This is a genomic window from Paracoccus methylovorus (genome assembly GCF_016919705.1).
Taxonomy (GTDB): domain Bacteria; phylum Pseudomonadota; class Alphaproteobacteria; order Rhodobacterales; family Rhodobacteraceae; genus Paracoccus; species Paracoccus methylovorus.
Genome location: NZ_CP070371.1, coordinates 780,437 through 1,005,134 on the forward strand (window position 1 = coordinate 780,437; position 224,698 = coordinate 1,005,134).

The window sequence follows — 224,698 nt, forward strand, 5'->3', positions numbered from 1 at the left end:
GATTGGCCATGCCGCCATGGGTCAGCGCCTCGGCGATGGATTTATAGGCGTCCTCAAGCTGGGTGTATTTGCCGACGATGGCGATGCGGACCCGGCCTTCGGCGTTCTCCAGCCGGTCCATCACATCCTCCCACCGCGAAAGATCGGGGCGCGGCGCCGGGCTGATCTGGAAGGCGTCCAGCACCGCCTGATCCAGACCGGCACGGTGATAGGCAAGCGGCGCTTCATAGATCGACTTCAGGTCATAGGCCGGGATCACCGCGTCGGGCCGGACATTGCAGAACAGCGCGATCTTGGCGCGTTCCTTTTCCGGGATCGGGTGTTCCGAACGGCAGACCAGCACATCAGGGGCAATACCGATCGAGCGCAACTCCTTGACCGAATGTTGCGTCGGCTTGGTCTTGAGTTCTCCGCTGGCCGCCAGATAGGGCAGCAGCGTCAGGTGCACGAAGATGCATTGGCCGTGCGGGCGTTCCTGCGAGAATTGCCGGATCGCCTCAAAGAAGGGCAGGCCCTCGATGTCGCCGACCGTGCCGCCGATCTCGCACAGCATGAAATCGACCTCCTCGCTGCCTACGGCAAGGAAATCCTTGATTTCATTGGTAACGTGCGGAATGACTTGGATGGTCTTGCCCAAATAGGCGCCGCGGCGTTCCTTTTCCAGCACGTTGGAATAGATCCGGCCCGACGAAACCGAGTCGGTCTTGCGTGCCGAAACCCCGGTGAAGCGTTCATAATGGCCCAGATCCAGGTCGGTTTCCGCGCCGTCGTCGGTCACGAACACCTCGCCATGTTCGAAAGGCGACATCGTGCCGGGATCGACGTTCAGATAGGGGTCCAGCTTGCGCAGCCGGACGGTAAAGCCGCGCGCCTGCAAAAGCGCCCCCAGCGCCGCCGATGCCAGCCCCTTGCCCAAAGAAGAAACCACACCGCCGGTGATGAAGATGTAACGCGCCATCGAGGCCCCCGTGAGTAATCAAATAGATGATCGCGGCCCGAATCTGGACGGCATCACGGGAGTCGAGTCATACCCGATTCGTCCCGTGGCCGCAACGGACCGCAATTTGTTGTAAGGGGCGCCTGTCGCGCCCCCAAGTTCTGGTATCAGTTATTGGCCGGTGCCGGGCTTTCCGTGGCCGGAGCCTCGGCCGGCGGCGGTGTAACCGGTGCGGGCGCGCTGCTTTCGGCGGGCGCCGCAGGTTCAGGCGCCGCGGGTGCTGTGGGCGCGGGCGGCACGGCAGGCTGGCCGACACCCGGAACGACGGGCTGACCCGCGCCGGGCGGCGGGACGTAATCGCCGATGCCGGGCAGATTGGTCGCCGGGGCCTGCTCACCGCCGCCGCCAAGGTTCAACTGGTCCACGATCGAGCCGCTTGATGCGTTCTGCGCGGCGATCAGGGTCAGGGTCATCGAGGTGACGATGAAGCCGATGGCAAAAATCCAGGTCAGGCGCGAGAGGGCATTGGCGGCTTGGCGGCCGGTCATGACACCGCCTCCGCCACCACCCATGCCAAGGCCGCCACCTTCGGACCGCTGCAAAAGCACCACCCCGATCAAGAGCACGGCGAGGATCAGATGCACGGTAAGGACGACGTTTTCCACCATGGGGCCTTTCATTCAGCGACGCGCCTATCTAGTCACCAAGGCGCGGATTGGCAAGCGGGGGCGGGCATGCGCGCGCTGATGATACAGGGAACCGGGTCGAATGTGGGAAAATCCCTGCTGGTGGCGGGGCTTTGCCGGGCTGCGCTGCGCCGTGGGATCAATGTCGCCCCCTTCAAACCGCAGAACATGTCGAACAATGCCGCCGTGACCCCGGATGGGGGAGAGATCGGCCGGGCGCAGGCCTTGCAGGCGCGCGCGGCGGGGCTTGCCCCCTCGGTCCACATGAACCCCGTGCTGCTGAAGCCCGAGACGGACCGGGCCGCGCAGGTCGTGGTCCAGGGGCAGGCGGTGACACGCGCGGCAGCGGCGGATTACGGAGCACTCAAGCCGCAGCTGCTGGGAGCGGTTCTGGAAAGCTTTGACCGGCTCAGGGGGGCACATGATCTGGTGTTGGTCGAAGGCGCCGGCAGCCCGGCCGAGGTCAACCTGCGCGCCCGCGACATCGCGAACATGGGCTTTGCCCGCGCTGCCGGTGTCCCTGTCGTTTTAGCCGGCGACATCGACCGCGGTGGAGTGATCGCCCAGATCGTCGGCACGCAGGCGGTGATCGATCCTGCGGATGCGGCGATGATCTGCGGCTTTATCGTCAACCGTTTTCGGGGCGATCCCTCGCTCTTCGATGCCGGTCGCCGCTTTATCGCGGATCGCACCGGCTGGCCCGACCTTGGATTGGTGCCGTGGTTTCCCGATGCTGCGCGACTGCCGGCCGAGGATGCGGTGGATTTGCGCCGGGCGCAGGGGGCAGGAGGGCTGCACATCGCCTGCCCAATGCTGTCGCGGATCGCCAATTTCGACGATCTCGACCCGCTGGCGGCCGAGCCGGGGGTGCGGTTGACCATGGTGCCGCCCGGTCAGGCCCTGCCGGGGGACGCAGATCTGGTGATCCTGCCGGGCACGAAATCGACGCGGGGCGATCTGGCCTTTCTGTGTGAACAAGGCTGGGATATCGACCTTGCCGCGCATCTGCGCCGCGGCGGGCGGGTGCTGGGCATCTGCGGCGGCTATCAGATGCTGGGTCGGGTGATCCATGATCCCGAAGGCCATGACGGCAGCCCGGGCAGCACCCCCGGACTGGGCCTGTTGCAGGTCGAGACCCGCATGACGCCGCAAAAGCGCCTGACCCGGATCGAGGGTGCCGCCTTGGGCCAAAGCATCGAGGGGTATGAGATACACATGGGCCGCACTCACGGGCCGGATTGCGCGCGCCCCTTTGCCCATATTCCCCAGCCTGACGGCGCCACGAGCCCCGATGGGCGCGTCGCAGGCACCTATCTGCACGGGCTGTTTTCGGGCGATGGTTTCCGTGCTGCCTGGCTTGGGCAATTTGGTGTCGGCTCGGCGCTGGATTACGGCGCGGGGGTCGAGGAGGTGCTGGACCGGCTGGCCGCACATCTGGAAACCCATCTGGACCTAGACCAGCTTTTCGCGCTGGCGCGCTAGAGGGTTTCCGACAAAATGCGCTCGGCCTCGGTCTGGCAGGGCGTCAGGCGGCTGCGATCTTCGCCGGGGAAAAAGCGCGCGCGCACGGCGGTGGGCATGGGCTGCGGCTCGGCGATGACGACCCGGGGGCCGAGAGTTTCGTTTTCCGCCTGCCAACTGCGAGCCAGTGCGATCTGCCCGGCCTTGGTTGCGCCATAGCTGCCAAAGAATTTTTGCCCGTTGCGCTTGTCGTCAAAAAACAGCGCCGTGCCCTTGCGGGCCCGTAACAGCGGCTCGATCAGGTTGATCAGCCCGCGCGTGGTCACAATGTTCAGGTCGACCGATTTTTGGAAATCCTTGGCGTCGATATGGCCAGCGGGAGACAGCGGCGCGGCGTGAATCGCCATATGTGCCCACAGATCCAGCCCGCCCCAGCGGTCCATCACTGCCCGCACCATCTGCACCATGGCCTCGGGCTGGCCGACGTCCATTGGTGCCAGCGTGGCCGAGCCGCCCGCCTTGCGGATGCGGTCGTCCAGCTCTTCCAGCGCGCCGGTGGTGCGGGCCACCGCCAGAATGTGCCAGCCGCGCGCGGCAAGGGTTTCAGCCAAAGCGGCACCAAGGCCGCGCGAGGCGCCGGTGATCAGCGCGATTTTGTCATGCTCGGTCATGGCGCCGATTTCGCATCGCCCGACGCCGCGCGCAAGTCCCTTGCGTGTGCATCGAAACGAGGTGCGTCACATTGACTTTCGTCTGTCTTGTCAGATGCGTGCTGATGGCTTTGCAGTTTCGCCAGCGAGGATTGGCAGATGCCCAGATCCAGCCATTGGCACCCGTTGCAGATCCGACCCAGATCCCCCGGACGCAGGCGGGCGGTGGCGCGGGCCTGCGCCTCGGCCCAGGTCATGCGCTGGCCTGAACGGATGCCCAGGGCCGAGGCGTGGCGGCTGTCGAGCCGGCTGATCCGTTCGTCCGAGACGCAACCCATCCCACGGCGAGACGGGCATGGGCCGCAGATCGAATCGGCCATGACGGTAAAGATGACCGGAGTCTGCGGATCGGCCCGAAGCCGTCCCAGAACGATGGCGTTCATGTTTTCGGTGAAATCCGGCGAGTAGCCGCGGCCCTGCCAGCCGATCGAGCAGAGCACATGATGGGGGCGCAGCAGAACGGCCCCGGAGCTTTTCCGGGGCCGGTCCTGATCTTGATCCTGAAGGCTCAGCGCGCGTCCAGGGGTTTGTAGTCGCGCCGGGGCGAGCCGACGTAAAGCTGGCGCGGACGGCCGATCTTGTTCTGCGGATCGGCGATCATTTCTTTCCACTGCGAAATCCAGCCCACGGTCCGCGACAATGCGAAGATCGGAGTGAACATCGAGGTCGGGAATCCCATCGCCTCAAGGATGATGCCCGAGTAGAAATCGACGTTCGGATAAAGCTTTTTCGAGACGAAATAATCGTCTTCCAGCGCGATCCTCTCCAACTCTTTGGCGACTTGCAGCGTCGGGTTGTTGTGGACGCCCAGAAGGTCCAGCACCTCGTCGGCCGATTCCTTCATCACCTTGGCGCGCGGGTCGAAGTTCTTGTAGACCCGGTGGCCAAAACCCATCAGCCGGAACGGGTCGTTCTTGTCCTTGGCACGGGCGATGAATTCCGGAATCCGTTCGACCGAGCCGATTTCACGCAGCATTTCCAGGCAGGCCTGGTTGGCGCCACCATGCGCCGGACCCCATAGACAGGCGATGCCGGCGGCGATGCAGGCAAACGGGTTCGCACCCGAAGAACCGGCCAGCCGCACGGTCGAGGTCGAGGCGTTCTGCTCGTGATCCGCATGCAGCGTAAAGATGCGGTCCATGGCCCGGGCCAGCGCGGGGTCGACGTGATAGGGCTCTGCCGGAACCGAAAAGCACATGTGCAGGAAGTTGCTGGCGTAATCCAGTTCGTTCTTCGGATAGACGAACGGTTGGCCGATCGAGTATTTATAGGCCATGGCCGCGATGGTGGGCAGCTTGGCGATCAGCCGGACCGATGCGATCTCGCGCTGAACTGGGTCGTTGATGTCGACCGAATCGTGATAGAAGGCCGACATTGCGCCGACGACGCCCACCAGAGTCGCCATCGGATGGCTGTCGCGACGGAAGCCACGGAAGAAATAGTGCATCTGCTCATGCACCATGGTGTGGCGGGTGACGCGGGTTTCGAAATCGACCAGTTGGTCGGGATTCGGCAGTTCCCCGTAAAGCAACAGATAGCAGACTTCGAGGTAATGCGATTGCGCCGCAAGCTGCTCGATCGGATAGCCGCGATACCACAGCTCGCCCTTGTCACCGTCGATATAGGTGATCGTCGAATCGCAGGACGCGGTCGAGGTGAAGCCAGGGTCGTAGGTGAAGACGCTCGCCTCGCTGTAGAGCTTGCGGATATCGACCACGTCCGGCCCCGCCGTCGGCGACAGTATCGCCAGATCGTAATCCTTCCCCGCGAGATGCAGTCTTGCGGTTTTTTCTTCTGCCATTCCCAGTTCCTTTCACCTGTCTCCGACCTTATGGCCGAGTGATGGGGGCGGGTCTCAGCCCGCTTGATCCTGCAGCCGGGCCAGGGCCTCGTCGCGGCCAAGTGCCAACATCATGTCGAACACGCTGGGGGTTGAGCTGCGCCCCGCGAGGGCCGCGCGAAGCGGCGCCGCGACCTTGCCCAGCCCCAGACCGTGCGACTCGCCAACCTTCTTGGCGGCCGCCTCTAGTTCGTCGCGGTCCCAGCTAGCATCCTGTATTATGGCCGTCAATTCATTCAGTATACCACGGGATACAGTATCCAGCGCGGTTGCCGCCTTTTCGTCGACCTGCACCGGGCGGTCGATCAGCGCGAAATGCGCCTGATCAAGCAGCGCAGGCAGTGTTTTTGCCTTGGCTTTCAGCGCCCCGAGCGCCGGGCGCAGGCGGGCGAGCTGTCGCTCGGACAGCGGTTCGGCGCCGGTGGTGACGCGAAATGCCGCAATTTGGTCCAGCAATTCAGCATCGCTCATCCGCGCGACATGCCAGCCGCTGACATGTTCCAGCTTCTTGAAGTCCAGCCGGGCAGGGGCCTTGCCGATTCCGTCCAGATCGAACCATGCCCGCGCCTGCGCATCGTCGAACAATTCGTCGTCACCATGGCTCCAACCCAGCCGCGCCAGATAGTTGCGCATTGCCGCTGCCGGATAGCCCATGGCCGCATATTCGTGCAGTCCGACCGCGCCGTGGCGTTTGGACAGTTTTTTGCCGTCAACGCCGTGGATCAGCGGAATATGGGCAAAGACCGGGATATCCCAGCCCATGGCCTGATAGATCTGGATCTGCCGGGCAGCATTGGTCAGGTGGTCGTCGCCGCGGATGACATGGGTCACGCCCATGTCGTGATCGTCCACCACCACTGCCAGCATATAGGTAGGCGTCCCGTCCGAGCGTAGCAGCACCATGTCGTCAAGTTGCTCGTTGCCGAAAGTCACGTCGCCCTGCACCGCGTCCCTGACCACGGTTTCGCCGCTGCGCGGCGCCTTCAGCCGGATCGCATAGGGGCCGTCGGGCAGGGTTGCGGGATCGGCGTCGCGCCAAGGCGACAGGAACAGGGTCGAACGGCCCTCAACCTTTGCCTTTTCGCGGAAAGCCTCGATCTCCTCGGCGGTCGAGAAGCACTTATAAGCGGTGCCGTTCTCCAGCATGGCCCGGGCGACCTCGGCATGCCGCTCCAGCCCCGCGAACTGGCTGACAGGCTCGCCGTCCCAATCGAGGCCCAGCCAGCGCAGGCCCTGCAAGATCGCCTCAGTTGCCTCGGGGGTTGAGCGTGCGCGGTCGGTATCCTCGATCCGCAGCAGGAATTTTCCATTCCGACCACGGGCATAAAGCCAGTTGAACAGGGCCGTCCGCGCACCCCCGATATGCAGATAGCCGGTGGGCGAGGGCGCGAAGCGGGTAACAACGGGGCGAGAATCAGTCATCAGCTGTCCGGTCAGTTTCAGAGAACAGGGCTATTGGCCGTTAATCCTTTTGAAAGGGTCGACGTGCCAATCTTGGCGCCACAGATAAGCAAGTGCCACGACAAGGACAAGTTTTGGTGACGGAATCGGTAAACGTTTTACGAACGCGTCTGCCAGCCCCGGCCGGCGGAACCCAGCGTGCGTCAATCGGACAGCGACCATCCATCAATATTCGCGCGGGGCTGCTGCCCTGGGTGCCATTCTGGCTTTCGTTGGGCATAGGGGGCTGGTTTCTGCTGCCCAATGAACCCGGTTCCGGTTTCTACGCGTCGCTGAGTCTCATCGGCGGTTTTTGTGTGCTGCTGCCGGTCTGGACGGCAAGACTGGCCGAAGACGGCCGGTTCGACTGGATTTGGGCGGATCGGCTGCGGCTTGCTGCGTTTGCACTGCTTCTGACCGCTCTGGGGGCAGGGCTTGCAGGGGGGCGGGCGCATATGGTTGCCGCTCCGGTGCTGGGTTTCCGCTATTACGGCCCGATCGAAGGGCGGGTTATCGGAATAGACCGATCTTCGCGCGACCGGATGCGCCTGCTGCTCGATCAGGTAGGTCTGCATGGCGTGGCGCCCAGCCGTACGCCAGAGCGGGTGCGGATCTCGCTTCTGACTCCCCAAGATCTGCCGGTGCCGGGACAGCGCGTGATGCTGACTGCGCATCTCGGCCCGCCTTCAGGCCCGTCCGAGCCCGGCGGTTTCGACTTTCGCCGCATGGCCTGGTTTGGGCGTCTTGGGGCGGTGGGCTATGCACGCACTCCGGTCATGACGGTGGAGCAACCCGCTGACCGTAGTACGCTGGTCCTGCATCGTATCCGCATGTCGCTGTCCGAGGCCATGCGTGAACGGATCGGCGGACAATCAGGGGCGGTTTCGGCAGCTCTGATGACCGGTGATCGTTCGGGCATCGCCGAGCATACCAATCAGATCATGCGCGATTCGAATCTTTATCACATCGTATCGATCTCGGGCCTGCACATGAGCATGCTTGCCGGCTTCATCTATGCGGCACTCAGGCTATGCGGCGTGGTAATGCAGGGACTTGGCGGTATCCGGGCTGGACCCACGCACAAGTTTGCAGCGGCGGGTGCGCTTTGCGCCTCGGCGATGTACCTTTGGCTTTCGGGGGGCGGGGTCGCGACCGAGCGTTCATTCATCATGGTGGCGATAATGCTGTTAGCCATCATGGTTGACCGCCGCGCCGTGTCGCTGCGTACCGTTGCCGTCGCGGCCAGCATCGTGCTGGTACTTGGGCCCGAGGCGCTGACCGAACCCGGCTTTCAGATGAGTTTTGCCGCTACGGTCGCATTGATTCTGATGCATGAGCCATGGTTGAAACTATCCGGGCATTTGCCATCATGGAGCAGGCCGGTGCTGATGCTCTTTGCCTCGTCCTTCGTGGCAGGCATGGTGACCGCGCCCATCGCCGCCGCCCATTTTGGGCGGATGACGCAATATGGCCTGTTGGCCAATATGCTGGTCGTGCCTGTCGTCGGCACACTCGTGATGCCCGGCGGCGTCTTTGCGGCCCTGCTGGCGCCAATTGGCCTTGCGCAGCCGGCGCTGTGGGTGATGGGGCTCGGTACAGACTGGATGCTGGCCGTCGCGAAATGGATATCTGATCTGGATAGTGCGGTTACGTTGTTCCCGACCGCGCCGCGCGCCGTACTGCCACTGATGGCCATCGGCGCCATGTTGGTGCTGCTGGGGGCGCCTTCCGGCGCCGGAAACCGAACCGCGTCACTGATTTTTCGCCGTGGTCTGGGTGCGGCGCTACTGGCGGCGGCAGCACTGCTCTGGCTGAATACCAAGCGACCCGACATCCTCATTTCGGCCCAAGGTGATGCCGTTGCCGTGCTGACACCGGCAGGCAGGGCGCCATCAAAGCCAAGAGGCGGTAATTTCGCAGTCGAGAACTGGCTTAAGAGTGACGGCGACATCGCCGATCAGGCAATCGCGGCTGAACGCGTTTTATGGCAGGGCGCAGCAGCCAACCGCAGGGCGGAACTTAATCATGCCGGGATTCGATATCGTATCGGCCATCTGACGGGTAAGGCTGTAGAACAGGAGGCAGATACCTATTGTAACGACGGCGACATTCTCGTCGCGAACCGTTTACTAAATACCAGCGCGGAAAATAAATGCTTGATCCTGGATAAGGAATATCTTGAGAAACACGGGGCGGTCGCCATATTCCTGACGGAATATGGCCTGAAGACCGTTTCTGTAGATACCCCAGATTCAGGCAGGTTTTGGCGTTAAGCAAGCGCAACAAAAATTTGAGTATGAACAAATGCATGGGCTTGTTAATCGTTGTATAGAATCATTCTTGCGCAGCGGGTATGGGGATGTAATATGGAAAAATATTGCATCAGAGGCAGGTGTTCATTCTGACGGGTTTCTCACTTGGGGCGACTGTCCCGATAGCATCAGCCGTTCCATTGTAAATGCGTCAGCTAGGCAGCTCGATAAATCGGTAGATGAGTTGTTGGAAGATATTGGTGCATGGATAAGCCGCCAAGAACAGATTCGCAGGTTGCTACGGTTCAGTGGCGCAAATTTTGAAGAATTCGTGGAATCTTTACGTGAATTGTCTGGTCGCATCAAGTTGATCATACCAGATCTCGATCTACCTGGCTTCGTAATCCTGTCTGATAATCCCGGGAGCTACCGAATTGTTGCCGATACACATTTCCTCGGATTGATGCGGGTCTTGGCCGGTATGATTAGGGCTATGGCGGATGATTACGGCTCTCTTGCCCTCATTTCTGTCATGCGGAATTGTATTGATATAAATATAGTTGTTCCGGATCACTCCCAAAAGCGCGGATTCGACCTTTCCTCAATGCAACCGCAGATATGAAAAATACCAAGATTGATATCCTCAAGCTGGGGAATCTGATGCCAATGCACCTTGCGGTAAATCGTGCTGGTTTAATGATTTCCCGAGGGAGAACGCTTATCAAAGTTCTGGGAGATGCTTCCCATCTTGATGAGGTTTTAATTCCCACTGATAATATTGGTTGCCTAGGTCGTGTTGACAAAAGGGATTCCCCTTGGGCTTGGGGCATGATTCAAGCTGGCATCTGCGATGGAGACCAGCTTGGCACGAGACCTTATGTCGGACGAGGAGTGGGCGTTCTTTGAGCGCTTCATCTTCGCCGTCCGCGCCCCGAACGGGCGCAAGCCCACCAACCACCGCCTCGTTCTTGATGGCATATTCTGGATCGCACGCACCGGTGCGCCATGGCGGGACCTACCTGCCGAGTTCGGCAAATGGTCAAGCGTCTATCGGCAGTTCCGGCGCTGGACGCTGGCAGGCCTGTGGGAGGAAATCATGGATGCCCTGAACCAGAGCGGAGCCGTGCCAAGCGCCCTGCAAATGATCGACAGCACCGTGATCCGTGCCCACCATCAGGCAGCGGGCGCTAAAGGGGGACTCCGCGACAAGGTTTCGGCCGTTCTCGAGGTGGCTTTACGACCAAGATCCACCTTCTGGTCAACGCGCACGGGCTACCTATGAGAACAGAGATCACGCCGGGCCAGACGTCGGACTATCTCGGCTTCGATCTGGTGATGGTGGATAATCTGCCCCGCCCGAGCGTGCTGCTCGCAGATCGCGGCTACGATGCAGACAAGATCAGAGACGGCATGGAGGCGCGCAACGTCCTGCCCGTGATACCGATGCGCAAGTCCCGCAAAAAACGGATTGGTGTCGATCGTTCGCTGTATCGCCTGCGCAATCTGGTCGAACGCTGCTTCAACAAGCTCAAGAACGCCAGGCGTGTCGCGACCCGCTACGACAAGACGGCGGAAAGCTTTCTCGGCTTCATTGACATCACGTCGATCCGCCTCTGGCTCCGTCATTTGTCAACATGACCTAATATCCTTCGATAGCTTGTTCTCCCATCTCCGTAATGGCAAGGGAATATTTCTCAAGATACGATATCATCCAGATATTTCTTTGCGCGGGAATGGTGTGCATATTTCATCTGAAGTGATTATGCTTAACTTGGGGTTCGGGATAAATCTTCCGCTGGCTGTACAAAAATTCCACCTGAAAGATTCGGATTTCTCTCCATCTGACCTGACTATGGAGTTCCTGTTTCTGCATGAGGCAAACCGTGCCGCATTGCTGGAATTATCCAGATCCAATATGCGCTTGGAGAAGGCGCGAAAAAATGCACATATTTTATCCATTACGGACCCCCTGACCGGGCTGCTGAATCGGCGTGGGTTCGACATCGAATTTTCCAAGGCATTTGAGTATAGACAAAAAATTCCTTTTGCCATTCTCCATCTGGATCTTGATTGCTTCAAGGAGGTGAACGATAAATTTGGCCATGCTGCAGGTGACCGGGTTCTGATTGATGTTGCATCTATATTGACTGGCGAAGTGCATTTTTCTGATAAAGCCTGTCGGGTGGGTGGGGACGAGTTCATGATATTGATATTTTCCCAAGACCCAAAGGCAGTTTCTTTGGACATAGGGAGAAGAATTCTAAATAAGATTGAAACTATGAAAGAGCACTTATGGTTGAGCCACATTTCAGCCAGTGTGGGTATCGCAACTTCAGATAGTAAATCTACTCCACAACCTCATGAAATACTCGAGATGTCAGATGCCGCTCTATATCGTGCAAAGGTATCAGGCAGAGGAAAGATAGTATTATGGCGTGATGGATTTTGATGACGAATTTCCTGTCTAGATGGACAGCACGGGCAGAGGCACCACATCAGGAGGATTCACGAGGTCCGAGGGTGGCTAGCCGCAACCGCCGAGCTGTGGAGTGCACCTTAAGTTGAGTTGGCGATAGTCCGTGCTTGTCTGGTCCCTTATCCTGTCAACTGACGAACGGGTTGGCGCTGTGCACTCAGATTTTACCTGCGATCGTACCCTGTTATCCTCATCCGCAAGGGCAACCGGTGCTGATATGGCTTACACATTCGATGGTGCCGCGCCTGCCTGTGTTCAACCATAAGGTTTTCCCCGCGTGGATTGCTGGTTACTGTGCCCACTGAACGAGTCAGGAGTTGCGAACGTATGCAGGTTGTCTTTCATTGCGGAGTTCACGGCACGGATATCTATCGTATGGTCAAGGCCCTGTTGCAGAACCGGGACTGGTTGTTGCGCAACGGTGTCGAGCCTGTGACTCCGAACCGGCATCGCGACGTCTTCAACGAAGCGTTGAGTGCGCTGAGGGGCGGCCCCGCTACGCCCGAGATGCAGCAGGTGATGCTGGATGTCATCCTGGACTCGGACGATCCGCAGCGTGTCATTTGTAGCACTCCGACCTTTCTTGGTAAGGCGACGCGCGCGATCTCTCCTCAAGGGTTGTACGTCACGGCCGGCGAGAAAATGGCGGCTCTGGCCAACCTGTTTCCCGACGCCGAAGTTGAATTCTTCATGGCTATCAAGAATCCGGCGACGCTGATCTCTTTCGTTCTGTCGCAAGAGGGCAGCGGCAGCTATGCCGAGTTGATGGGTGGGGTCGATCCAGAGGCGTTGCGATGGGCCCCGGCAATTCGGCGTATCCTGCCCGCTCTACAAGGGCGACGCCTGGTGATTTGGTGCCACGAGGACACCTCGCTGATCTGGCCCGAGGTTGTGCGCAGTATTTCGACCATGCCCCCGGATGTGCCCCTGAAAGCGGGGTTACAGGTTCTGGGCGACATCCTGCATCCCGACGGCATGTCCATGATCCGCGACGCGATGGCACAAGAGGAACGGCTGACCATCGCAAGCCGTCGCCGCATCTTTTCCGCCGCGCTGGAGAAATACGGCCGATCCGATCAGATCGAGATAGAGTTGAACCTGCCCGGATGGACACAGCAGCTGGTGGACCGAATCACTGCTACCTATGATGCCGACATTGCCGAAATTGCTGCCTTGCCGGGAGTTGAGTTTCTGACGCCCTGAGCCCTTCTTGTAGCGGCCCAGGTGATGTGGCTCTGTAGAAACCCCCATAGTTCAGATGGCGGATTCCGCAGGCTGCGGGATCGATATCACAGTTTTGGCGGTCCGGTCGTATACCCTGTAAGGGTAATGCGAACAGGTGTAAGTCGCGTAAGCGTCGGGTCCGAACGCTACAGCTTGATCACGAGACGGCCTCCTGCGTTTTCGATGGCAAGGTCGCGGGTTACGATGATTCTCACCGAGGCGTGCTGCCGGATCATCAGCGTCAACGCTGTCCGTCGTCCGATGATTTGGAACAGGCTGCCTGATTTTGGTCAGGAGAGTTCTAACGCACCGAGTTTGGTTTATGCCGGCTGATTTTGATGCTTCAAGCGGCGGAAGTTGCATCACCTGCGGAGGGGAGCAGCCTCCAGGCGGTTTCGGACGGCGGGACTATGAAATGGTCGACTAAAGTGAATCAGCGTCCGGCATGTTTCCGCATGGCCTTCATCGCGGGTGCTGGTGCCAAGCATTCGGAAAGCCTGTCCAATGTCTGCGGCCAGACGCTGGCAGTCGAAGGTGGTTTTGACGGGACGGGCATCGACCTGTCCGTACCGCGTCGCTAAAATACACCAGCTTAAGCTGCATGAAACGACGTTACGGCCCACTATATTGCCAAGGCGGGTGGTTTCTCGCATCATATGTGACCGACACAATGGATAGCTTCCCAGAGACGACGCCTCGCGCCCTGCCGCGCCGCGCCTGACAGGCATGCCATCTGAAATATTCAGCATGAGCGGGGCCTTCGGACGATGAGTTATCGTCACTCCATGATCTGTTATACCGATGGCATCAGTTGCGCGGCGCCAGTGAAGTGGCGCGGGCTGGACGGGCTGGTCAGCGTCTATTGGCAGGCCGAAGGGCAGGCCGGCGCGCATGGCTATTACCTGTCGCCCGACCCGCGCATCATGTTCTTCTTTGATGACGTGTCCTCGCATATCCTGATCTCGAACCGCGATGATGAAATGCGGCAGAGCGGCCGGCCGATGATGCGGGCGCTCTATGTCCCGGCGGGTGTGCCGATGTGGTCGCACTTTACCGGCCATTATGTCTTTGCGCATCTGGACCTGCATATCCATAAGGATCGGATGATGCGGTTCCTGACGCCGACGGTCGGGGCATCCGCCGCACTGGCCGCGCTGTGCCGACCGGTCGAGATTCAGGATGCCGATGCAATCCACACCCTTGCCGGGCTTTTGGTCGGAGAAGTCACTCAGCCCTCACGCCACGGAGTTTTCGCCGAAAGCCTTGTGGGCAGCATCGTGACCGGGCTTCTGGATATTTCGCATGACGGAACAGGGCGTGCAAGCGGTGGGCTGACCCCGGCGCAGATGAACCGCCTTGCCGCGCGTCTCGAAAACGCTGGCGATCATCGCCTGACCGTGGCCGAGATGGCCGCTACGGTGGGGCTGTCGGAAAGCTGGTTTGCCGCGATGTTCAAGCAGACGACCGGGCAAACACCGCTGCAATGGCAGATGGGCCAACGTATCAGTCAGGCGCAGAAGCTGTTGGTCGAGACCGATCTGACCGTTGCCGATGTTGCGGCCCAGATCGGCTTTTCCGATCAGGCGCATCTGACCCGCGTGTTTCGTCAGGTCGCCGGCGAAACACCCGCCGCCTGGCGGCGGATGCAGTTGGTCAGGTAAAGGCCCGGTCACCGTGATGATCGCCGGGCCATCGGTTTACCAGGTGTGGCGCAGGGTCACCGCGACGGTGCGACCCGGATTGTAGTAATCCGCCGTGCCGCGACCGACGACATGCTGTTCGTCCAGCAGGTTGCTGATATTGACGGCCAAGCTCGTGTTTTCCTGCACCTTATAGCTGAATGCCGCATCGAGCGTGACCGACGGATCGGCTTTGCCCGTATCGTTCGAGAGCGCATAGAAATACGAACCGATATAGCGTGCACCCAGACCGAAGGTCATGTCGCCACGGTTTTCGCTGCCCTGCAAGGTATAGTTCAGCCACAGCGATGCCATATGGTTGGGAACCTCGGAGAATTCGTTTCCTTCCACGTCCACGCCACGGATTGGGTCCGAGCGCACGACTTCGGACTTCATGTAGGAATAGAACGCGATCAGGTCGAGGTTGTTCGCCAGTTCGGCCTTGCCTTCCAGATCGAACCCGCGCACACGCTGTTCGCCCACTAGTTCGCGGGTGATATGGCCCTCCGGCTGGACCACGGCGACCGTGACATTGTTCTTGCGCAGATCATAGATTGAGGCCGAGATCAGTGCAGTCGTGCCAAGCGGTTGATATTTAACGCCCAGCTCATACTGTTCGCCGCGTTCCGGCTCGACGCCGATGCCCGGAGGCGCGACGGATTCGACATAGCTGACATAGGTCGAAATCTCGCTGTTGACCTTGTAGGTCAAGGCTCCGCGGATCGAGGTTTCCGAGAAATCATCGCTTGAGTGCACGCCGTTCAGCGTTTCCTCGATATCCAGCCAGTCGTGACGCAGACCCACGGTCGCGACGAACTTGTCATTGAAAGACAGGTTCTGTTGCACGAACAGCGATTGGGTCTTGTAGTCATTGTCGCGCAGTTCATAAGGCGCTGCCAGCGTGCCGGGCGCACCCGAATAGACCGGATTTGCTACGTCGATCGGTGTGTACAGCCCATAGAACGGGGCGCTGGTGGTCGATGCGTCGCGGAATTCGATACCGCCCACGGTGCTGCTGTCGAAGTTTTCGAAGCTGCGGTCGTATTGCAGGATCACGTTACCGATCAGCTCTTTGGCTGTGGAATCGCCGCCGAAATACCAACGGTCAACCATCGTGCCGACACGCGCCGGGTTGTCCGACAGATAGACATAGCCGAAATCGCTTTTCAGATCGCTGTAGCGAAGGTTCGCACGCAGGCTGAGGCCGCTTTCGGACTCATGCTCGAACAGAGCGCTTATGCTGGAACGTTCGACGTTCTGATAGTTGAAGTCTGGCTCGCCAAAGAAGTCGCTGCGGTCGTATTCGCGATCCAGCGGATAGTCGCCGCTGTTGGGCGTGTTGTCGCGCTTCAGATAATCCGCGATCACGCTGAGCTTTGTCGCAGCGTTCGGCTGCCAGCTTAGACCACCCATGACGAAGGTGGAATCGTTGCGCGAATAATCATAATCCCGCTCGCCGTCCTGCACCTTGGCGGTCAGGCGATAGGCCAGCGTCTGGTCCGCGTTCAGCGTATCGCCCACGTCAAATCCGTATTCCGCGTTGCGCGGTGATCCGACCGAGCCGTAGACCTCGCCGAAACGCTCGAAGCGTGGCTGCTTGGTCACGAAGTTGATCGAGCCGCCCGGATCCGAGGTGCCGAACAGGGTCGAGTTGCCGCCACGGATGACTTCGACCCGCTCATAGGCGAAGGGCTCTTCACGCGCGCTGCGCATGGAGCCCAGCGTCAGGCCGTCGCGATAGGTCGTCGCCTGGAACCCGCGGACGAGGAAATACTCGTTGCGGTCATCCGTCCCGTAATAGTCGGTGTGAATGCCCGCCGAGTAATTCAGCACCTCTTCAAGGGTGGTGGCCCTGCGGTCGCGCATTTCCTTTTCGGTAATGACCGAAACCGATGCCGGGGTGTCGAGGATGCTGGTCGCCACCTTGCCGCCGACCCACAATTCGCTGGCAACGATGGTGTTCGCGTCGTCGTCGAACTGGCCGCTGGCGTTAATGATGATGGGTGAAAGACGATAAGGCGAATCCTCGGTTCCCGCCCCGGAATCCGATGGGACGGGATCCTGAGCAACGGCCGGGGATGCGATCAAAGCGGTGCAGCCCAGCAGAAGGGCGGTAAGGTGGCGGCGGGGGCCGCGCCGGATGTCATGTGCCATGGTTTCAAGGTCCCGCATGGGTGTTGTCGTTGCTGCTGGCTGCCTGCAGATCACAGAGGGTCCGAGACTGGCTGGCCTTGGAATGACGTTAGGCCTCCCGCACCCAAGTGCGGGGCAGGGCGGCGTGGCGATCATGCTGGCGCGGCTTCTAGGACCGATAGTGCGAGGCTGTCTTGTATAATCCCACTTTTTTTGTCGGAATCTTTGGGAAAAAGCGGATACCTTGATCGACACGGGTTGACGCATACCCCCTTGCGGGGGAAATCCGCAGGCAAACCCGTCAGGAAAGGCCATGTCGATGCGGATTTTGCGCCCTATGATGCTGGTCCTGATGATGACCACCGCCACCGCCCTGGCGGATGAGGCCGGATTTCCCGTCAGTATCCAGCACGCGTTCGGCACCACGATGATCAGAGAAAAGCCGCAACGCGTGGCAACGGTCGCCTCGGGCAATCATGAGGTGCCGCTCGCGCTTGGGATCGTGCCAGTGGGCATGGCGGCGGCCAATTACGGCGATGACGACGGCGACGGCGTGCTGCCCTGGGTCAAGGAAAAGCTGGTCGAACTGGGCGCAGACACGCCGGCCTTGTTCGACGAAGGCGACGGTATCGATTTCGAGGCTGTCGCGGCGACCGCCCCCGATGTGATCCTTGCCGCTTATTCGGGGCTGACACAGTCCGATTACGACACGCTGAGCCAGATTGCGCCGGTCGTCGCCTATCCGGATTCGCCCTGGACGACCGATTGGCGGCAGATGATCCAAATGAACAGCGCGGGCATGGGCATGGCGGCCAAGGGCGACGCTCTGATCGCGAAAATGGAAGGGCAGATCGCCGATACCCGAAACAGCCCCCGGACCGTTTTCTGATCCTCCTCATTCCGCAAATCCATCAAGACGAGAGGCTCGTTCCCGACGGATGATGCCGCCACGAAGCTGATCTTTCGGGCGACCCGGAGCTTCGAGAAAAGATGGCCGCAACGTCCGCGAATGGTTTGCGGCCCGCAACCAGTGTGCCAGAATGTTCGGCGGGCGCTTCGCTGCCTGAATGCCTGAAACTGCATGAGCCGGCGCAGATACACAGAATTCAGAAAACGCCCGCAGGAGCATCCTCAGTATGCTTTGATCTGGCCATGACTCGTCTCCTCTGTGGTGCTGGTTCGTAAAACCATCATAGTGACCTGAGTGCCGGTTATGGCCACTTGCTATGCTTTTTAGGGCTCCGCAGGCGGCCACAACCTCCGTCAATGCTGACTTCCCAACATGCTATGGCAGAAAATTCACCAGCCGCGACCTGGATCTCTGGGCCTATGCCAAACAGGTCACTATGGATTTCTCACGGCTTGGAAAACCCACCGATAACGGCTTTATCGAAGCTTTCAACAGCAAGTTGAGGTCCAAATGGCTGAACGCACATTGGTTCATGAGCCTTGCGGACGCAGCTGAAAAGCTGGAGGATTGGCGGAGACACTACACCCGTAGCGCGATCGGATCTAACGTCCCGAGCGCGCTGCACTTTTCCGATGACCTCACGGGCCCGCGTTGTGATAGAGGTCGGAAACTCCCGGGGCCGACGGTCCAGAATCCGTAGGCAAGGAAAAATGCCGAAAGGCTCCGGTCGCGGCTGGATGAAAGCTCAGTAACTGGTCAGAGTCAGACCGGATGCTCATGTGATATCAGCAAATTATCCGAAGCATCGCCATGTGGCGATAGTTTTATGTGGGCAAGGCGGTTCGCATAATGATGAGCTGTTCTAGTTCATCTGGAACATTGGTTAGGTTTGACTCAACCTGTTTGCCTATAATATTATTCGAATGATATCTGTCAGTCGTGATTTCGGCGTTGCAGATTTGATATCCGTATAATGATTATCCCAGGTTGTTTAAGTATAATTAAAACAGCTTATGATTGTGCAATCATACTGATTGGCCGTGCGAAATAGTGGAAATCTGTCTGCCTTACCGGGCCATGTTCCGTTAATATTTTTCAAATATCACCATAGAATTTTCTAGAAATTGTTAATCATATTCACCTGACGTCATCTTGAAATAATAGTGCTTGACGCATTGTTGCAGCACAGTCCTAATAACAATATTTCAAAGATATAGACCGCATTGAAATTTATTCTAGAATTTAGGGGCAACCAACATGGAAGTACTCAAGGATATTGAGGTCATCCTGGCGGCGCGTTCGGCGCAGGCCGCGTGGCAGCACTACGTGGCGCGATTGACTGGCCTTGGCTTTCCCAATGTCTCCTATCACGCTATACGGGTTCTGGAGACATCCTGCGGCCAGATGCTAGACGACAGTATTCTGCTGTCGAGCTACTCTCCACGCCTGATGCAAGAGCTTGTATCCTTGGACCTGCTTGAGAGCACGCCCTTGTATCTGTCCCTGACCAATCGCACGAGCAGTGAAAGCTGGGATGGGATGCAGAGGCGCCGGCTGGCCGGGCGGCTAAGCCCGCGTGAAGAGCGGGTAATAGATATCTTCGCACGCTACGGCCATGTCGCGGGTTATGTGGTCAGCATGAATGATGATATCGAACATATTCGTGCGGGTATACTGCTGAGCGGCACCATCGGCATGCGGCAGGACAAGCTGGACGAACTCTGGGCACGGCATGGCCAACTCGTGGAGGCATTGAGCGGCTTGATAAATCTGCGTATTTCTACCCTGCCTTATGCCGAACGTGAATGTGTGCTGACGGCGCGCCAGCGTGAGGTGCTGGAATGCATCTCTACCGGTCATACCATGCAGGAAATCGCTGAAATTCTGAAGGTTACGCCGGCTACGGTGGAAAAACACTTACGGTTGGCGCGCAAGGCCTTGGGGGCAAAGACAACTGCGCAGGCGATCTTGTTGGCGGCCCGCCGCAAACAGATATTCAGTTCCTCTGCAGAACCAAGCGTCACAATGTCAGGCAGTTCCTCAAATCATCCTGGGAAAGATGTGCGGTCGCAGAAATTCTTATCCGCATTGTCGGATTTGCTGAGCGAACCGGGGCGTGATAACTGAGCGTTACCGCATAATGTAAAACGCCGGCTCCAAAGAGCCGGCGTTGTCTGTCGAGGCAAGGTAGAATCAGGCGCCCGCACGGGTCTTGGCGACCTCGGCGGCGAAATCCTCTTCTTTCTTCTCGATGCCTTCGCCGACCACGACGCGGGCATAGCCGGTCACTTCGACACCAGCATCTTTAGCGGCTTCTGCAACGGTCACGTCGGGGTTGATGACGAACTTCTGGCCAAGCAGGGTTACTTCCTCGAAGTATTTCTTCATCCGGCCTTCGATCATTTTCTCGATCACGGCCTCGGGCTTGCCCGATTCACGGGCCTGCTCGGTCAGCACCGATTTCTCACGCTCGACCAGAGTCGGATCCAGATCCGCTTCTGACAGCGAGGCCGGGTTGGTCGCGGCGATGTGCATGGCGATCTGCTTGCCGATCTCTTGCGCTTTGGCCGCATCACCTTTCAGCGCGACCAGCACACCGATCTTGCCCATGCCCTCGGCGGCGGAGTTGTGCACGTAAGAGACGATGGTATCGCCTTCCAGAACGTGCAGCCGGCGCAACGTCATGTTCTCGCCGATACGGGCGATGGCTTCGGTCAGCACCTCTTCGACCGGGCGACCGTTCAAATGAGTCGCCTTCAGGACTTCGACATCCGTGGCGGTGTCCAGCGCGACATTGGTGATTTCACGCACGAGCTGCTGGAAATCGGCGTTCTTGGCGACGAAATCGGTTTCCGAGTTCAACTCGACTGCGACGCCACGGCCGGCGCGGACGGCAACGCCCACCAGACCTTCAGCAGCGACGCGGCCCGACTTCTTGGCGGCCTTCGCCAGACCCTTGGTGCGCAGCCAATCGATGGCGGCTTCCATATCGCCATCGGTTTCGGTCAGCGCTTTTTTTGCGTCCATCATGCCTGCGCCGGTCGTCTCGCGCAGATCCTTCACCATCGCAGCGGTGATAGCCATCGGATGTCTCCTTGCTTTTCAATGCGTCAGGCGGGGTTTATCCCCGCCTGATGAATGTTCCGTAAACCTGTTGCGGGAGCCCGGATGGGTCCGCCGATCAGGCTTCCGCGGCTGCTTCCGTGGTCTCGCCGGCCAGCTCTTCTTCGATGCTGGCTTCCAGCGCGCCAAGGTCCACACCGGCCGCCCCCATCTGGGCCGTCATGCCGTCCAGAGCGGCGCGGCTGGCGAGATCGCAGTAAAGCGCGATGGCGCGGGCGGCGTCGTCATTGCCGGGGATGATATAGTCCACACCCTTGGGCGAGCAGTTGGTATCGACCACGGCGACGACCGGGATGCCCAGCTTTTTCGCCTCGGCGATGGCCAGGTCTTCCTTGTTCACGTCAACCACGAACAGCAAGTCGGGCAGGCCGCCCATCTCGCGGATACCACCCAGCGAGGCCTGGAGTTTGGCCTGCTCGCGTTCCATTTGCAGACGTTCTTTCTTGGTCAGACCCTCAGCGCCCGAGGAGAGGGTCTCATCCAGCGCCTTAAGCCGTTGAATCGACTGCGAGACGGTTTTCCAGTTGGTCAGAGTGCCGCCCAGCCAGCGGTGGTTCATGAAATACTGGGCCGATTTCTCGGCAGCTTCGGAGACGGCTTTCTGCGCCTGACGCTTGGTGCCGACGAACAGAACCCGGCCGCCTTTGGCCACGGTATCGCGCACGATCTGCAGCGCCGCGTCCAGCATGGGTACGGTCTGGGTCAGGTCGATGATATGAATGCCGTTACGTTCACCATAGATGAACTCGGCCATACGAGGGTTCCAGCGCTGAGTCTGGTGGCCGTAGTGTACGCCAGCTTCCAAAAGCTGACGCATGGAGAATTCAGGAAGCGCCATGTCCATTTCCTTTCCGGTTTGCGCCTTGGCGGGGCTTTCAGGGGCTTGCCCCAACCGGTGGACCGTCGAAGGATGTCTCCCTCCGGGGCCCGACCCCGCCTGTGAAGTGCGCGCGAGATAGTCCCTTCACGCGCCGAATGCAAGCCCTGGCAGCAGGGAATGTGCACACTCTTACGCATTTCGGCACCTAGTCGCATCAAGATTCAGCAGCCGATTGCATGATCCTTCGGCACCCGATTGCAAGAGGATCGGCGCCTAAGGGTATAATCAGAGATCGGTGAAGCTGGCTTCTCGTCTGCGAAGCGACTCGCCGCGCAGCTTGATGTGATGCCGGTCGCGCGAGAGGCAGTTGAGAACAGCATCGGCAATGACAGGGTTATCGATAAACCCGTACCAGTCATTATAGGGGGCTCTGTCCGACGATGATGGTGGAAAGCGCTCCGGTGCGGTCTTCGATGATGTCGAATAGAATGGATTTCTCGCCCTCGCTCATCGCCACCTTTCCGAAATCATCCAAAATCAGCAGCTTGAACTTCGCCAGTTTTTCGCGCTCATGCAGATAAACCTCGTCCTCCAGGGTCATTGACAGGCCGTAGAGCAGGTCGGATATTTTGAAGCTTATGTCCCGCGCGAACGACCGCCGTGGCGACACAGCAGGCTATCCAGCTTTTGCCGGTGCCGGTTTCACCACTGATCAAAATATTCCAAGCATATGGAATCCAGTCGCATTTCATCCCTGACCTGATGGGACAAGCGCCGATGCCTTTCTAGATCCCCGACGGCAGCATGACCATCCAGAATTATCAGCCCTGCGTGCTTCACACCTATGTCGACAGCCGGGTTCGGGTGGATTTTGCTTGGCCGCGCCGGAAACCGTTGATGCCGGGCTGCGTCGCCACCTACAGGCTCACCTATGACGTCGAGCAGGACCAACGCAGGATCGCCTTCATCCTTACTCGGCCGGTTGCACCGCGAGGAACTGGACCGCCAGACCCTCAATGCGGTCGAGAACCCCGAGATCAAGCCATCGAACCTGGACCTGCGAGCAAATGACCCGGCAACCGGCAGCGACCACACAAGCGAGTGCGATGGGCGACGAGACGGATTTTCTGCTGTTTTACAGACCTTGCGCTGCCCAGAAAACGTGCCGCGCTGCTGGAAACGTTCTTCGCACACCCGGAAAGGCAGGGCGACACGTCGGCATGAATCGGCCGCGCGTCAACCAAACGTTAATATTTTTGCATAATCTTGCCCGAAATCAGTTGGGTTCAGAGGGGCCAATGTGGATTTCGATTATGCCCGGGCAAAAAATTACCGAATGCTCTGCGGCGGGCGGCAGCGCCTGTCCGCTTGATATGGCGGTGTTGATCGGAGAGTGTGCGATGACTACCTCATGAAAGCGCAACCACGCTTGCGCCTGCGTCTTCCAGACGCTATCGGAACAAGAGGATTGCCGGTTTAGCTCAGCTGGTAGAGCAGCTGATTTGTAATCAGAAGGTCGCGGGTTCGATTCCTGCAACCGGCACCATAAAATCAAGGGGTTACGTGGATGTGCTCGCTTCCACCCATTTGGTTTTCCCAGACCGTTTCCCAGTTTCATGTTTTGTTTTCGTCCCGTTCCATAGCGTTTCTGGACAGTTTCTTCCGATTCGCACGCTTGCGATAGTAGGCGACGGTTTGGGGCGATTGATTCGTAATCGCCTGAATTTCAGCGTCCGTGCATCCCGCCTCAGCAAGCCTTACGATGGCCAACTTGCGTAGGCCGTGCAGTGAATATGGTTTGGCTCTGCCCCCTAGGTCTGCGCGCCAAGATCGGAACGCTTTTTCCACAGCGTCGTATTTGAGCGGCTGCGTCAGGTTGCGCGGGATGATGTGCTGTCCCTCTATGGGCAGGGCGGCGAGATAATCACGTAGGGGGACCGGGCAATAGATATCATAGCTCTCGTCGCCCTTCTCATCTGTCACCGTCATCCATATGCCCCTGAACTGATCGCGGCGCATCGCTATAGCAGCGGCCGGCCGCTGCCCCGTCCCAAGGATAAGTTCGGCGGCGCTTCGGACGGTTAGGGGCGCATCTACCAGCTTGGAAACCAACCAATCTGGCCAAGGCTCATATTCACGCTGCTTTCCATAAAGATCCAGCCCCTCAGCCGGGTTCGGTATGGTCCAATCCAACGTCTTGCGGGCGAAATTGGTCAGGATTGACACGATCTGCACCAGCATGTCAGCCTTGCGAGGCGTGTCGGCATACTTCACGTGCATTTCTCGAAGCTTCTGCTTAGTCAGGCGGATGACGGGCTTTGACGCATTGGCCGCCAGTATCCACTCAATCGTGTCGTTATAGGATTTGCGTGTGCGCGGGGCGAGTTTCTTGAACTTCGCGCTGGAGCGATAGGCGGTTACCAGTTCGCGCCACGTCTCCTTTTCCTGGGGTTTCACGGCAGGGCTTTCACCGGATCGGATTGCCCAATAGGAGCGGTCGAATTCGATGCTGCCCGGTTCTCCAGACAGGGGTATGTAACGATCCTTTTGCTTGCCGTCCTCAGTCCATGTCAGCCGGTAATACCAGCGGTCTTTGCCGCCAGCCGTCTTGCATGTGACATAAGGCTTGCGCTCCTTCCTCACAGTTTGAATTCCTCACTGGGCTTGATCTTGGTGCCTCTCATGATGGCCTGCAATTCTGCCACGTCCCAGCGATTATGCCGAACGGCGCGGGGCAGGGCGCCGGCATTTACCAGCGACATGAACTCGCTGGGCTTCATGTCGAGCAACTTGGCGGCAGTTCTTTCACTGACGAAAAGCGGCTGGACCTGTGCCACGCTCACCCCTCCCTGTCCTGTGCGGCAGGCATCCTGCGGCCTATTTGCTCACCCTGCTTGCGCAGAATATCTGCCATGGTTGTTACCGGGCGTTGGCATTCTGGGCATATCCAGCGGCCATAATGCGCTTGCATAAGCCAGCTGCTCCGCGTTGCGCCGCAGCATGAGCATGATGGTGTGGCATAGATCATGCTCACCCCTCCCTGTCCTGTGCGGCGCGGTGGGCCAAAACTTCACGGGCCAGAAGCGGCGCAAGCCGCTGCAGTAAAGGCAGCGCGTGTTGGTCTGCCGAATTAAAGGCGTCAAACAGCTCTTCCGGGACGGAACCCTTCAGCAGCCATGCTGATACCGCCAAGGTTACGGACTGGTGGCGTTCATGGCTTTCCAACAGCCGCTGCAATTCCAAGGTGTCGATTTCGTCCTGCATCACACCCCTCCCTCATCGCCGGATAGGGCGGCGCGGGCGACGTCAACCGCATCATCCAGTGCCATATGCCATCCTATGGTGTCGTTCTCGTAGAGCGTGCCGTTATCCTGACTTGCGGATATTTGTTCGATCCTCCGCAGCGCCTCCCGCAGCCGTTCGTTCTCTGCGATCAGCGCAGTGAGGCGGGCGGCGGCATCATCCCAATCGGCGGCAAGCTGGGCATCATTTTCAGCGCAGCTCTTATGCTGGTATCCGAGACGCACCGCAAAATTATTGTGCGTTCCGTCTTGCCGCGCAAAGGCGTCCATTTGAGTAGCTAAGGCATCCGCCACCGCTTGATTGTTGCGCTGTATTTTTCGCTCGTCTTCTGCCCGTTCCCGCAGCCGCTCTATCAGCTTCGCGTCTTCAGTCATGGGGTGCCTTTCGATTACATGGCTACCGCTCTCGCTGCACATTGCCGCCTCGAAGGCCAGTAGCGCCTTGGCCGGGGTAGGGCCGAACCCGGCGATACCTTCTTGCAAGTCGGCCCCATGCAGAGCGCACCACATATTGCCGTCCTTTGTCAGCTTGGGCTTCAAGACGCTGAACCATGTGGCGTGGTATCCAGCGATTTCCTGCGCGAGGACCGTGGCGCTTTGTCCGACCTGCCAAGCGGCATGAGCAATATTCGGATCACTCATCCTCTACCTCCATCCAATCCTCAATTTCATCGGCGGGATTGATGTCAACAACGCCCGAGCCGCCGCAAACATGGCAATCCGCCCCGTTGTCCATGGGGTCGCCATTGCGTCCCGCAGAATGTAGGCGACCGTAGCCATAATAATTGGCGCATTCCGATTGGACGATCATTGCCAGCCCTCCTTCGGCTCTCTCAGCTTCGCGTCGTCAGTCATGGGTGGCCTCGTGAAATTCGGCTATGGCAGCTCTAATTGCATCCAGTTTGGCTGCAGCTTCCTCGCCCAGAATTGCAACTACCTTGTCGCGGGAGATTGGTTCGTATTTGCCGAAAAGTGTGAGGGAGATCTGCCGGGCTTGGTGAGGATTGACAGCTTCTTGCAGCGCGACCCGGCTGATGGCGGATTTTCTAATTGAGGTCAGACAATCGCTCATTTATCTCCCTCCTGCGGCTCGTTGATAAGGGCGAGGATGTCATCCAGAGTGTCATTAATAGCCTCTGGCACATCTGATATTAACCAAGCTCCCACATTCAGGCGCATACTATTAATCTGTCTGCGTAGGAGTTCCATTGTATCCTTGATCCCATCCGACCGCGCATCCGCGATCAGCTTGTCCAGCGCGGCTTGGGCGTCGATCGGCGTCAAGCGGCGGATATACTCTCGAACCAATGAGCTAATATCGCTCGCTCCACAGGCTGCGCAGCGTTCCGCAGCCGTGTTTCCTGCCACCTCAATCACCGCCGCCTCGCGGGCCAAGGCGGCATCGCGCTCGTCCGCCGCTACATGATAGCGGTCCATCCAATACCGAGACTGCGCCCATCCGCTTTCCGCATGTGCGGTCAGCCGCTCGATTTCCGCCGCCAGCTTATCCCGCTGCTTGGCGAGGGCGTCGTGCAGGTCGGCGCGGATGTATCCCGGCGATCCTTCTGGGCACTCGGACTGTTCATCAATCCACCAGCCCGATCTGGGTTCCGCGCGGCGGCTGGGGTAGTCCTCAAAGGCCCAAATCCGCTCGGGGGCTTTCGTATCAGTCATCACGATTCTCCCCGGCTAGGGCGCGGAGGGCAATAAAGGCACGATCAAACGCCCGCAATTCGTGTTCCCAATAGGTCACGTCGGCAATGTCATACGACCTGTCTTTGCATAGCTCGAGGGCGTGACGCCATGCTTCTCGGTGCGTTGCAAAGTCATGCAGGTCCTCCGTTTCCACCGTCACGGGGGATGGGGGTGCTGCGTAGAGGGGTTCTGCATCAGGGTAAAGCATTGCCCGCTTGAGCCAGTCGCTTCCGTTGCCATGGTCAGAGTATAGCCAACCATCCCCGTCAAAAGAGTGACGAACAGCATCAGGCCCCTGCGCGACTGCTTCGCTGGGCTGGGACGGGTCAAAACAGGCCCCATTGCAGTCGTAACCGCACGGCAGCCCGCATCCCACCGGCTCCGCCTCTCCTGCCGGCTCCGTTGCGGCGGGCGAAAGGGCGCGGGTGTTCCAGCGGGCAATATCAACGGCCAGATCACCAATCGGGCATTTTTGAGGGTCAAGGTGGACAGCGCCGTATCCCCGATCTTCCATCGGGCCACCGCAAAACGGGCAGGGCAACAGGTTCACGGCCACCAGATCGGCCACGGTTGGGGTGGTGGTCATGCGTTATCCTCCCCGTCGATGACTTCGCGGACGTGGAGGGTGAGCATCTTACGCAACTGGCGCCCTTGAGCGGCCCATGCTGCGTCCCCTGCTGCGTCCCCTGCTGCGGCCCGTGCTGCGGCCCGTGCTGCGGACCATGCTGCGGACCATGCTGCGGCCCATGCTGCGTCCCCTGCTGCGGCCCGTGCTGCGGACCATGCTGCGGCCCGTGCTGCTTCACGCTCTTCATAAGTGGCATCGTCGTTTCGAAGCATGGCGATCTGGTCGCGAACGCGGCTGTCATTGGGGCACTCGGCTTCGAAGATCGGCAGCACCTGGTCAACGCACCATGCTTGGTAATGCCGGGCCAGCCTTTCGCAGTCAGGCGCGCCGTAGCTAAGCACCCACAGCGCATCATCCAGTCCGTTGCTGTTGAGCACGGTCAGCAAATCCAGCGGCTCGTCGTCAGCCTTGGTCTTGCCGAGATGCTTGAGAAGCTTGATCCAGCCTTCATCGCATGGTGACGCAGCGCGGATAGCCCTAAGCGTCGTGGTGCTGTGGTATTCAGGCCCGCTGTTTTTCTCTAAGATGCTGGTCATGCCGCACCGCCTTCCCGAGCGGCCAGCATGGCGTCGGCGTATTGGTAGGCGAAATATGCCGCTTGTCCGCCTCCGCTGATATCGTCATGTGGAATGGTGTCTGCGAAGTGACCGGCGAGGATGCCGGCCAGCGCCTGACCGGCGAACCAGTCGCGCAAGCTCATGCCCGTATATGAGGGTGCTCGTTCATGTGTTGACGTAAACGCAGGCCCACCGTCGGGCTGGTGAGGGGTGTCGGGCATGGTCACGCCATCCCCAGCGCGGACTTATACATGTCCACGATGGCCTCTTGCTCGGCTACTTCATCCCTGTCCCGCTTGCGCAGGGCGACCACTTCGCGCAGCGCCTTGCCGTCGTAACCCCGGCCTTTGCTTTCGGTATAGACCTCTTTGATCTGCTCCGAGATGTCTTTCTTTTCACCTTCAAGGTGTTCGATGCGCTCCACGAACTGGCGCAACTCGTCGGCCGCGACGGAATAGGTGTTATCGTCTGACATGGCTGTCTCCTTTGGAAAAAGCCCGGCTGGCTCTGGCGAACCGGCCAGCCGGGAAGTTGCCACGCCCTCAGCGACGAAGGGCGCGGGCAGGGATTAGTGTTCGGCTGCGAAAGCTTCGTAGGAGGCAATCATCTCGGCGTGTCTCGCGGGGTCGACAACTCGGATCTGGTCGAGCTGAGCGGAATACATGTCCAGCGTATCGGCCAGCCCAGCCCCGTCGCTCAGGTCGGCGCTGATCGCCGCATCGATATTGTCGGCAAGGATGGCAATTGTTGGGTCGGGCTCGCCCATATCCATTGCGGCCTGTTCCCCGGCCTTCGGCCCGCCCTCAGTATAAGGTGTGCTGTCGGTGCGCGGGGTTTGCTTGCGGCGCGGCGCGGTGGTCTTTTCGGGCTCTTTCACTTCGGTGGGCTGTTCTTCGGCTTGTTGCACCTCGCCGGTTTCCGCGTCCACGATCTCGGCCGAGGAAACATCGACTGGTTCGGCCTCGATGCTGCGCGCGACTTCTTGTGCCCGGCTTGGGGTCACGTCGCGCATTTCGGTTTCGACCTCGATCCCGGCTGGGATGCCGATCATCACCTCGGGGCAATACATGCGGATCAGCGCGGCGGCGCTGCGATAGCGCAGCATCGTCTCGGGGATCGACTTGTATTTCGCGTTCTTCGTCCAGCCTTCGGCTTTCGCCATCTCCATATCGGCGGTCATCTGGACGCGCTTGCCGGTGCCAGCCAGGACAGCGAATGCCGTTGCCGACAGGCTGTCGCCTTTACCGGTCACTTCCCAATCGATCGGGTCCTTGAACACGCCGTGCATGTTTGCCTTGGCGATCATGTAGGTTGTATTCCAGCCGGGACGACCGCCGACAAAATAGATATTCTGTGCGACGGTCAGAGGGTCCTCGCGCAGACGCACGGCCATGTTCATCACCAGAACACCGTTGGCGATCCGTTCGGGCTCGCTGCCGGTTCGCAGATGGGCCGGGAACAGGGGCGACAGCGCCAGCATCTTGCCGACGCGCTGCATTTGTTCGAACTGCACCGGGTCCATGAGGGCCAGAGTGGGGGCAGGGGTCACGCCGACGGCGGACGAGGGGCGGATTGCGGGGGTGTGGCTGCTCATCAGGAAACGGTCCTTTCTTCGATCCAGTTGACGCCCGGAATTTCGGTCGGGCCGTCCTTGCGCCGCCGCGCCGCAGTGCAGAGGCGTTCCATTTCCGCGATCAGCGCGGCGCGGCCATCAGCATCGAACAGCAGGAAACTGAACGCGCGGCGGGCAGCGCTGTCGTCGCCGATGCTGGCGCGATAGGTGATGCGTGTGGACATCGTTCTGCCGCCACCAGTGCCACTGGCGATTCTGGCGCGAGTTTCCTTGTTGGCCTGCTTCTGGGCCTTCTCGGCCGCCTCGGCCGCTGCCGCTGCTTCTGCCTTGGCGATCACATCGTTGCTCGCCTCGGCCTCTTTGCGCAGGCGTTCGGCCTCAACCGCTTTCCGGTCGGCTTCCTCACGCTCCAGTCGCTTCTGCTCGTCCAGCTTGCGCTGTTTTTCGGCTGCATATTCGCTCAGCATCTTCTTGAGCGATGCGCCCAGCGTCTCAAGCGGCCCGGTCAGGGTCTTGAACTTGGTATCCACGAGACGGCCAGCCTCAAGGTGCGGTTCCTTGGCCGCTTTGCGAGCGTCTTCGATCTCTTTATATGCGGCGCGGCATTGGCCGGTGAAATCGTTCAGTTTGCCGGCCTGCTCTTCGTCGGTGATCCGCTTTAGCTCTAGCCAAGCTTTGCCGGCATCGGCCAGTTCGCGCACGCGGGCCTCAAGGGCCGCCGTCGTTTCCGGGTCGTAGGGCGGGGGGTTGTTATGCCCCAAGCCCGACACGCTCATGTCGTTCATTTTCCAAGTCCTTCTAGGGTCGGATTGCGGCCATTCGGCCAAGGTCCAAGGCCGCTTCGATCACGGCCATATCGGGGATGCGTTCGCGGACTCCGGTCAGGGCGTCGTATTCTTCGGCTGAAATCGCCCGGCAGTAGGTCCAGACCGCCATAGGGTCGCAAAGCTGCCCATTGCAGATCGCCTCGAACCGTTCGTCGGCGGTCAACTCGCCCGTAATGGGGTCGATTTCCTGCACCAGCCAGATTTCCACGGGCACGAACGGCCCGCCGCGCACCATGCGGCGCTTGTAAAAACCCGGCTCCGGCCCGTCTTCGAAGCGCGGGACACGCTCACCGGCCACCGTGCGACGCCAGAAATCATACTGGGCGGCCTTGCTGGTGGGCTGTCGGATCATCACAAACACCTTTCTAAACTGTCGCCCCTGCGGCTGGGAGGAGGATCGCCGCAGGGGCAGGGCGGCCGGCTTGGGAGGAGGGGAGGCGCCGGCCGGTTCGGGCTATTCTTCGTCGAGGCGGTCGGCGCGAAGGCGCTCCAGCCGCGTGACGGTCATGGGGTTCAGCAGTTTGAGCGCGATGTCCCGTGGCAGGTTGAGCGACCAGAGGTCATCCCCCATGCCGCCGGTGACGCGGATCGCGATCAGGGCGCAGTGGCAGCCGATGCCGCTCACCTCGTCGTCGAAGAACGCTTCGCAGCACTCGCCACGCTCATTCTCGGGGTCGGTTTCCTCGGTCCATATGTCCGAGATATCCTCGCTGCCGTCATGCGGGGGGATGTGGTAAGGCGCGAACTGGAAGGCCATCAGCGGTCCTCCACCATCGCCACGCAGTCCCAGCCGTTGAGGCCGGCACAGGCGGCGGGGCGTTGCGTCGCGGTCTGGACGAGGTGCTTGGCGAACGGGACGCCAAAGACGGCGACCAAGACCCAGAAGGCGATGACCAGGGCGAAGATCGAGCCCCAGACGGCGCAGTTCTCAAGATTCAGGCCCTTCATCGCTCTGGCTCCTTAGCTGGCGCAGGTGGCGAGGCGGGCTTCCAGAGAAAGCACCTTGCCCTTGCTGGCCGCGATGTGGCCGGCCACGTCACCGCCGGTCAGTGAGGAGACGGGGATGCCGAGCAGGAAAACCCCGATGGCATCGCCGGCAACGGCGCCCTTCTGCTTGCTTTCCAGCGCGGCCAGCGTCTGGCGCTCGGCGGTCAGATCGGCACGGGCCTGATTGCAGGAGACCGCGGCGAACGCATTGCCGTAGCTCACCGGCTGGATGGATGACGGGGATTGCGCGCAAGCCGCGACAAGCGGCAGGGCTGCAAGGGCGAGGTGTAATTTCATGGGTGGGTTCCTCATCTGCGGGGGCCAGATCGGCGGGTTGCCTCTTCGTAGCCGTGAGATGAAGATAGTTCAGATAAAATGGACTGTCAAATAGAAAGTTCAGATTAATTGGACTGGTGCGATTCGCCCGTGCTATCCTGCCCCTGCCAGCGCCAGGCTTCGGCGCATGGAAAAGCCCCGCGCGGGGCGGGGCTGGGGTGGGAAACAAGAAGGTGGGGGAGACGGTGCCGAAACTACGCTTGCGACTGTTGAGCCAGCCTAGCGCTTATTGCGTGGAAGGTTTTTATGGGGCCATCAACCGCCCTGGTGGTCTTGCCCGTCAATGTAATCGTTAAGCCCTCGGCATAGGCGCGCTTGTAATTGTTCCCGGGTTGGTCGAAAGCGGGGTCAGCGATGACAACAGGGAAGACCCGGCCATCATCTTCGGGGTCATACACGAACATTGTCCGTCGTTGATCCCGCAGACCTTCAACGCGAAATGTCATTTCTAGGAGGTCGCTGACCTCAAGTTCTTCTTTAGCTCGGATCGCATCTGCTGTTGCTTCATCAACCTGCGTTGCATCGCCGTAACCTGATGATGTTGAGAACGATGAGGCGGATCTCCCCACCGGAGTAACCGCGAACTTTGCGGCTCCATGCAACGCTAAGGCTTGCTGGTGCAGCAGCGCGCGGATGCTTTCACGCTCTCGTTGACGATCAGCGTATATTGCTTCGCGCTCGCGCTGCCTGTCATCATGGTCCCGCACGCGCTCGGCCGCCAGAAGATCAATCATCTTGTCCATCAGGAGGTCTGCTTCTCGCCGTCTGCCGCCGAACCAAAGCATAACATAGTTCACAAAGTGTTCTACAAGATTGGCTTGGATAGCGTCCGAAAAGTGAGGCCATAGCGGCAACAAGCTGGGGGCGACTTGAGCAATCCAAGTCAGTTCGTAACTGCCCGCTCGAGGTTCACCAACAGTCAGAACTAAAGTGGTTTCACGCGGTTTTTTAAGCTGGACGACTCCAGTCTCCAGCGCCGCGAAAAGTGAAGAAACGATTGCATCTAAGCCAACCAGTGCGGGGCCAAGATGCCGGGCAGGCAAGCGGTGTTGCGCGGCCAAAATGCCATCGTATGAAAACGCACCGGCAGCAATATCACTCATTCCCTCACCCCTCACTCACCTTCCGCAGCTTCTCTGCTACCTTCCGCGCGATGACGCCCGTGATCCGGCTGCGCTGCCGCCCGTCCGCGATGCCCTGATACTCATCCGCAATCCGCGCCATCTGCTCCGGCGTTGCGCCCATGGACTGGATCGTCAGCACCACCAGCGCGGCCCCGGCGTCCTGCGTCTCGGCCAATTCGGCCTTGAGCGCGGCTACGCGGTCAGCGGGGGTCATGGGTTGTCCCTTTCTCGCCCTTGAGCGGTCAAGGAGCCGTGGCGGGCCTGAATTTCGGCGCGTTTCATGTCGGTCCATGCCGCGAGTAGTTTACTGCATCCATGAAGTGCTGGGCGTGCAGCCCAGAGCGAAATTGCCGTCCCAACGAGGAACAGCAGGAATGCAATCCAGACGCTTTCGGTATCGCTGCCATAGAACGGATCTTCAACACTGGTAAAAGCCAATGCGGCGCCAATCGCCAAGGCCGCGCCCGCAATAGCCAAAAATGATCTTATCACGTTTCACCTGTCCTTTTCGTCAGGTCGCCGTATGGGCGAATGTTCGCCTAATGTTCTCGCGTGGAGAGAGGAATCGGGGGTAGGCATGTCGAAGGTGATGTTCATGGTGGCGCGGATAGCTCGCTCCTTCGGTGTCAGCTTGAACTTTCTTTTCGATCCCATTCACTGGTTGCGGCTTCGAGTGCGGGGAAGAGCCGATCCTGAACGTCGCCCGGAAGCTGAGCGAAATCGCCGTTCATCATGAACTGGAAGTCGATCCGGTGAGCCCGGAAGAGGTATTTCATGAGGTCGCGATTTGGGTAGGTTGAGCCGGCCATCGCGTTGCTTAGGACAGTTTTTGAAATGCCCGCTGCGCTCGCCAGGTCCTTCTGCTGTTGCAGACCAGAGGCAACGAATGCTGCCCGCAGGCGGATCGCGGTTGCCTCCAAGCCCATATCATTAAGGCGGGCGAGTTTTGCTTTGGTTTCAATGTCCATGGCGCGAGTATTCTCTGCAATTCAGAAAAATTGAACCAACGACGATCTGAACATTGAAAGTCCAGATAATCTGAACTAATGTGGTGGCATGGATAAGAACGCCACCCCTACCGCCTCCAGCATCTGCGACAAGGTTGGCCGCGCGAACATTGCGGCAGCCGTCAGAGTTGGCGCGACCGCCGTAAGCAATGCCGCCGTCGATAACCGGTTTCCGGCGCGCTGGTTCTTCGCTGTGAAAGAGCTGTGCGACCAAGCGGGAATCGATTGCCCGGAACATCTGTTCAGCTTCATTCCGGTCACGAAAACCCCCGAGGGGGCGACGCGATGAACGCCGCCCCCTCTGATCAAAATGCTCGTCTTGTTCGCTCTGCACAGGTGAACAACAGCACAGGATCAACTCAAATGTCTTTTCCCAAAGTTTTTGAACCGCGCACATTTCGCGCGCGCTTCGCCACGTTCTGGTCGGACTTCATCCGGGCGAACTACCGCAATCCCGAAGAGGTATCGGTCGCGTTCGGCGTGACCTTCCAGACAGCACTGAACTGGTGGAACGGCGCGAACCGCCCATCGGGCGATGTGGTCGCGCTGGCCGGGCGCCGGTTCATGGATTTCATGGAGGGCAGGGGATGATCCTCGCGCTCTCGATGCTCAAGACCCTGGTGACAGGGATGATCATGATTTTTGTGGGGCTGGCTTTCCTGCCCCACTTCGGCGCCGCGCGCCTGACCTCCCTGCAAAAGTTTTTGACTGAGGAGATCGAGCGCCGGGAAAGGAAATCCCAATGAGCCTTCCGAAATTCCAGATCACGGTCGAGACCGAAGCCGGCACCGTCAGCCATGTGATTCGTGCCGCCGACAAGCGCGCGGCGATGGAACGCGCCCTGCTCCCGTATCCCGGCGCGATGGTCGTCAGGGTGGACCAGTTGTCCAGCGCTCAACCCGATGCCCCGAAGGTAACGCGGCTCAAGCCCGCCGACCGGGCGCGGCAAGAGATGATCGGCATGTTGAAGCGGCAGGGTTATTCGCTGGCCGATATATCCGACGCGCTCAACATCTCCATGGATCGGGCGCTGGCGCTGCTGGAGGCGGCGGCGTGATGAGCGAGTCGCAATTCGTAACCATTTGCGCCCTGCTGGCGCTGCTCGATGCGGGGAGGGCGGTGTAATGCCAGCGTATCGTTCCCCGGCCGAGGCCGAGATCCGCGAGCCCGTCGTCGCCCGCTTGCGCGAGTTGATGCCGGCGGCACGGATCATCCACGAGATTCAGAGCGCGTGCCAAGGCCCGACGCGCATCGATGTGCTGGCCGTGACCCCGGATCGCATCGCCGCCGTCGAGATCAAGAGCAGCCGCGACAAGCTGGATCGGCTTCCGGCCCAGTTGGAGGCGATGTACGGTTGTGCGCACCATCCCATTGTCGCGCTGCACGGCAAGCACTTCACGGTGACCGAGACCCCGAACTACGGCACTTGGGTCAGCGCGCCCAAGTCAGCGGGCTACGGCATGGTCTGGGGCTTCGATCTGCCGCAGGTCCACGGATCCGAGCAATACCTGCGACACGAGATCCATGACAGGTGGGCGAAGTGGCGGGCCTGCGCGCCGTCTGGCGCTATCGACATGCTGTGGCGTGACGAACTCCGGGCCATCGTCGCGCGCCGCGACCTGAGCAGCCGCACCAGCAAGCTCACCATGCCCGAGTTGATCGACTTGATGCAGTGGAACCTGACTGGCGCCTGTCTCACGCGCGAGGTCTGCGCCGCGTTGCGCGCCCGGCAGTGTCCCGAGGCCGATCCTCCGGTTACCGATGCGGGGAGGGCGTGATGCGGGTGCTGATAGCTTGCGAATATTCCGGCCGCGTCCGCGATGCCTTCCTGGCTCTGGGCCACGACGCCATGTCCTGCGACCTGTTGCCGACCGAGGCACCGGGGCCGCACTACCAGGGCGATGTGCTGCGACTGCTGAGCGATCCGTGGGATCTGGTCATTGCGCATCCGCCCTGCACCAGGCTTTGCAACAGCGGCGTGCGCTGGCTTGCCGAGCGGGATCTGTGGGACGACATGCGCGCCGGCGCCGAGTTCTTCATGGCCTGCCTCAACGCCAATGCGTCAATGGTGGCGGTCGAAAACCCGGTGATGCACAAATACGCGCGGGCCATCGTCGGGCGCGGCCCCGACTTTACCGTCCAGCCCTGGCAATTCGGGGACCCTGCGAAGAAACGCACGTGCTTCTGGACGCGCGGCCTGCCGCCATTGCGCCCGACCAGTGACATGCAGGCGTCCGACGCCAGAGCGGATTGCCACCTGGCATCCCCCGGCCCGGATCGCTGGAAAGAGCGCAGCCGGACCTATCCCGGCATCGCGCAGGCCATGGCCATGCAATGGGGCGGCACTGACCTGGTGCAGATGATGGAGGCCGCAGAATGACGCTGACCGCCCCCGCCCACCTGCGCGCGACGCCGCATTTCCGTCAGCGTGTCGCATCCAGAATTTCACCTGATGTCTGCGCCGATACATTGGCAGGTGCCATCTTGCAGGCCATCGCGGAGGATCTGACTGACCTCGTGCGGTTCACCTGCCGCAGCTACACCGGCGCGCCGGTCTATCGATTCCATGTCGACGGCCGAGGCACGTTTTACGCCGTGGTTTCCCCGGCAAAGGACACGGTTATCACCGTGATCGAGCCCGGCGGCATCATTTACCGGGGCGGGAAGCGCAAGCCCAAGAGGTTGCGCGGATGAAGGCCACCACAGATCAGAAGCGGCGCTTCATGGCCGCAGTTCGTTCCGGGCGGATGATGTTTGGCGAGATCGTCAAAGTCTCCGGCCTGACCTTCCAGCATGTGTTCGACATCTATGCCGAGGGCGTCACCGCAGGGCGGTTGCGCATGGGCGACGACGCGCCGGGGTTTCGGTTTATCGAGGAGGTCAGGCAGTGACCGCACCATCGGCCAAGCCGCTATTCCGCGCAATACGCTCCAAGCGTATCGCTGTCCCCGTGCCTGCGTTGTTTGGCAGTCTGCCCGTAGCAGAACGCCCCGCCCGTGCTGACGCGCGCCGTGCCGAAGATTTCTACCCGACCGGCCAGCCCGAGGCGATCCGCGGGCTGCTGGCCCGTGATGGCGACCGGATTCGGGCATGCGACAGCGTGTGGGAACCAGCCTGCGGCGATGGCGCGCTAGTGCGCGAGATTCGCGGCGTTGGAATTCCCTGCTGCGCCTCTGACCTGATCGACCGGGGATGCCCCGATAGCTGGCAGGCCGATTTTTACAGCTGTCTGCGCAGCCTGGGCAAGGCGATCATCACCAATCCGCCATATTGCGAGATCAATGCACGCGACGGCCACGGGCGTTGGCTGCGGCACACGCTGGATATGCCAGGCTGGGATTATCTGGCGTTGCTGCTGTCCTGGGACTGGCCGGCGGCGCGAGCCAACGGGTTGGGTGCGTTGCTGGAGGCTAACCCGTTCTCATACTGCTACCTGATGCGCTGGAAACTCGACTTCACGGGCGAGGGCTCACCGCCCCAGCGCAACGCATGGTTCGTGTGGATTCGGGATTGGCCCGAGGTGCCGATGCAGATGCGGTTTATGGACCGCAAGGATGGCGACAGCCTGATGCAGGAGGACCTGATCTGATGATCCTCCGCGTAACCCTGCCATGGGCGAAAACTTCGGAGCTATCCGCGAACTCGCGGCTGAACTGGAGCAAGCGCGCCCGCAAGGTGAAGGCGCAGCGCAAGCTGGCTGATGCGCTGGCGCGCGAGGCCGGCTGGCACAAGGCCCGCATACCTGCCGATGCAGAGCTGCACATGACCCTGATTTATTGCCCGCCCAGCAGCGTCGTCACCGTGGACGACGACAACGTGGTGACCGCGAACAAGGGCGCCCGCGATGCCCTCGCGGCTGTGCTGCGCATTGATGACGGCCGGATCAGGCTGCAAGCCCCAGTGCGGGGTGAGCGGTGCCGCGACGGTGCGGTGATCGTCGAGATTGAAATTCATGGAGGCGATGATGTGTAACCAGTTCACCCTGTCGCGGCATCAGGTTCCAGAGCCGCCGTATGGCAGCAAGGCGTGGTTCGACTGGCTGCGTTGGATGGTCGCGGTGATGAACCCCGATGATCCGCAGTTTCATTTCGTCGCGTCCTTGCTGTCCAGCGCAGCGCGCTATGGGCGGCTGACGGAAAAGCAGGCTGCTGCCGGAAACCGCGCAATCGAGCGTATCACGGATGCCTACGAGGCCGGCGACCTGCTGTGCCTTAAGACCGGGAACGCCCCCGCCGAGGTGGTGCCGCTCGCCCCGCGCTTGGCCATCGACAACACCGGGGGCGGGAATGCGTGAGTTTGCCAAAATAAGCTGCTCCATCTGGGGCAGTGAAAAGTTCACGGGCCTGCCGAACGACGACGCGCGCCTGCTGTATCTCTATCTGCACACCTGCCCTCATGTGAACTCGCTGGGGTGCTATGTTCTTCGGCCGGGATACGCGATGAGCGACCTCGGATGGGATGTCGATCCAGAGGGAGCGATACGGTATCGAAACGGTATCGAAGCCCTATCGAAAGCCAACCTCATTGGGTTTGATAAACAGCATTCGCTGATCCGTATTGTGGACTTTTTAAAGTATAGCCCATTCGCAAACCCGAAGCATGCAAAGGGTGCTCTTCGCATTCTGGACGACCTACCGGATTGTGACGAAAAATCATTCCTAATCAGTGATATAGAGCGACAGAAGCATCTCCCGGATGACTTCCTCGGGCATGAATTTGATACTGTATCGATACGGTATCAAAACAGTTCCGATATACCCGAGACCCGAGACCCGAGACCCGAGACTAAGGGAAGGGGAGGGGAGGAGGGCACGCGCGCGACCGCCGTGGCCGACGCGCCCAGTCCCGGCCCGTCCCTCGTTTCGCAGTTGGCCGATGCCCTCGGCTTCAACGACCCCGACGGCAGGGGGTGGCCCAAATACTGGGCCGCAGCCGACGCTCACATCATCGCCAGCCGATGGATCACCGATCTCGGATTGACCGCATCCGAGGTGATCGAGGTGGCCGTGAGCAACGCGAAGGCCCACGGCACACCGGCCAATGGCCCCCGGACCCTGACCCGCCACATGCAGGCTTTCGCCGCCGCAAAAAACGCCCCGCCCCTCGAAATCCCCGCACAGCCCACAGGAGGTTTGACCCATGACCGCGCAATTGCCCGTGACCGCCGCCAAGCTGCCGCCGACGACGCCCTGCAACGTCGCCTCTATGCAGCCGCACGAGTTGACTGAGCATCGCCTCGCCATTGGCCAGGCCGTCGAGGTGATCCTGCACGGCTATTGGCAGCCGAGCGAATCCGAAACCCTGCGCGCCGCCGTGCTGCGCGACTGGTGCGACACGCTGGAAGGGTGGAAGCCGGACAGCGTGCTGGCCGCCCTGCGCAAGTGGCGGAACGAGCATCCGAGCAAGCGCCCCAACCCCGGACACATCGTCCAGATGCTCAAGGAAAGCTGGGGCAGGCGTCACGCGGATCAGGTCCGCGCGGCTATGGCCACGCCGGTCGAGCCTCCGAAAGAGCGCGTCAGCGTCGAGGCCGCCAAGGCCATCATGGCAGAGATGGGTGTTCGCGATCCGCTTGCCGCCAAAACCATCGCCGGCATCCAGCCGACGGAATGAGGACGAATTGACCATGGCGCCCCCCTACAAGACTGGACCAATCGACGATGCCGAGGCGTGGATCATTACCACGCCCGATGCCACCTATGCCGAGGCGGCGCTGCGGCACGGTGTGACCCACAACAGCCTGCGCGCCCGCATCTCGAACAAGTATGGCTCACTCGCCGCTGCCCGCCTGATGCGCGACGCGGGCATCCTCAAGCCCGATGCCGGGCGCATCCTCGCGCCCGTGCGGCGCTGCATGCGGTGCGGTGTGTCGAGCAGCATAGATCGCGGCAAGCGGATGTGTTCTGCCTGCCAGCGAGAGGTTGCGAAGCTTCATGACGGGGGCGTGTGAGTATGCCGATCAAGAGAGACGCGGAAACCATCGCCGGGCACAAGGACGCGATTTGCGAAGCGATTGCCTGCGGCGACAGCCTTGCCAAGGTTCTGCGCAAGAAGGGTATGCCGGGGTATTCGACTGTCATTCGATGGCTTCGGGATGATGAAGATTTCAGGGCCGACTACGCGCGCGCGCGCGAAGCCCAAGCGGACGCCGACGCCGATAAAATCGGGGACATCGTGGACAAGGTTCTCGCCGGCAAGCTGGATCCTCAGGCAGCCCGCGCGGCTATCGATGCACTGAAATGGACAGCCGGCAAGCGCCAGCCGAAAAAATACGGCGATAAGCTGGAGCTGGACGGCAAGGTGGGCGTGGTGATCGAGGGCGCTCAGGTCACGTTCCGCACCGCCCCGAAGGGTGAAGAATGATCCTCAAGCCGGACACGCCAGCGGTTTTCGAGCCGCTCTGGACGCAGAGCGCGCGCTACAAGGGCGCGCATGGCGGGCGTGGTAGCGCCAAGTCTTGGGACCGGGGGCAGCATCTGGTTTTCCGCCATGCGATGGAGCCGGGTCTGAACTCGGCCTGTCTGCGCGAGGTCCAGGCGACCCTCAAGGATTCGGTTTTCAAACTGATCGAGGACACGGCGCGGCGGCTGGAAGTTGGCGGCTTGTTCACGCCGGTGCCATCCGACAGCCACATCAAGTGCCCCGGTGGTGGCGTGATGATCTTCCGCGGCATGAACGACATGAACGCGGACAACATCAAATCGCTTGAGGGCTTCGACATTGCTTGGTGGGAGGAGGCCCAGACCGCAACGCAGCGTTCGCTCGACCTGCTGCGCCCGACAATCCGAAAGCCGGGCTCAGAGTTGTGGTTTTCATGGAACCCGCGACTGCGCGGCGATCCGGTTGACGTGATGCTGCGGCAAGACCGGCGGTTCGAGCCAGAGCGCATCGTGGTCGAGGCCAACTGGCGCGACAACCCCATGCGCGGGGCGGAGCTGGAAAAGGAACGGCTCCTCGACCTCGCCGGCGACGAGGCGCGCTATCGCCACATCTGGGAAGGCGATTACGAGGCCGAATCCGACATGCAGTTCATCGGCGGCGGTCTGGTGCGTGAGGCAATGGCCCGCGAGCCGAACCCGACCATAGGCGACGAGCTGGTGTTGGGCGTGGACGTCGCGCGCTTCGGCGACGACCGCACCGTGATCTGGGCGCGGCGGGGCAGGGACGCCAAGACCATGCCGCCAATCATCCTCAAGGGTGCCGACACCATGCAGGTGGCAGCCCGCGTGATGGCCGAGATCGACCGGCTCAAGCCTGATGGGGTGTTCATCGACGAGGGTGGAGTAGGCGGTGGTGTGGTCGATCGGTGCCGGCAGATGGGCTATTCGGTGATCGGCGTGAACTTCGGCGGCAAGGCGGATCGCGCAATTGAGGGCGTGCCCAAGTGCCGAAACAAGCGCGCGCAGATGTGGGCTACCATGCGCGAGTGGCTGCGTGAGGGCGGCTGCATCCCAGACAGCCGCGATCTGGAGATGGACCTGACAGGGCCGCTCTACGGCTTCGACGTGAACAACGCGATTGAGATCGAAAAGAAATCTGACATGAAGAAGCGCGGCGTCTCCAGCCCGGATGAGGCCGATGCGCTGGCCCTGACCTTCGCCTATCCCGTCGTCGCCCGCTCGATCCGGCGCCAGCAGGAAGCGCAGGCGCAAAGTGAGTGGCACCCGGTCTGGTAAATGGTATTTCTCCCATCATCCCTTCTGGGTCAGATACTTGGGCAGAACAACGTGGAGATTTAAATAGTGGGTGCCGACGACAGAACGAGCGCATTTGGGCTTTTCAACTTTGCGCATACCTATTGGGTTTCGGCCGTAGAGCTTGATAAAATCAGACGGGAAGTCTCGCACCCAGACAGCCCGGTTCAATATCTCTATTATCACGCTATTGAGCTATATCTGAAAGCATTTTTGCGGTTCTCTGGATCGAGCGTACTCGACCTAAGGAGCATCGGGCACAAGCTTGTTCGGTTATATGAGGCATCTGTTGGCCGAGGTCTGCCGGACGACGAGGAAACGCGCGAGGTTTGTCGCCTGGTCGACAGCAATTACATCTCGGCTCGTTACATTTCTGCGGGATACTACACGCGTGCTACAAACAAGGCGCTCTGGGGCGTTTGCAGAACCCTCCATGACGATATCGAGCCGAAGGTGAACGCTACACAAGGGGTAACGCGGATACGGCACATTCCGCTTACCGAGTAGGGGCTGCGCGCCCTTCGGCCAACATATATCGGATTTCGCTGCGTTCCTATCCTGCCCTCGAACCACGACGGGCAGGCCATGGCTACCACGCAGAATTTCACAGTCAGCAACTCCTGGACGCGGATCGCCAGCGGGCGGGCTGACGGTCAGGTCGTCAAGATCGAGGGCGCGGGGCCGTTCAACCTCGCCGTGACCGTTGGGTCCAAGTCCATCCCCCCGACCATAGCGCCGCTCACTGGCCACCGGATCGACGGCACCGCGGATCTGCCGCTCGTCGCCGCCCAGCACCTTTGGGCCAGCGCCGCAACCTCCACCAACCTCACGGTGACCTGATGGCCAGCGCAACCCAACGCATCACCCTGTCCGCAGGCTGGCAGAAGATAGCTGAAGCCAAGGGCCGCGAGGCGATGGCCCTGATCGACGCCTACGGCGCCGTGCAGCTTGCCATTGCCGATGGCGAACCGCCCCGTGGCGATGTGGCAAATGGGCATGCGCTCAATGGTTCGATGATGTGGCCAGTCAGGGGCGCGGAGATCGTCTGGGCCCGGGGCAACGGCGTTGCGGTGTCTGTCACGCTGCTCAAGGTTGTGCCCGAGTTCGCCACGCTCGATTCCGCGGCGGTGAAGGTGGCCGCGGCCTCCGCGAAGGTAACCGCCACCGCCGCCGACGCCAAGGCAACGCAGGCGCAGGAGGTGCAAGCGCGTCGGGATTTTGCCGTCTGGCACCTGGTCGATTACCTGCATCCCGACGATATGACTGCCGCGCTGGCTGGTGATACATCCGGTCAGAATGAGGCCCGCGTGACTGCTGCTGTCCAGCAATTCCACGACGACATGATTGCATGGTGGTCGGCGGGTAGCGGAAGGACCGCCGATCTGATTTATCCGTGCGTCACGTTGGCCATGAATGACGAAATGTTCAGCGAGGACTTCGCGGACGCGCTGTGGGGAATGGGGTTTGCGCAAGAGGAAAATCGGATCAACTTCAACGGCAATGGTGTTAGATTTTCCTGTAAGAACTGGCTGGCCCGTGCTCGGGTCCGCGCCTCCGGTTTCTATGCGGCTCAGGGTATTACCTATCCAGTTCCGACCGCCCTATTCCGTTGGGAGCAATCGTCGCCGCGCCTATTCTCGCCACAGATTATCGGGCGCATCTACTTAGACGGTGCAAACGATATCGCCACCGATCCTGTCGCGTTCAAAACGCAGTCTTGCAATGTGGCAAATATCGACAAGGTATTTATCCGTCGCTTTCGAAACATCGGCTTCATGACTGAAAACCTGTTCAATTCGACAGTTGGGCAGCTTGAGGTTTCGGCCTGTGGCTATCAGCCGACCGACGCGGGTGGGGCTGGTTTCATTGCGCCGGCAACGCGGTTTTCCAACGTCGGAGCGGTTGTCACGGCGACCGCCGCTACCTTCGATGCCAGCCATGAAGGGCGGTGGTTTTTCCTCGCAGGGGCTGGCCCGAGTAACGGTGTCCTGCGTCTGGTCAATGCGGCGCAGATCGTCAGTGTGGACGGCCCGACCCAGATCACGCTGGACAGCGCGCCGGATACTGACGTGGTGTCCGCTACCGCATCCTTCGAGGCGGTGCGCTGCGCCACCACGGCGGGCAGCAACATAGCAACTTTGACGGCTGCCATCACCGACGATCTGACCGGTCGCTATGTCACGATTGGGCGCGCCGGGCAGCAAGGTATCGACGCGCAATATGGCAGCATCACGGCGATCATCACCGCCCATAGCGGCGATCAGATCACGCTATCCCATGCGGCCCGCGTCACGACGACCGAGGCTCCGGTTGTGTTTTCGTCGGGCCTGCATATCGGGCGCACGGCTCAAGGCGCTGTTGCCGGGCTGGGCCTTAATGACGACGTGACATTTGACAATCTTCGGGTTGAGGAGGGGGGATATTCGGCAGCCGGTGGCGCTGTATCGGCGGTCATCACGGCCAGCACATCTCTGGACTTTGCCCCCGGGTCGAAATTCCATGGCTGCGCGACCGAGAACAATAATTTTGCGGGCAACTTCGCGGGCATCCTATGGGACCGTGCGAATAACATCCACCTGGTAGACACAGTGGTCGCGCACTCTGGCTACAGCCCGCGCTTCGGGAAGCAGTATTTCTGTGGCGGCCGTATCCGCGTCGAGTTCACCGGCGATGAGGTAGGCTTTCCCGACTGCACCCATACCGCCAGCCTGTTTAACGATCTGCAACCCAGCCCGACTGTAGGTCGGTTCTATTACGGCGCGTCTCGCAACGTGCCCCGCATCGCTTCTCAGGTTCCGGCTCGTTACGGCTATGCCGGCCTGCCATCTCAGATCAGGGCTTACAACAGCTATCGCACATCGCAGCAAACCCCGGATGGTGCAGATTTTCCAACCTATCTTGATGATCTGGTCCTTGAGGGGACTTTGACCGGAGCGGGCGCGGTCGGCAACAGTGCTGATTTCAGCGCGGGCAAAGTGATGCTGGCTGGTTATGGTAACGAGACGGGCACGGCCATTCCGACCGCAGTTTCGGACCTTGACGCGGTCAAGTTGGTCCATCGCACAGTGTCTGCGTCAGCATCGACAGTTGGCGCTCCTGACACTTTGGGCGCTTGGGTGGTCAAAATAGTGCGAGCAACTGCTACCGTCACGGTTCAGCGTGCAACGCGCTACTATTTTAATGGGGCGCCTGTGACAGTGACGCGCCACGATAATAATTCTGGCGGCGCGTGGTCACCGTGGTGCCTGCCAGACGGTGCCACCTATACCCCCTGAGCGCGCGCAGAGGGGGCCGAGGCTCGCGTGAGCCGGGAACAGCATAGCATATTTTCGGAGGCAGCGGCCCCGGCACCCCGGCGGGATTTTCCCTCCATGACAGGCCAACATATATCACCCGCACCGCGCCTCGCATGATGCCCTCGAAGCAATCACGAGGTCATCATGTGCAACGCCCCGGACATTCCCGAGCCGACGCAATACCAGGCCAGCAAGGCACCGGTGTTCAACACAGCGTCGCGCCCCCGGTCGAAGTCAGGCCGGCAGGGCACCATCCTTACCGACACTGCCGGGCAGGCTTACGCCCCTGATGGCAAGAAAACGATCTTGGGCGGCTGATCCTCATGGCCCCCGTTCTCAACCAGCAACTGCGTAAGACTCTGGACTATCGCCGCGGGGCGATGGACCAGGAGTATGAGTATTGGCAGGCGCATTTCCGTGAATTGCGGGATGCGATCCAGCCGACGCGCGGCCGGTTCGAGGCGAATGAGCGACGCAGCGATTCCTCGATCAACAAGCGGATCCTCGACAACACCGCCCAGATGGCGCTGCGCACGCTGCGCGCCGGGCTGATGTCGGGCGTCACCTCGCCGTCACGGCCGTGGTTCCGGCTGGGCCTGCGGGGCTCGTCCGAGAATGAGGCCGAATTCGAGGTTAAGGACTGGCTGCACGAGGTCCAGCGCCGGATGTATGAGGTCATGCGCGGGTCGAACATCTACCGCATGCTCGACAGCACCTATGGCGATCTGGGGCTCTACGGCACGGCGGCAAATCTTGTCGTCCCGGATTTCGAGGATGTTCTGCGCGGCCACAGCCTGCAAGTCGGCCGGTTCCGGCTGGGCGAGGATGGCAATGGCCGGGTGACCGCGTTGTCTCGCGAGATCAAGATGCCGGTGCGAGGCATTGTCGAGACCTGGGGTCTTGATGCTGTGTCCCAATCGGTTCGCCACGCGTGGGACACCAGCGATTATTACCAGACTTTCACCATCTGCCACATGATCGACAAGCGGGCAGACGGGGACCCCAAGGCCATGCAGGCCGGTGGCCGTCCGTGGGCCTCGATCTATTGGGAGAAAGATGCCCCCAGCGGGCAGTTCCTCCAGATCGGTGGACATCAGGTGAAGCCTCTGCTGGCGCCCCGCTGGGAACAGGTCGAGGGCGAGGCGTGGTCTGCATCGTCGCCCGGCATGATCGCCCTCGGGGACGCGCGCTCGCTGCAAGTGTCGCAAGAGCAGAAAGCCATCGCCATCCAGAAGATGCACAACCCGCCGATGATCGGCGGCGCAGTGCAGGGCGGTATGTTCTTCAAGAACGTGCCCGGCGGGTTCACGGCAATGGCGGCGACCGATCTTTCGACCGGTGGGATCAAGCCGGCCTACGAGGTGAAGCCCGATATTAAGGGGCTGCTGCTGGACATTCAGGAGACGCAGCGCCGCGTCGAAGTCGCGTTCTACAAGGACCTGTTCCAGATGACTGCGCTAGCGCTGGATGGGCGCAGCCAGATCACCGCCCGCGAGATTGCCGAACGCCACGAGGAAAAGCTTATGGCTCTGGGGCCGGTGCTGGAAAGCCTGGACCATGAGCTGCTGCAGCCGCTGATCGAGGCAACCTTCGCCTATATGCAGGATGCCGACATTCTGCCCGAGGCCCCCGACGGCATCGTGGGGCAGCCGATCAAGGTGGAATACATCTCGCTGCTGGCTCAGGCGCAGAAGGCCATCGGGGTCGGTGCGATCGAGCGCACCATCGGATTTGCCGGCACGCTGGCGCAGATCAAGCCCGAGGTCGTGGACATGCTCGACGGTGAGCAGATGATGCGCGAATTCGCGGATCAGGTCGGCGGCCCGCCCGGCATTCTGCTGTCGCCTGATGAGCTGCGCGAGGTTCGCGAGGCCAGGGCGCGGGCAGCGGCGCAGGAGCAGGCAATGGCAGCGGCCGAACCGATGGCCGGGGCGGCAAAATTGCTGAGCGAGGCCAACCTGAACGGCATCGACGCCCTGCAACGGGGGGCGGCGCTATGACGGAACGCCTTGCCGAAATCATGGCAGAGCGCCGGGCGCTGGAGGTCCGGCAAGCATGGGATACCGTGCTGCGGACCCGCGAGGGCCGTCTGGTTATCTGGTCGATCCTCGAACGCTGCTACCCGTTTGCCCAGACCCATCACGGCAACGAGATGGACGGCTGGCGCGCGGGTCAGCGCGAGGTCGGGCTGATGATCCTGAACGAACGCATCTTCCCGCATGACGTGGGCACCTTTGCCGCCATGCAGACCGAACACGCCGAGCTGATGGATCGCATCCAGCTCGCCGCAGAACAGCAAGCCGAAAGGGAACAAGCTGATGAGTGAGGAAGCCAATGCCTCGACCGATACCACCGAAGCCACCGCGGCGGCCACCACCGAAGCGGCCAATACCGATGTGACCGACGCGGCGGCAACTGCGGAAACCGCCGAAGCTAATGCGACCGACGCCAACGCAGCGGCAGAGGGCGCGGATCCGGAAGCCTTCGCGCTCGCCGCCCCAGAAGGGGCCGAGGCATACCAGGCCGATTTCGACAAGTTCGCCGGCGACATGGATTCGTGGCTCAAGGCCAATCCGGCCGCCACGGCGCGCGAGGCGCTGACCGAGGCGGCGAACCGGCAGGCGCGGCTGGTGGGCGAGGGACAGCAGGCAATGATCGAGCATCGCAATGCGCAGCTTGAAACGTGGGCCGGCGACCTACGCAAGGATGCCGAGTTCGGGGGCGAGAAATACGACGCCAACGTCGCCACGGCCGTGAAGGGCCTTGAGGCGGTCGGCTCGCCCGAACTTCGCCAATTGCTCGACGATTCCGGCTTGGGAAGCCACCCGGACGTTGTGCGTGCCTTCTGGAAGGTGGGGCAGATGGTGGGCGACACCACTGTGGTCACCGGACAGGAAGGTTCTTCGACGCGGCGCAATTTCGCTGCCGCACTTTACGGCAACGGCAACGGAAAGGACTAACCCATGGCCGAGCTGAACGTTAAGAATCCGGGCCTTGTCGATATCCTGTCGCGCACGGACCCGGACGGCAAGATCTCCAACATCATCGAGCTTGCCGAGAAGTCGAACCCCATTCTCAAGGATGCGGTGTTCACCGAGTGCAACGACGGCACCAAACACCAGCACGTCATCCGCACGGGCATCCCGGAACCGGCGTTCCGCCGCTATAACGCGGGCGTCAAGCAGGGCAAGACCACCACCGCCAAGGTCGTGGACACTACCGGCATGGTCGAGGAGTTCTCGGTCGTGGACGAGGCGCTGGCCAAGCTGAACGGCAACGAGGCGGCATTCCGTGCCTCCGAGATGTCGGGCCTGATCGAGGGCTTCAACCAGTTCATGTCCCGCAACATGATCTACGGCTCCACGGCGGTCACGCCCGACGGGTTCATGGGGCTGGACGTTCGCTATGATGACCCTGCTGTCGCCTCTGGCCGCCAGCTCATCAACGCGGGCGGCAACGGATCGGACAATACCTCGATCTGGTTTGTAACCTGGGGGCCGCGCGCCACCACGCTGCTGTATCCCAAGGGTTCGGCGGCCGGCCTGTCCCACAAGGATATGGGCGCGCAGCTTTGGGACGCGCAGGATGGCAGCGGCAAGTTCCGCGCTCTGGTCGACCACCTGAAATGGGACATGGGCCTGTCGGTGGGCGACTGGCGCGGCAACGCCCGGATCTGCAACATCGACGTGTCGGCGCTGACCAAAGACGCCGCCACCGGTGCGGACCTGCTGGACCTGATGATTGACGCCGAGGAAATCATCGACACGGCCAGCCGCGTGGGCATCGACAGCAAGGGCAACCTCGTCGAGGGCAAGACCGTCATCTATGTCGGCCGCACCGTGGCAAAGTTCCTGCGCAAGCAGGCGCTGAACAAGAAGAACGTCCAGCTGCGTGTTGAGGAAGTCGCGGGCGAGCGTGTCACCATGTGGGGCGACATGCCGGTGCGCCGACTGGACGCGATCAGCAACGCCGAAGCGGCAATCACCTTCCCGAGCTAAGAACAGGCCCGGTCCGCTCAGGGCCGGGCGTCACCATCATTTCGACAGGAGGATGCCATGCATCTCGACGCACAAAACCTGTTCTCGGACGCGCAGGCCCTGACCGCCACGGCCGTCTCGACGAACCACATCGATCTGGGCGACACTGCGCAGCCGGTGCTGTCTCCGGTCAAGCTGACCCGCGACATCGGCGGCGGTTACGATATTCCGCTGCTGGTTCAAGTGGTCGAGGACTTCGCGGACGGCACCAGCGTCACGGTGCAGGTGCAGGTCGCGGCGGCCAACAGCTTCGCCAGCGCGAAGGTTGTGGCGGCTTCGCCGGCTGTGCCCGTTGCGCAGCTCAAGGCCGGCTTCAAGTTCCCGGTCCCGGTCATCCCGTTCGGCGCAGATCAGCGTTTCATGCGGCTGAACTATGTAGTGGCGGGCACTCCGACCGCCGGCAAGATCACCGCCGGCATCGCGGCGGGGCTCCAGACCAATGGCTGACGGCATGATCTGGGTGGTGGCCAAGCTGCGCGGGCAGACGCCCGACCGGCTCTGGCACGAATCTGCGGACGGCCCGTTTCAAATTGAGGCGGGTCTGTTCTCGGAACGCTGGATGCGCGAGGCCACCCCGGCCGAGGTGCGCGAGGCAACGGGGCAGGCCCCCGAAGCCACCCCGACCGGCGGCGCGAAGGACATGGCAGAGATGTCCGACGACGAACTGCGCGCCCATTACGAGGTGGTCATGGGCGAGAAGCCTCACCACGCGGCGAAGCGCGAGACGCTGATCGAGCGCATCACCGAGAAGCTGAACGCCGACTGATCGTCTGCCCGGCCCTGTCACGGGGCTGGGCCTTTCCTGGAGTTCGCCATGCTCATCATCTTTGCCGTGAACTATGCCGCCGCTGTCATCGCCCTCCAAGCGATGGGGCTGTGGATCGACCCGCGATAACTGGAGCCCCCGCATGCAATCTGCCATTGCCATCTGCAACGTCGCGCTGACCACCTATCTGGGGTCCCGAACCATCACGGCATTCGAGGAAAACTCGCCAGAGGCAGAGCAATGTAAGCTGCACTATGACCGGATTCGCCGATCGCTGCTGGAGCGCTGGCCATGGGTCTTTGCCTCACGTCGCGAATTGCTGGTCGAGGAGACGCTGAACGACCGTGCCGGCGCCTGGTCACATCGCTATGCCCGGCCGGGCCACATGGTTGCTGTCCGCTGGGTGAACGACCCCACTGCGGCGCGCATGGCAATGCAACTCGGCCAGACGCCCGATACTATGCGCGAGATGACGGCGGATTCGATCTATTCAGACGTGGCCGGCGCGGTGATCGAATACACCCGCGACGTCACAGACCCGACGATATTCACCTCCGGTTTCGCGGACGCGCTCGCCGCCCATCTCGCTGCCGCCATTGCGATGCCGATAACCCGCGATGCGGCCAAGGTAACCGGCGCCAAGCGCGAGGCGGGGGAACTGCTGGATCACGCGATGGTCGCGGATTTCAACAGCCGTCCCGCGACGGAACAGACATTCTACCCCATGCAGTTGCAGGTTAGGGGATACTGATGCCAGCCGCTCGCATTCAGCCATCATTCGCCTCTGGCGTCCTCGGCCCTGCCCTGTGGGGCCGGATCGATCTCGCCCGCTATGACAGCGCCCTTCGCAAAGGGCGCAATGTATTCGTCCATGCTCATGGGGGCGTCAGCAACCGGCCTGGCCTGCGGTTTGTCTGCGAGGTCATGAACAGCGATTATCGTCACCGGCTGCTGCCGTTCGTGCGCGAGTCTGACGACGCCACGGTTTTGATCTTCGGCCAGAACCAGTTGGGCTTTGTGAAGAATGGTGCGCGGGTGCAGTCTGGCGGCGTGGATTACACCATTGCTACGCCATGGTCCGCGAACGGGGCGCAGGCGCTGGATACCGTGCAGTCGGTTGACGTAATCTTCGCTGCTCACCGCGCGGCGGCTCCGCGCCGCATCATGCGGAATGGCGAAACGGATTGGACGATCAGCACCGTGCCTGTCAACCCGACTGTGGCAAGCCCGACGATCAGCAGCGTCACGCCTCGCAATAGCGGGACTGAGACCTATCGCTACCGCGTGACTGCCGTTGTCGGCGGGGTCGAAGGCTTCCCCTCGGCCAATGTCGCGACCACGGCGGCTGAGCTTTTGAGCATAGAGGGCGCATGGAACGACATCGCCTTTTCCGCGGTCACGGGTGCGACGGAATATCGTGTCTACAGGATGCGGAATGGTGTGCCGGGCTATATCGGGTTTACAACCAACACATCCTTTCGGGACGACAATATCTCCCCTGACAGCACAGTGACACCGCCAGTGCAGGCCAGCCTGTTCAACGCTGCCGGGAAATATCCTTCGGTCGTCTCGATCTATCAGCAGCGCCTGGCGTTCGGCGCGTCCGACAATCAGCCCGAGACGATCTGGATGTCGCGGGTCGGGGATTACCTGAACTTTACCCGCTCCCAGAACATGACCTCCTCCGATCGGGCAGAGTTCGACATGGCCGGTGAGCAGCTGAACCGCATTCGCGCCATGCTCCAGCTGCGCGAGCTTCTGGTGTTCACCAGCGCGGGGGAGTTTTCCGCGACCGGTCCCGATGGCGGATTCGATGCGCTGAACCCCATTGTCACCCAGCACGGGTATATCGGCAGCGCGACCGTCAAACCGCTGGTGGCCGATGATACCGTGCTTTTCGTGGACCGATCCGGGCGGGGCGTGCGCGATCTGCGCTATGCCTATGAGAGTGACGGCTATTCAGGAAATGACCTGACCATCTTTGCCTCGCACTTCCTCCAGGGCCAGCGCATTGTCGGTTGGGCCATGGCGAAGAATCCGTGGTCAATTATCTGGATAGTGCTGGATAGCGGCAAGCTGCTGGCGCTGACCTATAAGCGCGAGCATCAGGTCTGGGCATGGACCGAAATGGATATCGACGGCGCGGTCGAAAGCGTGGCCTGCATCCCCGAAGGATCGAACGACGCCACCTATCTGATCGTGCGCCGCCTGATCGACGGCCAGCAGCGGCGCTATGTCGAGCGGTTCGACGACAGGGATTTTTCCACCGCATCCGATGCCTTCTTCGTGGACTGCGGCATTACCTATACCGGGGCCGCGGTGGCGACGGTTACCGGCCTTGATCATCTGGAAGGGCGCGCGGTGGTAGCGCTGGCTGACGGCGATGTTATTCCCGGCCTGACCGTCACCGGCGGCGCGGTCACACTACCGCACGCGGCCAGCAAGGTGCACATCGGTCTGCCATTCACGGCGGAGATGGAAACCCTGCCGCCGGCGATCCAGTTCGATGATGTCGGGGCTTCGCGCGGTCGGCCGCACAGCGTCAGCGCGGTGCGCATCCAGATGGAGAACACCCGCGGCATCAAGGTTGTGACCGACGACGGGCGGGAAAGCGAACTGGTGCAGACCGGCGGCGATCTGTCTGAGGGAATTCCGCTCTGGACCGGCATGCACGAATTGACCGTGCCGGCGCAGTGGAATCGGGACGGCACTGTAACGATGCGGCAGGATTACCCGCTTCCCATGACAGTGCTTGCCATCTCGGTCGAGCTGACTATCGGGCGAAACTGACATGGCGGTCACGGTCGCGCCCATCACGGCCGAGGTGATCGACACCTTGCTGCCGCGCCTTCGCCCTATCGATCGTCTGGAACTGGACTGCATGGGCAGCGGCGATGCGCGTGGCGATCTGCTGCGGCTTGTCGCGCAATCGCGCCGGTCCCGAGCAGCATACATGGATGGAGATCTTGTCTGTATCTTCGGGGTGAAGGCGGCGACGGCCATGTCCGACACCGGCTTCCCCTGGGCCTTGACAACACGCGCCGTGGACCTGCCGCAGGTGCGGCGCGAGTTCGTGGCAGGGTCGAGGGTCGGGGTGGAATGGCTGGGGCAGGATTTTCGCCGGCTCTGGAATCTGGTGGCCGAGGAGAACCTTGTCGCCCGGCGCTGGCTTCGGTGGATGGGGTTTCGGTTCGACGAGGAAAAGACGGCCATGCTGCGGGGGCATCGCTTCCTGCATTTTGAGATGGAGAAGAACTGATGTGCCTCGACCCGCTTTCCGCCGCTCTGTCTGCCGCCGGTGCGCCTGTCGGGCCTATGGCGTGGCTTTCCAATATCTTCTCCAGCTTCGGCGGGCTCGGCACGGTGGCCACCGCCGCCTCTGGAGCGGCCAGCGCCTATGCCGCGGTCCAGCAAGGCAACGCTGCGCAGGCCGCGGCAGAGGCAACGGCTAAGCAGCAGGAAGCCGCTGCCCGCGAATCCTTGCAGCAAGGCGAGGAGGAATCGGATCGCAGGCGCCGGGCCGGCGCGGGCCTTCTTGCCCAGCAGCGTGTCGCTATGGCGGCGAACAATGTCGATGTCAGCGCGGCCTCGGCCATCGAACTTCTCGACGACACGAAAGCGGGTATTGAGGACGACGCCTTTGCCATCCGGCAGAACTTCCGCAATCAGGCCGGCAATTATTCCCAGATGGCCACGAATAGCAGGGCAGAGGGAGGAAGCGCCGCGTCGCAGGGGCTTTGGGGTGGTGTCGGCACTATCCTGTCAACCGGTGCGCAGGTCGGATCGAAATACAGTCATTGGGCGCGTAACCGCAACTCGGCGCAGGGGAGTTTCGCTTGATGGCAATGATCGTCCCAAAATATGAACGCAATCAGGTTGTGCAGACCCGCCAGCCCGTCGGGGTCACGCCGCGCCAGTCCGGTTTTGGGCAGGTCGCCAAGGGCGTCGCGGATGTCGGCAAGATGTTCGACCAGTGGCAGGCGGATGTGGATGAAGCTGACGCCAAGGCCGCGGATACCGATTTCGCAAAGATGGTCAGGCAGACGCTCTACGACCCTGAGCGGGGCTATCTTAACGCGCAGGGTGGGGATGCATTGCAGCAACGCAAGCAAGCCGCTGAGACGCTGCAAAAAGCCTACGAGGATCGCCTTGCGGGGTTGAGCCCGGCGTCGCGCGACATGGCCAGCAGGGCTATGCAGGGCCGTCTGGATTCCGCGCTTCTGGGCATAGATCAGCACGCCGGGCGTGAACGGTTGACCTATCTCGACGGTCAGTCGAAGGCGCGGGTTCAGTCCGCCATTGACGACGCCATCGTTGATCCCGCCAATCTGGCCCGGTCTCTCGGTATTGCTCGTGCCGAAGTCCAGGATCAGGCGCGCCTGAACGGCTGGTCGCCGGAACAGACGGATGTCGCTATGAAGGCGGCTGAGTCCGACATGCACGTCGGTATCGTTTCGCGCCTCGAAGCTGTGAACCCGGAGCAGGCATTGCAGTATCTCAATGCTCATCGTGACAGCATGGCTGGGGGTGCGGTTGCCAGTTTGGAGGGCAGACTTGTGCCGGAGGTCAAACGGCGCCGGGGGTATCAAGGCGGCATGGATGCGGCGGCCGGATATATGGGGGTCAATATCCAGCCTTCCTATTACGAGGCCACGCGCGGGGCGGAAAGCGGCGGCAATGACGCAGCAAAGAACCCGAACAGCACGGCGACCGGCCGGTATCAGTTCATCCAAAGCACTTGGGATGGCCTGCGGAAGCGCCGCCCGGATCTGGGGCTGACGGCAGACGGTAGGGCTGATCCGGCACAGCAAGAGCGTGCCATGCGGGCTTTCACCGAGGAAAACGCGCGGACGCTGATCCGGGGCGGCGTGGCAATCACGAACGGGAACCTGTATGCCGCGCATTTCTTGGGCGTGGGTGGCGCGCTCAAGGTGCTGACCGCGCCCATGGGGGCGTCGGTTGCACAGATTGTCGGGCAAGGCGTAGTCGCGGCAAACCGCTTCCTTGAAGGGATGACGGTTGCGGACTTCATGGCTTGGACTGAGCGCAAAATGGGCGGGCAGGCGGCTGGCCCCTCCGGTGAAGCCTCTGGCACATCTCGCAGCCCGGTCTGGGATATCTTGCAGATCGCAGACCCGGATGAGCGGGCGGCGGCATGGCAGGGATATCAGGCAGTATCAGGCCAACTGGCCGCCGAGGCGAAGGCGCGGCAGGATGCCGCGGTTGAAGCTGCATTCAACGCAATCAATCAGGGTGGGTCTGTCAACCAGCTCTCCCCAGAGCAACTGTCTTTGCTCGGTATGTCCGGCACATCGTCGCTGATCGAATACGAGAATAAGGTTAAGGCCGGGCAGCGGCCGGAAACAGACCCCGAGTTATTCGTGGAACTGACCATGGAGGCTGAGGTCAACCCCGGCGCTTTTGCGTCCCGCGATCCTCTGGAATGGCGGAACCGGCTCAGCGATTCCGATTTCAAATCGCTGGTTCAAAAGCAGGCCGAGATACAGAAGGGCGAAACCAACCCGTCTTCGGCGGCGACGGTTTCGACCATAAACACTGTCACGAAGGACCTGCTTGTCTCTGCCGGTATCGACGACAAGAAGAAGTCCGGCGCGCAGCAGGTGGCCAAGCTGCAAGAAGGCCTGCTCCGGTGGTCGCAGTCGTTTCAGGCACAGAACGGCGGGCGCACGCCGACGCATCTGGAAATTCGTGAGCAGGCAAATGCCATGCTCTTGCCCGTGGTCATCGACCCGCCGGGGCTGTTCAACTCGGTGAATGGACGCGCTTTCGAAATCGATTTCGATGGCGTGACCCCTGGCGACATCGTGGACGGAAGCCTCAAAATTGCAGGCGAAGCCGTCGCACCCGAAGTGATCGAGGCATTCGTGCAGGAATTCGAAGCCGCCCTCGGGCGCGCGCCGACACCGCAAGAGGTGGTGGAGGGGCTAGCCTGGGCGCAGGCCCGCTGACCACCGCCATATATCGACCGCTCCTCGCTTCCTAGCCTGCAGGCGACAGAAGCGAGGACATCATGGCCGGACCTTTCGACGCCTATTTCGACCAGCTCAAGCAACGAGAAGCGGCAAGCACCGCGGCGCGGGTCCGGCTTGATCCTTTGCATCCCGATCAGGCTGCCGAAGGTCTGGCCACCGCGAAAGAGCTTGGCGTCCCGCCCGGACAGGTCATGGCATTCCCGCAGATGTTCAAGGACCGGCTGGAGCAGCAACGCGCGACGTCTACACTGGCCGAGGCGCCAAAACTCTCCGATTGGCTCCGCTCCGACCCGGTAAATGCGGCGCTGGCCAAGGACGATCTGGAAAACCAGTCGTGGTTCGAACGCAACCTTAAACCCGGCCTCGATCTATATGGCGATTCGGTCGGCGGCAGTCTGAACGAAAGCCAATTGGGGCGAGGCTTTCGCACCGGTGTCACCGGGGCAAAGCAGATGGGGGTGGCCGCTGCCACAGTCCCGATTGCAGGGGCGCAGGCAACCATGCTGCAGCGCCTTGATGCCTTTGACCGGGCCAAGGATATCGACCCCTCCACGCCGCGCTCCCAGATCGCAGAACATCTCGGGATTGACCCCATGTCGCCCACGGCGGCGATGGTGGCCGACTTCGTGAGGGGTGATGCCGAGAAGCGCAAATGGTATGTGGATCGGACCATTACAGCCGTTCAGTCGAACAAGGAACTGATGGGGGCGCTCACGGATCGCGTGCGAGCCTATCAGGACCAGATGCGCGAAACTCAGGGGCGCGTGCCGGATTTCACCGATATCGACGACGTGAAAGGCTTCATGGATTGGGCCGGGTTCAACCTTGGCCAAGCCGGTCCATACCTGCTGGCGACGCTTGCCGCGTCAGCGACTGCCGGCCCCGCAGGCGCCCTCGGTGTCGGTTACGGCATGGGCGTCGGTGACATCCGGGCCGAACAGATCAATGCCGGGCAGGACCCATTCGATACCGGCGCGGCTGGTGCTGCGGTATTGGGCGCCGTGCCTTATGCGGGGCTGGAATTGCTAGGCCCCGCCGCCCGCCCGTTCAGGGGCAATTCCGGGCAGGTTCTTCAGCAGGTGGCCGAGGGTTGGGCCAAGCGGATGGGCCGTGAGGTCACGACCGATGTTGTCGAGGAGTTCATCAACGAGGCCGGGCAGGAAATCATCAAGGATTATGCCGTTCAGGCTGGGGGCGGTGCCGAGGTCGAGCTGAACGACGAGACTCTGCTGAAGTGGTTCAATGCAGGCATGGCGGGCGCGGTGTCCGGCGGCGGGCTCAGCACCATAAGCACGGCGAATACAATCGCGGCAGAGCGCGACGCTGAACGTGCGCGAAATGCAGGCCGCACCGCAGCCGCACTGGATCAGGTGTCGCAACAGGCACAGGCGTCCAAGGTGCGCGAGCGGTCGCCCGATGCGTTCAAAGCGGCACTGGATCATCAGGGTGTCGGAGATCAAATGATCTATGTGCCGGCACAGGGTTTGCGTGAGTTCTTCCAGGCGCGTGACCTGACCATGGATGATCAGATCGCGCAGGAATGGGGTATCGATCCCAGCACCTTTGCGGAGATGGAGATCAGCGGCGGCCGTGTTGCGATTCCACTTTCGAATTTCGCCGCCTATCTGTCCGGGTCAGAGGCCGAGGCATGGGTGCGCGAGAATGCGACCATGGACCCGGATGAACTGTCCATCGCAGAAGCGCAGGAATTTGCCGATCTGGTGCCAGAAGATGCGGCCGATGCATATGAGCAGCAGGTGGCGGAGACGCGGGCGGAGGACGAGGCCAGAACCTCCGATCAGCAGGTATTCGACGGGATATATTCCCAGCTGCGCGAAGCGGGGCGCACGACGGACGTGGCCGACAAGGAAGCCCGCGTCATGTCCTCGTTCTTCCGCACGATGGCCGAGCGGGTGGGGGATGATGCGCTGGATCTGGCGCGGCGGTTCGGCCTGCGCATTCAGGGGCCCGACGCCGATGGCATCCCCCGCCGTCGCGGCGCGCTGGATATCATGCTCAATGATCTGCGCGCGGGCAGGAAGGAAAAAACCGGTCGCAGTCTGACGCAGTTCGTCATCGACGAGGGCGGCATTCAGGATACCGGCGGCGATGTCGCGGAACTCGAGGTCAAGGGGCTGGTGTCCGAGGCGGCGGAGCAGATCCGCGAACGGCAGGTGCAGGGCACTATGCCAGGGATGATGCCGGCGCAGGGGAGGGGGCTGGCTCTGGACGAGTTGGGCCGGAAGGCGGTCGAGGCCGGTTATTTCCCCGAGCTGATGGGAGAGGTTCAGGGCTTGAATAATAGCGAGGCCGCTGACCTTGGCGCGGCCCTGCTGGAAGCCTTGCGCGAGGAGGCGAGCGGCCGCTCGCGTTACCTTCCGGGCGAAGGGCCTGATCCGGGACGGGCGGCGCTGAACGACGAATTACAGCGTCGCGGGATTGATCCGGCGACGATGAGCAACGACGAGATTGCGGCGGCGCTGGAAGCCGATCCGAATGGCGTGGAGTACGGGCAGGCTGCTGTTCCGGATGGTGCGGTTCGCATGTGGCGGCAAGGCTTGCTGCGGGTGGTTTCGGGTGCTGCTGCGCAGACCGACATGGTTGGAATGGGTAGGCCTGGTGAGGTTCTAAAAACTGCTGGCGGGCTTGCAGACCGGCCCTTGCAGTTCATGGCGGGCAAAATTCGCAAGGTGATGAAGGACCACCCCGAGATTTCAGCAGCAGTTCTTGAGAGAATCGTTCCTCGGGTCCATGATCCTGATTATATCCTGCAATCCGCAACAGACCCGGATAGCATCGTTTCTGTCCCCGTGGAGCTTCCAGACGGGCGCGTGATGATCGTGGCTATCCGTAAGAACCAGCGTGACGCGCAAGGTCGCCCGATAAATCTGATCACCAGCGTGTATCTGAAAGATGACCCGCAATGGCTGGCGCGCGAAGCTGCGGCAGGGCGAATGCTTTATGCAAGAGAGGGATACCACTCGACCGGGCAGAGTCCGAACCAACCGGGGTCCAATTCCCCTTATGTCCAGCCCCGAAGGGCTGATCTCACCCGGTCGAGTAAGCGCAAAATACTCTCCCGTGACGATGTTTTCAAGGGCCGCGAACTGCCGCAAGGCCGCCGCGGCTCCATCGTGCTCCCCGCCGGCGGCCCGGACGGCGCGCAGACGGTCATCAACCTGTTCGAGACGGCGGACTTGTCCACCTTCCTGCATGAGGCGGGACACTTTTTCCTTGAGACCACGGCGGCGCTGGCCGCCGACCCCGATGCACCGCAGCAGCTGCGCGACGACATGGCGGCCGTGCGCGAATATCTGGGGGCCGATGACGGCAAGCCCTTCACCACCGATCAGCACGAGGCCTTCGCCCGGTCGTTCGAGGCTTATGTCATGGAAGGCAAGGCGCCGTCTCTGGCGCTGGCCGATGTATTTGCGCGCGTCAAGGCGTGGCTCACCCGCATTTATCGCTCACTCGCCGGCCTGAACGTGAAACTGTCGCCCGAGATTCGCGAGGCGTTTGACCGGATGCTGGCCACGGATGCCGAGATTGCACAGGCGCGTGCGGAAGCCGCCGCCGACCCGCTGTTCCGGGATAAGCCGCCCGGCATGTCAGACGGGGATTGGAACACTTATCAGCGCCTCGCCCGGCGGTCGAAAGAGCAGGCCGAGGCGAAGCTGTTGGAAAAGACCATGGCCAAGGTGCGCCGCGAAAAGGAATCGTGGTGGAAGGCTGAGCGCAAGCAACTCCGTGATGAGGTTGAGGCGCGGATCACGGCTCTGCCGCAATACCGGCTGATCGAGGCCATGGCGAATGGTCGCATCATCACGCCGGACGGTGACCAGCCGGCGCCGGACGTTCGGATCGCGCGCAAGGATCTGGTGGAGCAGTTCGGCGCTGGCGTTTTGGCGGAGCTGTCTCGCGAGAGGTTCGGGGGCAAGCGGGCCATCTATGCCGACGACGGGTTGCCGCCCGATGTGGCTGCGGAAATGTTCGGCTTTGCCGGTGCGGTCGAGATGGTGCAGATTCTCCAGAACACCACCAAGAGGGCCGATGCCATCAATGCCGAAACCGACCGGACCATGCTGGAGCGATACGGCGATCCCATGACCGATGGCACGATCGAACAAGAGGCGGTGGACGCGATCCACAACGAGCAGCAGGCGCAGAAGAACGTGGCCGAGGCTCGGCAGATCGCCGCGCAGCTCGGACGCGACACCCGCTCCATGACTCCGGCACTGTATCGTCAACGCGCGCGCCTGATGCTTGGTCGCATGACCGTTCGCGAGGCGTCGGCCCCGGCCCGGTTCCTTGCTGCGGAGCGCCGCGCCGGCCGGGATGCAGAGCGCGCCTTTGCCAAGGTGGCGCGCGGCGATGCTTCGGCGCTGGCGACGGCGCTGCAAGCCAAGGAACAGCAGATCCTCAATGCTGCGCTATTCGACCTGTCGCGTCAGGCCGAGGCCGATGTCGGCAAGGCCCGCGAAAAGATGCAAGCGTATGGCAAGAAGTCGGTGCGCGAGAAGCTGGAGGGCGGCTATATCGAGCAGATCGATGACTTGCTCGACCGCTACGATTTCCGCCGCCGGTCACCGGGACAGGTGGCCAAGACCGAGCGCATGCGCGAATTCGTGGACCGGATGATTGCCGAGGGCCGAGAGGCTGAACTGATGATCGATCCGCGCATGATGGACGACGCGCGCCGCGTCCATTACTCGCGCTTGTCGCTGGACGAATTCCACGGCCTTCTCGATACCGTGGCCAACCTCGACCACCTTGGGCGGTTTAAGCAAAAGCTGATAACGGCGCGCAAGCGGCGCGATCTGGCGCAGACAGCGGCAGAGGTGGCGGACGCCATTGTCGAGAATATCGGCTCGGGCAAGATCAAGCAGGAAAGCCGAGGCCGGTATCTGCTCGACTTGGTATTGACCGCGGACACCGTGCTGGTGGACGTGGACGGCGGGGATGAGTTCGGGGCGGCCTATCAGGCGATCAAGCAGGATATCGACGCTGGATACGTCCAGGTGGACGAAATGAATCGCGAACTGTCGGAAAAGCTTTCCGACCTGTTCAAGGTCTATTCGGCCAAGGATATCCGCGACATGAAGGTCGAGCGGCACATCAATGGCACGCGCTTCTCATGGTCGAAGTGGAAGGCAATCGCCGTCGCGCTGAACACCGGCAACGACGATAATATGGCCCGCCTACTGGCCGAAGATGCACATGCCGACCAGCGCATGACGCGGGAAGATCTTGATGCTGTCTTGGATACTCTCGACAAACGGGATTGGGACTTCGTCCAGTCGATGTGGGATCTGATCGGCAGCTACTGGCCGCAGATCGAGGCGGTAACGCAGCGCCGGACCGGGGTTAAGCCCGGGCGGGTCGAGGCGCGGCAAGTCCCGACCAAATTCGGCACCTATAAGGGCGGGTATTACCCGATCAAATACGACGCGGGCTATGGTCATGCTGCTGCGGTGGATGCCCGCACCGAGATGGATAAGTTCATGTCGGCCGGGCGGTTCGCCAAGGCGCAGACCAAGCACGGGCACACGATTGAGCGCAAGGCCAGCGGAAACGGCCGCACGCTCAATCTCGACATGGATGTGGCGTTCACCCACTTGCGCGATGTAATCCGCGATATTGCGCTATCCGAGGCGGTTGATAACTCCTACCGCGTGCTGAACCATGGCGCGGTAGCGCAGGCCTTCATGGATGCGGGGCGGAAGAACGACCTCGACATGATGAACCTCTGGGTCAAGGACGTCGCGCAGGGTCCGATAGTTCACACTGATCCTCTGAACATGTTCGCCCGCATCGTGAAGAACAATTTCACGCTGTCGCGCCTGGCACTGAACATGAAAACTGCGGCCTTGCAGATGACGGGCGTGGCGCAATCGGCGGCGACCGTGGGTAAGCGCAAGATGGCCCGCGCCTTTGCCGATTACTTGAAGCGGCCGGGGGAAACCTCTCGTGAGGTCATGGCAAAGTCCGAGTTCATGCGCCGTCGGCAGACGACGTTCGACAAGGACATCAACGATTTTGCCAACGATGCAATGATTACCAGCCCGCTGCGCGGTCGCGTTGCGGAGGCCGCGGAATTCTTTTCGCGTGTCGGGTTTGCGCCGCTCACGAAGGTGCAGTTCTATGCTGTGGATGTTCCGACTTGGCTGGCCGGCTATCGCAACGGTCTGCGGAAATTCGATGGCGACGAAGGTCAGGCAATCGCCTTTGCGGATCGCATGGTTGCGCGGGCGCAGGACAGTGGTGCAATGCCGGACCGGTCGGCAATCTCTCGTGGAACGGTGTCGGAGAATGCCCGGCAGATTGAGTGGATAAAGCTGTTTACCACGCTTCAAGGTTACATGATCGCGAAATTTAACCGCGGTTATCTGACGGCGAAGCAGGGTGTCCGCGACATCCGGGCCGGCGAAACCGTGGCGGAAAGGTTCGGCGCGACCGCCGATATGGCGACCAATCTGATGCTGATCTACGTGGCAGAGTCCGCGATGATGGGCTTGCTCTATCTGGCCATGGCCGCGGGCGATGATGACGATGAACCAGACCGCGAGAAGTTTTTTACTTGGCTGGCAGAGGAAACCGTCGGAACTGTGATCGGCGGCTTTCCGATCGTGCGGGACGCCTGGTCCGTCATGTCCAATCCGGCGGCTACGGGCGGCGGGGTTTATGGTTCGATCACGGAAATCCCGGCGCGCCTCTTTCAGCAGGCCACGCAGGGCGAGAACGACAAGGCGCTGCGCCGCTCCGTAGCGGATGCTGTCGGTCTTGCAACTGGGTTGCCATCGACAGCCTTGATGCGCCCGATCGAGGAATTGCTTGAGGAAAGCGACGAGCGGTCCCTGATCGAGGCCCTGATGGGGCGCAACCCGCTGACCAACTGACGCCCGCCAACATATATCGCCTGCGCTGCGGTTCCTACCCTTCGCCTGACCCCATGCTGGCAGGCGAAGATGACGGTAGAGAACTCCAAGAACAAGTCGGGCCCGTTCAATGTCACCGGCACGAGCGGGACATATCCACGGGAATTCCTTCTGCTCGACGCGGCACACCTGCGGGTGATCCGTGTTAGGGGCGGCCAGGAAACAGATCTGACTTCGGGGGTCAGCCATACCGGCATCGGAACGGCAGACGGAACGGTCACGGTATCTAGCGGCATTCAGGCTGGTGACCAGATCTATCTCCTACGCGCCGTGCCGAACCTCCAGCGCAGCGATTACAATGCGCAGGGGCGGGTAAGGACAGATCAGGTCGAGAACGATTTCGACCTGACCGTCATGCAAATCCAGGACGTGCGAGAGGTGCAGAGCAGGGCGCTGACGTTGCCCGTCTCATCGGAGGTCGGCGGGGAAGACGCGATGGCGGCTGCGCTTGCAGCGCCGGAATACGCGGCGATTGCACAGCAGGCAGCCCTTGCCGCGCGGGCCATGCAATTCACCAGCCGGCAAGCACTTGCGGATGCCTTGACGGGTGCCGCGATTGTTAGCGGTCAGCTCGTCGCGGTAAACGGGGTCACGGCCATTATTGACCCGGCCATGACGGGTTACGCATCGGCCCTCCATGATCTGGGCGTCGATGGGGTTCGTCTCGCGGGCGATGTGATCTATGCGCGTTGGTGGACCGCTGGGGTCGAAGGCGATGCTTCGGCTGCGATTACCGCCGCAAACGCCTACGCAAATGCGCGGTATGGCGCGGCCGGGCAGGCGGTGACGCTGGTTCTGGAAGGCACGCTTTATATCGCCAACCAGATCACGCTCGGCACCACGGGCGCGGGCGCGCAAAAGGCGTTCAACATCGACGCCAAGCAGGCGATCTTCCGGGTGATGGCAGGCGGCAATCTCGAAGCCACGGGAGAGATCGAAGCCATCCGCATCGTCAACTGCATGCGGTCCACGCTCGAATTCGCGCAGATCCAGTGCTACCACCGCTGCGGCGGCATTTCACTGGAACGCTGCATCAACTCGATTTTCACCAATGTGCACATCGAGAAGTTCTTCTGGCGCGGCTTCTGGATCAAGGGCGCGCGCTCCACCCCGGCCGCACCGACCAGCGCGGGCCTGATCGTCACCGGCGTGACCGGGGAGGAATGGCTGAACGGCGATCCCGAATTCGCTGACGGCGCCAACTTCGTCGCGACCGGCATCCTGAATGAAAGCCACGACGTTCGTGTCGTCATGGCCCACGTCGGCTGGTGCGGTCTGCCGATCCACAATAAGGCCGGATCGGTCGAGTTCATCTCCTGCCACCCCTACAACGGCAACGCTACCGGCGTTGGTGTTCGCCTTCACCCGATGGGCTTCCTGAACGAGGGGGCCTCCGGCGTGAACCTCTACGATATGTATGGGGATAACGGCTATATCATCGACCTCGGCGGCGGCTTGCGCATCCACGGGCTGCAAATCCTGAGCGGCGGCTCAACGATGACGCAGCCCTATGTGCGCCTTAGCCGTGAGGTCGTGCTCAATTCCGAAATCGCCAACTGCCTTGAACAGATCGGATATTTCACCGGGACTTATCCAGTCAGCATGTTCAAAGGCGTGGTGAATATTGCCGCGCTGACACCTGACCCGACAGTCCCCGTGCATTTCACCCCGTCCTATGAATGGGGGAACAAGAACGAGACCTGGCGGCAAAAGTTTACGACCATCGCCTCCGGCTCAACCCCCGACATCACCACGATCAAAGTGGGGTCCAGTGCAAGCCAAGAGATCGTAGAGCGGTATATTCCGAACCGGCCATCTCAGGACAGTGGCGCCTATACGCAAGTCCGATATGGCCCGGGTTACGTCGTATTCCAGCAATCAACGTCCAGCGGCGGGGATGTGCGCGTGTCTGGAACGCAGCGCGTGGGCATATCCTGCCCGACCGACGGAAGCTATCCGCTGGTGTTCCATGCTGGCGATACCGATGTGGGCCGTTTCCAGCAGGGTGGGGTTTTCCGGCCAGCCGACGATAACGCGCAGTCACTTGGCGTCAGCACCTATCGCTGGTCGCAGGTCTATGCCGGGACCGGCACGATCAACACCTCGGACGAGCGGGAAAAGCAGGACATACGCGACCTGACCGAGGCAGAGCGGGCCGTCGCCGTCCGGGTCAAAAGCCTGATCCGCGCTTTCCGGTTCAGCGATGCCGTGGCGCTCAAGGGCGGCGATGCCCGCGTCCACTTCGGCGTGATGGCGCAAGAGGTCGCAGCCGCGTTCACCGCCGAGGGGCTGGACCCGATGGTCTACGGGATCGTCTGTTACGACGCTTGGGACGATCAGCCCGCGACCATCGACAGCGAAACAGGCGAGATCGTGGAACCCGCGCGCACAGCCGGTGACAGGTGGGGCGTCCGCTACGATGAGCTTTTAGCCTTCATGCTGGCGGTGCTGTGATGGGCGTGCAGTTCGACGGCCGGATCAGCCTTGGAAATGTGATCACGGCAGGGGCGCTGGCGATAACCGTGGCCATCGCATGGGGCAAGTGGACCACGCTGACCGAAACCATATCGGATAAGCTGACGGAGGCGACGACCCGGCTTGAGGGCCACGAGGCCCGCATCCGGGTCATGGAAACCACCACCGCCCGGCAGGACGAGCGGATGATCCTGATCCTCGACAGCCTCCGCGAGATCAAGGCCAGACTTGAGAAGGGGGCACCATGATCCTGACCGCAGATCATCTGTCGGCCATCGCCGGCGGGGCGGCGAACGACAACATGCAATCCACCGTGGCCGGGCTTGCGAAAGCGGGCGTCGGCGCGGGTCTGGAGCGACCGCACCGGCTGGCGCATTACCTTGGCCAACTTGCCCACGAAAGCGCAGGATGGCGGTATGATCGCGAGATCTGGGGGCCGACCGCCGCGCAGAAGCGATACGAGGGGCGCGCCGATCTGGGCAACACGCAACCCGGCGACGGCTCGCGCTTCCGGGGCAGGGGGCCGATCCAGATCACCGGCCGGGCGAATTACCGATCCTTTGCCGCGTGGGCGCAGAAACTGGACGCGCGCGCACCGGACTTTGAAGCCGATCCAGAGGCGGTCAATACCGATCCTTGGGAGGGGCTGGGGCCGATCTGGTATTGGTCCACCGGCAATCCGACGCGGGCGAGCCTGAACGGCCTTGCCGATGCCAATGACCTGACCTCGATCGCCAGGCGCATCAACGGCGGCACGAACGGGCTGGCGGACCGGCAGGCGCGCTATGTGCGGGCCGCGCTGGTGCTGGCTGGATATGGCGCGACCGAGGTGTTGCGGTTCCAGCGAGAGGCGGGGCTGACAGTCGATGGTATTGCCGGTCCCAAGACGCTGGCCGCGCTGCACGCCAAGCTCAAGGCTCTGCCTGTTGTGCGGTTTTCAGCGACGCCGGAGCAGGGCTGGCTTGCCCGCCTCATCCAAACCCTACTCAACCTTCTGAAAGGATAAGTCATGCAAACCAAAGGCCAATACCGCGTCGGCTCGACGTTCAACCCCAGTGCAAGCGGCACGGTCGATCAAATCAAGGCCAAGGCGGCTGAACTGATCGACATGATCGAGGACATTGGTGTCCCTCCTGCTAGCAGTGATGGGGAGCAACAGCGCAGTGCCGAGATTTGTCGGCTCAAAGCCCTCGCCCAAACCGAGATCGAGAGCGCAGCCATGTGGGCTGTGAAGGCCGCGACCAAGCCGGAGAAAGGGTAAGCCATGAACTGGAACGCAACCCGCCTGCTGGTCTATGCCGCATCCTTTGCGGCTTCGGCGCTGGCTCTTGCCGGGCTGGCCGATTTCGACGCTGCCACGGGCAATTTCGATCTGGCCCCGTTCAACCTCTACGCCGCCGTTGGTGCTATCGGCGGCATCGTGTCGTCTGCGCTGGCTGCGTTGGCGCTGTGGCGCGGTTGGGGGCGGAAGTGACCGCTTGGCTTATCGCGGCGCTGACGGCCATCGGCGCGGCTGTAGCGGCTTGGCTCAAGGGCCGTGCGCGGGGCAGGGCGGATGCGCAGGCAAAGCAGGACGCGGCTTATCGGGAGACTGTGGAAAGGGCGAAGGATGCGGATTTATCTTCTGGCGATGCTGACGCTGATCGTGACTGGCTGCACAAGCGCGGTAAACGATAGCGCGCTGTCCACGGTGCTGGACCGGCCCATGACCACGCACGCTGCGGCGCTGGCCGGTGACGACGTGGCGCTCATGCGCAGGACCGGGCGCGACCTGATCGCAACCTATGACGCGGCGACAGGGCGCTAGTCACCCCTGACGCCGGGCGCGGTGGAGGTCGATTCGCTTCATGATAGCAAGGCACGCATCTTCACGATCCCATGCCCCCTGATCGTGGAATGTCTCCGCATCGTAGGACAGGCGCTGGCGGACGTCATCCATCAGCGCGTCCGCATGCGCCCGCTCGTCGGCAAGGGCGGCTTCGGTGCGCTCAAGGGCCTCAGTCAGCATCGCATTCGCCTGCCGCTCGCTGTCGAGACTGGCCGCCGCTGCATACTCGCTGCGGTCCATTTCCTTCAGTGCTGCAGCCTCGCCCATGGCAGCGGCAACAGCATTGCGCGTGATTTCCTGTCCGGCCGCGTGCAGCGTTCTGGCAGCGCGCTGCACCGTCTCTAGGCTACCCGTCAGCCGCTCCACCTCGGCGCGGAGGCGGGCGATTTCGTCGGCGTCACCCCATGGGCTAGGCGGCTTCTCGTCGCCGTAGAAATAGCCCTCGCCTTCGCAGCACGGGCAACGCGTCAGTTCGTCACTCATCGCGCGTCCTCCGGGGGCTGGGGGAGGGGCAGCCAATGGCTAGGGACCGTTCCCGGATTCACACGCCGTTGGTCATATACCCATAGCTTGCCGGTCCAGTGCGGATCGTAACCGCCCGTGCAGACCTGGCCTCCAGCGAACAGGATAACTCGCTTCCCGTCCCTCGGCGCGGTGCTTATCGGTTGCCAGTCGCTCATATCCTCTCCTTCTGGTCGCGGGGGTGGGTCAGCAGCCAGTGCTGGAACAGGGCAAGACCACCGCCTACCCACATCGAAAAGGCGGTTTCGATTTGCATAATTCCGGCCACGGCCATCGCAAGGTGGGTCGCGAAGTTCAGGGCCAGCAGCACTGCCCGGCTCATGCTGTCATTCCTCTGGGGATGGGCGTTTCCCGCTTTCTCGCTTCGTTCGCGCTATGTCCACGGGACATAATTTGTGTAAATGATTGAAACAATTTAGGTTCCGCCTAATTTGTAATCAGAAGGTCGCGGGTTCGATTCCTGCAACCGGCACCATAAAATCAAGGGGTTACGCTGGGGTGCTGCGCCGTCGGCGAAGCGTTTCCCACTATGTGTTCCCACTTTCATGTTCTGCCCCCGTTCTGTTCCATCGCCGCCTTGGATAGTTTTTTTCCGATTCGCGCGCTTGCGGTAGTAGGCCGCTGTCTGGGCTGATTGGTTCGTTACTGCTTGGATCTCGGCGTCCGTGCATCCGGCCTCGGCCAGTCTGATGATGGCCAGCTTGCGCAGGCCGTGCAGCGAATAGGGCTTGGCCCGCTCGCCCAATTCCGTCCGCCACGCCCGGAAAGATTTCTCAACCGTATCGTAGCGCATGGGTTGGGTCAGGTTCCGGGAAAGAATATGAATGCCGGTCACCGGCAGGCTTTGAACGTAGGATCGTAGTTCAGTGGGGTGGAAAATTTCATAACTCTCATCGCCCTTTTCGTCCGTGACCATCATCCACTCCCCTTGAAACTGATCCCTCCGCATGGCGATGGCAGCGGCGGGTCGCTGGCCGGTGCCCAAGATTAGTTCGGCGGCACTGCGAACGATGGCTGGAGCATCAGCAAGATTCTTGCCCATCCAGTCGGGCCACGGCTCATACTCGCGCTGCTTGCCATAGAGCGTAAGCCCCTCTGTCGGGTTTGATATGACCCAATCCAGTTGGTTCCCGGCGAAGTTCGTCAGGATCGACACCATCTGGACGAGCATGTCAGCCTTGCGAGGCGTTTCGCCAAATTTGACATGCAGGTCGCGCAACCTCTGTTTGGTCAGGGTGGTGACGCTCTTGTCAGCGTTGTTCGACAATATCCACTCTATGGTGTCGTTATAGGACTTCTGGGTCCGGGGCGCGAGCTTTCGAAACCCGGCGCTGCCCCGGTATGCCTTCACCAGTTGCCGCCACGTCTCCTTCTGCGGCTTCTGCACCGCTTCGCTTTTGCTTGCCGTCCTCAGTCCATGTCAGCCGGTAATACCAACGGTCTTTGCCGCCAGCCGTCTTGCATGTGACATAAGGCTTGCGCTCCTTCCTCACAGTTCGAATTCCTCACTGGGCTTGATCTTGGCGCCTCTCATGATGGCCTGCAATTCTGCCACGTCCCAGCGATTATGCCGAACGGCGCGGGGCAGGGCGCCGGCATTCACCAGCGACATGAACTCGCTGGGCTTCATGTCGAGCAACTTGGCGGCAGTTCTTTCGCTGACGAAAAGCGGCTGGATCTGTGCCCGCCCGCAACGAGGCCGGCCGGTTAGGCCAGATGCCAAACGCCGTTGCTGGGTTTGACTTTTCAACCTTTGGACGGGGAGAGCCTGGGATACAGCGCCGATCCAGCCCGCCACCGCGTGGAAAGTTGAAAATGGGATCATTGCCCAGCCCTGATTTTGAAACCTGGCCGGGCTTCGCATCAGACTACCTCGGGCTCTCCTGGAGAACATTTTACCAAGGATAGGGGAAGATTTAGAACGACAAATCACGACTTATGCGGTAGCTTTTATAGCGAAAGGAGTTCGCCATGATCAAGACCCTTCTTCTTCCGGGACTGGATGGCTCGCCTGCGCCGCATTGGCAGGATTGGTGGGCCAAGACCGATATGACGGCAAGAATCGTCGAACAGGATTCGTGGTCGAAACCATCTCTGGACCAATGGCTGACCGAGATCGCCGGCGCTGTCCTTACCTATCCGGGCGCGATTTTGGTTGGTCATTCGCTGGGCGCAATCGCTGCGGTCAAGCTCCTCAGCCAGTGGCCGCAGCTTAATGTTGCAGGCGCGCTGCTGGTGGCGCCGGCCGAAACGGCGAAATGCGACCGGATCCGCGGCTTTGGCGCAATCCCCGAACGTGCGCTGCCTGTTCCCACGATGGTGGTCGCAAGCCGCAACGATCCGTGGATGTCGTTCGCCCGCGCTGCCGGGCTTGCCCAGGCATGGGGAAGCGAGTTGGTGAACATGGGTCATGCCGGTCATATCAATACCGCCGCAGGTTTCGGACCCTGGCCACAAGGCAAGCAACTCGCCAAGGCGCTTGCCGCACGTTCTCAGATCATTGCGTTGAAAGATGCACATCTCCGGACGACGGGGCGGATACGCGTGGCAGGGCATATGCCTGATCCCATCCATCGACCCGTCCGGGCGGCTCTTTCAGATTCCCATACGAGCACGAGGTGAAGACATGTCTTATGGTGCATTCGATCCTGGCCTGTCCGCCTATCTTTCCGACAATGAACAGGCAGCTCCGCAAATCACCGTCCGTTGGCAATGGCCGATGGGCTTGGCCGCCGCAGCGGTGCTTTTTGCCTGTATGGTGATGTGATGTCGGCAAGCTTTTCTGCCCCAACCATCGGTCCCCATACGGTAATCATTGGCGGTGGGGCCAGCGGCGTCCTGATGGCGACACATCTTTTGTCATGCTCAGAGGCAGGGCAGGTCACGATCATCGAGAAATCAGATCTGCTGGGCTGCGGAATCGCATATGCGACCGACAACCCCGACCATCTGCTGAACACCCGCGTCCATAACATGAGCGCCTTTCCGAAAGACCCCGATCACTTTCGACGTTGGTTGCGGCTTTCGGGGGAAGCTCCGAATGCGACCCCTGACTGTTTTGTCGGCCGCAAGACTTATGGGCGTTATCTGGGCAGCCTGATGGCCGACCTTGGATCGCGGCGGCTGCGTTGCCTGCATGACGAATGCATCCGGCTTGAGCCCGACTTGAATGGCGTGACGGCCTTGCTGAAGGGGGGTAAGACCATCCATGCGGATTTCGCGATCCTCGCCACCGGACATGCGGTCCCTCCGCATGTGCAGGACGGAATGCGTAGCGGCTGGGATTTCACGCGGCCCAGAACGCCGGACGAGCCCGTCGTTATCATCGGCACCGGTCTTTCGATGGTCGATCACATCGTGTCGCTGATCGGATCGGGACATCGCGGGCCAATCACCTGCCTTTCGCGCAGAGGTTTGCTGCCCCGTGCCCATGCGGCGGGTTCGGCGCTGGAGTTCGACGCCGAAACGATCCCGGTCGGACAGCCGGTCAGTGCAGTGCTGAGATGGCTGAGGGCAAAAACCCGCGAGGCAGAAGCGGTTGGGGGAAGCTGGCGCGATGTCGTGGACGGCATACGCCCCTTTGTGCGCGCAATCTGGCAGGCTTGGCCTCGTGAAGAACGCAGGCGCTTTCTGCGCCATTCCGCATCATGGTGGGAGGTCCACCGACACCGCATGCCGCCGCAATCCGCAGCCATGATGGATGAGGCGCGCGGACGCGGCCAGCTTGAGATCTTGAAGGCGCGTTTCGAAAGGATAGTCAGCAGTGAACCTGTCTGCGAGATCGAAGTCGTGACCTCGACCGGAGAGCGCCGCAGGCTAAGTGGCCATGTGATCGACTGTCGCGGGATCCGCCGTGATCCGCGGACCGATAGCGCCGAAGTCATCCTTGATCTGATTGCCGAGGGGCGGGCGCGGATCGATTCACTCAGCCTTGGACTCGATACAACCTCTCAGGCGCGGTTGATCGACGGGCGGGGCAGAGCTGCCCAGCGGCTGTTCGCCATCGGCCCCTGCGCGCGCGGTGCGCTTTGGGAAATTACGGCAATACCCGATATTCGTGCGCAATGCGCCGATCTTGCCCGCCAGTTGATCGGCAGCTACCCGGGGGCGGGGGTGCTCCCCGTCGCGCACAGCCACAAGCGCACAGCAGAACCGTTGCGGATCGTGCATGGTCAAGCAAGATGAATACGCGGGTCCTGGGAACGTGCGGATATGTCATGCCGCCCGCCCCGGTACCCGCGTCTCGACCGCGCTTCTTAACGGTTTTGCACGTCAACCGGATAGGCGGTGCTGTACCAGATCCTTTCCATGGAGAAATGCGACGTGACATTCTTGATCGGCACAGCATCCGTCAGCCGCTTGTAGAAAAGATCGAAGGCGGTCATGTCAGTCACCGCCAGGCGCAGCAGGTAATCCATGCGCCCGGCCATGCGGCAGACCTCCATAACCTCGGGCATCTTCATAACCACGTCGATGAATTGTTCGCGCCATTCCTGCGTGTGATTCGGCGCCTCGATCTCGACAAACACGAGAATGCTGAACCCAAGCTTGACCGGATCGGCAAGCGCAACACGACGGGTCAGCACGCCCTGCGCCTCAAGCTTCTGAATGCGCTTCCAGCATGGTGTCTGAGAAAGCCCCACTTTTTCAGCTATCTGCGCGATAGGGAGTGCCGCGTCGCGCATTAACTCTGCCACGATCTTGCGGTCGATAAAGTCCAGATCCGCCATAAGCGCATTTTTCCTTTTCATGGCCAGGATGTTGGGTGGCTGTCCGAGTAACCTTCATTAACGCTATTATCTACCATCTTAATCGTGTATTGTAAAAGTCTGATCGACTCCCGAAATGAATTTGTAATGCGAGGCCACCATCATCATGAGCCAGTTCATCCTGACCAAAGCCGCAATCGCAGAGACCGAAGGCGATCAACTGTTCTCTGTCCGGCTGATTGACCGCAGAACGGGCGAGGTGCCCAATGTGAACGGCGTTCCGTTAAGCTTGCTGACCATGTCGCCCCGCGCCGCCGTCTCGGCGTTCATGCAGGGACGCGATCAGCATGTATGGCGTACGGAAATCGAGCCGGTCCCAAGCTTGGCAGGGCGCAGTCATGGTGCGGCTTTCTGAACGGCTGCTGGACCGACTGCTCAGCATGACAACCGGCAACGGAACTCCCGAGGAGCATGTGCGGAAAGCGCTAGGGGGTGACCCTTGGCGTATTCGTCGCGCCGCCCCACGCTGGTACACGATCTGGAGCGGGGATCCGGAGCGGCTTTGCCGGCTGCGGGTGCTGCTGTTGCCGCAAAACGGGCTGGACCTCAGCGCCGAGGAGGAGTTGGCCTTGGTACAGGCCCAGCTACAGCGGCCGAATTGGGTGCCGGATCCTCGCCATTTGGCCGATGCCCGGCAGAAATTGCGCAAGGCCGTGTCACGCAGGCTTTGACCGATTTCATGCCATAACCGTCGAGAGACGCAAAGGGCGCGGTTAACCGCCCGCCGGTTCGCGCTGCGATTGTGTCGGCTTTGCTGAAAATCGTCAAACCGACCAGTGCGAAGGCACCCGTGGTAAAGCTGGTGCCTTCATTGCTTTGATCTTGTGGTCGAGACTGGGCAGGGCGCGGCCTGAAAAAATAGCACGAGACCCTTGCACAAGCAATATTACGATATATCTTAATTTCCGTTATATCGTAATGAGGCAAAAATGAGATATCACCATCCCTTCAAGGGCCACGACCGCCGTTTCAACCACGACAGTCCCCCGCCCGAACATTCCCATCCGCACCATGGCGCCCATCGTGGCCACCATCGGGGTGGCGGGCGGAGTCGGCGATTGTTCGATTATGGCGAAATCCGGCTGCTGGTCCTTGCCATGATCGCCGGGCGTCCGCGTCACGGCTATGAGATCATCAAGGAAATCACCGACCGTTTCGACGGCCGCTACTCCCCCAGCCCCGGCGTGATCTATCCCACCCTGTCGTGGCTGGAGGACATGGGCTATATCACCATCGAAGCCGGAGAGGGTGGCCGTAAACTGTCCAGGCTGACATCCGAGGGCGCGGCCTTTCTTGAAGCCAATCGCAAGGCGACCGATGAACTGCTGGCCCGCAAGCCGCCGGAGCGGAAATCCGATGACGTCGGTGCAGCGATGGACCGTCTGAAGTCGGCGCTCAGGGCGCAGATCGGGCGGGCGGAAGCAGCGCCGGAAGAGGCTGCGCGTATAGCGGCCATCCTGACCGAAGCCGCCGACCGCATTGCCGCAGGCACAACGCAGGAGGTCGGAAATGACTGACAGTGAAGCGATCATCACCCGCCACCGCCACGAGGTGAAGCGCCGCATGTTGACGGTGCGTGAGGTAACATCGCTGACCCCGCATATGCTGCGCATCGTGTTGGAGGGCGACAATCTGGCCGATTTCGTCAGCCTCGGTTTCGACGATCACATCAAGCTGCTTTTTCCCGGCAGTGACGACAAACCCACGATGCGCGAATATACCCCGCGCGCATTCGACACCACGGCTGGGACTTTGACGTTGGACTTTGCTTTGCATGAGGCGGGACCGGCAACGGCTTGGGCCGCCGGGGCGAAGCCCGGCGACCGGTTGGAGATCGCGGGGCCGCGCGGCTCTGCCGTGATCCGTCCGGATTTCGACTGGTGGCTGTTGATCGGCGACGAGACCGCCTTGCCTGCCATCGCCCGCAAGCTTGAGGAATTGCCCGCCGGCGCGCAGGCCATCACCCTTGGCGTGGTGCCCGAAACGGCGGACCAGCAGGATTTTGCATCTGCGGCCCGCCTCGACACGCATTGGGTTCTGCGTCCGGAAAGTGCTGCCGATGATGCGCGGCCCGTGCTCAATGCGGTTCAGGGGCTGACCCTGCCCGAAGGGCGCGGCTTTGTCTGGATCGCCGCCGAAGCGAAAGTGGCCCGCGCGCTTCGCGACCATTTTCAGCAGGAACGAGGGCATCCCCGGCAGTGGATCAAAGCCGCAGGATACTGGACCAGAGGCATTGCCGATGGCGCCGACAAGGCACTGGAATGACGTAAGGAAAAGGTCGCTCGAACGTATCGGTGGGACAGCTCTTTTCACGCGGGCCGGCGGTTTGCATGGCTTTGATCTTGCCGCCATTCGGCGGGCCGGGCTTTCGGGGCGGCAGGTCAAAGCCCGCAATTGTATTTGGTATGCACAAGGATCTGCGAAGTGGAGGGGTGCGCGGTCGCACCCTCCTTTGTGCTGCGGATCCATTGCGCGGCTTGGATCAGCTCCGAGACGAAGTCGTGGGAAATGACGAAATCCATGATCCCGGACTCGAGCAGGTTGCGTGAATGCTGAGTCAGTTCATGGCCGACAAAGATGGTATCGCGTTCGCTTCCGACGGCTTCCAGCGCCCAGGCGACGCCCCGATTGGCCCCCGCGACATTATAGATTGCCCTTGGCACGCCATGGGTTTCGAAATGGCGGGTCAGTTGCTCGCCCGTGCTGTCGGCATCGTCATTGGCGACTACGCGTTCCTCGATGCGCAGATGGGGGAAATCCGCGCGAAGCACGCGGCGGAAACCCATCTCGCGTTCCTGCTGGCTGCGAAACGGAACGCTCATCACGATCAGGATCTTGTTGCGTTCGCGCGGAAGACGGCTGCCGATCAGCAGCGCGGCCACGCTTCCCGCCGCGTATTGGTCGTTGCCGATATAGGCGCTGCGCCGGGAACTGGGCAGGTCGCTGGTCAGGCAGACAACGGGCACGCCGGCGGCGCAAAGCTTGCGGATGGCGCTGTTGGTGGCTGGATGCTCGCGCGCGACGACCAGGACACCGTCGGCTTCACTGCCTTCCTGTTCCATTTGACGGGCAAAGGTTGATGGATCGACCTGCGAGGTGGGGATATAGGTTCCCCGGATGCGCACGCCCGGCAGGCTGCGGTTCACCGCTTCGGCCGCTTGCTCCATGGTGGCATTGAAAGTCGCACCGGATTCGCAAAACAGCCGAAGGTCGAACATCCGCTCGCCCGGCGCCGTGTCATGCGACAGTTTTTCAAGGGCGGCCAGCACGCGCAGCCGGGTCTTTTCCCGAACGCCGGCACGGTTGTTCAGGACCCGGTCCACCGTCGCGGTCCCCAATCCCGACAGTTGTGCAATTTCCTTAAGTGAGGGGCCTTTCCAGCCCCGGGCCCGTCCGGTGTGTGTCATCATCCTCATGCCGCGATGCGTTCAGATTGGGGCTTTTGCTGCGTCTATCTCAGACAATGATGGCCCGTTGATCGTGTCGAGATCGTTAGATCGCGTTTTTTGATGAAAATTAAATCATAATCTGCCATTCAATCTTATTTCCAGAATCTGACAGTTTTGCAATATTTGTTGCATAACTGGAGGAGGAAAGAAAAATGATGCTTAAAAGCAGGATTCTGGCTGCGACTGCGCTTGTGGCCATGGCCCTTCCGGGGCTTTCCATCGCACAGGATGGCGAAAAGCTGCGTTTCGTTGTCGTGTCGCATATCGGCTCGAACGATCCCAACATGAACTGGCTGACCATGGCCATGGACGAGTTCGAGAAGAAATATCCCGACGTGGATGCCGAATATATCTCGACCAACAACTACTCGGTTCAGGAACATGTCCGGCTGCTGGAGCAGGCCATTGCGACGCGGCCCGATGGCATTGCCGTGCCGATCGTCAGCCCCGATGCGTTCGAGGGACCGCTGCGTCGCGCGATCGAATCCGGCATTCCGGTCGTTGCGTTCAACATCCCCGACGGTCGCCCGACGGAAGACCGGATCCCCTACCTGACCTATGTGGGTGGCGATGAGTTCCTGACCGGCAAGAGGTTGGGTGAATATGCCCTGGAACAAGTCGAGGCGGGTGCCATTCCGGCCCCGACCGGCGTGGTTTGCGCCAGCCACGACTCTGCCCACGAAGGGCTGAAGCAACGTTGTGCCGGCATGCGCGAAGTGATGGAAGGCGCGGGCGCCAAGTTCGAGGAACTGTTCATCGGCGCCGAGCCTGCCACCGCGCGCAACACGCTTCAATCGTTCCTGAGTGCCAACACCGACACCAACTACATCTTCACCGTGGCCGGCTGGTCGTCACCCTGGGCCTGGGGCGTGGCGAACGACATGGGGCTGAAACCCGATGTCGATAACGAAGGCATCACGGTTCTGACCGTGGACGAGGGGCCGGTTTCCATCGAAGGCGTACGCAACAACCACATTCTGGCCACCAACAGCCAGGGTTTCTGGTTGCAGGGCTATGCGCCGTTGGAATGGCTCTACTGGAACACCAAGTTCGGCTACGCACCTCAGCAGGACATCCTGACCGGACCGATCGTCATCAACAAGGACAATGCCGAAAACTGGGCCGAACTGGTCCGCAATGTCTTTGGTGAAGAGGCCTATAACCAGCAGAACACCTGGTAAGCGCCTGAGCGTCCGGGACCGCGGCTGGAAGGCCGCCGTTCCGGCACCGTCCGGCGGCGCATTGCGTCGCGAGACCTTTCCGTTCGGGGATGAAGTCATGAATAACCTTGTCCGAGGCCAAAGCTTTGGCGCCGTGATCGGCGTCGCCCTGATGCTTGTGGTCTTCAGCCTGATCGACTTTTCAGGCTGGTGGCGCAGCTCGACGCTGTCCAACGTCGTCCACTTCACTGCGATCCTTGGCCTGGTGGCCATGGGACAGGCGCTGGTCATCATGACCAAGGAGATCGACCTTTCAGTAGGCTCGGTCTACGGCCTAACCGGCGTGGCCTTTATCACTCTGGAGCCGAAACTGGGTGTGCCCGGTTCGGTGCTGGCGGCACTGGCTATCGCGGCGACCGTGGGGCTGTTGCAGGGCCTGCTGGTGGTCAAGGGCAAGCTTCCATCGATGATCGTCACGCTGGGTGGCCTGTTTACCGCGCGCGGGCTGATCTATGTCTGGACCGGCGGCACAGTGCAGAATTTTTCCGAAGCGGCGCGCGGCAACTGGTTCACACGGCTTCTGGGCGGTGAATGGTTCGGGGTCGAAGCCGCGATCTTCTGGATGATCGGGCTGTGTATCGCGCTGAATGTGATGCTTTGGGGCACGCGCTTTGGCAACCAGTTGCTGGCGACCGGTGGCAGTTTCGACAGCGCGGAATCGCGTGGGGTGCGGACGGGCCGCGTGAAGGTCGTGACCTTCATGCTGTGTTCGCTGCTGGCCGGGTTCGCAGGCATACTTACCCTTGCCGACAAGCCCCAAAGCCATGTGACCCTGGGCGAGTTGATGGAGCTGGAGGCTATCGCCGCGGCTGTGATCGGCGGCTGTCTTTTGTCCGGCGGGCGCGGCTCGTTGGTGGGCGCGGTGCTTGGCGCCTTTATCATCACCAGTTTCCGCTACGAATTGATCGCGCTTGGCGCGCCGTCGTCATGGTTCATCACCTTCGTCGGCGTCGTCCTGATCGTTGCCGTGATCTTTAACCAGAACCTCGCCCGCCGTGCCGGGCATAGCGTCTGACGCGAAAGGACATGGCCATGGCCAGCACCACCCCTTTGATTCAGGTAAAGAACCTGCAACTCTATTTCGGCGCTTTCCACGCGCTGAAGAATGTCTCGGTCGATTTCAACGCCGGCGAGCTCATCGGTCTTGTGGGCGATAACGGCGCGGGCAAGACCACGCTGATCCGCGTGCTTTGCGGGATCCACAAGCCGACCTCGGGCGAGGTGTGGTTCGACGGCAAGCGGGTTGAAAAGTTCCATCCGAAACTGGCCATCGATCAGGGTATGGAGACGATCCAGCAATCGGTCGGCCTGTGCGACAACCTGTCGATCGCGCGCAACTTCTATCTGGGGCGCGAGCCGGTCCGGCGGATCATGGGCATTCCGATCCTGGATTTCAAAAAGATGCGCGACATGTCCTCCAAGGTGATCCGCGAATTCGGCCTGCGCGACAATGTTTCGGCCGATGACGAAGTCGAGCGCCTGTCGGGCGGCGAGCGCCAATCCGTCAAGATCGGCCGCGCCGTCGAATTCAAGAACCGCGTCGTCATCATGGACGAGCCCACCAACCACCTTTCGGTACGCGAGCGGGAGCATGTGAACGAACTGGCCGTTGCGCTGAAGGAACAGGGCCTGTTGGTGATCTATATCACCCATGACATCTTTCAGGTTCACAAGCTGGCCGACCGGATCGTCATCATGGAAAACGGCGAGAAGATCGAGGACGCCCTGACCAGCGCCATGTCTGCCGACGCATTGGAAGAGATCATTCGCCAAGGTGGCCGCAAGGTCGAAAAGCGGGGGGCGGTCTGATGGCCGTTGCGGGTTTCAAGCGTATTATCCGGCAACACACCGAGATAGGCATCTTCCTGATCGCGCTGTTGCTGGTCATCTTTTTTGCCAGCAGTTCGGACGGCCGCTGGGCCAACCTCTATAACATCGCCACGATCGTGCAGGTCACGGCCACGTTGGGGCTGATGACGCTGGGTGTGGCGCTGGTGATCGGAACGGGCGAGATCGACATTTCCGTGGGCTCGACCTTTGGCATGGGCGCGCTTGTCTATCTGTGGCTGGCGATGCGAATAGATCCGGCGCTGGCGATGCTGGTCTCGGTCGCGGTCGGGGCGGCAATCGGGGCGTTCAACGGTTTCCTGATCACCCGGACCAACACACCCTCGCTGATCATCACGCTGGGCACGCTGATGATCTTTCGCGGCATTGCGATTGCCCTGACCGACGGGTTTTCGTTTTCCATTCCTTATGCGCAACGCAACGGCTTTACCTATTGGCTGTTTGGCGGCGGCGATATCATGGGCTTCAATACCGCGCTGATCTGGCTGATCGTGGCGCTGGTGGTTCTTGTGATCGTGCTGCGCGCCACCCGCTTCGGCAATCATCTGCTGGCGGTCGGTGGCTCGGCGGCCAGTGCCCACTCACGCGGCGTACGAGTGGACCGGGTCAAGTTCACCGCCTTTCTGCTGTGCGGCTTGCTGGCCGGTTTTGCCGGCTCGCTGGAGGCAGGCAAGCTTGGTTTTGCCGACGGCTCGATGGGGCGGCTGATGGAGTTGCAGGCCATCGCCTCTTGCGTGCTGGGCGGCTGTCTGCTGGCGGGTGGGCGCGTCTCGTTGCCTGGGGCGCTGATGGGGGCGTTCGTTCTGTCCTCGATCCAGTCTTATCTCGTGGTCATGGGGGTGCGTCCGCAATGGTTCCTCCTGCTTCTGGGCGTGATCGTTATCGCCGCAGCGCTTGGCGACCGAGGCCTGCGCCAATGGGCCATCAAGCGATAGCAACAAGGATGTCGTGAATGTCTGTCAGAATAGGTCTTGTCGGTGCAGGGATCATGGGTGCGGATCATGCCCGGATCGTGGCCGAGGAACTGCCCGGCGCGGTGTTGCAGGTGATCTGCGACGCGTCGCCGGATCGGGCGCAGGCTCTGGCCGAAGCCTGGGGCGCCGCGGATGCGGTAACTGATCCCGCTGCACTGGTGCTGCGGCAGGATGTGGATGCGGTGATCGTGGCCAGTCCCGATTTCACCCATGCCCCGCTGTCCATGGCCTGCATTGCAGCCGGCAAGCCGGTGCTTTGCGAAAAGCCGTTGTCGCCAGAATCCAACGACTGCCTTCGGGTGATTGAGGCCGAGACGGCTTCGGGCCGGCAATGGGTGCAGGTGGGGTTCATGCGCCGCTATGACCAGTCCTATGCCGAGATGAAGGCGGCGTTGGCCTCGGGCGTGTTGGGGCGCGCGGTGATGATGCACAACTTCCACCGCAACGTCGAAAACCCCGTCGCCGGTTTCACTGCCGATATGGCCATCACCAACTCTGCCCCGCACGAGTTCGACGTGGCGCGCCATGTTTTGGATACCGACTACAGCACCGTCACGGCCTTCACCCCAAAGGATGCGGGCGGCAAGGTCGGCCCCGTCGTCATGGTGCTGGAGACGGCGGGCGGCCAGCTTGTGACCATCGAGATCAACAACAACGCCGCCTATGGCTATGACGTGCGCGGTGAACTTGTGGGTGAAAAGGGCGCGATCTCGTTGAACGCGCCTTTGCATACGCGGCTGGATCTGGGCTTGCAGCAGGTGACGACATATGCCGCCGACTGGCGCCCTCGCTTTGGCGAGGCTTATCGCCGGCAGGATCGCGCCTTTGTCGATTTCGTACAGACCGGCCGTTTCCCCGAGGATGCCGCCAGCGCATGGGATGGCTATGCCGCCTCAGTCGTGGCCGAGGCTGGGGTGCGATCCCTGCGTGAAGGGGGCCGGGCCCCGGTCGCCATGATAGATCAACCGGCACTCTATGCCAGCAATGGGAAAGCGTGACATGAAACTGGGTTTCGTGACCGACAGCCTTGGGGCCATGAGCTTCGACGAGGTGCTGGATAATGCCGTCCGTCTGGGGGTCTCTGGATTGGAGGTGAACACCGGCGGCTGGTCCACCGCGCCGCATTTTGACCTTGGGGCCATGAAATCGGACGCGCGCGCGCGCAAAAGGTTCCTCGACGCGTTCGCGGATCGCGGGCTTGAACTGATCGCGCTGAACGCGAACGGAAATCCGCTGCATCCGACCCAGCCGGAACAGGCGGAATGCCTGAAGGACACAATCCGGATCGCCGGCGATATGGGGATCAAAACGGTCGTGACCATGTCCGGCCTGCCCGCCGGGCAAGAGGGCGACCTGATGCCCAACTGGGTCGTATCCAGTTGGCCGCCTGAAACGCAGCAGATCCTGCGTTACCAATGGCAGGATAAGCTGATCCCCTTCTGGGGCGAGATCGCCGAATTGGCGAAAGCCTCGGGCGTGGAGCGGATCGCGCTGGAGATGCATGGCAACCAATGCGTCTACAACGTGCCGTCTTTGCTGAAATTGCGCGCGGCAGTCGGGCCGGTGATCGGTGCCAATCTGGACCCCAGCCATCTGTTCTGGATGGGGGCCGATCCTCTGGCCGCTGCCGAAGCCTTGGGCGACGCAATCTATCACGTCCATGCCAAGGACACTTTCCTGAACCCACCGAAACAGGCCGTTGGAAGCCTGCTGGAAAACGGCAGTCTGATGGATATTCCGGCCCGAAGCTGGTCCTATATTACCTTGGGCTTCGGCCATGGGGAAGAGTGGTGGCGGCAGTTCTGCTATCGGTTGAAGATGGCCGGTTATGACGGCTGGCTGTCCATCGAGCACGAGGATGTGCTGCTGAACTCCTTCGAAGGGCTGCGCAAATCCGTCGATCTGATGCTGGGCGTGCTGCCGATCGCACAAGCCGATTACAGCCCGCAAGCGATCTGAGCGGTTCCCAAGCGCGGCGCAGTAGCCGCGCATCGTCCTTTCTCCGGTCGGGCTTGCTCCCTTTTCCCGATCCACGGCGGGGGCCTGCTGCTTGCGGGCCCCCGCTATCTGTTCGGGACGATCCGGTTGATAGCAAGGGGCTGGCGTCTCAGACGGCGACCGTCAGCCACCCGCGTTCTGCCGAGGATTTCTGGATCGTCTCGACCAATGTCTGGATGCGCAACCCGGCGCGGAAACCAAACGGTTCGGGGATCTCGCCGGCGATTGCGCGCATATAGCCCTCTACCTCGATGGCTTTCAGGTCGTTGAAGCCGATCTGGTGGCCCGGCGCTACGCAAAAGCGGCCATAGGGCGGGTGATCCGGGCTGGCCTCGATCCGCCGAAATCCCCGCCGGCCCGGCGCATCTCCGGCCGAATAGAAATGCAGCTCGTTAAAGCGTTCCTGCGTAAAGGCCAGCGCGCCCTTGCTGCCGTAGATCTCGAAATCATGCTGCATCTTGCGGCCGGTGGCGATCCAGTTTCCCTCGATCGAGCCCTGCGCGCCATTGGCAAAGCGCAAGAAGGCGCGACCCACATCATCGACCAAAATCTGACGGCTGCCGCCGGTGCCGTCGGGGCGGGTCTGGATCATGGTCAGGCAGTCGCCCATGACTTCGGTGATCGGGCCAAGCAGATATTCCGCCGTGGCCAGGGCATGGCTGCCGATATCGGCAAGCGCGCCGCCCCCCGCCGGATCGTGGCGGAAGGTATAGGGCCCGTCGGCATCGGCCATGTAGTCCTCGGCATGAAGGCCGCGATAGCCGCGGATCTCGCCCAGTTCTCCGGCTGCGATCATCTCGCGCGCAAGACGCAGCATGGGATTGCAAAGATAGTTGAAACCGACCTGTGTCTTGATCCCGGCCTTTTGTGCCGCATCCGCCATTTCGCGTGCGTCCTGCACCAGCGGCGCCAGCGGCTTTTCGCAATAGACATGTTTGCCCGCTGCGATGGCCGCCAGCGCCATTTCCTTATGAAGCGCGTTGGGCGCGGTGATGTCCACCACGTCGATGTCGGGGTTCTGGATCAGGTCGCGCCAGTCTGCGGTGGAATGGGCAAATCCGAACTCGTGGGCGGCGCGGGCGGCGGCTTGGTCGGTGATGTCGGCGACCGTATGCAGTTCCAGCCGATAGGGCAGGTCAAAGACCTTTTGCGCGGTGGCGAAGCCAAAGACATGGGCCTTGCCCATGAAGCCGGTGCCGATCAGGCCGATGCGCAGGACGGGCTTGTCAGACATGTGCGAATTCCCGATTGACGATAAGCTGCGGGTCAAGCGTGCCGCCCAGATAGTTGACGGCGTTCTGGATAGAGGCGATGGCCATGCGTTCGCCGCATTCGGCGGTCAGCCCTGCGATATGCGGCGAAAGGATTGCCGTGGAAAGATCGAACAGCGGGTTCCCTCCGGCCGGGGGTTCTTTGCTGAAAACATCGATCCCCGCCGCGCCGACATGACCCGAGGCAAGCGCCTGGGCCAGCGCGGTTTCGTCGACGATGCCGCCCCGCGCGGTATTGGCCAGGATCACGCCGGGCTTCATCAAAGCGATTTCCACCGCGCCGAGGGTGGGTTTGTCGGCCTTTGGCACGTGGATCGAGATGCAGTCGGCCCAGCCAAGGCTTTCAGCCAGATCCGTCGCTTCCTCGACCGGACCTGCGGGCCAGCCGTTGCGCGACAGATAGGGGTCATAAGCCCGGATGGTCATATCGAAGCCCGCCGCCATGCGGGCAAGGCGTTGCCCGGTCCGGCCATAGCCGATGATAAGAAGGTTCTTGCCCGAGATCTCGCGCTGCTCCAGCCCGTCGCGCCAGTTCCATCGTCCGGGTTCGCGCACCGCGCGGTCGGCCAGCAGGGCGCGTTTCGCGCCGGCAAGCAGTTGCATCATCGCATGCTCGGCCACCGAGACGGAGTTCACGTCCCCCACGATGGCCAGCGCGATACCGCGCGCGTTCAGCGCCGCCAGATCCACCGCGTCGTAACCCACGCCGTGACGTGAGACGACTTTCAGCCTGTCCGCCATGGCGATAGTGCCGGCGGACAGCGGCTGGGTGCGGATCACCAACGCATCGGCGCGGCCGATCAGCGGCGCATAGGACGGTTCGGACACCTCTTGCACGTAATCGACGCCGAAGCCTTGGGTCTTGATCTGTTCCAGCAAAGCCTCGCCCGAGGGGTGCAGCTTTCCGGCCACCAGCAGGTGCGGCATCAGTAGACTCCTTTCGTGGCGGATGCTGGAGCGGCGCCCGTCAGGTCGCGCCATTTTGCGACCGAGGCAGAGGCAGCCGCAGCCAGCAGGCGGGTATCGCCGCCCACGGTGGTCAGATCGAAGCCCCAGCCCACCGCTTTCGCCGCATATTCGGGGCTGCCGCAATGCAGGCAGGCGCGTATGCCGTTTTCCTTGCAAGCGGCCAGGATGCGTTGGATCAGGGCCACGATCTCGGGCTCTTCGCGGTCGAAACCGGGGGCAAGACGGCCATTCTGGGTGCCCAGCGTCAGATCGGCGGGGCCGATATAGATGCCGTCAAGTCCGGGGGTGGCGGCGATCTGTTCCAGATTGTCCATGCCCTGCTGCGTCTCGATCATCGCCAGCGCCAACACCTCGTCATTAGCAGCAACCCCATAGCTGCCATAGGCGAAAGCGGCGCGTGTCGGGCCAAAGCTGCGTTGGCCATGGGGCGGATAGCGGGTGTAGCTGACGAATTCCGCGGCCTCGGCGGCGGAATTCACCATCGGGCATATGATGCCTTGCGCGCCCGCATCCAGCGCCTTCATGACGGCGCCCGGTTCGCGCCACGGCACCCGGACCAAAGGCGTCACACCCGAGGCCCGCATCGCCTGCAGCATCGGCAGCACGGCGCTGTAATCCAGCGCGCCATGCTGGGCGTCGATGGTCACGCTGTCATAGCCCTGCGCCGCCATGATTTCTGCGGTGAAGGGGTTTCCTATCGACAGCCAGCCGTTGATCGCGGCGCGACCTTCGGCCCATTGTTGCTTCAGCCGGTTGCTGAACATGCGTGGCCTCCCTTTTTCAGAAAACGATCTGCGCCAGTTTGATGTCGAGATAGTCCTCGATCCCTTCTGTGCCGCCCTCGCGCCCCATGCCCGAATGATTGGTGCCGCCGAACGGGGCCTCGGATGCGGCAAGGGCGAAGCTGTTGATGCCGACCATGCCAGCCTTCAACGCCCGAACGACGCGTCGGGCCCGGTCGGCAGAACGGGTGAAGGCATAGGCCGACAGTCCCATATCCGAAGCATTGGCCCGGGCTATCACCTCTTCCTCGTCGGCAAAGCGGGTGATCGCGGCGATGGGACCAAAGTTTTCCTCTGCAAATACGCGCATATCGTCGGTGACGTCGGTCAGCACGGTCGGCTCGAAAAAATGGCCTGCGTTCAGATGTGCCGGACGGCGGCCGCCATGCGCGAGCGTTGCGCCCGCGGCGACAGCGTCAGCGACGATGCCCTCGATCTCGGCCAGACGACCGGCGTTGATGAGGGGGCCCATGCCGGTTTCCGGGTCCAAACCGTCGCCCAGCCCGATCTTGGCGGTGCGGGCGACAAAGCCCTGGACAAAGGCGTCATGCAGGTCTTCGTGGACAAAGAAGCGGTCGGGGGTGACGCAGACCTGACCGGCGTTGGCGAATTTCGTCGGCACCGCCAGATCCAGCGCCCCTTCCAGATCTGCGTCGTCGAAAACGATCAGGGGCGCGTTGCCGCCAAGCTCCATCGAGACTTTCTTCACCGTCTCGGCGGCATCGCGGATCATCTGCTGTCCGACGCGGGTCGATCCGGTCAGCGATACTTTGCGCACCCGCGTATCCGTCATGATCGGCGCATAGGTGTCTGCCGTCGATCCGACCACCAGATTCATCGCGCCGTCTGGCAGGCCTGCGGCACGCAGGCAATCGACCATCACCATGGCGACGCCCGGCGTTTGCGACGAGGGGCGCAGCACGACCGGACATCCCGCGGCCAGCGCCGGCGCCAGCTTGCGGGCGGGCAGGGCGGCCGGGAAATTCCACGCGGTGAACGCGCCGACGATGCCCACGGGTTCGCGCGTGACCTCGAACCGGCCGCCGGGCACGCGACTTTCGACGATGCGGCCATAGATGCGGCGGGCCTCTTCGGCGAACCAGCGGAACTGGTCGCAGGCAAGAACCCATTCCCGCCCGGCTTGCGCGATGGGCTTGCCGGTTTCGGTGGCGATCATCCGCGAACCTTCCTCGGCACGGCGGACCATTTCATCCGCTGCGCGGTGCAGAGCCTCGGCGCGGGCGAATCCGCCCATGTCGCGAAGCGGGGCCTGCGCCTGAGCTGCCGCGTCGATTGCGGCGCGCGTGTCCGTGGCCGAGGCCAGAGCGATCTGCCCCAGTGATTTTTCGGTGACAGGCGAGAAAACCTCTCCTGTTGCGGCGCCGGGGATCCAGCTGCCGCCTATGAACAGGCCAAATTGTCGATACATGGCTAGCCGATGTCCTTGGTCAGGATGGTGCGGCCTTCCTTGGCCGATTTGATCGCCGCTTCGGCCAGAATCAGCGCCTGACGGCCATCCTCGAATGTCATGGGGGGTTGGGTGCCTTGTTCAACCGCATCGACAAAGGCGCCGATCTCGGCAGCAAAGGCCGGATCGTAGCGTTCAATGAAAAAATTCAGCAGCGGCGGCGCGGATTCGGTGTGATCGGCCCCGAACAGCCGCACCTTGGTCATGGCGTGGTTTTCCGAAATCGCCATGCCGGCGCTGCCGAACGCTTCGACCCGCTGGTCATAGCCGTAAACCGCGCGCCGCGAATTGTTGATGATAGCCTGCTTGCCGCTTGCTGTTTTCAGCACCACGGTGACGGTGTCGTAATCGTCCAGCTTTTCCATCAGTTCCGGCTTTACCAGCCGCGAACCGGTGGCAGCGACCTCGGTCACCTCTTCGCCCAGAATAAAGCGGGCCATGTCGAAGTCATGGATGGTCATGTCGCGGAAAATCCCGCCCGAGACCTCCATATAGGCATCGGGCGCCATATCGGGATCGCGGGATGTGATGATGACCTGATGCAGATCACCGATCCTACCCGAGGTGATGGCTTCGCGCACCCCGGCGTGACCCGAATCCAGCCGGCGGACGAAACCCAGCATGATCGGGACATTGCTGTCCTTGATCCGGGCCGCGCAGGCGTTGACGCGGTCAAGCGACAGATCAATCGGCTTTTCGCAAAGCACAGGCTTGCCTACGGCCACCGCAGCCTCGATCAGGTCGGCATGGGTCGCGGTTGACGAGGCTATCAGGATCGCATCCACTTCGGGCGAAGCCAGCACCGCCTCGACGGATTCGAACTGCGGAACCTCCAGCTTTTCCGCGACTTCGGTGGCAGAGGGCGTGTGGATATCATAGACGCCCGCCAGCGCGGCACGCGGATGCGCGGCGATATTTTCGGCGTGCATCCGCCCGATGCGGCCCGTGCCGATCACTGCGATTTTCAGCATTGAGTCTCCTCCTCAACTTTCTTGCAATAATTGTTGCGATGTTGTTGCATTGTCAATATGCATTCCGTAACATTGTGAAAAGATGCATCCGCAGGAGGAGGCGAGATGACCGGATCGACTGTACGTCTGACTATGGCTCAGGCTCTTGTTCGTTACCTTTGCAACCAGTTCACCGAAATCGACGGTCAGCGCGTCCCGCTGTTTGCCGGAGTGTTCGGCATATTCGGGCATGGCAATGTGACCTGTCTGTCCGAGGCGCTGGAGACGGTTCAGGACCGGCTTCCGACCTGGCGGGGGCAGAACGAACAGTCCATGGCGCTGGCCGCCATCGGATTCGCCAAGGCCAAGCAGCGTCGCCAGCTTATGGTGGCTGCGACCTCTATCGGACCGGGCGCCGCCAATATGGTGACGGCCGCCGGCGTTGCGATGGCGAATCGCCTGCCGGTGCTGCTGATCGCCGGCGACACGTTTGCCAACCGGATCCCCGATCCGGTGTTGCAGCAGGTCGAGCATTTCGGCGATCCGACCATCACCGTGAACGATGCCTTCAAGCCCGTGGTGCGCTATTGGGACCGCATCGTCCTGCCCGAACAGATCATCCAGTCGTTGCCGCAGGCGGTGGCCACGATGCTGGACCCGGCCGATTGCGGCCCTGCCTTCATCGGGCTGGCGCAGGACACGCAAGAGCTGGCCTATGACTATCCCGAGGTCTTTTTCGAGCCGAAGCTGTGGAGAATCCCGCGCCCGCGTCCCGACCGCGACTCGATTGCCGCCGCTGCGGATGTGCTGAAAGGTGCCCGTAAGCCGCTGATCATATCGGGCGGTGGTGTGCGTTATTCCCGCGCCGAAGATGTGCTGGCGGATTTCGCGGCCAAGCGCGGCATTCCGGTGGTGGAAACCGTGGCCGGCAAGGGCGCTTTTACCCACGATCACCCGGTTCATGTCGGCCCCGTCGGTATCCTTGGTTCGACCTCGGCCAATGCCTTGGCGCGCGAGGCGGATGTGATCCTTGCCATCGGCACCCGGTTGCAGGATTTCACCACGGGATCGTGGACGGCATTTTCGAAAGATGCGCAGTTCATCTCGGTGAACGCGGCGCGATTCGATGCGGTGAAGCATCGGGCGGTTTCGGTGGTGGGCGATGCCCGCGAAGGTATTGCCGATCTGGATGCCGCGCTTGGCGACTGGGCAGCGGACGCGAACCTGCTGCCGCGCGGCAAGGAACTGTTTGCCGAGTGGAACAGGCTGCTCGACAGCCTGCAGGCACCCACCGATGCGGCAGTGCCCTCGTATCAGCAGGTGGTCAATGTGGTGAACCGCGTTGCCCGTCCGGGTGACACGTTGATCACCGCAGCAGGCGGCCTGCCCGGTGAGGTGGTCAAGGGCTGGCGGGTCAAGGATCCGCATACCTTCGACTGTGAATTCGGTTTTTCCTGCATGGGATACGAGATCCCGGCCGGCTGGGGGGCCGCCATGGCTCAGGAAGGGCCGGGCGGCACAGGTGGCACACCGATCGTCATGCTGGGCGACGGCACCTATATGATGGCCAACTCGGACATCTATTCGGCGGCACTGACTGGCCACAAGATGATCGTGTTGATCTGCGACAACGGCGGTTTCGCAGTGATCAACAGGTTGCAGCAGGCCAAGGGCGTGCCGGGCTTCAACAATCTGCTGAAGGATTGCCGCATCCGCGACCGCAACAATCCGTTGCATGTCGATTTCGTGGCCCATGCCGCCGCGATGGGGGCACAGTCGCGCCATGTCGAAAATCTGGCCGATCTGGAAGGGGCGCTGGAATGGGCGCAGGGCAATGACGGAGTGACGGTGCTGTCCATCGTGACCGACGCATGGACCTGGACCCCTGGCGACGCGGATTGGGATGTAGGCGTTCCCGAGGTTTCCACCTTTGAAACCGTCCGTGCCGCGCGTGCAAGCCAGGAAGATATCCGTAAGCAACAACGTATCGGGGTCTGACAGTATGAAGGCGAAACTTGGGATTGCCCCAATCGCGTGGTGGAACGACGACCTTGCCGAACTGTCGGACGACGTCACGCTGGAGGAGTGCCTGCGGCAGGCTTCGCTGGCGGGCTTCACCGGGATGGAGACGGGCCGGCGCTTTCCGATGGACATGAGCGAGCTTGGCCCGATTCTTGACCGCTTTGGGATTTCGGTCTGCGGCGGCTGGTTTTCGGGTCTGCTTCTTGATGGCGATATCGAGGCAGAAAAGGATCGTATCGCGCAGCAGATGCAGTTCTTCATCGCGGCCGGTGCGCCTTGCATCGTTTATGGCGAAACGGCGCGCTCGATTCAGGGCGTGCGCTCGGCCCCGTTGGCCACCAAGCCGGTGCTGACCGAGGATGAAATGGCAGCCTACGGGCGCAAGATGTCGGATTTCTCGGATTGGTGCGCGCGGCAGGGCATGCCGATCTCTTATCACCACCACATGGCGGCGGCGGTCGAGACCGAGGCCGAGATCGACCTGTTCATGAAGCACAGCTCGGTGCCGCTGCTGTTCGACGCGGGCCATCTGGCCTTTGCGGGCGGCGATCTGATGCGTGTCATCGACAATCACCATGCCCGTTTTACCCATGTCCATACCAAGGACATCCGCCGGGCGGTGATCGATGAGCTGGACCGCTCGGGCGAAAGCTTTCTGGATGCGGTGATCAAGGGCGCCTTCACCGTTCCGGGCGATGGCGACCTTGATTTCGAGGCGCTGGTCAAGGCGCTGGCCGCCAATGGTTACGAAGGCTGGTTCGTGGTCGAGGCCGAGCAGGACCCGAAGGTCTCGCCGCCACTCGATATGGCGATCAAGGGTCACAAGGAACTGATGCGGGTGATGGATGCCGCAGGATATGAGGTCGTGAAATGAATCGCATCGACGGAAAGGTCGCCATCGTCACCGGTGGCACGCAGGGTCTGGGTGCTGCGATTGCCCGCCTGTTCGCCCGGGCAGGCGCTGCCGGCATCGTGATCGTTGGCCGCGGCGTCGAGAAAGGGCAGGCGGTCGCACGCTCGATCACCGAGGAAAGTGGCGTTCCGGTCGAGATGGTCGCCGCCGATCTGGCCGACATCGACGAGGTGCGCACCATCGTTGCTGCTGCGGACAGCCGCTTTGGCAGGGTGGACATCTTGGTGAACGCGGCGGGCCTGACCGACCGGGGCAACATGCTGAACACCTCGCCCGAGCTTTTTGACCGCATGTTCGCCGTGAACACCCGCGCGCCGTTCTTCCTGATCCAGGATGCGGCCAAGGTCATGATCCGTGAGGGGATCGAGGGACGGATCGTTAACATCGGCTCGATGTCGGGTCTTGCTGGTCAGCCTTTCCTTGCGCCTTATGCCAGTTCCAAGGGCGCGCTGGCGACACTGACCCGGCACGCCGGCTTTTCGCTGATGCGCCACAAGATCCATGTGAACCAGCTCGATATCGGCTGGATGAACTCGGATCACGAAAGAAAACTGGTCCTGTCCGAAACCGGGGATCCCGATTTCATCGACCGCGCGGCGGCGCAAAAGCCCTTTGGGCGCATCCTCGACCCCGAGGAGGTCGCGCGCGCCGTTCTGTGGATGTCGTCCGACGATGGCGGCATGATGACGGGCGCGGTGATCCCCTTCGACCAGTCGGTCTATGGCGGATATGACGACGCGCCGGTTCCGGCTGCCAAGCTGGAGGCCTGAGCGATGCGCACGATCAAGGGGCCGGGGGTTTTCCTGGCCCAGTTCGCAGCGGATCAGGCACCCTATGATACCCTGCCGGGCCTTGCAAAATGGGCTGCCGGCAAAGGGTTCAAAGGGGTGCAGATTCCCACATGGGATACGCGGCTGATCGACATGGCCCGCGCGGCCGACAGCGATGTCTATTGCGACGAGATCCGCGGCCTGCTGGCCGATCACGGGTTGGAGATCACCGAATTCGCCTCGCACATCACCGGGCAGTTGGTGGCGGTGCATCCGGCGCATGACATGATCATGGACAGCTTTGCGCCGCAACAGGTGCACGGCAACCCCGCCGCCCGTCGCGCCTGGGCCGAAGAACAGTTGCGCTTTGCCGCGCGGGCGTCAAAGCGGCTGGGGATCGACCGGCATGTCACATTCTCGGGCGCGCTGCTTTGGCCCTATCTTTACCCTTATCCGCAATGGCCCGAAGGGCTGGTGGACGAGGGTTTTGAAGAACTCGCCAGACGCTGGACGCCGATCCTGGACGACTTCGACGCGCATGGCGTGGATGTCTGCTATGAAATTCATCCCTGCGAGGATCTGCATGACGGTCATAGTTGGGAGTTCTTTCTTGAGAAGGTAAAGAACCATCCCCGCGCCAATCTGATGTATGATCCCAGCCATCTGGTCTTGCAGGGCATGGATTACCTTGCCTTCATCGACCACTACCACGACAGGATCCGCACCTTTCACGTAAAGGATGCAGAGTTCCGCCCGGACGGCAAATCCGGCGCCTACGGGGGCTATCAGCCATGGTCGAAACGCGCCGGCCGTTTCCGCAGCCCCGGCGACGGGCAGGTGGATTTTGGGGCGATCTTCACCAAGCTCTCGACCCATGGTTTTGACGGCTGGGCGGTTCTGGAATGGGAATGTTTCATCAAGAACCCCGAGGATGGCGCGCGCGAAGGTGCGCAGTTCATCGCGGATCATATCATCCGGGTCTCGGACCGGGCGTTCGACGATTTCGTGAAATCCGGCGCCGATCGTGACGCGAACCGGGCAATGCTTGGGTTGGAGGACGCATGAGCGAAGAATTGCGGCTTGGCATGATCGGCGGTGGAGAGGGGGCCTATATCGGCAATATCCACCGGCTCGCGGCAAGGCTGGACGGGGCATGGCGACTTGTGGCCGGCGCGTTCGACGCGGATCCGGAACGCGGCCGGCAGTTTGCGCTGGCACAGGGGATCGCTGCGGATCGCAGCTACGGCACCTATCAGGAACTGATAGCCGGCGAATCCGCCCGTCCCGACAGGGTGGATGCTGTGGCGATATGCACGCCGAACTTTACCCATTACCCGATGGCAAAAGCGCTGATCGAGGCGGGTTTCGACGTGATCTGCGAAAAGCCCCTGACTGCGACGCTTGAGGACGCGGTTGCGCTCGAAAAACTGGCGCGCGAAACCGGGCGCTTCGTCGGCGTCACCTATACCTATTCCGGCTACCCCATGGTGCACGAGGCCCGTGCCCGCGTGGCTGCCGGAGAGATCGGCACGGTCCGCACCGTGCAGGTGGAATATCCGCTGGAGTGGATGGCGACCGCAATCGAGCAGCAGGGCAACCAGCAGGCCGCCTGGCGCACCGACCCGAAAAAGAACGGCCGCGGCGGCTCAATCGGCGATATCGGCACTCATGCCTATCATCTGGCCGGCTTTGTCACCGGGCTCAAGTTGCAGGCGCTGACCGCCGATCTTGCCACCTTTGTCGAGGGGCGGGCGCTGGACGACAACGCGCACGTCATGCTGCGTTATCAGGGTGGGGCGCGCGGGCTTTTGTGGTCCAGCCAGGTCGCCATCGGCAATTCGAACGGGGTCCGCCTGCGGGTGTTTGGCGACAGGGGATCGCTTGCGTGGTATCAGGAACAGCCCAACGAACTGGTGCTGACCCCGCTGGACGGCCGGGTCCAGACGCTCAAGCGCGGCGCGGCGGATATGTCCGAGGATGCAAAGGCGCGCACCCGCACCCCGCCGGGCCATCCCGAAGGCTATCTTGAGGCTTTCGCCAACCTTTACCTGGGCTTTGCCGAGGCGATCCGTGCCCGCCGCGAGGGTCGCGAGCCTTCGGCCGTGGGACGGAACCTGCCGACGGCGGCGGACGGGTTGAAGGGCGTCGCCTTCGTCGAGGCGGTAGTGGACAGCCACGAGGCTGCCGATCAGCCCTGGATCACGCCCATCGCCGTTTGACGGCGCGCGCAAGTAGGATCGCCGAGGGCATCGGCTCCGATGGAGATACGGAATGACGAAGAAACTGGATCTGGTGACCATTGGCCGTTCTTCGGTTGACCTCTACGGCGCGCAAATCGGCGGTCGTCTCGAAGATATGGGGTCTTTTCAGAAATACATCGGCGGCTCGCCTACCAACATGGCGGCGGGCACCGCGCGGCTGGGGTTGAAATCGGCATTGATCACCCGTGTGGGTGACGAGCATATGGGCCGCTTCATCCGCGAGGAGCTGGCGCGTGAAGGCGTGGATCTGCGCGGCGTCAAGACCGATCCCGACCGGCTGACGGCGCTTGTGCTGCTGGGCATCCGCGACGAGCACAGCTTCCCGCTGATCTTTTACCGCGAGAATTGCGCCGACATGGCACTGTGCGAGGATGACATCGACGAGGATCTTATCGCCGATTCCCGCGCTGTGGTGGTGACCGGCACCCACCTGTCGCACCCCAATACCGAGGCCGCGGTGCTGAAGGCGTTGCATCTTGCCCGCAAGCACCATGCAAGAACGGCGCTGGACATCGACTATCGCCCCAATCTCTGGGGTGTCGCCGGCCATGGCGACGGCGAAAGCCGCTTTGTCGAAAGCGAAGAAGTCACCGCCAAGCTGCAATCGACGCTTGGGCTTTTCGACCTGATTGTCGGAACCGAGGAGGAATTCCACATCGCCGGCGGCTCGACCGACACGCTTGCGGCGCTGCGCGCGGTACGGGCGATCAGCGATGCCACGCTGGTTTGCAAACGCGGCGCGGCGGGGGCGGTGGCCTTTCCCGGCGCCATCCCGGCCGCGCTGGATCAGGGCGAGACAGGACCCGGCTTCCCCATCGAGGTCTTCAACGTGCTGGGCGCCGGGGACGGGTTCATGTCGGGGCTGCTCAAAGGGTGGCTGGACGATGCCGGTTGGCCGCGCGCGCTGGAGTATGCCAATGCCTGCGGTGCCTTTGCCGTCAGCCGTCACGGCTGTGCGCCGGCCTATCCCTCGTTGCAGGAGCTCGAGTTCTTCCTGCGGCGCGGCATCCTTCGGCCCGACCTGAGAAACGATGCCGAGTTGGAGCAGTTGCACTGGTCCACCAACCGCCGCGCGTTTGCGGGCGGAGACTGGCCGGATATCCGTGTCTTTGCCTTTGATCACCGGATGCAACTGGAACAGATGACAGGCGCCACGCCCGAAAGGATCGACGCTTTCAAGCGGCTCTGCCTTGATGCCGCGCACCAGGTACAGGCGGCGCGTCCGGGTTATGGCATCCTTTGCGACAACCGGCTGGGCCGTGCGGCGCTTCATGCGGCGGCCGGGACCGGGCTTTGGATCGGGCGGCCGGTGGAATGGCCCGGTTCGCGCCCGCTTACGCTGGAGCCCGAGCTTGGCCCGGATTACGGCGGGCTGTCGGAATGGCCGCTTGAGCATGTGGTCAAGGTTCTGTGCTTTTGCCATCCGGATGACGATGCGGCGACCTGGGCCGCGCAAGAGGATGTCTTGCTGCGCCTGTTCTCGGCAGCCCGCCGCCACCGGCTGGAGTTTCTGCTGGAAGTGATCCCCTCCAAGGTGGGCCCGGTCGATGATATGACCACCGCGACGATCATCCGCCGCTTTTACGGCCTTGGCATCTTTCCCGATTGGTGGAAGCTGGAGCCGATGAAGACCCCCCAGGCATGGGCCAACGCCGTGACGGCCATCACCGAGAACGACCCCAACACGCGGGGCATCGTGATCCTTGGTCTGGACGCGCCTGAAACGGAACTGGCGGCCAGCTTCCGTGTCGCCGCGGCCCAACCTCTGGTGCGCGGCTTTGCCGTCGGCCGCTCGATCTTTGGCGAAGCGGCGCGCGGTTGGATGGCGGGTCAGCTTTCGGATCAACAGGCCATTGCCGACATGGCGGAGCGCTATGGCCGGCTTTGCGACATCTGGGATCAGGCCCGCCGCGACAGCCTTGCCTGAAAACGCGCCATTGCAGGAGTGCAGACCATGAGCCACCTTTTACTGAAGCCCTTTGGCACCACCGGCAAGGTTCATCAGGTCACACCGGCCTCGGCCGGCTGGCGCTACGTCGGGTTTTCGCTTTACCGCCTGCGGCCCGGAGAAACGGCGGCAGAGGCCAGCGGCGATAACGAGGTCATTCTGGTCATGGTCGAGGGCAAGGCGCATTTCACCGCCGCCGGGCAGGACTGGGGCATTCTGGGCGACAGGATGGATGTGTTTGAGAAAACGCCGCCGCACAGCCTTTACGTGCCGAACGGACAGGACTGGAGCGCCGTGGCGCAGACGAATTGCGTTATCGCGGTCTGTGCAGCCCCGGGTAAGGGAAACCATCCCGCCCGCAGACTTGGCCCGGAGGGGATCATGCTTGCCGAACGTGGGTCGGGCAGCAACTTGCGGCTGGTCAATAACATCGCCATGGAGGCCGAAGACGTATGCGACAGCCTGCTGGTGACCGAGGTCTACACTCCGGCCGGCAACTGGTCGAGCTATCCCAGCCATCGCCATGACGAGGACGACTTTCCCCGCGTCACCTATCTTGAGGAAACCTATTATCACCGGATCAGACCGGCCCAGGGGTTCGCCTTTCAGCGGGTCTATACCGATGACGGCAGCCTGGATGAGGTGATGGCGGTCCGCGACGGCGATGTGGTGCTGGTCCCGCGCGGCCATCATCCCTGCGGTGCGCCGCATGGGTTCGAACTTTACTATCTGAACGTGATGGCCGGACCGCGCCGCAACTGGCGTTTTGTTACCGATCCGAACGTGGAGTTCCTGACGAAATAGGCATCCTGTGCAAGCAGGGTCCCGGGGCCATTGCACGGGGCCTGCGCGTGCAAGGTCTGTCACCGTTCATGCAGTCGCTTGTGATCTTTGTGATCGGATAAGGGCCTCGGGCGGGAATTAGTTATTGACTCAGGCGATAGCTTGCAATCAATATTGCGAAAGCAGTAAGGTTGCAATTTCTTCTGGAGTGGGTTGCAGGGATCGCCCCCGGGGCGTGGGCAGTATTCCGAAGGACAGCCTGTCTGAACAGAGGCCGACGATGAAGGGAGAGCATCGTGAGGGATCTTGTATCCGATATCCGTCTGGACGAATTCCGGTCTCAGGTAGAGACACAGACAACCGCCGATCAGTGCCCCACGGCCATAGCCATCGAAAAGAACATCCCGATCTACGATGGTCACAAGGTGACCAATGCCGTTGCGGGGGAATGGGCCGCGGTGATCGGGCAGGGCGCGGGCGTCTTTGTCGTCAAGCGCGCCTTCACCGATCCCGGCGCCATCGATGCGGCCAGCGACGCTTTTCGTGCCATCATCGCGCATGAGCGCGCGGCCGGAATTGCGGCGGGCGACCATTTCGCCAAGGCCGGCGCCAATGACCGCATCTGGAACAGCCTGCAAAAGCTGTGCCTGCACGACCCTGCGGTCTATGTGCGCTATATGGCCAATCCGGTGATTGATATCGCCTGTCGCGCATGGCTTGGACCCGGCTACCAGATCGCCACGCAGGTCAACCAGGTCCGGCCCGGCGGCAAGGCGCAGGCACCGCATCGCGACTATCACCTGGGCTTCATGACGCCCGAACAGATGGCGGAATATCCCGATCATATCCATGCGACCGGCCCGACGCTGATCCTTCAGGGAGGGGTGGCACATTGCGATATGCCTGTGGAAAGCGGCACCACCAAACTGCTGCCGCATTCGCAACGCTATTTGCAGGGCTATATTGCCGCCACCCGTCCCGAATTCCGCGACTATTTCGAGAAAAGCTGCGTGCAATTGCCGCTGGAAAAGGGCGATGCGATCTTTTTCAGCCCGGCTTTGTTCCATGCCGCGGGCGAAAACAGGACCAGCGATGTGGTGCGGATGGTCAACCTGATCCAGACCGCCTCGGCTTTTGCCCGGCATATGGAGGCGATCGACCGGACTGCCATGTCGCGTGCGATTTTCCCCTATCTGGGCGCACTTTCAGCCCGGCAACGGCAGGCCGTGATCGCCGCCACGGCGGATGGTTATCCATTCCCCACCAACCTCGACACCGATCCGCCGATCGGCGGCCTAGCGCCGGAAAGCCAGCAGGACCTGCTGGCCCGCGCCGTCGCCGAGGGTTGGGATCAGGCCCGGCTGAATGCGGCGCTGGACGCCCAGGATGCCAAGCGCCGTCCATGAGTCCGAAACACCAAAGGATCCGCCAAGGCTTTCGGCGGTAAGACAGGGAAGCCAAAAAAGGGAGGAAGTCAGAATGAAATCCATGCTTCGATCGGTTGCGGTTGGCGCAATCATGGCGGTGACCGCGATGGCGGGTGCGGCGCATGCCGAAAATGAGCAGTTCGTATGGATCAGCCATGGACCCGACAGCGACAGTTGGTTCAACGTGATCAAGAACGCCATCAATGTCACCAACGAGCAGATGGGCGTCTCGACCGAATACCGCAATCCGCCGACCGGCGATCTGGCCGACATGGCGCGGATCGTGCAGCAGGCGTCGGCGGCGGGCGTCGACGGCATCATCGTGACCATCGCCGATTACAACGTGCTGGAAGGCCCGATCAAGGACGCCGTCGCCAAGGGGATACCCGTCGTGACCGTCAACTCGGGCACGGTCGAGGAAAGCAAGCAGCTTGGTGCGCTGCTTCACGTCGGCCAACCGGAATACGAGGCTGGGCTGGGCGCGGGTGAGCGGGCCAAGGAAGAGGGCATCACCTCATTTCTGTGCGTGAACCACTATATCACCAACCCGCAGTCCGTAGAGCGCTGCCGGGGATTTGCGGACGGTATCGGGGTCGAACTGGGCAACCAGATGATCGACTCGGGCATGGACCCGTCGGAAGTCCAGAACAAGGTGAAAGCCTATCTTACCGCCAATGCCGATACCGGCGCGATCCTGACGCTGGGCCCGAACTCGGCCGAACCTTCGATCCGCGCGGTCAAGGATATGGGGCTGGACGGCGAGATCTATTTCGGCACTTTCGACCTGTCGCCCGAAATCTCGGCCGCGATCAAGGACGGCACGATCAACTTTGCCATCGACCAGCAACCCTTCCTGCAAGGCTCGGTCCCGATCCAGGTCCTGACCGCCTTTGTCCGCTACGGCGTGGCGCCTTCGAATTCGGTTTTCACCGGGCCGGGCTTCGTGACCAAGGACAATATCGACTTCGTCGAATCGCTTGCCGGCGAATTCCGCTGACCTGACACCGATCTGGAGCTGAAATGTTCCAGCGGGGCCGGGAAGGCGTCGCCGCCATCCCGGCCATATTCATCTGTGGGGAACGAATATGACCAACGCAGCCCAAGCTGCGCCTGACGAGCGTATCAAAGCGGTTTCGCCCTGGCGCCGCGCCCTGATCCGGCCCGAACTGGGCGGTATTTGCGGCACCATTCTGGTCTTTATCCTTTTCGCAAGCATTGCCGGCGACAGCGGCATGTTCCGCGCCGAAGGCATCATGAACTGGACCGTGGTTTCCGCGCAGTTCATGATCATCGCTGTCGGGGCCTGCCTGCTCATGATCGCGGGCGAGTTCGACCTTTCGACGGGTTCGATGATCGGCTTTTCAGGCACGGTCATGGCGATTTTGGCGGTCCATATCGGTTGGCCGCTTTGGGCGGCGATTATCTTTACCTTTGCGTTCTGCGTGGCGATCGGGGCCTTGAACGGCTGGCTGGTGATCCGCACCGGATTGCCGTCCTTTATCGTGACGCTGGCTTTCCTTTATATCCTGCGCGGGCTGACGATCTGGGGCTCGATCCGGTTCACCCGCCAGACCATCATCGGCGGCGTGGCCGAAAAGGCGCAGGGGGATTGGCTGGCGCCGGTCTTTGGCGGCAAGATCCTGACGGGGCTGTTTCAATGGATGGCTGACGCGGGCTGGATCGCGACCTTCACCCGCGGCAGCCGCGCCGGGCAGCCGATCATCGAGGGAATCCCGATGCTGTTGGTCTGGGCCCTTGGGCTGGTGATCTTTGGCCACTGGCTGCTGACACGGACCAAATTCGGCAATTGGATCTTTGCCTCGGGCGGCGATGCGCAGGCGGCGCGTTACGTCGGCGTGCCGGTCAACCGCGTCAAGATCCTGATGTTCATGTTCTCGGCCTTCTGTGCCACCGTCTTCGCCACCTGCCAAGTGATGGAGTTCGGCTCGGCCGCCGCCGACCGAGGCCTGCTGAAAGAGTTCGAGGCGATCATCTGTGTCGTCATCGGCGGCGCGCTTCTGACCGGCGGATACGGATCGGTCATCGGTGCCGCGCTTGGTGCGATCATCTTTGGTGTCGTGCAGCAGGGGCTGTTCTTCGCCAATGCCGAAAGCTCGCTGTTCCGGGTGTTTCTGGGTGCGATCCTGCTCGTCGCGGTGATCATGAACACCTACATCCGCCGCATTATCACGGGAGAACGCTGATGGGCACGCCTATCGTGGAAATGCGCGACATCAAGAAGCATTTCGGCCATGTGATCGCGCTGAACGGCGTGTCGTTCGATGTGCGTGCCGGCGAGTGTCATTGCCTGCTGGGGGACAACGGTGCGGGGAAGTCGACCTTTATCAAGACCATGTCGGGTGTGCATCGCCCTTCGTCGGGCCAGATGTTCATCGACGGCCAGCCGTTCAGTTTCGACAGCCCCCGCGATGCCATGAAGGCGGGTATCGCCACGGTTTACCAGGATCTGGCGATGATCCCGCTGATGAGCGTGGCCCGGAACTTCTGGATGGGCCGCGAGCCGGAAAAGGGCATCACGCCCTTTCGCAGCATGGATATGAAAAAGGCCGACGAAGTGACGATGGCCGAGATGAAAAAGATGGGCATCAACCTGCGCGGACCCGATCAGGCGGTAGGCACCCTGTCGGGGGGCGAGCGCCAGACGGTCGCTATCGCCCGCGCCGTCTATTTCGGCGCCAAGGTGCTGATCCTGGATGAGCCGACCTCGGCCCTTGGCGTGCGTCAGACGGCGAACGTGCTGGGGACCATCGACCGGGTACGCAAACAGGGGATCGGCGTCGTCTTCATCACGCATAACGTGCGCCATGCCCTTGCCGTGGGCGACCGCTTTACCGTGCTCAACCGCGGCCAGACGCTGGGCACCGCCATCCGCGGCGAAGTCGATGCCTTGCAGTTGCAGGACATGATGGCGGGCGGGCAAGAGCTTGCAAGCCTTGAAGCCTCTCTGGGCGGTACGATCTGAAGGACGACGAGAAATGAGCTTCAACGACCGAAGCAACCTGCGCCTGCCTCCTTTGGGGCGGCGTCTGAGATTGGGTTTCGTGGGCGGCGGCCGCGGTGGGCTGGTGGGAAGCTGGCATTTCGCCGGCGCGCGGCTGTCCAATCATTTCGACGTGGTGGCGGGGGCGCTGTCCTCGCGCCCCGAAAATGCCGCGCTGTCGGCTGCGGATTGGGTGATAGCGCCCGAGCGCAGCTACAGCGACTATCATGAGATGGCCCGGACCGAGGCAACCCGTCCCGACGGCATCGAGGCGGTCTCGATCTGCACGCCGAATGACAGCCACGCCCGGATCGCCATCGCCTTTCTCGATGCGGGAATCGATGTCATCCTTGATAAGCCGATGACCTCGACCATCGCGGATGCCGAGGCGTTGGTCGCCGCGCAAAAACGTACCGGCGTCAGCCTGTCGATGACCTATCCGTTTTCGCATCACGCCATGGTCCGGCAAGGGCGCGCGCTGATCGAAGAGGGCCGGATCGGCAAGGTTCGCCAGGTCCATGTCGAATACCTGCAGGACTGGAACATCGCCGCCCAACCCGATGATGGCGCGCCATGGCGACAAGATCCAGCGCGGGTCGGGCGCAGTTCGATCGTCGGGGATATCGGCACCCACGCCTATCACCTGCTGCACAGCCTGACCGGACTGGATGTGTCTGAACTGCGCGCCGATATGTTCGTTTGCGGCGGAGCCAAACCGCAGCCCGACACTGCCCATATAGGGCTGCGCCTGAGCAATGGCGCGCCCGGTCTGATGCATCTGAGCAATGCCGTGGCCGGCCATTATTGCGCGTTGCGCATCCGCGTCTGGGGCGACAGGGGTACGGTGGAATGGGATCAGGAATATCCCGAGGAGCTGCGCTTTGTTCCCCTTGAGGCAGAAGAGCGCATCTTTCGTCGCGGTGCGGGGCAGGGGATTGTGCCGGCGGCGGCTGCTCTGACGCACCTGCCTCGTGGCCACGGTGAGGCGCTGACTGACGCCTGGGCCAATCTTTATGCCGAGGCGGGACTGATCATCGCCAGCCGTCGCAGCGGCCGGGATCTGGGTGCGGGTGAGACGGTCGTTTCCGGAGTGGATGACGGCTTGCGCGGCATGGGTTTTGTCGAAGCCTGTGCCGACAGCGCCGAGGCCGGGGGTATCTGGACAGCGATGGCAGATCGAAACTGAGCCGCTTTTGTGGGCTGCAAGGCCCGAAGGGCCCGGCGCTGACCTCATGTCGGACCGGCGCCAGCGCCTTACGTGCCGGTGACGGTCGGGATCCGCGGTGCATCGGCATTCTGTTGCACGCGCGCGGCGACTGAAATGGTCAGGGCCTGCGCCAGACACATCGGCGCAGCCAGCGAGCGTGAAAAAGTATAGTCATGCTCGGGAACCGGGAAAAGAACCTTCGCAGATTTGGCAAAGGGCGAAAGCGTGCTGTCGGAAATGGCAATGACATCCATACCTCTCGCCCCCGCTTCGTCCACGACATCAACCACTTCCTTTGCGTAAAAGCGGAATGAAACTGCCATCAGCACGTCGCGCTTTGTCATGGTTCGGGCGACATAGGTAGAAATGCCGCCTGCCGAATCCAGCAGGATGCACCGCTTGCCGATCATGGTCAGTTGATAGCGCATCAACTCGACCACGGGCAGCGAACGCATCTGGCCGATCAGATAGATCGTCTCGGCATGCTGAAGCAGCGTTGCGGCCTCGACCAGGTCCTCCTGCCGGATATCGGTCAGCATTTCCTGCAATGAGGCGATATCCCGCACCACGAGATCGCTGAGAAAGCCGAATTCATTCCTGTCGCCAGAGGTATGCAACTCGGTCTCCAGCGCCTTCACGCGGGCCTCAAACCCCGGTGCCGCCGTGGCGAGACGTCGCTGGAACAGAGACTGCAATTCCTTGAAGCCTTTATAGCCAAGGGCCTGCGCGAAACGCACGAAGCTGGAGGCATGGATCCCGCAACGGTCGGCGATCGCATTGACCGATTGCACGGCGACGTCGTTCGGATTCTGGGTCAGAAACACCGAAATCCGCTGGTATGTCTTGCTCATCTGATCGTGGCGTTCGTGGATCAACCGGATCAGATCTTCATAGTCTTTTGGCGGTAAGGCATGGGTCATGAATTTGCTCCTGCCGCCACATTGCAACAGAAATTGCAAAGTTCCAAGCCCGAAGGGTCGCGGGTTCTTGGTTGCGGCACCGTCCCGTCATCCCTTGGTTTCGCATCCACCAACCCCGGCCGGGTTCAGCTTTCGGCATCGCGCCGTTCAAGGATGTCCAGCATGCGTTGGCGCGCGGCATCGGGCAGGTTGTCAGGCAGGTCGGCCTCGTTGGCCGGGGTGTCGCCGACCTGAATCAACATCACCATGCCCATGGTGTAATGCGGCGAGCATTTGATACCCCAGATCCCCGCGTCGGTCAGGATGACCTCGATCTCTTCGTTGATCTTGCCCACGAACTTCCTGCCATCTCCGGGGATCATTCCGGCGATGGTGGCGGCGTTGTGGCCGGGATCGGCGGCAATGAATTTGACCGTATCCCCGGGCTGGACCATCAGGTATTCGGGCTCCATTTCGCTGGTGACGGGATCACCGGTCAGATACTCGCGCTTGACGGCGATGTAGTCGGCCGGAAAACGGCGGCGGTTCATCTCGGCCGCGACGATGAAGGTCGGGTTTGCCTTGGCGAGGGTTTCCCAGCCCACGGTCGGCCATTCCTCTTGCGAGGAGACGACGTTCCTGACGCCCAGTTTCGACAGCATCCAGCCCGGCACGGCATTGGTTCCCGCGCGAGGCTTAGCGGTGGCGGGCTGGATCTTCATGCGGGACGCAGACCTTTCGGTGATTTAAACGCAAGAAACGGATCGCCTGGATCGGTCCGGACATGACACCTCGCTGCACAGCACAACCCAAGGGGCAGAAACGAAGAAATGGAAGCATCACCTCTCGCCAACCGTCCCATGACAGCGATGGAATGGACCATGCTGCTGGTGCTTGCCTTTGTCTGGGGCGGATCGTTCTTCTTTAACAGCATCGCCTTGCGGGAACTTCCGGTGTTCACGGTCGTCGTGTCCCGCGTGACGCTGGCCGCTATCATCCTGTTCACCATCCTGCGGTTGCGCGGAGAGCGAATGCCGCGTGATCGGCGGGTTTGGGGCGCATTCTTCGCCATGGGGCTGCTGAACAACGTCATTCCATTCTCGCTGATCGTCTGGGGGCAGCAACATATCGCGTCTGGCGTTGCGTCGATTCTGAACGCCTCGACGCCGCTGTTCACCGTCATCCTCGCGCATATCCTGACCAACGACGAACGCATGACCGGGGGGAAACTCGCGGGCGTCCTGATCGGCTTCATCGGAGTTGCGGTGATGATCGGCGTCGGGGCACTCAACGATCTTGGGGTGCATGTGACGGCGCAGTTCATGTGCCTTGCCGGTGCGGTTTCCTATGCTTTCGCAGGCATCTACGGGCGCAGGTTTCGCGCCATGGGGATCAGCCCCCTGAGCACGGCGACCGGACAAGTCATCGCGTCAAGCCTGATCATGCTGCCGGTGGTGATGGTGCTGGACCGCCCATGGACGCTTGCGGCGCCCAGCCCCGCCGGCATCGCCGCAGTGATCGGCGTGGCCGCAATTTCAACTGCGCTGGCCTATGTGCTCTATTTCCGCATCCTTGCCACGGCGGGGGCGACGAACCTGCTGCTGGTGACATTCCTGATCCCGGTCAGCGCAATCCTTCTTGGCACCTTGTTTCTGGGCGAGGTTCTGCTTCCTCGTCATTTTGCGGGTATGGCGCTGATCGGGGCAGGGCTGGCCGCCAGCGACGGGCGACCATGGACAGCGATCCGCGCCGCAGCCACGCAAAAGAATGGAACAGCCCGATAAGCAAGGGCGATCTGTGCCCGCAGGCTATCAAGGCTCCAGATGACCCAGGTCATATCGAACTTCACCTGGAAATAGGGACAGCTCCAGCGTTGGGCGGTCATCGGCTCCAGCAGGGGTAGTAACGATTGCGCCAGGCCAAACGTATGTCCATTGGTCGACGTCGGAGTGCCGGCCTTTTCGACCTCGTCCACCACCACGACTGGATTGGCGATCCGGGTCTGCAAGATGGTTTCGATGAGCCGCCCCGGACAGGATCCACCCCAGCCACGTTGGCTGCCGACCACTCCAAACGACGCGTTTTCTCCGGTCGCCTCGATGATGGTCGTGGGGTCGCGAGCAGTTCGCCCAGGCGGCGAGCCCAATAGCTCTTGCCGATGCCGGGTGGCCCGTCGAGCAGCAGCGGCGGCAGCCCCAGACCTTCGCACCCTTCATGCACGCAGCGGCGCATGGCATGCCAGACGATCTCGGTGGCCGGCGCCATCCATGGCATGTCGGCATGAAGACTGGCGGCGATCTCATCAGCGCGATGTTCGTTGGGAATCACGACCAGGCGCGCGCCATCCTTCAAAACCGCGAGACGCTCGACAGCTTCACGTTTCAGATGGCTCAGCCCACTGGCGACCTTTCGACGCTCAAGCAGGTGTTTGATGCGACACTGAATGCGGAACTGTCATCTCCGCCGAGCTTGACCAGCCGAAAGCTGTGATCGGTGCCCTGATCTTCGTCATCCTCATCATCTTCATTCTGGCAATCGGCAGGGGCGGTCTGCTGATCCAGGCGGCGACAGCGCAAGTGGTGCGGATGCCGCTCGAAACGCTGTTCCAGCTTGTAGGCTGTCTCTTCGGGATCGAAAAAGCGGGCTTCGATGAACCGGATGCGGGACATGGGTGAGGTCCTTTCGGGCAAAGCTAGACTGGCGGCCGGAACAAGGCCGATTGCGCAGGTAGCAGTTAGCAGGGGTTATTGCGGTGTCCGGCGCTGCGATGAACGACAGCGGTCATGCAAACCGGAACGGGGCAGGGGGAAGGTTCAGTCCTGACTGAAATCTATCGCCACAGGGTGCAGCAAGGCGATCAGCCCGGACAGACAGGCAGAGACCGACAGGCGGGGTTTGGCATCGCAACCTCCTTCGGGGCATGTCTTCGCCGTTCGGGAAAGCATGGCTTTCCCGGTGAGCAAAAGAGAGTTCGGAAGCTCTGGAGCCAGGACATCTTTTGGGTCCTGTGACGTTCCGGAGCGGATGCAGCAAACTTTGCCGGGAGATGTGGAAGCCGTCAATGAGGGCGGGATCGCCTTGGGTCTTGGCAGCGCCTGGCTGACGGGATCCGGCAGGATCAATTCAATCCATTGATATTCATCAATTATCTTTGAGGCGCTGTAATCTAATGGGCATTAATCGCGCGTCCAATGGACAAAAATCACCCCATAATGGTCATTATTTGGTGGTGAGGACAACAACGTCCCCCGTGGATATAGCTAAGTCGATAACCGGAGTTATGTAACTAAATGAATTGCCGAGCCGCTTCTGAAATTACGTCCCGGCAACTTGCTTGATAAATCGCCTGATCAGCCCCGACGCAACTGCTCAAGCAGCGCGGCCGAAGGCTCGCCGGTGGCAGGCAGCCCGCGCGAGGTTTGATAAGCCCTGATGGCGTTGGTCGTGTTCGAGCCGACGTTGCCATCGACACCCTGCGTGTCAAAACCGCGGGCGGTCAGCAGGCGTTGCATTTCTTTACGCTGCTCAATGCGCAGACCCGGATGATCGGCTGGCCATGGATTGGCAAGGCCCGGGTAACCCTTCAGCCGGTCCGCCAGATGAGAAACCGCCAGTGCGTAGCTGTCGGCATTATTGTAGCGCAGGATGGCGTGGAAGTTGCGCGTGATCAGGAACGCCGCACCCGATGGACCTCCGGGAAGGATCAACTCGGTCGGGGTGCCGGCGGGCGGCAAGGGTCGCTGGTTGGCCTGACGCACGCCCAGGGACTGCCATTCTGCAACGCTGCGGCGCTTGCCCTTGCCAGCCAGCGCGGTGTTGAAACCGGCCGGCAGCGTAACCTCGACCGCCGCAGGCAGGCCACGTTGCCAGCCGGATTTCGCCAGGTAGTTCGCCGCCGAGGCCAGTGCGTCCGAAGGATCGTTGGACCAGATGTCCCGCCTGCCGTCCCCGGTGAAATCGGCCGCGTAGCTTAGATAGGTGGTCGGGATGAACTGGGTGTGCCCCATGGCGCCGGCCCAACTGCCGGTCATATGCGCGGGATCTATGTCGCCCGACTGCAGGATGCGCAGCGCCGCCATCAACTGGCTGCGAAAGAAATCGCCGCGATAGCCTTCATAGCTGAGCGTGGCGAGGCTTTCGATCAGCGGCAGGTCGCCACGCCGCTCGCCATAGGTCGATTCCATGCCCCAAACCGCAGTGACGACTTCCTTGTCCACGCCATAGGTCGCCTCGATACGGTTCAGCACCCCGCCGTATTGAGCCAGCGCTGCCCGGCCGTTGGTCTGGCGCTTTTCGGAAACCGCATTTTCCAGATATTCCCAAAGCGATTTCTTGAATTCGGCCTGATTTTGCGAGCGACGAACGACCTCGGGGTTATAGGTCACGTCACGAAAAGCGAACTCCAGTGTGCTGTCGCTGATGCCCTGCCCGCGTGCGCTGGCCTTGAAGCCCTCGACCCAGTTACGCAGCCCCGCGACCTTTTCGGGCGGCGGATTCTGGTTGCGACCCCATTTTATCTCTTGGCTTTGTGGTGAGACGCCCGTGCCGGAATAATTGCCGGCGCAGCCGCCAAGCACCAAAGCCAAAGCCGTCAGCGTGGCCGAAAGTCGCAACGAAAACCGCATGTCTGTCCCCTTGGTCAAGCCTTTTGAGCCAGCCTAACGTCCCATACACCGGGCCGAAAGCGGTAATCTGGGTAACGGCAGAAGCTCGCCTTTGGAAAAGCAAATCATTCTTATAAAACAGTTTATATATTTCACGTAACTAATTGATTATTGACGATATGGTAACGGCGTCCAGATCACCTCATCAATGCGGGGCGCTCCGGTCGCCAGCATCACCAGCCGGTCGAAACCCAGCGCACAGCCCGAGGCCGGTGGCATGAAGGCCAGCGCATCCAGAAAATCCTCGTCCAGCGGATAACGCTCGCCATAGATTCGCGCCTTCTCGGTCATTTCCATCTCAAAACGGCGGCGCTGTTCTGTCGGGTCGGTCAACTCGCCAAAGCCGTTGGCAAGCTCGACGCCGCAGGCATACAATTCGAACCGCTCGGCCTCGCTGGGATCATCATCTGCGCGACGGGCCAACGCCGCCTCAGCCGCAGGATAGCGATCAAGGATCAACGGCCGGCCATGGCCGAGATGCGGCTCGACCTTTTCGACCAGCACATGTGACAGGATATCGGACCAACCATCGTCCGCGGCAAGGCGGATGCCCTGCTCTTCGGCCTGCGCGCGCAAGGCTTTTGTATCGGTCTCGGCCCCATCGCAGGTCGAGAGCAGGTCGATACCGGCATATTCACGGAACGCCTCGGCCACGCTCATCACATCGGGCGTGGCATAGGGGTCGCATTCGGCGTCGCGGAAACGCAGCACCTCGGCTCCCGCACATTCCGCCGCAAACCGGAGGTATTGCGCGCAATCATCGAAAAGAACACGATAATCTTCGCCAGAACGATACCATTCCAACATGGTGAATTCGGGACTGTGCAGCCGCCCCCGCTCGCGATTGCGCCAGACGTGGCTAAAGGCGAATATCCGTTCCTCGCCCGCCGCCAGCAGTTTTTTCATGGCGAATTCGGGGCTGGTGTGCAGATACATCGGCACCGCCTGCCCGTCGTTGCCGATATGATTGGTGGCAAAGGCGTGCAGATGCGCCTCGTTCCCCGGACTGATGGCTAGCGCCAGCGGATCGACCTCGACAAAATCCTGCGCACCGAGCCAATTGCGGATCGCGGCCTGGATACGCCCTCGCGCCAACAGCAGCGGCCGGCGTCCGGCATGGCGGTCGCGGTCCCACCAAGGGGTTTCATCGGCGGATCTCATGCGCGCACCTCACTGCCTCTGCGTCGTTTTCTGCTTGCGGCTGGCGCAAAGCTGCGAAAAACGCTATGGGATGTCATCTTCGCCGGACTTCGTATCCGGTGTCCCGGAATTTGAAAAGCAGGCAAGGGAAACCGCCTTGAAAGTCATCGCCTCCAGCCTCCGCAAAGGCAATGTCGTCGAAATCGACGGCCGTCTCCATGTCGTCCTGACGGCGACCAACTTCCACCCCGGCAAGGGCACTCCGACAACGCAGGTCGACCTGCGCCGCATCTCGGACGGCAACAAGGTTTCGGAACGCTGGAAGACCACCGAACAGGTCGAGCGCGCCCATGTCGATGAGCGCGAATACGATTTCCTTTATGAAGATGGCGAAGGCTTCCATTTCATGGAGCCGGAAAGCTATGAGCAAGTCGTCGTTTCGCCCGATGTCGTGGGTGACGACAAGGTGTTCCTGGAGGACGGCATACGGGTGTTTTTGCAGGTGCATAACGGCGTGGCCATCGCGCTGGAGCTGCCGCAAAAAGTGACGGTGGAAGTGGTAGAAACCGAGCCGGTGGTCAAAGGCCAGACCGCCTCCTCCAGCTACAAGCCCGCGCAAGCGCATAATGGCGTGCGGATTATGGTGCCGCCGCATATCGGTGTCGGCACCAAGGTTGTCATCAATACGGCCGACCTGACTTATGTCGAACGCGCCAAAGGTTGATTCATGAAAATTCGGGGCGGGGCGCATATCGCCCCGCCCCTTTCATTTCGCGGGCTCTATTCGCAAAGTGATCGCTTTAGATCAATCCGCGGTCGCGGCACCCAGGGTTCCGCCTACGACCGCACCCGCTGGACCGGCGATAACGGCGCCGCCCAGACCGCCGGTGGCGGCGCGTTCGGTGGCGTTATCCCCACAACCGACAAGCACGAGCGTCATCGCGAAAGCGGCCGTCGCAATCAGGCTAGGCATCTTGCTTTCCTCCTAAAAGACGGCTTGGACCGCCCATACCGAAACAAGACGCGCGGCCCCGTTGTCCGGTTCCGCGCGCCGTCATAAAGGTTTCGAGAGTTTTGCCCGGGTGCAACCGGGTCAGGGGAAGATCGGTGCGAGCATAAGCCCTTCGGTTTCGGGCAGGCCCAGCATCAGGTTGGCGTTCTGCACCGCCTGCCCCGACGACCCCTTGCACAGGTTGTCCAGCGTCGAGACAACCAGCGTCCGCCCGGAAATCCGGTCGCCTGTCACGCCGATATGGCAGAAGTTCGAGCCCTGCACATGCGCCATCGCGGGCAGTTGGCCATAGGGCAGCACGACGATGAACGGCTCATCGGCATAGGCCGAGGTCAGCGCGGCATGCACCGCCTGCGGCTCGCCCTTAAGATAGCATGAGGCAAGGATGCCCCGGTTTACCGGCACCAGATGCGGGGTGAACTGGATACGAACCTCGCGCCCGGCAATGGCCGAGAACTCCTGGTCGAACTCACCCAGATGGCGATGTTTGCCGCCTTGGGAATAGCCCGCGACATCCTCGGAACGCTCGGCGAAAAGCATGTTTTCCTTAAGAGAACGCCCTGCCCCGGAAACCCCGTTCTTGAGATCGCAGATGATGTCGTCCAGATCGATAAGACCCGAACCGATCAGCGGCCGCAGCGCGAATTGCACGGTGGCGGCATTGCAGCCGGTGCCGGCGACCAGCCGCGCCTGGCGGATCTGGTCGCGATAGAATTCGGTCAGGCCATAGACCGCCTCGGGCTGCGTCTCGGGCGCGGCATGATCAAGCCCATACCACTTCTTGTAATCTGCTGGGTCGCGCAGACGGAAATCCGCACCCAGATCCACGATCTTTACATTGCGCGGTAACTGCCCGACCAGCGGCTGGCTCAGCCCATGCGGCAACGCGCAGAAAACCAAGTCTATGCCGGAAAAGTCGATCTCTTCCATCCGGACCAGCACCGGCAGTTTCAGGTGTCGCAGATGCGGGAAAACCTCGTCATAGCCCTGCCCCGCCTTGCGGTCGGCGGAAAGCGCGGCGATTTCGATCCGGGGATGGGTCGCAAGGATGCGGACGAGTTCGGCACCCGTATAGCCCGAGGCCCCAAGGATGGCAGCTTTCAGCGTCATGTCTCGATCCCGAGAAAACGGCCGCGACAGCGCGGCGCTGGTTGGTCTGACCTCGCCGCGAGGTCGCGGGGGCCGAAAACGGCACTAGGCTTCGACCCTTGGCATGTCAAGCATAGGGGCTTTGTCATGGCAGGGTTAGGCAGACGATACTTTGCTAGATTTATTTTAGATACTTATCTCAATATAATGAATATAATTGTATTTTTTAATTGTTATATTGAAATTCACCATCGGAGAGCAATCTGGAACGTGCTTGACGCCGGTTCGGCGCAGCGTGCAGAAACTACCGTCGGCTTCTTTTCCTGCGCAGGAATGCTGCATCTGCATCATTTTATTGCGAGACATGGCGGCGCGAATCCAATATTCGGTCCGTCGGCCGCCAAGGCTAGGGAAAACGGAGGAAGTGATGAGCGCGACCCCTGATCGCAAGGGCCAGCTTGGCCCCGGTGACATTCGTGCCCGCAAGGGCGGCGAACCCTTGGTCTGCCTGACCGCCTATACCACGCCCATGGCGCGGCTGGTCGATGCGCATTGCGACATCATGCTGGTCGGCGACAGTTTGGGGATGGTGCTGCACGGCCTGCCTTCGACCGTCGGCGTGACCATGGAAATGATGATCCTGCACGGCAAGGCGGTTGCGCGGGGCTGTTCGCGTGCCTGCATGGTGGTGGACATGCCCTTCGGCAGCTATGAGGAAGGCCCCCGGCAGGCCTTTCGCAACGCGGCGCGGTTGATGGCTGAAACCGGCTGTCAGGCGGTCAAGCTGGAGGGCGGGCTGCACATGGCAGAGACCGTGGCCTTTCTGGTCGCACGAGGCATTCCGGTGATGGGACATGTCGGGTTGACGCCGCAATCGGTGAACACGCTTGGCGGCTACAAGGTGCAAGGCCGCAGCCAGGATGAGGCCGACCGCGTGGCGGGTGATGCTGCGGCCTTGGCGCAGGCCGGGGCCTTTGCCGTGGTATTGGAAAAACTGCCCGAGACGCTGGGGCGGCGTATCACGCAGGACATCGCGGTGCCGACCATCGGAATCGGTGCGGGTCTTGATTGCGACGGGCAAGTGCTGGTGGTCGATGACATGCTGGGGCTGTTTGCGGATTTCCGGCCGAAGTTCGTCAAGCGTTACGCCGAATTGGGCCGCGATGCCGACAGCGCCATCGCCGCTTATGCCGCCGAGGTTCGCACCCGTCGCTTTCCTGCCGCCGAGCATGTCTTTGGCGAGGGCAAGCCGGCATGAGCGCGCCGATCGTCCGCCCGCTGACCCGGTTGCGCGCGCTGGTGCGCGACTGGCAGTCGCGCGGCGAAAGCATCGGCGTGGTGCCGACCATGGGTGCGCTGCACGAAGGGCACCTGAGCCTTGTTCGCGCAGCGCGGGCCAGTTGCGACCGGGTGATCGTCACCTTGTTCGTCAATCCGCGCCAGTTCAACAATGCCGAGGATTTCGCCCGCTATCCCCGCACCGAGCACGCCGATGCCGAATTGCTTGGTCCGCTGGGTGTCGATGCGCTTTTCGTGCCTGACGCCGATGAAGTCTATCCCGCGGACCATGCCACCACCATCTCGGTCTCGGGCGTGACCGCTCTGCTGGAAGGGGCGCATCGTCCGGGCCATTTCGACGGCGTGGCGACGGTGGTGACGCTGCTGTTCAACATGACCCAGCCTGACCGCGCCTTTTTCGGTGAAAAGGACTGGCAACAACTGCAACTGGTGCGTCGGCTGGCGCGGGATCTGAAGCTGCCGGTCGAGATTGTGCCCTGCCCCTGCGTGCGGGCCGAAGACGGGCTGGCGCTGTCATCCCGCAATCAGCGGCTGACTGCCGAGGGGCGTGTCCGCGCCGCTGCCCTGCCGCGGGTGTTGTTTCAGGCAACAGCGAGGATAGAGGCGGGCGAGCCGGTCGCGGCCACGCTGGCAGCGGCGCAATCGGAGTTGGAGGTGGCTGGGATCGGGCCGGTCGAATATCTGGAACTGCGCGACGCAGAGACCCTGGGCGAGCCGCAGCCCGGCCGTCCGGCCCGGCTGTTGATCGCCGCCTGGCTGGACGGGGTCCGGCTGATCGACAATCTGGGGGTCGAGTTGCACTGACGACTTTCAGCGGTCGCGTGTAGCGCGTGATGCGCCGGGGTCATGGGTATTTGGGCAACGAAGAAGCCATGGCCGGTTGAGGAAGCTTGCAGCAACCACGGATCGCCCAAATGCGTTGGGGATTATCCGCAAAACGCCGGGCTTTATCCAGCCGGCGAAAGGAGATCGTGATGAAAGTCACCCAGCACCTCTGGTTCGAACGCCACGTGGCGGCGGCTGTGCGTTTCTATTGCCCCTTGGTTCCGGGTCGTCCGTGAATTGGGTCTCGACCGTACCGGGCGATACGCCCTCGAGTCCCGAAGGGAGCGTCAAGCTGGCCGGGTTCACAGCACTACATGGCCATCGAAGGCAGCAAGTTTGATCCGTTCAACCACAGCTTCTCGATCATCGTCGAATGCGACACACAGGCAGAGATCGACCGGCTTTGGGAGGTGCTGCTGCAAGGGGGAGTTCCGAACGATGCGGGTGGCTGCGGGATCGTTGGGGTTTGTGCTGGCAGATCACCCCTCGTCGGTTGGGAAAGTTGATGGCGGATGACGGCCCCGAGGTGGGGCGCCGCGTAACGGCCGCCATGTTGGAGATGGTCCAGTTCGACATTGCAGCGCTAGACGCCGCAGCCAAGGGCTGAGCTCTTGCCAAGATCGGCCATCGGGTCGATAAACCGGTCTTTCCCTCTGCCGCGAGTTCTTGTCCTGTCCCTGCGCCCCATCACCACCGTCCCTGCCCTGATCGAGGCCGGCCTGAGCGAAACCGCGCAGGCCGATGTGTTGGAACAGGTGACAGCCGAGTTTCGGCTTCGCATCTCACCCGCCATGCGGGACGCCATGCACGAGCCCGGCGACGGCGTTGCTGCGCAATTCGTTCCGGACGCGCGCGAACTGACCGTCCGGCCGGAGGAACTGGCCGATCCGATCAGCGACGAGGCCTTCAGTCCGACACCCGGTTTGACCCATCGCTACCCCGACAGGGTGATCCTGCATATTACCAAGACCTGCGAGGTCTATTGCCGCTTCTGTTTTCGCCGCGAGATGGTGGGTGAGAACGGCACCCTGCCCGATCATGATCTGGCCGAGGCGCTGGATTACATCGCCCGTACCCCGGAGATCCATGAGGTGATCCTGACCGGCGGTGATCCGATGGTCCTGTCGCCGCGTCGCATTTCGGCGCTGATAGCGCGTCTGGAGGCAATCGCGCATGTCGATATCGTCCGTTTGCACAGCCGCGTGCCGGTAGTGGCCCCGCAACGCATCGACGACGCGATGCTTGCAGCCTTGCGGTCCCGGCGGCTGGCGGTCTGGGTCGTGGTCCACACCAACCATGCGCGAGAGCTGACGACCGAGGCCTGTGCCGCGCTGGCGCGTCTGGCGGATGCGGGCATTCCGCTGCTGTCGCAGACCGTACTGCTGAAGGGGGTGAACGCAGATCCCGAGATTCTGGCCGATCTGTTTCGCGCGCTGATCCGCAACCGGGTCAAGCCCTATTACCTGCATCACTGCGATCTGGCGCGCGGTACGAGTCACTTCCGCACCACCATTGCTGAGGGTCGGGAGATCATGGCGCGATTGCGGGGGCGATTGTCGGGAACGTGCCTGCCGACCTATGTGCTGGATCTGCCGGGTGGCCATGGCAAAGTGCCGCTGGGGGCCGATTACGTTACCGAGGTTGCGCCCGGCCGTTACCTGATCCGCGACTGGCGTGGAGCGGATCATGAATATCGGGATCTGGACATGCCGGACACCGGGGGCGCTTCGCCCCCCGGCCCCCCCGAGGATATTTGAGGCACGAAAGAATAGCACGGCCTCGGGGCGTATGCGCAGGCGCGCGCGCCCCGGACCCTTTTGTCAGGCGTTGGCCGCGCGCAGCGACTTGCGGCGGGCAACGCGCTGGCGGATCGCTTCGATATCCGTGACCGGAGTCGCGGCGAAAAGTTCGCGTGTATAGGGGTGGCTGGGATTGGCGAACACTTCTTCACGGCTGCCTTGTTCCACCGCTTCGCCCTGATTCATCACCAGAACCTCATCGGCGATATAGCGGACCACCGAGAGGTCATGGCTGATGAAGACATAGGCCAGGTTGAACTCTTCCTGCAAATCGGCCAGCAGGTTCAGCACCTGCGCCTGAACCGAAAGGTCCAGCGCCGAGACCGGCTCGTCCAGAACCAGAAGCGTCGGATTCAGCATCAAGGCGCGCGCGATGGCGATACGCTGCCGCTGCCCGCCCGAGAACATATGCGGGTAGCGGTTGAACACTTCGGGTGCGAGGCCGACTTTGACCAGCATCTCTCGCGCGCGGTCCCGGCGCTCGGCGGCGGGCGTGTCGGTATTCAGCGCCAAGGGCTCCATCAGCACGTCGCCGATCTTCTGGCGCGGGTTGAGGCTGCCGTAGGGGTTCTGGAACACCATCTGCACCTTCGAGCGCATCTCGCGCGTCAGCCGTGCTTTCGAGATATCGACCGGATTGCCCTCGATCAGCAGTTCTCCGCCCGAGGCGGGGTCGATCAGCGCAATGATCCGCGCCAGCGTCGATTTGCCCGAGCCGGACTCGCCCACGATGGCCAGTGTCTTGCCGCGATCGACTGAAAAGCTGATGCCCTTGACCGCCCGCACGGTCTTGGCGGCGCGGGTCAACGAACCGGGGACGTGGTAATCGCGGACGAGATTGCGACCTTCGACGACGCTCATTGCGGGGCCTCCTCGAGAAAGCTGCCCACGGTGGGCAGGCGGTCGCCGGTGGCATTTTCCGGCAGGGCGGAAAGCAGCGCCCGGGTATAGGCATGTTTCGGTGCCTCGAACAGCGACAGCACGTCCGCCTCTTCCATCTTTCTGCCCTTGTATTGCACCTGCACGCGGTCTGCGGTCTCGGCCACCACGCCCATGTCATGGGTGATCAGGATCAGCGCCATGCCGGTCTGTTCCTGCAACTGCATCAGCAGGTCGAGGATCTGTTTCTGGATGGTCACGTCCAGCGCCGTTGTGGGTTCGTCCGCGATAAGCAGGCGCGGGCTGGTGGCGATCGCCATGGCAATCATCACCCGCTGGCACTGGCCGCCCGACATCTGGTGCGGATAGCTTTTCAGCTTTTCCTCCGGGTCGGGAATGCCGACCTGCCGGAACAGCTCTATCGCCCTGGCACGGGCCTCTCTTTTCGACAAGCCGGCGTTGAAGCGCAGCACCTCTTCGATCTGGTAGCCGGTGGTGAAGGACGGGTTCAGCGATGCGACGGGTTCCTGAAAGATCATGGTGATCTCTCGCCCGATGATGCGGCGACGCTGGCGCGCGGTCATTCGCAGCAGGTCTTGCCCGTCGAAGGTCATCTCGTCGGCGGTGACGGTGGCGGTGTCGGGCAGCAGCCCCATCGCCGCCAGCATCGATACCGACTTGCCCGAGCCAGATTCGCCCACGATGGCCAGCACCTCGCCCTTGTCGACGGTGACGTCGACAGCGTCCACGGCGGTAAAGCTGCCGGTCGAAGTGGCGAAGCGAACGGTGAGATTGCGGATTGTCAGCAATGCCATGGCTCAGCTCCGCTTCAGTTTGGGATCGAGCGCGTCGCGCAGCCCGTCGCCCATCAGGTTGATCGCCAGCACCGAGATCAGGATGGCAAGACCGGGGAACGTCACCACCCACCAGGCGCGCAGGATGAACTCGCGCGCTTCGGCCAGCATCGTGCCCCACTCCGAGGCAGGCGGCTGCGCCCCCATGCCCAGAAAGCCAAGCGCGGCCGAATCCAGAACCGCCGAAGAAAAGCTCAGTGTCGCCTGTACGATCAGAGGCGCGAGGCAGTTGGGCAGGATGGTCCTGAACATCAGCCGCAGGTTGCTGGCGCCGGCCACCTTGGCGGCGGTGACATATTCACGCGCCTTTTCCCCCATCACCGCAGCGCGGGTCAGGCGGGCGAAATGCGGCTGGTAAACGATGGCGATGGCGATCATCGCATTGGTCAGGCCCGGCCCCAGAATGGCGACCAGCACCAGTGCCAGCAGCAGCGAGGGGAACGCCAGCACCACATCCATGACCCGCATGATGACGGTATCGACCCAGCCGCCGAAGAAGCCTGCGACAAGGCCGATGAAGATGCCCCCGGTCAGCGCGATGGCCACCACGACGATGCCGATGAACAGCGAATATTGCGCGCCATGGATCAGCCGCGACAGCATGTCCCGGCCGACGGCGTCGGTGCCCAGCAGAAATCCGGCGCGCCCGCCCTCTTGCCAGATCGGCGGCACCAGCAGCGCGTCGCGATATTGGTGCGTCGGGTCATGCGGCGCCAAGACCGACGCAAAGATCGCCGTCAGCACCAGCAGCGTAAAGACGACAAGGCCCAGCACGGCGCCGCGGTTCTGGCTGAAATAGAACCAGAACTCTTTCAGCATCCGGCGGCGGATAGCCGCATCCGAAATTTTCACGGTGGTATCGGTCATTTGTGCCGGATCCTCGGATTGATGAGACCATAGGTCAGATCGACGATCAGGTTCACGATCATCACGATTGCAGCGATCAGCAGCAGGCCCGACTGCACCACCGGATAGTCGCGGCGCGAGATCGAATCGATCATCCACTTACCGATGCCGGGCCAGGAAAAGATCGTCTCGGTCAGGATCGCACCCGCCATCAGAACGCCAATCTGCAGGCCGATGGTGGTGATGACCGGGATCATGGCGTTGCGCAGCGCATGGACGCCGATTACCCGACGGGGCGAAAGGCCCTTGGCGCGGGCGGTGCGGACATAATCCTCGCCCATCACTTCAAGCATGGCCGAGCGGGTCTGGCGCGCGATCACTGCCAGCGGAATGGTCGCCAGCACGATCGAGGGCAGGATCAGGTGACTGACCGCCGAGGCAAAGGCGCCCTTCTGGCCTGAAAGCAGGCTGTCGATCAGCATGAAGCCCGTGACCTGCGGAAAGAAATACATCAGCGAGATACGGCCCGACACCGGCGTCCAGCCAAGGACGCCCGAGAACAGGATGATAAGCAGCAGGCCCCACCAGAAGATCGGCATGGAAAAGCCTATCAGCGCCGCTGTCATCGAGAACTGGTCGAACCACGAGCCGCGTTTGATCGCGGCGATGACGCCCACGGGCACGCCGATCACCGTCGCGATGATGATCGCAACCAGCGCCAGTTCGACCGTGGCCGGGAACAGCGCCAGAAACTCGGTCATCACCGGTTTTTTCGTGACCAGCGAGTTGCCCAGGTCACCCTGAAGCAGATTGCCGAGATAGTGGAGATATTGCTGCCAGACCGGCTTGTCATAGCCAAGCTGTGCGGCGATCTGGGCGTAACGCTCGGGCGAGACGCCGCGTTCGCCGGCCATCAGCAGGACCGGATCGCCCGGCAACAGCCGGATGAAGCTGAAAGCCACCAGCGTGATCCCGAGCATGGTCGGAATCAGGTAAAGCATTTTCTTAAGGATGAATCTGATCATCGAACCTTAACCTAAGGGCCGTGCAAGGAAATTCCCCTGCACGGCCACAAGAGTAGCAATCCGGGCGCGACCTTATTCGGTCAGGTCCACGGTATCGAAGACGTAATCGCCCAGCGGCGATTGCACGAAGCCGGTCACGTTCTTGGCCATCGGCACATATTGCGTCGAATGCGCGATCGTGGCCCAGGGCGCCTCTTGCTTGAAGATGACCTGTGCCTGTTCGTAAAGCTTTACCCGCTCGTCATGGTCGGGATCGGCCTTGGCCTTGGCCAACAGGTCCGAGAACTCTTCGTTGCACCAGAACGCGCGGTTCGCGCCGCCCGGGCTGGCCGAGGCGCAGGACAGCAGCACCGACAGGAAGTTGTCCGGGTCGCCGTTGTCGCCGGTCCAGCCTAGGATGACGGCGCCCTTGCGACCCTCTTCCATCGACTTCTTGAGGTATTCGCCCCATTCATAGCTGACGATCTCGACCTTGACGCCGATCTTGGCGAAATCGCTCTGGATCATCTCGGCGGTGCGGCGGGCATTGGGCATGTAGGGGCGTTGCACCGGCATGGCCCAGACTTCCATGCTCAGATCCTTGACGCCGGCTTCTTCCAGCATCTTCTTGGCCGCTTCGGGATCGTATTTGTCGTCCTCGATGGCGTCGTTATAGGACCACATGGTCGGTGGGATCGGGTTCTTGGCGACCTCGGCGTTGCCCTGATAGACCGCGTCGATCAGTGCCTGCTTGTCCATCGCCATGTTCAGCGCCTTGCGAACCTGCGGGTTGTCGAAGGGCGCGACGGTGGTGTTATAGGCCAGATAGCCGACGTTCAGGCCGGGCTGCTCGTCCAGCTTGAGGTTCGGGTCGGCCCGGATATCGTCCAGATCGGCGGGCGAAGGATAGGGCATCAGGTGGCATTCGCCGGCCTTGAGCTTTTGCAGCCGCACCGAAGCGTCGGGGGTGATGGCAAAGACCAGATCGTCGATCTTGGGCGCTTCGCCCCAGTAATCGGCGTTCTTCTGGTAACGGATCACCGCGTCTTTCTGATAGGCGACGAATTTGAAGGGGCCTGTGCCGATGGGGGCGTTGTTCAGATCCTCCCGGGTGCCGGAGGCTTCCAGCGTATCGGCGTATTCCTTGGAAACGACCGAGACGAAGGGCATCGCCACGTTGGCAAGGAAGGGCGATTCGGGCTGGTTCAGGGTGAATTTCACCGTGTAATCATCGACTTTCTCGATGGACTTGATCAGCTTGTCCATCTCCATCGACGAATAATATTCATAGGTGATGCCGGGGATGTATTCGTGCCAGGGGTGATCGGCGCTGGCTTGGCGTTCGAAGGTAAAGATCACGTCGTCGGCGTTAAAGTCGCGGCTGGGCGTAAACTTGTCGTTGGAATGGAACTTCACGCCCTGACGCAGGTGGAAGGTGTATTCCGTGCCGTCCTCGGACACGTCCCAGCTTTCGGCCAGTGCCGGTTCGATCTCGGTGGTGCCGGGCTTGAACTGCACCAGACGGTTATAGACCGCATGGCCCGAAGCGTCGAAAGTGGTGCCGGCGGTATAGGGCGCGGCGTCAAAGCCTTCGGGCGAGCCTTCCGAGCAATAGACGAAAGTCTTGGCGTGCAGCGGCGCCGCGGCCATCAGCGCGAAAGTCGATGCCGCAAGCAGCCGGGTGGAAAAGAGTGACATAATGCCTCCCATGTCTAGAGATATTCCCTGACCCTGATGCAAACGAATCTGCCTGACAGGTCAAGTGCTCTGCCGGGTCTGGCCGTCATTTTGCCGCAATGACGCAGCGAAACGCCGGAAATTTTGGCGATTTATGGGTAATTCGCCCGGCTGCTGCGGGCAAGAGCGGCAGGCCGCACCAGCGAAATTCAGCCGAACCGAGGCGTTCAGGCGTTGCGACGCCATCGGATCGGGGATGTGGCCGGGATGATTCTGTCCACGCCTCCCGCCGGGTGACATCGACATGGGTGCACGTTCCCGGCAGCACCCCACCAGCCATGAGGGCGATCCAACCGCGGTCTAGCCCAGCCGTTCGATCAACGCCGCCGCTGCCTGCGGATTGCGCAGTTTGTAGCCGCTGATGACATAAAGATACACGTCCCGAGGTCCTGCGACAGAGTTCGGTCCTGCATAATCCAGCCCCTCGGGCAGATCGCCCTGCGCCCAGATGCGCGCCCGTTCCGCCCACAGGTCCAGTGCTTTCGGCGAATAGCCCAGCGGTTCGTCAGCGGTGGTTCCCATGATGCGGGCATAGACAAAGGGCGCGGTGGGATCGGCAATTTGCGGGAACTTTCCATCGGCCGAAACCACCGCAGCAACCCCATGTTCGCGCAGCATCGCGATAAACTCCGGCGTTCGGAAACTGTCATGGCGCACTTCGACCACGTGACGCAGCGCCCTACCCTCGACTGCCTTTGGCAAAAGTTCAAGAAACGCCTCGAAATCTTTGGGATCAAAGACTTTATTTGCCATGAATTGCCAGTTTATCGGGCCCAGCTTATCGCCCAGCAACATTACGCCGCTTGAAAAGAAGCGCGCGATTGTTTCGCCCGCGTCGGCCAGAACCTTGCGGTTGGTGGCGTAGCGTGGCGCCTTTAGCGAAAAGACGAAACCCTCGGGCGTCTCGTCATGCCATTTGCGAAAACTCTCGGGCTTTTGCGCCCCGTAATAGGTGCCGTTTATCTCGATCGAGGTCAGTTGGCGGCTGGCATGTTCCAGTTCACGACGTTGCGGCAGGCCTTTGGGGTAAAAACTGCCCCGCCACGGCTCATAGGTCCATCCGCCGATCCCGATACGAATATCGCCCATCTCATGATCGTTCATGCCAGATCCTCCGGTCGCCTCGACTCAGGGGATCATAGCCGCAGGCGGCCCACACTCCGAATCCTGCTTTCGAGGTTATTCCCCCGCCCGCTTGCGGGTCAGCGAGAACTTGTAGGGCGAGACACCGTATTGCGTCCGAAACACCTTGGAGAAATACGAGGACGAACTGAACCCGCAGGCCACCGCCACCTGCATCACGCCAAGATCGGTTTCAGTCAGCAGCGAGCGGGCGTGTTGCAGCCGCACCTTGTTGAGATATTGCAGCGGCGTCGTGTCGAGGTAACGCTGAAACAATCGCTCCAACTGGCGGCGCGAGATGCCAAGGTGACTGGCACATTCGCCCAGGTCGACCTCATCCTCGACATGGGCCTCGATATAGGCCACGGCGCGGATCAGATGATCGTTGCGGGTGCCCAGACGGACGGAAAGCGAGGTGAGCTGTTCCTCTTCACCGCGACGGATCTGGCCCAGCAGGCACATGTTCATCACCGCCTGGCCAAGTTCGGGGCCGTAATAGTCCTCGATCAGTTTCAGCGCCAACTCTGCCGAGGCGACGCCGCCTGCGCAGGTGACGATGCGGTCGTCGATGCAAAAGATGCGCCGCTCGGGCGTCAGGCTTGGATATTTCTCGCAGAAGTTCGGGATGTTTTCCCAATGCAGGGTAAAGCGGCGACCGTTCAGGATGCCGGCGCGGGCCAGCGCATAGGCCCCGGTGCACAGCCCCCCGACCGTGCCGCCATGGCGCCATTGCTTGCGAAGCCAGTCGGTCAGTTCGGGGCTGCATCCCGCATCCGGCTCGACCCCGCCGCAGACCAGGATGTAATCCGAGGCAAGCGCCCCCGACAGCGGCGCATCGGGCAGGAGCGGCACCCCGTTCGAGCATGCGATGGGCTCGCCGGTTTCGCTATGCACGCGCCACTTGAACAGCATTCTCTCGGTCAACTGGTTGGCCACGCGCAAGGGCTCGATGGCCGAGGTAAAGGCCAGCATGGTGAAACGGGGCATCAGCACGAAAGAAACCGTGATCGGTGCCCCAACCGGGGCCGTAAGCTTCACGTGGGCGATGCCCCGCGCGATATAGCGTTCGCTGTCGTCGGCTACGGATTGCGGCACGATATTTTTCCCGAATGCTTCGCCCGGCCCGCGGACCTTGCGTCAGCTTCGCATTGCCACAAGCGTCGGTGCACTGCCAAGCCTTTTGGCTGGCCGGGCCCGTGTCTGGCCCAGCCGCACGGCTTTTCCGGTGCTCAGCGTAATGCCTTGCGCTTGGTTTCCGGCGCCCAGAAAATTGACAGCACCAGACCCAGAAGTGGAAAGAACGCCATGATCAGCAGCGACGCCGAGGCCCCGAACATCTGCAAGGACACCGGCAGCAGGTAGACGGCCGAAGCTGCGGATATGCGCGAGAAGGCGGCCGAAAAACCCACCCCGGTCGAACGCAGCCTCGTATCAAAGATTTCTGCCGGATAGACATACTGGATGTTGTTGGCGGCAGGGGCGATGAACATGTAAAGCCCGAACAACAGCACCATCATCCATAGGGGTGCCTGAGGCATCAGGCCAATGGCCAGAAGGGCTGCGAACATCACGGCAAAGGTCCAGATGACAAAGGATCGCCGGCTCAGCCAATGCAGCAGCAAAAGCCCAAAGACCGCACCCATGATCTGCAACGCGTTCAGCCACAGGTCGACGAGGGTGGCGTCCCTGATGCCAAGCGCGTCGAATACCGGGCCGATGAAGGTGAAGATGGCAAAGAACGGCCCCACCTGGCAGAACCAGAACAGGCCGGAATAAAGATGCTGCCGACGGTTCGCGCCCACGAACAGCTCTTTCGGCGAGGGGTTGGCTTTGTCCAGCTCGACATCGGGGATGGAGTAACCGGGGCCGAAATGCCGCTCGACGATGGCGCGCGCCTCGGCATTGCGGCCACGGGCCTTGAGCCACATCGGCGTCTCGGGCAGGCCCATGCGCAGGATAAAGGTGATGATGGCCGGCACCGCACTGGTCGCCAGCAGAAAGCGCCAATCGCTGCCAGTATAAAGGCTGCCCACCACGAAAGCGATGGTGAAGCCCACCTGCCAGCCGACCGCAAAGCTGCCCAGCAAGACCCCTCGCCCCTTGCGGCGCGAGAACTCGGCCAGAACCGAGGTGCCGACCGCGTATTCCACCCCTATCGCCAATCCCAGCGCCAGTCGCAGCGCCACCAGTTGCCAGACCTCCTGCACAAAGATCTGCATAATCGACAGCACGACGAAGGCGGCCAGATTCCATGAAAATACCGGCCGGCGGCCATAGCGGTCGGCAAGACTGCCAAACAGCAACCCGCCGATAAAGACGCCGATCAGCGCGCTGGCGGCGATCAGACCTTGACTGACGGCAGACAGGTTCAATTCGCGTCCGGCCAGCGTCAGCGCCGGGCCGACGATGCCCAACACATAGCCATCCAGCGCAGCGCCCCCCAGCACGGCAGCCGCGGCCAGCACGTGGATCGGTCTAAGCGGCGCGTCGTCCAGACTGACCAGTCTGGGCGCGCCTTGCGGCGTCGTAAAATTCATGTTTCCCCCCAAAGTTGCCATGCAACCTCGACCGGGCATGACGCCGCCCGGTCAGTTTCCTCGCCCAGCAGGTAATCCTGCGGAGTTTCTCGGGGATGTGAGAATTGCGACGTTTGAGAGGTGCGAAACGACCGAAACCCCGGCTGCGGCAAGATGCCACGCATCTTACTTGGCCGAGGTTATCGACATGATATGGCCGCAAAATCATGCAGCAGCATGCCAAGTGACAGACGCCTATGGGGTTGCAAGGTCAGCGACGCCCTGCCCCAACCTCACCTAGGGTTCAACCACCGGCAGAAAGGCGCCCTTCAGGGCAAGGATATGGTCATGCACACGCTGGCCGGCAGGCGATAGCGCCATGTCTTCGCGCCGCAACAGGAACCAGTTGCGCTGGATCGGCAATCCCATCGCCTTCAGCGCCACCAGCCGGCCCGTCCGCAGTTCCTCGGTCACCGTATGCTGCGAAATCAGCGCGATGCCCAAGCCGGCGATCACCGCCTGTTTGATGGTCTCGTTCGTGCCCATCTCGACCATGCGCCAAGGGGTGCCATCGCCGATGCGGTCCAGAAACCGCACCATCAGGATGCGCGTGCCCGAACCCTGTTCACGCGCCAGATAGGTTTCCGCCAGCAGGTCCTGCGGCAGGGCCGGATCGGCCCCGGCCAGAGGATGATGGGGCGGGGCCACGATGATATGGGGATGCGGTCCGATGGGTTCGGCCACGACCGTCGGACTGCGCGGCGGCCGCCCCATGATCGCCAGATCCAGCGCGCGCGAGATCAACCCCTGGATCACCGCATCACGATTGCCGATGCGCAGCGTCACCTCGACCTCGGGTAGTGCGCGGCGCAGGTCGGCCACCAGCCGGGGTGCAAAATATTTCCCGGTCGAGACGACGCCCAACGACACGTTGCCGGTATGGCCGCTTTGCAGCGCCGCCACCCGCCGGCCGCAGGTCTCCAGCGCGACGGCGATCTGCGCCTCGGCCTCCAGCACGGCGCGGCCTTCGTCGGTGGCAAGGAACGCGCCGTGTTCGCCCCTTATGACCAAAGGCGCAGTCACCAGATCCTCAAGCGCGCGAAGCTGGCTGTGAACGGCGGGCGGGCTTAGCCCCAGACTGCCTGCAGCACCCGTCAATGAGCCGCTATCGACCACGGCGCGCAGGATGCGGAGCTGGCGAAGGGTGAGGGCGTCGATCCGAGCCATTCAGAAATTCCGAATTCTATTTTTGAATTATTAAATGTTCCTTAAAATCTCCGCGTGTCAACAAAAAGGCGGGACGAGTGCCAAAGGGAGGGGCCGATGACCGCCGAGACAATCGAAACCAAGGCGATACCGGACGATCTGCGGCCCGTGCTGCGGGCCATCGCAGCAGCCGGCGCCCGGCTGGCGCAGGTCATTCGCCGGGGCGGAGACCTTGCCTCTCCGGTCGGCACAAATGCGGATGGCGACGGGCAAAAGGCGTTGGACGTGATCGCGGACGACCTGTTTCGGCAGGCCCTGTCCGGGACCGGGGTGCGCTGGCTGGCCTCGGAAGAGCAGGAACAGGCAGTGGCGCTGGACCCCAATGGGCGGCTTGCCATTGCAATCGACCCGCTGGATGGTTCGTCCAACATCGACACCAATGTCTCGATCGGGACCATCTTTTCCATCTATCCAGCCGAGACGACGGCCGAGGCCAGTTTCCTGCGCCCTGCCCGCCAGCAAATCGGCGCCGGCTATATCATCTATGGTCCGCGTTGCGCGATGATGCTGACCTTCGGCAGCGGCGTGCAGCATTACGCACTGGACCCCGAGGGAGACAGTTTCCAACTGGTCGCGTCGCACCAGCAACTGCCGGACTGCGCCTTTGAGTTTGCCATCAACGTCTCGAACTACCGGCACTGGCCGCAACCGATCCGGGCCTATATCGACGACTGTCTTGCCGGCAACGATGGCCCGCGCGAGCAGAATTTCAACATGCGCTGGGTCGCCTCTCTGGTGGCTGAAACCCATCGCATTCTGGTCCGGGGCGGAGTGTTTCTTTACCCGTCAGACGCGCGCAACGGTTATCAGAATGGCCGGCTGCGCATGCTTTACGAATGCGCGCCCATCGCGTTCCTGATCGAGCAGGCCGGGGGGCGCGCCACGGACGGGCTGCGCCCCATACTCGATCAGGGTGCCGGGACGCTGCACCAGCGCACGCCCTTTGTCTTCGGCTCGGCCGAGAAGGTCGACCGTATCGCCACCTATCACGAACTGCCGGCAACCGAGGTCTCGGCCCTGTTCGGCCATCGCGGCCTGTTCCGCGCCTGAGTTGGAACCAAGGGACAAACAATGAGCAAGAAGCACCCGATCATCTCTGTCACCGGCTCGTCAGGCTCGGGCACCACCACGATCAAAAACACGTTCGACCAGATTTTCCGCCGCGAAAAGATCACCGCCGTCAGCATCGAGGGCGATGCATTCCACCGCTACGACCGCGCCGCCATGAAGGCGGAACTGGAGCGCCGGACCCAAGGCGGCGACCACACGTTCAGTCATTTCAGCATCGAGGCCAACGAGTTGGGCAAGCTGGAACAGGTCTTTCGCCAGTACGGCGAAACCGGGACCGGCCAAAGCAGGCACTATGTCCATGACGAACGCGAGGCCGAGAAATACGGTGTCTCGCCTGGCCATTTCACCGAGTGGTCCGAGTTTCAGCCGGGTTCGGACCTGTTGTTCTATGAGGGGCTGCATGGCGCGGTCAGGACCGACGGCATCGACATCGCCGGTCATGCGGATCTGAAGATCGGCGTGGTGCCGGTCATCAATCTGGAATGGACGCAGAAGATCCACCGCGACAAGGCCAGCCGGGGCTATTCCACCGAAGCCGTCACCGATGTAATCCTGCGCCGGATGCATGCCTATGTGCATGTGATCTGCCCGCAGTTCACCCATACCGACATCAATTTCCAGCGGGTGCCGGTGGTCGATACCTCGAACCCCTTTATCGCCCGCTGGATCCCGACGCCGGATGAAAGCCTTGTGGTCATCCGGTTTCGCAATCCGCGCGGCATCGATTTTCCCTATCTGACCTCGATGATCCAGGGCTCATGGATGAGCCGCGCCAATTCCATCGTCATACCGGGGCCCAGGATGGACCTGGCCATGCAGCTGATCCTGACGCCGATGATCCTGCGTCTGGTCGGCGAATCCAAACGCGCCTGACCAAGAAGGAGGAGACCATGAACCAGATGGCAAGGATCGACACGGAAGCAGAGGCCCAGATGGCCAATGCGATCCGCGCGCTGGCGATGGATGCGGTGGAGGCCGCCAAATCCGGTCATCCCGGCGCGCCCATGGGCATGGCCGATGTGGCCACAGTGCTGTTCAACCGCTTCATCAGGATCGACCCGGCGGATGACGGATGGCCCGACCGCGACCGTTTCGTGATGTCGGCAGGCCACGGCTCGATGCTGGTTTATGCGATCAACCACATGCTGGGCTATGATGACATGGGGCTGGATCAGTTGCGCAATTTCCGCCAGTTGGGCGCGCGAACCGCCGGCCATCCCGAATACGGCCATGCCAAGGGGATCGAGACCACCACCGGCCCCTTGGGTCAGGGTGTAGCCACCGCGGTCGGCATGGCGCTGGCCGAGCGGATGATGAACGCCCGTTTCGGCGATGATCTGGTCGATCACCGAACCTATGCCATCTGCGGCGACGGCTGCCTGATGGAGGGCATCAGCCACGAAGCCATCGACTTTGCCGGTCACCAGCGGCTTGGCCGGCTGATCCTGCTGTGGGACGACAATGGCATTACCATCGACGGCCATACGGATCTGTCCACCTCGACCGATCAGCGGGCACGCTTTGCCGCGGCGGGCTGGCATGTGCAGGCAGTGGATGGCCATGACCGCGAGGCGGTGGCAGCCGCCATTCAGGCCGCGCAGCAGGACGAGCGGCCGTCGCTTATCGCCTGCAAGACGGTGATCGGTTTCGGCGCCCCGAACAAGCAGGGCAGCCATGAGGTCCATGGCGCGCCGCTGGGTGCGGATGAGATCGCGGCCGCACGCACGCATCTGGGCTGGCCGCATGCGCCCTTTGAAATCCCCACAAATATCCTGGACTCCTGGCGCGCTGTCTCCGCGCGAGGGGCCGAGGCGCGGTCGGCATGGCGCAAACGGCTGGACTCTTCCCCCGACAACAGCCGTTTCAACGCCACGCTGGCCGCGCCCGACGCGGTGGCACTGCGCGCCGCGATCCGCGACTATACCGCAAAGCTCGCCACCGAGCGGCCCAAGGTCGCGACCCGCAAGGCGTCCGAAATGGCGCTGGAGGTGGTGAACGCGGTGCTGCCGAACACCGTGGGGGGCTCGGCCGACCTGACCGGCTCGAACAACACCCGGACCAAGGGCATGGCGGCGGTGACGCCCACCGACCGTTCGGGGCGCTACATCCATTACGGCATCCGCGAACACGCCATGGCCGCGATCATGAACGGCATCGCGCTGCATGGCGGGCTGATCCCCTATGGCGGCACATTCCTGGCCTTCAGCGACTATTCCCGGCCCGCGATCCGGCTGGGCGCGCTGATGGGGGTGCCGGTCGTCCATGTCATGACCCATGACAGCATCGGTCTGGGCGAGGATGGCCCGACCCACCAGCCGGTCGAGCATGTCGCGGCGCTGCGGGCGATCCCGAACCTGATGGTGTTTCGCCCCGCCGACGCGGTCGAGACGGCCGAGGCGTGGGAGATCGCACTGACCGCAGCCGCCACGCCTTCAGTCCTGTGCCTGTCGCGGCAGAACTTGCCCGCCGTGCGGCTGGAGGGGGGCGACGAGAACCTGACCCGGCTGGGCGCCTATGTCCTGCGAGAAACCAAGGGCGCGCGGGATGTGACGCTGATCGCCACCGGCTCCGAGGTCGAGATCGCGCTTGCCGCTGCCGATCTGCTGGCCGCGCAGGGCGTGCGCGCCGCCGTCGTCTCGGCCCCGTGCTTCGAGCTTTTCGCCGAACGTGCGCCGTCCGAGCGCGAACAGGTGCTGGGACGCGCCCCGCGCATCGGCATCGAGGCGCTGATCCGGCAGGGCTGGGACGGGCTGATGCTGCGCCCCGGCGACGCATTCATCGGCATGACGGGCTTCGGCGCCTCGGCCCCTGCCCCGGCGCTTTACCGGCATTTTGGTATCACGGCCGAACGTGCCGCCGATCTGGCCAACCAGCTTATTCAGGGAGGAAAGTGATGGCCCTCATCACGCTGCGACAGCTTCTGGATCACGCCGCCGAGCATGGCTATGGCGTGCCCGCCTTCAATATCAACAACATGGAGCAAGGTCTTGCCATCGTTAAGGCAGCGGCCGAGGTCGATGCGCCGGTGATCTTGCAAGCCAGCCGCGGCGCCCGGTCCTATGCCGGCGACATCATGCTGCGCCGCATGGTCGAGGCGCTGGCCGAGATGAACCCCACCATTCCGATCTGCCTGCATCAGGACCATGGCAACAATCTGGCGACCTGCATGTCGGCGATCCGGCACGGGTTCACCAGCGTCATGATGGACGGCTCGCTTCTGGAAGACATGAAGACGCCGGCCGATTACGATTATAACGTGGCCGTCACCGCCAAGGTGGCCGAGGCCGCCCATGCCGTCGGCGCCTCGGTCGAGGGGGAGCTGGGGGTTCTGGGCAGTCTGGAAACCGGCGAGGCGGCGGCCGAGGACGGCTCGGGCGCCGAGGGCAAGCTGGATCACAGCCAGCTTCTGACCGATCCCGATCAGGCGGTGGATTTCGTGACCCGCACCCGCTGCGACGCGCTGGCCATCGCCTGCGGCACCAGCCACGGCGCCTACAAGTTCAGCCGCAAGCCCGACGGCGACATCCTGGCCATGCATGTGATCGAGGCGATCCACGAGCGCCTGCCCGGCACGCATCTGGTCATGCATGGGTCGTCCTCGGTGCCGCAATACCTGCAGGACCTCATCAACGAGGCTGGCGGCGAGATGCCCCAGACCTATGGCGTCCCGGTCGAGGAGATCGAGCGCGGCATCCGCCACGGCGTGCGCAAGGTCAATATCGACACCGACTGCCGCATGGCGATGACCGGGCATTTCCGCAAGGTCGCCCGCGATACGCCGCAGGAATTCGATCCGCGGAAATTCCTGATCCCCGCGATGAAGGAACTGACCGCGCTCTGCCGCGACCGCTTTGAGCGTTTCGGCACCGCAGGTCATGCCAGCCGGATCAGGGTCATCCCGATGGACGAGATGGCAAAACGCTATGCGTCGGGGGCGCTGGACCCGGCAATCACTGGCGCGAAAGCCGCCTGAGAGGAGGAAACCCGATGAATGAGATGAGCAAATCCGAAATCACGGACAAGAAAAAGCGCTATGCCGCCGGCGTGCTGAAATACGCCCAGATGGGCTATTGGGACGGCGATTACGAGCCCAAGGACACCGATATCCTGGCGCTGTTCCGCATCACCCCGCAAGATGGCGTGGACCCGATCGAGGCGGCGGCGGCGGTTGCCGGCGAAAGCTCGACCGCGACATGGACGGTGGTCTGGACCGACCGGCTGACCGCCTGCGACCAATACCGCGCGAAAGCCTATAAGGTCGAGCCGGTGCCCGGCACGCCGGGGCAGTATTTCTGCTATGTCGCCTATGACCTGATCCTGTTCGAGGAAGGGTCCATCGCCAACGTGACGGCCTCGATCATCGGCAATGTCTTCAGCTTCAAGCCGCTGCTGGCCGCCCGGCTGGAAGACATGCGCTTTCCCGTGGCCTACATGAAGACCTTTGCCGGCCCCCCCACCGGCATCGTGGTCGAGCGCGAGCGGCTGGACAAGTTCGGCCGCCCCCTTTTGGGCGCCACGACCAAGCCCAAGCTGGGGCTTTCCGGCAAGAACTATGGCCGGGTGGTCTATGAAGGGCTCAAGGGCGGGCTGGACTTCATGAAGGACGACGAGAACATCAACAGCCAGCCCTTCATGCATTGGCGCGACCGGTTTCTTTACTGCATGGAGGCGGTGAACAAGGCGACCGCCGTCACCGGCGAGATCAAGGGCCATTACCTGAACATCACCGCCGGCACGATGGAAGAGATGTATGCCCGTGCAGAACTGGCCAAGGAATTGGGCTCGGTCATCGTCATGGTCGATCTGATCGTGGGCTGGACCGCGATCCAGTCGATCTCGAACTGGTGCCGGCAGAACGACATGATCCTGCACATGCACCGCGCCGGCCACGGCACCTATACGCGGCAGAAGAACCACGGCATCAGCTTTCGCGTGATCGCCAAGTGGCTGCGCATGGCCGGGGTCGATCACCTGCACTGCGGCACCGCCGTCGGCAAGCTTGAAGGCGATCCGATGACCGTGCAGGGCTATTACAACGTCTGCCGCGAAATGCATAACGAGATCGACTTGCCACGCGGCATCTTTTTCGAGCAGGACTGGGCGAACCTGAAAAAAGTGATGCCGGTCGCGTCGGGCGGCATCCATGCCGGGCAGATGCACCAGCTTCTGGACCTGTTCGGCGACGATGTGGTGCTGCAATTCGGCGGTGGCACCATCGGTCACCCGATGGGCATCCAGGCGGGCGCGACCGCGAACCGCGTGGCGCTGGAGGCCATGGTTCTGGCCCGCAACGAGGGCCGCGATATCGCGACCGAAGGCCCGGAAATCCTGCGGGCGGCCGCGAAATGGTGCAAGCCGCTGGAAGCCGCCCTCGATGTCTGGGGCAACATTACGTTCAACTACACATCGACAGACACCTCGGACTTCGTTCCGACCGCGTCTGTCAGCTGACGGAGGACCATATGCGTATCACTCAGGGTTGCTTTTCCTTTCTGCCCGATCTTTCCGACGAGCAGATCCGCGATCAGGTGGAATATATCCTGTCGCGCGACTGGGCGGTCGGGATCGAATTCACCGATGAGCCGCATCCCCGCAACACCTATTGGGAGATGTGGGGCCATCCGATGTTCGACCTCAAGGACGCCAAGGGCGTGATGATGGAACTGGACGATTGCCGCAAGGCGCATGGCGACAAGTATATCCGCATCAACGCCTTTGACAGCACCAGAGGCTGGGAGACGGTGATGATGTCCTTTATCGTCAACCGCCCCGCGAAAGAGCCGGGTTTCAGGACATGGCGGATGGAGGCCGATGGCCGGCATATCCGCTATACCCATGAGCTGACCGGCTGATGGCCCGGCCGGATCGGGGGGCTGTCTGCCCCCCGGCCCCCCGAGGATATTTGCACACGAAAGAAGGATTGGGCGATGGATGGCGACATGGGCGAGAAACTGGCCAGGGTCGATCTGAAGGCCGAGTACGAATCCTCGGGCGTCCGCGATATTCTGGATGAGCTGGACCGCGAGTTGATCGGGCTTACCCCGGTCAAGAGCCGCATTCGCGAGACTGCGGCGCTGTTGCTGGTCGACCGGGCGCGGCGCGATCTGGGACTGGTCCATGAGACACCGACGCTGCACATGAGCTTTACCGGCAATCCCGGCACCGGAAAGACCACGGTGGCGCTGAAGATGGCGGGGCTGCTGCACCGGCTGGGTTATGTGCGCAAGGGGCATCTGGTCAGCGTGACCCGCGACGATCTGGTCGGGCAATATATCGGTCACACCGCCCCCAAGACCAAGGAAGTGCTGAAGAAAGCCATGGGCGGCGTGTTGTTCATTGACGAGGCCTATTATCTTTACAAGCCGGATAACGAGCGCGACTATGGGCAGGAAGCGATCGAGATCCTGTTGCAGGTGATGGAGAACAACCGCGACGATCTGGTCGTCATCATGGCTGGTTATGCCGACCGCATGGATCGTTTCTTTGCCGCCAATCCGGGTTTTCGCTCTCGTATCGCCCATCACATCGAGTTTCCCGATTATACCGGCGAGGAGTTGGCGCGGATCTCGGTCTCGATGCTGGAAAACCAGGGCTATGTCTTTGACGAAGGCGGGCGCCGGGCGATGGAGGATTATATCGGACTGCGCCGAGAGCAGCCGCATTTCGCCAATGCGCGCTCGATCCGCAATGCGCTGGACCGGGCGCGCCTGAGGCAGGCGAACCGGCTGTTTTCGGGAGATGCGCCGGTCGACGCACATATGCTGTCGACCATCACCGAAGCCGATATCCGTCCGAGCCGGGTGTTTTCGGGCGGGCTTGACGGTAATCCGGCGATAGATGGCGCCTGATCCGTCCCTTGCAGCATCGAAACAGGGCGATCAACCGGCTGGATGAAAGGGGCGAGAGGGGCTCAGGGCCGCGCCTTATGCCTTGGCGTCCTCCAGCATCATGCGCGCGGCCTTTTCCGCTATCATCATCGCCGGCGCATTGGTATTGCCGCTGGTGATCGTCGGCATGACCGAAGCATCGGCGATCCGCAGCCGGCCAAGCGCCCGCATTCGCAACCGCGGATCGACCACGGCGCCATCGTCGACACCCATGCGGCAGGTGCCCACGGGGTGAAAGATCGTGGTGCCTACGGCTCCGGCCGCCTTGACCAGATCTTCGTCGGTCTGGAAAGCGATGCCCGGCACGTGTTCCTGTGGGTCGAAGCGGTTGAAGGCCGGTTGAGCCGCGATCTTGCGGGCCATGCGTATGGCCCGCACGGCGATGTCCCGGTCGGCTTCGGTCGAAAGGTAATTCGGCCGGATAGCCGGGTGGCTGCGAAAATCCGCGCTCGTGACATGAACCGAACCGCGGCTTTCGGGCCGCAGGTTGCACACGGACGCGGTCATGGCCGGGAACGGGTGCACGGGGTCGCCGAACTTGTCCAGGCTGACCGGCTGGACGTGGAACTCCAGATCCGGCGTCGCCTTGTCGGGCCCGGAACGGGTGAATATGCCAAGCTGGCTGGGCGCCATCGACATCGGCCCCGAGCGTTTCAGCAGATATTCCAGCCCGATGGCCGCCTTGCCCAGCAGACGCGAGGCCTTTTCGTTCAGGGTCGGCACGCCCCGGACCTTGTAGACCAGCCGCAACTGCAGGTGGTCCTGCAGATTCTCGCCCAGTCCCGGGACCTCGATCTGCGGGGCGATGCCGGCGGCCTGCAAGATGCCGCCCTGCCCCACGCCGGAATGTTCGAGGATCTGGACCGAACCTATCGAACCCGCCGCCAGCACGGTTTCACGCGTCGCACGAACCTCGCGCCGCTGGCCCTGATGGTGGAAGACGACGCCCGTGACTTCGCCGGACTGGATCGCCAGCCGCTCGACCTCGGCCCCGGTGAGGATCCGCAGGTTCGGGCGATTGCGCACCGGCCGCAGGAAGGCGCGCGCCGCGCTCCAGCGCCAGCCGGCTTTCTGTGTCACGTCGAAATAGCCGCCGCCTTCGTTATCGCCGCGGTTGAAATCATCCGTGCGGGGAATGCCGGCCTGTTCGGCGGCCTCCATGAAGGCGTCGAGCACCGCCCAGCGGACGCGCGCGGTTTCGACCCGAAGCTCTCCGCCCGCGCCATGTGCGTCGTCAGCGCCGCGGTAGTGGTCCTCTTGCGCCCTGAACAGCGGCAGCACGTCATCCCAGCCCCAGCCGGTGCAGCCAAGCTGGCGCCAATGATCGTAATCCGCCGCCTGTCCGCGCATGTAGATCATGCCGTTGATCGACGAGCAGCCGCCCAGAACCCGGCCGCGCGGATAAAGCAGTTCACGGCCGTTCAGCGCCGGCTCGCCCTGAGTGCGAAACCCCCAGTCGGTGCGGGGATTGCCGATGCAGTAAAGATAGCCGACCGGGATATGGACCCAGTGGTAATTGTCGCGTCCCCCCGCCTCCAAGAGCAGCACGCGACAACCGGGATCGGCGCTGAGGCGGTTGGCCAGCACACATCCGGCGCTGCCCGCGCCAATGACGATATAGTCATAGCTTTCCATCGGATACCCCTTGCATGGCCCCCGCTTGCGCGCAGGGGCCGCACCGTTACGAACCTGCCCTGAAGCCCAACTTGCGGCCAAGCTTCGAGGCGAAGAACTCGCCCACCAACCCCCGGCGGAACAGAAGCACGCAGACCATGAAGACGACGCCGGTGATGACCGTGACCGGGAAGTCCGAGGTCGCCAGGTAGTTCTGCAAGGTCACCACCAGCCCCGCGCCGACGATCGGGCCAAGCAGCGTGCCGATCCCGCCCAGAAGCGTCATCAAGATCACCTCGCCCGACATCTGCCAGGTCACGTCGGTCAGCGTCGCGAACTGGAAGATCAGCGCCTTGACCCCGCCTGCCAGCCCAGCCAGCGCCGCCGACATGACAAAGGCGCCAAGCTTGTAACGCTGCACCGAATAGCCCAGCGAGATCGCCCGCTGCTCGTTTTCGCGGATCGACTTGAGGATCATGCCGAAGGGCGAGTTCACAAAGCGCCAGATGATCAGCAGGCCAAGGATAAAGACCGCCAGCACGAAGTAATACATGTTCATCGGCTGGTTCAGGTCGATCAGCCCGAACAGATGGCCGCGCGGCACGGATTGGATACCGTCCTCGCCATGGGTAAAGGGGGCCTGCAGGCAGAAAAAGAAGAACATCTGCGACAGCGCCAGCGTGATCATGGCGAAGTAGATGCCCTGACGACGGATGGCGATGGCACCCATCACCAGCCCCAGCGCCGCCGCACCGGCGACGCCCAGCAGGATGCCGAATTCCGGCGACCAGCCCCAGACCTTGACCGCATGGGCGGTGAAATAGGCCGCGCCGCCGAAAAAGGTGGCATGGCCAAAGGACAGAAGCCCCGTATAGCCCAGGAGCAGGTTGAAGGCCGAGGCGAAAAGCGCAAAGGCCAGCAGCTTCATCAGGAAGATCGGATAAAGAAACATCGGCGCGACCAGCAGTGCCGCAAGTGCAATCACCAGCAGCAGCAACTGGATCTGTCCGGCCCAGGCATGGACGGCGACATGTTCGGTCGAAATGGGTTCGGATTTTCCGGCCATGTCAGGCATCCTTTCCGAATAGGCCCGCGGGCCGCAGGATCAGCACGATCGCCATGATGACGAAGATCACGATGTTCGAGGCCTCGGGATAGAAGACTTTGGTCAACCCCTCGACCACGCCCAGCATATAGCCGGTGACGATGGCCCCCAGGATCGAGCCCATGCCGCCCACGACCACCACGGCAAAGACGATGATGATCAGGTTCGAACCCATCAGGGGGCTGACCTGATAGACCGGCGCCGCCAGCACCCCGGCAAAGGCCGCAAGCCCCGCCCCAAGCGCATAGGTCAGCGTCAGCAGCAAGGGCACGTTGACGCCAAAGGCCTGCACCAGCACCGGGTTTTCGGTCGCGGCACGCAAATAAGCGCCCAGCTTGGTCTTTTCGATCAGCAGCCAGACCGCGATACAAACCGCCATCGAGGCCACGACCACCCAGCCGCGATAGATCGGCAGGAACATGAAGCCTAGGTTCACCGCCCCTGTCAGTTGCGACGGCGGGGAATAGGGCTTGCCGGAAGCGCCGAAGAAATAGCGGAAGGTGCCCTCGATCGCCAGCGCCAGCCCGAAGGTGAACAGCAGGCCATAAAGATGGTCCAGCTTATAGAGCCGCGACAGCATCGTGCGCTCCACGATGGCGGCGAACAGTCCCACCACCAGCGGCGCAAGAAGCAGCGCGAGCCAATAGTTGATCCCGCCCACGGTCAGAAGCAGCAGTGCGACAAAGGCGCCCAGCATGTATTGCGCGCCGTGGGCGAAGTTGATGACGCGCAAAAGCCCGAAGATCACCGCAAGACCCAGCGACAAGAGCGCGTAGAACGAGCCGTTGATCAGTCCGACCAGCAACTGGCCCATCAGCGCCTGCACGGGCACACCGAAGATTGTCGTCATCTTATACCCCCAGTTCCCGATGCAGCATGTCCATCTGCGCCTGCAAATCGGCGACTGGGAATTCCGCAGTCATCCTGCCGTGGTCCATCAGATAGAACCGGTCCGCGACCTTGGCGGCAAAGCGGAAATTCTGCTCGACCAGCACCACGGTCATGCCGCGGCTTTTTAGTTTTTGCAGCACCTCGCCGATGGCTTGGATGATGACCGGGGCAAGCCCCTCGGTCGGCTCGTCCAGCAACAGGCAGCGCGCGCCGGTGCGCAGGATGCGCGCCATGGCAAGCATCTGCTGCTCGCCCCCCGACAGCTTGGTGCCCTGACTGTTGCGCCGTTCCTTGAGGTTGGGGAAAAGCTCATAGATCTCGTCCACCGACATGCCGCCCTCGGCCACTTTCGGCGGCAGCAGCAGGTTTTCCTCGACCGAGAGGCTGGCGAAGATGCCGCGCTCTTCGGGGACGAAACCCAGCCCGGCGCGGGCGGTATGGTGCAAGGGCAAGGTCAGCATGTCCTGCCCGGCGAATTCGATCCGGCCCGTGCGCTTGCGCAGGATGCCCATGATCGAGCGCAGGGTGGTGGTCTTGCCCATGCCGTTGCGGCCAAGGATGCAGATGGTTTCGCCCTGCGCGACGGTCAGGTTCACGCCATGCAGCACGTGGCTTTCGCCATACCATGCCTGCAGATCGCGGACGTTCAGAAGCGGCGCGGTCATGCGTCGGTCCCCATATAGGCGGTGCGCACGCGCGGATCGGCCGAGACGGCGGCATAGTCGCCCTGCGCGATGATCTCGCCGCGTTGCAGCACGGTGACGTGGTGGCAGATATCGGCCACGACGCTGAGGTTGTGTTCGACCATCAGCACGGCGCGTTCGACGGCGACGTCGCGGATGATGGCAGCGACCATGGCGACGTCCTCTTGCCCCATGCCGGCCATGGGCTCGTCCAGCAGCAGCACCTCGGGATCCAGCGCCAGCGTGGTCGCGATTTCCAGCACGCGCTTGCGGCCATAGGACAGGTCGGCGGCGCGGTGGTCGCGCCAATGGCCAAGCCCCAGCCGGTCGATCAATTCGTCGGCGCGCGGATTCAACCGGTCCAGCGCCGAAAGCGGCAACCAGAACTGCGTTGACAGCCCGCTGGGCCGTTGCAGCGCGATCTTGACGTTCTCACGCACGGTCAGGTGCGGAAAGACGGCCGAGATCTGGAAGGACCGCACCAGCCCCATCCGCGCCACCTTGTCGGGCTTGGTCTGGGTGATATCGGTCCCCAAAAGCGTGATCTGGCCCCGCGTCGGTTGCAGGAACTTGGTCAACAGGTTGAAGACCGTGGTCTTGCCGGCGCCGTTCGGCCCGATCAGCGCATGGATGCGGGCATGTTCCACATCCAGATCGACATTATTGACGGCGGTGAAGCCGGCAAAATCCTTGCCAAGGCCGCGGGCGGAAAGCACCACCCGCGGCTCGGCCTGCGTTGCCACAGACGCCGCCATCAGTTGACCAGCGGGCAGCCGCTTTCGGCCGGGTTCAGGAAGGCCTCGTCGCCGGGAATAGTGGCAAGGACGTTGTAGTAGTCCCAATCCTCGGTCACATCGCCGGGCGCCTTGACCTCCATCAGAAAGACGTCCGTGATCATGCGACCGTTGGGCCCGACCTTGCCGCCCTGGGAAAAGACGTCGTCCACCGGCATTTCGTGCAGCTTGGCTGCAACCGCCTCGGTTTCGTCGGTGCCCGCCGCCTCGATCGCCTTGAGATACTGGCTGACGGCCGAATAGGTGCCGGCATGGACCATGTTCGGCATGACACCGGTCCGCTCTTTGAACCGCTCGCCGAATTCACGCGATTCGGGGGTGCGGTTCCAATAGAAGCTCTCGGTCAGTGTCAGCCCCTGTGCCGCATCCAGCCCGATGCCATGCACCTCGGCCAAGGTGAACAGCAGCGCCGCCAGACGCTGGCCGCCGGCAGTGATGCCGAATTCCGCCGCCTGCTTGATCGCGTTCTGCGTATCCATGCCCGCATTCGCCAACCCGATGACCTTGGCGCCCGAGGACTGGGCCTGCAACAGGAATGAGGAAAAGTCGGTCGTCGCCAGCGGGTGACGCACCGCGCCCACCACCGTTCCGCCCTGCGACTTGACGAAATTGCCGGTCTGCTCTTCCAGCGAATAGCCAAAGGCATAGTCGGCGGTCAGGAAGAACCAGCTGTCACCGCCGGCTTTCACCAGCGCGCCGCCGGTGCCGACGGCCAGCGCGTGGGTGTCATAGGCCCAGTGGAACCCATAGGGCGAACATTGCGGGCCGGTCAGCTCGGTCGTGGCCGCGCCGGTATTGATGGTGATCTTTTTCTTTTCCTGGCTCAGCGCCTGCACCGCCAGACCCACGGACGAGGTGGTCAGTTCCATGATCGAATCGACCTGCTCGGTATCGTACCACTGCCGGGCAATGTTCGAGGCGATGTCGGGCTTGTTCTGATGGTCCGCGGTGACCACCTCGATCGGCGCATCCAGCACCTTGCCGCCAAAATCCTCGACCGCCATCTTCGCGGCCTCATACGAGAATTTGCCGCCGAAATCGGCATAGACGCCGGACTGGTCGTTCAGGATGCCGATCTTGACCTTACCGTCCGACACTTCGGACAAGGCAGGCGTGGCAATAAGGCCGACCGCAGCGGTCGACAGCAGAAACTTTCGCATCTTATCCTCCCAAAGGCGCACCCCTTCCACCGGGTCGGTCGTGCCGACCGGATGGGAATGCTGTCCTGTTTCCGTCGAGGGGCGACTCTTCCCTTCACCCGCTCGCCCGGAACGATGCAGGTAATTCCACTTTGACACAAGTGTTCAGAGAGGTTTAATTTCATACAGGGTGTGTGCATTTATGAACAACTGAATGGCCAATCTAAGCTGGGACGATCTGCAATTCTTTTTGGCGGTTGTGCGGGAAGGCCAGCTTTCGCGGGCGGCACGGCATCTGGGCACCTCGCATGTCACCGTCTCGCGCCGCATCGACCGGCTGGAGCAGGCGCTGAATACCCGCCTGTTCGAACGAAACCCGCGCGGCTATGAACCCACCCCTGCCGGCCAGCGCCTGATCGAAGCGGCCGAGCGCATGGAAGAGGCCGCCGGGCTGATCCCGCTGGACCAACGTGCCGCGCCTGACCAGAAACGGCCCTTGCGGCTGGCGATGCCCGAGGGATTCGCCAGCCTGTTTTCGACCCATCTGCTGCCGGCCTTCATCGCCCGCTTTCCGCTGATCTCGCTGGAACTCATCACCATGCCACAGGTGCTGTCGCTGTCCCGGCGCGAGGCGGATATCTCGATCACGCTGGACCCCGTCAGCAGCGGCCCCTATCGCTCTGATCCGCTGGTGGATTATACGCTGCATCTTTACGCCACGCGCGACCATCTGCGCAGCCTCTCCCCGATCACCAGCCCCGAGGATCTGCGCCAGCAACGCTTTATCGGCTATATCGAGGAGATGATCTTTGCCCCCGGCCTCGACTATCTGGGCGAGATCCACCCCGCGATCCGGGCCAGCGTGAAAAGCTCCAGCATCTTCAATCAACTGGCGGCGGTGCGCAACGGGCTGGGGATCGGCGTCCTGCCCTGGTATATCGCCGGGAAATATCCCGAATTGCAGATTGTGCTGCCCGAGTTGCGCCTGACCCGGACCTATTGGCTGACCTGCCACCGCGATCTGCGCATGATGCAATGGGTGCGGGCGGTCATCAGCTTTCTGTCCGCAAACCTGGCCGAGCGCGGCCATGAACTGTCCCGCCCGCCCGATCATGCCGGACCGGGTTGAAGCCGCAGGACGGATTTTCGCCGCCCGGTGGCGGCGGCATAAAAGCTCTCTGGCGCATTGCCCCTGTGCGGTGGGATAGTCATCCCGAACCGCCATGTCGAACCAGGGAATTTGCCGATGCGCTATTTCGATTTCAGTTCCTGGCAGGGGATTCTGACCACGCTTCTGGGCCTTGCGATGTTCACGCTGATTGGCGTGGGCATCCGGGTGCTGATGCTGCTGACGATCCAGCAGCGCCAGCAGCGCATGAATCGCCAGATCAACGAACGGCTGCGCACGCTGATTGCGGCTTATAAGGTTCTTGGCGGCTCTTTCACCGGGGAACTGCTGGTCGATCCCACTCATCTGCGCGACCTGCGCCAACGGATACAGGATGAGGCTGCCGAAGAAGCTGCCGGCTCGGACCGCGCCCGGCGCATTCGCGACGCGGTCGAGGCATCGCTGTCCGACATCATCCTGCTGGGCACCGAGGAACAGGTCCGCCTTGCCAGCCATGCCGCGACCGAGATGGCCGCGGGCCGGCCGATCCACACCGCCGAACTGGTGGTCTCGCTACGCGACTTCATCCGCAAGGCGCTGGATCTGGCACCTGTGCCCGGTGATGTCAGCATCCCATCGCAAGGACCGGCACGCCAGCAGGGTGGATCGTCCCGAAGTGGGCGAGGCGAAGCCGGCGGCAAGGGCGGTGGCGCAGGAGGCGGTGGTGGCGGTGGCATGGGAGGAGGAATGGGCGGCGGCGGAATGGGCATGGGAATGGGGCTTGGCCGCCATGCCGACGACGCCCAACGCTAAGACCCGGCTCGCCGTCCTTTCCGGCACAGGCGGCTTGCGGTGCGGGGGCGATCCTGCAATCCTGCCGCAATGACCGGGGATCTGCATATTCTGCGCCAGCATGTCCTGCTTTCCGCGCGGCTGTTTCGGAACTACGGCGCGGCGCTGGCCGCCACCTGGATGGCCGGCACCCTCCTTGGCATGCTTTTGATGATGCTGGCGGTCGAGATCGGTTTTGCCAACCGTCTGGCGGGGTTGATCGCACTGGTGCCGGTGATCCTGCTGCAACTGGTGGTGTTTGTCGCCATGTTCGTCATCCTGCGAGACGGCTTGCCGTTGCTGCGGTTCAAGGCCAGCCGCCACAGCGTTGCGTCCGCGCCCGGACAGGATGACAACGGCGCCGGTGCGGGGGTCGGCGTATTGGCGGCCGCGCTGATGGCCGTTCTGATCCCCTTTTACGGCTACTATGCCGGCTGGGGATTGCTGGGAAACACGCTGCGGGACTATTCCAAGGCTTTCCTTGCGGCCTCGATGGAAAGGATCGACTTTTCCGACGTTCCTGCCGAGCCGCTGCCGACCGCGCTGGAGGTAGACAGCACCCTGTGGGTCGTGGCCGCAGTGCTGCTGATCTGGGCGGTCCGGCGCAGCGCCAAGGCCCTGCACAAGCGCAGCGGGGCCGGGATCTGGCCGCTGCTGGTGGTTGCCTGCGACGCAAGCTGGGCGGTGCTGGGCCTTTATGTGATCTCGGGCTGGCAGGCGGGATTCGTCGAATGGCTGGCCCGGCTGCCTTCGCCTGACGAATTATGGCAAAACCTGTTCCCGCCCGCCTCGGCCCAGGTTGTGGATGCCGCGGCGCGTCCGGTGGACTGGCCGCCGGTCTTTCGGGCCGGGCCTTGGTTCAAGTCCTTGTTCTGGTATGCCTTGTTGCCGCTGGTCTGGTTCAATCTTGGCGCCATCGTCTATGGCCACGACCTGAACCTGATGGCCGAGGGCACGCGGCGTTCGGCCGGCACGGTGGTCGACCGCTGGCAGGCGCTTCCCAAGCCGCTGACCGACTTTATCGGCCATTTCTGGGCAGGGCTGGTCAAGCGATGGCATGCCGTGATGAACGGCGTGCTGTTGGCCGGATCGGCAGGATTCGCATTGACCGTATCGGTGCTGGTGCTGTGGCGGCTGGCGGACTGGGCCGGACGCTGGGCCTGGGTCGGGCTGGCGGAACTGATCGGGCCGCAGGATCTGCCGGTCTGGCAGGTCGCGCAATATCCGCTGAACCTGCTTTTCGGCGCACCGGGCCAGCCGCAGGACGGAGTGCTGGTCTGCGTCATGCAGTTCTGCATTCTCGCCGCCGGGCTGGAGCTGGCCGGACGGGCGCAAAGGGACAAGAAGGCGGCTATGGCAGAGTCCGCAGCACCGGCGTGACCTGAAACTCCAGCGCATCGGGCCGCGTTCCCAAGGCCGAAACACGCAGCCTTGCCCCCCTCAGCAATTCAGCCGGCACCAGGAAAATCTGGTCAGAGAAAATCTCTTGCCCCTCTGCCGGGGCGTCATAGGGGGCGGGGATGCAGCGCCCCATGTTCTGGCCGTCCGGAGAGATGGTCTTGATCGCGCCATCGGTATTGGCACTCAACAGTGGCTGCCAGATCCGGCCGGTTCCGTCCTGCAAGGTGACATCGCAACTGATCCAGTCCTGCCGCGCAGTCTCATCCCCGCGCAGCGCCAGCCGCACGAGGATAAGCGCCCGCTCGGGCCGGTCGGGCGCTGTCGCTGCCCAGACCTGGGCCACGCGCGCATGGACGCCATGCAGCCCTGCCCCTGACGTATCCGCCGCAGTCACGTTCCATTCCCGGGCGCGGCGCAGGTCGGCGATCTCGGTCCGCGCGCCGATCCCTGCCGTCACCAGCAAAAACACCGCGGCAAGGATGGTCCAGACAAGGTGCTTCATGGGTCGAACCGGATAAGCGGTTGCCTGTCGTCAGGCAGGTTGGGTGGGGCAAGATGCAAGGCGCTGTCGAGAATCGCGGTGAAGCTGTTGGTCAGCACCAACTCGCCGCCCGTGACCTCGTCTGGCGGCAGTTCGAAAATGGCAATGCCACGATCCGTCAGCCCCGGCTGGAACCAGCGGCTGTCCAGCCCGTCGGGAACGTCACGGGCGCGCCAGGACAGGGCATAGTTGCGCCCACTCGTCCCGCGCCAATAGGCGTGGAGGCGCTGCGAAGCGATTGTTGCTTCGGCCTCGATCTCGGCGATCAGGAACACGCCGCCCGTGTCGCGGACCAGATCGCTGCCGTATCGGGAAAAGGCAATGCGATCGGTAAGCCGGATGGTGGTGAAACTGGCGCGGAAACTGCGCGCCTCACCCATTTCTCCCGCCGCGACATGGCTGCGAAACGGCTGTATGACGCTGTTGTAATCCGGCGCAGTCTGCATCATCGCCCCCAGCAGGGCCCCACCGGAAAGCAGGGTGACGATGCTGGCCGCGCGGATCACGACGAGTCCTCCAACGTCAAGGCCATGCGTGCAGCGGGCTGGAATTGCAGCCAACTGGATTGACCATAGAGGTTGTCCTTCAGCTTGAATGTTTGCCGATGGAACATCAGCGCAAGCGGCCCGGGTTGCCAGTCAGGCGGCACCTGCCAGATCAGAGTCACCTGCTCGGCCAGACGCGGATGCAATTGCGTCAGCGGCGCGTCATCGCGGTCCAGAATGACCTCCGGCTCGGGCAAGGCGACATCATTGATGGTCAGTTCGGGCGGATGGGGTGGAAAACCGAAAACGGCGGTCTGGCTTTCGCCGGTCAGGTTCAACAGTCGGACCTGCATCAGTAAACGCGCCGGTTGCCCGTCCTGCGCGGGCGGTGCAAGGATCAGGGACAGCGGGGTCAATTCGACCCGGCCCAGATCGACCGATTGTCCGGGCACGATCAGCGGCGGGTCTTTGGGCGCTCGCGCGTCCTCGACCTTCAGCCACAGGCCGAACAGCAGCGCGGCGGCGACCCCGGCCGAAGTGACCAGACGCACCCTCAGACGCCGCAGCAATAAGGCAGCTCGCTTTTCCGTCATGGGCGAATTAACGCCCCGCCTTGACGCCGGCACAAGATCCGCCCCGGCCGCATCGGCGGAATTCAGCCGCAATGGGCAACCAACGAATGCCCTCGCGCTTTTGCAATCAAGCAAGCGCAGGGCAAGCCGCAATTCGCACCTCAACAGCGACATGGACGTGTTTCATCCATCGGCTATCCTTGTTGTGTGGGGTCCGGTGGTCCTTGTCGGCACCCTGCTCCGATATGTTCCGATGGAAGATTGAAATGCCGCAGCAGAAAACCATGGTTTCCGCACCGGAGCTGACGCTGGACCTGACGCCCGATGCGGCCGCGATGCTGTGCGCGACGGATCTGCTGCCAGCCGGGCCGGCAGCCATCGCGGTCCACACCACCTATTTCGACACCCCCGCGCGAGATCTGGCCGCCGCCGGCTTTACGCTGCGCCTGTCGCAGATCGGGGACGAACGTATCCAGACCGTCTGTGCCACCGGAGCAACCGCCGATCTGTTCGTGCTGCCAGAATGGCGCCAGACCGAGGCCGCCGCCCTGCCGGTGCTGGACGACCGCAGCCCGATTGCTGCGTTGCTGGGAGCAAGGATCGCGAATATCGGCCCGCAATTCAGTATTGTCACCACCCGGCGGACCTGGAACCTGCCATGGCAGGGCGCGGATATGGAACTGGTGCTGGATCAGGGAAAGATTATGGCCGCCGACCGGCGTTCCACCCGAGGCGAGGTCCGGCTTGCGTTGCGGGATGGACCACCGGGTGCTCTTTACGCCTTGGCACGGCGGCTGAACGAGGTCGCACCGCTGCGCCTTGGTGTTCTGGACGAGGCCGAGCATGGTTTTCGCCTGCTTGGGCCGATGCTGCACATGGACAAGGCCATTCCTGCCGCCCTGCACCGGGACATGACCGCAGTAGAGGGTTTTCCCCTGATCGCTGCCACGTGCCTGCGGCAGTTCCGGCTGAACGAACCGCTGATCGACCCCGGCAATCCCGATGCCGTACATCAGGCACGAGTGGCCCTGCGCCGACTGCGTTCGGCCTTTTCCATCTTTCGACCCATGCTGCCGGATGAGGTGGCCAACCGGCTGACACAGGAGATTCGCTGGCTTGCCGGCATACTGGGCCAAGCGCGCGATCTGGACGTTTTGCGGCACCGCGGTGGGTCGGAAACGCTGTCTGCGCGGCTGGAACCGACCCGCGCGGCAGCCTATGCGCAGGCACGACTGGTGCTGGAATCGCACCGCACACGGCTGTTGATGCTTGATCTGGCAGAATATCTGGCCATTGGTCCGTGGACAACCCTACCTTCGGGCGCTGAGACGCGAGATCTGCCCTTGCGCGAATTCGCCTCTGCCGCGCTGGATCGCTTGCGCCGCAAGGTCAAGAAGGATCGTATCGATCTGGCCGATCTAGATGACAAGGCCCGACATGAGCTGAGAAAAGACGCGAAGAAATTGCGATATGCTGCGGAATTCTTTATTCCTTTGTTCGCAGAAAGGTGTCGCAAGCGCCGGGCCGGTCGCTTCATTGACGCGCTTGGAAGGTTACAGGATCGCATGGGGCTACTGAACGATCTGGCGACCGCGCCGGAACTGGTCGCGCGGCTGGGCTTGGCCGACGATCCCGCAGCACGCGCGCTTTTGGGCACGGATCGCGACAAGCGTCGGCAGATCGAGGCCGCAGCAGAGGCGCATGAAGTCTTTGTCGATGCCAAGCGCTTTTGGCGATAGGGCGCAGTACCACAATTGCGCCCAGCGTCCGAGCTACCGGGCCAAAAGCTCGTCCGGGGTGATGGAGGCCAGCCCCAGCGCCTCGCCCACCGGCGGAGATGTCAGTCGTCCCTCATGCGTGGCAAGCCCTGCGCGCAGGTGCAGATCTTCGGCCAGCGCACGTCGCCAGCCCTTGTTGGCCAATGCCAGCAGGAAGGGCAGCGTCGCATTGCCAAGCGCCTGCGTCGAGGTTCGCGCCACTGCGCCCGGCATATTGGCGACGCAGTAATGGATCACACCGTCGACCTCATAGATCGGGTCCTGATGGGTGGTGGCGCGCGAGGTCTCAAAGCAGCCGCCCTGATCGATGGCGACATCCACTAGCACCGCGCCGCGCGGCATGGTCGCCAGTTGCGCCCGCGACACCAGCTTGGGGGCCGCCGCGCCGGGCACCAAAACGGCGCCGACGACCATATCCGCCCTCTGGATCAACTCGGCGGTCGCAGCGGCACTGGCGTGCTGGGTGGTCAGCTTGCCCATGAAGGTATCGTCCAACCAAGACAGTCGCGGCAATGAGCGGTCCACCACCGTCACATGCGCGCCCATACCGACAGCAACCCGCGCCGCCGCCGCGCCGACGACACCGCCGCCGATGATCAGCACATTGGCCGGCCTGACCCCGGGCACCCCACCCAACAGCACGCCGCGTCCACCATTGGCCTTTTGCAACGCCCATGCGCCGACCTGGGGCGCAAGCCGCCCGGCAACCTCGGACATTGGCGCCAGCAGCGGCAAGCCGCCACGCGCGTCGGTCACCGTCTCATAAGCAATGGCGGTCACGCCGGATTCCAGCAGGTCGCGCGTCTGCGCCGGATCGGGCGCCAGATGCAGATAGGTGAACAGCACCTGCCCCCGCCGCAGCATGGCGCGCTCGGCCGGCTGCGGTTCCTTGACCTTTACGATCAGTTCGGCCTCGGCAAAGACCGCACCGGCATCGGGTGCCATCTGCGCGCCGGCAGCAAGGTAATCCTCATCCTCGAATCCCGCACCAAGCCCGGCGCCGGTTTCGACCAGCACCTGATGGCCGTGCCCGATGGCTTCGGCAGCGGCGGCGGGTGTCAGACCGACGCGAAATTCCTGCGGCTTGATCTCCCTTGGGCAGCCGATCTTCATTCCTTTTCCTCCCGCTGGGTTTTCAAGACTCCTGCCACCAGTCTGACAGTGCTGCTTTGCAAGGTGCTGCGAAACTGCCCCATGACAAAGCGGCATGACGGAGCGGGACAGCCCTTATCCCCGAAAACTATCGAAGACTCTTTCGCCGTCAAGAACATCGCCTGTCATGGGACGGTCTTGCCGCGCCACCCGACCGGGCGGTTGCCCGCACCGCCGGCATGGTTATGCTGGGAACAGGGCAAAGACGGATGAGGACAGCATGGGCCAACTGATCGACGGCGTCTGGCATGACGAATGGTATGATACCGAAAGCAGTGGCGGGCGTTTTCAGCGCAGCGTGACGGCATATCGCAACTGGATCACCCCGGACGGCAGCCCTGGGCTCAGCGGCAAGGGCGGCTTTGCGGCGGAAAGCGGGCGCTATCACCTTTATGTCTCCTATGCCTGCCCTTGGGCACACCGCACGCTGATCTATCGCGCGATCAAGGGGTTGGCCCAGCATATCGACGTCTCGGTCGTACATCCCGACATGCTGTCGGACGGCTGGACCTTTGCCCGCGATTTTCCGGGCGCGACCGGGGACCGGTTGTTCGGTCTGCCCTATCTGCGTGATCTTTATCTGAAGGTGGATCCAAAGGCTTCCGGCCGGGTGACGGTGCCGGTGCTTTGGGACAAGGCGCAGGGCACCATCGTCAGCAACGAAAGCGCCGAGATCCTCCGCATGCTCAACTCGGCTTTCGACGCGCTGACGGAAAATCGCGACGATTATTGCCCGCCCGACCTGCTGGAGCAGATAGATGCGATGAACGACCGTATCTATGACCGGGTGAACAACGGCGTGTACAAAGCCGGTTTCGCCACCTCCCAAGCGGCCTATGACGAGGCGGTAGGGCCGCTTTTCGAAACGCTGGACTGGCTGGAGGGACATCTGGCCGCGCACCGTTACCTTTGCGGCGACCGCCTCACCGAGGCGGACTGGCGTCTGTTCACCACCATGGTCCGCTTTGATCCGGTCTATCACACGCATTTCAAATGCAATCGCCGGTGGTTGCGCGAATATCCCAACCTGTGGGCGTGGACGCGAGAGCTTTACCAACGGCCGGAGGTGGCCGAGACGGTGGATTTCGACCATATCGTGCGCCATTACCACTATAGCCATGTCACGATAAATCCATATCGCATCATCCCGATCAATCCGCTGATCGATTGGCACGAACCCCACGGCAGAGGCTGAGACTGGCATCCACACCCTTCCCAAGAGTTTTTCTCAGGATGACTTGTTCGGCATTCGGCGTATTCCTTTTCCCGCTGGCCCATCCGGGCCGATGATCTTGCCGCGATGCCCTTCCGGCCGCGCTGTGCCGTTCCGGACCCGCACCACGACAAAATGGCGAGGAAAGGTCATGCTGGCCCCGTTTCTCATCATGCTGCGCGAGGGGCTGGAGGCGGCCCTGATCGTCGGCATCATCGCCGGCTATCTGCGCCAGACCGGGCGCCGGGAATGGCTGCCTGCGATCTGGGTCGGCGTATTTCTGGCCGTCGCCATGTCACTTTTCGCCGGCGCGGCGATCCAGTTGGTCAGCGCCGGTTTTCCGCAAAAGATGCAAGAGTTGTTCGAGGCGCTGATCGGGCTGGTCGCCGTCGCGGTGCTGGTTGGCATGGTATTCTGGATGCGCCGCGCCGCGCGCTCGATCAGGGCCGAATTGCATGCCAATATAGACGAGGCGCTGGCGTACAAGGGCAGCGCAGGCACTTGGGCGCTGATCGGCATCGTCTTTCTGGCCGTGGCGCGCGAGGGGTTGGAATCGGTATTCTTCCTGCTGGCGATATTCCAGCAAAGTCAGGACAGCGCCGCGCCAATCGGCGCGCTTCTTGGACTGATCGGCGCCGTCGGCGCCGGTTGGGGGATCTATGCCGGCGCGTTGCGGTTGGACCTGCGCCGCTTTTTTCGCTGGACCGGAGTCTTTATCCTGCTGGTGGCGGCGGGGCTTCTGGCCGGTTCGGTCAGGGCATTGCACGAGGCGGGGTTGTGGAACGGCTTGCAAGGCCGGGTCTTTGACCTCAGCCGGACCTTGCCGGAATCCAGCCCGCTGGGCACCGTGCTGTCTGGTCTTCTGGGCTATCGCGAAGCCCCCACTCTGGGCGAGGCGCTGGTCTGGGGTATCTTCCTGGCGGTGACGCTGGTGTTGTTTCCCAGGCCGCCGCCCGAGGCGCTGCCTGCCCGACCTCAAACAGCGGCGCCTAAATGAATCCACCCTTGAAAGGCATCTATTTGGCGATTGTCGGCGCAGCGGTTCTGGCAGTCGCGAGCGGTGTGGCCTTTTGGTATGCGACGCAACGGGCTGCGGGCGCTCGGACTGCCGCCGACCAGCTAGTGACGGTGACCGCGGCCACTTGCGAACCCAATGCCATGACCGTGCCGGGTGGGCGCCGCAGCTTTGAAATCGTCAATGCCAGCGACCGCCCGATCAAATGGGAAATCCTGAACGGCGTCATGGTCGTGGCAGAGCGCGAGAACATCGCACCGGGCTTTCGCGCCACGCTGGAGGTGCAGCTTGCCCCCGGCGAATACGCCATCACCTGCGGCCTTCTGTCGAACCCGCGCGGCACGCTGACCGTGACGCAATCGGACGAGGCCACGGCAGCGGCTTCCGAGGTTACGCTGCGCAAGTTTCTGGGACCGCTTTCGGAATACCGCGTCTATCTGGTCATGCAGGGCAATGCCGCGGTGAAGGCCGCCGAAAGTCTGCGTGACGCCATCGCCTCGGGCGATCTGGAAGCTGCGCGCGAGGCGTGGCGTCAGGCCCGCCTACCCTACCGCCGCATCGAACCGCTGGCCTATCGCTTCTCGGATATTGAGGAACGCATAGATGCCCGCGCAGCCTATCTGCAGGGGCGCGAACAGGACCCAGCCTTTACCGGCTATCACCGTATCGAATACGGCCTTCTGGCCGATATCCAAGAACTCGATGCCCGCATCTACGGCCTGACCTACCCACCCGAGATCGTTGTGGGCGGTGCTGCCGTGTTGATGGAAGAAGTCGCCGCCACCAAGATTTCAGGCGAAGAGGATCGCTATTCCCGCACCGACCTGTGGGATTTCGATACCAGTTTCGAAGGCGCGGAAAATATCTACGATTTGCTGCCTCCGCTGATCGAAGGATCTGACGCCGATTTCGTCGCCAAGGTGAACGGCAACTTCGAGGCGGTGGACGAGGCGGCCTTCCGCCTTGCCCGCAACCTGCTTGAGATGTCGTTTCAGGCAGAAAAACTCCCGGATTTCGGGCTTGGGTGAGAACCGGATAATTTTTCCTCGCAGCAGTATTTTTCCGCTTGCACCCATCCGCCGGCCCTCCTATACGACGCCTCACACGGGCGCCGGAGACGCCGCCCGAGACCTCCGGTGGGGCCATAGCTCAGTTGGTAGAGCGCTTGAATGGCATTCAAGAGGTCAGGGGTTCGACTCCCCTTGGCTCCACCAAATCATCAATGGCAAGTGCCAGATAGATCTTCCATTAATGACAGCGGATTGTCCATTTATGGAGAAATCCATGTTTGTGAGGAGTTCCGAAGCCGGTAGAGCAGCGCTCTGCTGGCTTATTTGTTTGCGCCCATAGGGAACTGCGGCCGAAGCTCCAAGTCCACGCGACGCTTTCTGTCCAAGCGCTTCGACCATGCGACCTTCGCGCGAACGGCCAATGGACTAAGCCGCTCCGCGGCACTGGTGCCTGTGTCTGGCGTTCGACCTCCATGCCACGGTTGTTCGATGTGTGAGGCCTTTCCGGGCTGATGATCGGGGTCTTCCCCCTTCATCAGACAGGAGGTTCCCATGACGGAGGAAAGAACGACCCCGCTGCGCCAGCAGATGATCGAAGATATGCGTATTCGCGGCATGGGCGATAAGGCCCAGCAGGCGCACATCCGTGCCATCAAGGATTTTGCAACGTTTCTCGGCCGATCTCCGGATACAGCCACATCAGAGGAACTGCGGGCCCACCAACTGCACATGACCGACGCCGGTGTCACACCTTCGACCTTCAATGCACGCATCGTGGCGCTCCGGTTCTTCTTCGGTATGACCTGCGGGCGTGAGGAGATGAAGCGCTACATGCAGTTCCGGACCGAGCCGCGCCGGCTGCCCGTCGTGTTCAGCGTCGAGGAAGTGTCCGACATCCTGATGGCTGCGCCCGGGCCGGGGCTGAAGTATCGCGTCGCGCTCAGCGCCACGCCGGACCATCACGCCGCGGGCCGCATCGGAAAACCTTCACCATAGTAGTCACTCGACGCCCTTCAGGCCAACGAATGTTTCGTGTCCAACTCAGCCGTCGTCAGCTGTTAGAGGGCCAAGGGCATTGCTTCACATGCCCTGCCGTGTGATCGGCCGAGATTTCCGTGGTTCTCGGATCATTTCATGCGGCCATGCATTTGCTTACGGATCGCCTTGGATGGTCGGCGTCAGACGCCTCCATAAGCAGAGCTGCGTTCGCGTCCCGCGTCTTCTCGATCATCATTGAGGAGTGCGAAACAAGATCGTCGAGGCTGTCAGAGTGTGGCTCCACTTGGATAAATCAGTCTAACAGGGCGCTGAAAAACTCCGGCCTCGACGCGCATCTTGGAGATCGTGCAGGCCGACCTGACCCAGGCGGGTGGCCATGCCGAACGCCGTGCCGCCATCGACATGCTCCATCGCCATTCACCGGGATCCACACGGCGACTGACCCTGGCGGCAGACCGCGGCTACGACAGCGCCGACTTCGTCGCCGAGCTGCGCCAGATGGTAGTCACGCCGCATGTCGCCCAGAAGTCCCGGCATTCAACCATTGATGGCAGAACCACCCGGCATCCCGGCTACGCCAAATCTCAGCGGCGCCGGAAGAAGATCAAGGAACCTTTCGGCTGGGCAAAGACCATCGGCGGCATGGCACAGACCATGTATCGCGGTATAGAGCGTGTGCGAGCCCGCTTCACCATGACGATAGTGGCCTGCAACTTGGCCAGTTTGCCAAAACTGCTCGCCGCTTGAGGCAGAAGGTTGCCTTCCCCCTGCGCAAAACGCCACCTCAAGCCGGAGGTGCGGGGAAACCGTTCTCCGCAGCGACCTTTTTCAGCGCCTTGCTAAGGCCTTTACTCGAACCTCATCGATACCTAGGTCGTGTTGACAAAAGGGATTCCCCTTGGGCTTGGGGCATGATTCAAGCTGGCATCTGCGATGGAGACCAGCTTGGCACGAGACCTTATGTCGGACGAGGAGTGGGCGTTCTTTGAGCGCTTCATCTTCGCCGTCCGCGCCCCGAACGGGCGCAAGCCCACCAACCACCGCCTCGTTCTTGATGGCATATTCTGGATCGCACGCACCGGTGCGCCATGGCGGGACCTACCTGCCGAGTTCGGCAAATGGTCAAGCGTCTATCGGCAGTTCCGGCGCTGGACGCTGGCAGGCCTGTGGGAGGAAATCATGGATGCCCTGAACCAGAGCGGAGCCGTGCCAAGCGCCCTGCAAATGATCGACAGCACCGTGATCCGTGCCCACCATCAGGCAGCGGGCGCTAAAGGGGGACTCCGCGACAAGGTTTCGGCCGTTCTCGAGGTGGCTTTACGACCAAGATCCACCTTCTGGTCAACGCGCACGGGCTACCTATGAGAACAGAGATCACGCCGGGCCAGACGTCGGACTATCTCGGCTTCGATCTGGTGATGGTGGATAATCTGCCCCGCCCGAGCGTGCTGCTCGCAGATCGCGGCTACGATGCAGACAAGATCAGAGACGGCATGGAGGCGCGCAACGTCCTGCCCGTGATACCGATGCGCAAGTCCCGCAAAAAACGGATTGGTGTCGATCGTTCGCTGTATCGCCTGCGCAATCTGGTCGAACGCTGCTTCAACAAGCTCAAGAACGCCAGGCGTGTCGCGACCCGCTACGACAAGACGGCGGAAAGCTTTCTCGGCTTCATTGACATCACGTCGATCCGCCTCTGGCTCCGTCATTTGTCAACATGACCTAGGCACTTCTTGATCCAAGTCGTAACCATGATCTCTCGCCACACGCTCTACTGCCAGCAAAGCCCCACTCATATTCTCATTCACTATCTCGGTTATTGTGTCGTCGACCTATTTTCTGATCTCATAAAGCTCCTTGATATCCATTTTGGATAGAGTAAGTTCCAACACCTTTTCCTTCTTCATACTTCTGCTAGTCTCAATTATATATCGTCAACAAGCGAGACTTATTCTGTATTCTGCTTCCAACACGCCTCGCGTTATCGGTGATAATAAAAATCCCATCTATAAATGGACATAGAGCTGCGACTATAACGGAAATTTCCGAGATTGCCCACGCCGATGCCGCTATATTTTCGGATCTGGTAACGTCCGACAGATCCAGTTAGCCCCTGCCAAATTTCGCAAAGCGGGCATTCCCGTTTCGGAACACTCGCGCATGTGGGTTCCAGCTTATTTGGGCATAGGTATCTGCGGCTTCGGCGGCCGCAATCAGTTAGCTGTCGGGCACAAATAGATTATGTCCGACAAGTAGGTTCGTGTCATTCAGCTCTCCATTCTCTCATGCAGGGATCAGACTCGTTCCAGCAGCAACGCGGCACCTTGGCCGACACCGATGCACATGGTGGCCAGTGCGTAGCGGCCAGTCCCGCGCGACAACTCCAGCGCGGCCGAACCGGCAATGCGCGCGCCACTCATCCCAAGGGGATGACCCAAGGCAATGGCGCCGCCATTGGGATTCACCGTAAGCGGTGTTCCGATCACAGGGTGGCGGCGTAGTTCCACGGGAGCAGATCTTGGATGTTGCTCTGTTTGTGACCTTTGACGATGGCAGTGAGCGCGGTTGTCAGCCAAGCGTGGGGATCGACGCCGTTCATTTTGCAGGTCTCGATGAGCGAGGCGATGACGGCCCAGCTTTCAGCTCCGGCGTCGTGGCCAGCGAAGAGGGCGTTCTTGCGATTGAGCGCGATGGGGCGGATCGTACGCTCGACGGTGTTGCTATCGAGTTCGACGCGGCCATCGGCCAAGAAGCGGCCGAGACCGTCGCGGTATTTGGCGATATAGGCCAGCGCCTCGCCTAAGGGCGATTTAGCGGATGCGCGGGCACGGTGATGGCTGAGCCAGACATCGATGCGGGCGAGGATCGGGGCGGAGCGTTCCTGCCGCGCGGCGAGGCGCACGGCGGGTTCGCTGCCGCGGATGTCGGCCTCGATGGCATAGAGCGCGCGGACGAGGGCCACGCCTTCCTCGGCGATCGGGGCGGAGCCGGTGCGGGTGATCTCGATCAGCTTTCGGCGGGCGTGGGCCCAGCAATACGCCAACTGGATACTTGGGCCGATCCGGTCCGGCGCAATCAGCCGGTTGTATCCAGCATAGCCATCGACTTGGAGGATGCCGCCGAAGTCCTGCAATATCCGTTCGGCATGTTGCCCGCCCCGACCGGGCGCATAGGTGAAGGCCACGCTTGGTGGCGTCGTGCCGCCCCACGGTCGGTCATCGCGGGCCAGCGCCCGGAAGTATCCGGTCTTGGTCTTTCTGGCGCCCGGATCAAGGACCGGGGCGCGAGTCTCGTCCATGAACAGCTTGGTGGACCGCTTCAGATCGGCCATCAGCGCGTCATGCACAGGGCGGAGTTCAAAGGCGGCACGGCCGACCCAATCGGCAAGGGTGGAACGGTCGAGGTCGACGCCTTGCCGGCTGTAGATCTGGGCCTGACGATACAACGGAAGATGATCGGCGTATTTACTGACCAGCACATGCGCGACCGTCGCCTCGGTCGGCATGCCGCCGGGGATCAGCCGTGGCGGTGATGGCGCTTGTGTCACGCCATCGGTGCAGGACCGGCAGGCATATTTGGGGCGACGGGTGACGATGACGCGGAACTGGGCCGGGATGATGTCGAGCCGCTCCGACACATCTTCGCCGATGCAATGTAGGCAGCCGCCACAAGCGCAGGTCAGGCTGTCCGGCTCGATGATCTCTTCGACGCGCGGCAGATGTTTGGGCAGCGATCCGCGATTGGTGGCACGTGGCTTGGCGGGGCGTTTGGCCGCGCGGTCCTCGGCATCCTCTTCGGCATGGATCGTGGCAATGGCCGTCTCCAGATCCTCAAGCGCCAGTTCGAACTGGTGCGGATCGCTCTGCTCGGATCGCCGCCCGAAGGCTGCATGCCTGAAGGCCGCGACCAGCTTCTCCAATCGTTCGATGCGCTCGTCCTTGCGCAGGTTATGCGCCTCCGAGGCGATCAGCATCGCCTTCAGCGTGGCAATTTCCTGAAGCAGATCAGTGGTCTCCGGCATGGCCGCAGTCTATCACCCGCCACGGCCAATACCCGTAAAAAACGCTGCCGGACCCAACAAAGACAGGGCTATTCCACCGCCTCTGGCGCCCTCGCCCCGATGGCCCGGACCCGTCGCCAATCCAGCCCAGAGAACAGGGCTTCGAACTGCGCGTGGTTCATCACCAGCAGCCCGTCCTTCACCGCAGGCCAGGTGAAGCTGTGCTCTTCCAGCCGCTTGTAGGCCATCACCAGCCCGGTGCCGTCCCAGTAGAGCAGCTTCAACCGATCGGCTTTCTTGGCGCGGAATACGAAGACAGTGCCGGTGAACGGATCCTTGCGCAACTCGTTCTTGACCATCGCGGCCAGGCTGTCATGGCCCTTGCGGAAGTCTATGGGCTTGGTCGCCAACATGATCCGCACCCGGTTCGACGGGAAGATCACGCGCCCGCCGCCAAGGCACGCACTACGGACGCGATCCGCTCTGCCGAAGCACCGACTTCCAAACGGATCACAACCGCACCAAACGCAATCTCAGGGCCGGTCGCGGCAGGGCCGACAGAACGCGGACCATCATCCGCTGGCCCGAGCATCAGGGCCGCAAACTCGACCGGATCCTCCGGCGCGGGCAAAACCAGCCGCCCCTTACGCGCCAGCGTCCGCCATGAGGAGATACGATTTGCCGGCAGGCCATGCCGCCGGGCAACATCATTGACCGTAGTACCCGGAACCAGCGTCTCCGCCACGATCCGCGCCTTCACATCTTCAGGCCAACTCCGGTTCTGGCGACTGGACCCGCCAACCGTGAGAACCTCCAATGTAGTCTCCATGGAGAAACTCCAGCATCAAACAACAATGGATGCCAGTGATCCCATCAGGAAGCGCGCTGGAAGGTGGGGGTGGGACAGCGCTTACGATTCACCCGAGGGTCATCGTCAGAAATCTTCAGACCGCGCAGCACCGCAAGCGCCTGCGCCGCGAAAGCCTCATTCAGTTCGATTACGTCCAACTCATCAGGGGTGATGCCGGTTTTCATCAGAAGCTTGTTCACTGCCGGCACCGGCCCGTAACCCATTACACGCGGGGCAATCCCTGCCGAGCTGGAGCCTACGATACGCGCCCGTAACGTCAGCCCATGACGCCGAGCCGCCGATTCCGACGCCACGATCAGTGCCGCCGCTCCGTCATTCACGCCCGAGGCATTGCCGGCCGTAATCGAGCCATCGGGGCGGGTAATTGCGCGCAGCCGTCCCAAATCAGCCATTGTGGTGGCCCGGGGGTGTTCGTCATGCGCCACCTCGGCCGTCCTGCCCCGGCCAAGCGGCACCATTACCGGCAGGATCTCTTGCGCCAGCCGGCCATTGACTTGTGCCGCGGCGGTGCGCTCCTGCGAGCGCAGCGCGAAGGCGTCCTGATCCTCGCGGCTGATGGCATAATCGTCGGCAAGGTTCTGGGCGGTTTCCGGCATGGAATCTATGCCATATTGCGCTTGCATCTTCGGATTGACAAATCGCCAGCCGATGGTGGTGTCGTGGATTTCGGTGGCGCGCGACCAGGCTGCAGTGGCCTTGGGCATGACAAAAGGTGCCCGGCTCATGCTTTCGACGCCGCCGGCAATGGCCAATTCCATCTCGCCGGACCGAATCGCGCGGGCGGCCGCAGCCACCGCCTCCAGCCCCGAGCCGCAAAGCCGGTTCACGGTCACGCCCGGCACAGTTTCGGGCAGGCCAGCCAGCAGCAGCGCCATGCGCGAGACGTTGCGATTGTCCTCGCCCGCCTGATTGGCGCAGCCCATCCAGACTTCCTCGATGGCGGCCGGGTGCATCGCCGGATTGCGCGCCAGCAGCGCCGCCAGCGGCAACGCGGCCAGATCGTCCGCCCGCAGCGGCGCCAAGGCCCCGCCATAGCGCCCGATCGGCGTGCGAATATAGTCGCAGATGAAAGCGTCGCTCATCGGTTTTGCTCCAGTCGGTTATTCCTAAGATCCTGGGGCTCCAGCTCTTCAGGGGTTTTGCCCTCGGCTACCGCCTGCCGCAGCAGGGCGGGAGCGCCCCAGGATAGCGGGTCTTCGGCGGCAAGTTCTTCGATATGATGCAGGATAGTGGAAAGCCCCTTGCGTCCCGCCCAATGCATCGGTCCGCCGCGCCAGCGCGGAAACCCGTAGCCATGCACCAGCACCAAGTCGATATTGGCGGATTTTTCCGCGATGCCTTCCTGAAGGATTCGGAAGCCTTCTTCGACTATTGCCGCCGCGACGCGATCCACGATTTCCTCATCGGTGAAGGTACGGCGGGTAATGCCTGCGCGGGCGGATTCCCTGGTCACGATGCCGTTGATCCGTGGCGAGGGGGTGGGCTTGCCATCCGTGTAATCATACCAGCCCGCGCTGGTCTTGCGGCCCAGACGGCCGGTCTCCTCAACCACGCAGTCGGCGATGGAAATATAGCGGAAACCCGGCTTATCCTTCCAGCCCATGCGCTTGCGATTGGCATAGGCGATATCGAGGCCGGACAGATCCTGCACCTCATATGGCCCCATTGCCATCCCAAAGCCGCGCATTGCCGCATCAACCTGCGCGGGCAGCGCACCTTCGATCAGCATGATGTCGCAAGTCTGGCGATAGCGGGTCAGGATACGGTTGCCGATGAAGCCGTCGCAGACGCCTGCCAGAACCGGAACCTTCTTCAGCCGGGCCGCCAGTCGCATCACTGAGGCCAGCGTTTCCGGGCTGGTCGTATCGGCACACACGACCTCCACCAGTTTCATCAAATGCGCCGGGCTGAAGAAATGCAGGCCCAGAAAACGCAACGGATTCCGGACAGTTTCAGCGATCCGATTGACGTTCAGATATGACGTATTGGTGGCCAGAATTGCGTTGTCGGGCAGCGCCGCATCCAGCGCGGCAAAGACGTGCCGCTTGACCTCCATATCCTCGAACACCGCCTCGATGGCGATATCGGCAGGTGGCAGGTGTTCATAGCCGATATGGAAGCTGTGGCGGGTCGACAGCGCCGCCCGCGCGTCTGCGGCACTTGTCTTGCCGCGTTTCACCGCCTGGTCGTAAAGCGCGGCAACATTGGCCCGGGCGCGGTCGACCCCTTTCCTATCGGTTTCCAGCAGGGTCACCATGATCCCCACCTGCGCCAGCGCATAGGCGATCCCCGTGCCCATATTGCCACCGCCGACGACCACGGCGCGGGCGATATCGGCCCCATCCTCGCGCCCCTGCGCCATAGCCGCGCGTTCGGCAAAGAACAGATGCCGCAGGGCCGCCGCCTGATCGTTGGTCCTGAGATCCAGAAATGCCGCCCGCTCTATCCTCAGCGCCTCGGTGAGGGGAAGGCAAGCGGCCGCCTCAACCAGATCAATGGCGGTCTGTGGCGCGATCTGGTGAGGTCTGCGTTTCGCAACGGCGTCGCGCGCTGCCGCGACCGCATCGGGATCGGTGGCAGGTTCTGGCAACATCGCCGTTGCCAGACGATCCGGCAGCGCCATCGTGCGGGCCGCCGACAGCGGATCATCCGCCAGCGCATCGATCATACCCAGCTCCTGCGCTTCGGCTGCCTTCAGCGTGCGGCCTTCGGGGATCAGGATGCGAACAGGATTTTCTGACATGATGGTTTTCCCAAGAGGGTAACGTGGCTTGCGACAGGGCCGGTCGCGCGGGAAGGGTTCAGGACGCCGCCCGGACCACCGCTGCGGGTGTGGCAGCAAGATCCGCCAGATCGCTTGCGTCCCGACGCTCGGCAGTTGAAAGTTCGGTCGCATTCGTTCCGGTTCGCTTCAGCACGAACAGGACGCAGATCAGCGAAACCAGTGCATAGCCGCCCGAGACGATGGCCACCGGAACGATGCTGCCGGTCTTGTTGAGCAGGAACTGAAGCAGGACCGGGGTTCCACCGCCAACGGTCAGCGCGCCAAGCTGGTTGGCCAGCGATAGCCCGGAATAGCGAACGCGGGCCGGAAAGGCGCGGGCCAGGATGCCTGCGATCGCACCATAATACATGCCGTGGGGAATCGTCGCCAATGCCATGGTAAACATCGCAAACCAGTAGTTCATGGAATAGATGCCATAGAACATCAGCGGCACCAGAAAGAACTCCGGCACGGTGATCAGCAGGACGGCCTTGCGCATGTCCACCCTGTTCATCAAAACAGCGCCAAAAGGCTGGGTGATGCATTGCACGATCACCGCGACCGAGATCAGGCTGAGAAACGTCGTGGAATCATAGCCCAGCGATTTGGTGGCCCAAGACAGCGCAAAACTGGTTTTGATATAGGTCACATAGATGATCGGCAGCGTGCCAGCGCCAAGCAGGATCATTGGCCAGTATCCCTTGATCGCCTCGCGGACCGGCTGGACGTCATTGTCGCGGTTTTCCTGCAGCAGTTTCTGGACGTCCGTTGAATCCTCGATCCGCAGGCGGATGATCATGCCGATCACGATCAGGACCGAGGACAGCAGGAACGGAATTCGCCAGCCGCCATTCAGCAGGAAGTCCGGCGTCTCGGCCAGGCTGAGAAGAAAGAAGACGCTGATCGCCAACAGGTTGCCCGCCGGCGCGCCCTGCTGGGCGAAGGCAGAATAAAGAACCCCCTTGCCCTTGGGTGCGTTCTCGCTGGCGATCAGAACAGCACCGCCCCATTCGCCGCCAACCGCAACGCCCTGAATGAAGCGCAGAATGACCAGCCCGATCGGTGCCCAGAATCCGATGGTTTCATAAGTCGGCAAAAGCCCGATGAACGTCGTCGCAACCCCCATCATCATCAGCGTGATGACCAGCGTGGTCTTACGTCCGATCCGGTCCCCCAGATGGCCGAAGATGACTCCGCCGACAGGGCGCCCCAGAAATCCCACCCAGAATGTCGCAAAGGACAGAAGCGTCGCAACGCCCGGATCCATGTTCTTTGAAAAGAACAGATCACCAAATACCAGCGACGCCGCCAACCCGTAGATGTAGAAATCGTACCATTCGATAGTCGTTCCGACAAAGGACGCGATGCCGGCGCGTCTGGCCTTGACGGCCTGGTTTTCGGCAGTTTTTTGATCGCCATTCATAAGCGCATGCTCCTCCTCAAGCGCGATTGATATGCCGGCCGGCGACGGTCAAGACCGCAGGCCACGGGTTCTGTCGTGTTCAGAAAAAGTGGTCGTCAGGTTCGACTGGTCGGGGCCACGCCCGTCTCGCGCAGATCCGCGATCTGCTGATCCGAAAATCCATGCTCCCGAAGGATATCGTCGGTATCGGCGGCGAATTCCGGTGGGGCCGTGCGATAGCTGGCGGTTGCCCGACTAAGCTTGATCGGCGCGCCCAGCCCGTGATAATCACCCTTTTGCACGATCATGCCGCGATGTCCGGTATGCGGTAACGCCAATGTTTCGGCCACGTCCAGCACCGGGCCCGCAGGTACACCGGCCGAAATCAGTCGCGGCGCCAGTTCCTCGGCCTGAAAGCCCGCCAAGGCCGTTTCAAGCTCGCGGCGCAAGTCGTCGCGATGGCTCAGCCGGTCGGCGTTCGAGGTAAAGCGCGGGTCGTCCATCAGCGCCGGCGCGCCGATCAACTGGCACAGCTTGCGAAACTGCCCGTCATTGCCGATCGCCAGATAAATCGGTCGTGATCCGGTCGCATAGGTCGAATAGGGCGCGATGTTGGGGTGACTGTTGCCGCTGCGTTGCGGCAGCTTGCCCGACAGGAAGTAATTGGCCGCATGCGGATGAAGCAGCGACAATGAGGTATCGAACAAGGCCGCTTCGACAAATTGGCCTTTGCCGCTGCAAGCTCGCTCGTGCAGCGCCATCATGATGCCGATTACCGCATTCAGGCCCGTGACCATATCGACTACCGGCAGCCCGATCCGGGTGGGTCCGCCATCGGCATCGCCATTCACGCTCATCAGCCCGCCCATGGCCTGCAGCACGGCATCATAGCCAGACAGCCCTCCATAGGGACCGTCCGCGCCAAAACCCGTCACGCAGCAATGGATCAGACGCGGAAATCTCTTCGACAACACGTCATGGCCAATGCCCCACGCCTCAAGGGTGCCGGTCTTGTAGTTCTCCAGCAGCACATCGGCCTCTTCCAGAAGGCGCAGCAGCACCTCGCGCCCCTCGGGCTTGCTCAGGTCGAGGGCGATGGCGCGCTTGTTGCGATTCAGCCCAAGGAAATAGGACGCGGTGTCACCCTGGAAAGGCGGCCCCCATGTCCGGGTATCATCGCCGGCCGGAGGTTCGACCTTGATCACATCGGCACCATGATCGCCCAGCACCTGCCCGGCAAAGGGTCCGCCAAGGATCCGGCTGACGTCGATCACGCGGATCCCTTCAAGCGCGCCGGTCATTGCGCCGCCTCCGCGATGCTGGCGTCGCTGAGCGTGGTGTGGACCAGCGACATCAGATCATCATCCTCCCCGGACTGACTGGCAGCCAGCGGATCGCGACTGCCGAGCTTGTGGCGCAGCACGCCATGGGCCAGCACCAGCCGGTCGTTGCTGCGCTCATTGGTCAGTGCAGTTTGCCGTGCGCTTTCCCAGGCCATGACCGAGGCCGAGGTGGCGTTATAGACCGCGCTGGCGGCCTGCCGCGTTTCAACCTCGCGCGATGGATCGTGGGCAACGGCGTGAAGCAGACCGGCGGCGCGTTTGAACGCCTCGGTTACGGCGGGTTGCGAGCCGAGGACGGATTCAGTTTCCTCGTTCAATCCGGCCAGATAGGTTTCCAACGCAGACAGCGCATCTTCGCGCCGCACCGTGCGGGCGACGTCCAGCGCCACGATGTTGCTGGTGCCTTCCCAGATCGAGCCCAGATGGGCATCGCGCAGCACGCGGGCATCCGACCATTCCTCAATATACCCGCAGCCGCCGCGCACCTCCATACCGTCCCCCGCCACCTTGCGGGCATCGCGGCAGGTGCGGAATTTGACCAGCGGCGTCATGATCCGCAGCACCTTGGCCATGTTTGCCTCACCTCGGTCGGCAGCTTCGAGAACGCGGGCGGTATGGAACACCATCGAGCGGCCCTGTTCGGCCGTCACAAGCATCTTGGCCAGTTGCCTGCGCATCAGCGGCAGGTCGATCAGCCGCTTGCCAAAGGCGGTGCGGTTGGTAGCGATGAACACCGATTCATTGACCGACACGACCCTCAAAGAGTTTCACGAGGCTTACCCCGATGTCGAATTGCAGTTACGCGAAATGAACACCGTCAAGCAGATCGACGGGCTGATGAATCGCAGCATCGATCTGGGCTTCGTGCATTCGGTCAGCCTGCCCGAACAGATTGCCGAGCATGTGCTGGAGACCGAACGTCTGATGTGCTCCGCGCGATCATCGGCTGGCCTCGCGCGGCCGTGTCCGGTTGGCCGATCTGGAAGATGAACGGGTGCTGCTGTTCTCGCGCGAATTCGCACCGCAGTTCTACGACAAGATCGTCAGCTTGCTGGCAAGCGGCTCGAACCGGCCCTATTCGGGTTATCATATCCAGCATTGGTTTACTGTCGTGGCACTGGTCAGTCGCGGCATGGGCGTGTCACTGGTGCCACAATCGTTGAGCCGGTCCAAATTCGGCAATGTCCGCTATCTGGAAATCGAAGAGGCCGAGGCTGCGCACCGGATATCGCTGCTTTGGCACCGGGACAACCAGAACGAGCTTTTGGCCCTGTTCAGCAGATTTTCAGCCAATCGCGTAAGCTGAAACGGCCTGAATATCCACGGATGATAGGGGCAGGCAGATTGGTAAACTGCGGCAGCGATTTCATCATGAATCTTGGGTCTTGGTGGCTCAGAGTATGCAGGGGACAACGAACCCTGTCATGACAATCATCCAGATGACTGGAATCAAAAGCAGAACGACCACTCCCAGCAAATGCCGATTGTGACCGAACTGAGCCCGGTCAGTCCCAAGACATCCACTGTCTTGGTCAGAAAATTAGCCTTTTACTCGCCTCGACGAGCACGCGTTGCCGACGCGATAGGCGATGGAGACTTCCGGCCCAGAAAATATTCTTCAGGATTAGGATTTGAAACAGGCTCATAGAAAACCATCGAGCAATTTTGCAATAACCCCGCCATTCTCGAGATCATGAGACTCCTTTCGATGCCATGGTAGAAAAAAGGCCCTGACCGACGAGCACACCGCAGATAGTTATAGCAATCCCAATTATCTGGACCAAATGAGGTATCGTACCCAAAGTGATTTCAATCATGAGAGCAAAAACCGGTACAAAATTGAAGAAAATTGATGTCTTCCCCGGTCCACGTACGGCAATCCCGACATTCCAGAACAAATAAGCCAAGACCGAACCGGCAATCCCCATCCACAGGATTGCGAGGAAGCCGATTCCGGAGCCCGCCACTACCCCCGTGATCGGAGATTCGAATGCGAAGGCAGCCCAGCCAAGCCAAGCGTGAGGGTTCCGAACAGCATGGTCCCGGTTGTGGTCTCAAGCGGTGTCGAATCCGTGACGAAGGCGCGTGCCCCAACAGTGTAGGCTGCCCATCCGATGGAGCCGCCGAGAATGATCAGATCGCCGGAGGCGAAGTCGATGCGGCCAGACAGAATCTGGCCGTTCGTGATGACCAGGGAAACGCCGAGCGGGCTGACGATCATCCCGACGATGCGATCAGTCGCTGGAATTTTCCGGTTGATGGTCGCCTCGATAATATTCGCTGAGATCGGCGTCGTAGCCATGATCAGGGATGCGGTGATCGGGCTGGAGGACTGTAAGCCGACAAAGAGTGACCCGTTGAAGCCCGCCACGCCGATTACGCCTAGGACAATGAACGGCAATAGATTACGCGAGAGCACCTCCCAGCGAACCTTCTCTTTGAGTAGAAGGATAACAAAGGTGCCGATTACGGCGATGGTGAAGCGTCCAAAAGACGCGATCCATGGCGAGCTCGACAATGCAACCTTGGCCGCCTGGACGTTCGACCCCCACTGCCCTGCCTACCGATTTTGGACCGTCTGAAACCGGAGCTTTTCGGCTTGCCGCCCGCGTCGGAGAGCCCGTCCGGAATGTAGTGAAATCGAAGTCCCATCCCTGCCTCAGCCGTATAGGGGCTAGGAACAACGAAAAGCGTGCTCTCATAGAATTGTCGGTTGCTGACTGCGATCAGCCCGTTATGCAACACCTCATAATAGGCTATTTCGAATGAGGGGACGACCGGCCCGGATCAGGCCGCCCGTCTTCCAGACGATCCACCACATCGCCTCAGCCGAGTTGCCGACCCCGTCCGGCACGATCCCGATAGACGGTCCATTGGAAAAGCCCCTCGCCCGCGCCGCTCCAGTCCCGAAGCCGCGCGGTGAGTGCCGCCATCGACACATCGCCCAGATCGGCGCCGAAAGATCCGGCACTTCGCGGCGCCCGCAGCGGATACCAGTCGGAATCTGCCAGCCTCGAGTTGCCCAAAAGCCGCGCTTGCGCTGTGTTGGCCTTTGTCAAGCAACCATTCGGCGCGCTGGTCCTCGCCCAGACAATCTAGGAGTGCCAACCGTCCTCTCAAGGTGAAAGGCAACTGTTCGAAAAAGCCGAAGGTTTCCTGATCCACAGCAACCAATTCCGAAGCACTGATGCGGAAAGATGCCGATCAGAGGGCCTCGAACGTCGCCTTCTGCCGATCTGTCCAGCGCAGGTGCAGCCGCACACCTTCATCCGCAACCTCTTCGCCCGTCACGACGCCCTGCCTGTGCAGCCACGCCCGGCGACGTCCGTCCGAATGCGGCAGCACCAGTTCGTCCTCGCGTTGCGGTTCATCCAGCGCCTGCGAAAGATGCGCCTCGATCGCGTCCAGAAGCGCCCCGATCCCCTCGCCAGACAGTGCCGAGATCGCTTGCACGCCCTGGGTTCGCGCATCGGTGCGCTGCAAAGCCGCGCGGGTCTCGGGCATAAGCGCGTCGATCTTGTTCCAAACCTCGATCAGCGGGACATCCTCATCCACCCCAAGCGAATCGAGGATCTCGCCTACGTCGCCGGCCTGCTCCTCGGTCTCGGGGTGGCTGATGTCGCGCACATGCAGGATCAGATCGGCCGCCAGCACCTCTTCAAGCGTGGCGCGGAAGGCCGCGACCAATTCATGCGGCAGTTCCGAGATGAACCCCACCGTATCCGACAGGATTATCTTGCGCCCCCCCGGCAAGGTCAGTTGCCGCATGGTCGGATCGAGCGTGGCGAAAAGCTGATCCTTGGCCATGACTGCGGCGCCAGTCAACAAGTTGAAAAGAGTTGATTTTCCGGCATTCGTGTAACCAACCAGCGCCACGATTGGATAAGGCACCTTGGCGCGCGCCTTGCGGTGCAGTTCGCGCGTCCTGACCACGCGTTCAAGCTGCCGGCGCAGGCGCACCATCTGTTCGTCGATGGCGCGGCGGTCAGCCTCGATCTGGGTCTCGCCCGGGCCGCCGACAAAGCCAAGCCCGCCGCGCTGGCGTTCCAGGTGGGTCCAGGCCCGCACCAGCCTTGTGCGCTGATAGGCCAGCGCCGCCAGTTCGACCTGCAAGACGCCCTCGCGGGTCTGTGCCCGGTCGGCAAAGATTTCAAGAATCAGCCCGGTGCGGTCCAGGATCTTGACGTCCCATTCCTTTTCCAGGTTGCGCTGCTGGACCGGCGTGACCGGGCCGTCGATCAGCACCAGCTCTGCCCCCTCGCCCTCGGCGACGGCCCTCAGGTGCTGGCCGATCTCTTCGCGTTTGCCCTTGGAAAACAGCATCCCGGCATCGGGGTTGCGCAGCCGCGCCACCTCGGCCCCGGTCACGTCGATTGCGGGCAGCGCATGAGCCAGCGCCACCGCCTCTTCCAAGGCGAGTTCGGGCGACCGGCGGGTGCGCGAATTGCCCAGATCGGGGTGAATCACATAGGCCCGGGTCGGGCGCTCGCGGGTTTCCGTGGGTTCAGCCAATCAGTCCTCGCCCTCATAGAGGCTGATCGGCTGCCCCGGCATGATGGTCGAGATGGCATGTTTGTAGACCAGTTGCGACTGGCCATCACGGCGCAGAAGCACGCAGAAATTGTCGAACCAGGTGATGACACCCTGCAGTTTCACACCATTGATAAGAAAAATCGTTACCGGAACCTTGCTTTTGCGCACATGGTTCAGAAAAGCGTCCTGGAGGTTCTGTTTGTCGCCGGCCATTCGGGGCACCTTGTTCTTATCGCTGTTTTTCAAGACTTAGGCGAGCAGACAGCCGCATGCAAGCAGATGATCTTGCCTAGCGCCGCCAATATTCGGGCGAAAACAGCGCCAGGATCGCCAGAGTCTCGACCCGGCCGACCACCATCGCCCCTGCCAGCACCGCCTTGGTCAGCCCCGGCAACCCCGCCCAGCCGGCCCATGGCGCGCCCGCCATGCCGGCAGAGCCCTGGAATGTCGGGGCCAGCGGGATGGCCCCTGCCAACTGCCCGGTGTTGCTGAGCGCCGCGATCGACAGGATGGTCGCCGAATCGAATTCGACCCGCTGCAGGGATATCAGCATCACCGTCACGGCTATGGAACTGGCGAAAAGCATGAAGAAGATGAAGGCGAGATAGGCCCCCTCGCGCCGCAGCCGCCGCGCCATCAGCCCGCCGCCGCCGACTGAACTGGGATGCACGATCCGCTCCAACTCGCGCTCGGAATGGCGGGCCAAAGCATAGACCCGCAACAGCTTGACGCCGCCTGCGGTGGTGGCGACGCCGCCGCCCATCATCGCCAGCCCCGCCAGCATCAGGCCCGGAGAACTGAGCCCCGACCAATTGCGCGCGCCCTGCCATTCAACCGAGTTCCAGCCGGTCGTGGTCAGATAGCTCAGCCCGTTGAAAAGCCCGCCCCAAGCAGCCGAAATGGCGCTGTCCAGCTTGACCGCTCCTCCCTGAACGCCAGTCGGTGAAACGCCGATGGCACCCACGAAATGCCGCGCGAACAACACGACCGAAACCAGCAGAACCACCACGGCAGCCATGCGCAATTCGGGGTCCCCGGCCCAGCTTTCGCTGGCCTTCAACTCACCGCCGCCCGGCCAGAAACGGCGCGACAGGGCCGGGATCAGGAACAGGAAGATCACCACCTCGCCGGTGACGCCGCTGCCCTGCCCCGCAGGGCCATCGACCGGGCTGATGCCGCTGGTCGAAAGCGTCCCCATCGCCCGGGTCAGCGCGACCAGCCCCGGCTCGCCCAGCATCAAAAGCAACGTCCACATCAAAAGCGTCAGCCCGGCATAAACCGGCAGGACCACCCTTCCCGCCCGCATCACCCGATGCGCCGGGTCGGCCAGCTCCATTTGAAAGGCGGGATGCGACAGATGACCTGCGTTCCCCCAGCCGTCTGCCGAAGGCGGCAGCCGCTCATAGCGTTCGCTGCGACCATAGGGCGAGGACATGATTTCGAAGCCCCCCACCCGCAGCGGCGCCAAAAGCGCGATTGCCGCAACCAGCATGAACAGCCCGCCCATCCAGCCCACCAGCGCCCGCCACAAATGCAGCGGCGCCGGCAGCAGATCGGCCGAGTAAAGCGAGGCTCCAGTGGTGGTCAGGCACGAGATCATCTCCCACCAGGCATTGAAAAAGCCGGTATCGGGCAGGGCCAGCGCAAAAGGCACGGCCAGCATGGCAGGCAGCAGCACCATGGTGCCCAGCATGGTCAAGAGCACGCTGCGAGACTGCGATCCCTCTGGCCGGTTGGCGGTGGCAAGCCCCAGAATTGCGGCCAGGATCACGAAGAGCCCCGCCGCCCCCAGAAAGATCGAGCCGATCTTGTGGCTTTCCAAGGCATGGGCATAAAGCCCGGGCAACGCCATCGCCAGCGCGCCAATCCCGGCCAGGATCACGATCAGCGGCAGATGCAGCAAAAGCCTCATGGCCCGGACCTCAGAAGAAGTCGATCGAGACCTGAAGCAGGCGTTCGACCTCGGGAATGTCGGAGACGAGTGCAAAGATCACGACGATATCGCCCTCCTCGATGCGCAGATCGCCGGTCGGCTTGACCACGCGATCACCCTTGCGCACGGCGCCCATCAGCGCGCCTTCGGGAAACTCGATGTCACGGACCGCCCGACCCGCAATCGGCGAGGTCGACAGCACCTGCGCCTCGATCACCTCGGCCTCGGCGTCGCCGATGGAGTAAATGTCGCGCACCCGGCCATGCCGGATATGACGCAAGATGGTCGAGACGGTGCTGGCGCGCGGGTTGATGAAGGCATCGATATCCAAGGGCTCCATCAGCGACATCAGCGTCGGATCGTTGACCAGCGAGATCGCCAGCTTGGCGCCGGCCTGCTTGGCGCGCACCGCGGCCAGGATATTGGTCTTGTCGTCGTCCGTGATGGCCAGAACCGCATCGGCACGCGGCACGGCGGCTTCTTCCAGCAGTTCGGCCGAAAGCCCGTCGCCGTTCAGGACGATGGTGCGATTCAAGGCATCTGCCGCATCCTCGGCCCGCGCCCGGCTGCGCTCGATCAGCTTCACACGAATCCGCTCGGGACGCGCCTCCAGTGCTTGTGCGACGGCCAGCCCGACATTTCCCGCACCGATGATGACCACGCTTTCCTGCTTGGCCATGGGTTTGCCAAAGATTTCCAACGTCCGCGGAACGTCCTCGGTCAGGGTGAAAACATAAACCTGATCGCCCTCGAACAACTGGTCGCCGGGTTCGGGCGCAAACAGCTTGCCGCCGCGCCGCACGCCGGTCACGAGCGCGCTGAGGCTGATGAACATGTCGTTGAGCTGGCGCAACGGGGTGTTCAGAACCGGGCTGTCGGGCTCCAGCGAGATCCCCAGAAGATGCAACCTGCCCTCGAGAAACGTCTCGGCATCAAATGTTGACGGGGCCGACAGCCGCTGCATCGCCGCCCGCGCCACTTCGCGCTCGGGGCTGATGACGACATCGATCGGCAGGTGATCGGTGCGGTAAAGATCGGAATAGATGGCATCCAGATAGGCAGAACTGCGCAACCGGGCGATCTTGCGCGGCACCTGAAAGACGGAGTGCGCGACCTGGCAGGTGACCATGTTCACCTCGTCCGAATGGGTCGCGGCAATGATCAGGTCGGCATCCCGGGCGCCCGCCCGGTCCAGTACATCGGGATGGCTGGCAAAACCGGTCACCCCCTGCACATCCAGCGCGTCGGTGGCACGCCGGATCAGCTCGGCATTGGTGTCGATGATGGTGACATCGTTGCGCTCGCCTGCAAGATGGCGCGCGATATGCCAGCCGACCTGCCCCGCCCCGCAGATGATGATCTTCATTCCGGCCCCGGTTCCATCCTCTTGGTAAGACGCGATCCTAGCGCGAGGCAGATGCGACCGATACAGGAAAACACCGGCGCGAAACCGGCTCCCCTATCGCATGTGGCACCGTCGGATGGGTATTTAGACAACGAAGAAACGACAGGTCATGCAGAAAGGGCGATGACGGGCGGACTTCTTTGTTGTTCAAATACCCAAAAGACGTTGTCGTCCGAGCTGCTATTTACCCACGAGTTCTTCCTCGACGCGGATGCCGCCGACGACCCCCAGCGACTTGAGCTTGCGATGCAAGGCCGACCTTTCCATGCCGACGAATTGCGCGGTGCGGCTGATATTGCCGCCGAAACGGTTGATCTGTGCCAGCAGATATTCCCGCTCAAAAAGTTCGCGCGCCTCACGCAGCGCAAGGCTGGTGATCTGCGGGCCAAGCGCCAAAGCGTCGCTGGTGGTGGCGCTGCCGTTCTGGCCTTCCAGTTCCGAGGGCTGGATCGGCCCGACCCCATCTCCCAGGATCAGCACGCGTTCGATCACATTGCGCAACTGGCGGATATTGCCTGGCCAATTCATCGCTTGCAGCGCGGCGCAGGTTTCCTCGGGGAGGGCGCGCTGTGGCAAGCCCTGGCTGGCGTGGAACTGTTCGATGAAATGCATAGCCAGCAGCGGAATATCGTCGCGTCGGTCGGCAAGCGAGGGCACGGCGACCGGCACGACATTCAACCGGTCGTAAAGCTCTTGCCGGAAACGGCCGGATGCGATTTCGACCGACAGGTCGCGATTGGTCGAAGAGATTACGCGCAAATCCACCCGGACCTTGTCCGTGCCGCCCGCACGCTGGAACTGTTGTTCAGTCAGCACGCGCAGGATCTTGGGCTGGGTGCCCAGCGGCATATCCGCGACCTCGTCGAAATAGATCACGCCGCCATGCGCCTGCTCCAGCAGGCCCGGCTCGATGCCGCGCTCAGGGGTTTCACGACCGAAGAGGACTTCTTCCATGTGCTCGGGCTCGATCGTCGCACAGGACACGGTGACAAAAGGCTCGCGCGCACGCGGGCTTTGGCCATGAACGTAGCGCGCGGCGATTTCCTTGCCTGCCCCCGGCTCACCGGTCAGCATGACCCGACCGTTCGATTTCGCCACCTTGTCGAGTTGTTCGCGCAGCCGCCGGAAGGGGGCGGAGTTGCCAAGCATCTCGGCCGCCTTCGCCTCGCCGCGTTTCAACGTCGAATTCTCGCGGCGCAGGCGCGCGGTCTCCATGGCGCGGCGGATCACCACCAGAAGCTGGTCGATGTTGAAGGGCTTTTCGATGAAATCATAGGCGCCCTGCTTGATCGCCGCCACCGCGATTTCGATATTGCCATGGCCCGAGATGATGACCACGGGCACTTCGGGGTTGTTGCGCTTGACCTGTTTCAGGATGTCGATCCCGTCCATCTTGCTGTCCTTGAGCCAGATATCGAGGATCATCAGCGTCGGCTCGGCCGCGTTCAGTTCGGCCACGGCCTGGTCGGAGTTGGCGGCGAGACGGGTCGAGAACCCCTCGTCGCGCAGGATATCGGAAATCAGTTCACGGATGTCCCGCTCGTCATCGACAATCAGAATATCGCTCATTTCATTGCTTCCTGCTCGTGTTTGTGGCGGCGCGCGGACAGGCGCACCGGCTGGCGTTCGCGCGGCAGCCGGATCTGGGCCATGGCGCCGCGTCCTTCGGGGGCGTCGGTCAGCATCAGGCTGCCGCCGTGCTCTTCGACGATCTTCTTGACGATGGGCAGGCCAAGCCCGGTGCCGCCCGGTTTCATGGTCACATAGGGCTCGAACAGCCGGGTGCGGTCCTGGGGCAACCCGGGGCCATTGTCGGTGATGCGGATGGTGACCGCATCCGGGGCCACACGCAATTCGACCCTGACCTGTGGAGTCCAGTTTTCAGGTGGATTTTCTATAAGTTCATCAATCGCTTCTCCGGCATTCTTCAACAGGTTTGTAAAGACCTGCCGCATCATGCCGGCATCGGCATCCACGATCACCGGCTCGTCGGGGATGTCCGAGATCAGCGCGCCACGCAACGCGTCGCGCTGCATCAGTTCCGCATCGCGCAAGAGCTTGGCGATGTCGGTTTCCTTGCGGTCCGGTTCGGGCATCCGGGCGAAGCGCGAGAATTCGTCCACGATCCGGCGCAGATCGTTGGTTTGCCGGATGATGACCTCGGTATACTGCTCCAGCGCCTCGCGTTCGTCACCGGCGATGGGACCGAATTTGCGCTTCAGCCGTTCCGCCGAAAGCTGGATCGGGGTCAGGGGGTTCTTGATCTCATGCGCCACGCGGCGTGCCACATCGCCCCAGGCCGCCATACGCTGCGCCGAGACAAGGTCGGTGACATCGTCCAGCGCCACCACATAGCCTTCCAACCCACCGGCCGCACCGCGCCGGATCGCCATGCGCACAAGCAGGCTTTCCACCCTGCCCTCGCGCGTCAGGCGAATTTCGTCCTGCACCGATTCATTGACGGTTTGCGACAGGCGCTCGAACAGAGGGGCGAGTTCGGGCACCGCCTCGGACAGCAGGCGGTCATGGGCGGTCGCCGGATCAAGGTCCAGCAGCCGCGTGGCGGAACGGTTGAGAAAGTCGATCTCGCCCGCCGCGTCCAGGCCGATCACCCCGGAAGTGACCGAAGACAGCACGGAATCGAACAACCGCCGCTGGTCGTCGGCGGCGCGATAGCTTTCGACCAGTTCTTCGCGTTGCTGCTTGAGCTGGCGGGTCATGCGGTTGAAGCTTTCGCCCAGCGTCTGGATTTCGTCCCCGGTGTCGGGTTCGGGGATCTGAAAATCCAGATTGCCCTTACCGACCTGTTCCGATGCCTCGGCCAACCGCCCGATCGGACGTGAAAGCCGGTCGGCGAACCACAGGCCCAGCCACATCGCACCCGCGACGAGAAGCAGCGCGAAACCCAGATAAAGCAGCGAAAACTCGAACAGCACCCGGCCGCGTTCCTGTTCCAGCCGCTGGTAGTCGCCGACGGTCTGGCGGGTATCGTCCAGAAGGCCCAAGAGACTGCCGTCCACGTCGCGCGTGACGTAAAGATAGCGGTCGGCAAGCGGCGCCAGCGGCACGAGGGCGCGGAATTCGTTGTTCTGCCAATCCTCGATCAGCACCAGACCCCGGGTCGCGGCCTCGTCGAACTGGGCAGGGGAAGGCTCTTCATACCAGAACTGATAGCTGCGCTCGCCCCGCGCGCGGATCGTGCCGCGACCGTCGATGACATAGGCTTCCCGCAAGCCGCGCTGGATCAGCACCTGGCCCTGTCCCAGCAACAGCCGCAACTCGCCATCGTCCAACATCGGGTTTTGCCGCGCGGCCTGGGTCAGCGCCCCGGCCAGCAGTTTGGCGTCATTGGTCAGGTCCCGGCGATGTTCGTCCTGATAGGCCTCAGCCGCCGCCAGCGAGGTCGAGACCACCTGCTGCACCCGGTTCGAAAACCAGCCTTCAAGGCCGATGTTGACCGTCAATCCGGCAAACAACGCGACCAGCACCGTCGGCACCAGCGCAATGGTGGCAAAGACCCCCACAAGCCGCATGTGCAAGCGCGAGCCCGCTGCCGATTTTCGCCGTGCCGCCACGATCTTGGCCATCCGTGCCGCGACCAGACCGGTCAGCACGATCAGGTAGATCAGGTCCGCCAGCAGCACCAACCGCAGGACCGAGCCACCGGCAGCCGCATCGGCAAAGGGTCCCATGACGGCAAAGGTCAGCGCGGCCAGCGCCGGTCCCAGCAAGGCAAGACCGAGCGTCGCAACATTGCGATAAAGCCGAACCCGCCGCAAACGCGCGACGCGTTCCCATGTACCCTTGGACAGTGCTCCGGCCACCTTGCCCGTCCTCACGGTTTCGCCGCTGTGCCGCGGCCGTTCTGTGGCCTTTCAGCGACTCTCGCAAGGCCATCTGTGGCCGTTTTACATCAGTTTGCGCCGCCGTGTCACCTCGATATTAAGGTCAGTCAGCTTCTTGCGCAGAGTATTGCGGTTAATGCCCAGAAGATCGGCACAACGCAGCTGGTTTCCGCCTGTCGCGTCCAGTGCGATCTCAAGAAGCGGCTTCTCGATCTCGCGCAGGATGCGGTCGTAAAGGCCCGGTGGCGGCAGGTCATCGCCATGCAGGTCGAAATAGCGCTGCAGGTGCATCTCGACCGATTGTGCAAGACGCATGTTCGCCGGCTCGCCCAAGGACGTCGTCGGGGTTGCTGGGCCGGCGATGACAGGGGCGCCAGGCGTCGTGCCGGGGGTTTGCGGCACGATCGGGCTGGATTCTGCCAGAGCGGTGCCGGCCTCGGCCTCGGTGATCTCGGAGGCCGAGGCGGTCAGCGCAAGCCGGCGCATCATGTTTTCCAGCTCACGCACGTTGCCGGGAAAGGGATAGGTGCGGATCAGGGCGGTCGCGCCATCGGACAGGCTGCGCTGGGGCAATCCCTGCCCGGCTGCACGCGCCAGCAGGTGCCGTGCAAGCGGCGGGATGTCGTCCACCCGTGCGCGCAGCGGCGGCACGGTGATCGTCACCCCTGCCAGCCGGTAATAAAGATCGGCGCGCAGTCGGCCCAAGGCGACATCGGCCTGCGGATCGGGGCCGGTGGTCGAGATAAGCCGCGGCATCAGGTTACGGCCGGGCCCGACCTCCCACGCCTCGATCATGCCGATCAGCCGGGCCTGCGCAGCGGTGTCGAAACCGGCGGGATCCTCAATCAGCAAGGTGCCGCCCTGTGCGCGTTCGGCAGCATGATGCAGCGTCTCTTCGGACAGATCGGCCGAGGTCAGCACGACGAACCCCGCCTCGCGCCGGTCCGACAGATCGTGAAAGGATCGCGCGACCACGGTTTTGCCCACCCCCGCCTCGCCCGCGATCATCACCGGCAGATCGGCGTTGAGCACCCGCGCCACCATGCGAAACAGGTTCTGCATGGCCGGGGCATGGCCGATCAGCGGCAGGGCCGGATCGGCGCCAGCCTCGGCCAGGGGGGCAGGTATGGCGGGCGACGGGTCGGACTTGCGCACCCGGCGCGACAGGGCCTGCCCCGCCCGGGTCATCAGATCGGGCAGGTCGAAGGGCTTGGGCAGATAGTCGAAAGCATCGGCCTCGGTCGCGCGGATCGCGGTGACAATGGTGTTTTGGGCCGAGATCACGATCACCGGCAGATCTGGTCGCGCCTTGCGGATTGCCGGGATCATGTCGATGCCATTGCCGTCGGGCATCATCACGTCGGTGATGACCAGATCCCCGCGCCCCTCTTCGACCCAGCGAAGCAGTTGCGACAGCGAGCCAGTGGCATGAACCCTGCAGCCTGCGCGGGTCAGCGCCTGCGTCAGGACCGTGCGGATGGTGCGGTCGTCGTCAGCGATCAGAACGGTGCCGTCCATGGGAAAACCTCAGGCTTTGGGCAGGGAAATGCGGAAAATCGTACGGCCGGGGCGGGAATCCAGCGCAATCCATGCGCCGTGGTCGGTGATGATCTTGGACACCAGCGCAAGGCCAAGGCCGGTGCCGTTCTCGCGCCCGGACACGAATGGCTCGAAAACCTCGCCCATGATGGTCTCGGGGATGCCGGGGCCGTCGTCCTCGATCTCGATCTGCAAGGGCAGGTTGCGGCCCTGCGGCTCGGCCTCGGTGGGTGCCAGACGCAGGGTGCCGTCGTAAAAGCTGCGGATACGAATGGTGCCGGTTTCACGCCCGGCCCTGCGGATCGCCTCGGCGGCGTTCTTGACCAGATTCAGGCACACCTGCACCAACTGGTCGGGATCGACCAGCGCCGGCGGCAGCGATGGGTCGTAATCGGGTACGATGCGCAGCCCCTGGCCAAAGCCCACCGCGGCCGAGCGGCGCACGCGTTCCAGCACATCATGGATGTTGACGGCGGAAAGCCGGGGAATCGAAGTGTCGCCAAAGCGTTCCACGCGATCCAGCAGTTCCACGATGCGGCGCGATTCCGCAACGATCAGGTCGGCAAGGTCGCGGTCCTCGGCCGTCAGGTTCATGCCGATCAGTTGCGCCGCCCCGCGGATGCCGGCCAGCGGGTTTTTGATCTCATGCGCGAGCATCTCGGCCATGCCGATGGCCGAGCGCGCGGCCGAGCGGGCGGCCTGCCCCTGCCCCAGCCGCCCGGCCCCGTCCAGCGGCGAGATCAGGATGACCGTCCCGCCTGTGGGACTGGGCGCGGGTCCGGCATGAATGGTGCCGATGCGGTCGGAATGGCCACCCGAGCGGTCGCCTATCTCGAAGCGCACCCCGGCGCGGTTCAGCGCGTCATGGCCTTCGCGCATGCGCCCCAGGATCGAACCCAGCGCGGGCACGATCCGCAGTCGCTTGAGCATCTCGGCCCCCTCCAGCGCCTGCCCCAGAGAGGAGCGGCAGGAGATGTTCAGGAAAGCCTCGGCCAGATCATTCATTGCCGCAATGCGCCCCTGCGCATCCAGAATGATCGCCGGCAGGGGAAGCGCTGACCAGTTCGGTCCGACTTCTGCCGGGATGAAACCGCCGCCTGCCTCGACCTCGGGATCGGGCAATATGTCAGACCCGGCCCGGCTGGTCATGAAGGCACCTCGGTCGCTTGCGCATTGCCATGCAGGTCATCGGCCAGCGCAGCACCGGCATCCCCGAAACCGGCGCGAATCGCCGCCAGCGCGGCAGCAGGGGTGGGCGCGCGCAAAAGTTCGGCGCGGTTCGGGGCTCCGTTCGCCCCGGCATACCAGCCCAGATGCTTGCGGGCGACGCGCAGGCCCAGTTCGTGCCCGTAAAGCGACAGGATGTCGTCGTAATGCTCGGCCACCGCCTCGGCCAATGCCGCACCTTGCGGGATACGGGGCGTGGGCGTGCCCCAAAGCTCATGCGCGATCTGTGCCAGTTTCCACGGCGCACCCTGCGCCCCTCGCCCGACCATCACCGCATCGGCGCCCGATAGCCGCAAGGCCGCGCGGGCCGAGGCTGCGTCCACCACATCGCCATTGGCGACCAGCGGCGGCCGGCCGGGCAGGTTCGCAACCTCGCGGATGGCGGCCCAGTCGGCGATGCCGGTATAGAACTGCGCCCGGGTGCGGCCGTGCACGGTCAGCATCCTGATCCCGGCCCCTGCCGCGCGGCGGGCCAGTTCAGCCGCGTTCAGGCAGTCGTGGTCCCATCCCAGACGCATTTTCAGCGTTACCGGCAGGCCGGGCACGGCCTCGACCACCGCCTCGATCAGCCGCAAGGCGTGGTCGAGGTCGCGCATCAGCGCCGCGCCCGACAGCCCGCCCGTCACCTTTTTGGCCGGGCAACCCATGTTGATATCGACAATCCGCGCGCCCATCCCGGCGACGATCCGCGCCGTCTCGGCCATGGCGCCGGCCTCGCGCCCGGCGATCTGGACGCTGACGGGCAGCAGCCCTTCGGTCAGCGCCTTGGCGCGCACGGCCGCGCGGGTCGAGGGGCGCGGCGTCACCATCTCGGTCGAGGCAACCATCTCGCTGACCATCAGCCCTGCCCCGCCATGGCGGGCGACGGCGCGACGGAACGGCAGGTCGGTGATCCCGGCCATGGGGGCCAGAAAGACCGGCGGGCCCAGTCGCGTCGCGCCAAGGGTGATGGGCTTAGTGGTGATAGGTTCGGACAATGTCATGGGAAACTCGTATGCCAGCAGGCGGGGATGCGAAAGAAAACGGCGTCTGCCTGATCGAAAGGCTTTCCTGCCGCGCCGGATTTTGCCGCTTTTTCGTGCTTCATGCCTAAATAGGTAGCATATCCGGCTTCGTCAAATGTCGCGGAGCTTCAGGCCGGCTGTCGCAACCGCTCTGGTTTGTGGGTGGCGCGGCAGCTAGGCTTTCCCCGCAAGCTGGGAGTGCGCGCGATGTTTCTTTCCGTCTTCGACATATTCAAGATCGGAGTCGGCCCCTCTTCGTCCCATACCATGGGGCCAATGGTGGCCGGAGGGCGCTTTCTTGACGCGCTGCGCGCGCAACCCTTTCGCGCCCACGGGCTGCGGGCCAGCCTGCACGGCAGCCTGGCGTTTACCGGCAAGGGCCATGCCACCGACCGCGCCACCATTCTGGGTCTCGCCGGTTTCCTGCCCGAAACCATGGATCAGGAAAGGGCCGAGGCCGCGTTGGCGCAAAACCGCGAAACCGGGCTTTTGTCCCCGCAAGGTCTGGGCGATCTGGCGTTCGACCCGACGCGCGAGCTGATCTTTGATTATGACCGCGCTTTGCCCGGCCATGCCAACGGCATGATCCTGATGGCGACCGACGCGCAGGGCGACGTGATTTTTCGCGAAACCTATTATTCCATTGGCGGCGGCTTCGTGCTGACCGAGGCAGAACTGGCCGCGCGCGGCGACGAGACCCGGACCGACGCCGCACCCAAGGTGCCCTACCCCTTTGCCTTGGCCGCCGAGATGCTGGAAATGGCCGAGAAATCCGGCAAATCCATCGCAGCCATGAAACGCGAGAACGAGCGCATCTTTCGCGGCGATGCCCAGATTTCAGCCGGTATCCACAACATCTGGCAAGTCATGCGCGACTGCATGGACCGGGGTCTGGCCACGCGCGGCATCTTGCCCGGCGGATTGTCGATCCGCCGCCGCGCCGCAGCCATTCATGAGGCGCTGAAGGCCGAGGCAGGGATGAACCTGACCGCGCCGCATGTCATCAACGACTGGATGTCGATCTATGCCATGGCCGTGAACGAGGAAAACGCCGCTGGCGGACAGGTCGTCACCGCACCGACCAATGGCGCGGCAGGCGTGGTCCCGGCGGTAATCCGCTATTGGCTGGACCATGTGCCCGGCGCCTCGGAACGCCAGCTCGACGAATTCATGCTGACTGCGGCGGCCATCGGCGGGCTGATCAAGCACAATGCCTCGATCTCAGGTGCGGAATGCGGCTGCCAGGCCGAGGTCGGATCGGCCAGCGCCATGGCGGCGGCCGGGATCTGCGCCGTCATGGGCGGCACCCCGCAGCAAGTTGAAAATGCCGCTGAAATCGCGCTTGAGCATCATCTTGGCATGACCTGCGACCCCGTGAAGGGGCTGGTGCAGGTGCCCTGCATCGAGCGTAACGGCTTGGGCGCGATCAAGGCGGTTTCGGCGGCATCGCTGGCGCTGCGCGGCGACGGCCAGCATTTCGTGCCGCTGGACGCCGCCATCGAAACCATGCGCCAGACCGGCCGCGACATGAGCGACAAATATAAAGAGACCTCGTTGGGCGGGCTGGCCGTCAATGTCCCCAACTGCTGAGCGGCGTGCAAAGAATCGCGCAAACCCCGGCTTTGACCATGGCCGGGGCGTGTCGGTGCTTGCCCAAACCCCGGCCTTCCTGTAGCCAATCAGCATAAGCAAAACCCAAGGAACCGGGACAGAGCAGATGAAATTTCGTTCGGCATTCGCCGTCCTTTCGATGACTGTGGCCCTCGCCGCCTGCGGTGAATTGCCCTTCCAGAAATCGGCCGAGTCCGAGACCCCCTCCCATTCTGGCCCGCCCAGCGTTTCACCGCTGGAACAACCGATCGAAACCGGGACTGAGGGCAAGGCCGTGGCCACCGCCGAGGCCAGCACCCTTAACACCGCCATTTTCCGTGCCACCGGCAGCGGCTGGACCGTAACAGCATCCGACAACACCGCCGTCTACGAACGCCCCGGTGCGAAATCGGTCGGCGTCACCGTGCGGCGCATGGCCTATGGTCGCGGCGTGGAATTCATCGGCACCATGAACGGTTCGGTCTTCGCACTGAACATTCAAGCGGCGGAATGCCAGATGGGCGACCAGAAAACGCCCTTCACCGCGCGCCTGCGCGTGGGCAGCCAACGTCTGAGCGGTTGTGCTGCGCCCACCGACACGATGCCCAAGGCGCAAGTGCGCGCCTCGTCGGCGACACCGAAGCCCAAGACCACGCCGAAACCCACAGCGCCGGCCGCCAAGCCCGAGGCCGCGCCTGCGGATGAAACCCCGACGACGACTCCGACGACCGGAACGACGCAGGGAACGGCGCCCGAGGCGATGCCGGCCCCGCCGACAGTGACGGCGCCGGAAACAGGCACGCCGGCCGAAACGCCCTCCTCCGGCAGCAGCAACACGACCGAAGGCACGGTGACCGAGAGCCCGGCGGTGGAAACCCCTGCCCCTTCGGCCGCGCCCTCGACGACGCCCGCCCCGGCTGCCGAAACCCCGACCCCGGACAGCCCCTCGGCAAGCGGCGGCGGGTCTGATGCGACGGATGCCGTGCCGGTGCCCGCTCCGATCCTGCCCGAACCGCCCGCCCCGAGCGAATGAAGCCAAGCGAACCGGGCGCCGCAGGGCCAACCGCGGCGCCCCGTCCACAACCCGCCACCCCCGCTGCGGGCCACGACCTGAGAGGAGCCGCGATGCGCGCCCATACGATCCTTACCCGCCGCCTGCTGGCCTCGACCGTGCCGGTGGCGTTGCTTCTGGGTCTCGGCATCAGCCCGGCCCATACCGACCCGATGATTGGCAATGTGCTCAACAGCTACGGCCTGCCGGGTGGTGTCGAAACACCGACCGCAGAGATGCTGCCCGACGGAACCTTGGGCGGCACTTTGTCCTATAACGGTTTGGGACGGCGTCATAACATCATCTTCCAGCTTCATCCCCGCATCACGACCGCCTTCCGTTATGCGCGGGTCGAGGGAATGGAAGACCATATTGATGCCCTCGATAACCATATCTGGGACCGCTCCTTCGACATCCGCTTCCAGGTTCTGGATGAATCGGGTTGGCGGCCCGCAGTCGCAGTCGGGCTTCAGGACTTTCTGGGCACCGGGGTCTATTCCGGCGAATACATCGTCGCCAGCAAGACCATTACCCCGAAGATTCGTGCCAGTCTTGGCGTTGGCTGGGGTCGTCTGGCCGGCAAGCTTCGCGAATCGGATGACGATTTGGGGGGTAAACCAAATGTCGACCAATGGTTTTCGGGCAGTCCCAAGCCTTTCGGCTCGGTCGCGTGGCAGGTCAACGAAAAGCTGAGCCTGGTCGCCGAATACTCCAGCGACAAATACGCACCCGAGACGCGGAGGGGGACCGAAGAGGCACCCGGCAGCCATTTCAACCTTGGCGCGTATTACACCTTCAACCCCAGCTACCAGCTTGGGCTTTATACACTGGGCGGGGACGTTTTTGGTGCTCAGTTCAGTTTTGCGCTGAATCCGCGCAATGCTCCCTTCCCTTCGGGGTTGGAAAAGGCGCCGGCGCCGGTTCGGACGCGCCCCGCACCCTCGGCTGATCCCGAGGGTTGGGCGGGCGCATGGTCCGCAGATCCGACCGCACAGCCCGCGATCCAGACTGTCCTGGCCAATGCACTGGCTGATGAGGGGCAGGTGCTGGAATCGATGTCGCTGTCGGCAAACCGGGCCGAGGTGCGCATCCGCAACACCCGCTATATCCAGCAGGCCGAGGCCGTCGGCCGCACCGCACGACTGATGACGCGGGCTCTGCCCCCATCCGTCGAGACATTGGTCATCACCTCGAATTCCGAGGGGATGGCGACATCGTCGGTCGTGCTGCGCCGTTCGGATGTCGAGCGGTTGGAAAATACCGAGGCCGGCAAGATTGCCGCGGCATCGCAACTGGTAGATGCGACGCCGCGTCCGGGCGATCTGGTGACCACACCGGACCTGTTCCCGCGCTTCCGCTGGAGCCTTGGCCCCTATCTCGACATCGGCTTGTTCGATCCCGAGGATCCCTTGCGTTACGAAGTCGGCGCCGAGGCAAGAGCCAGCTACGAGATCATGCCGGGCTTGATTGTAACGGGTAGCGTGCGTCAGCGCGCTTTCGGAAATATGGATCAAAGCGGGCCTGCCATCCCACCTGAGCTTAACGGTGGGAAAAGAGGCGATCACTACAGCGCGGACGAATATAAAGCCGATCCCAGTCTCGAGACATCTCCTGGCGGGATCCCGCGCGTCCGCTCTGACACCAGAATGTACACCGGTCGCACTTCGCCAACCATCCCCGAGCTTACGCTGGCTTGGTATGCTCAGCCCACATCGCAGATTTATACCCGGGTGACGGTAGGCCTGCTGGAGCGCGCCTATGGCGGCGTTTCGGGCGAAGTGCTGTGGAAACCCGCGACCTCGCCGCTGGCTTTCGGGGCAGAGATCAACCGCGTGCGCAAGCGTGATTTCGACGATGTTTTCGGCTTCCGCGATTACGAAGTTACGACCGGGCACCTGTCGGCTTACTATGAGTTTGCCAACGGTTTCACCGCACAGTTGGATGTCGGAAAATACCTGGCGGGTGACAAAGGTGCGACTTTCACTCTGACGCGGGAATTCGCCAACGGCTGGCGCGTTGGTGCTTATGCAACCAAAACCGATATGAGCGATGAAGATTTCGGAAACGGCTCGTTCGACAAGGGCATCTCTGTCTCGATACCCATTTCATGGGCAGCGGGCACGCCCTCTCGTGATCGCGCGGGCACGACCCTGCGGTCGCTGTCGCGCGATGGCGGGTCGCGGGTGGACGTCAACGGCCGACTTTTCGACAAGGTCCGCGACGCGCAATCCGTCAAACTTTATCAAGGCTGGGGGAGCTTCTGGCGATGATCACGACCCGCATTCACAAGGCGGTGCTGCCGGTGCTGCTGATCGCGGGCCTCGCTGCCTGCGGCAATGACGACACCGGCAGGGACGCCAATCCCCTGCTGATCGCCGCCAAGACCGCAACGGGCGCCATGTCCGGGTTGCGCGGCGACAAGACGGAAAATGCCCCGGCAGCCCCGCGCACGCCCGAACAGATGGCAGCCGAGGCGCTGCGGGTGAATCCCGCGCCGCTGATCCTGGTGAATTTCGAATCTCTGGGTCGGTCGCAGGTTATGGCGATGACCGGGCAGAACGGCTCTATGCGCACCTATATGGCACCCTCGAAAGAGGCCCTGATAATGCGCGACGGCATGCTGATCGGGACACGCGGATTTGGAAACGACCTGTCGGTGGTCGAGCCGGGCACAGAACCGCTGATCCGCGCCGACCGTTCGGGTTCGGCCCAGCGGGTCATGCGCTACTACAGCGGGGATGGGCTGGAGAGGCCGCTGAGCTTCAACTGCACCACCTCTCCAGGCCCCAAGCCGGGCGTGATCCTGGAAAGCTGTGAAGGTCATGGCGCGCGCTTCCAGAACAGCTTCATGCCGCAGAGCGGGCAACTGCCGGTCTCTCGGCAATGGGCCGGGCCCAAGCTGGGATATATGACCATCCAGACGCTGCGGCCCTGAGGGCGCTGGTAAAGTGCAATGAAAAAAAAACCGGCCTTGTATGGCCGGTTTTTTTCTGGGCCGCCTATGGGCAGCGACGAAAGCGTTACGGTCGAGAATGAACCATCAAAAAGAAGAGGCTGACCAATGGTCAGCCTCTTTGAAACCTCAACGAATTGAAGTTCCGCTTAGCTTAGTGGTCGTCGTCATCCGAAGCCACGGCAGCGATAACGCCGAGCAGCAGCAGTGCGGGAACGACGAGGCCAGCGTTGGTGGAAGCGGGACGCTCGTCAACGACAACCGGCTCGACTTCCACGATCGGGGCAACATAGCCACCGGCGAGAGCGGTCGAAGCCGACAGGCCCAGGGCCAGGGCGAAGGTAGCGAATTTGGTCATGATCATGCTCCGTTCAGTACTTTGACGGCTGCCGTCTCCGGCAACATCGATGAGACAGTCGCATAATCCCAAGGACTTGGAAAGCGGTCTTGATCGGGAAATCACACGCGTCTGGGGCAACTGTTGCATAATAGCCAACACGCATAACGTTAGGCGGGATGCTGCCAGCGGATCGGCGGAAACCTGCGGGCCATTACCTGCCTGGATCAGCCGCTCATTTCCTGTAAAATACTAATGTTGCTACATAAATCAATGCCGAAATCGCCACGATCGAAGGCCCTGCCGGGGTATCGAACCACAGGCTGGCCCAAAGTCCGCCAAAGACCGCAATGGCCCCGATCAGAGTGGCGGAACCTGCCATCTGTTCGGGCGTTGAAGAGAATCCCCGCGCGGCGGCCGCGGGCACGATCAGCATGGCCGAAATCAGCAGCGCCCCCACGATGCGAATCGCAATGGCCACCACCAGTGCCAATGCCAGCGACAGGATCAGCCGCTCGCGCGCCGGATCGATCCCCGCTGCCATGGCCAGTTCCTCGTTCACCGAGGCCGTCACCAGCCGCTGCCAGCGCCAGATCAGCAGACCCAGAACCGCCGCCGCGCCGGCCCAGATCCAGGCAAGATCGGTGCGTGTGACCGCAAGAATATCCCCGAACAAAAATGCGTCCAGCCCCACCCGCAACGAAGGTACGAAACTGACGCCGACCAGAGCAAAGGCCAGCGCGCTGTGCGCCAGCACCCCCAGCACCGTATCCATGGATTGTCCACGCCTTGTCAGATGGGTCACGGCCAGCGCCATGGCGACCGCCACGGCCAGAGTGCCGAGATAGATCGGCAGTGACAGCGCAAAGCTGAGCGCCACGCCCAGGATCGCCGCATGCGCGGTGGAATCGCCGAAATAGGCCATGCGCCGCCAGACCACAAAAGACCCCAGCGATCCCGTCGCCAGCACAAGGCCCAGCCCCGCAAGAGCGGCTCGGGTCAGGAAATCGTCAAGCATGGGGCCTCAATGTGTATGGGCGCAGGCCGGGCCGTGCGAATGGCCCTCTGCGACATGGTCGTGATCATGGTCGTGGTGGTGCTGGTAAAGCGCCAGCGTGCCCTGCGATTCCGCGCCGAACATGGCACGATAGGCGGGCGCGGCACTGACCACCTGCGGCGTGCCTTCGCAGCACACATGGCCGTTGAGGCAAACCACCCGGTCCGAGGCGCGCATGACGACCAGCAGATCGTGGCTGACCATCAGCACGGCGACCCCGGTTTCGGCGCGCACCTCTTCGATAAGCTTGTAAAAGGCGACGATGCCGGGCTGGTCCAGGCCCTGCGTCGGCTCGTCCAGCACCAGAAGCTGCGGGTCGTTCAGCAAGGCGCGGGCCAGCAGCACCCGCTGGAATTGCCCGCCAGACAGCGCGGTGATCTGCCGACCCTCCAACCCCGGAACGCCCGTACGCTCCAGCGCGGCGCTGGCCTGTGCGTCGCTGACCCGGCGTGGCAGCGACAGAAAACGGCGCACCGTCATCGGCATGGCCCGCTCGATATGCACGCGCTGGGGAACATAGCCGATGCGCAAAGCCGGCGCCCGCTGGACGCGGCCGGTGGCAAGCGCGACATGGCCCAAAAGCGCCCGCACCAGCGTGGACTTGCCCGAACCGTTCGGACCAACCACGGTGACAATCTCGGCCGGGACGATATGGAAATCGACGTGGCTCAGCACCGGCAGATCGGCATCGGCGTGGCTGACCGAAACGTCGGTGGCGCAAATCAGCGACGTCACAGGCCGGCCTCGGTGCAGCGCGCGCAAAGGCCCAGCAACTCGACGGTGCTGCGCTCGATATGAAAGCCGGTCGCTTTGCCCAAATCGTCCACCGCCGCCCGCAGGTCCGGCGCGTCCGCCTCGGCCACCTGTTCGCAGCCGCGACAGATCAGGAAGACCGGGGAATGGTCGCGCTCGACCGAAAGACAGGCGGCATAGGCATTCAGACGCTGGACCCGGTGGGCCAACCCCTGCTCGACCAGAAAATCCAGCGCGCGGTAGGCAACGGGAGGCTGTTTGCCGAAACCCTCGGCTGACAGCCGCTCCAGCACGTCATAGGCCCCCATCGCGCGATGCGATTCCAGCAGGATTTCCAGCGCACGGCGGCGCACCGGAGTCAGGCGCACGCCTTCGGTCCGGGCCTGCTCTTCGGCGCGCTGCAGCACCGCTGCTGCGCAATGGTCGTGGTCATGCTCGTGGAAAGGATCGGACGTGGGATCTGATGTTGCCATGATGTTATATCGTTACATTTGCGCTTGACAGGTTACGATATAACATAAACAACGCTCGGGTTTCCGCAAGTGAGTATGCCATGATCCGATATTCTTCGCTTATTCTTGCCACCGCGCTTGGTACAGCAGCCCTGCCCGCCCTTGCCGAGGCGCCCAAGGTGGTGACCGACATTCCCGTCGTCGGCGCCCTGGTCCAACAGGTCATGGGCGATCTGGGCCAGCCCGAGGTCCTGCTGCAAGCCGGCGGAGATCCGCACAGCTATCAACTACGCCCCAGTCAGGCGCGCAGCTTGCAGGATGCCGACCTGCTGATCTGGGTCGGTCCCGAACTGACCCCTTGGCTGGAGCGGGCCAAAGCGGGTCTCTCGGCGCAGGGTGAGATGCTGACCCTGCTGGATCTGCCGGGCACGCACCGCCGGACCTATGCCGAGGACGGGCACGGGCATGACCACGAACATGAGCATGAGCATGAGCATGACGATCATGCCGGGGATGAAGGGCACGACCACAGTGGCGCCGACCCTCACGCTTGGCTGGATCCTGCAAACGGACGGGCCTGGCTTGCTGCCATCGCCGATACCCTGTCCCTGCGCGACCCGGACAACGCCCCTGTCTATGCCGCCAATGCCGCCATCGCAATAAATGAAATCAGTGCATTGGACGATGAACTTAAGGAAAGTTTGAGGTCTGCCCAAGGCAAACGGTTTGTCGTCTTCCATGATGCCTATGGCTATTTCACCGAGCATTATGGGTTGGAGCCGGCGATTGCGGTCAGCCTTGGCGATGCCTCGACGCCTTCAGCCGCGCGGCTCAAGGCCATTCGCGATGAGATCGTCGAACAAAATGCGGTTTGCGCCTTTCCCGAGGCGAATCATGACCCGAAACTGATCGTCGCCGCAGTCGAGAGCTCCAGTGTTCGCCAAGGCGCTGCGCTTGATCCTGAGGGCGCGGGCTTGCCACTTGGCCCCGGGCTTTACGCAGAAATTCTGCGCGGCACGGGACAAGCTCTGGCCGATTGCCTTGGTGCCGAATAAACGAGACTTTTTCCGAATTATAAAGGCGGACACCTGCGTGGTTCCCGCCTTTTTTATTTTAAATCAGTTTATTATGCGGAATCCATATTCCCGACTATTTTCCTTTGACAACTCTTAGGAAATTTGTCAGGTTACAGTCACCGCGACAGAAACGAGGAACTGGACATGACCGCGACCCGCCCCGCCGAATTCACGCGTCCCGGCGTGACCGCCCTGCAAAGACTTCCTGAATACGATGCCGAATTGCTGACCGCCGGTGGCAATCAGGCGCTGATCGTCCTGGGCGATCAGGTGTATAACCTGCGCATCACCCGTGCAGGAAAGCTGATCCTGACGAAGTAAATTGCCCAAGGGCGGCGTGAACTAGTCGCGCCGCGGCCCTTTTCCCTCTGGTCGCGCTCCCTTTCCGGGGGCGCGACTTGTTTTTCCAAAGCCCGGCTTCGGGCCCGGTTTGCCCGCCGGCTTTCCCGAAGCCTTTCCGGGTTTGAAATCACGGGCCGGCTTGCCGTCGCCACGGGGCTTGAAGCCGCCCTCCCCGCGCGGCTTGAAGCTGCGCTCACCCTCGGTCGCCCTGCTCTTGAAAGCCGGCTTGCCTGCGCGCACGGGACGGTCGCCGTCACGGCGCGTCTCATCCCTCGGTCCTTTGTTGAACGGCTTGTGCGCACCGCCGTGTGCGGCGGACTTGCCATTGCCGTCTTCGCGCCGCGCATAAGGCTTGCGGTCGCCGTCCTCGCGCTTGGCAAAGGGTTTGCGGTCACCTTCGGGGCGCTTGCCAAAGGGTTTGCGCTCGCCATCTTCGCGCCGCGCATAAGGCTTGCGATCGCCGTCCTCGCGTTTGGCGAAGGGTTTGCGGTCACCTTCGGGGCGCTTGCCAAAGGGTTTGCGCTCGCCATCTTCGCGCCGCGCATAAGGCTTGCGATCGCCGTCCTCGCGTTTGGCGAAGGGTTTGCGGTCACCTTCGGGGCGCTTGCCAAACGGCTTGCGTTCGCCGTCTTCGCGCCGCGCATAAGGCTTGCGGTCGCCTTCTGCGCGGGGCGGGCGCGTATCGTCCTCGGCCGGCCTGGCAGAGCCGCGTTCGCGGAAACTGCGGGGTTTTTCTTCGACATCACCGGTCAACAACCCGCCCAACTGATCGCGCAGCATCTTGCGCTTGACCTCGCGCACCTCGTTCGCCTCTAGCCCGGTCAGCTTGAACGGGCCATAGCCGATGCGGATCAGCCGGTTCACGATCAGCCCGACATGGGACATGGCACGGCGGATCTCGCGGTTCCTGCCCTCGCGGATGCCGACGGTCAGCCAGGCGTTCGCCCCCTGCTGGCTGTCCAGATTGATTTCCATCGGGGCGAATTCCTCACCGTCGATGGTGACGCCGCGGCGCAGCGATGCAAAGGTCAGGTCGTTGGGCTGGCCGTTCACCCGCACACGATAGCGGCGCAGCCAGCCGGTGGTCGGCAATTCCAGCCGGCGCTTGAGTTCGCCGTCATTGGTCAGCAGCAGCAACCCTTCCGAATTCAGGTCCAGCCGACCCACGGTCATCACCCGCGGCAGATCGCGCGGCAGGGCGTCGAACACCGTCTGCCGCCCCTTTTCGTCCGAGGCCGAGGTCACAAGCCCGATCGGTTTGTAATAAAGCCAAAGCCGGGTTTCCTGCGGCTCGTCCAGCGGCTTGCCATCGACGCGAATCTTGTCCGAGGTCAGCACGTCCAGCGCCGGGCTGTCGATCTTGGTGCCGTTCACCGACACGCGCCCTTCCAGGATCATGCGTTCGGCATCACGGCGCGAGGCCACGCCGGCACGGGCCATCACCTTGGCGATGCGTTCGGCCTTGGCGGCAATGGGTTTCGGGTTGGATTGGGGGGTGTCGGTCATAGCGATCTCCTTCGCATCCCTGCGGTGGCAAACGCGCAATCTACGCTTAATGCATGAGGATGGAAAGCAGTTCTTGCGCGCAAGGCAAGCCCGCGCGAAAAGCGCGCATGGTTTTCGCCTCGCATATGCCTGCCGCTCTTGAAGAAGCCCGCGCCGCCGCGCAGCGCGGAGAGGTGCCGGTCGGTGCCGTGCTGATCGGTGCTGACGGACATGTGCTGGCCCGGGCGGGCAATCGCACGCGCGAACTGGCCGATCCCACGGCCCATGCCGAGATCCTGGCGATCCGGCAGGCCTGCGCGGCGGTCGGGTCCGAGCGGCTGCCCGGCGCGCGGCTGTGGGTGACGCTGGAACCCTGCCCGATGTGCGCCGCCGCCATCTCGGCCGCGCGGATCGCGGTGCTGTATTACGGCGCCGAGGATGCACGCATGGGCGGCGTGCGTCACGGTGCGCGAGTCTTTGACCATCCGCAATGTCACCACAGGCCGGAAATCATCGACGGCATTTCGGCGGAAGAATCGCGTCACTTGCTGCTGGAATTCTTTCAAGAAAGGCGCTGAAACAAGTAATTCAGTGTCCCAAAACCGTTACGAAGAATGCTTGCGCCGCACCGCAGCATAGGTAGGATGCCGACCGAGCGAACATGGGGGGACTGAATGTTCCGTAAGATATTGGTAGCGAATCGTGGCGAGATTGCGATCCGTGTGATGCGGGCAGCGAACGAGCTTGGGAAGAAGACGGTCGCGGTCTATGCCGAGGAAGACAAGCTTAGCCTGCACCGCTTCAAGGCCGACGAGGCTTACCGCATCGGCGGCGGACTGGGGCCGGTCGCAGCCTATCTGAGCATCCCCGAGATCATCCGGGTGGCCAGGGAATCGGGCGCCGACGCGATCCATCCCGGCTACGGGCTTTTGTCGGAAAACCCCGATTTCGTCGATGCCTGCAACGCGGCGGGGATCACCTTTATCGGGCCCTCCGCGGACACCATGCGCGCGCTTGGCGACAAGGCCAGCGCCCGGCGCGTCGCCATCGAGGCCGGCGTTCCCGTCATCCCCGCCACCGAGGTGCTGGGCGAGGACATGGAGGCGATCAAGCGCGAGGCTGCCGAAGTCGGCTATCCCCTGATGCTGAAGGCCAGTTGGGGCGGCGGCGGTCGCGGCATGCGGCCGATCATGGGTCCGGACGAATTGCCCGAAAAGGTGCGCGAGGGCCGGCGCGAGGCCGAGGCCGCCTTTGGCAATGGCGAGGGCTATCTGGAAAAGATGATCCTGCGCGCGCGCCACGTCGAGGTGCAGCTTCTGGGCGACAGCCACGGCGGGCTTTATCACCTTTATGAACGCGACTGCACCGTGCAGCGCCGCAACCAGAAGGTCGTCGAGCGCGCGCCCGCCCCCTATCTGACCGAGGCGCAGCGCGCCGAGGTCTGCGAACTGGCGCTGAGGATCGGCTGCGCGGTAGGCTATCAGAACGCCGGCACCGTCGAATTCCTGATGGATATGGACAGCCAGCAGTTCTATTTCATCGAGGTGAACCCGCGCGTCCAGGTCGAGCACACCGTGACCGAAGAGGTCACCGGCATCGACATCGTGCAAAGCCAGATCATGATCGCAGAGGGCGCGACTCTGGCCGAGGCCACCGGCGTCCCTGCCCAAGAGGGCGTGCACCTGAACGGCCACGCCCTGCAATGCCGGGTGACGACCGAGGACCCGCTGAACAACTTCATCCCCGATTACGGCCGCATCACCGCCTATCGCTCGGCCACCGGCAACGGCATCCGGCTGGACGGCGGCACCGCCTATTCCGGCGGCGTCATCACCCGCTATTACGACAGCCTGCTGGTCAAGGTCACCGCCCACGCCCAGACCCCGGAAAAGGCCATCGCCCGAATGGACCGGGCCTTGCGCGAATTCCGGGTGCGCGGCGTGGCGACGAATATCGAATTCGTCATCAACCTGCTGAAACACCCGACCTTCCTCGATGACAGCTATACGACCAAGTTCATCGACACGACGCCGGGCCTGTTCGCCTTCCGCAAGCGCCGGGACCGGGCGACGAAGCTGTTGGTCTATATCGCCGACATCACCGTGAACGGCCACCCCGAGACGGCGGGTCGCCCGCTGCCTCCGGCCGAATTGCGCAACCTCGTGGCGCCCGCGGCAAAGGCCGATCCTGCCGCACAGGCACTGCGGGGCACAACGCAGCTTCTGGAGGAAAACGGTGCCAAGGCCGTCGCCGACTGGATGCTAGAGCAAAAGCGGCTCTTGATCACCGACACCTCGATGCGGGACGGGCACCAGTCGCTTCTGGCCACCCGGATGCGCTCGATCGACATGGTGCGTGTCGCGCCGGCCTATGCCGCGAACCTGCCGGGACTGTTCAGCGTCGAATGTTGGGGCGGCGCGACTTTCGACGTCGCCTATCGCTTCTTGCAGGAATGTCCCTGGCAGCGGCTGCGCGACATCCGTGCGCGCATGCCGAACCTGATGACGCAGATGCTGCTGCGGGCCAGCAACGGTGTCGGCTATACCAACTATCCCGACAATGTGGTGCAAGAGTTCGTCCGTCAGGCGGCCAAGACCGGGGTCGACGTGTTCCGGGTCTTTGACAGCCTGAACTGGGTCGAGAACATGCGCGTCGCCATGGATGCGGTGATCGAGTCGGGCAAGATCTGCGAAGGCACCATCTGCTATACCGGCGACCTGCTGGACCCGGCACGCGCGAAATACGACCTGCAATACTACCTGAAGATGGCGCGCGAACTGCGCGACGCAGGCGCGCATGTGCTGGGGCTCAAGGACATGGCGGGACTGCTGAAGCCTGCCTCGGCCAGCATTCTCGTGCGGGCGCTGAAAGAGGAAATCGGTCTGCCGGTGCATTTCCATACCCATGACACGGGCGGCATCGCCGGAGCCTCGATCCTTGCGGCCGCCGCGGCGGGCGTCGATGCGGTCGATTGCGCCATGGACGCGTTCTCGGGCAATACCTCGCAACCCTGCCTGGGTTCGGTGGTCGAGGCGCTGCGCCACACCGATCGCGACACCGGGCTGGATATCAAGGCGATCCGCGAGATCTCGAACTACTGGGAAGCCGTGCGCGAACATTACGCCGCCTTCGAGAGCGGGTTGCAGGCCCCGGCATCCGAGGTCTGGCTGCACGAGATGCCCGGAGGCCAGTTCACCAACCTGAAAGCGCAGGCGCGCAGCCTGGGCCTTGAGGATCGCTGGCACGAGGTCGCCCAGGCCTATGCCGAGGTGAACCGGATGTTCGGCGATATCGTCAAGGTCACGCCCTCGTCCAAGGTGGTAGGCGACATGGCGCTGATGATGGTGGCGCAGGGCCTGACACGTGCGCAGGTCGAGGACCCGAATGTCGAGGTGGCCTTCCCCGACTCGGTCGTGGACATGCTGAAGGGCAACCTTGGCCAGCCCCCCGGCGGCTGGCCCGAGGCGCTGCAACGCAAGGTGCTCAAGGGAGAGGCTCCGCTGACCACCCGCCCCGGCGCGGCGATGGCGCCCGTGGATCTGGAGGCCACGCGCGCCGATGTGATCCGCCAGTTGGAAGGCAAGGCGGTGGATGACGAGGACCTGAACGGTTATCTGATGTATCCCAAGGTCTTTCTGGACTACATGGGCCGGCACCGCCAATACGGCCCGGTGCGGGTGCTGCCGACGCGGACTTTCTTTTACGGCATGGAGCCGGGCGAAGAGATCGAGGCCGAGATCGACCCCGGCAAAACGCTGGAGGTACGGCTGCTGACCCTGGGCGAGACGGACGATGCCGGCGAGGTCAAGGTGTTCTTCGAGCTGAACGGCCAGCCGCGGGTGATCCGGGTGCCGAACCGTCTGGTCAAGTCGCAGACTGCCGCCCGACCCAAGGCCGACCCCGCGAACGACGGTCATCTGGGCGCGCCGATGCCCGGCGTCGTGGCCTCGGTCGCAGTGTCACAGGGCCAAAAGGTCAACCCCGGCGATCTGCTTCTGACCATCGAGGCGATGAAGATGGAAACCGGCATCCACGCCGACCGCGCCGGCACCGTCAAGGCCCTGCATGTCGTCCCAGGCCAGCAGATCGACGCAAAAGATCTCATGATCGAGGTGGAATAGCGCCCTATTCAAACAGGGCGGCCCTGCTGCAAAAAAGCGACCGGGCCGCCAGACAAATTAATCATATCCATGATATGACACCGTCCTGACGGCCCAGCGGATAAAGATACCCGCAAAGTTCTTTTATACAATTTGGACATTATTCTTTCTTCATCGCCGCTGGTACCAAGAATTTTATTCTCAATACATGTCTTGCTGAATTTTTTGATCGCAAAGCCACCACCTCGATTCCATTGATCCGACCGAGAGATTTCCGAGACCGCATATGGGTTCATTATCCCCGCCCCGGAAAACTTAGCTCCTAAAGACAGCGGTGGATATATGGACATATCGCATTATTCCGTTGACGGAACGCAACCATGGCGCGAATATATCTAGGGCGTGTTGACAAAAGGGATTCACCGGGCGCGGTGATCGTGATTCAAGCTGGTATCTGCAATGGAGACCAGCGTGGCACGAAACCTGATGTCGAACGACGAGTGGGCGTTCTTTGAACGCTTCATCCTGGCTGTCCGTTCTCCGAACGGCCGCAAGCCCACGAACCATCGGCTTGTTCTGGATGGGATTTTCTGGATCGCCCGAACGGGGTCGCCCTGGCGCGACCTGCCGGAAGAGTTCGGCAAATGGTCGTCTGTCTATCGGCAGTTCCGGCGCTGGACGTTGGCGGGGCTGTGGGAACAGATCCTGGAGGCGCTGAACGAGAGCCGGATCGTGCCGGATGCGCTGCAGATGATCGACAGCACCGTGGTTCGCGCTCATCATCAGGCAGCGGGCGCAAAAGGGGGACTCCGCGCCAAGGTTTCGGCCGCTCGCGAGGTGGCTTCACGACCAAGATCCATCTGCGGGTCAATGCGGCAGGCCTGCCCATGAGAACCGAGATCACGGCCGGGCAGACATCGGACTACCTCGGCTTCGATCTGGTCATGGCTGACAACCTGCCCGAGCCAAGCGTTCTGCTCGCAGACCGCGGCTACGACTCCGACAACATCCGCAAGACCATGGAGGTGCGCGACGTGGTGCCGGTCATCCCCATGCGCAAAACCCGGAAGCTACGGGTCGCCGTTGACCGCAGGCTCTACCGCCTGCGCAATCTCGTTGAGCGGTGCTTCAACAAGCTCAAGAATGCCCGTCGCGTCGCCACCCGCTACGACAAGACCGCCGAAAGCTTCCTGGGCTTCATCGACATCACGTCGATCCGCCTCTGGCTCCGCCATTTGTCAACATGACCTAGTAGGGAACGCATTGCATTAGTCTGCTGCAGAACAGCCCATCTTGAAACCCGCCGTGATTAATGGCTATTTCAAACAATCTGAGCGCCACATCGACCGGAATCGATAATATGCCGATGTTGGATCGCCATCTTGAAAGGGCAAAAATGAACGATCTTGATCTGAATGCAATGTCGCTGACCGAATTGAAGCAGTTGTTCAAGGATGTCGAAAAGGCAATTGACGGTTTTGAATCGCGCCGCAAAGCCGAAGCCCGTGCAAAAGCCGAGGAAGCCGCGAAACAATACGGCTATTCTCTGTCGCAATTGATCGAGGCGGCAGCGCAACGGCCCGCGACTGCGCCGAAATATGCCCATCCCGAGAATCCCGAACTGACCTGGAGCGGGCGGGGCCGCAAACCGTCATGGATCATCGAAGGGCTGGATGCCGGTAAATCTCTGGAAGATTTCGCCATCTGAACAAAGCTTTGAACGGGTGAGCGAAAAGGTAGATCCATCTAGACCTTTTCGCCATTCGCCCGGTCGAAGCGCGTCTGGGACGTATGGATCACGTCGATATTTGCCATCGCCCATTCGGCCAAGGCACAAACAGGTTTGCGCAGCGATTGACCAAGCTGCGTCAGTTCATAATCCACCCGAGGCGGGATGCTGGGCGTTACGGTGCGCGACACCAGACCGTCACGTTCCAGCCCCCGCAAGGTCAGCGTCAGCATGCGCTGGGATATGCTGGGAATTTCGCGCCTCAACTCGCTGAACCGTTTAGGTCCGTCAGCCAGCACCGAAACAATCAGCAGGCTCCACTTGTCACCGATCCGCTGAAGAACGGCCGTGAAGGCTCTGCATCCAAAGCTGTCGGGGTCATGCATGCGGTTTCTCCGGTTCCCTTGCTGTGACCAAGTCACAGCCATGTAAGTGTGGCACAGGATTGTGCCTTCTTGCGGTCGGTTCCGCATTGGTTACTTAAGCATCCTCAGTATATATTCCATACCAAGGAGACAAGAGTGACCATCCTGCATATCGACAGCAGCATCACCGGCGATAACAGCGTAAGCCGCATCGTCAGCCAGGCAATCATCGACAGGCTCTCGGCCGCGCAACCCGGGGTCGGTGTCGTCCGTCGCGATCTGGCCAGCGAGCCTTTGCCGCATCTGACGCTGGATGCGCTTGCCGACACCTCGGTGCTGGATCAGTTTCTGGCCGCCGATACGGTCGTGATCGGTGCGCCGATGTATAATTTCACCCTGCCCAGCCAGCTCAAGGCATGGATCGACCGCGTTCTCGTGGCCGGAAAGACCTTTCGCTATACGGCTGAAGGTCCCGAGGGCCTTGCCAGCGGCAAGCGCGTGATCATCGCCTTGGCGCGCGGCGGTTTTTACAGCGAGAATCCCGCCGTCGCGCTGGAGCATCTGGAGACCTATCTGCGTTCGGTCTTTGGTTTTATCGGCATCACGCCAGAATTCGTGACGGCCGATGGATTGAGCATTGGGCCCGAGCAGCGGCAGGTGGCAATCGATCAGGCACTTGGCCAGACGCAGCATCTTGCCGCGTAAGATTGCCGCACCGACAGGTGCCGCCACCCGGCGGCACCCGTTATGCGACGGATAGCCGGGACGATCCGCTCCGGCCTTCCCCAGTTCAGGACAGGCGTTTTATTGCGGGCCAGTAATCGATCAGCCACAGCAGAAACGCTGCTGCCCACAGGATGGCCGCGACCAGATGCAGGGGACCGGGTGGCCATGGCATCAAGCCCATCTCGGGCAGCGCGCGCAGTAAAACAGCCGCCGCAGCCAACACGAACGCCAACCGGGTCGCAAGGCTCAGGCCAAGCCCCTGTCCGGTATGGAACCGCCCGGCAATAGCCAGTACCGCCAGCACGCCCAGCCCCAGCCCGCCCATCAGCGCCAGATGCAGCGGCCCGGCCTCGGCCCACGGGGCACCTAGCGCCGAGGCCCCCAGCGTCAGCAATCCGACCCCCGGAAAACCCGCCGCCGCCATCAGCACCATGATCTCGGCGCGGAACGCCTCGGGACCGACGAACCCTTCGGCCATGCGGTCCATATAGGCGGCCCCGGCAGCGATCCAAAGAAATCCCCCGACCGAGGGCGACAGGCCGGCCACTTGTCCCATCAAGGCCAGCGCCACCAGACCGGCCGACAGATGCAACCGGCCCGGATGCGGCCGAAAGGGCGAGGTTCTTTCACTGGGGTCCAGCACGATATTGGTCACCGGCACGGTGATGCGCGCCAGAACAAGACCCAGCAGGCCCAGAAACAGCAGACCCGAGATCCGCAGCCACTCTGTCGCCGTCTCGACCTGTCCCGCCAGCATTGCCATGCGCGCCATCAGGCAGGCCAGCGTCAGGGCGAAAAGCCATCCCACAAAACTAAGCACCCGGGTCGTGCGCTGCTCGATCGACAGTTTCAGCAGATAGGTGACCAGCAGGACCAACCACGCCAGATCGGCCAGCATCGCCAGCAGGATCAGCCCGTCGGCCCCCAGAAGCCCCGCAACCCGCGCCAGCGCCCAAAGCGCGGCCAGCCCCCAAAGCGCCCCTCCACGCAGGCGGGGCGAGTCGGTCCATTCCGGCGCGGCTGTTGTCAGGAACCCCAAAAGGGCCGCACCCCACGCCCCGAAAATCATCTCGTTGGCGTGCCAGATCCCCGGGGGAATCCGCTGTGCCAAAGGCAGGTCAAAAGACCACAACGCCACCCAGACCAGCGGCCACAACGCGGCATGAAGCGCGGTCAGCGGAAAGAACAGGCGAAAGCCTTCGTCGGAAAGCACGCGATGCAAAGGGGGCTTCATGGGCGCAGCCGTTCGTCGATGTCGTGGATATGCGCAAACAGCGGATCGGCGGTCAGGTAATGCTGGCGCAAGGCGAAGATCGCATTCTCGTCTCGGGAGCCCGGACTGCCGGGGGGTATCTGCTCGCCCGCAACGCCGCGTCCGTTGGGATCCAGCACAAGGATCCGATGGCTGATGCGGATTGCCTCCAGCAAGTCATGGGTGATGAACAGCGCCGCGAAACTGGCCGTCGCGGCTGCCTCGATCACCAGATCCTGCATCCGGCGTTTCAGCGCGACGTCCAGCGCCGTAAACGGCTCGTCGAAATAGATGAAGTCCGGGTTCGTCACCAGCGCGCGGGCGATGGCGGCCCGCTGACGCATGCCGCCGGATAATTCCGAGGGGTATTTCTCCATATCCTCGGGCAACAGCCCGGCGCGCAGCGCGGCATCGGTGATCATTTGGCCCCGCATCCGGCGCGGCGCACGCGACAGGCGCAGCGGAAAGCCGATATTGCCGGCGGCAGTGGCCCAAGGCATCAGGCGCGGGTCCTGAAAGATCATCGCGTGGCGATGATAGCGGCGTAATATCCGCCCCTCTCGCGGCTCGACCAGCCCGGCAGCGATATGGGCCAGCGTCGATTTACCCGAACCTGACGGCCCGACCAGCGCCACGATCTCCTGACGCGCGACGCTGAGCGTGATCCCCTCCAGCACGGTGCGGCCAAAGAACGAATGACCGATCCGGTTCAGTTCCAGCAGGCTCATCGCTTGACGCCCCAGGGTGCGGCGGCCTCGCGCCAGCGTTCCAGTTCGGCCCTGACCGGGCGGATCAGGATATATTCGACTACGATCAATGCAGCCACGGCCAGGCTGACCCAGGCCAGCGCCTCGGCGATGTCCAGCATGGCGCGCGCCCGCGCCAGCGCCCCGCCGATTCCCCCGGCATTGGCCAGAAGCTCGGCCATGATCGCCACCTTGAAGGCCGAGCCAAGCGCAAGGATCAGCGCCGGGAACAGTTGCGCCGAGATTTGCCGCGCCGAGACATACAGGAACCGCCGCAGCGGCCCGGCGCCGAAAACCTGCGCCATGTCATCAAGGCCGCGGTCGCGCGTCGTCACGCCCTCGACCGCGCCGACAAAGACCACCGGCGTCGATGAGATCAGGATCGTCACAGCCACGGTCATGTCCGACGCGCCGAACCAGATCATCGCCAGCACGATCCAGGCGATGGGCGGCACGCCCAAAAGCAGGGTCAGGATCGGACGCGACAGCCGCAGCACGGCCGGAGAGTAGCCCGCCACCACGCCGGCCAGCGTGCCGATCACCGCGCAAAGCGCAAAGCCGGTCAGTGCCCGCGCAGTCGTGAGTGCCAGCAACTCTTGTGCCTGTCCTTCGCGCAAAAGCCGTGTCGCCGCTTTCATGGTGTCCAGCGGCGCGGTCAGGATGAAATCGCCATAAGCTTCGTGCCCGGCCTGCCAGACGGCCGCGATCAGGGCCAAACCCGCCAGCCCGGCCCAGGCCGACCACAGAAACCGGCCCAGCCGGGCCAAGCGGTCAAGACATGCCGCAAGCCAATTCACAGCAGATAGAACCCATCGTCAGGCAATTTGCCGCCGATGATCGCCACATCTGTTTCGGCCATCAGGGAAAGGATCGCCTCGACCGCGGGTCGTGCCTCGGATGCGGGACGGACGGCCAGCCGGGAATGTGGCACCGACAGCGCCAGAACCGGCGCAGGCATGTCCAAAGGTCCGGCGGCTGCGGTCGCGGCTTGCACCGGATCGGCCAGAACCTCTTCGTTGGCGCGCGCAAGCGCGGCCTGCAAAGGGGCCAGCAGTTCGGCGCCATTGGTCATGAAGGCCTTGGTCGCCGCCAGCCCGGCCTGCGGCAGCACCGGCCCGACTGTGCCATGCCTGCCCCATTCCTCTTGCAGGTCGATCACCCGGGCAAAGCTTTTGCCCGCCATCCCGCCCCGCATGATGGCGACGCTGGAGGCCGGCTCGCTGAGCAGCGCCGCGTCGATCTGGCCGGCAAGCAGCATCTGCGCAGCCTCGATGGGGCTGCCGACCGGAAGCAGTTGGACCTTATCCGCGATGCCATGCCGCGCCAGCAGCGCGCGCAGCACGAAATCGGGGGTGTCGTTGACAAAAGGCAGCGCCACGCGCCGACCTTCCAGCGCGGGGAAATCCGCGGCCGTACCGGTCTCGGCCACGATGAACAAAAGCCCGTCGGTCATGGTGTTGACCAGCCCCAGCCCCATGCCGCGATTGTAGAGGTTCGCGGCGACCTGAACCGGCACGACCGACAGGTCTATCGTGCCCGAGGTCAGCCCGGCACGCAGCTCATCCGGGGTGCGCCAGACGGTCAGCGACACATCGTCCGACAGCTCCTTCAGCGCGCCGCTGGCAACGGCATGGGCCAAGGTGATGCTGGGGCCGGCGGGTGGTCCAAACAGCGCCAACCGCGCAAGCGGTGCTGCGCGCAGGGTGCGGGGCGCTGCCAGCGTGACGGCCAAGGCGCCCGCCCCGGCAAGCAAGGCGCGGCGCGAGGGATGGCAAAGGGAATGGGACATGGCTGCCCTCCTGACGATCAAAAGGTAGGACGGGATGGCTGGCACAAGGCTGGCTTAGTTGACAAAGTCTTATGGCGTGAGAAAGCGCTCTTCTTTGATTTTGATCAGGTCCTTGGCGGTGAATCGCCCGGCCGGACGCAAAACTCGACAAAAAAGCGCACCGAGCCAAGGATTGCAACCTCGTGCAACCGCTGCGGATGGATCAGCGGATGAATCCCCGGCTCCAGCACCAGTTCGGCCCCATCGATCAGATCGCGAAAGATCAGCCGCCCGTCCAGCACATGCAGCCGCGCCCAGGTTTTGTCCCGCGTGGAATGGGCGCGTAGCAGGCCTTTGGGCACGGTGGTCTCGTCGAATTCCGGCGTGCGCCGATAAGGGACGGCATCAACGGGCCAGTCCGGGCGTTTCATGCCACCGGCCAGTCGTAAAGATGGATCAGCTTGGGATCATCCGCCGCCGCGAACATCCGTCGGACACGATCCTGAAACAGCTCTGAAAAACGGGCCTGCTGGGCCTTGTCGGCAAGCCCTTGCACGGCCCGCGACATCAAATCGGCCATGGCAGGATCATGCGGAACGTAGCCGGTGTCGATATCGACGACCACGCCTGCGCCGCTGTCGCGCCGGCGCAAGCCCATGATACCATCGACGGGCGCCTCGAACCGCAATAGCCCGCGACGCGAGAACAGATGCCTCGCGCCAATGCCGTGAAAGCCGCCCTCGGCCGCCGCACCCGTCACCAACCCCGCGACCGAGGCAGTCACGCCGGTTGTGCCCTGTGTCGCCCCATCGCGCATGTGAACCTCGATACCGCCACGTTCGGGCAGATCGCCGCCATAAAGCCATTCAAGGCCGGCCAGAACCATCAGCCATGCGCCGGCGACCACGGGACAGGAGTGACCGCAAAGCCGCACGGCATCCTGATAGCGATAGGTCAGCGCCCCGTCCTCGACCGAGCCGAGAAAGCCCGCCAGCGGATCGTGGACCCGGACCTGTGGCGCATCGTCAAAGAACGCGGGGAAATTCATCGCCTACTCCTGTCCATCTGCCAGCAGGTCGGCCAGCGTGCGGTGGTCCATCACTTGCAAAAACGCGCCAAGCGCGTCCCTGATCGCCGCGTCCAGCGCGCCGGGGCGGTTGGGATCGCGGATTTCCTCGGGGCCGAAACATTCGGCCGCGGCCATGTCCGGCTCGGTCACGCGCAGCACTTCGCCCAAGGGCAACGAAACCGGGTCGCGCCCCAGTTCCAGCCCGCCCGAGCGCCCGCGAACCGAATTCAGAAACCCCGCCCGCGTCAGCACGTTGGCCACCTTGGTCAGATGGCTGCGCGAGATATCATAGGCCGCCGCCGCCTCTTCGATGGTCACCAGCCGGTCGGGATGCCGCGCCGCATAGATCAGCAGGCGCAGGGCATAGTCTGAAAAGCTGGTCAGTCGCATGAACACGGCTTCCTTGATCCGCCCGCAAAAAAAGCATGGCGCGCGCCAGATGGTCAATGGCGCACGCCGGGATAGTGACCGCCCGGCCCGCCGTCACGGCAAATGACAAGCCAGACGGCACGGTTCGGGCAAGTGCGGCCCCGTCATCAGAACCGCAGCCGGGTGCCCAGATAGAAGGCCCGCCCCTCTCCCGGGATAAAGGCCGCCTGCCCGGCCGAAGCCTGATCCACGACCAGCGTCGAGGCTGCATAGCGTTCATCCGTCAGGTTGGTGACCTGAACATGGACCGAGGCGTTCGGGGTCAGCGCATATTCGGCCCCCAGATCGACCAGTGCATAAGACTCGTTGAAGACCGTGTTCATGTTGTCCACCGGCGTCTCTCCCGGCACCCAATGCAGCTTGCCGCTGATGGTCAGGCGCTCGACCGGGCGCCAGTCCAGCGCAAGCGAGATCACGTTGCGGGGGGCGCCGGCGATGCGGTTGTCGCCACGCACCGGGTCGTTGTCAAAGCGGAAATCCTGCCATGTCCATGCCAGCCGCCCCGACAGCGTCTCAGTCAACTCGCCCGACAGGCCAAGCTCGACCCCGGTATGGAGCGTGCGCCCGGCGTTGACCGAGGCCAGCGTGGCGCCGGTCACATCGCGCAGGGACAGGAGTTCGTTGTTCAGCCGCGAATGATAGGCGGTCGCGTCCCATGACAGTGGCTGCCATGTCCCGCGCCAGCCCAGTTCCAGCGTGGTCGAGGTCTGCGCCTTCAGATCGGGTGTAGCGAACATGGCCGCCGGGACGGTCGGATCGGCGGGGTTCGGCCGGCCCGGCCCACTGTTCGGCGTGCCGCCCACCGTGCCCAGCAGGTCGTCATGGGTCGGCGGCTCGAACCCGCGCGACAGCGAGACCCAGGCGAATTGCCCCTCGGCCGGGGCCCAGGACAGCGCCAGCGCGGGCGTGAAGCCGCTATAGCTGCGATCGTAGCTGGTCGAGCCCGCCGGCACCGCGCCGTCAGGCAGGCGCATATCGGGGAACATCGGGTGATAGGCCACCGTGGGCCGGGTCGCCGCGCCCCAGCGGTCCTCGCTTTCCCGATTGGCATGGTTGAACGCGATCGAGGGCGACAGGGTAAAACCGCCCACCGGCAGATTTGCCCCGGCAAAGATCGACAGGGTATCGGCCTTCAGCCGGTTCCTGCCAAAGGCCGGACCGCGCTCTCCGCCCAGATTGTGGAAATAGTCGCGGTCAGCCTCGCCAAAGGACCACGTCAGACCGGTCTCGAACAAAGGCAGATCGCCCTCGCCCATACGGCTGTAGCGGGCGGTGACCGTCGCGTCGGTGCTGTCGGTGTCACGGAAGCCCGCAGAGATCGGGAAGGCGAATGTGTCCTTGGTATGCGACAGGCTTACGCCAAGGTCATAGATGTCCGCGCCGCGCTCCAGCGTCGTGCGGGCGCCGGCCAGCGTCTGGCGCGTGTCGCGTCGCGGCTGGTCGCGCCATACGTTCGGTCCCGGCCCGACCGGCACGCCCCCGACGATCACAGGGCCCGAGTGGTTGCTTTCGGGGTTGTTCTGGATCGCATCCCAGGTCAGCGGCCCGGCCACGTCGAATTCCAGATCGGTGTGGCTTAGAAACAGCCGCGTTACCGCCTCGCCCGTCTGCAGCGTGACATTGCCGCCGATCGCCGTCCGGCGCGAGCTGTTGTAATCGCGATAGCCGTCCTTTTGCGTATGCTCAAAGCGCAGCAGGACATCGGCATTCTCGGTGTCGATGCCATAGCTGCCCGCAACCTCGCCCCGCCCGAAACTGCCGCCACCGAACGAGAGCCGCGTGCCCGGCGCCGACGCCCCCGAGGGCGACGCAAAGTTGATCGCTCCGCCCAACACGTTCGCGCCGATGCGGTTGGCGGAGGCACCCCGGAACACCTCGATACTTTCCGCCTGTCCGGGCGCAGCAAGGCCAACCACATAAGACCCGTCGGCGCGATTCACCGGCATCCCGTCCTGCAACACGAGAAGGCCGCGTTCCGCCGGGTTCTGTTGCAGGCCCGAGCCACGGATCTGGATGCGCGGCTGGTCGTTGCCGCCAAAGAATTCCTGCACCACGACGCCGGGCACCTGCGACAGCGTATCGGCCAGCGTCGGCGCGGCCTGTCCCTGCGCCTCGCTGCGGTCGATCAGTGTCGCCGCGCCGGGCGTCACCTCAAAGCGTCTTGCGGTGGTATCGGCGCGGACCTCGATCTCATCCAGGATAATGACCGCGCCGGGGGCCGCCGATTGCGCCAGGGCGACGCCTGCTTGCAGGGACAGGCCCGCGGCCAGCCCGGTCAGGACGGGGGCCATCCGGGGAAAGGGTTTGATCTTGTTGTCAGCGTCCATGTAGGCACATCCTTCAGTTTCCCCGACGGGAAAGTGCGACCGGCGATGCGGCGCGCGGGTGTCAATGAGGAGGCTGGCGACATGGCTTGCTACGGCATATCGGCGGCTGGAACGCCCAAGCCGACATGACAGCGCCTGCATAGGCGAATCAAACATGAATACGAAGGTCACATTTTAGACTGCGCGCTTTTGACGCAGTCACATACAGCCGGCAGACCGTTCGCACTAGCGGCGTCGATGCCCAACCCGGTGCTGGACAGCAGGATTGCCGGCAAGCTAGACACGGGAGGCAAGCACAGCGATCAGTTCAAGCGCGAAAGACGGAAAGCCACATCCCATGTCGAACCAGGGCCGAAAACTGGAACAGGCGGCCAAGGCAGCGTGGCTTTCCCATGTCGCGGGCAAGACCCAGGACGAAATCGCGGGGATCATGGGTATCTCGCGCCAGACCGCGCAGCGTCTTGTCGCGCAGGCCATGGCCGAAGGCATCGTCAAGATCCGCATCGATCACCCCTTTGCGCATTGCATGGACCTTGCGGCCGGCCTGCAGCGGAAATGGCGGCTGGATTTCTGCCAGATCGCCCCTTCGGATGCCCCCGAGGCCGGCGTGGCGTTGATGCTGGCCGATGTGATCGAGCAGTGGCTGCGCCGGCCCGATCCGATGACCCTGGCCATCGGGACTGGCCGCACCTTGCGCAGCGCCGTCGCGCAATTGCCGCATGTCGACTGCCCGCAGCACCGCATCGTGTCACTGACCGGCAATATCGCGCCGGACGGGTCGACAGCCTATTACAACGTGTTGTTCACACTGTCCGATCTGGTCAGCGCGCGCAGCTTTCCCCTGCCCCTGCCGGTCATCGCGCCCAGCGTCCGCGAGCGGCAGGCCTTCAACAGCCAGCCCAGCATCGAGCGGCTGATCCGTATGTCCACCGAGGCTGCCGTGGCCTTTGTCGGCATCGGCACGGTGGGCGAGCGCGCACCGCTGATGCTTGACGGATTTCTGTCGCAACCGGATGTCGAGGCACTGGTCGCGGCCGGCGCGGTGGGCGAGATCACCGGCTGGGCCTATGACGTAGAGGGCACATTGGTATCCGGGCTAAGCAATGACCGTGTGGCCTCGGCCCCGATCCCTCCGCGCGAAACCACGCTTGTCATCGGTGCCGCCCATGGCATCGAGAAGGTGCCGGCGATCCGCGGTGCGCTACGGGGCGGGCTGATCAGCGGCCTGATCACCGATGCCGCGACGGGGGCCGCGCTGCTGGCGGATTGACCCTTACATGGCGGCGATCTCGGCCCGCTGCTGTTGCATGCGCAGATAGATGCGCCAGTCCCGCTCGCGTCGCGTGCCTGCGGCCGGATCGGGGCGGGTGATCTGGATCGGTCTGGCGAAACGCGCGCGTGCCTCGCCGATCCCGCCGACCAAAGGCGAGGCCGCCGCGATGGCGGTGCCGCGCAACACTGCGTCCTCGGGCTGCCAGTGAATTTCGATACCGGTCGCATCGGCATAAAGCTGGCGCAGCAGGACCGAGCGCGCCTGCCCCCCGGCCATGGCAAGCGCGGCGGGCACCAGCCCCATATGCGCCACGACCTGCCGCGTTCCCAGCGCAATCCCCACCGCCGCGCGCCAATAAAGCGCATCCAGCGCATCGGGGCTGCGCTCCAGCGACAGGCCATGAACCGCACCGCGCAACAACGGATCGGCAAAGGGTGTACGACTGCCCTTGATATCGGGCAGGACATGCAGGTCCGGGGCCGGTTCGGGGTTGGCGGCGATTCGCGCGAGGATTTCATCATGCGTGGCCGGGTTCGGGTAAAGCCCGCGCACCTGCTCAAGCAATGCGCCCGTCGCGGACTGGCCGCCCTCGCTGACGCTTTCGCCGGGCAGGATCGCACCGGGATAGGGTCCCCACAGGGCCGCGCGCGGGGCCAGCCCGCCCGCCATGACGCAGTTCGAGGTCCCGGCGATCAGCGCCGGTATACCGGGTGCCGCACCAAGCGCGCCGGCAAAGGCGTCGATCAGACCCGCGGCAACCAGCGTCTCGCGCTCAAGCCCCAGTTCGGCTGCTCCCTGCTGCGAAAGCCGGCCGATCTGCGTGCCGGGCGGCAGCACCGGCTCCGGGCGGGGGAAATCCGCGATACCGGCCTGCACCAGCAAATCATCCTGCCAGCCGCCCCGGTCGGGCAGATAGGCCCATTTTGCCGCCGCCGCGCAAAGCGAACGCGCCTCGATCCCGGTGGCGCGAAAGGCCAGATGATCGCAAAGATCGCGCACCCCTGCCAGAACCGCCCAGATCTCGGGGCGATGGCGGCGAAGCCACATCAGTTTCGGCGTCTGCATCTCGGGGGAAACCGAGCCCCCTGCCCGCGCCACGACCTCATGCGGGATGCGGCTTAGCTCGGCGGCCTCGGCAATGGCACGATGATCATGCCAAGCGATCACGTCGGGCGTAAAACCCGGCGCATCGACCACCAGCGAACAGGTGGCGTCAAAGGACAGGGCGCGAAGTTGTGCGGGGCTGGCGCCGGCCTGACGCCGCGCCTCGGCCAAAGCCTCGGCCACCGCCTGCCAGATCTCAGCGAATTCGTGCATGGACTGCCGGTCAGGCCCGGAAATGGTGGCGAAACCGCGACTGGCACGGGCGATCAGCCGGCCATCAAGGGTAAACAGCCCTGCCCGAGCACGGGCCGAGCCCACATCCACGGCCCCGATCAGCACGCCGATTCCCCTTACCTAGCCCAGTCCGGCCAGAGTCTTGGGCAAATCCCGCGCGTGGTCAATCAGCGCGTCGGGGGACAGCGCCGCCAACTTCTGGGCCAGATGCGCGGGCGCGGCATGGCTGCCGCCCAGAAAACCGATCACGCGCATCCCCGCTGCGCGCGCGGCACGCAGACCGGCAGGGCTGTCCTCGATCACCACGCAGTCGGCGGGGGCGATGCCCAGATGCCGGGCGGCGAACAGGAACAGGTCTGGTTCGGGCTTTCCGCGCGCAACCTGCGTCGCGGAATAGACATGCGGCCCGAAAAGCGGCGCGAGCCCGGTCAGCGACAAGGACAGGCGCAGCCGATCCGGTGCGCTGGAGGACGCCACCGCGCGCGGCCCCGACAGTTCCGCCAAAGCCTCGACCATACCGGGCACCGGGCGCAATTCGCGGCGCAGACGCAGCGCCAGAGCTTCGGCATAGCTTGGCAGGGCCGGTTGCAGGTCGACGCCATGGCGCTGTGCGGCGTCGATGATGGTCGTGAACGAGCGGCCCAGAAACTCGTCGTAAATGCGGTCGCGGGTGATCGGTGCGCCCAGCCTTTGCATCAGCGCTTCGATCTCGACCGCGGCCAGGGGCTCGGAATCGACCAGCACCCCGTCGCAATCAAAGATCAGCCCCCGCGCCACCCCTAGCCCTTCAGATAGGCGTCAAGCGTGGCGCGTGTGCCCTTGTCCCACAGCATCGCCAGCCAGCGGGCGAACGGCTGGGCCAGACGCGGATCGGTGCCTGTCGCGCCATAGATCTCGGCCATGCCCAGCCAGGCGGAGGGATCAGTTTTCGCAGCCTGCGCCCGGCCGGTCAGCAGATCCCAGTTCGGGTCGTTGGGCGCAATCACCGTGCCACTGTCGCTGTGGCCTTCGCAGTAACGGCACCACAGCGCCGATTCCAGCGCCAGCCCCTCGACCGACAGGCCACGTTCCAATCGGTGCGCGATGGTCGGCACGATGAATTTCGGCTGCCGGTTCGAGCCGTCAAGGCAAAGCCGGCGCACGGTGTCGCCGATCTTGGGATTGGCGCAACGCTCGGCCACCTTGGCAAAATAGGCGTGCAGGTCGGTGCCGGGCACCGGGGGCACGGCAGGGATGATCTCATCCGCCTCGATCTTTTCCAGAAAGGCGCGGACCTGCGCATCCTGCATCGCCTCATGCACGAAATGGATATCGAGCAACCCCGCAGGATAGGCGATTACCGCATGTCCGCCGTTCAGGATGCGGATCTTCATCAGCTCCCATGGGGTCACATCCTCGACGAATTCGACTCCGGCCCGCTCCAATGGCGGGCGGCCGGCAGGAAAATTGTCCTCAAGCACCCATTGGATGAAATCCTCGCAAAAGACCGGAGCCTCGTCGTTGATGCCGAAATCCTCGCGCACCATCTGCCGCTCGCGATCCGAGGTGGCGGGCGTGATCCGGTCCACCATGGCATTCGGAAAGGCGACATGGGCGGCAATCCAGTCAGCAAGCCCGGGATTGCTGAGCCGCGCAGTCCCGACCACCGCCTCGCGGGTGACGTTGCCGTTATGCGGGATATTGTCGCAACACATGACGGTAAAGGGCGCGTGCCCTGCCGCCCGGCGCGCAGCAAGCCCGGCAACGATCAGGCCAAAGACGGTTTGCGGCACGGCTGGGTTTTGCGCATCGGCTGCGATGGCGGGATGGGTCGGATCGAAATGCCCCGTGGCGGCATCGATGAAATAGCCGCCTTCGGTAATGGTCAGCGCCACGATGCGGATCGCGGGATCGGCAAGCGTGGCGATGATGCGCAGATGATCGCCCGGTGCGATATAATCCACAATGGGACCCAGCACGCGGGCATCCGAACTTTCGGCCGATTGCTCGACCAGCGTGTAAAGATAATCCTGCGCGGCCAATGTCTCGCGCATGCGCGCATCCCCGGACATCACGCCGGCGCCGATGATGGCGAAATCATCCGCCAGCCCCATGTTCATCAGCCGGTCCAGATAGGCCGCCTGATGGGCGCGAAAGAAGTTGCCGACGCCGAAATGCACGATACCGGCGCGCAAACCGTGCCGGTCATAACCCGGCACCGGCTGGGCGATGCGGTCAAGGGTCTGATTGGAAAGCCTGTCCATCCGAAGTCATCCCGGTTCTGAAATGCGAAAAGCGCGGTGCTCTAAAGCGCCAGCCCTTGTTGGTCAAAGCGATATACCCGGCCCTCCTGCGGGGTCAGATAGATGCGATCACCGTGATGGACCGGGAACTCGCCCGCCCCGCGCGCAACGATATGGGGCCCCCCATCCAGATCGACATGCAGGAAGGTGTCCGAGCCCAGATGCTCGGCCACGCCCACCGTGCCGGCGAACTGGCCCTCGGTCGTGGACATGGCGAAATGTTCGGGGCGCACGCCGATAGCATGGGCGCCCAACCGGGCTGCGGCCTCGCCCTCGATGAAGTTCATGTTCGGACTGCCGATGAAACCCGCGACAAAACGGTTCTGCGGTGTGCGGTAAAGCTCCAGCGGGCTGCCCACCTGCTCGACCCGGCCGGCGCGCAGAACGACGATCTTGTCAGCCATGGTCATCGCCTCGACCTGATCATGTGTCACATAGACCATGGTGGTCGTCAGTTTCTTGTGCAGTTCGGAAATCTCGACCCGCATGTTCACCCGCAGCGCCGCGTCGAGGTTCGACAGCGGCTCATCGAACAGAAACGCAGAAGGCTCGCGCACGATGGCCCGCCCGATGGCGACCCGCTGGCGCTGGCCGCCCGACAACTGGCCCGGGCGGCGATCCAGATAATCCGTCAGGTTCAGGATCCCGGCCGCATGCTTGACGCGCCGGTCTTGCTCATCCGCCGCCATCCCCGCCATCTTCAACGGAAAGGCGATGTTCTTTCTGACGGACATATGCGGGTAAAGCGCATAGGACTGGAACACCATGGCCAGCTTACGCTTTGCCGGTGCGGCCTGCGTCACGTCCTGACCGTCGATCAGGATCCGGCCCGAGGTCACGTCCTCAAGCCCCGCAATCAGGCGCAAAAGCGTGGATTTTCCGCAGCCCGAGGGGCCGACGAAGACGACGAATTCCCCGTCCTTGATCTCCAGATCGACGCCCGGGATGACCTCGATGTCGCCGAAGCTTTTGCGGACCTGTTGAAGCGTGATGCTACCCATCGTTCCCCCCTTATTTCACCGCGCCAAAGGTCAGGCCGCGCACGAGTTGCTTTTGGCTGAACCAGCCAAGGATCAGGATCGGGGCGATGGCCATGGTGCTCGCCGCCGAAAGTTTTGCGTAGAAAAGCCCTTCGGGACTGGAAAAGCTGGCAATGAACGTCGTCAGCGGCGCCGCCTTCGAGGTGGTCAGGTTCAGCGTCCAGAACGCTTCGTTCCAGGCCAGGATGACGTTCAGCAGCAAGGTCGATGCGATGCCGGGCACCGCCATCGGCGTCAGCACATGGATGATTTCGCTGCTCAGCGTTGCCCCGTCCATCCGCGCGGCCTCAAGTATTTCCGAAGGGATCTCGCGGAAATAGGTATAAAGCATCCAGGTGATGATCGGCAGGTTGATGAACATCAGCACCACGGTGATGCCGATCCGCGTGTCCAGCAGGCCCCAGTCGCGAAACAGCAGATACATCGGGATCAGCACGCCCGCTGCCGGCATCATCTTGGTGGACAGCATCCACATCAGCAGGTCCTTGGTCCGCCTGGCCGGCTGGAAGGCCATCGACCATGCGGCCGGAATGGCGATCAGCAGACCCAAAAGCGTCGAGCCGACCGAGATGATGACCGAGTTCATGAAATGCCGGAAATAGGGCGAGCGCGCCCGCACCTCGGTATAATTCTCGGTCGTCCAGTCGAAGAACAGGAACTTCGGCGGGCTGGCGATGGCGTCGGCCTCGGATTTGAAGCTGGTCAGGATCGTCCACAGGATCGGGAAAAAGATCAGCAGCGCCACGCCCCAGGCCAGGATCGTAAAGCCCCAGCGGCGGGCATTGGAAGTTTTGCGGGCCATGGTTCTTACTCCAGCGTCTTGCCGATCATCCGCATCAGGAAGATCGCGACGATATTGGCAAGGATGACGGCAATGATGCCCCCGGCGGATGCGCCCCCCACATCGAACTGCAAAAGCGCCTGGCTATAGACCAGAAAGGTCAGGTTGGTAGACTGATAGCCGGGGCCTCCGTTGGTGGTGACGAGGATCTCGGCAAAGACCGAAAGCAGGAAGATCGTCTCGATCAGGATCACCACGGTAATGGCGCGCGACATGTGCGGCAGGATCAGGTGGGTGAACTTGGCCCACGCCCCCGCGCCGTCCATCTCGGCCGCCTCCATCTGCTCGCTGTCCAGCGATTGCAGGGCGGTCAGCAGGATCAGCGTGGCAAAGGGCAGCCATTGCCATGCGACGATCACGATGATCGACATCAGCGGATATTGCGCAAGAAAGTCGATGGGCTGCGCCCCCACTGACTTGGCGAGCCAGGCGAAAAGCCCGTTCACCGGGTTCATGAACATGTTCTTCCACACCAGTGCCGAAACTGTCGGCATGATGAAGAAGGGCGCAATCATCAGGATGCGCACCAGACCCTGCCCGAACATCGGCTGATCCAGCAGCAGCGCCAGCAGGACGCCGCCGCCTACGGTGATGACCAGCACCCCGCCGACCAGCAGCAGCGTATTCTGCATCGCGGTCCAGAAAGCGGGATCGGACAGGAAATACTTATAGTTGGTCCAGCCGATGAATTGCTCCATGCCCGGCGAAAGCAGGTTGAAGCTTTGGAAGCTGAACCACAGGGTCATGGCCAGCGGCACGACCATCCAGCCCAGCAGCAGCAGGACCGAGGGCGCGACCATCAGGCGCGCCAGTGTTTTCTGATGTCGGGTAGCCATCGGCGCGCCTCCCCACGCGAGCGATAAGGGGTCGGATTTCGGCAGGGGCCGGGCGGGCCGCCCCCTGCCCGGTTCAGGACCGGGTTACAGGCAAACCGCCCGTTATTTCGGATAGCCCGCCTTGGTCATCTCGCGCTCGGCGATCTGCTGGGCCATCTGCAACGCCTGATCGACGCTCGCCTGCCCGGCCAGCGCGGCCGAGAACTGCTGGCCGACGGTGGTGCCAAGCGCCTGGAACTCGGGGATGCCCACCCATTGCGTGCCGATATAGGGCACTTCCACACTGGTCGGGTTCTTGAGGTCCGCCGCCATGATGCTGTCCAGCGTCGGCTTGGCGAAGGGCGCCGCATCCAGATATTCCTGGTTCTCGTAAAGCGAGGTGCGGGTGCCCGGAGGAACGTTCGCCCAGCCCTCGGCGGCCGCTACCTGCTCGGTATAGGCTTTCGAGGTCGCCCAAGCGACGAACTTCTTGGCAGCCTCCGGCGCGTCGGTCGAAGACGGGACGGCCAGCGTCCAGGCCCACAACCACATTTGCGGCTTCTCGCCCTCGGGGGCCAAAGCATAGCCGACCTTGTCGGCCACGGTGGAATCCTTGGGATTGGATACAAAGCTTGCCGCCACGGTGGCGTCGATCCACATGCCGCATTTGCCGGTCTGGAACAGGGCGAGGTTCTCGTTGAAACCATTGGACGAGGCACCGGGCGGGCCGGCTTCGTTCATGATGGTGACGTAATCGGTCAGCGCCTTTTTCCACTGCTCGCTCGCAAACTGCGGCTTCCATTCGGTGTCGAACCAAGGCGCGCCATAACTGTGACCCATCGAGGTCAGGAAGGCCATGTTTTCGCCCCAGCCAGCTTTGCCGCGCAGGCAGATTCCATACACCTCGGCCGATTTGTCGGTCATCTTGCGCGCCGCATCGAAGACAAAGTCCCAGGTCGGGCGCTCGGGCATTTCCAGACCGGCTTTTTCCATCAGATCCGTGCGATACATGATCATCGCGGATTCGCCATAGAAGGGCGCGGCGTAAAGCTTGCCGTCCAGCGACAGCCCGTCCGCGATCGGAGGCAGGATGTCGTCGGCGTCGTAATCCTCGCCCATGTCCTCAAGCGCCAGCAGCCAGCCCTGTTTCGCCCAGATTGGCACCTCGTAGTTGCCGACCGTCACAATGTCATATTGGCCGCCTTTAGTGGCGATATCGGTGGTAACACGCTGGCGCAGCACGTTTTCTTCCAGAGTGACCCATTCCAGCACGATGTCCGGGTTCGCGTCGGTGAACGGCTTGGTCATCTTTTGCATGCGGATCATGTCGCCGTTGTTCACGGTGGCGATGGTCAGCGTCTCGGCCATTGCGGGCGCGGCCAGCGCCGTTATGGCGCAGGCCCCCATCAGGCCGCGCAGCATCATGGTCATTCGATTTCCTCCCCTGCATATCATCATTTGCCAATGCGATGGGCAAATGCTCACATATCTGTCACAGAACTGTCAAGTTAAATCCGCGCCATCCGATACTGGATGTCGTTCACGTCGATGATTTCTTGCGCTGGATGCTGCGAAATCTACCGTGCCGCAGGACAAGATAAGCCTGTCGTTTGGGTGCCTTCCGACCCCGTGCAGCGCTATGGGCAAGAGCGATATTGAGGGGTCAGATCACGGAGCCGCACCGAAATTCCTATGACGTGCTTTGGTTTGCAGGCAGGGCAGAGTTTTACCGGATCGCACTATGCCAAGGACCAATCAGCTTGGCTAAACGCTTGGGATAAATATGCGGAGATCTGCGGCCCAATGCATCGCGTGATGGCCACGCATTCATTTCCCATCGGCCTGACATGTTGAGGTTCTAGGATCAGCAGATACCGCATAGCGAGACCAAACCCGCGATAGCCTTCCCATCCGGCTATGCAATCAACGCCTGCATGGCGTCCGCGTTCCTGCCGAATGGATCGAGAAGCGAGATAGCCTTAACATGCTGTCGTGCTACGTAGAGGAGAATCACTCTCAGTTTAAGGACAATGGCGGTTGTGGAATTTTTGTTTGCGTCATTCCGAAAAATTCTCCGAATAGGGCGCATGACCTCAAGAAATTCAAAGCCCCGCATGCGTGCGGAACATCCGTGCAGCTCTGGCTGACCCTGAAAATGTCCACGACCTGCCGCATTGGTGATGCGATAAAGTTTGATCGTGATTGCGAGGCTCACAAGTGTTCTCTGGTGAAGCGACGCAGGCTTAGGTGAATCTGGATTGGTAAAGGTGCCCCGCACTCCAATTTTACGGGGCACTGCACCTAGCAGCATCTAGGTGAGGGAAAGGCCATGGTACCCGAGGTCGGACTCGAACCGACATGCCTTGCGGCGGCGGATTTTGAATCCGCTGCGTCTACCATTCCGCCACTCGGGCCTTTCTGCGTTCCGCCTAATTCGCTGCGCAGGTTTTTGCAACCCCCGACTTAAGCCCGGCCCAGCTTCTCCAGACGTGCCTCGCGCAGACGGGCGAAATCGTCACCCGCGTGATAGGACGAACGCGTCAGGGGCGTGGCCGAAACCATCAGGAAACCCTTGCCGAAAGCTGCCTTCTCATAGCTCTTGAACTCTTCGGGCGTCACAAAGCGATCCACGCGGTGGTGCTTGGGCGTGGGCTGCAAATATTGACCGATGGTCATGAAATCAACATCGGCGGCCCGCATGTCGTCCATCACCTGCAAGACGCCCTGCCGATCCTCGCCCAGGCCAACCATGATGCCGGATTTGGTGAACATGGTGGGGTCAAGTTCCTTTACCCGCTGCAGCAGGCGCAGGCTGTGGAAATAACGCGCGCCGGGGCGGACGGTGGGATAAAGGCCGGGGACGGTTTCAAGGTTGTGGTTGAACACATCGGGCCGCGCCTCGACCACGGTTTCAAGCGTGCCGGGCTTGGACTTGAGAAAGTCCGGCGTCAGCACTTCGATGGTGGATGCGGGCGCGCGGTGGCGGATGGCGCGGATGGTCTGGGCGAAATGCTCGGCCCCGCCATCGTCCAGATCGTCGCGGTCCACCGAGGTGATGACGACATGCTTCAGCCCCAGCTTTTGCACGGCATGGGCGACGCGGCCCGGCTCGAACACGTCCAGCGCATTCGGCTTGCCGGTCATCACGTTGCAAAAGGAACAGCCGCGCGTGCAGATCTCGCCCATGATCATCATGGTGGCGTGACCCTGGCTCCAGCATTCGCCGACGTTGGGACAGCCGGCTTCTTCGCAGACAGTGGACAGGCGGTTGTTGCGCAGGATGTCGCGGGTGTCCTTGTAGCCCTGGCTCGTCGGCGCCTTGACACGAATCCACTCGGGTTTCTTCGGTTGGGGCTGGTCGGGACGATGGGCTTTTTCTGGGTGGCGCAGAACCGGGGGCATATCCGCCATGTCGGCATCCTTTGCTGGGAGTCGGGCGAAACTTACGGGTTTTTCAAGGCTTGATCAACGCCAATACAAGGTGCATCTAACGCCCTCGATGCTGCGATGCGGCATCGGAAAGGGAGGAGCAGGTGATGAAAGGACGAATAATGAAACAAGGCGATCTGCTTCCGCTGGTGACTTTCCAGACTCGTGTGCGCGACGAATCGGTAGAGGGACCCAATCCCTATCGCTGGCAGCCGATGACCACCCAGGACTATTTCAAGGGCAAGCGCGTGGTGTTGTTCTCGCTGCCCGGTGCATTCACCCCGACCTGCTCGACCTATCAACTGCCCGGCTTTGAAAAGGCGGCGGATGAAATGGCTGAACTGGGGGTCGATGCGATATATTGCCTGTCGGTCAACGACAGCTTCGTGATGAACCAATGGGCCAAGGCGCAGAATCTTAGCCATGTTCAGGTGATTCCAGACGGTTCGGGCGAGTTCACCGAAAAGGTCGGCATGTTGGTGCGCAAGGACAACCTGGGTTTTGGCGCCCGCAGCTGGCGTTATGCCGCCATCGTCAATGACGGCCGCATCGAGGCTTGGTTCGAAGAGCCCGGACGGACGGACGACTGCCCCGAGGACCCCTATGGCGCCAGCTCTCCGGAAACGGTGCTGGATTGGCTGCGGGCCAATCCGGTCAAGGCCGCGGCCTGATCGGCCAACCCAAAGACCACCAACAGGAAAGGGCACCGCTTGGGTGCCCTTTTTCATGCTTGTGTCCGAGGCATCTAGCCGATCAACGGCGCGCCTGAACCATAGGTTTCGCCGTAGTGCCGCTCCAGCCGCATCAGACCCAGCCGCAACACGATCTTGCCCGAGCGCGCAGACCAACCCAAGCGCCGCTCCGTCATCTCGATCCCTTCCAGAAAGCAGCAGATCCGCAGGCACACATCCCCCATCCCCGGACCAAGCTCGCGCAATGCGGCGGCAACCCGGTTCCGCGCCCCTTCCGAGCCGCCGCCATAACTGGTCGAGATGCCCAAGACGTCTATGCCTGCGGTCAGGAAACGGTCCCAGTTCTGCGTGATGCGAGGTCCCATCTGCGCCAGTTCGAAATCCTCGCGCAGGCGCTCACCGGCAGCGACCAGTTCGGGCGCAAGAAAGGGCCGCCCATTGGGTTCGCGCCGCCGCGCCAGCATCATGAGGGGGCTTTCGGCGATATTGACCCGGGCGCGGCGGCGGCAACCGTCTTCGGGGTCGGTGATTTCACGCTCTTCCCATTGCCGGTGCCGGTCGGCATGACCGGAGGCCGGCTTTTCGGAATGATCGCTGCTTCGGGCCATGACCGGGGTGGCGGGAACAAAATCCTCGCCCCGCGGCAAGGGGCCGCCGCGCCGGGCTGCCAGAATCGTCCGCAATACCTCGCGCCCCTGGGCCGAGATTGCATAGCGGCTGACCCTGCCCTGTCCCATAAGCCGGACCCAGGCGCGGATCGCCATATGCTCGGCCAATTCACGGTCGAGGATCGCGGTGCGGATGTCGTCGCGCACGACGATGGCCTTGTCCATGCCCTCTGCCACGACCAATTGGGCGCCCGGCTCGGCCAGACGGCGCAGGATGCGGGCGATCTGCTTCATCCCTGTCTGACCGGGCGAGACCGCGCCCGTTCCCCTGCCCCTATCCCCAGCACGTTCGATTCCGCGGTCGACCAGCGGATCGTCCCGGCGGGCCTCGAAGCGGCGAATGCGGCGCAGGATGGTGGATGCGTGGCACCCCACCTCACGGGCCAGCGAGCGGATCGTTTCCCCGCCTTCGACATGGCGCAGGTAAAGCTTAAGATCACTGTCCTGAGCTTGGCCTACATGCGGGGGTTCGGGCGGATTGCCGTCCGTGGACCCGACACCGGCTGGCAGGGCGGCAATCAGGGCGTCCGGGCCGAAATCTCCCGTTAAAATCGTCATGGTCATTCCTTCGCTTCCTGCAGACGAGCGGGCACAACTCGCCATGGGTTGTTCTCGTCCCTGTCCACCGAAACAGGATCAAGTCGAGATGCGGCAATATTTGCTAAGAATTCCTAAAGATTTCTTGCCGAAGCGCGCGCAGCTTCGGGCGACGCCGCAACACACCCTTGGGTTGAGGTTAATTCCCCGGATACGACCGACAGAGGGAAGCGCCATGATCGTGACAAGCAATGTGATCGCCTTTCAGCCACGCCCGGAACAGCCACAGCTTCGCCGCCCGCGCCTGTTGGTACAGGCGGCCAGAGCCGGCCTGACAAGCTGGAACCGCGCGCGCGATCTGCGCCGGGTGCTGAAATGCGATCCTCTGCCACCTGCCGGCAAGACACTGGCTAGATTGCTTGCCGAGGAAGAACGGCTCGACCTGATCCGACGCGCGGGTCAGGCCGGTTACAACATCCACCGCCACATCATGCTGCTGATCGCGATTATGGCTGAGACCGCCGAAGCTGCGCCCTGCTCCGCGCCCGGTGCGACCCTGCTTACCGTCCCCTGAACAGAGAGCCCAGAACGCCGCGCACCAGCGCCTGACCGGTCTTGGTGCCCAGTTGTCGCGCCAGACTCTTGCCAAAGGTGGTGGCAATCGAATCGCTGCCTGAACTCCGCGCAGAGCGGGGCTTGGGATCGGCGGGGATCTGGAGGCCCGGATCATAGCGGCGCCCGCGGTTATGCTCGCGGTCCATCTTCCACAGGTCTTCGTCCGAACCGTTGCCGGTGACCGCCCCACCGGTCGCCGCTGCCTCGGCCCGTTTCGCCAGGATCTCGGCGGCAGACTCGCGATCCAGCGTCTGGCCATATTTCAGCGCCATGGGCGAAGCCGCGACCAGCGCCGCACGTTCAGCATCGGAAATCGGGCCAAGCTGCGACAGCGGCGGGCGTATTACCGTGCGCTGCACGATCCCGGGCACGCCCTTGACCTCAAGCAGCGATGTCACCGCCTCGCCTGTCCCGACTGACTGGATCGCCTCGGCGGTGTCGAAATCCGGGTTCGGGCGATAATTCTGCGCCGCAAGCCGCAGCGCCTTTTGATCCTTGGCGGTAAAGGCGCGCAGTGCGTGCTGCACCCGGTTGCCCAACTGACCCAGCACCGATTCCGGCAGGTCCGCCGGGTTCTGGCTGATGAACCACAGGCTGACCCCCTTGGAGCGGATCAGCCGCGCCACCTGCTCGATCTTGGCCACCAGCGCCGGGGGCGCATCGTCAAACAACAGATGGGCCTCGTCGAAGAAAAAGACGATGCGCGGCTTGTCGGGGTCGCCCACCTCGGGCAACTGCTCGAATAGGTCCGACATCAGCCAAAGCAAAAAGGTCGCATAAAGTCGCGGCGAGTTCATCAGCCTCTCGGCCGAAAGGATGTTCACCATCCCCTTGCCCGAGGCATCCAGCCGCATCATATCGGCAAGCTCCAATGCCGGCTCGCCGAACAGCAGGTTGCCGCCCTCGTTCTCCAGCACCATCAGCGCGCGCTGGATCGCGCCGACCGAGGCGGTCGAGACATTGCCGTATTTCAGGCTAAGCTCCTTGGCATTCTGCCCGACCCAGACCAGCATGGCCTGCAAGTCCTTCATGTCCAGAAGCGCCAGCCCCTGCTCGTCAGCGACGCGGAAGGCGATGTTCATCACTCCCTCCTGCGCGTCGGTCAGTCCCATCAGGCGCGACAACAGCAACGGCCCCATCTCGGCCGGAGTGGTGCGGACAGGGTGGCCGCGCTCGCCCCAGATATCCCAGAAGGTGACGGGAAAGTCCTGATAGTCCAGCACCATGCCGATATCCTCGGCCCGTTTCTGGAAGGCGTCATGCATCTTGCCGGCGGGATCGCCTGATTTGGCCATCCCGGCCAGATCGCCCTTAACATCGGCCATAAAGACCGGCACGCCGGCACGCGAAAACGATTCGGCCAGCGTTTGCAGTGTCACCGTCTTGCCGGTTCCGGTCGCCCCCGCAATCAATCCGTGGCGATTGGCATATTTCAACAGCAGCATCTGCGGCAGCGCGTGATCCGCCCCTGCGCCGCCTACAAACACCGTTCCGGCCTCCAGATCGACGATAGCTGTCATATTTCCTCCACGGATCGGCAAAAAAGCGCAAATCTCTGACGAAAGGACAATACAACCGTAAGGATTTTGTGCCAGTCTGTTCCTTACCGGTCCCCGCATCGGCGGATGGCCGGCTTCCTCCCTGTTGGACTGCCGCGCCTTCGGGCGCGGCGCTTTTTTTGCGCGAACTGCCTGCTGTCTGGACAGATCGCGAACGTATCGCACCAATCCCAGAGTTGACCTTTAGGATAGTTGACGGCTCGTTTTGGGACATTTAGCCTTTCGCTCAATGATGACCGGCCAGTCCGGCAGGGAAGGTAAACTGAGGATCCGGGGCAGCCGAAATGCGCCCCGGATCCTTGCATTTCCGGCCCGCCCCTCCTGAATCGCCCATTCGCCAACGCAAAGGTGACGGCCTGCGGCGCGATGCGCCCTGACAAGGCCCGACGCGCGTGTTAGGACCGGAACCGATGCATGGACCAAAGGAAGAGAACATGGTCAACAGGACGTCCGCGGCACTGATTGCCGCCCTCTTCACCCTGGCGGGCACCTCCACCAGCGTGATGGCGCAAGACGCCAGCACCGAGACGCCGGCCCCGCCCGCCGCGGAAGCACCGGCGGCCGAATCGCCAGCCACCGAGGCGCCCGCAACGGATGCGCCTGCGGCCGAGGCACCCGCGGGTGATCCCGCCCCCCAAGCTGAAGCCGCCGGCAATGGCGAGCCTCAGATCGGCCAACCCTATGCCCGCGCGACCCATGGCGACTGGACGCTGCGCTGCATGAAAACGGAGGACGGAAACGATCCCTGCGAGCTTTACCAGCTTCTGCGGGACACGAACAATTCTCCGGTGGCCGAGGCTTCGGTCATCCCGATGACCGGCAACGTCCAGGCCGTCATCACCTTCATCGCGCCGCTTGAAACCGATCTTCAGGCCGGAGTGGGCCTGCAGGTCGATACCAGCAAGGAATCGCGCTATCCGTTCCTGCTTTGCGCGCCGGTCGGTTGCATCTCGCGCGTGGGCCTGACCGATGCCGAAATTGGTCCGCTGAAACGCGGCAAGGTCGCCAACCTTTCGCTTTTGCCCTTCGGTGCCCCCGAGGATCAGATGGTCAAGCTGCCGCTGTCGTTGACCGGCTTTACTGCCGGCATGAACGCGCTGATCGAAGCGAACAAGGACTTGGCCACCACACCCGCGCCGGCAGGCACACCCGCGCCGGCACCTGCTGCGGCCGAAACCCCGGCCGAAGCGCCCCAGCAATAAGCCACGAAAAAGGGGCGCCCAAGAGGGCGCCCCATACCTATCGGGCCGGGTCATCCCCCGGCCCTTTTTCATGCGTTCATTCCACGGGCAGGGCGACAAAGCGCGGCTCGCCCGCACGACGCACCATGACCAGGATGGACTTGCGCCCGGCTTCGCGCGCTTCGTCGATCCGCGCCTCCAGATCAGCCAGCGAGGCGACCGGTTGCTGTCCCGCCTCGGTGATGACATCACCTGCGGCAAGCCCCCTGTCGGCGGCAGCACTGGTCGGCTCCACCGATTGCACCACCAGCCCCTGCATGTCACGCGAGACACCCAGTTCAGCGGCGATTTCCGGCGTCAGCGGCGCCAGCGTCATGCCGATCAGATCGCTTGCCGTCTCTTCTGCGCTGTCAACCTTGCCGCTGCCGGTGCCCTCGGCCAGTTCGCGCCGGCCCAGCGTTACCTTCAATTCGACCGGCTCGCCGTCGCGCTGAACCGTGACATCAACGGCCTCGCCCACGGGCGCATCCGCCACGCGGCGCACCAGATCGCGCGGGTCCTTGACCTCACCACCGTCGAAACCGGTAATCACGTCGCCCGCCTTCATCCCCGCATCGGCTGCGGGACCGGCTGGCACGTCGGTGACCATGGCCCCCTTGGCATCGGCCAACCCCAGCGATTCGGCGATATCCTGCGTCACCGGCTGGATCTTGACGCCCAACCAACCACGGCGGGTTTCGCCAAATTCCTCAAGCTGGTCCACGACCTTGCTGACCACGTTCGAGGCCATCGAGAAGCCGATACCGATCGAGCCGCCGTTGGGCGACAGAATCGCCGTGTTCACCCCGATCACTTCGCCATCCAGATTGAACAACGGCCCGCCCGAGTTGCCCCGGTTGATCGCCGCATCCGTCTGGATGAAGTCGTCGTAGGTGCCCGAAAGCGCCCGGTTGCGGGCCGAGACGATACCGGTCGAGGCAGAGAAGCCCTGCCCCAGCGGGTTGCCAAGTGCCAGCACCCAATCGCCCACGCGCGCCTTGTCGCTGTCGCCGAACTGGACGAAGGGCAAGGGCGTATCGCTTTCGACGCGAAGAATGGCAACGTCGGTCTTATCATCCTTGCCGATCACTTTCGCCGGCAGGCGCTGGCCCGAATAGAACTCGACCTCGATCGCGTCGGCGCCGTCGATGACGTGGTTGTTGGTCACGATCAGCCCGTCGGACGAAACGACAAAGCCCGACCCCAGCGCGTTCGAGCGTTGCTCGCGTTGCGGGCCGCGCTCAAACGGGTTGCCCTCGCTCTGAGGGAAGCCCGGAAAACCGAAGTCGCGGAACAGGTCGCTGAACGGGCTGCCCTCGGGCAGTTGCGGCCCCCGCGCCAGCGGCGACGAAACGGTCGAGGTGGTGGTGATATTGACGACTGCCGGGCTGACCTTTTCGACCAGATCGGCAAAGCTTTCGGGCATGACCTGTTGCTGGCGGGCGTGGCTGTCAGGCGCGACCAGCGGCTGGTTGTTGTTGGCGGCATCCTGCGCGTCCGGCGTCGCCGGCTCTTGCGCGAAAACCGGCGTGAGCGCCACGAGCAATGCAAGCCCCGAGGCGGTCAGTAAATGTCGGGAAGCGGGTCTGTTCATCTGGATTGTCTCCTTCCATACCGGGGCATGGGCTACCCGGCGTCTGGCAATAGGCTCATGTTCAAGGGTATTTTCGCGCCCGTTGCAAATGAACCACGCTCGCAAAGAATGAACTGATCGTGACTTGCGCGCAATAAAAGGCGCAAGTGCCGGAACATGAAAAAAAGTTCCGCCACCCATAAGGTCGCGGAACAGGTTTCATCGCAGCGATGATCTTTCAGTGCAGTTGTGCCGCTGTTCCTGCGCAAAGCAGCGTGACCAGGGTCGATGCGCCACGCATCTCGATGCCGGCCACATCCATGGGCCGGCGATCCATGTCGCCCCCCAGCACCTCGACCCGGCCCGTGCCCCGGAAGGTTTCGTCCAAAAGCGACAGGACGGCCTCGCCGCGCAATTCCGCCTCGATCCCGCCGGGAATCGCGTGAACGGCGGTTGGGGTAATGCGCCGGATGCCGACAATCAGTTCCATGTGATATCCCCTAGGGAAGCCGTCGTTTCGAAAGGTCCGGACGCGACATGCGCCGGGACCGGGATATTGTCAGCTGCAACCGCTGGTCCCGCCGCAGGTATTGCATTTCATGCAGGTGCCGTTCCGCACCAGCGTGTAGTTGCCGCATTCACCGCATGGGTCGCCCTCGTAGCCCTGCATCCGGGCCTGGGCGCGGGCGTCAAGGGTGACGACCCCCACCGCCGCCGTGCCCTCGGCAGTCGAAACCGCCGCGACCGACACACCGCCCTGAAGCGCGATCAGGTCCTGCGGCAAGCGCTTTCTCAGATAGCCGGTCGAGCTGATTTGCTTGAGCATCTCCAGCGAACGCGAGGCGCCTTCGCTGACCGGGGCGACATTGGGCTGGGTTTCGGCCTCACCGCCGCCAAGGTCGTCGAACCGCGCGCCCTGCGGCTGCACATGCGCCAGATCCGTGCGGTCCAGATAGCTGACCGCCAGCTCACGGAACACATAGTCAAGGATCGAGGTCGCGTTCTTGATGCTGTCATTACCCTGCACCATTCCCGCCGGCTCGAAGCGGGTAAAGGTGAATGCATCGACGAATTCCTCAAGCGGCACGCCATATTGCAGGCCCACCGACACCGCGATGGCAAAGTTGTTCATCATCGCGCGGAAGCCTGCGCCTTCCTTATGCATGTCGATGAAGATCTCGCCCAACTGGCCATCGTCATATTCGCCGGTGCGCAGATAGACCTTGTGGCCGCCGATGATCGCCTTCTGGGTATAGCCCTTGCGGCGCTGCGGCAGCTTCTCGCGATGGCTGCGCACGGCCTCTTTGACGATGATCTTCTCGATGATCTTTTCTGCGACGACGACGGCCTTTTCCTGTGCGCTGCCGGTCAGCAGGACCTCTTCGGCATCCTCGTCATCCTCGACCAGCGCCGAGGCCAGCGGCTGCGACAGTTTCGATCCGTCGCGATACAGCGCATTCGCCTTGATACCCAGCGACCACGACAGCTCATAGGCGGCCAGCGCATCGGCGATGGTGGCATTGTTGGGCATGTTGATGGTCTTGGAAATCGCGCCCGAGATAAAGCTTTGCGCCGCCGCCATCATGCGGATGTGGCTGTCGACGGACAGATAGCGCGTGCCCCTCTTGCCGCAAGCGTTGGCACAGTCGAAAACCGGGTAATGCTCGGCCTTCAGATGCGGCGCCCCTTCCAGCGTCATCGAGCCGCAGACATGATCGTTGGCGGCGTCGATCTGCGGCTTGGTAAATCCCAGATGCCGTAGCAGGTCAAAGGTCGGATCGGCCAGCTTCTCGGCCGGAATGCCCAGCGTTTCGCGGCAAAAGCTCTCGCCCAGAGTCCATTGGTTGAAGACGAAGCGGATATCGAAAGCCGAAGCCAGCGCCGAATCGACCTTTTCCAGCTCGCGCGGGCCGAAGCCGTGACCGATCAGGCTGGCATGGTTGATGCCGGGGCAATTGCCCAGGCTCGCATGACCCACGGCATGGGCGATGATCTCTTCGATCTGCGCCGAGCCATAGCCCAAAGCCTCCAGCGCCGCCGGAACCGAACGGTTGATGATCTTGAAATAGCCGCCGCCCGCCAGTTTCTTGAACTTCACCAGCGCAAAATCGGGCTCGATGCCGGTGGTGTCGCAATCCATGACCAGACCGATGGTGCCAGTGGGCGCGATGACCGTGGACTGGGCATTGCGATAGCCATGTTCCTTGCCCAACGTCAGCGCCTCGTCCCAGGCACCCCGGGCCAGGGCCACCAGCCGCTGATCGGGGCAATTGGCGGCATCAAGCTCGACCGGACGCACGTTCACGGCGTCGTAAGCGCCCGTACCATAGGCGGCCGAACGGTGGTTGCGGATCACCCGCAGCATATGCTGCGCGTTCTTGCGATACCCCGGGAACGGCCCGAGTTCCGCCGCCATCTCGGCCGAGGTGGCATAGGCCACGCCGGTCATGATCGCGGTCAGCGCGCCGCAAAGCGCCCGGCCCTGCTCGCTGTCATAGCCCAGCCCCATGGTCATCAGCAGGCCGCCGATATTGGCGTAGCCAAGGCCAAGGGTACGGAAATCATAACTGCGCTGTGCGATTTCCTTGCTGGGAAACTGCGCCATCATCACCGAGATTTCCAGCGTCACGGTCCACAGCCGACAGGCATGGACATAGCCCTCGGCATCGAATTCCCCGCCATTCCAGAAGGTCAGCAGGTTCATCGAGGCCAGGTTGCAGGCGGTGTCGTCCAGGAACATGTATTCGCTGCACGGGTTCGAGCCGCGGATCGCCCCGTCCTCGGGACAGGTATGCCAGGCGTTGACCGTATCGTGGAACTGAATGCCCGGATCGGCGCAGGCCCATGCGGCATGGCCGACCTGATCCCACAATTCGCGCGCCGAGACGGTCTTGGCCGACTTGCCATCGGTGCGCCGGATCAACTCCCAGGGCAGATCTTCGCGCACCGCACGCAGAAAGGCATCCGTCACCCGCACCGAGTTATTCGAATTCTGCCCCGAAACCGAGACATAAGCTTCCGAATCCCAATCCGTATCGTAAACCGGAAACTCAATGGAATCGAAGCCTTGCCGAGCATATTGAAGAATTCGGTTGATATAGGTTTCTGGAATCATCACCCGCTTGGCATCGCGCAGGCTGCGCTTGAGCGCATTGTTCTTGGCGGGATCGGTGGCATCCTCGATGCTGCCATCCCACGAACCGATGGCGGCAAAGATGGCATTCAGCTTTTGCTCATGCATCTTCGAACCCGCCACCAGCGAGGCGACCTTCTGTTCTTCGATCACCTTCCAGTTGATGAACTGCTCGATGTCGGGGTGATCCATGTCGCAGATCACCATCTTTGCCGCGCGCCGGGTCGTTCCGCCCGATTTGATCGCTCCGGCTGCGCGGTCTCCGATCTTCAGAAAGCCCATGAGCCCCGAAGATTTCCCGCCGCCCGACAGTTTCTCGCCCTCCCCTCGAAGGGACGAAAAATTGGTGCCCGTTCCCGAGCCGTATTTGAACAGCCGCGCTTCCCGGACCCACAGGTCCATGATGCCGCCCTCGTTCACCAGATCGTCGGCGACGGACTGGATGAAGCAGGCATGAGGCTGGGGATGTTCATAGGCGCTGGCCGACCGGACCAGCTTGCCCGTCTTGTAATCGACATAGAAATGGCCCTGGCCGGGGCCGTCGATACCATAGGCCCAATGCAAGCCGGTATTGAACCATTGCGGACTGTTGGGCGCCCCCATCTGGGCCGCCAGCATATGGCGCATCTCGTCGTAATAGGCGCGTGCGTCTTCTTCGTTGGAAAAATACCCGCCCTTCCAGCCCCAATAGGCCCAGGCCCCGGCCATCCGGTCGAAAACCTGGCGGGCGCTGGTCTCGCCGCCAAAGCGCGCGTCCTCGGGCAGCTGCGCCAGCGCCTCCTCGTCGGGGACGGAGCGCCACAGGAATTCCGGCACGCCCTTTTCCTTGACGCGCTTGAGCCGCATGGGCACCCCGGCCTTGCGGAAATATTTCTGGGCAATGACGTCCGAGGCGACCTGGCTCCACCCCTGCGGCACCTCGACCGACTCGTTGCGGAAGACGATCTTGCCGTCGGGATTACGAATCTCGCTGGTGGTGGTGGTAAAGGAAAGCGCGCCGTAAGCCCCGCTCTCGGCCGTGGTGAAGCGCCGTTCGATCCGCATACCCTGACTGTCCCCCGTCATCCGCCCGGGCGCGCATCATTCAACCAACCCCCCGCGCCACACAGGCCGGGCCAGGCGGCCGCATGGTTCGGCACCCGAAAGCTTTTCCTGATCTATGCCGCTTGCCGCCTGACCAGATCACATGCCGGAATGACACAATATCTGGTGGCTTTGCGAGCTTGGGACACAAATTGACCCGAGATAGGGAACATTTCAATCAAATTTTTTACTGGACTCTGGCGCTTGCGCCGTCCTTCGCCTCACCCCGAGATTCGCTGCAACTGCACTGTTAATAATCGGTAAATACGGTGGCGAGGCAAAAAGCCAAACGATCTGGCAGGGTTCCTCTGCGCCATTCACCTGTTTTCCACAGACTTACCCCCAACGAACCACCGTTAAGGTTGCGTATTTGTTCCAGTGCTCGCGTCTAAGGATTTTTTCCGCAACGGCTGGATGACACCCGTGTCAGTAACGATCAGATCCAGCGGCTGGTCGGTTTCCTCGGCGGGAATGGTGCGAATCTCTTGCACGGCATAGGCTAGTCCGATCGCCGTAACCGGCCCCATACTGCGCAGGGCATCCAAGGTCCGGTCATAGAAACCACCGCCATATCCCAGCCTGTG

At 62.4% G+C, this 224,698-nt stretch carries 224 protein-coding genes, 3 tRNA genes and 9 pseudogenes (2 of these 236 cut by a window edge); 119 read left to right on the forward strand and 117 right to left on the reverse strand.

The window, feature by feature from the left end; all coding sequences use genetic code 11:
• Positions 1-958: the 5' portion of a CTP synthase gene (locus tag JWJ88_RS17015; protein WP_205295641.1), read on the reverse strand. Its footprint begins 686 nt before the window's first position; 958 of the gene's 1,644 nt are visible here — the first part of the coding sequence; it begins with the start codon at positions 956-958; its stop codon lies off the left edge, out of view.
• A 146-nt stretch (positions 959-1,104) separates the two neighbouring features.
• Positions 1,105-1,602, reverse strand: coding sequence for a preprotein translocase subunit SecG (gene secG / locus JWJ88_RS17020; RefSeq protein ID WP_205296894.1), 498 nt, complete (start codon positions 1,600-1,602; stop codon positions 1,105-1,107).
• 69 nt (positions 1,603-1,671) lie between these two features.
• Here secG and JWJ88_RS17025 point away from each other — a divergent pair, with 69 nt between their 5' ends.
• Positions 1,672-3,105, forward strand: coding sequence for a cobyric acid synthase (locus JWJ88_RS17025; RefSeq protein WP_205295642.1), 1,434 nt, complete (start codon positions 1,672-1,674; stop codon positions 3,103-3,105).
• Here JWJ88_RS17025 and JWJ88_RS17030 read toward each other — a convergent pair.
• From JWJ88_RS17030 to gltX, 4 genes are all read right to left on the reverse strand, one after another.
• Entirely contained in the window at positions 3,102-3,755 is a 654-nt protein-coding gene (locus tag JWJ88_RS17030; RefSeq protein WP_205295643.1) for an SDR family NAD(P)-dependent oxidoreductase, read from the reverse strand. The two genes, JWJ88_RS17025 and JWJ88_RS17030, sit on opposite strands and share 4 nt — an antisense overlap.
• The gene (locus JWJ88_RS17035; RefSeq protein ID WP_240200269.1) at positions 3,752-4,177 is read right to left on the reverse strand and encodes a DUF1284 domain-containing protein; all 426 of its coding nucleotides are present in this window, start codon (positions 4,175-4,177) and stop codon (positions 3,752-3,754) included. The genes JWJ88_RS17030 and JWJ88_RS17035 overlap by 4 nt, the downstream gene beginning before the upstream one ends.
• A 125-nt stretch (positions 4,178-4,302) precedes the next feature.
• Positions 4,303-5,595, reverse strand: a complete 1,293-nt coding sequence (gene gltA / locus JWJ88_RS17040; RefSeq protein WP_205295645.1) for a citrate synthase — start codon at positions 5,593-5,595, stop codon at positions 4,303-4,305.
• Positions 5,596-5,649: 54 nt separating this feature from the next.
• The gene (gltX, locus tag JWJ88_RS17045) at positions 5,650-7,056 is read right to left on the reverse strand and encodes a glutamate--tRNA ligase (protein WP_205295646.1); all 1,407 of its coding nucleotides are present in this window, start codon (positions 7,054-7,056) and stop codon (positions 5,650-5,652) included.
• Positions 7,057-7,172: 116 nt separating this feature from the next.
• Here gltX and JWJ88_RS17050 point away from each other — a divergent pair, with 116 nt between their 5' ends.
• The 8 genes from JWJ88_RS17050 to JWJ88_RS17085 all read left to right on the forward strand — a co-directional run bounded on the left by JWJ88_RS17050 (position 7,173) and on the right by JWJ88_RS17085 (position 14,687).
• Complete coding sequence (locus tag JWJ88_RS17050; protein WP_240200270.1) at positions 7,173-9,347, forward strand: ComEC/Rec2 family competence protein; 2,175 nt, start codon at positions 7,173-7,175, stop codon at positions 9,345-9,347.
• Positions 9,348-9,414: 67 nt separating this feature from the next.
• Positions 9,415-9,948 carry a heme NO-binding domain-containing protein gene (locus JWJ88_RS17055; RefSeq protein WP_240200271.1) on the forward strand — a complete coding sequence of 178 codons (534 nt, stop codon included), beginning with the start codon at positions 9,415-9,417 and terminating at the stop codon, positions 9,946-9,948.
• Positions 9,945-10,232 carry a hypothetical protein gene (locus tag JWJ88_RS17060; RefSeq protein ID WP_205296924.1) on the forward strand — a complete coding sequence of 96 codons (288 nt, stop codon included), beginning with the start codon at positions 9,945-9,947 and terminating at the stop codon, positions 10,230-10,232. Before JWJ88_RS17055 ends, JWJ88_RS17060 begins: the two co-directional genes overlap by 4 nt.
• Positions 10,177-10,964, forward strand: a protein-coding gene (locus JWJ88_RS17065) for an IS5 family transposase (protein ID WP_143795259.1) whose coding sequence is annotated in 2 segments (ribosomal slippage) — positions 10,177-10,516 and positions 10,516-10,964 — 789 coding nt in all. Because the reading frame shifts where the segments join, the coding sequence is not laid out codon by codon here. Before JWJ88_RS17060 ends, JWJ88_RS17065 begins: the two co-directional genes overlap by 56 nt.
• A gap of 100 nt (positions 10,965-11,064) precedes the next feature.
• Entirely contained in the window at positions 11,065-11,775 is a 711-nt protein-coding gene (locus JWJ88_RS17070; RefSeq protein WP_240200272.1) for a GGDEF domain-containing protein, read from the forward strand.
• A 354-nt stretch (positions 11,776-12,129) separates the two neighbouring features.
• Positions 12,130-13,005, forward strand: coding sequence for a hypothetical protein (locus JWJ88_RS17075; RefSeq protein ID WP_205295649.1), 876 nt, complete (start codon positions 12,130-12,132; stop codon positions 13,003-13,005).
• A gap of 431 nt (positions 13,006-13,436) precedes the next feature.
• Positions 13,437-13,607: a hypothetical protein gene (locus JWJ88_RS17080; protein WP_205295650.1), complete on the forward strand. Its 171-nt coding sequence runs from the start codon at positions 13,437-13,439 to the stop codon at positions 13,605-13,607.
• Positions 13,608-13,793: 186 nt separating this feature from the next.
• Positions 13,794-14,687, forward strand: coding sequence for a helix-turn-helix transcriptional regulator (locus tag JWJ88_RS17085; RefSeq protein ID WP_205295651.1), 894 nt, complete (start codon positions 13,794-13,796; stop codon positions 14,685-14,687).
• Between the two features lie 36 nt (positions 14,688-14,723).
• On the opposite strand, the gene JWJ88_RS17090 is transcribed toward JWJ88_RS17085, so the two are convergent.
• Positions 14,724-16,877 (reverse strand): TonB-dependent siderophore receptor, encoded by a 2,154-nt coding sequence (locus JWJ88_RS17090; RefSeq protein ID WP_240200273.1) that lies wholly within the window; start codon positions 16,875-16,877, stop codon positions 14,724-14,726.
• Between the two features lie 274 nt (positions 16,878-17,151).
• Between JWJ88_RS17090 and JWJ88_RS17095 the strand changes: the two are divergent.
• The 4 genes and pseudogenes from JWJ88_RS17095 to JWJ88_RS17105 form a co-directional block, all read left to right on the forward strand.
• A pseudogene (locus tag JWJ88_RS17095) lies at positions 17,152-17,700 on the forward strand (ABC transporter substrate-binding protein); the annotation flags it as partial.
• A gap of 39 nt (positions 17,701-17,739) precedes the next feature.
• A pseudogene (locus JWJ88_RS22300) lies at positions 17,740-17,905 on the forward strand (IS256 family transposase); the annotation flags it as partial.
• A gap of 222 nt (positions 17,906-18,127) precedes the next feature.
• Positions 18,128-18,448 (forward strand): annotated as a pseudogene (locus JWJ88_RS22220) (integrase core domain-containing protein); the annotation flags it as partial.
• Between the two features lie 557 nt (positions 18,449-19,005).
• The gene (locus JWJ88_RS17105) at positions 19,006-19,875 is read left to right on the forward strand and encodes a helix-turn-helix transcriptional regulator (protein WP_205295653.1); all 870 of its coding nucleotides are present in this window, start codon (positions 19,006-19,008) and stop codon (positions 19,873-19,875) included.
• 66 nt (positions 19,876-19,941) lie between these two features.
• Here the strand turns inward: JWJ88_RS17105 and tsf are convergent, their stop codons facing one another.
• From tsf to JWJ88_RS21870, 3 genes and pseudogenes are all read right to left on the reverse strand, one after another.
• Positions 19,942-20,832, reverse strand: a complete 891-nt coding sequence (tsf, locus tag JWJ88_RS17110; protein ID WP_205295654.1) for a translation elongation factor Ts — start codon at positions 20,830-20,832, stop codon at positions 19,942-19,944.
• 97 nt (positions 20,833-20,929) lie between these two features.
• A complete protein-coding gene (rpsB, locus tag JWJ88_RS17115; protein WP_205295655.1) occupies positions 20,930-21,715 on the reverse strand; it encodes a 30S ribosomal protein S2 in 786 nt (261 codons plus the stop codon).
• A gap of 394 nt (positions 21,716-22,109) precedes the next feature.
• A pseudogene (locus JWJ88_RS21870) lies at positions 22,110-22,443 on the reverse strand (ATP-binding protein).
• Between the two features lie 718 nt (positions 22,444-23,161).
• Between JWJ88_RS21870 and JWJ88_RS17130 the strand changes: the two are divergent.
• Positions 23,162-23,237 (forward strand) — tRNA-Thr (locus JWJ88_RS17130).
• A gap of 68 nt (positions 23,238-23,305) precedes the next feature.
• On the opposite strand, the gene JWJ88_RS17135 is transcribed toward JWJ88_RS17130, so the two are convergent.
• From JWJ88_RS17135 to JWJ88_RS17235, 21 genes are all read right to left on the reverse strand, one after another.
• A complete protein-coding gene (locus JWJ88_RS17135) occupies positions 23,306-24,334 on the reverse strand; it encodes a tyrosine-type recombinase/integrase (RefSeq protein WP_205295658.1) in 1,029 nt (342 codons plus the stop codon).
• Complete coding sequence (locus tag JWJ88_RS17140; protein ID WP_205295659.1) at positions 24,331-24,528, reverse strand: hypothetical protein; 198 nt, start codon at positions 24,526-24,528, stop codon at positions 24,331-24,333. The genes JWJ88_RS17135 and JWJ88_RS17140 overlap by 4 nt, the downstream gene beginning before the upstream one ends.
• A 193-nt stretch (positions 24,529-24,721) precedes the next feature.
• A complete protein-coding gene (locus JWJ88_RS17145) occupies positions 24,722-24,955 on the reverse strand; it encodes a hypothetical protein (RefSeq protein ID WP_205295660.1) in 234 nt (77 codons plus the stop codon).
• Complete coding sequence (locus tag JWJ88_RS17150) at positions 24,955-25,635, reverse strand: hypothetical protein (RefSeq protein ID WP_205295661.1); 681 nt, start codon at positions 25,633-25,635, stop codon at positions 24,955-24,957. Before JWJ88_RS17150 ends, JWJ88_RS17145 begins: the two co-directional genes overlap by 1 nt.
• On the reverse strand, positions 25,628-25,804 hold the full coding sequence (locus JWJ88_RS17155) for a hypothetical protein (RefSeq protein WP_205295662.1): 177 nt from the start codon (positions 25,802-25,804) through the stop codon (positions 25,628-25,630). The genes JWJ88_RS17150 and JWJ88_RS17155 overlap by 8 nt, the downstream gene beginning before the upstream one ends.
• Before the next feature lie 36 nt (positions 25,805-25,840).
• The gene (locus tag JWJ88_RS17160; protein ID WP_205295663.1) at positions 25,841-26,065 is read right to left on the reverse strand and encodes a hypothetical protein; all 225 of its coding nucleotides are present in this window, start codon (positions 26,063-26,065) and stop codon (positions 25,841-25,843) included.
• On the reverse strand, positions 26,062-26,667 hold the full coding sequence (locus JWJ88_RS17165; RefSeq protein ID WP_205295664.1) for a hypothetical protein: 606 nt from the start codon (positions 26,665-26,667) through the stop codon (positions 26,062-26,064). Before JWJ88_RS17165 ends, JWJ88_RS17160 begins: the two co-directional genes overlap by 4 nt.
• Complete coding sequence (locus JWJ88_RS17170) at positions 26,660-27,274, reverse strand: hypothetical protein (protein WP_205295665.1); 615 nt, start codon at positions 27,272-27,274, stop codon at positions 26,660-26,662. The genes JWJ88_RS17165 and JWJ88_RS17170 overlap by 8 nt, the downstream gene beginning before the upstream one ends.
• On the reverse strand, positions 27,271-27,852 hold the full coding sequence (locus JWJ88_RS17175; RefSeq protein ID WP_205295666.1) for a hypothetical protein: 582 nt from the start codon (positions 27,850-27,852) through the stop codon (positions 27,271-27,273). The genes JWJ88_RS17170 and JWJ88_RS17175 overlap by 4 nt, the downstream gene beginning before the upstream one ends.
• Complete coding sequence (locus JWJ88_RS17180; protein WP_205295667.1) at positions 27,849-28,010, reverse strand: hypothetical protein; 162 nt, start codon at positions 28,008-28,010, stop codon at positions 27,849-27,851. The genes JWJ88_RS17175 and JWJ88_RS17180 overlap by 4 nt, the downstream gene beginning before the upstream one ends.
• A gap of 86 nt (positions 28,011-28,096) precedes the next feature.
• The gene (locus tag JWJ88_RS17185) at positions 28,097-28,348 is read right to left on the reverse strand and encodes a DUF2312 domain-containing protein (protein ID WP_205295668.1); all 252 of its coding nucleotides are present in this window, start codon (positions 28,346-28,348) and stop codon (positions 28,097-28,099) included.
• A gap of 93 nt (positions 28,349-28,441) precedes the next feature.
• On the reverse strand, positions 28,442-29,467 hold the full coding sequence (locus JWJ88_RS17190; RefSeq protein WP_205295669.1) for a hypothetical protein: 1,026 nt from the start codon (positions 29,465-29,467) through the stop codon (positions 28,442-28,444).
• Positions 29,467-30,147 (reverse strand): hypothetical protein, encoded by a 681-nt coding sequence (locus tag JWJ88_RS17195; RefSeq protein ID WP_205295670.1) that lies wholly within the window; start codon positions 30,145-30,147, stop codon positions 29,467-29,469. The genes JWJ88_RS17190 and JWJ88_RS17195 overlap by 1 nt, the downstream gene beginning before the upstream one ends.
• A gap of 97 nt (positions 30,148-30,244) precedes the next feature.
• Positions 30,245-30,625 (reverse strand): hypothetical protein, encoded by a 381-nt coding sequence (locus tag JWJ88_RS17200; protein WP_205295671.1) that lies wholly within the window; start codon positions 30,623-30,625, stop codon positions 30,245-30,247.
• Between the two features lie 102 nt (positions 30,626-30,727).
• Positions 30,728-31,030 carry a hypothetical protein gene (locus JWJ88_RS17205; protein ID WP_205295672.1) on the reverse strand — a complete coding sequence of 101 codons (303 nt, stop codon included), beginning with the start codon at positions 31,028-31,030 and terminating at the stop codon, positions 30,728-30,730.
• Positions 31,030-31,221, reverse strand: coding sequence for a hypothetical protein (locus JWJ88_RS17210; protein ID WP_205295673.1), 192 nt, complete (start codon positions 31,219-31,221; stop codon positions 31,030-31,032). Before JWJ88_RS17210 ends, JWJ88_RS17205 begins: the two co-directional genes overlap by 1 nt.
• Before the next feature lie 12 nt (positions 31,222-31,233).
• Entirely contained in the window at positions 31,234-31,557 is a 324-nt protein-coding gene (locus JWJ88_RS17215) for a hypothetical protein (protein WP_205295674.1), read from the reverse strand.
• A 233-nt stretch (positions 31,558-31,790) separates the two neighbouring features.
• The gene (locus tag JWJ88_RS17220; protein ID WP_205295675.1) at positions 31,791-32,699 is read right to left on the reverse strand and encodes a DUF7946 domain-containing protein; all 909 of its coding nucleotides are present in this window, start codon (positions 32,697-32,699) and stop codon (positions 31,791-31,793) included.
• 4 nt (positions 32,700-32,703) lie between these two features.
• Positions 32,704-32,934 (reverse strand): hypothetical protein, encoded by a 231-nt coding sequence (locus JWJ88_RS17225; RefSeq protein WP_205295676.1) that lies wholly within the window; start codon positions 32,932-32,934, stop codon positions 32,704-32,706.
• Entirely contained in the window at positions 32,931-33,212 is a 282-nt protein-coding gene (locus JWJ88_RS17230; protein WP_205295677.1) for a hypothetical protein, read from the reverse strand. The genes JWJ88_RS17225 and JWJ88_RS17230 overlap by 4 nt, the downstream gene beginning before the upstream one ends.
• Positions 33,213-33,346: 134 nt before the next feature.
• Positions 33,347-33,688: a helix-turn-helix domain-containing protein gene (locus tag JWJ88_RS17235; protein ID WP_205295678.1), complete on the reverse strand. Its 342-nt coding sequence runs from the start codon at positions 33,686-33,688 to the stop codon at positions 33,347-33,349.
• Between the two features lie 88 nt (positions 33,689-33,776).
• Here JWJ88_RS17235 and JWJ88_RS17240 point away from each other — a divergent pair, with 88 nt between their 5' ends.
• The 38 genes from JWJ88_RS17240 (at position 33,777) to JWJ88_RS17425 (ending at position 66,730) form a co-directional block, all read left to right on the forward strand.
• On the forward strand, positions 33,777-34,016 hold the full coding sequence (locus JWJ88_RS17240; protein WP_205295679.1) for a hypothetical protein: 240 nt from the start codon (positions 33,777-33,779) through the stop codon (positions 34,014-34,016).
• 74 nt (positions 34,017-34,090) lie between these two features.
• Complete coding sequence (locus JWJ88_RS17245; protein WP_205295680.1) at positions 34,091-34,318, forward strand: hypothetical protein; 228 nt, start codon at positions 34,091-34,093, stop codon at positions 34,316-34,318.
• Positions 34,315-34,473, forward strand: a complete 159-nt coding sequence (locus JWJ88_RS17250) for a hypothetical protein (protein ID WP_205295681.1) — start codon at positions 34,315-34,317, stop codon at positions 34,471-34,473. Before JWJ88_RS17245 ends, JWJ88_RS17250 begins: the two co-directional genes overlap by 4 nt.
• Positions 34,470-34,784, forward strand: coding sequence for a hypothetical protein (locus JWJ88_RS17255; RefSeq protein WP_205295682.1), 315 nt, complete (start codon positions 34,470-34,472; stop codon positions 34,782-34,784). The genes JWJ88_RS17250 and JWJ88_RS17255 overlap by 4 nt, the downstream gene beginning before the upstream one ends.
• Positions 34,785-34,851: 67 nt before the next feature.
• A complete protein-coding gene (locus tag JWJ88_RS17260; protein WP_205295683.1) occupies positions 34,852-35,505 on the forward strand; it encodes a hypothetical protein in 654 nt (217 codons plus the stop codon).
• Complete coding sequence (locus JWJ88_RS17265) at positions 35,505-36,107, forward strand: hypothetical protein (protein WP_205295684.1); 603 nt, start codon at positions 35,505-35,507, stop codon at positions 36,105-36,107. Before JWJ88_RS17260 ends, JWJ88_RS17265 begins: the two co-directional genes overlap by 1 nt.
• Positions 36,104-36,421: a hypothetical protein gene (locus tag JWJ88_RS17270; RefSeq protein ID WP_205295685.1), complete on the forward strand. Its 318-nt coding sequence runs from the start codon at positions 36,104-36,106 to the stop codon at positions 36,419-36,421. The genes JWJ88_RS17265 and JWJ88_RS17270 overlap by 4 nt, the downstream gene beginning before the upstream one ends.
• Positions 36,418-36,618: a hypothetical protein gene (locus tag JWJ88_RS17275; RefSeq protein ID WP_205295686.1), complete on the forward strand. Its 201-nt coding sequence runs from the start codon at positions 36,418-36,420 to the stop codon at positions 36,616-36,618. Before JWJ88_RS17270 ends, JWJ88_RS17275 begins: the two co-directional genes overlap by 4 nt.
• Positions 36,615-37,316 (forward strand): hypothetical protein, encoded by a 702-nt coding sequence (locus JWJ88_RS17280; protein ID WP_205295687.1) that lies wholly within the window; start codon positions 36,615-36,617, stop codon positions 37,314-37,316. The genes JWJ88_RS17275 and JWJ88_RS17280 overlap by 4 nt, the downstream gene beginning before the upstream one ends.
• Positions 37,316-37,699 carry a hypothetical protein gene (locus JWJ88_RS17285; RefSeq protein ID WP_205295688.1) on the forward strand — a complete coding sequence of 128 codons (384 nt, stop codon included), beginning with the start codon at positions 37,316-37,318 and terminating at the stop codon, positions 37,697-37,699. The genes JWJ88_RS17280 and JWJ88_RS17285 overlap by 1 nt, the downstream gene beginning before the upstream one ends.
• A complete protein-coding gene (locus tag JWJ88_RS17290; RefSeq protein ID WP_205295689.1) occupies positions 37,692-38,021 on the forward strand; it encodes a hypothetical protein in 330 nt (109 codons plus the stop codon). The genes JWJ88_RS17285 and JWJ88_RS17290 overlap by 8 nt, the downstream gene beginning before the upstream one ends.
• Complete coding sequence (locus JWJ88_RS17295; RefSeq protein WP_205295690.1) at positions 38,014-38,955, forward strand: hypothetical protein; 942 nt, start codon at positions 38,014-38,016, stop codon at positions 38,953-38,955. Before JWJ88_RS17290 ends, JWJ88_RS17295 begins: the two co-directional genes overlap by 8 nt.
• Positions 38,867-39,340, forward strand: a complete 474-nt coding sequence (locus tag JWJ88_RS17300) for a hypothetical protein (protein ID WP_205295691.1) — start codon at positions 38,867-38,869, stop codon at positions 39,338-39,340. The genes JWJ88_RS17295 and JWJ88_RS17300 overlap by 89 nt, the downstream gene beginning before the upstream one ends.
• 7 nt (positions 39,341-39,347) lie before the next feature.
• Entirely contained in the window at positions 39,348-39,677 is a 330-nt protein-coding gene (locus JWJ88_RS17305; protein WP_205295692.1) for a hypothetical protein, read from the forward strand.
• A 2-nt stretch (positions 39,678-39,679) separates the two neighbouring features.
• Entirely contained in the window at positions 39,680-40,090 is a 411-nt protein-coding gene (locus JWJ88_RS17310; protein WP_205295693.1) for a terminase small subunit-like protein, read from the forward strand.
• Positions 40,087-41,403 (forward strand): PBSX family phage terminase large subunit, encoded by a 1,317-nt coding sequence (locus JWJ88_RS17315; protein ID WP_205295694.1) that lies wholly within the window; start codon positions 40,087-40,089, stop codon positions 41,401-41,403. Before JWJ88_RS17310 ends, JWJ88_RS17315 begins: the two co-directional genes overlap by 4 nt.
• A 66-nt stretch (positions 41,404-41,469) precedes the next feature.
• A complete protein-coding gene (locus JWJ88_RS22225) occupies positions 41,470-41,928 on the forward strand; it encodes a HEPN domain-containing protein (RefSeq protein WP_205294739.1) in 459 nt (152 codons plus the stop codon).
• 78 nt (positions 41,929-42,006) lie between these two features.
• A complete protein-coding gene (locus tag JWJ88_RS17325; RefSeq protein ID WP_205295695.1) occupies positions 42,007-42,261 on the forward strand; it encodes a hypothetical protein in 255 nt (84 codons plus the stop codon).
• Positions 42,261-44,696: a hypothetical protein gene (locus tag JWJ88_RS17330; RefSeq protein ID WP_205295696.1), complete on the forward strand. Its 2,436-nt coding sequence runs from the start codon at positions 42,261-42,263 to the stop codon at positions 44,694-44,696. The genes JWJ88_RS17325 and JWJ88_RS17330 overlap by 1 nt, the downstream gene beginning before the upstream one ends.
• 165 nt (positions 44,697-44,861) lie before the next feature.
• Positions 44,862-45,035, forward strand: coding sequence for a hypothetical protein (locus tag JWJ88_RS17335; RefSeq protein ID WP_205294742.1), 174 nt, complete (start codon positions 44,862-44,864; stop codon positions 45,033-45,035).
• 5 nt (positions 45,036-45,040) lie between these two features.
• Positions 45,041-46,717, forward strand: coding sequence for a portal protein (locus JWJ88_RS17340; RefSeq protein ID WP_205295697.1), 1,677 nt, complete (start codon positions 45,041-45,043; stop codon positions 46,715-46,717).
• Positions 46,714-47,043 (forward strand): Bbp19 family protein, encoded by a 330-nt coding sequence (locus JWJ88_RS17345; protein ID WP_205295698.1) that lies wholly within the window; start codon positions 46,714-46,716, stop codon positions 47,041-47,043. The genes JWJ88_RS17340 and JWJ88_RS17345 overlap by 4 nt, the downstream gene beginning before the upstream one ends.
• The gene (locus JWJ88_RS17350; RefSeq protein ID WP_205295699.1) at positions 47,036-47,677 is read left to right on the forward strand and encodes a hypothetical protein; all 642 of its coding nucleotides are present in this window, start codon (positions 47,036-47,038) and stop codon (positions 47,675-47,677) included. Before JWJ88_RS17345 ends, JWJ88_RS17350 begins: the two co-directional genes overlap by 8 nt.
• A gap of 3 nt (positions 47,678-47,680) precedes the next feature.
• Complete coding sequence (locus JWJ88_RS17355) at positions 47,681-48,715, forward strand: major capsid protein (protein WP_205295700.1); 1,035 nt, start codon at positions 47,681-47,683, stop codon at positions 48,713-48,715.
• Positions 48,716-48,772: 57 nt separating this feature from the next.
• Positions 48,773-49,201: a Bbp16 family capsid cement protein gene (locus JWJ88_RS17360; protein WP_205295701.1), complete on the forward strand. Its 429-nt coding sequence runs from the start codon at positions 48,773-48,775 to the stop codon at positions 49,199-49,201.
• A gap of 4 nt (positions 49,202-49,205) precedes the next feature.
• Positions 49,206-49,520: a hypothetical protein gene (locus tag JWJ88_RS17365; protein WP_205295702.1), complete on the forward strand. Its 315-nt coding sequence runs from the start codon at positions 49,206-49,208 to the stop codon at positions 49,518-49,520.
• A gap of 142 nt (positions 49,521-49,662) precedes the next feature.
• Positions 49,663-50,271 (forward strand): hypothetical protein, encoded by a 609-nt coding sequence (locus JWJ88_RS17370; RefSeq protein WP_205295703.1) that lies wholly within the window; start codon positions 49,663-49,665, stop codon positions 50,269-50,271.
• Complete coding sequence (locus tag JWJ88_RS17375) at positions 50,271-52,310, forward strand: hypothetical protein (RefSeq protein WP_205295704.1); 2,040 nt, start codon at positions 50,271-50,273, stop codon at positions 52,308-52,310. Before JWJ88_RS17370 ends, JWJ88_RS17375 begins: the two co-directional genes overlap by 1 nt.
• Before the next feature lies 1 nt (position 52,311).
• On the forward strand, positions 52,312-52,779 hold the full coding sequence (locus tag JWJ88_RS17380) for a hypothetical protein (RefSeq protein WP_205295705.1): 468 nt from the start codon (positions 52,312-52,314) through the stop codon (positions 52,777-52,779).
• On the forward strand, positions 52,779-53,360 hold the full coding sequence (locus JWJ88_RS17385) for a hypothetical protein (protein WP_205295706.1): 582 nt from the start codon (positions 52,779-52,781) through the stop codon (positions 53,358-53,360). Before JWJ88_RS17380 ends, JWJ88_RS17385 begins: the two co-directional genes overlap by 1 nt.
• A 122-nt stretch (positions 53,361-53,482) precedes the next feature.
• Positions 53,483-55,489, forward strand: a complete 2,007-nt coding sequence (locus tag JWJ88_RS17390) for a hypothetical protein (RefSeq protein ID WP_205295707.1) — start codon at positions 53,483-53,485, stop codon at positions 55,487-55,489.
• Between the two features lie 62 nt (positions 55,490-55,551).
• Entirely contained in the window at positions 55,552-62,409 is a 6,858-nt protein-coding gene (locus JWJ88_RS17395) for a MuF-C-terminal domain-containing protein (protein WP_205295708.1), read from the forward strand.
• 69 nt (positions 62,410-62,478) lie between these two features.
• Entirely contained in the window at positions 62,479-64,902 is a 2,424-nt protein-coding gene (locus JWJ88_RS17400) for a tail fiber domain-containing protein (protein WP_205295709.1), read from the forward strand.
• Positions 64,902-65,171: a hypothetical protein gene (locus JWJ88_RS17405; RefSeq protein ID WP_205295710.1), complete on the forward strand. Its 270-nt coding sequence runs from the start codon at positions 64,902-64,904 to the stop codon at positions 65,169-65,171. The genes JWJ88_RS17400 and JWJ88_RS17405 overlap by 1 nt, the downstream gene beginning before the upstream one ends.
• Entirely contained in the window at positions 65,168-65,929 is a 762-nt protein-coding gene (locus tag JWJ88_RS17410; RefSeq protein WP_205295711.1) for a peptidoglycan-binding protein, read from the forward strand. The genes JWJ88_RS17405 and JWJ88_RS17410 overlap by 4 nt, the downstream gene beginning before the upstream one ends.
• A gap of 3 nt (positions 65,930-65,932) precedes the next feature.
• Positions 65,933-66,184 (forward strand): Acb2/Tad1 domain-containing protein, encoded by a 252-nt coding sequence (locus tag JWJ88_RS17415; protein ID WP_205295712.1) that lies wholly within the window; start codon positions 65,933-65,935, stop codon positions 66,182-66,184.
• Positions 66,185-66,187: 3 nt separating this feature from the next.
• Complete coding sequence (locus JWJ88_RS17420) at positions 66,188-66,397, forward strand: hypothetical protein (RefSeq protein ID WP_205295713.1); 210 nt, start codon at positions 66,188-66,190, stop codon at positions 66,395-66,397.
• Positions 66,398-66,532: 135 nt separating this feature from the next.
• Entirely contained in the window at positions 66,533-66,730 is a 198-nt protein-coding gene (locus JWJ88_RS17425; protein ID WP_205295714.1) for a hypothetical protein, read from the forward strand.
• Here JWJ88_RS17425 and JWJ88_RS17430 read toward each other — a convergent pair whose 3' ends face one another.
• The 4 genes from JWJ88_RS17430 to JWJ88_RS17445 all read right to left on the reverse strand — a co-directional run bounded on the left by JWJ88_RS17430 (position 66,731) and on the right by JWJ88_RS17445 (position 68,903).
• A complete protein-coding gene (locus tag JWJ88_RS17430) occupies positions 66,731-67,234 on the reverse strand; it encodes a hypothetical protein (RefSeq protein ID WP_205295715.1) in 504 nt (167 codons plus the stop codon).
• A 193-nt stretch (positions 67,235-67,427) separates the two neighbouring features.
• The gene (locus JWJ88_RS17435) at positions 67,428-67,595 is read right to left on the reverse strand and encodes a hypothetical protein (RefSeq protein ID WP_205295716.1); all 168 of its coding nucleotides are present in this window, start codon (positions 67,593-67,595) and stop codon (positions 67,428-67,430) included.
• Positions 67,596-67,688: 93 nt separating this feature from the next.
• Complete coding sequence (locus tag JWJ88_RS17440; RefSeq protein WP_205295717.1) at positions 67,689-68,660, reverse strand: tyrosine-type recombinase/integrase; 972 nt, start codon at positions 68,658-68,660, stop codon at positions 67,689-67,691.
• A gap of 102 nt (positions 68,661-68,762) precedes the next feature.
• Positions 68,763-68,903, reverse strand: a complete 141-nt coding sequence (locus tag JWJ88_RS17445) for a hypothetical protein (protein WP_205296925.1) — start codon at positions 68,901-68,903, stop codon at positions 68,763-68,765.
• Between the two features lie 341 nt (positions 68,904-69,244).
• Here JWJ88_RS17445 and JWJ88_RS17450 point away from each other — a divergent pair, with 341 nt between their 5' ends.
• Both JWJ88_RS17450 and JWJ88_RS17455 read left to right on the forward strand, forming a co-directional pair.
• Entirely contained in the window at positions 69,245-69,895 is a 651-nt protein-coding gene (locus tag JWJ88_RS17450) for an RBBP9/YdeN family alpha/beta hydrolase (protein ID WP_205295718.1), read from the forward strand.
• 144 nt (positions 69,896-70,039) lie between these two features.
• A complete protein-coding gene (locus JWJ88_RS17455; RefSeq protein ID WP_205295719.1) occupies positions 70,040-71,458 on the forward strand; it encodes an FAD/NAD(P)-binding protein in 1,419 nt (472 codons plus the stop codon).
• Positions 71,459-71,529: 71 nt separating this feature from the next.
• On the opposite strand, the gene JWJ88_RS17460 is transcribed toward JWJ88_RS17455, so the two are convergent.
• Entirely contained in the window at positions 71,530-72,003 is a 474-nt protein-coding gene (locus JWJ88_RS17460; protein ID WP_205295720.1) for an Lrp/AsnC family transcriptional regulator, read from the reverse strand.
• 145 nt (positions 72,004-72,148) lie between these two features.
• Here JWJ88_RS17460 and JWJ88_RS17465 point away from each other — a divergent pair, with 145 nt between their 5' ends.
• The 4 genes from JWJ88_RS17465 to JWJ88_RS17480 all read left to right on the forward strand — a co-directional run bounded on the left by JWJ88_RS17465 (position 72,149) and on the right by JWJ88_RS17480 (position 74,307).
• On the forward strand, positions 72,149-72,397 hold the full coding sequence (locus JWJ88_RS17465; protein WP_205295721.1) for a hypothetical protein: 249 nt from the start codon (positions 72,149-72,151) through the stop codon (positions 72,395-72,397).
• Positions 72,381-72,713 carry a hypothetical protein gene (locus tag JWJ88_RS17470; RefSeq protein ID WP_205295722.1) on the forward strand — a complete coding sequence of 111 codons (333 nt, stop codon included), beginning with the start codon at positions 72,381-72,383 and terminating at the stop codon, positions 72,711-72,713. The genes JWJ88_RS17465 and JWJ88_RS17470 overlap by 17 nt, the downstream gene beginning before the upstream one ends.
• Before the next feature lie 258 nt (positions 72,714-72,971).
• A complete protein-coding gene (locus JWJ88_RS17475; protein ID WP_205295723.1) occupies positions 72,972-73,559 on the forward strand; it encodes a PadR family transcriptional regulator in 588 nt (195 codons plus the stop codon).
• Positions 73,552-74,307, forward strand: coding sequence for a siderophore-interacting protein (locus JWJ88_RS17480; RefSeq protein WP_205295724.1), 756 nt, complete (start codon positions 73,552-73,554; stop codon positions 74,305-74,307). The genes JWJ88_RS17475 and JWJ88_RS17480 overlap by 8 nt, the downstream gene beginning before the upstream one ends.
• A gap of 116 nt (positions 74,308-74,423) precedes the next feature.
• Here JWJ88_RS17480 and JWJ88_RS17485 read toward each other — a convergent pair whose 3' ends face one another.
• A complete protein-coding gene (locus JWJ88_RS17485; RefSeq protein ID WP_205295725.1) occupies positions 74,424-75,458 on the reverse strand; it encodes a LacI family DNA-binding transcriptional regulator in 1,035 nt (344 codons plus the stop codon).
• Positions 75,459-75,643: 185 nt separating this feature from the next.
• Here JWJ88_RS17485 and JWJ88_RS17490 point away from each other — a divergent pair, with 185 nt between their 5' ends.
• From JWJ88_RS17490 to JWJ88_RS17515, 6 genes are all read left to right on the forward strand, one after another.
• Positions 75,644-76,672 carry a substrate-binding domain-containing protein gene (locus tag JWJ88_RS17490; RefSeq protein WP_240200274.1) on the forward strand — a complete coding sequence of 343 codons (1,029 nt, stop codon included), beginning with the start codon at positions 75,644-75,646 and terminating at the stop codon, positions 76,670-76,672.
• A 97-nt stretch (positions 76,673-76,769) separates the two neighbouring features.
• Entirely contained in the window at positions 76,770-77,726 is a 957-nt protein-coding gene (locus tag JWJ88_RS17495; RefSeq protein WP_205295726.1) for an ABC transporter permease, read from the forward strand.
• 17 nt (positions 77,727-77,743) lie between these two features.
• Positions 77,744-78,520 (forward strand): ATP-binding cassette domain-containing protein, encoded by a 777-nt coding sequence (locus tag JWJ88_RS17500; protein WP_205295727.1) that lies wholly within the window; start codon positions 77,744-77,746, stop codon positions 78,518-78,520.
• Positions 78,520-79,494: an ABC transporter permease gene (locus tag JWJ88_RS17505; RefSeq protein ID WP_240200275.1), complete on the forward strand. Its 975-nt coding sequence runs from the start codon at positions 78,520-78,522 to the stop codon at positions 79,492-79,494. Before JWJ88_RS17500 ends, JWJ88_RS17505 begins: the two co-directional genes overlap by 1 nt.
• Before the next feature lie 17 nt (positions 79,495-79,511).
• Complete coding sequence (locus tag JWJ88_RS17510; RefSeq protein ID WP_205295728.1) at positions 79,512-80,531, forward strand: Gfo/Idh/MocA family oxidoreductase; 1,020 nt, start codon at positions 79,512-79,514, stop codon at positions 80,529-80,531.
• A gap of 1 nt (position 80,532) precedes the next feature.
• Positions 80,533-81,492 carry a sugar phosphate isomerase/epimerase family protein gene (locus JWJ88_RS17515; RefSeq protein WP_205295729.1) on the forward strand — a complete coding sequence of 320 codons (960 nt, stop codon included), beginning with the start codon at positions 80,533-80,535 and terminating at the stop codon, positions 81,490-81,492.
• Between the two features lie 148 nt (positions 81,493-81,640).
• On the opposite strand, the gene JWJ88_RS17520 is transcribed toward JWJ88_RS17515, so the two are convergent.
• The 5 genes from JWJ88_RS17520 to iolG are packed head-to-tail and all read right to left on the reverse strand — an operon-like array spanning position 81,641 to position 86,992.
• Positions 81,641-82,765, reverse strand: coding sequence for a Gfo/Idh/MocA family protein (locus JWJ88_RS17520; RefSeq protein ID WP_205295730.1), 1,125 nt, complete (start codon positions 82,763-82,765; stop codon positions 81,641-81,643).
• Positions 82,758-83,729 (reverse strand): hydroxyacid dehydrogenase, encoded by a 972-nt coding sequence (locus JWJ88_RS17525; protein WP_205295731.1) that lies wholly within the window; start codon positions 83,727-83,729, stop codon positions 82,758-82,760. Before JWJ88_RS17525 ends, JWJ88_RS17520 begins: the two co-directional genes overlap by 8 nt.
• A complete protein-coding gene (locus JWJ88_RS17530; protein WP_205295732.1) occupies positions 83,729-84,535 on the reverse strand; it encodes an HpcH/HpaI aldolase family protein in 807 nt (268 codons plus the stop codon). The genes JWJ88_RS17525 and JWJ88_RS17530 overlap by 1 nt, the downstream gene beginning before the upstream one ends.
• Positions 84,536-84,551: 16 nt before the next feature.
• Positions 84,552-85,982: an NAD-dependent succinate-semialdehyde dehydrogenase gene (locus JWJ88_RS17535; protein ID WP_205295733.1), complete on the reverse strand. Its 1,431-nt coding sequence runs from the start codon at positions 85,980-85,982 to the stop codon at positions 84,552-84,554.
• A 2-nt stretch (positions 85,983-85,984) separates the two neighbouring features.
• Positions 85,985-86,992 (reverse strand): inositol 2-dehydrogenase, encoded by a 1,008-nt coding sequence (iolG, locus tag JWJ88_RS17540; protein ID WP_205295734.1) that lies wholly within the window; start codon positions 86,990-86,992, stop codon positions 85,985-85,987.
• A 105-nt stretch (positions 86,993-87,097) separates the two neighbouring features.
• Here iolG and iolD point away from each other — a divergent pair, with 105 nt between their 5' ends.
• From iolD to JWJ88_RS17600, 12 genes are all read left to right on the forward strand, one after another.
• Positions 87,098-88,969, forward strand: a complete 1,872-nt coding sequence (gene iolD / locus JWJ88_RS17545; RefSeq protein WP_205295735.1) for a 3D-(3,5/4)-trihydroxycyclohexane-1,2-dione acylhydrolase (decyclizing) — start codon at positions 87,098-87,100, stop codon at positions 88,967-88,969.
• Positions 88,970-88,973: 4 nt separating this feature from the next.
• On the forward strand, positions 88,974-89,867 hold the full coding sequence (gene iolE / locus JWJ88_RS17550) for a myo-inosose-2 dehydratase (RefSeq protein ID WP_205295736.1): 894 nt from the start codon (positions 88,974-88,976) through the stop codon (positions 89,865-89,867).
• Positions 89,864-90,676 carry an SDR family oxidoreductase gene (locus JWJ88_RS17555; protein ID WP_205295737.1) on the forward strand — a complete coding sequence of 271 codons (813 nt, stop codon included), beginning with the start codon at positions 89,864-89,866 and terminating at the stop codon, positions 90,674-90,676. Before iolE ends, JWJ88_RS17555 begins: the two co-directional genes overlap by 4 nt.
• A 3-nt stretch (positions 90,677-90,679) precedes the next feature.
• Positions 90,680-91,741, forward strand: coding sequence for a sugar phosphate isomerase/epimerase family protein (locus tag JWJ88_RS17560; RefSeq protein ID WP_205295738.1), 1,062 nt, complete (start codon positions 90,680-90,682; stop codon positions 91,739-91,741).
• 20 nt (positions 91,742-91,761) lie between these two features.
• Positions 91,762-92,895 (forward strand): Gfo/Idh/MocA family protein, encoded by a 1,134-nt coding sequence (locus JWJ88_RS17565; protein ID WP_205296899.1) that lies wholly within the window; start codon positions 91,762-91,764, stop codon positions 92,893-92,895.
• A gap of 52 nt (positions 92,896-92,947) precedes the next feature.
• Positions 92,948-94,864, forward strand: a complete 1,917-nt coding sequence (locus JWJ88_RS17570) for a bifunctional 5-dehydro-2-deoxygluconokinase/5-dehydro-2-deoxyphosphogluconate aldolase (protein WP_205295739.1) — start codon at positions 92,948-92,950, stop codon at positions 94,862-94,864.
• 27 nt (positions 94,865-94,891) lie between these two features.
• Positions 94,892-95,689 carry a 5-deoxy-glucuronate isomerase gene (gene iolB, locus JWJ88_RS17575; RefSeq protein WP_205295740.1) on the forward strand — a complete coding sequence of 266 codons (798 nt, stop codon included), beginning with the start codon at positions 94,892-94,894 and terminating at the stop codon, positions 95,687-95,689.
• 275 nt (positions 95,690-95,964) lie between these two features.
• Complete coding sequence (locus JWJ88_RS17580; protein WP_240200276.1) at positions 95,965-97,074, forward strand: phytanoyl-CoA dioxygenase family protein; 1,110 nt, start codon at positions 95,965-95,967, stop codon at positions 97,072-97,074.
• Positions 97,075-97,147: 73 nt separating this feature from the next.
• Positions 97,148-98,092, forward strand: coding sequence for a sugar ABC transporter substrate-binding protein (locus JWJ88_RS17585; RefSeq protein WP_205295741.1), 945 nt, complete (start codon positions 97,148-97,150; stop codon positions 98,090-98,092).
• An 88-nt stretch (positions 98,093-98,180) separates the two neighbouring features.
• Complete coding sequence (locus JWJ88_RS17590; protein ID WP_205295742.1) at positions 98,181-99,299, forward strand: ABC transporter permease; 1,119 nt, start codon at positions 98,181-98,183, stop codon at positions 99,297-99,299.
• Positions 99,299-100,078 (forward strand): ATP-binding cassette domain-containing protein, encoded by a 780-nt coding sequence (locus JWJ88_RS17595; protein ID WP_205295743.1) that lies wholly within the window; start codon positions 99,299-99,301, stop codon positions 100,076-100,078. Before JWJ88_RS17590 ends, JWJ88_RS17595 begins: the two co-directional genes overlap by 1 nt.
• A gap of 13 nt (positions 100,079-100,091) precedes the next feature.
• On the forward strand, positions 100,092-101,282 hold the full coding sequence (locus tag JWJ88_RS17600) for a Gfo/Idh/MocA family protein (RefSeq protein ID WP_205295744.1): 1,191 nt from the start codon (positions 100,092-100,094) through the stop codon (positions 101,280-101,282).
• Between the two features lie 68 nt (positions 101,283-101,350).
• Here JWJ88_RS17600 and JWJ88_RS17605 read toward each other — a convergent pair whose 3' ends face one another.
• Positions 101,351-102,223 (reverse strand): MurR/RpiR family transcriptional regulator, encoded by an 873-nt coding sequence (locus JWJ88_RS17605; protein ID WP_205295745.1) that lies wholly within the window; start codon positions 102,221-102,223, stop codon positions 101,351-101,353.
• Between the two features lie 125 nt (positions 102,224-102,348).
• A complete protein-coding gene (locus JWJ88_RS22230; RefSeq protein WP_407673910.1) occupies positions 102,349-102,924 on the reverse strand; it encodes a plastocyanin/azurin family copper-binding protein in 576 nt (191 codons plus the stop codon).
• A gap of 159 nt (positions 102,925-103,083) precedes the next feature.
• Here JWJ88_RS22230 and JWJ88_RS17615 point away from each other — a divergent pair, with 159 nt between their 5' ends.
• From JWJ88_RS17615 to JWJ88_RS17625, 3 genes are all read left to right on the forward strand, one after another.
• Positions 103,084-103,986 (forward strand): DMT family transporter, encoded by a 903-nt coding sequence (locus JWJ88_RS17615; protein WP_240200277.1) that lies wholly within the window; start codon positions 103,084-103,086, stop codon positions 103,984-103,986.
• Between the two features lie 451 nt (positions 103,987-104,437).
• The gene (locus tag JWJ88_RS17620; RefSeq protein WP_205295746.1) at positions 104,438-104,692 is read left to right on the forward strand and encodes a hypothetical protein; all 255 of its coding nucleotides are present in this window, start codon (positions 104,438-104,440) and stop codon (positions 104,690-104,692) included.
• Positions 104,689-104,877 (forward strand): hypothetical protein, encoded by a 189-nt coding sequence (locus JWJ88_RS17625; protein WP_205295747.1) that lies wholly within the window; start codon positions 104,689-104,691, stop codon positions 104,875-104,877. Before JWJ88_RS17620 ends, JWJ88_RS17625 begins: the two co-directional genes overlap by 4 nt.
• Before the next feature lie 675 nt (positions 104,878-105,552).
• On the opposite strand, the gene JWJ88_RS17630 is transcribed toward JWJ88_RS17625, so the two are convergent.
• Positions 105,553-106,827, reverse strand: coding sequence for a lytic murein transglycosylase (locus JWJ88_RS17630; RefSeq protein WP_205295748.1), 1,275 nt, complete (start codon positions 106,825-106,827; stop codon positions 105,553-105,555).
• A gap of 147 nt (positions 106,828-106,974) precedes the next feature.
• Positions 106,975-108,027 (reverse strand): EF-P lysine aminoacylase EpmA, encoded by a 1,053-nt coding sequence (gene epmA, locus JWJ88_RS17635; protein ID WP_205295749.1) that lies wholly within the window; start codon positions 108,025-108,027, stop codon positions 106,975-106,977.
• Between the two features lie 136 nt (positions 108,028-108,163).
• On the opposite strand from epmA, the gene efp reads away from it, so the two are divergent.
• Positions 108,164-108,730, forward strand: a complete 567-nt coding sequence (efp, locus tag JWJ88_RS17640) for an elongation factor P (RefSeq protein WP_205295750.1) — start codon at positions 108,164-108,166, stop codon at positions 108,728-108,730.
• Between the two features lie 81 nt (positions 108,731-108,811).
• Here efp and JWJ88_RS17645 read toward each other — a convergent pair whose 3' ends face one another.
• Both JWJ88_RS17645 and argC read right to left on the reverse strand, forming a co-directional pair.
• Entirely contained in the window at positions 108,812-108,979 is a 168-nt protein-coding gene (locus JWJ88_RS17645; protein ID WP_205296926.1) for a hypothetical protein, read from the reverse strand.
• 120 nt (positions 108,980-109,099) lie between these two features.
• Positions 109,100-110,128: an N-acetyl-gamma-glutamyl-phosphate reductase gene (argC, locus tag JWJ88_RS17650; RefSeq protein WP_205295751.1), complete on the reverse strand. Its 1,029-nt coding sequence runs from the start codon at positions 110,126-110,128 to the stop codon at positions 109,100-109,102.
• Positions 110,129-110,254: 126 nt separating this feature from the next.
• On the opposite strand from argC, the gene JWJ88_RS17655 reads away from it, so the two are divergent.
• The 5 genes from JWJ88_RS17655 to JWJ88_RS17675 all read left to right on the forward strand — a co-directional run bounded on the left by JWJ88_RS17655 (position 110,255) and on the right by JWJ88_RS17675 (position 113,988).
• Positions 110,255-110,551: a hypothetical protein gene (locus JWJ88_RS17655; protein ID WP_205295752.1), complete on the forward strand. Its 297-nt coding sequence runs from the start codon at positions 110,255-110,257 to the stop codon at positions 110,549-110,551.
• Positions 110,535-111,365 carry a 3-methyl-2-oxobutanoate hydroxymethyltransferase gene (gene panB / locus JWJ88_RS17660; protein ID WP_205295753.1) on the forward strand — a complete coding sequence of 277 codons (831 nt, stop codon included), beginning with the start codon at positions 110,535-110,537 and terminating at the stop codon, positions 111,363-111,365. The genes JWJ88_RS17655 and panB overlap by 17 nt, the downstream gene beginning before the upstream one ends.
• A complete protein-coding gene (panC, locus tag JWJ88_RS17665) occupies positions 111,362-112,210 on the forward strand; it encodes a pantoate--beta-alanine ligase (protein WP_205295754.1) in 849 nt (282 codons plus the stop codon). The genes panB and panC overlap by 4 nt, the downstream gene beginning before the upstream one ends.
• Positions 112,211-112,545: 335 nt before the next feature.
• A complete protein-coding gene (locus JWJ88_RS17670) occupies positions 112,546-112,737 on the forward strand; it encodes a VOC family protein (RefSeq protein WP_205295755.1) in 192 nt (63 codons plus the stop codon).
• Between the two features lie 165 nt (positions 112,738-112,902).
• The gene (locus tag JWJ88_RS17675) at positions 112,903-113,988 is read left to right on the forward strand and encodes a lysine-2,3-aminomutase-like protein (protein ID WP_205296903.1); all 1,086 of its coding nucleotides are present in this window, start codon (positions 112,903-112,905) and stop codon (positions 113,986-113,988) included.
• 63 nt (positions 113,989-114,051) lie between these two features.
• Here JWJ88_RS17675 and JWJ88_RS17680 read toward each other — a convergent pair whose 3' ends face one another.
• The 9 genes from JWJ88_RS17680 to cbbR all read right to left on the reverse strand — a co-directional run bounded on the left by JWJ88_RS17680 (position 114,052) and on the right by cbbR (position 124,215).
• Positions 114,052-114,891, reverse strand: a complete 840-nt coding sequence (locus tag JWJ88_RS17680; RefSeq protein WP_205295756.1) for an ATP-binding cassette domain-containing protein — start codon at positions 114,889-114,891, stop codon at positions 114,052-114,054.
• Positions 114,888-115,724 carry an ABC transporter ATP-binding protein gene (locus JWJ88_RS17685; protein ID WP_205295757.1) on the reverse strand — a complete coding sequence of 279 codons (837 nt, stop codon included), beginning with the start codon at positions 115,722-115,724 and terminating at the stop codon, positions 114,888-114,890. Before JWJ88_RS17685 ends, JWJ88_RS17680 begins: the two co-directional genes overlap by 4 nt.
• 3 nt (positions 115,725-115,727) lie before the next feature.
• Positions 115,728-116,630 carry an ABC transporter permease subunit gene (locus tag JWJ88_RS17690; RefSeq protein ID WP_205295758.1) on the reverse strand — a complete coding sequence of 301 codons (903 nt, stop codon included), beginning with the start codon at positions 116,628-116,630 and terminating at the stop codon, positions 115,728-115,730.
• Positions 116,627-117,634, reverse strand: coding sequence for an ABC transporter permease subunit (locus JWJ88_RS17695; protein ID WP_205295759.1), 1,008 nt, complete (start codon positions 117,632-117,634; stop codon positions 116,627-116,629). Before JWJ88_RS17695 ends, JWJ88_RS17690 begins: the two co-directional genes overlap by 4 nt.
• Positions 117,635-117,706: 72 nt before the next feature.
• A complete protein-coding gene (locus tag JWJ88_RS17700) occupies positions 117,707-119,311 on the reverse strand; it encodes an ABC transporter substrate-binding protein (protein WP_205295760.1) in 1,605 nt (534 codons plus the stop codon).
• 339 nt (positions 119,312-119,650) lie between these two features.
• Entirely contained in the window at positions 119,651-120,454 is an 804-nt protein-coding gene (locus JWJ88_RS17705; RefSeq protein ID WP_240200278.1) for a DUF72 domain-containing protein, read from the reverse strand.
• Positions 120,455-120,529: 75 nt separating this feature from the next.
• Positions 120,530-121,567 carry a GlxA family transcriptional regulator gene (locus JWJ88_RS17710; RefSeq protein WP_205295761.1) on the reverse strand — a complete coding sequence of 346 codons (1,038 nt, stop codon included), beginning with the start codon at positions 121,565-121,567 and terminating at the stop codon, positions 120,530-120,532.
• Between the two features lie 134 nt (positions 121,568-121,701).
• Complete coding sequence (locus JWJ88_RS17715) at positions 121,702-123,009, reverse strand: MFS transporter (RefSeq protein WP_205295762.1); 1,308 nt, start codon at positions 123,007-123,009, stop codon at positions 121,702-121,704.
• Positions 123,010-123,285: 276 nt separating this feature from the next.
• On the reverse strand, positions 123,286-124,215 hold the full coding sequence (gene cbbR / locus JWJ88_RS17720; protein WP_205295763.1) for a LysR family regulator CbbR: 930 nt from the start codon (positions 124,213-124,215) through the stop codon (positions 123,286-123,288).
• 96 nt (positions 124,216-124,311) lie between these two features.
• Between cbbR and JWJ88_RS17725 the strand changes: the two genes are divergently transcribed.
• The 7 genes from JWJ88_RS17725 to cbbX all read left to right on the forward strand — a co-directional run bounded on the left by JWJ88_RS17725 (position 124,312) and on the right by cbbX (position 132,173).
• Positions 124,312-125,304: a class 1 fructose-bisphosphatase gene (locus JWJ88_RS17725; protein ID WP_205295764.1), complete on the forward strand. Its 993-nt coding sequence runs from the start codon at positions 124,312-124,314 to the stop codon at positions 125,302-125,304.
• Between the two features lie 21 nt (positions 125,305-125,325).
• Positions 125,326-126,198 (forward strand): phosphoribulokinase, encoded by an 873-nt coding sequence (locus JWJ88_RS17730; RefSeq protein WP_205295765.1) that lies wholly within the window; start codon positions 125,326-125,328, stop codon positions 126,196-126,198.
• A gap of 17 nt (positions 126,199-126,215) precedes the next feature.
• The gene (gene tkt / locus JWJ88_RS17735) at positions 126,216-128,219 is read left to right on the forward strand and encodes a transketolase (RefSeq protein ID WP_205295766.1); all 2,004 of its coding nucleotides are present in this window, start codon (positions 126,216-126,218) and stop codon (positions 128,217-128,219) included.
• Positions 128,219-129,298 carry a class II fructose-bisphosphate aldolase gene (fba, locus tag JWJ88_RS17740; RefSeq protein WP_205295767.1) on the forward strand — a complete coding sequence of 360 codons (1,080 nt, stop codon included), beginning with the start codon at positions 128,219-128,221 and terminating at the stop codon, positions 129,296-129,298. Before tkt ends, fba begins: the two co-directional genes overlap by 1 nt.
• A 14-nt stretch (positions 129,299-129,312) precedes the next feature.
• On the forward strand, positions 129,313-130,776 hold the full coding sequence (locus JWJ88_RS17745) for a form I ribulose bisphosphate carboxylase large subunit (protein WP_205295768.1): 1,464 nt from the start codon (positions 129,313-129,315) through the stop codon (positions 130,774-130,776).
• An 11-nt stretch (positions 130,777-130,787) separates the two neighbouring features.
• Positions 130,788-131,177 carry a ribulose bisphosphate carboxylase small subunit gene (locus JWJ88_RS17750; RefSeq protein ID WP_205295769.1) on the forward strand — a complete coding sequence of 130 codons (390 nt, stop codon included), beginning with the start codon at positions 130,788-130,790 and terminating at the stop codon, positions 131,175-131,177.
• A gap of 75 nt (positions 131,178-131,252) precedes the next feature.
• Positions 131,253-132,173 carry a CbbX protein gene (gene cbbX / locus JWJ88_RS17755; RefSeq protein WP_205295770.1) on the forward strand — a complete coding sequence of 307 codons (921 nt, stop codon included), beginning with the start codon at positions 131,253-131,255 and terminating at the stop codon, positions 132,171-132,173.
• A 75-nt stretch (positions 132,174-132,248) separates the two neighbouring features.
• On the opposite strand, the gene JWJ88_RS17760 is transcribed toward cbbX, so the two are convergent.
• From JWJ88_RS17760 to JWJ88_RS17785, 6 genes are read right to left on the reverse strand one after another with little or no spacing between them, the layout of a single operon-like run.
• Positions 132,249-133,847 carry a GMC family oxidoreductase gene (locus JWJ88_RS17760; RefSeq protein WP_205295771.1) on the reverse strand — a complete coding sequence of 533 codons (1,599 nt, stop codon included), beginning with the start codon at positions 133,845-133,847 and terminating at the stop codon, positions 132,249-132,251.
• A gap of 46 nt (positions 133,848-133,893) precedes the next feature.
• Positions 133,894-134,892 carry a branched-chain amino acid ABC transporter permease gene (locus JWJ88_RS17765; RefSeq protein WP_205295772.1) on the reverse strand — a complete coding sequence of 333 codons (999 nt, stop codon included), beginning with the start codon at positions 134,890-134,892 and terminating at the stop codon, positions 133,894-133,896.
• 1 nt (position 134,893) lies between these two features.
• A complete protein-coding gene (locus JWJ88_RS17770; protein WP_205295773.1) occupies positions 134,894-135,781 on the reverse strand; it encodes a branched-chain amino acid ABC transporter permease in 888 nt (295 codons plus the stop codon).
• A 1-nt stretch (position 135,782) separates the two neighbouring features.
• A complete protein-coding gene (locus JWJ88_RS17775) occupies positions 135,783-136,487 on the reverse strand; it encodes an ABC transporter ATP-binding protein (protein ID WP_205295774.1) in 705 nt (234 codons plus the stop codon).
• The gene (locus JWJ88_RS17780) at positions 136,484-137,260 is read right to left on the reverse strand and encodes an ABC transporter ATP-binding protein (RefSeq protein ID WP_205295775.1); all 777 of its coding nucleotides are present in this window, start codon (positions 137,258-137,260) and stop codon (positions 136,484-136,486) included. The genes JWJ88_RS17775 and JWJ88_RS17780 overlap by 4 nt, the downstream gene beginning before the upstream one ends.
• On the reverse strand, positions 137,260-138,459 hold the full coding sequence (locus JWJ88_RS17785) for an ABC transporter substrate-binding protein (RefSeq protein WP_205295776.1): 1,200 nt from the start codon (positions 138,457-138,459) through the stop codon (positions 137,260-137,262). Before JWJ88_RS17785 ends, JWJ88_RS17780 begins: the two co-directional genes overlap by 1 nt.
• A 193-nt stretch (positions 138,460-138,652) precedes the next feature.
• Between JWJ88_RS17785 and JWJ88_RS17790 the strand changes: the two genes are divergently transcribed.
• The 3 genes from JWJ88_RS17790 to JWJ88_RS17800 all read left to right on the forward strand — a co-directional run bounded on the left by JWJ88_RS17790 (position 138,653) and on the right by JWJ88_RS17800 (position 141,757).
• A complete protein-coding gene (locus tag JWJ88_RS17790; protein WP_205295777.1) occupies positions 138,653-139,567 on the forward strand; it encodes a LysR family transcriptional regulator in 915 nt (304 codons plus the stop codon).
• Positions 139,568-139,684: 117 nt separating this feature from the next.
• Positions 139,685-140,359 carry a hypothetical protein gene (locus JWJ88_RS17795; RefSeq protein WP_205295778.1) on the forward strand — a complete coding sequence of 225 codons (675 nt, stop codon included), beginning with the start codon at positions 139,685-139,687 and terminating at the stop codon, positions 140,357-140,359.
• Between the two features lie 69 nt (positions 140,360-140,428).
• Positions 140,429-141,757, forward strand: a complete 1,329-nt coding sequence (locus tag JWJ88_RS17800; protein ID WP_240200279.1) for a hypothetical protein — start codon at positions 140,429-140,431, stop codon at positions 141,755-141,757.
• Here the strand turns inward: JWJ88_RS17800 and JWJ88_RS17805 are convergent.
• Genes JWJ88_RS17805 through JWJ88_RS17815 form a run of 3 tightly spaced genes read right to left on the reverse strand, consistent with a single transcriptional unit; the run spans position 141,729 to position 143,373 of the window.
• Positions 141,729-142,280, reverse strand: a complete 552-nt coding sequence (locus JWJ88_RS17805; RefSeq protein WP_205295780.1) for a hypothetical protein — start codon at positions 142,278-142,280, stop codon at positions 141,729-141,731. The two genes, JWJ88_RS17800 and JWJ88_RS17805, sit on opposite strands and share 29 nt — an antisense overlap.
• A complete protein-coding gene (locus tag JWJ88_RS17810) occupies positions 142,277-142,825 on the reverse strand; it encodes a hypothetical protein (protein ID WP_205295781.1) in 549 nt (182 codons plus the stop codon). Before JWJ88_RS17810 ends, JWJ88_RS17805 begins: the two co-directional genes overlap by 4 nt.
• On the reverse strand, positions 142,822-143,373 hold the full coding sequence (locus JWJ88_RS17815) for a hypothetical protein (protein WP_205295782.1): 552 nt from the start codon (positions 143,371-143,373) through the stop codon (positions 142,822-142,824). The genes JWJ88_RS17810 and JWJ88_RS17815 overlap by 4 nt, the downstream gene beginning before the upstream one ends.
• 269 nt (positions 143,374-143,642) lie before the next feature.
• On the opposite strand from JWJ88_RS17815, the gene JWJ88_RS17820 reads away from it, so the two are divergent.
• Positions 143,643-145,115 (forward strand): CYTH and CHAD domain-containing protein, encoded by a 1,473-nt coding sequence (locus JWJ88_RS17820; RefSeq protein ID WP_205295783.1) that lies wholly within the window; start codon positions 143,643-143,645, stop codon positions 145,113-145,115.
• Between the two features lie 33 nt (positions 145,116-145,148).
• Here the strand turns inward: JWJ88_RS17820 and ald are convergent, their stop codons facing one another.
• Positions 145,149-146,267 carry an alanine dehydrogenase gene (ald, locus tag JWJ88_RS17825; protein ID WP_205295784.1) on the reverse strand — a complete coding sequence of 373 codons (1,119 nt, stop codon included), beginning with the start codon at positions 146,265-146,267 and terminating at the stop codon, positions 145,149-145,151.
• 259 nt (positions 146,268-146,526) lie between these two features.
• Here ald and JWJ88_RS17830 point away from each other — a divergent pair, with 259 nt between their 5' ends.
• From JWJ88_RS17830 to JWJ88_RS17860, 7 genes and pseudogenes are all read left to right on the forward strand, one after another.
• Positions 146,527-147,501: a glutathione S-transferase family protein gene (locus JWJ88_RS17830; RefSeq protein WP_205295785.1), complete on the forward strand. Its 975-nt coding sequence runs from the start codon at positions 146,527-146,529 to the stop codon at positions 147,499-147,501.
• Positions 147,502-147,670: 169 nt separating this feature from the next.
• Positions 147,671-148,516 (forward strand): iron uptake transporter permease EfeU, encoded by an 846-nt coding sequence (gene efeU / locus JWJ88_RS17835; protein WP_205295786.1) that lies wholly within the window; start codon positions 147,671-147,673, stop codon positions 148,514-148,516.
• Between the two features lie 8 nt (positions 148,517-148,524).
• Positions 148,525-149,562, forward strand: coding sequence for an iron uptake system protein EfeO (gene efeO / locus JWJ88_RS17840; protein ID WP_240200280.1), 1,038 nt, complete (start codon positions 148,525-148,527; stop codon positions 149,560-149,562).
• 110 nt (positions 149,563-149,672) lie between these two features.
• Positions 149,673-149,748: transfer RNA gene (locus JWJ88_RS17845), tRNA-Ala, on the forward strand.
• Positions 149,749-150,096: 348 nt separating this feature from the next.
• Positions 150,097-150,489, forward strand: a pseudogene (locus tag JWJ88_RS17850) (site-specific integrase); the annotation flags it as partial.
• Between the two features lie 396 nt (positions 150,490-150,885).
• Positions 150,886-151,290: pseudogene (locus JWJ88_RS17855) on the forward strand (transposase); the annotation flags it as partial.
• Positions 151,291-151,476: 186 nt separating this feature from the next.
• A protein-coding gene (locus tag JWJ88_RS17860; RefSeq protein ID WP_143795259.1) for an IS5 family transposase occupies positions 151,477-152,264 on the forward strand; the annotation gives its coding sequence in 2 pieces (ribosomal slippage) (positions 151,477-151,816 and positions 151,816-152,264; 789 coding nt in all).
• A 573-nt stretch (positions 152,265-152,837) separates the two neighbouring features.
• On the opposite strand, the pseudogene JWJ88_RS17865 reads toward JWJ88_RS17860, so the two are convergent.
• The 9 genes and pseudogenes from JWJ88_RS17865 to JWJ88_RS17905 all read right to left on the reverse strand — a co-directional run.
• A pseudogene (locus JWJ88_RS17865) lies at positions 152,838-153,008 on the reverse strand (3-oxoadipyl-CoA thiolase); the annotation flags it as partial.
• Between the two features lie 17 nt (positions 153,009-153,025).
• Positions 153,026-154,564: an IS66 family transposase gene (tnpC, locus tag JWJ88_RS17870; protein ID WP_205295788.1), complete on the reverse strand. Its 1,539-nt coding sequence runs from the start codon at positions 154,562-154,564 to the stop codon at positions 153,026-153,028.
• A gap of 68 nt (positions 154,565-154,632) precedes the next feature.
• Positions 154,633-154,956 carry an IS66 family insertion sequence element accessory protein TnpB gene (gene tnpB / locus JWJ88_RS17875; protein ID WP_205295789.1) on the reverse strand — a complete coding sequence of 108 codons (324 nt, stop codon included), beginning with the start codon at positions 154,954-154,956 and terminating at the stop codon, positions 154,633-154,635.
• Positions 154,957-154,982: 26 nt separating this feature from the next.
• Complete coding sequence (locus JWJ88_RS17880; protein WP_205295790.1) at positions 154,983-155,372, reverse strand: transposase; 390 nt, start codon at positions 155,370-155,372, stop codon at positions 154,983-154,985.
• A 44-nt stretch (positions 155,373-155,416) separates the two neighbouring features.
• Positions 155,417-156,496: an acetyl-CoA C-acyltransferase gene (locus tag JWJ88_RS17885; protein WP_205295791.1), complete on the reverse strand. Its 1,080-nt coding sequence runs from the start codon at positions 156,494-156,496 to the stop codon at positions 155,417-155,419.
• Positions 156,493-158,157, reverse strand: a complete 1,665-nt coding sequence (locus JWJ88_RS17890; protein ID WP_205295792.1) for a 3-hydroxyacyl-CoA dehydrogenase — start codon at positions 158,155-158,157, stop codon at positions 156,493-156,495. The genes JWJ88_RS17885 and JWJ88_RS17890 overlap by 4 nt, the downstream gene beginning before the upstream one ends.
• Positions 158,158-158,215: 58 nt before the next feature.
• Positions 158,216-159,601, reverse strand: a complete 1,386-nt coding sequence (locus JWJ88_RS17895; protein ID WP_205295793.1) for an MFS transporter — start codon at positions 159,599-159,601, stop codon at positions 158,216-158,218.
• Positions 159,602-159,696: 95 nt separating this feature from the next.
• Positions 159,697-160,881 (reverse strand): CaiB/BaiF CoA transferase family protein, encoded by a 1,185-nt coding sequence (locus JWJ88_RS17900; RefSeq protein WP_205295794.1) that lies wholly within the window; start codon positions 160,879-160,881, stop codon positions 159,697-159,699.
• Complete coding sequence (locus JWJ88_RS17905; RefSeq protein WP_240200281.1) at positions 160,878-161,657, reverse strand: acyl-CoA dehydrogenase family protein; 780 nt, start codon at positions 161,655-161,657, stop codon at positions 160,878-160,880. The genes JWJ88_RS17900 and JWJ88_RS17905 overlap by 4 nt, the downstream gene beginning before the upstream one ends.
• Before the next feature lie 73 nt (positions 161,658-161,730).
• Here JWJ88_RS17905 and JWJ88_RS17915 point away from each other — a divergent pair.
• A pseudogene (locus tag JWJ88_RS17915) lies at positions 161,731-162,229 on the forward strand (LysR substrate-binding domain-containing protein).
• Positions 162,230-162,614: 385 nt separating this feature from the next.
• Here the strand turns inward: JWJ88_RS17915 and JWJ88_RS22235 are convergent.
• The 12 genes from JWJ88_RS22235 to dusB form a co-directional block, all read right to left on the reverse strand.
• Entirely contained in the window at positions 162,615-162,851 is a 237-nt protein-coding gene (locus JWJ88_RS22235) for an EamA family transporter (RefSeq protein ID WP_407673950.1), read from the reverse strand.
• Positions 162,852-162,889: 38 nt separating this feature from the next.
• Positions 162,890-163,441, reverse strand: coding sequence for a DMT family transporter (locus JWJ88_RS17925; RefSeq protein WP_205295798.1), 552 nt, complete (start codon positions 163,439-163,441; stop codon positions 162,890-162,892).
• Between the two features lie 307 nt (positions 163,442-163,748).
• Positions 163,749-163,982, reverse strand: a complete 234-nt coding sequence (locus JWJ88_RS17930; RefSeq protein ID WP_205295799.1) for a hypothetical protein — start codon at positions 163,980-163,982, stop codon at positions 163,749-163,751.
• A gap of 145 nt (positions 163,983-164,127) precedes the next feature.
• Entirely contained in the window at positions 164,128-165,435 is a 1,308-nt protein-coding gene (gene hflX, locus JWJ88_RS17935; RefSeq protein ID WP_205295800.1) for a GTPase HflX, read from the reverse strand.
• Entirely contained in the window at positions 165,436-165,669 is a 234-nt protein-coding gene (hfq, locus tag JWJ88_RS17940; protein ID WP_205295801.1) for an RNA chaperone Hfq, read from the reverse strand. It abuts the gene before it with no gap.
• A 76-nt stretch (positions 165,670-165,745) separates the two neighbouring features.
• Entirely contained in the window at positions 165,746-167,368 is a 1,623-nt protein-coding gene (locus tag JWJ88_RS17945; protein ID WP_205295802.1) for a potassium transporter TrkG, read from the reverse strand.
• Positions 167,369-167,378: 10 nt separating this feature from the next.
• Complete coding sequence (trkA, locus tag JWJ88_RS17950; protein WP_205295803.1) at positions 167,379-168,755, reverse strand: Trk system potassium transporter TrkA; 1,377 nt, start codon at positions 168,753-168,755, stop codon at positions 167,379-167,381.
• Positions 168,756-168,974: 219 nt separating this feature from the next.
• Positions 168,975-170,363, reverse strand: coding sequence for a nitrogen assimilation response regulator NtrX (gene ntrX / locus JWJ88_RS17955; protein WP_205295804.1), 1,389 nt, complete (start codon positions 170,361-170,363; stop codon positions 168,975-168,977).
• On the reverse strand, positions 170,360-172,618 hold the full coding sequence (locus tag JWJ88_RS17960) for a sensor histidine kinase NtrY-like (protein WP_240200282.1): 2,259 nt from the start codon (positions 172,616-172,618) through the stop codon (positions 170,360-170,362). The genes ntrX and JWJ88_RS17960 overlap by 4 nt, the downstream gene beginning before the upstream one ends.
• 84 nt (positions 172,619-172,702) lie before the next feature.
• Positions 172,703-174,157, reverse strand: a complete 1,455-nt coding sequence (locus tag JWJ88_RS17965) for a response regulator (RefSeq protein ID WP_205295805.1) — start codon at positions 174,155-174,157, stop codon at positions 172,703-172,705.
• Between the two features lie 9 nt (positions 174,158-174,166).
• Positions 174,167-175,327 carry a two-component system sensor histidine kinase NtrB gene (locus JWJ88_RS17970; protein WP_205295806.1) on the reverse strand — a complete coding sequence of 387 codons (1,161 nt, stop codon included), beginning with the start codon at positions 175,325-175,327 and terminating at the stop codon, positions 174,167-174,169.
• Positions 175,324-176,388 (reverse strand): tRNA dihydrouridine synthase DusB, encoded by a 1,065-nt coding sequence (gene dusB / locus JWJ88_RS17975; RefSeq protein ID WP_205295807.1) that lies wholly within the window; start codon positions 176,386-176,388, stop codon positions 175,324-175,326. Before dusB ends, JWJ88_RS17970 begins: the two co-directional genes overlap by 4 nt.
• A gap of 228 nt (positions 176,389-176,616) precedes the next feature.
• Here dusB and JWJ88_RS17980 point away from each other — a divergent pair, with 228 nt between their 5' ends.
• The 4 genes from JWJ88_RS17980 to JWJ88_RS17995 all read left to right on the forward strand — a co-directional run bounded on the left by JWJ88_RS17980 (position 176,617) and on the right by JWJ88_RS17995 (position 181,985).
• A complete protein-coding gene (locus JWJ88_RS17980; RefSeq protein WP_205295808.1) occupies positions 176,617-177,999 on the forward strand; it encodes an L-serine ammonia-lyase in 1,383 nt (460 codons plus the stop codon).
• A 127-nt stretch (positions 178,000-178,126) separates the two neighbouring features.
• The gene (locus JWJ88_RS17985) at positions 178,127-179,032 is read left to right on the forward strand and encodes a hypothetical protein (RefSeq protein WP_205295809.1); all 906 of its coding nucleotides are present in this window, start codon (positions 178,127-178,129) and stop codon (positions 179,030-179,032) included.
• A 92-nt stretch (positions 179,033-179,124) separates the two neighbouring features.
• The gene (locus tag JWJ88_RS17990; protein ID WP_205295810.1) at positions 179,125-181,320 is read left to right on the forward strand and encodes a YjbH domain-containing protein; all 2,196 of its coding nucleotides are present in this window, start codon (positions 179,125-179,127) and stop codon (positions 181,318-181,320) included.
• A complete protein-coding gene (locus JWJ88_RS17995; protein ID WP_205295811.1) occupies positions 181,317-181,985 on the forward strand; it encodes a YjbF family lipoprotein in 669 nt (222 codons plus the stop codon). Before JWJ88_RS17990 ends, JWJ88_RS17995 begins: the two co-directional genes overlap by 4 nt.
• Positions 181,986-182,157: 172 nt before the next feature.
• On the opposite strand, the gene JWJ88_RS18000 is transcribed toward JWJ88_RS17995, so the two are convergent.
• From JWJ88_RS18000 to JWJ88_RS18015, 4 genes are all read right to left on the reverse strand, one after another.
• Positions 182,158-182,361 carry a hypothetical protein gene (locus tag JWJ88_RS18000; protein WP_407673912.1) on the reverse strand — a complete coding sequence of 68 codons (204 nt, stop codon included), beginning with the start codon at positions 182,359-182,361 and terminating at the stop codon, positions 182,158-182,160.
• 214 nt (positions 182,362-182,575) lie between these two features.
• Positions 182,576-183,358 carry an iron chelate uptake ABC transporter family permease subunit gene (locus JWJ88_RS18005; protein ID WP_205295813.1) on the reverse strand — a complete coding sequence of 261 codons (783 nt, stop codon included), beginning with the start codon at positions 183,356-183,358 and terminating at the stop codon, positions 182,576-182,578.
• A gap of 6 nt (positions 183,359-183,364) precedes the next feature.
• A complete protein-coding gene (locus tag JWJ88_RS18010) occupies positions 183,365-184,132 on the reverse strand; it encodes a metal ABC transporter ATP-binding protein (protein ID WP_205295814.1) in 768 nt (255 codons plus the stop codon).
• Positions 184,129-184,623, reverse strand: a complete 495-nt coding sequence (locus JWJ88_RS18015; RefSeq protein ID WP_205295815.1) for a Fur family transcriptional regulator — start codon at positions 184,621-184,623, stop codon at positions 184,129-184,131. The genes JWJ88_RS18010 and JWJ88_RS18015 overlap by 4 nt, the downstream gene beginning before the upstream one ends.
• Positions 184,624-184,703: 80 nt before the next feature.
• Here JWJ88_RS18015 and JWJ88_RS18020 point away from each other — a divergent pair, with 80 nt between their 5' ends.
• On the forward strand, positions 184,704-185,657 hold the full coding sequence (locus JWJ88_RS18020) for a zinc ABC transporter substrate-binding protein (protein WP_205295816.1): 954 nt from the start codon (positions 184,704-184,706) through the stop codon (positions 185,655-185,657).
• A gap of 165 nt (positions 185,658-185,822) precedes the next feature.
• Positions 185,823-185,999 (forward strand): hemin uptake protein HemP, encoded by a 177-nt coding sequence (gene hemP, locus JWJ88_RS18025; RefSeq protein WP_010394206.1) that lies wholly within the window; start codon positions 185,823-185,825, stop codon positions 185,997-185,999.
• Between the two features lie 21 nt (positions 186,000-186,020).
• Here hemP and JWJ88_RS18030 read toward each other — a convergent pair whose 3' ends face one another.
• Entirely contained in the window at positions 186,021-187,526 is a 1,506-nt protein-coding gene (locus JWJ88_RS18030) for a pseudouridine synthase (protein ID WP_205295817.1), read from the reverse strand.
• 107 nt (positions 187,527-187,633) lie between these two features.
• On the opposite strand from JWJ88_RS18030, the gene JWJ88_RS18035 reads away from it, so the two are divergent.
• The 4 genes and pseudogenes from JWJ88_RS18035 to JWJ88_RS18050 all read left to right on the forward strand — a co-directional run bounded on the left by JWJ88_RS18035 (position 187,634) and on the right by JWJ88_RS18050 (position 193,313).
• Complete coding sequence (locus JWJ88_RS18035; RefSeq protein WP_205295818.1) at positions 187,634-188,083, forward strand: nucleoside deaminase; 450 nt, start codon at positions 187,634-187,636, stop codon at positions 188,081-188,083.
• A 96-nt stretch (positions 188,084-188,179) separates the two neighbouring features.
• Positions 188,180-191,626 (forward strand): pyruvate carboxylase, encoded by a 3,447-nt coding sequence (locus tag JWJ88_RS18040; RefSeq protein WP_205295819.1) that lies wholly within the window; start codon positions 188,180-188,182, stop codon positions 191,624-191,626.
• Positions 191,627-192,091: 465 nt separating this feature from the next.
• Positions 192,092-192,852: pseudogene (locus JWJ88_RS18045) on the forward strand (IS5 family transposase).
• Positions 192,853-193,001: 149 nt separating this feature from the next.
• On the forward strand, positions 193,002-193,313 hold the full coding sequence (locus JWJ88_RS18050) for an H-NS histone family protein (protein WP_205295820.1): 312 nt from the start codon (positions 193,002-193,004) through the stop codon (positions 193,311-193,313).
• 38 nt (positions 193,314-193,351) lie between these two features.
• Here the strand turns inward: JWJ88_RS18050 and JWJ88_RS18055 are convergent, their stop codons facing one another.
• Positions 193,352-193,720: a winged helix-turn-helix transcriptional regulator gene (locus JWJ88_RS18055; RefSeq protein WP_205295821.1), complete on the reverse strand. Its 369-nt coding sequence runs from the start codon at positions 193,718-193,720 to the stop codon at positions 193,352-193,354.
• Positions 193,721-193,855: 135 nt separating this feature from the next.
• Here JWJ88_RS18055 and JWJ88_RS18060 point away from each other — a divergent pair, with 135 nt between their 5' ends.
• Positions 193,856-194,404, forward strand: coding sequence for an FMN-dependent NADH-azoreductase (locus tag JWJ88_RS18060; RefSeq protein WP_205295822.1), 549 nt, complete (start codon positions 193,856-193,858; stop codon positions 194,402-194,404).
• Positions 194,405-194,489: 85 nt separating this feature from the next.
• On the opposite strand, the gene JWJ88_RS18065 is transcribed toward JWJ88_RS18060, so the two are convergent.
• The 8 genes from JWJ88_RS18065 to JWJ88_RS18100 form a co-directional block, all read right to left on the reverse strand.
• A complete protein-coding gene (locus tag JWJ88_RS18065) occupies positions 194,490-195,659 on the reverse strand; it encodes an NnrS family protein (RefSeq protein WP_205295823.1) in 1,170 nt (389 codons plus the stop codon).
• Positions 195,656-196,405, reverse strand: a complete 750-nt coding sequence (locus JWJ88_RS18070) for an ABC transporter ATP-binding protein (protein WP_205295824.1) — start codon at positions 196,403-196,405, stop codon at positions 195,656-195,658. The genes JWJ88_RS18065 and JWJ88_RS18070 overlap by 4 nt, the downstream gene beginning before the upstream one ends.
• Positions 196,402-197,220, reverse strand: coding sequence for an ABC transporter permease (locus tag JWJ88_RS18075; protein WP_205295825.1), 819 nt, complete (start codon positions 197,218-197,220; stop codon positions 196,402-196,404). The genes JWJ88_RS18070 and JWJ88_RS18075 overlap by 4 nt, the downstream gene beginning before the upstream one ends.
• Positions 197,217-198,212: an ABC transporter substrate-binding protein gene (locus JWJ88_RS18080; protein ID WP_205295826.1), complete on the reverse strand. Its 996-nt coding sequence runs from the start codon at positions 198,210-198,212 to the stop codon at positions 197,217-197,219. Before JWJ88_RS18080 ends, JWJ88_RS18075 begins: the two co-directional genes overlap by 4 nt.
• A gap of 104 nt (positions 198,213-198,316) precedes the next feature.
• On the reverse strand, positions 198,317-198,622 hold the full coding sequence (locus JWJ88_RS18085) for a DUF1971 domain-containing protein (RefSeq protein ID WP_205295827.1): 306 nt from the start codon (positions 198,620-198,622) through the stop codon (positions 198,317-198,319).
• On the reverse strand, positions 198,619-199,239 hold the full coding sequence (locus JWJ88_RS18090; protein ID WP_205295828.1) for a hypothetical protein: 621 nt from the start codon (positions 199,237-199,239) through the stop codon (positions 198,619-198,621). The genes JWJ88_RS18085 and JWJ88_RS18090 overlap by 4 nt, the downstream gene beginning before the upstream one ends.
• A 3-nt stretch (positions 199,240-199,242) precedes the next feature.
• Positions 199,243-199,650: an RrF2 family transcriptional regulator gene (locus JWJ88_RS18095; protein WP_205295829.1), complete on the reverse strand. Its 408-nt coding sequence runs from the start codon at positions 199,648-199,650 to the stop codon at positions 199,243-199,245.
• Between the two features lie 146 nt (positions 199,651-199,796).
• Positions 199,797-202,016 (reverse strand): TonB-dependent receptor family protein, encoded by a 2,220-nt coding sequence (locus tag JWJ88_RS18100; protein WP_205295830.1) that lies wholly within the window; start codon positions 202,014-202,016, stop codon positions 199,797-199,799.
• Between the two features lie 337 nt (positions 202,017-202,353).
• Between JWJ88_RS18100 and JWJ88_RS18105 the strand changes: the two genes are divergently transcribed.
• On the forward strand, positions 202,354-203,286 hold the full coding sequence (locus JWJ88_RS18105; protein WP_205295831.1) for a sugar-binding transcriptional regulator: 933 nt from the start codon (positions 202,354-202,356) through the stop codon (positions 203,284-203,286).
• 3 nt (positions 203,287-203,289) lie between these two features.
• Here JWJ88_RS18105 and JWJ88_RS18110 read toward each other — a convergent pair whose 3' ends face one another.
• The 9 genes from JWJ88_RS18110 to lipA all read right to left on the reverse strand — a co-directional run bounded on the left by JWJ88_RS18110 (position 203,290) and on the right by lipA (position 213,016).
• Positions 203,290-204,732 carry an FGGY-family carbohydrate kinase gene (locus JWJ88_RS18110; protein ID WP_205295832.1) on the reverse strand — a complete coding sequence of 481 codons (1,443 nt, stop codon included), beginning with the start codon at positions 204,730-204,732 and terminating at the stop codon, positions 203,290-203,292.
• Positions 204,733-204,747: 15 nt separating this feature from the next.
• Positions 204,748-205,404, reverse strand: coding sequence for an HAD family hydrolase (locus JWJ88_RS18115; protein ID WP_205295833.1), 657 nt, complete (start codon positions 205,402-205,404; stop codon positions 204,748-204,750).
• Between the two features lie 2 nt (positions 205,405-205,406).
• Positions 205,407-206,870, reverse strand: coding sequence for a mannitol dehydrogenase family protein (locus JWJ88_RS18120; protein WP_205295834.1), 1,464 nt, complete (start codon positions 206,868-206,870; stop codon positions 205,407-205,409).
• Between the two features lie 41 nt (positions 206,871-206,911).
• Positions 206,912-207,910, reverse strand: a complete 999-nt coding sequence (locus JWJ88_RS18125) for an ABC transporter ATP-binding protein (RefSeq protein WP_205295835.1) — start codon at positions 207,908-207,910, stop codon at positions 206,912-206,914.
• 10 nt (positions 207,911-207,920) lie between these two features.
• A complete protein-coding gene (locus JWJ88_RS18130) occupies positions 207,921-208,751 on the reverse strand; it encodes a carbohydrate ABC transporter permease (RefSeq protein ID WP_205295836.1) in 831 nt (276 codons plus the stop codon).
• A gap of 5 nt (positions 208,752-208,756) precedes the next feature.
• Positions 208,757-209,626: a carbohydrate ABC transporter permease gene (locus JWJ88_RS18135; RefSeq protein WP_205295837.1), complete on the reverse strand. Its 870-nt coding sequence runs from the start codon at positions 209,624-209,626 to the stop codon at positions 208,757-208,759.
• A gap of 102 nt (positions 209,627-209,728) precedes the next feature.
• Positions 209,729-211,036: an ABC transporter substrate-binding protein gene (locus JWJ88_RS18140; RefSeq protein ID WP_205295838.1), complete on the reverse strand. Its 1,308-nt coding sequence runs from the start codon at positions 211,034-211,036 to the stop codon at positions 209,729-209,731.
• 899 nt (positions 211,037-211,935) lie between these two features.
• Positions 211,936-212,019, reverse strand: a tRNA-Leu gene (locus JWJ88_RS18145).
• 49 nt (positions 212,020-212,068) lie between these two features.
• Complete coding sequence (gene lipA, locus JWJ88_RS18150) at positions 212,069-213,016, reverse strand: lipoyl synthase (RefSeq protein WP_205295839.1); 948 nt, start codon at positions 213,014-213,016, stop codon at positions 212,069-212,071.
• Positions 213,017-213,156: 140 nt separating this feature from the next.
• Here lipA and JWJ88_RS18155 point away from each other — a divergent pair, with 140 nt between their 5' ends.
• The gene (locus JWJ88_RS18155; protein ID WP_205296907.1) at positions 213,157-213,705 is read left to right on the forward strand and encodes a peroxiredoxin; all 549 of its coding nucleotides are present in this window, start codon (positions 213,157-213,159) and stop codon (positions 213,703-213,705) included.
• 74 nt (positions 213,706-213,779) lie between these two features.
• Here JWJ88_RS18155 and JWJ88_RS18160 read toward each other — a convergent pair whose 3' ends face one another.
• Positions 213,780-214,958: a DUF6456 domain-containing protein gene (locus JWJ88_RS18160; protein ID WP_205295840.1), complete on the reverse strand. Its 1,179-nt coding sequence runs from the start codon at positions 214,956-214,958 to the stop codon at positions 213,780-213,782.
• Positions 214,959-215,166: 208 nt separating this feature from the next.
• On the opposite strand from JWJ88_RS18160, the gene JWJ88_RS18165 reads away from it, so the two are divergent.
• Positions 215,167-215,505, forward strand: coding sequence for a DUF6477 family protein (locus JWJ88_RS18165; RefSeq protein WP_205295841.1), 339 nt, complete (start codon positions 215,167-215,169; stop codon positions 215,503-215,505).
• Here the strand turns inward: JWJ88_RS18165 and JWJ88_RS18170 are convergent.
• On the reverse strand, positions 215,492-217,066 hold the full coding sequence (locus tag JWJ88_RS18170) for a helicase HerA-like domain-containing protein (RefSeq protein ID WP_205295842.1): 1,575 nt from the start codon (positions 217,064-217,066) through the stop codon (positions 215,492-215,494). The genes JWJ88_RS18165 and JWJ88_RS18170 overlap by 14 nt on opposite strands.
• A 473-nt stretch (positions 217,067-217,539) precedes the next feature.
• On the opposite strand from JWJ88_RS18170, the gene JWJ88_RS18175 reads away from it, so the two are divergent.
• A complete protein-coding gene (locus tag JWJ88_RS18175) occupies positions 217,540-218,307 on the forward strand; it encodes an invasion associated locus B family protein (RefSeq protein WP_240200283.1) in 768 nt (255 codons plus the stop codon).
• A 76-nt stretch (positions 218,308-218,383) separates the two neighbouring features.
• Here the strand turns inward: JWJ88_RS18175 and JWJ88_RS18180 are convergent, their stop codons facing one another.
• The 4 genes from JWJ88_RS18180 to JWJ88_RS18195 all read right to left on the reverse strand — a co-directional run.
• A complete protein-coding gene (locus JWJ88_RS18180) occupies positions 218,384-219,919 on the reverse strand; it encodes a DegQ family serine endoprotease (protein ID WP_205295844.1) in 1,536 nt (511 codons plus the stop codon).
• Positions 219,920-220,136: 217 nt separating this feature from the next.
• A complete protein-coding gene (locus JWJ88_RS18185) occupies positions 220,137-220,388 on the reverse strand; it encodes a hypothetical protein (protein ID WP_205295845.1) in 252 nt (83 codons plus the stop codon).
• 69 nt (positions 220,389-220,457) lie between these two features.
• Complete coding sequence (locus JWJ88_RS18190) at positions 220,458-224,075, reverse strand: vitamin B12-dependent ribonucleotide reductase (protein ID WP_205295846.1); 3,618 nt, start codon at positions 224,073-224,075, stop codon at positions 220,458-220,460.
• A 395-nt stretch (positions 224,076-224,470) separates the two neighbouring features.
• On the reverse strand, positions 224,471-224,698 hold the 3' portion of the coding sequence (locus tag JWJ88_RS18195) for a 5-formyltetrahydrofolate cyclo-ligase (RefSeq protein ID WP_205295847.1). 357 nt of this gene lie beyond the right edge of the window; the window shows 228 of its 585 coding nt (coding positions 358-585); its start codon lies off the right edge, out of view — the gene reads right to left on this strand; the stop codon is at positions 224,471-224,473.

Bases quoted from the DNA above. Each gene is read 5' to 3' on its own strand.
- JWJ88_RS17025 (WP_205295642.1), top strand. From the start codon at position 1,672: ATGCGCGCGCTGATGATACAGGGAACCGGGTCGAATGTGGGAAAATCC.
- JWJ88_RS17030 (WP_205295643.1), bottom strand. From the start codon at position 3,755: ATGACCGAGCATGACAAAATCGCGCTGATCACCGGCGCCTCGCGCGGC.
- JWJ88_RS17035 (WP_240200269.1), bottom strand. From the start codon at position 4,177: ATGAACGCCATCGTTCTGGGACGGCTTCGGGCCGATCCGCAGACTCCG.
- gltA (WP_205295645.1), bottom strand. From the start codon at position 5,595: ATGGCAGAAGAAAAAACCGCAAGACTGCATCTCGCGGGGAAGGATTAC.
- gltX (WP_205295646.1), bottom strand. From the start codon at position 7,056: ATGACTGATTCTCGCCCCGTTGTTACCCGCTTCGCGCCCTCGCCCACC.
- JWJ88_RS17060 (WP_205296924.1), top strand. From the start codon at position 9,945: ATGAAAAATACCAAGATTGATATCCTCAAGCTGGGGAATCTGATGCCA.
- JWJ88_RS17075 (WP_205295649.1), top strand. From the start codon at position 12,130: ATGCAGGTTGTCTTTCATTGCGGAGTTCACGGCACGGATATCTATCGT.
- JWJ88_RS17080 (WP_205295650.1), top strand. From the start codon at position 13,437: ATGAAATGGTCGACTAAAGTGAATCAGCGTCCGGCATGTTTCCGCATG.
- JWJ88_RS17085 (WP_205295651.1), top strand. From the start codon at position 13,794: ATGAGTTATCGTCACTCCATGATCTGTTATACCGATGGCATCAGTTGC.
- JWJ88_RS17090 (WP_240200273.1), bottom strand. From the start codon at position 16,877: ATGCGGGACCTTGAAACCATGGCACATGACATCCGGCGCGGCCCCCGC.
- JWJ88_RS17105 (WP_205295653.1), top strand. From the start codon at position 19,006: ATGGAAGTACTCAAGGATATTGAGGTCATCCTGGCGGCGCGTTCGGCG.
- tsf (WP_205295654.1), bottom strand. From the start codon at position 20,832: ATGGCTATCACCGCTGCGATGGTGAAGGATCTGCGCGAGACGACCGGC.
- rpsB (WP_205295655.1), bottom strand. From the start codon at position 21,715: ATGGACATGGCGCTTCCTGAATTCTCCATGCGTCAGCTTTTGGAAGCT.
- JWJ88_RS17145 (WP_205295660.1), bottom strand. From the start codon at position 24,955: ATGCAGGACGAAATCGACACCTTGGAATTGCAGCGGCTGTTGGAAAGC.
- JWJ88_RS17150 (WP_205295661.1), bottom strand. From the start codon at position 25,635: ATGAGTGATCCGAATATTGCTCATGCCGCTTGGCAGGTCGGACAAAGC.
- JWJ88_RS17155 (WP_205295662.1), bottom strand. From the start codon at position 25,804: ATGATCGTCCAATCGGAATGCGCCAATTATTATGGCTACGGTCGCCTA.
- JWJ88_RS17160 (WP_205295663.1), bottom strand. From the start codon at position 26,065: ATGAGCGATTGTCTGACCTCAATTAGAAAATCCGCCATCAGCCGGGTC.
- JWJ88_RS17165 (WP_205295664.1), bottom strand. From the start codon at position 26,667: ATGACTGATACGAAAGCCCCCGAGCGGATTTGGGCCTTTGAGGACTAC.
- JWJ88_RS17170 (WP_205295665.1), bottom strand. From the start codon at position 27,274: ATGACCACCACCCCAACCGTGGCCGATCTGGTGGCCGTGAACCTGTTG.
- JWJ88_RS17175 (WP_205295666.1), bottom strand. From the start codon at position 27,852: ATGACCAGCATCTTAGAGAAAAACAGCGGGCCTGAATACCACAGCACC.
- JWJ88_RS17185 (WP_205295668.1), bottom strand. From the start codon at position 28,348: ATGTCAGACGATAACACCTATTCCGTCGCGGCCGACGAGTTGCGCCAG.
- JWJ88_RS17190 (WP_205295669.1), bottom strand. From the start codon at position 29,467: ATGAGCAGCCACACCCCCGCAATCCGCCCCTCGTCCGCCGTCGGCGTG.
- JWJ88_RS17200 (WP_205295671.1), bottom strand. From the start codon at position 30,625: ATGATCCGACAGCCCACCAGCAAGGCCGCCCAGTATGATTTCTGGCGT.
- JWJ88_RS17205 (WP_205295672.1), bottom strand. From the start codon at position 31,030: ATGGCCTTCCAGTTCGCGCCTTACCACATCCCCCCGCATGACGGCAGC.
- JWJ88_RS17210 (WP_205295673.1), bottom strand. From the start codon at position 31,221: ATGAAGGGCCTGAATCTTGAGAACTGCGCCGTCTGGGGCTCGATCTTC.
- JWJ88_RS17215 (WP_205295674.1), bottom strand. From the start codon at position 31,557: ATGAAATTACACCTCGCCCTTGCAGCCCTGCCGCTTGTCGCGGCTTGC.
- JWJ88_RS17220 (WP_205295675.1), bottom strand. From the start codon at position 32,699: ATGAGTGATATTGCTGCCGGTGCGTTTTCATACGATGGCATTTTGGCC.
- JWJ88_RS17225 (WP_205295676.1), bottom strand. From the start codon at position 32,934: ATGACCCCCGCTGACCGCGTAGCCGCGCTCAAGGCCGAATTGGCCGAG.
- JWJ88_RS17235 (WP_205295678.1), bottom strand. From the start codon at position 33,688: ATGGACATTGAAACCAAAGCAAAACTCGCCCGCCTTAATGATATGGGC.
- JWJ88_RS17240 (WP_205295679.1), top strand. From the start codon at position 33,777: ATGGATAAGAACGCCACCCCTACCGCCTCCAGCATCTGCGACAAGGTT.
- JWJ88_RS17245 (WP_205295680.1), top strand. From the start codon at position 34,091: ATGTCTTTTCCCAAAGTTTTTGAACCGCGCACATTTCGCGCGCGCTTC.
- JWJ88_RS17250 (WP_205295681.1), top strand. From the start codon at position 34,315: ATGATCCTCGCGCTCTCGATGCTCAAGACCCTGGTGACAGGGATGATC.
- JWJ88_RS17255 (WP_205295682.1), top strand. From the start codon at position 34,470: ATGAGCCTTCCGAAATTCCAGATCACGGTCGAGACCGAAGCCGGCACC.
- JWJ88_RS17260 (WP_205295683.1), top strand. From the start codon at position 34,852: ATGCCAGCGTATCGTTCCCCGGCCGAGGCCGAGATCCGCGAGCCCGTC.
- JWJ88_RS17265 (WP_205295684.1), top strand. From the start codon at position 35,505: ATGCGGGTGCTGATAGCTTGCGAATATTCCGGCCGCGTCCGCGATGCC.
- JWJ88_RS17270 (WP_205295685.1), top strand. From the start codon at position 36,104: ATGACGCTGACCGCCCCCGCCCACCTGCGCGCGACGCCGCATTTCCGT.
- JWJ88_RS17275 (WP_205295686.1), top strand. From the start codon at position 36,418: ATGAAGGCCACCACAGATCAGAAGCGGCGCTTCATGGCCGCAGTTCGT.
- JWJ88_RS17285 (WP_205295688.1), top strand. From the start codon at position 37,316: ATGATCCTCCGCGTAACCCTGCCATGGGCGAAAACTTCGGAGCTATCC.
- JWJ88_RS17290 (WP_205295689.1), top strand. From the start codon at position 37,692: ATGTGTAACCAGTTCACCCTGTCGCGGCATCAGGTTCCAGAGCCGCCG.
- JWJ88_RS17295 (WP_205295690.1), top strand. From the start codon at position 38,014: ATGCGTGAGTTTGCCAAAATAAGCTGCTCCATCTGGGGCAGTGAAAAG.
- JWJ88_RS17300 (WP_205295691.1), top strand. From the start codon at position 38,867: ATGACCGCGCAATTGCCCGTGACCGCCGCCAAGCTGCCGCCGACGACG.
- JWJ88_RS17310 (WP_205295693.1), top strand. From the start codon at position 39,680: ATGCCGATCAAGAGAGACGCGGAAACCATCGCCGGGCACAAGGACGCG.
- JWJ88_RS17315 (WP_205295694.1), top strand. From the start codon at position 40,087: ATGATCCTCAAGCCGGACACGCCAGCGGTTTTCGAGCCGCTCTGGACG.
- JWJ88_RS17325 (WP_205295695.1), top strand. From the start codon at position 42,007: ATGGCTACCACGCAGAATTTCACAGTCAGCAACTCCTGGACGCGGATC.
- JWJ88_RS17330 (WP_205295696.1), top strand. From the start codon at position 42,261: ATGGCCAGCGCAACCCAACGCATCACCCTGTCCGCAGGCTGGCAGAAG.
- JWJ88_RS17335 (WP_205294742.1), top strand. From the start codon at position 44,862: ATGTGCAACGCCCCGGACATTCCCGAGCCGACGCAATACCAGGCCAGC.
- JWJ88_RS17340 (WP_205295697.1), top strand. From the start codon at position 45,041: ATGGCCCCCGTTCTCAACCAGCAACTGCGTAAGACTCTGGACTATCGC.
- JWJ88_RS17345 (WP_205295698.1), top strand. From the start codon at position 46,714: ATGACGGAACGCCTTGCCGAAATCATGGCAGAGCGCCGGGCGCTGGAG.
- JWJ88_RS17350 (WP_205295699.1), top strand. From the start codon at position 47,036: ATGAGTGAGGAAGCCAATGCCTCGACCGATACCACCGAAGCCACCGCG.
- JWJ88_RS17355 (WP_205295700.1), top strand. From the start codon at position 47,681: ATGGCCGAGCTGAACGTTAAGAATCCGGGCCTTGTCGATATCCTGTCG.
- JWJ88_RS17360 (WP_205295701.1), top strand. From the start codon at position 48,773: ATGCATCTCGACGCACAAAACCTGTTCTCGGACGCGCAGGCCCTGACC.
- JWJ88_RS17365 (WP_205295702.1), top strand. From the start codon at position 49,206: ATGATCTGGGTGGTGGCCAAGCTGCGCGGGCAGACGCCCGACCGGCTC.
- JWJ88_RS17370 (WP_205295703.1), top strand. From the start codon at position 49,663: ATGCAATCTGCCATTGCCATCTGCAACGTCGCGCTGACCACCTATCTG.
- JWJ88_RS17375 (WP_205295704.1), top strand. From the start codon at position 50,271: ATGCCAGCCGCTCGCATTCAGCCATCATTCGCCTCTGGCGTCCTCGGC.
- JWJ88_RS17380 (WP_205295705.1), top strand. From the start codon at position 52,312: ATGGCGGTCACGGTCGCGCCCATCACGGCCGAGGTGATCGACACCTTG.
- JWJ88_RS17385 (WP_205295706.1), top strand. From the start codon at position 52,779: ATGTGCCTCGACCCGCTTTCCGCCGCTCTGTCTGCCGCCGGTGCGCCT.
- JWJ88_RS17390 (WP_205295707.1), top strand. From the start codon at position 53,483: ATGTTCGACCAGTGGCAGGCGGATGTGGATGAAGCTGACGCCAAGGCC.
- JWJ88_RS17395 (WP_205295708.1), top strand. From the start codon at position 55,552: ATGGCCGGACCTTTCGACGCCTATTTCGACCAGCTCAAGCAACGAGAA.
- JWJ88_RS17400 (WP_205295709.1), top strand. From the start codon at position 62,479: ATGACGGTAGAGAACTCCAAGAACAAGTCGGGCCCGTTCAATGTCACC.
- JWJ88_RS17405 (WP_205295710.1), top strand. From the start codon at position 64,902: ATGGGCGTGCAGTTCGACGGCCGGATCAGCCTTGGAAATGTGATCACG.
- JWJ88_RS17410 (WP_205295711.1), top strand. From the start codon at position 65,168: ATGATCCTGACCGCAGATCATCTGTCGGCCATCGCCGGCGGGGCGGCG.
- JWJ88_RS17415 (WP_205295712.1), top strand. From the start codon at position 65,933: ATGCAAACCAAAGGCCAATACCGCGTCGGCTCGACGTTCAACCCCAGT.
- JWJ88_RS17420 (WP_205295713.1), top strand. From the start codon at position 66,188: ATGAACTGGAACGCAACCCGCCTGCTGGTCTATGCCGCATCCTTTGCG.
- JWJ88_RS17425 (WP_205295714.1), top strand. From the start codon at position 66,533: ATGCGGATTTATCTTCTGGCGATGCTGACGCTGATCGTGACTGGCTGC.
- JWJ88_RS17430 (WP_205295715.1), bottom strand. From the start codon at position 67,234: ATGAGTGACGAACTGACGCGTTGCCCGTGCTGCGAAGGCGAGGGCTAT.
- JWJ88_RS17435 (WP_205295716.1), bottom strand. From the start codon at position 67,595: ATGAGCCGGGCAGTGCTGCTGGCCCTGAACTTCGCGACCCACCTTGCG.
- JWJ88_RS17445 (WP_205296925.1), bottom strand. From the start codon at position 68,903: ATGAAGCCCAGCGAGTTCATGTCGCTGGTGAATGCCGGCGCCCTGCCC.
- JWJ88_RS17450 (WP_205295718.1), top strand. From the start codon at position 69,245: ATGATCAAGACCCTTCTTCTTCCGGGACTGGATGGCTCGCCTGCGCCG.
- JWJ88_RS17455 (WP_205295719.1), top strand. From the start codon at position 70,040: ATGTCGGCAAGCTTTTCTGCCCCAACCATCGGTCCCCATACGGTAATC.
- JWJ88_RS17460 (WP_205295720.1), bottom strand. From the start codon at position 72,003: ATGGCGGATCTGGACTTTATCGACCGCAAGATCGTGGCAGAGTTAATG.
- JWJ88_RS17465 (WP_205295721.1), top strand. From the start codon at position 72,149: ATGAGCCAGTTCATCCTGACCAAAGCCGCAATCGCAGAGACCGAAGGC.
- JWJ88_RS17470 (WP_205295722.1), top strand. From the start codon at position 72,381: ATGGTGCGGCTTTCTGAACGGCTGCTGGACCGACTGCTCAGCATGACA.
- JWJ88_RS17475 (WP_205295723.1), top strand. From the start codon at position 72,972: ATGAGATATCACCATCCCTTCAAGGGCCACGACCGCCGTTTCAACCAC.
- JWJ88_RS17480 (WP_205295724.1), top strand. From the start codon at position 73,552: ATGACTGACAGTGAAGCGATCATCACCCGCCACCGCCACGAGGTGAAG.
- JWJ88_RS17485 (WP_205295725.1), bottom strand. From the start codon at position 75,458: ATGAGGATGATGACACACACCGGACGGGCCCGGGGCTGGAAAGGCCCC.
- JWJ88_RS17490 (WP_240200274.1), top strand. From the start codon at position 75,644: ATGATGCTTAAAAGCAGGATTCTGGCTGCGACTGCGCTTGTGGCCATG.
- JWJ88_RS17495 (WP_205295726.1), top strand. From the start codon at position 76,770: ATGAATAACCTTGTCCGAGGCCAAAGCTTTGGCGCCGTGATCGGCGTC.
- JWJ88_RS17500 (WP_205295727.1), top strand. From the start codon at position 77,744: ATGGCCAGCACCACCCCTTTGATTCAGGTAAAGAACCTGCAACTCTAT.
- JWJ88_RS17505 (WP_240200275.1), top strand. From the start codon at position 78,520: ATGGCCGTTGCGGGTTTCAAGCGTATTATCCGGCAACACACCGAGATA.
- JWJ88_RS17510 (WP_205295728.1), top strand. From the start codon at position 79,512: ATGTCTGTCAGAATAGGTCTTGTCGGTGCAGGGATCATGGGTGCGGAT.
- JWJ88_RS17515 (WP_205295729.1), top strand. From the start codon at position 80,533: ATGAAACTGGGTTTCGTGACCGACAGCCTTGGGGCCATGAGCTTCGAC.
- JWJ88_RS17520 (WP_205295730.1), bottom strand. From the start codon at position 82,765: ATGTCTGACAAGCCCGTCCTGCGCATCGGCCTGATCGGCACCGGCTTC.
- JWJ88_RS17525 (WP_205295731.1), bottom strand. From the start codon at position 83,729: ATGCCGCACCTGCTGGTGGCCGGAAAGCTGCACCCCTCGGGCGAGGCT.
- JWJ88_RS17530 (WP_205295732.1), bottom strand. From the start codon at position 84,535: ATGTTCAGCAACCGGCTGAAGCAACAATGGGCCGAAGGTCGCGCCGCG.
- JWJ88_RS17535 (WP_205295733.1), bottom strand. From the start codon at position 85,982: ATGTATCGACAATTTGGCCTGTTCATAGGCGGCAGCTGGATCCCCGGC.
- iolG (WP_205295734.1), bottom strand. From the start codon at position 86,992: ATGCTGAAAATCGCAGTGATCGGCACGGGCCGCATCGGGCGGATGCAC.
- iolD (WP_205295735.1), top strand. From the start codon at position 87,098: ATGACCGGATCGACTGTACGTCTGACTATGGCTCAGGCTCTTGTTCGT.
- iolE (WP_205295736.1), top strand. From the start codon at position 88,974: ATGAAGGCGAAACTTGGGATTGCCCCAATCGCGTGGTGGAACGACGAC.
- JWJ88_RS17555 (WP_205295737.1), top strand. From the start codon at position 89,864: ATGAATCGCATCGACGGAAAGGTCGCCATCGTCACCGGTGGCACGCAG.
- JWJ88_RS17560 (WP_205295738.1), top strand. From the start codon at position 90,680: ATGCGCACGATCAAGGGGCCGGGGGTTTTCCTGGCCCAGTTCGCAGCG.
- JWJ88_RS17565 (WP_205296899.1), top strand. From the start codon at position 91,762: ATGATCGGCGGTGGAGAGGGGGCCTATATCGGCAATATCCACCGGCTC.
- JWJ88_RS17570 (WP_205295739.1), top strand. From the start codon at position 92,948: ATGACGAAGAAACTGGATCTGGTGACCATTGGCCGTTCTTCGGTTGAC.
- iolB (WP_205295740.1), top strand. From the start codon at position 94,892: ATGAGCCACCTTTTACTGAAGCCCTTTGGCACCACCGGCAAGGTTCAT.
- JWJ88_RS17585 (WP_205295741.1), top strand. From the start codon at position 97,148: ATGAAATCCATGCTTCGATCGGTTGCGGTTGGCGCAATCATGGCGGTG.
- JWJ88_RS17590 (WP_205295742.1), top strand. From the start codon at position 98,181: ATGACCAACGCAGCCCAAGCTGCGCCTGACGAGCGTATCAAAGCGGTT.
- JWJ88_RS17595 (WP_205295743.1), top strand. From the start codon at position 99,299: ATGGGCACGCCTATCGTGGAAATGCGCGACATCAAGAAGCATTTCGGC.
- JWJ88_RS17600 (WP_205295744.1), top strand. From the start codon at position 100,092: ATGAGCTTCAACGACCGAAGCAACCTGCGCCTGCCTCCTTTGGGGCGG.
- JWJ88_RS17605 (WP_205295745.1), bottom strand. From the start codon at position 102,223: ATGACCCATGCCTTACCGCCAAAAGACTATGAAGATCTGATCCGGTTG.
- JWJ88_RS22230 (WP_407673910.1), bottom strand. From the start codon at position 102,924: ATGAAGATCCAGCCCGCCACCGCTAAGCCTCGCGCGGGAACCAATGCC.
- JWJ88_RS17615 (WP_240200277.1), top strand. From the start codon at position 103,084: ATGCTGCTGGTGCTTGCCTTTGTCTGGGGCGGATCGTTCTTCTTTAAC.
- JWJ88_RS17620 (WP_205295746.1), top strand. From the start codon at position 104,438: ATGCCAGACGATCTCGGTGGCCGGCGCCATCCATGGCATGTCGGCATG.
- JWJ88_RS17630 (WP_205295748.1), bottom strand. From the start codon at position 106,827: ATGCGGTTTTCGTTGCGACTTTCGGCCACGCTGACGGCTTTGGCTTTG.
- epmA (WP_205295749.1), bottom strand. From the start codon at position 108,027: ATGAGATCCGCCGATGAAACCCCTTGGTGGGACCGCGACCGCCATGCC.
- JWJ88_RS17645 (WP_205296926.1), bottom strand. From the start codon at position 108,979: ATGCCTAGCCTGATTGCGACGGCCGCTTTCGCGATGACGCTCGTGCTT.
- argC (WP_205295751.1), bottom strand. From the start codon at position 110,128: ATGACGCTGAAAGCTGCCATCCTTGGGGCCTCGGGCTATACGGGTGCC.
- JWJ88_RS17655 (WP_205295752.1), top strand. From the start codon at position 110,255: ATGGCAGGGTTAGGCAGACGATACTTTGCTAGATTTATTTTAGATACT.
- panB (WP_205295753.1), top strand. From the start codon at position 110,535: ATGAGCGCGACCCCTGATCGCAAGGGCCAGCTTGGCCCCGGTGACATT.
- panC (WP_205295754.1), top strand. From the start codon at position 111,362: ATGAGCGCGCCGATCGTCCGCCCGCTGACCCGGTTGCGCGCGCTGGTG.
- JWJ88_RS17670 (WP_205295755.1), top strand. From the start codon at position 112,546: ATGGCCATCGAAGGCAGCAAGTTTGATCCGTTCAACCACAGCTTCTCG.
- JWJ88_RS17680 (WP_205295756.1), bottom strand. From the start codon at position 114,891: ATGAGCGTCGTCGAAGGTCGCAATCTCGTCCGCGATTACCACGTCCCC.
- JWJ88_RS17685 (WP_205295757.1), bottom strand. From the start codon at position 115,724: ATGGCATTGCTGACAATCCGCAATCTCACCGTTCGCTTCGCCACTTCG.
- JWJ88_RS17690 (WP_205295758.1), bottom strand. From the start codon at position 116,630: ATGACCGATACCACCGTGAAAATTTCGGATGCGGCTATCCGCCGCCGG.
- JWJ88_RS17695 (WP_205295759.1), bottom strand. From the start codon at position 117,634: ATGATCAGATTCATCCTTAAGAAAATGCTTTACCTGATTCCGACCATG.
- JWJ88_RS17700 (WP_205295760.1), bottom strand. From the start codon at position 119,311: ATGTCACTCTTTTCCACCCGGCTGCTTGCGGCATCGACTTTCGCGCTG.
- JWJ88_RS17705 (WP_240200278.1), bottom strand. From the start codon at position 120,454: ATGAACGATCATGAGATGGGCGATATTCGTATCGGGATCGGCGGATGG.
- JWJ88_RS17715 (WP_205295762.1), bottom strand. From the start codon at position 123,009: ATGAATTTTACGACGCCGCAAGGCGCGCCCAGACTGGTCAGTCTGGAC.
- cbbR (WP_205295763.1), bottom strand. From the start codon at position 124,215: ATGGCTCGGATCGACGCCCTCACCCTTCGCCAGCTCCGCATCCTGCGC.
- JWJ88_RS17725 (WP_205295764.1), top strand. From the start codon at position 124,312: ATGACCGCCGAGACAATCGAAACCAAGGCGATACCGGACGATCTGCGG.
- JWJ88_RS17730 (WP_205295765.1), top strand. From the start codon at position 125,326: ATGAGCAAGAAGCACCCGATCATCTCTGTCACCGGCTCGTCAGGCTCG.
- tkt (WP_205295766.1), top strand. From the start codon at position 126,216: ATGAACCAGATGGCAAGGATCGACACGGAAGCAGAGGCCCAGATGGCC.
- fba (WP_205295767.1), top strand. From the start codon at position 128,219: ATGGCCCTCATCACGCTGCGACAGCTTCTGGATCACGCCGCCGAGCAT.
- JWJ88_RS17745 (WP_205295768.1), top strand. From the start codon at position 129,313: ATGAATGAGATGAGCAAATCCGAAATCACGGACAAGAAAAAGCGCTAT.
- JWJ88_RS17750 (WP_205295769.1), top strand. From the start codon at position 130,788: ATGCGTATCACTCAGGGTTGCTTTTCCTTTCTGCCCGATCTTTCCGAC.
- cbbX (WP_205295770.1), top strand. From the start codon at position 131,253: ATGGATGGCGACATGGGCGAGAAACTGGCCAGGGTCGATCTGAAGGCC.
- JWJ88_RS17760 (WP_205295771.1), bottom strand. From the start codon at position 133,847: ATGGAAAGCTATGACTATATCGTCATTGGCGCGGGCAGCGCCGGATGT.
- JWJ88_RS17765 (WP_205295772.1), bottom strand. From the start codon at position 134,892: ATGGCCGGAAAATCCGAACCCATTTCGACCGAACATGTCGCCGTCCAT.
- JWJ88_RS17770 (WP_205295773.1), bottom strand. From the start codon at position 135,781: ATGACGACAATCTTCGGTGTGCCCGTGCAGGCGCTGATGGGCCAGTTG.
- JWJ88_RS17775 (WP_205295774.1), bottom strand. From the start codon at position 136,487: ATGACCGCGCCGCTTCTGAACGTCCGCGATCTGCAGGCATGGTATGGC.
- JWJ88_RS17780 (WP_205295775.1), bottom strand. From the start codon at position 137,260: ATGGCGGCGTCTGTGGCAACGCAGGCCGAGCCGCGGGTGGTGCTTTCC.
- JWJ88_RS17785 (WP_205295776.1), bottom strand. From the start codon at position 138,459: ATGCGAAAGTTTCTGCTGTCGACCGCTGCGGTCGGCCTTATTGCCACG.
- JWJ88_RS17790 (WP_205295777.1), top strand. From the start codon at position 138,653: ATGGCCAATCTAAGCTGGGACGATCTGCAATTCTTTTTGGCGGTTGTG.
- JWJ88_RS17795 (WP_205295778.1), top strand. From the start codon at position 139,685: ATGCGCTATTTCGATTTCAGTTCCTGGCAGGGGATTCTGACCACGCTT.
- JWJ88_RS17800 (WP_240200279.1), top strand. From the start codon at position 140,429: ATGACCGGGGATCTGCATATTCTGCGCCAGCATGTCCTGCTTTCCGCG.
- JWJ88_RS17805 (WP_205295780.1), bottom strand. From the start codon at position 142,280: ATGAAGCACCTTGTCTGGACCATCCTTGCCGCGGTGTTTTTGCTGGTG.
- JWJ88_RS17820 (WP_205295783.1), top strand. From the start codon at position 143,643: ATGCCGCAGCAGAAAACCATGGTTTCCGCACCGGAGCTGACGCTGGAC.
- ald (WP_205295784.1), bottom strand. From the start codon at position 146,267: ATGAAGATCGGCTGCCCAAGGGAGATCAAGCCGCAGGAATTTCGCGTC.
- JWJ88_RS17830 (WP_205295785.1), top strand. From the start codon at position 146,527: ATGGGCCAACTGATCGACGGCGTCTGGCATGACGAATGGTATGATACC.
- efeU (WP_205295786.1), top strand. From the start codon at position 147,671: ATGCTGGCCCCGTTTCTCATCATGCTGCGCGAGGGGCTGGAGGCGGCC.
- tnpC (WP_205295788.1), bottom strand. From the start codon at position 154,564: ATGCCGGAGACCACTGATCTGCTTCAGGAAATTGCCACGCTGAAGGCG.
- tnpB (WP_205295789.1), bottom strand. From the start codon at position 154,956: ATGTTGGCGACCAAGCCCATAGACTTCCGCAAGGGCCATGACAGCCTG.
- JWJ88_RS17880 (WP_205295790.1), bottom strand. From the start codon at position 155,372: ATGGAGACTACATTGGAGGTTCTCACGGTTGGCGGGTCCAGTCGCCAG.
- JWJ88_RS17885 (WP_205295791.1), bottom strand. From the start codon at position 156,496: ATGAGCGACGCTTTCATCTGCGACTATATTCGCACGCCGATCGGGCGC.
- JWJ88_RS17890 (WP_205295792.1), bottom strand. From the start codon at position 158,157: ATGTCAGAAAATCCTGTTCGCATCCTGATCCCCGAAGGCCGCACGCTG.
- JWJ88_RS17895 (WP_205295793.1), bottom strand. From the start codon at position 159,601: ATGAATGGCGATCAAAAAACTGCCGAAAACCAGGCCGTCAAGGCCAGA.
- JWJ88_RS17900 (WP_205295794.1), bottom strand. From the start codon at position 160,881: ATGACCGGCGCGCTTGAAGGGATCCGCGTGATCGACGTCAGCCGGATC.
- JWJ88_RS22235 (WP_407673950.1), bottom strand. From the start codon at position 162,851: ATGGGGATTGCCGGTTCGGTCTTGGCTTATTTGTTCTGGAATGTCGGG.
- hfq (WP_205295801.1), bottom strand. From the start codon at position 165,669: ATGGCCGGCGACAAACAGAACCTCCAGGACGCTTTTCTGAACCATGTG.
- JWJ88_RS17945 (WP_205295802.1), bottom strand. From the start codon at position 167,368: ATGAGGCTTTTGCTGCATCTGCCGCTGATCGTGATCCTGGCCGGGATT.
- trkA (WP_205295803.1), bottom strand. From the start codon at position 168,755: ATGAAGATCATCATCTGCGGGGCGGGGCAGGTCGGCTGGCATATCGCG.
- ntrX (WP_205295804.1), bottom strand. From the start codon at position 170,363: ATGAGCGATATTCTGATTGTCGATGACGAGCGGGACATCCGTGAACTG.
- JWJ88_RS17965 (WP_205295805.1), bottom strand. From the start codon at position 174,157: ATGGACGGCACCGTTCTGATCGCTGACGACGACCGCACCATCCGCACG.
- JWJ88_RS17970 (WP_205295806.1), bottom strand. From the start codon at position 175,327: ATGACCAGCCGGGCCGGGTCTGACATATTGCCCGATCCCGAGGTCGAG.
- dusB (WP_205295807.1), bottom strand. From the start codon at position 176,388: ATGACATTGTCCGAACCTATCACCACTAAGCCCATCACCCTTGGCGCG.
- JWJ88_RS17980 (WP_205295808.1), top strand. From the start codon at position 176,617: ATGTTTCTTTCCGTCTTCGACATATTCAAGATCGGAGTCGGCCCCTCT.
- JWJ88_RS17985 (WP_205295809.1), top strand. From the start codon at position 178,127: ATGAAATTTCGTTCGGCATTCGCCGTCCTTTCGATGACTGTGGCCCTC.
- JWJ88_RS17990 (WP_205295810.1), top strand. From the start codon at position 179,125: ATGCGCGCCCATACGATCCTTACCCGCCGCCTGCTGGCCTCGACCGTG.
- JWJ88_RS17995 (WP_205295811.1), top strand. From the start codon at position 181,317: ATGATCACGACCCGCATTCACAAGGCGGTGCTGCCGGTGCTGCTGATC.
- JWJ88_RS18000 (WP_407673912.1), bottom strand. From the start codon at position 182,361: ATGACCAAATTCGCTACCTTCGCCCTGGCCCTGGGCCTGTCGGCTTCG.
- JWJ88_RS18005 (WP_205295813.1), bottom strand. From the start codon at position 183,358: ATGCTTGACGATTTCCTGACCCGAGCCGCTCTTGCGGGGCTGGGCCTT.
- JWJ88_RS18015 (WP_205295815.1), bottom strand. From the start codon at position 184,623: ATGGCAACATCAGATCCCACGTCCGATCCTTTCCACGAGCATGACCAC.
- JWJ88_RS18020 (WP_205295816.1), top strand. From the start codon at position 184,704: ATGATCCGATATTCTTCGCTTATTCTTGCCACCGCGCTTGGTACAGCA.
- hemP (WP_010394206.1), top strand. From the start codon at position 185,823: ATGACCGCGACCCGCCCCGCCGAATTCACGCGTCCCGGCGTGACCGCC.
- JWJ88_RS18030 (WP_205295817.1), bottom strand. From the start codon at position 187,526: ATGACCGACACCCCCCAATCCAACCCGAAACCCATTGCCGCCAAGGCC.
- JWJ88_RS18035 (WP_205295818.1), top strand. From the start codon at position 187,634: ATGGTTTTCGCCTCGCATATGCCTGCCGCTCTTGAAGAAGCCCGCGCC.
- JWJ88_RS18040 (WP_205295819.1), top strand. From the start codon at position 188,180: ATGTTCCGTAAGATATTGGTAGCGAATCGTGGCGAGATTGCGATCCGT.
- JWJ88_RS18050 (WP_205295820.1), top strand. From the start codon at position 193,002: ATGAACGATCTTGATCTGAATGCAATGTCGCTGACCGAATTGAAGCAG.
- JWJ88_RS18055 (WP_205295821.1), bottom strand. From the start codon at position 193,720: ATGCATGACCCCGACAGCTTTGGATGCAGAGCCTTCACGGCCGTTCTT.
- JWJ88_RS18065 (WP_205295823.1), bottom strand. From the start codon at position 195,659: ATGAAGCCCCCTTTGCATCGCGTGCTTTCCGACGAAGGCTTTCGCCTG.
- JWJ88_RS18070 (WP_205295824.1), bottom strand. From the start codon at position 196,405: ATGAGCCTGCTGGAACTGAACCGGATCGGTCATTCGTTCTTTGGCCGC.
- JWJ88_RS18080 (WP_205295826.1), bottom strand. From the start codon at position 198,212: ATGTCCCATTCCCTTTGCCATCCCTCGCGCCGCGCCTTGCTTGCCGGG.
- JWJ88_RS18085 (WP_205295827.1), bottom strand. From the start codon at position 198,622: ATGAAACGCCCGGACTGGCCCGTTGATGCCGTCCCTTATCGGCGCACG.
- JWJ88_RS18090 (WP_205295828.1), bottom strand. From the start codon at position 199,239: ATGAATTTCCCCGCGTTCTTTGACGATGCGCCACAGGTCCGGGTCCAC.
- JWJ88_RS18095 (WP_205295829.1), bottom strand. From the start codon at position 199,650: ATGCGACTGACCAGCTTTTCAGACTATGCCCTGCGCCTGCTGATCTAT.
- JWJ88_RS18100 (WP_205295830.1), bottom strand. From the start codon at position 202,016: ATGGACGCTGACAACAAGATCAAACCCTTTCCCCGGATGGCCCCCGTC.
- JWJ88_RS18105 (WP_205295831.1), top strand. From the start codon at position 202,354: ATGTCGAACCAGGGCCGAAAACTGGAACAGGCGGCCAAGGCAGCGTGG.
- JWJ88_RS18120 (WP_205295834.1), bottom strand. From the start codon at position 206,870: ATGGACAGGCTTTCCAATCAGACCCTTGACCGCATCGCCCAGCCGGTG.
- JWJ88_RS18125 (WP_205295835.1), bottom strand. From the start codon at position 207,910: ATGGGTAGCATCACGCTTCAACAGGTCCGCAAAAGCTTCGGCGACATC.
- JWJ88_RS18130 (WP_205295836.1), bottom strand. From the start codon at position 208,751: ATGGCCCGCAAAACTTCCAATGCCCGCCGCTGGGGCTTTACGATCCTG.
- JWJ88_RS18135 (WP_205295837.1), bottom strand. From the start codon at position 209,626: ATGGCTACCCGACATCAGAAAACACTGGCGCGCCTGATGGTCGCGCCC.
- JWJ88_RS18140 (WP_205295838.1), bottom strand. From the start codon at position 211,036: ATGACCATGATGCTGCGCGGCCTGATGGGGGCCTGCGCCATAACGGCG.
- lipA (WP_205295839.1), bottom strand. From the start codon at position 213,016: ATGGCGGATATGCCCCCGGTTCTGCGCCACCCAGAAAAAGCCCATCGT.
- JWJ88_RS18155 (WP_205296907.1), top strand. From the start codon at position 213,157: ATGAAACAAGGCGATCTGCTTCCGCTGGTGACTTTCCAGACTCGTGTG.
- JWJ88_RS18160 (WP_205295840.1), bottom strand. From the start codon at position 214,958: ATGACCATGACGATTTTAACGGGAGATTTCGGCCCGGACGCCCTGATT.
- JWJ88_RS18165 (WP_205295841.1), top strand. From the start codon at position 215,167: ATGATCGTGACAAGCAATGTGATCGCCTTTCAGCCACGCCCGGAACAG.
- JWJ88_RS18170 (WP_205295842.1), bottom strand. From the start codon at position 217,066: ATGACAGCTATCGTCGATCTGGAGGCCGGAACGGTGTTTGTAGGCGGC.
- JWJ88_RS18175 (WP_240200283.1), top strand. From the start codon at position 217,540: ATGGTCAACAGGACGTCCGCGGCACTGATTGCCGCCCTCTTCACCCTG.
- JWJ88_RS18180 (WP_205295844.1), bottom strand. From the start codon at position 219,919: ATGAACAGACCCGCTTCCCGACATTTACTGACCGCCTCGGGGCTTGCA.
- JWJ88_RS18185 (WP_205295845.1), bottom strand. From the start codon at position 220,388: ATGGAACTGATTGTCGGCATCCGGCGCATTACCCCAACCGCCGTTCAC.
- JWJ88_RS18190 (WP_205295846.1), bottom strand. From the start codon at position 224,075: ATGCGGATCGAACGGCGCTTCACCACGGCCGAGAGCGGGGCTTACGGC.